The following is a 227823-nucleotide window of genomic DNA, read 5'->3' as shown; positions in this document are numbered from 1 at the left end:
TCGCCGTCGGGTTCCAGCCGAGCGACCGCGCGGCCCGGGGGATCGTCGGGGAAGGCGTCACGGCGGAACAGGGGCACCGGCCCATCCTGGCCGACCGGGCGATGTCGGTGGCGCACGGCATGATCGGACCCGTGAACGACACCGCGGAGACCCACGCGACCCCCGACGCCGCGCAGGAGCACCGCCGGCTCAGCGAGGAGATCGAGGACGCGCGCTGGCGCTACTACGTGCTCGACGACCCCACGCTCGACGACCACGACTTCGACGTGCGGATGCGCCGGCTGGAGGCGCTCGAGGAGGAGCACCCCGAGCTGCGCACCCCGGACTCGCCCACGCAGAAGGTCGGTGGCGCGGTCTCGACGGAGTTCACCGCGGTCGACCATCTGGAGCGCATGGAGAGCCTCGACAACGCGTTCACCACGGGAGAGCTCGAGGAGTGGGCGGCGCGGCTGACCCGCGAGGGGGTCGCGGACCCCGCGCTGCTGTGCGAGCTCAAGGTCGACGGGCTGGCGATCAACCTGCTGTACGAGGGCGGGCGGCTGGTCCGCGGCGTGACTCGCGGCGACGGCCGCACCGGCGAGGACGTCACACCGAACGTCAAGACGATCGGCAACGTGCCGCACCGGCTGACCGCCTCCGAGGACTACCCGTTCCCGGACCGGGTGGAGGTGCGCGGCGAGGTCTTCCTCCCAGTCGAGGCCTTCGAGCGGCTCAACGAGCAGATGGCCGACGCCGGCAAGCCGGTGTTCGCCAACCCGCGCAACGCCGCGGCGGGGTCGCTGCGGCAGAAGAACCCCAAGGTCACCGCGACCCGGGAGCTGGCGATGGTCTGCCACGGCATCGGCTTCCGCGAGGGGTTCACTCCGTCGGCGCAGTCCGAGGCGTACGCCGCGCTGAGGGCCTGGGGGCTGCCGACCAGCGACCGGGCGAAGGTCGTCGCGTCGCTGGCCGACGCCGAGGAGTTCATCGACTGGTACGGCGAGCACCGCCACGACGTCGAGCACGAGATCGACGGCGTCGTGCTCAAGGTCGACGAGGTCTCGCTGCAGCGCCGGCTGGGGTCGACGTCGCGGGCGCCCCGCTGGGCGATCGCCTTCAAGTACCCGCCCGAGGAGGTCAACGCCGAGCTGCTCGACATCCGGGTCAACACCGGGCGGACCGGACGGGTCACCCCGTACGGCGTCATGGTGCCCACCAAGGTCGCCGGCTCGACGGTGGAGAACGCCACCCTGCACAACGCCCACGAGGTCGAGCGCAAGGACGTGCGCCCCGGCGACACCGTGGTGCTGCGCAAGGCCGGCGACGTCATCCCCGAGATCGTCGGCCCGGTGCTGGCGCTGCGGCCCGACGGGCTGGAGCCGTGGGTGATGCCCACCGAGTGCCCGTCGTGCGGGACGACGCTGGCGCAGGAGAAGGACGGCGACAAGGACCTTCGCTGCCCCAACCACGAGCACTGCCCGGCGCAGGTGCGTGAGCGCGTCTTCCACGTGGCCGGCCGCGGCGCCTTCGACATCGAGGTGCTGGGCTGGGAGGCCGCCGTCGCGCTGATCGACGCGGGGGTGATCGCCAACGAGGGCGACGTGTTCGCGCTCGACGAGGAGGCGCTGCTGCGCGCGGAGCTGTTCACGCGCGCGCCCAAGAAGGACGAGGACGGACCTCAGCTGAGTGCGAACGGCCGGCGGATGCTGGACAACCTCGATGCCGCCAAGGACGTGCCGCTGTGGCGGGTGCTGGTCGGTCTGTCCATCCGGCACGTCGGACCGACGGCGGCCCGTGCGCTGGCCACGGAGTTCGGCTCGGTGCAGGCCGTCCGCGACGCCGACGAGGAGCGCTTGGCCGCTGCGGACGGGGTCGGCCCGACGATCGCGGCGGCGGTGCGGGCCTGGTTCGACGGCCCCGAGGCCGGCTGGCACAACCGGGTGGTGGACTCCTGGGCCGCGTCGGGCGTACGCATGGCCGAGGAGCGCGACGAGTCGACGCCGCGGACGCTCGAGGGCCTGACGGTCGTGGTCACGGGGTCGCTGGAGGGCTACAGCCGGGACTCGGCCAAGGAGGCGATCCTCTCCCGAGGCGGCAAGGCGTCCGGCTCGGTCTCGAAGAAGACCGACTACGTCGTCGTGGGGGAGAGCGCCGGGTCCAAGGCCGCCAAGGCCGAGGAGCTGGGGCTCCGGATCCTCGACGAGGCCGGGTTCACCCGCCTGCTGGAGAACGGCCCCGACGTCGAGGACGCCTGACCCGTCAGCGCTTGCGGCCCAGGGCGAGCGAGGCTGCGGCGGTGCCCGCGGAGACGAGCAGGACCGACGGCCACGCCCCCACCTTCTTGGCCAGCGGGTGCGAGCCGCCGAAGGCGGCGACGTACACGCCGGTGAGCGCTGCGGCCGGGCCCGGCCTGGCGGTCCGCTGCCAGCTGTAGGCGCAGGTCGCGCCGAGCGCGGCGAGGACGACGCCGCCCAGCGGTCGGCTCTGGGTGTAGCGCGCGGCGGCGAAGCCGCCGATCAGACCGCCCGCCGCGAGCGCGGCGGTGGCGATCTCGGCGTCGGGGTCGACGTTGGCGGGCGCAGCGGCGCCGGTGGGGGTGGAGGTCACGACTCCATCCTTACCACCGGGCCCGCGAGCACCTGCTCGCGGAGGATGTCGGCGTGACCCGCGTGCCGCGCGGTCTCCCGGATCATGTGCAGCAGCACGAACCGCAGGCTCACCTCGCCCATGAACCGGTGCGTCCGCACCTCGTCGAGGTCGTACGACGCCACGATCTCGCGCGCCTCGAGACACACCCGGCGGTAGTCCGCCAGGAGTCCCTCGACGGTGTCGTCGTCGGTGAGCACCCAGCTGTCCTGGGAGTCGTCGGCGATCCCGACGTCGGTGCGTGAGCGGCCGGCGAGCACGTGGTGGAACCAGTTCTGCTCGACGAACACCAGGTGCTTGAGGATCGCCAGCGGGGACGTCAGCGACGGGACCAGCCGCTCGCGCGCCTGGGCGTCGGCGAGCCCGGTGAGTGCCTCCTCGACCTCCGCGCGCTGGGCGTCGAGGAAGGCCAGCAGCTGGGTGCGCTCGCTCGCCGACCGGTTCTGCATCGGGTCCAGGGCCGGGATCACGCGTCCGATCATCGCAGTCCCCTCAGTCCGGCGAGCGGCCCGTGAGGAGGTACTGCGTGCGGACCACGTGTCCGGGAGCCGCACCGCGCACGAGGTCGAGCGACAGCAGCTCGTCGAGCGGTACGACGGCGACGTCGCGCAGCCCGGCGTCGCGCATCAGGTCCGCGGTCGCGTCGATGCTGCTCGCCTCGGCCACCGGCAGGGCGGCGAGGACGTGGTCGTCGTACCACTCGCGCATGCCGAGCTGGACGGCGTCGCCGTCGGCGACCACCCCGCGCGGGAACCACGTCGAGTCCACCATCGCGACCAGGCCACCGGGCCGCAGCACGCGGCACCACGCCGCGATCGCGGCGTGCGGGTCGCGAAGGGTCCACATGACGTACCGGCCGGCGACCACGTCGAAGGAGTCGTCCGGGAAGTCCGGGGCGACCATGTCCCCCTCGAGGATCCGTGGCGGGCGGTCCTCCCGGGCGGCGTTCGCGCGAGCGGTGGCGAGCATCCCCTCGGCGTGGTCGATGCCGGTCACCCGGTGCCCGAGCGAGGCCAGGAGGCAGGCCACGACACCGCTGCCGGTGCCCACGTCGAGCACGTCGCACGGCGTCGACGGCAGCGCACCCGTCCAGACCCGGGACCACACCTCGCGGTCGCCGGCCTCGGCCTCACGCTGCTGCTGGAAGGCGTCGTACGTCGGCGCGCGGCCGCTCCAGTAGGCGTCGATCCGCTGTTGCACCGTCATGCCGTCCGCTCCTCGTGCCGAGTGCCGTCGCCGGGCCGGAAGAGCAGGTGGATCTCCCCCTCGACCTCGATCCGCTCGATCTCGATGCCGTACACCTCGGTGAGGAGCACGGGGTCGAGCACGTCGTCAGTGCTGCCGGCCCTCGCGACCCGGCCGTCGCCGTGCAGCAGCACCAGGTCGTCGCAGTAGCGGGCGGCGAGGTTCAGGTCGTGCAGGACCACGGCGGCGGTGGTGCCCAGCTCGGCCGCCAGCTCGCGCACGAGGATGAGCACCTCGTGCTGGTAGCGGATGTCGAGGTGGTTGGTCGGCTCGTCGAGCAGCAGGTGGCTGGCCTGCTGCGCGAGTGCGCGGGCGATGAGGACGCGCTGGCGCTCGCCGCCGGAGAGCCCGGCGTACGCCCGCGCGCCGAGATGGGCGGCGTTCACCCGGCGCAACGCCTCGCCGGCGATCCTGCGGTCCTCGGTGCGGGTCCGCTGGAAGGTCGCCAGGTGGGGGGCGCGTCCCAGCAGCACCATCTCCCCGACCGTCATCGAGGACTCGCCGCCGCTCTCCTGGACGACGACCGCGAGACGGCGCGCGGTCTCGCGGGGGCCGAGCGCCTCCAGCCGGTCGCCGTCGACGCGCACCTCGCCGGTGGCAGTGCGCAGCGCGCCGTACAGCAGTCGCAGTGCGGTGGTCTTGCCGCTGCCGTTCGGTCCGATCAGACCGAGCACCCGAGCCGGGTGGGCGACGAGGTCGACGTGGCGCAGCACCTCGTTCTCCCCGTAGTGCCACGACAGCGAGCGTCCCTCGATCACGGCGCGCCGAACCGCTTGGCGATCTTCTCCACCCCGTCGACCGACAGCGGCGAGGGCGGCTCGGCGAAGTTGAACAGCATCGGCAGCAGGTCGCCGTTCTTCACGGCGGTGATGTTCGAGGCGCCTGGCAGGTCGGTGACGGCCTTCTGCACCGCGGCCGGCGAGCCGTCGCTGTAGAGCATGACGATCACGTCGGGGTTGCGCGCCAGCAGCTGCTCGCCGCCGATCTCGAAGACCCGCTCGTCGGTGTCGCCGAAGACGTTGGTGAACCCGGCCGCCTTCAGCGACGCGTCGGTCATCGACTTCTTGCCGTACGCGTACAGCGGACCGCCGCCCACCGTGGGGTAGAGGAACGCCGCGCTCCGGCCGGCACCGACCTTCGAGGCCTTCGCCGAGACGGCCTCGGTGCGCTCCTTGAGGTCCGCGACCGCGCGCTCGGCCTCGGCCGGCTTGCCGAAGACCTTGCCGTACGTCGTCATCTGGTCGTAGACGTCGTCGAAGTCGACCGTGTCGGGTGCGCCGTTCTCGCACAGCGCGGGCTCCTCGAGGACGGGTATGTCCAGACCCTTCAGCGAGGCGCGGTCGGGGGAGTCGACCTCGCCGAAGACGAGGTCGGGGCGCTGGGAGAGGACGGTCTCCTTGGAGATCAGCAGGTGCCCGGAGGAGTCGGTCCGGCTGGTCAGGCTCGGGATCGCGTCGAGCGCCTTCTGTGTCGTGTCGTCGAAGTACTCGGCCGGGTACTCGCCCGCCTTCGCGGTCACCCGGTCCAGGACCCCGAGGTCGGCGAGGTAGGGGACCGAGGCGCTCTTGAGGAGCACCACCCGCGAGGGCTCCGCGTCGAAGGTCTCCTGCTGGCCGCAGTTCTCCACGGTGACGGGGTACGACGAACCGCCGCCCCCGGCCTCCTCGGTGTCGTCGCCCGCGCCGCACCCGGCCAGGGCGAGGGAGGACGTCAGGGCGATCGCGGCAGCGGCGGTGCGGTGGCGGGTCATCGAAGGGGTCCTCTCGGGTGTCACGCGCTGATGGCGTGCATGCGGCGGATCAGGATCAGCAGGAAGGGGGCGCCGACGAGGCTGGTGATGATCCCGATCGGGATCTCCTGCGGGGCGAGCAGCGTGCGGGCGACGACGTCGGCGGCGACGAGGAGGACGGCGCCGCACAGCGCCGCCACCGGGACCGCCCGTGCGTGGGCCGCGCCGACCAGGCGGCGGGCCAGGTGCGGGACGACGAGCCCGACGAACCCGATGCTCCCGGCGGAGGCGACCAGCACGCCGATCGAGAGGGAGACCAGGACCAGGAGCGCCGTGCGGAAGCGCTCGGGCGAGACACCGAGGGTGTGTGCGGTCTCGTCGCCGACGGAGAGCGCGTCCAGGCTGCGGCCGGTCACCGTGAGCACCAGGATCGTGAGGAGGACCGCGGCGGCGACGATGCCGAGGGGGATGTTCCACTGCGCGAGGCCCAGCGACCCGAGCAGCCAGAACAGCACCGACCGAGACCCCTCGGCGGAGTCGGAGGCGAAGATCAGGAAGCTGGTCGCGGCGTACAGCGCGTAGCCGACCGCCACTCCGGACAGCAGCAGCCGGATCGCGGTCACCCGGCCGCCGCTGCGCGCCAGCACGAACACCAGCAGCGACGCCGCGAGCGCGCCGATGAAGGCGCTGCCCTGGAGCGCGTACTCGCCCAGTCCGGCGCCCGCGCCGAACAGGATCGCCGCCGCCGCGCCGCTGGAGGCGCCCGAGTTGATGCCGAGGAGGTACGGGTCGGCGAGGACGTTGCGCACCATCGCCTGCAACGCCGTCCCGCAGACGGCGAGACCGCCGCCGACAAGGATGCCGAGCACGACGCGCGGCAGGCGTACCTGCCAGACGATCGCGTCGTCGGTGGCCGACCAGGTCGGTGTCCCGGGCCAGCCGAGCACGTGGTGGCCGATGATCCGCCCGACGGTGAGCGGGTCGATCGCCGTCGCGCCGACGCCGATGCCGATGAGCACGGTGGCGACCAGCAGCACACCGAGGCCGGCGGTCCACAGCACGGCCGTACGGCGTCGGGCGGCGTGGCCGAGCACGTCGTCCTCGGGCACGACAGCCGCCGCTGGCCCGCTGGTCAGAGTGCTGCTCACGCCGGCTCCCACTTGTTGCGAACGTTTCGCAGAAACTAGCAGCGGCCGCTCGACGTTCCACCGTCCGTCCGGAGAGGCGGTACCCGGCCCTCGTCGAGGACGGAGGGCGACTCAGCCGCGCGGCCTCAGCGTCCGCTCCGGCGGCTCGCCCCGGGCGATCGCGTCGGCGACGCCCAGGGCTCGCTCGCCCGAGGCGCGCCAGTCGCCCGACGCCACCTCCCACCACGGTGTCCAGCCCCTGCGCACCGAGACGATCCACTGCTTCCCGAACGCGATCCGACCGAGCACGATGAACGGCACCAGCAGCAGGAGCAGCAGGAACTCCAGCCCCGCGATCACCGTGACCACCAGCACCGGAGCCACGACGAGGAGGATCAGCCCGAGGACGATCCCGCTGACGAGGTCGTCGCCGAGGTCGAAGGCGTCGAAGCCGGCGTCCGGGTCCACCTTGCGCAGCCGCCAGTGCCACGGCGTCCAGCGGCGGCCGACCCGCCAGGTCTGCCCGTCGGGGTCGGTGACTCTCACAGCAGCGTCATCGGACCTTCACCGGGCGTTCCTCAGCACGGACGCCGCGGTCGGCCAGAGCGGCAGCCGGGGGAGCAGGACGGCGTGGACCGAGTGGTAGAGGTCCGGCCGTCCCGACCACACGGTGTCGCTGGGCGTGAGGTCGCGCGCCAGCTGGTGGGCCCAGGACCCGTTGGCCGGGTCGATCCAGTGCGTCGCCGCGTCCTGCCACCAGAGCGCGACGAGGTCGTCGTACCTCGAGTCCCCGGTCGAGCGTCCCAGCGCCGCGGCGGCGCAGATCGCCTCGCACAGCACCCAGTGCATCCGGTCGGCGACGACAGGGGAGCCCTCCCAGTCCGTGGTGTAGACGAAGCCCTCGTGCCCGTCGACGGCCCACCCGTCGGCCACGGCCCGGTCGAAGAGCGAGGTGGCGGCCGCCGTGCGGTCACCGCCCTCGGCAGCGGCCACCGTCAGCAGCAGTCGGGACCACTCCAGCCCGTGGCCGACGGTGGCGCCGTACGGCTCGAAGGGGTGGTCGGGCTGGCGGAGGTGGTGGGCCAGCATGGGCTGCCAGTCGGTGTCGAAGTGCTCGGGCACCCGCCAGTCGTTGGTGCCCGCCCAGCCGGTGACCGTGTCGGCGATGTGCACCGCACGGTCGAGGAAGCGGCGCTCGCCGGTCGCGTCGTAGGCGGCCAGCGTCGCCTCGACCGCGTGCATGTTGGCGTTCACGCCGCGGTAGTCCTCGAGGTCCGTCCACGCGGCGTCCCAGCGCTCGGCGTACAGCCCCGCGTCGGTGAGGAACCGGGTGTCGAGCACGCCGGCTGCCCGCTCCAGCAGGTCGCGTGCCCCCGGCCGGTCGGCGACGAGGGCCGTCGAGGCGGCGAGCAGCACGAAGGCGTGGGCGTACGCCGACTTGGTGGTGTCCTCGGAGGAGGCGAACCAGCCGCCGTGCTCCCCGTCCTCGAGCCGTCCGGTCAGCCCGGCGAGGGCGGTGTCGGCCAGCGCTCCGCAGCCATCGATCCCGGCCAGGTGGCCGAGGGAGTACACGTGCGCCATCCGGGCGGTGATCCAGGTGTGGACGGGGCGTTCCAGGTCCGGGGTGCCGTCCGACCGGAGCCAGGCCGCGCCACCGTCCGGGTGGGGGAAGCGTCGTCCGAAGTCGAGCTGGAGGCGCAGCTGCTCGCCGAGCCACGCCTCGTGGTCCGCTGAGGGGAACATGACGGCGATCCTGGCACTTGGCCCGGACATGGGCAGCAGCGGTGAGGTCTCCGTCCGTCACGAGCGCGGGTTCTGGGTCGTGGCGGCCGTCTTCGCCCTGGTGATGGCGTTCGCGACCGTGCCGACGCCGCTGTGGCCGATCTACGAGGCCGACCGCCAGATGAGCCAGCTGACGGTGACGGTCGCCTTCGCGGCGTACGCCGTCGGGGTGCTGGTCAGCCTCTTCCTGCTCGGTCACGTCTCGGACTGGGTCGGTCGCCGTCGGCTGCTGCTGGCAGCCGTGGGTGCGGAGGTGGTCTCGGCCGGCGTCTTCCTGCTCTGGCCGGCGACACCGGGGATCCTCGTGGCCCGCGTCGTGTGCGGCGTCGGGGTCGGGATGATCACCGCGACCGCGACGGCGCACCTGGCCGAGCTGCACGCGCTCGCCCGTCCCGGTGCCTCGCCCCGCCGTGCCGCGCTGGTCTCCACCGCGGCCAACATCGGCGGGCTGGGGCTCGGGGCCTTCCTCGGCGGCGTGCTGGCGGCGGCGCTCCCGTCGCCGCTGGTCTCGCCGTACGCCGTCTTCGGCGTGCTCATGCTGCTGCTCGCGGTCCTGCTGACCCTGGCGCCGGAGACCGTGGAGCGCGACCCCTCGGTGCGGTACCGCCCACAGCGGGTGGTCGTACCCAGCAGCGCCAGGCGCCGCTACCTCGGTGCCGGCGTCGCGGGCTTCGGGATCTTCATGTCCCTGGGCCTGTTCACCGCGCTCGCCCCGACCCTGCTGACGCGGCTCGGCATCAGTCGGCCGGCCCTCACCGGCGCCGCCGTCTTCGCCGTGTTCGTGGTCGCCGCGACGACCCAGATGCTGGTCACCCTCGACCCGCCCGGGCTGCTGAGGGCCGGGCTCCCGCTGCTCGCACTGGGCATGGTCGTGCTCGCGGTCGGGGTCGACTCCGGGGTCAGTGCGGTGTTCGTCGTCGGTGCGCTGGTCTGCGGGGCCGGCATCGGGATCGGCCTCAAGGGGGCGCTGGGCACCGGGCTCGCCCTGGGGGAGTCCGGTCGCAGCGGCGAGGCGACCGCGGGCATCTTCCTGGCGGCGTACCTCGGCATCACGCTGCCGATCGTCGGGATCGGCCTGCTCACCCAGGCCGGCGTCGCGCTCGCGGCGGCGGTCACCGGCTTCGCCGTCGCCGTCGTGGTGGTGCTCGGCCTCGCGCTGGCGATGGGTGCCCGACCGCGCGGTGGGACCGTCCCCGCCGGCTCCTAGACTCACCGCATGCCCGAGACGCAGCAGCAGATCAGTGCCGACGAGGTCGCGCACCTGGCCGACCTCGCGCGCATCGACCTCTCCGCCGAGGAGCGCGAACGACTGGCGCCGCAGCTGGCGGTCGTCCTGGAGTACGCCGCCTCCCTCGACGGCGTCGCCGGTGACGACGTGCCCGCCACCTCCCACCCGCTGCCGCTGCGCAACGTGCTCCGGGAGGACGTCCCGCAGCCGAGCCTGACCGCCGAGGAGGCGCTCTCGGGTGCGCCGGCGGTCGAGCAGCAGCGCTTCGAGGTGCCGCGGATCCTGGGGGACGAGCAGTGAACGACGTACGCCGCACCGCCGCCGAGGCCGCGGACGCGCTCGCCGCGGGGGAGACCACCTCGGTCGCGCTGACCCAGGCCCACCTCGACCGGATCGCCGAGGTCGACGGCGCGGTCCACGCGTTCCTCCACGTCGACGCCGAGGGTGCGCTGGCCGCGGCGGAGGAGTCCGACCGGCGCCGCGCCTCGGGCGCGCCGGCGTCGCCGCTGGACGGGGTCCCGGTCGCGGTCAAGGACGTCCTCGCGACCCGAGGCCAGCCCACCACCTGCGGCTCGAAGGTGCTCGAGGGCTGGGTCCCGCCGTACGACGCGACCGTCGTCACCCTGCTGCGCGAGGCCGGTCTGCCGATCCTCGGCAAGACCAACATGGACGAGTTCGCGATGGGCTCCTCCACGGAGCACTCGGCGTACGGGCCGACCCGCAACCCGTGGGACCTCGGTCGTGTCCCGGGCGGCTCGGGCGGCGGGTCCGCCGCCGCCGTCGCCGCTTTCGAGGCGCCGCTCGCGCTCGGCACCGACACCGGCGGCTCGATCCGCCAGCCCGGCGCCCTGACCGGGACGGTCGGCGTGAAGCCGACGTACGGCGGCGTCAGCCGGTACGGCCTCGTGGCCATGGCCAACTCGCTGGACCAGGTCGGGCCGGTCACCCGCACCGTCCTGGACTCCGCGCTGCTGCACGAGGTGATCGGCGGGCACGACCCGCGCGACTCCACCAGCCTGCCCGATCCGGTCGGAGGACTGGTCGAGGCGGCGCGACGGGGCGCGGCCGGCGACCTCACCGGGCTGAAGGTCGGCAAGATCGCCGAGCTGCGCGGCGAGGGCTACCAGGACGGCGTCGAGGAGCGCTTCGAGGACTCGCTCGCGCTGCTGGAGAAGGCCGGCGCCGAGGTGATCGAGGTGGCCTGCCCGAGCTTCGTGCACGCGCTCGCTGCCTACTACCTGATCATGCCCAGCGAGGCCTCCTCCAACCTCGCCCGCTTCGACGCGATGCGCTATGGCCTGCGTGTCCCGCCCGACGGCGTCGACGACCCGAGCGCCGAGCAGGTGATGCGCGCGAGCCGAGAGGCCGGGTTCGGCGACGAGGTGAAGCGCCGGATCATCCTCGGCACGTTCGCGCTGTCGGCCGGTTACGTCGATGCGTTCTACGGCAAGGGTCAGAAGGTACGGACCCTGATCCAGCGCGACTTCGCCGCGGCCTGGGCCCAGGTCGACGTGCTGGTGTCCCCGACGTCGCCGAGCACCGCCTTCCCGATCGGGGAGAAGCAGCACGACCCTCGCTCGATGTACCTCAACGACGTCGCCACCGTGCCCGCCAACCTCGCCGGGGTGCCCGGCATCTCGGTGCCGAACGGCCTGCACGACGGGCTGCCGGTGGGCTTCCAGGTGCTCGCGCCCCGGCAGGCCGACGACCGTCTCTACCGCGTCGGCGCCGCGCTGGAGTCCCTGCTGGAGCAGCAGTGGGGCGGCCCGCTGCTCTCGCAGGCCCCGGCCCTGGAAGGAGCCTCCGCATGAGCGACACCCTGGTCGACTACGACGACGCCGTCTCCCGCTACGACCCCGCGCTCGGGCTCGAGGTCCACGTCGAGCTGGGCACGGCGACCAAGATGTTCTGCGGCTGCACCACCGCCTTCGGCGCCGAGCCGAACACGCAGACCTGCCCGACCTGCCTGGGCCTGCCCGGCTCGATGCCGGTCGCCAACCGGACCGCGGTGGAGTCGGCGATCCGGATCGGCCTGGCGCTGGGCTGCTCGATCTCCGAGGACTGCCGCTTCGCCCGGAAGAACTACTTCTACCCGGACATGCCGAAGAACTTCCAGACCTCGCAGTACGACGAGCCGATCGCCTTCGACGGCTTCCTCGACGTCGACGTCCCCCTGGAGGGCGGCGGCACCGAGACGGTCCGCGTCGAGATCGAGCGCGCGCACATGGAGGAGGACACCGGCAAGTCGCTCCACGTCGGCACCTCCGGTCGGATCCACGGTGCCGACTACTCCCTTGTCGACTACAACCGCGCCGGCATCCCCCTGATCGAGATCGTCACCCGCCCGGTCACCGGCCTCGGTGCGCGCGCGCCGGAGGTGGCGCGGGCGTACGTCGCCCAGCTGCGCGACCTGATCGTCGCCCTCGGCGTCTCCGACGCCCGGATGGACCAGGGCTCGATCCGCGCCGACGTGAACCTCTCGCTGGCCCCCGCCGGGAGCGGGACCCTCGGCACCCGTACGGAGACCAAGAACGTCAACTCGCTGCGCTCGGTCGAGCGGGCCGTGCGGTACGAGGTCGGCCGCCACGCCGCGGTCCTCGACGCGGGAGAGAAGGTCTTCCAGGAGACCCGCCACTGGCACGAGGACACCGGCATCACCACCGCCGGGCGCGAGAAGTCCGACGCCGACGACTACCGCTACTTCCCCGAGCCCGACCTCGTCCCGGTCGCCCCGTCGCGGGAGTGGGTCGAGGAGCTGCGCGGCACCCTGCCCGAGCCGCCGAACGTACGCCGCGCCCGGCTGCAGGAGGCCTGGGGATTCTCCGAGCTGGAGATGCGCGACACCGTCGGCGCCGGCGCGCTGGACCTGATCGAGCAGACCGTCGCCGACGGCGCCGCGCCGCAGGCGGCCCGCAAGTGGTGGCTCGGCGAGCTGGCGCGCCGTGCCAACGACGCCGGGACCGAGCTCGTCGACCTCGCAGTCACCCCCGCCGACGTGGCCCGGGTGCAGGCGCTGGTCGAGGAGGGCACGGTCAACGACAAGCTCGCCCGCCAGGTGCTGGAGGGTGTCCTGGCAGGCGAGGGCACTCCCGACGAGGTGGTCGCCGCACGAGGGCTGGCCGTGGTCTCCGACGACGGTGCGCTCTCGGCGGCCGTCGACGAGGCGATCGCCGCCAACCCCGACGTCGCCGACAAGATCCGCGACGGCAAGGTCGCCGCCGCCGGTGCGCTGATCGGCGCGGTGATGAAGCAGATGAAGGGCCAGGCCGACGCGGCCCGGGTCCGTGAGCTGATCCTGGAGAAGCTGTCCTGACTACCGAGCCGTACACACCGTTCCCCGGGCGCTCGCGCCCCCGGATAGCGCTGCTGATCGACGCCGACAACGCCCCGGCCGCGAAGATCGGCGACATCCTCGCCGACCTCGCGCAGTACGGCGAGACCAGCGTGCGCCGGGCGTACGGCAACTGGACCAAGCCCGAGCTCAAGGGCTGGGCCGGGGTGCTGCACGAGCGGGCGATCCGCCCGGTCCAGCAGTACGACTACTCCAAGGGCAAGAACGCCTCCGACATGGCGATGGTGGTCGAGGCGATGGCGCTGCTCTACACCGAGCGGCCGGACGCCTTCGCGATCGTCTCCTCCGACGCCGACTTCACGCCGCTGGTGATGCACCTGCGCGAGAAGGGGCTCGACGTCTACGGCTACGGCCAGAAGAAGGCGCCCGAGCCGTTCCAGTCCGCGTGCTCCCGCTTCACCGACCTCAACCAGATCGGCGACGAGGACGACGAGCCGGCACCCGCCGCCGCCTCGGCCGAGCAGGGGCAGCCGACGGAGCGTCGTACCCGCCTGACCACCAACGAGCTCAAGGGCGACTCCGCCCTGGTCGCGCTGCTGCGCAAGGCGGTCGCCTCGGCCGCCGACGAGTCCGGCTGGGCGACGGTGAACTCGGTCGGCAACCGGATCGCGAACCAGTCGTCGCAGGACCCCCGCAACTACGGCTACGCCTCCTGGAGCAAGCTGCTCAAGGCCTCCGAGCTGTTCGAGGTCAAGGACGAGGGCACCTCGCACGTGTCCGTACGCGACCCCCGCGAGCGCTGAGTCAACGGCCGGGGGAGACCTCGAGGATCCGGTCGTCGCCCTGCTTGGGGTCGCCGCGGCCGTCGCGGTTGGACGTGGTGACCCACAGGTTGCCGTCGGGCGCGACGACGACGCTGCGCATCCGGCCGTAGTCGCCGACGAAGAAGCCGGTCGGGTTGGTCGCCTTCGCGCCGTCCACGTCGACGCGCCACAGCCGCTCGCCCTGCAGGGCGCCGAGCCACAGGTGGCCGTCGGTGTACGCCAGGCCCGACGGGGAGTTGCTGTCCGGCTCCCAGGTGACCTGGGGATTCGTGAAGCCGGCCTTGTCGCCCTTCCCCTCGACCTCGGGCCAGCCGTAGTTCCGGCCCTTCTGGATGAGGTTCAGCTCGTCGAACTTCTGGTCCCCGAACTCCGAGGCCCACAGCCGGCCGTCGGGGTCGAAGGCCAGACCCTGGACGTTGCGGTGCCCGAGCGTCCACACCGGCGAGTCGGGGTCGGGGTTGCCGGGTGCGGGCTTGCCGTCCTTCGTGATCCGCAGGATCTTCCCGCCGAGGCTGCTCTGGTCCTGGGCCAGCGGTCCGTCGCCGCTCTCGCCGGTGGAGACGTAGAGGTACCCGTCCGGTCCGAAGACCATCCGTCCGCCGTCGTGGATGTTGGCGCTCGGGATGCCGGTCAGGATCGGGGTCAGCCCACTGATGCGTCCGTTGTCGAACGTCCCGCGCAGGACCCGGTTGTCGTCGTCCTCGGTGAGGTAGAGGAAGACCTGCTTGTCCTGGGCGTACGTCGGCGAGACCGCCAGGCCGAGCAGGCCCTTCTCAGCGCCCTTGGAGCTGTTCGGGTCCACCGAGCCGACCTGCTTCGTGGTGGCCTTCGCGCCGTCGGCGCCTGGGGTGACCTGCAGGATGTCGCCGGTGTCGCGCTCGGTGACCAGGGCCGAGCCGTCGGGCAGGAAGCCGATCCCCCACGGCGCGTCGAGGTCGGTGGCGACCGTCCCGACCACCTTCGGCGCGGTCGACGCCGCCGACCCCGAGGACGTGGCGGTGGGGGAGGAGGGCGCGTCGCCCGAGGAGTCCGAGCCGCCTCCGCCGCACGCGGAGAGCAGCAGGACCCCGGCGAGGGGGGCGGCGTACGCGGCGCGTCGAGGAAGCCTCATGCCCCGAACCTAGCCAGCCGGTCCCAGGTGATCCGTCGGGTCAGCCGGCCTTGCGGCGCCCGCCCGGCAGCCGGCCGGCGAGGTCGGAGAGCGGCCCGACGGCGTCCCCGAGGACGTCGATCGACGAGCGCAGCTCCGGGACGGCCTCGATCAGCTCGGCCAGCCGCGGCTGCAGCTCCTCCAAACGGGCGCCGAGGTCGACCAGCTGGTCCAGCGTGCCGCCCTCGGCGACGAGCTTCTCGACGAACCCGTCCTCCACGAGGAGACGGTCGGCGAGACCGTTCTCCTCCAGCAGCCGGTCGAGGACGCCGTCGGGGCGGGTGACCCGGTCCAGTGCGCCGCCGGGCATCAGCAGCCGCTCCAGCGGGCCGTTCTCCACCAGCAGCGACTCGAGGGGGCCGTTGTCGGCCAGCAGCCGGTCCAGCGGACCGTTCTCGGCGAGGAGCCGGTCGAGGACGCCGCCGGAGAGCAGTCGCGCGGCGGGGCCGTCGGGGGCGAGCACCCGGTCGAGCAGGCCGCCGGGAGCCATGGCCTGGCCCAGCGGACGGTCCGGCGCGGCGGCGCGCGCAAGGGCGGCGATGCGGCCGAGCGGACTGTTCGGGTCGCGCGACATCGCGTCGAGCTTGGTGATCATGCCGTTCTCGCCGAGCAGGGCGTAGACCTGGTCGCCGACGCCCCCGCGGCGCAGCACCGGGCCGGTCGGCGCGAGGAGCGAGCCCAGCGCGAGGGTCACGTTCACGCCGGCCACGACCATCCGAGCAGGAAGGGCGAGCAGGTCGGAGGTGGTCACGGCGAGGCCCGGGTTGCGGGTCGAGGGCGTCGAGGAAGCGGCCTCAGCTGGCATGGGGCCCAGCGTAGGGCGTCCCGACCCGCGCCAGCAGCAGGTCGAGCCGGTCCCGTACGACGTCGGGGCGCTCCTGCGGCAGGAAGTGCGAGGAGTCGACCTCGAGGTACGTCGCCCCGTCGATCCGCTCGGCGGCGGAGCGCATCGTGGCGGCGCCGGCGAGGACGTCGTACCTCCCGGCGACGAAGTCGCACGGCACGTCGACGGCACTGAGCGAGACGCGCCCGTGCAGGGAGGAGGCGAGCGCGAGGCGGGCGTACCAGCCGACCGGGGTGGTGAGGAACGCAGCGATCGCGCGCTGCGCGAGTGCCGGGTCGGGGACCGGCAGGAGGAACCCGGAGTGGGTGAGCGTGCGGGTGGTCCGGGGGCCGACAGGCAGGTGGCTCACCACGGCGCCGACAGGCATCCCGAGGAGTGCTGCGGACTGGGCGAGGCCCACCATCAGCCGCTTCGCGACCAGCGGCGGCACCCGGAGCGGGGCCAGCATCGAGGAGAACGTGTCGCCGGGGACGCCGGCCACCGCGAGCAGGCCGGTGACCCGTGCCGGGTGGGTGACGGTGAGCTCGTACATCGTGTTGACGCCGATCGACCAGCCCATCACCGGGCAGGCGTCGACGCCGGCGTCGTCCATGACGGCCACGGCGTCGCTGGCGAACCACTCCTGGCTGATGTGCGAAGGGTCGTCCGGACGCTGCGACCCGCCGGTGCCGCGGTGGTTCCAGGAGATCACCCGGACCGGGCAGGCAGGGTCCAGCAGGGTCGGCCAGAACCACGGGTTGGTGCCCAGGCCGTTGCAGAGCAGCACGGTGGGGCGGTCGTCCGGTCCGGGCGCGTTGCTCCACGCGCGCAGGACGGTCCCGTCGTGGGCGGTGACGTCGTACGAGGACGGCTCACGCCAGGAGGGGGCGGGGCGGGCGGACACGGTGCGCATCAGGGCGCATCATGCCGGGTCTAGCCTGTCGGGCATGACCGGTCCGACGAGAGATGGCAGCCCCGACGTCAAGCCCCGCTCGCGCGACGTCACCGACGGTGTGGAGAAGGCTGCCGCCCGCGGCATGCTGCGGGCCGTCGGGATGGGCGACGACGACTTCGCCAAGCCGCAGATCGGTGTCGGGTCGAGCTGGAACGAGATCACCCCCTGCAACCTCTCGCTGGACCGGTTGGCCAAGGCGGTCAAGCGCGGTGTCTCCGAGGCCGGCGGCTTCCCGATGGAGTTCGGCACCATCTCGGTCTCCGACGGCATCTCGATGGGCCACGAGGGGATGCACTTCTCGCTGGTCTCCCGCGAGGTGATCGCCGACTCCGTGGAGACGGTGATGAGCGCCGAGCGGATGGACGGCTCGGTGCTGCTGGCCGGCTGCGACAAGTCGCTGCCCGGGATGATGATGGCCGCCGCGCGGCTCGACCTCGCCAGCGTGTTCCTGTACGCCGGCTCGACGCTGCCCGGCCAGATCGACGGCAACGACGTCACCATCATCGACGCCTTCGAGGCCGTCGGCGCCTGCCTCGCGGGCAAGATCTCCGAGGCCGAGGTCACCAAGGTCGAGAAGGCGATCTGCCCTGGCGAGGGCGCCTGCGGCGGGATGTACACCGCCAACACGATGGCCTCCGTCGGCGAGGCGCTCGGGATGAGCCTGCCCGGCTCGGCCGCTCCGCCCGCGGTCGACAAGCGCCGCGACCTGTTCGCCGAGCGCTCCGGGGCCGCGGTCGTCGAGATGCTGCGGCAGGGCATCACCGCTCGTGACGTGATGACGATGCAGGCCTTCGAGAACGCGATCACCGTGGTGATGGCGCTCGGCGGGTCGACGAACGCGGTGCTGCACCTGCTGGCCATCGCCCGGGAGGCCGACGTCGACCTGACCATCGACGACTTCAACCGGATCGGCGACAAGGTGCCGCACCTGGCCGACATGAAGCCGTTCGGCCGCTACGTGATGACCGACGTCGACAAGATCGGCGGCATCCCCGTGGTGATGAAGGCGCTGCTCGACGCCGGCCTGATGCACGGCGACGCGCTGACCGTCACCGGGAGGACGATGGCCGAGAACCTCGAGGCGCTCGCACCCCAGCCGCTCGACGGCAAGGTGCTGCACTCCATGGACGCGCCGATCCACCGCAGCGGCGGGCTGACGATCCTCAAGGGCACGCTCGCTCCCGAGGGCGCGGTCGTGAAGTCTGCGGGCTTCGACTCCGACGTCTTCACCGGCACCGCGCGCGTCTTCGACGGCGAGCGCGCCGCGATGGACGCCCTCGCCGCCGGTGCGATCACGGCCGGCGACGTCGTGGTGATCCGGTACGAGGGCCCCAAGGGCGGTCCCGGGATGCGCGAGATGCTGGCCATCACCGGTGCGATCAAGGGCGCCGGTCTCGGCAAGGACGTCCTGCTGCTCACCGACGGGCGGTTCTCCGGGGGGACGACGGGTCTGTGCATCGGCCACGTCGCCCCCGAGGCGGTCGACGGCGGCCCGATCGCCTTCGTCCGCGACGGAGACACGATCACGGTCGACATCGCCAACCGGCGGATGGACGTCGCCGAGGCCACCGACGACGCCGAGGCCTGGGACGCGCGCAGCGAGGGCTGGACGCCGAACCCGCCGAAGTACACCTCCGGCGTGCTCGGCAAGTACCGCAAGCTCGTCAAGTCGGCATCGCAGGGCGCGGTCACCGGCTGAGCTCTCGCCGCTCACGGAGCGGTCGGCGGATATCGGTGTCGCGTGGCACCGATCCTCACCTAGCGTGCGTCCGTGATCCGCAACGAGCACGGCCAGCCGGTCGGCGAGGACGTCGCTGGCTGGACGACCCGACCGCCGGCCGCACCCACCCTCCTCGAGGGGCGCACGGTCCGGCTCGAGGCGCTGGCAGAGCGGCACGCCGACGACCTGTGGACCGCGCTCGTCGAGGAGAGCCCGGACGCGCTGTGGACCTACCTGCCGTACGGCCCGTTCGCCGAGCGGACCGCCTTCGACGCGCACGTGGCGCGGCTCGAGGCCGACTCCGCGCTGGCGCCGCTGGCCGTCGTGGTCGAGGGCCGAGCGGCGGGGGTGTCGGCGTACCTGCGGGAGGACCGTGCCCACGGCTGCGTCGAGGTCGGGCACGTCGCCCTCGGTGCGCGCCTGCAGCGCACGACCGCCGCGACCGAGGCGACGTACCTGATGATGCGCCACGTCCTGGACGAGCGCGACGGGCTCGGCTACCGCCGCTTCGAGTGGAAGTGCGACGCGCTCAACGCGCCCTCGCGGCACGCCGCCGAGCGGTTCGGGTTCACCTTCGAGGGCGTCTTCCGGCAGGACAAGGTGGTCAAGGGGCGCAGCCGGGACACGGCGTGGTTCTCGGTCGTCGACCACGAGTGGCCGCGGCTGAGGGCGGCGTACGAGAACTGGCTGGCAGCGTCGAACTTCGACGAGGGCGGCGCGCAACGGCGATCCCTGCGCGACCTGCGCGAGGCGACCTCTTAACCTCGTCCCGGTGAGGTTCTCGGGGGAGGGGCGCCGTCGCGCGCTCGCGGTGCTGGTGGCCGTCGTGCTGGGCACGACGGCCGCGTGCGGTGCGTCCAGCTCACGCACCGTCGGCGACGCCGCCGCCCTCACCGGGCGACGAGCCGCCTCGCCGACGGCCGCCCCGGTGCCGACGCTGCCCGGCGGACGCCACCACGTGTTCGACGGGCGCTTCCTGGTGGCCTACTACGGCACCCCGCAGACGCCCGCGCTCGGCGTGCTGGGAGAGGGCGACCCCGAGCAGACGATCGCCCGCCTGACGACGGCCGCCGCGCCGTTCCAACGGCGCGGCCAGACCCCGCAGATCGTGCTGGAGCTGATCGTCTCGGTGGCCAGCGGATCGCCCGGCGGTGGCGGCGACTACAGCCACGACGTCCCGCGGGACGTCGTGGAGCCGTGGATCGCCGCCGCCCACCGGCACGGAGCGCTCGTGGTGCTCGACCTGCAGCCGGGGACGCAGGACTTTACCCGCGTGGCGAGGCGCTGGTCCTGGGCGCTGGCCGACCCGTGGGTCGGGCTGGCCCTGGACCCGGAGTGGCGGATGCACGGTACGCAGGTGCCCGGCCGGGTCTTCGGCCACACCGACGCCGCCGAGGTCGACGCGACGAGCGCGTGGCTGGACTCGTTCACCGCCTCGCACCGGCTGCCGGAGAAGGTCTTCCTGGTGCACCAGTTCAGGCGGTCGATGGTGCGACAGGTCGCGCAGGTGCAGCGCCGCCCGCACCTGGCGCTGGTCCAGCACGTCGACGGATACGGCACGCCGGGCGAGAAGCTGGCGACGTACCGCTCGGTGGCACGGCCGGACCTGTTCACCGAGGGGTTCAAGCTCTTCTACGACGCGGACCGCCCGCTGATGAGTGCCGCTCAGGTCCTGGCGGTGCGTCCGAGGGTCGACTTCGTCAGCTTCCAGTGATGGGTTGCGGACCGATGTGCGCGCCCACATCCTGGGAATGCTGTCCGGATGTTGGGACGCCTGTCACACTGGCTTGACCGGACCGACCGGCGGGCCGAGGGTGGTGCCATGCGACTCCAGCGCATTCTCCTCGTACCGTGCCGGCGCGAAGGCAGCGGCTCCTAGCAGCCCCGCCTCCGCGTCGACCCTCCGTCTGCCTCATGGCCCGGAGGGTTTTTTGTTGGGCCGGGTGACGACGGCCCGCCCCGCACGACGAGCCCGCCACCACCGGATCACGAAGGCCCCACGATGACCATCCAGGACAGCACCCCGAAGCCCAGTGCGCCCGCACCGGCGCAGGACGAGACGATCACCGGGGCCCAGAGCCTCGTGCGCTCTCTCGAGCACGCGGGTGTCGACACCATCTTCGGCATCCCGGGCGGGTGCATCCTGCCGGCGTACGACCCGTTGTTCGACTCCTCGATCCGGCACATCCTCGTGCGGCACGAGCAGGGCGCGGGCCACGCCGCGCAGGGGTATGCGGCCGCCACCGGCAAGGTCGGCGTCTGCATGGCGACGAGTGGACCCGGCGCGACCAACCTGGTCACCCCGATCGCCGACGCGCACATGGACTCGGTGCCGCTGGTCGCCATCACCGGACAGGTGGGCGCCAGCCAGATCGGCACCGACGCCTTCCAGGAGGCCGACATCCGCGGCATCACGATGCCGGTCACCAAGCACAACTACCTCGTCACCGACCCGGCCGACATCCCCGCAACCATCGCCGAGGCCTTCTACATCGCCTCCACCGGCCGCCCCGGTCCGGTCCTGGTCGACATCGCCAAGTCAGCGCTGGTGGCGACCACCGAGTTCCGCTGGCCGGAGCAGCTGCACCTGCCCGGCTACCGCCCGGTGACCAAGCCCCACGCCAAGCAGGTCCGCGAGGCCGCCCGGCTGGTCGTCGAGGCCCGCAAGCCCGTGCTGTACGTCGGGGGCGGCACGATCCGCGCCCGCGCCTCCGAGGAGCTGCGGCGGCTCGCCGAGCGCACCGGTATCCCGGTGGTGACCACGTTGATGGCCCGCGGCGCCTTCCCCGACAGCCACCCCCAGCACCTCGGGATGCCGGGGATGCACGGGTCGGTGGCGGCGGTGGCCGGTCTGCAGAAGTCCGACCTCATCGTCAGCCTCGGGGCACGCTTCGACGACCGGGTGACCGGCAACCTCGAGACGTTCGCCCCCGGGGCCAAGGTGGTCCACGCCGACATCGACCCCGCGGAGATCGGCAAGAACCGCGCTGTCGACGTGCCGATCGTCGGCGACGTCAAGCAGGTGATCGACGAGCTGGACGAGGCGATCGAGGCCCTGCACCAGCACGGCGAGGCCGGGGACTACGAGGGGTGGACGGCCTTCCTGGCCGGAGTGAAGGACCGCTACCCGCTCGGGTACGACGAGCCGGACGACGGCAGCCTGTCGCCGCAGTACGTCATCGAGCGCCTCGGTGCGATCAGCGGCCCGGAGACGATCTTCACCTCCGGCGTCGGCCAGCACCAGATGTGGGCCGCGCAGTTCATCTCCTACGAGCACCCCCACACCTGGCTCAACTCCGGTGGCCTCGGCACGATGGGCTACGGCGTGCCGTCCGCGATGGGCGCCAAGGTGGGTCGTCCCGACGCCACCGTGTGGGCGATCGACGGCGACGGCTGCTTCCAGATGACCAACCAGGAGCTGGCCACCTGCACGATCGAGGGCATCCCCGTGAAGATCGCCGTGATCAACAACGAGTCGCTGGGCATGGTCAGGCAGTGGCAGACGCTGTTCTACGACGGCCGCTACTCCAGCACCGACCTGCAGTCCAAGCGCGTGCCCGACTTCGTCAAGCTCGCCGAGGCGTACGGCGCCGTCGGGCTGTCCTGCGACGACCCGGCCGACGTCGACGCCACCATCGCGAAGGCGATGGAGATCAACGACGTGCCCGTGGTGATCGACTTCCGGGTGCACCGCGACGCGATGGTGTGGCCGATGGTCGCCGCCGGGGCGTCCAACGACGAGATCAAGTACGCCCGCGACCTCGCCCCTGACTTCGAGGAGGACGACCTGTGACGTCGACCGAGTCCCACACGCTCTCGGTGCTGGTGGAGAACCAGCCCGGGGTCCTCGCCCGGATCGCGGGCCTGTTCAGCCGCCGCGGCTACAACATCGAGTCGTTGGCCGTGGGCCCGACCGAGCACGCCGAGATCTCGCGGATGACGATCGTGGTCAACGTCGAGGACTCCCCGCTCGAGCAGGTCACCAAGCAGCTGAACAAGCTCGTCGAGGTGATCAAGATCGTCGAGCTCGAGCCGCGCGACTCCGTGGAGCGCGAGCTGATGCTGGTCAAGGTCCGCGCCGACGCCGCCTCCCGCGGTCAGGTGCTCGACGCGATCCAGCTGTTCCGCGCCAAGGTCGTCGACATCGCCGTCGACGCGGTCACCGTCCAGGTGACCGGCAACTCCGACAAGCTCGCCGACTTCCTGCGGATCATGGAGCCGTTCGGCGTGCGCGAGCTCGTGCAGTCCGGCGTCATCGCCATCGGGCGCGGCTCGCGCTCGATCAGCGAGCGCAGCCTCAAGGCCGCCCCGCCGGTCAGCACCACCGCCTGAGCGCGACCCGCCAGGCGTACCCGAGACCCCGCACCACCCCTACACACAAGGAGAGCCCGAGACCGTGGCTGAGATGTTCTACGACGACGACGCCGACCTGAGCCTGATCCAGAACCGCCACGTCGCGGTGCTGGGATACGGCAGCCAGGGGCACGCGCACGCGCTGTCCCTGCGCGACTCCGGGGTCGACGTGCGGATCGGCCTGCCCGAGGGCTCGAAGAGCCGGGCGAAGGCCGAGGCCGAGGGCCTGCGCGTCCTCACTCCCGCCGAGGCGTGCGAGGAGGCCGACCTGATCATGATCCTGGCCCCCGACCAGGTGCAGCGCACGCTGTACAAGGAGTCCGTCGAGCCGAGCCTCGTCCCCGGTGACGCGCTGTTCTTCTCGCACGGCTTCAACATCCGCTTCGGCTACATCGAGGCCCCCGACGGCGTCGACGTCTGCATGGTCGCCCCGAAGGGCCCCGGCCACCTGGTCCGTCGCGAGTACGTCGACGGGCGCGGCGTGCCGGTGCTCGTCGCCGTCGAGCACGACGAGTCCGGCAAGGCCTGGGACCTCGCGAAGTCGTACGCCAAGGCGATCGGCGGCCTGCGTGCCGGCGGCATCAAGACCACCTTCACCGAGGAGACCGAGACCGACCTGTTCGGCGAGCAGGCCGTTCTGTGCGGTGGCACCTCGCAGCTGGTGCAGTACGGCTTCGAGACCCTCGTCGAGGCCGGCTACCAGCCCGAGGTCGCCTACTTCGAGTGCCTGCACGAGCTGAAGCTGATCGTCGACCTGATGGTCGAGGGCGGCATCGCCAAGCAGCGCTGGTCCTGCTCGGACACCGCGGAGTACGGCGACTACGTCTCCGGCCCGCGCGTCATCACCCCGCAGGTGAAGCAGAACATGGTCGACGTGCTCGGCGACATCCAGAACGGGTCCTTCGCCAAGCGCTTCATCGACGACCAGGACGCCGGCGCCCCGGAGTTCAAGGCCTTCCGCGAGAAGAGCGAGCAGGCGCCGATCGAGGCCACCGGCCGCGAGCTGCGCAAGCTGATGGCATGGGTCAAGAGCCACGACTCCGACTACGTCGAGGGCACCGCCGCCCGCTGACCCACCCCGCGAGGCGTCGCGTACACGCGACGTCTCGCGGTCTTGGGCGCCTGGGGTTCGCCGAGGCGTCGCGAACACGCGACGTCTCGCGGTGTCGAGCACCTGGGGTTCGCCGAGGCGTCGCGTACACGCGACGTCTCGCGGTGTCGGGCACTTGGAGTTCGCCGAGGCGTCGCGTACACGCGACGTCTCGCGGTGTCGGGCGCCTGGAGTTCGCCGAGGCGTCGCGAACACGCGACGTCTCGCGGGAGGTGCCCGCCCTCAGCCGGGCCTGGTGAGGCTGAAGGCGCGGGAGTCGACGTCGTACCACTCCCGCGTCGTGCCGCGGTCGGTCATGCCGAGCCGTCGGCAGACCGCCTGCGAGCGCTCGTTGGTCAGGTGGGTGGTGGCCCAGATCGTCCGCAGGCCGCCGGCGAAGCCGTGGGCGAGCACGGCGCGGGCGGCCTCGGTCGCGTACCCGTGCCCCCAGGAGTCGGGGTGCAGGTGCCAGCCGATCTCGACCTCGCCGCCGCTGCTCGGCAGGTCGACGAGCAGCACGCTGCCGACGGGCACCTCGGTCGCGCGGGGTACGACCGCCCAGACCCCGCGCGGGGCGACCAGCGACCGGTCCCAGTCCGAGGCGATCCGCTCGCGCGCGTCGTCGAGAGTCGTGAGCACCCGCGGCGGACCGGCGCCCAGCCAGCGGACGACCTCCATCGAGGAGTACAGCTCCAGCACCCGGGGCGCGTCGTCGAGCGTCCACGGCCGCAGCGTGAGCCGCTCGGTGCCGGGCAGGTCGGTGAGCTGACGTGGGGGAGTGGCAGGCACGGGAACAGCGAACCACCGATGCACCGTTGGGAGCGGTATGAGCATGCGTATCGACGTCTGGAGCGACGTGGTCTGCCCCTGGTGCTTCATCGGCAAGCGGCGCCTGGAGCGCGCGCTGGCCGGCTTCGCGCACGCCGACGAGGTCGAGGTGGTCTACCACTCGTTCCTGCTCGACCCCGACGCGCCGCAGGAGCCGGTGGAGTCCGTCGCCGAGAGCCTCGGGCGCAAGTACGGCGGTGGCCCCGACGCCGGTCGGGCGATGGTCGCCCAGGTCGGGTCGGTCGCCGCCGAGGAGGGCCTGGACTTCCGGCTCGCCGAGGCCCAGCGCGCGAGCACGGTCGACGCCCACCGGCTGCTGCACCTGGCTCTCGCCGAGCACGGTCCCGCCGTGCAGCGCGCGCTGAAGGAGGAGCTGCTGTCGGCGTACTTCCTGCGTGCGGAGAACCCTGCCGCGGCCGACGTCCTCCTCGCTGCCGCGCAGCGCGCCGGTGTCGACGAGGATCGGGCGCGAGAGGTGCTGGCCGGGACCGAGTTCCGTGAGCAGGTCTTCGACGACGTCGACCGCGCCGCCGACCTCGGCGCGAGCGGCGTGCCGTTCTTCGTCCTCGACCAGCGGTACGCCGTCTCCGGTGCCCAGCCCGCCGAGACCTTCGCCCGGGCGCTCGAGCAGGCCTGGGCCGACGGCCACCCGGTGCTGCAGCCGGTCGGCGCACCCGGCGACGACAGCGCGTCCGGGGCCGTCTGCGGGCCCGAGGGCTGCACCCCGTGACGGCAGGAGACCACATCTGGTACGCCGGGTACGGCTCGAACCTCGACGTGGTGCGGTTCGGCACCTACCTCCAAGGCGGGCGTGCTCCCGGCACCCGTCGGGACAACCCCGGTGCCCGGGACACCTCGGCACCGCTGGAGGAGCGCGCGATGGTGCTGCCCGGCGCGCTGTTCTTCGGCTGGGAGTCCCAGAACTGGGGCGGCGGCGCGGTGGCGTTCTACGACCCGACTGCCCGGGGTCAGGTGTACGCGCGCGCCTTCCTCATCACCCGCGGCCAGTTCGCCGACGTGGCGGCGCAGGAGATGCACCGCGACCCCGACGACGACCTGGACCTCTCCCAGGTGCTCGCCGACGAGCCGTACTCGTACGGCCCCGGGCACTACGAGACGCTGCACCTGGTCGGCGAGCTCGACGGCCGCCCGGTGCTCACCTTCACCACCGGCGACGCCGAGCACCTGCCGCGCAACTCGCCGGGCGGGGCGTACGTCGCCACCATCGTGCGCGGGCTGCGCGCCACCCACGGGCTCGACGACGAGGCGATCACCGCCTACCTCGCCGCCTGCGAGGGCATGGAGACCTGGGCGCCCGACGAGCTGGGGCGGCTGGTGGCGGGCACCCGTTGACGCTCACGCGCGACGCGTTAGGTTCGTCGTCCGTGGCCGGGGTGCCCTGCGAGCAGACGCGAGGCTGAGAACACACCCGCCGAACCTGATCCGGTTGACACCGGCGGAGGGAGCCCGACGTGGGACCAGACCAGCTCGCCCGAGCACTGCGGGAGCGCTCGCCCCTGGTGCAGTGCCTGACCAACTTCGTCTCGATGGACCTGGTGGCGAACCTGCTCAACGCCGCGGGTGCGTCGCCGGCGATGGTGCACGACCCCGAAGAGGCCGCCGAGCTGGCCGGGCTCGCCTCGGCGGTGGTGGTCAACATCGGGACGCCGAGCCCGCGGTGGGTCGAGGGCATGCACGCCGCGGCCGGCGCCGCGCACGACCGCGGCATCCCTTGGGTGCTCGACCCGGTGGCCGTGGGCGCCACGGCGTACCGCCGGTCGATCGTCGCGGACCTGCTCCCGCTGCAGCCGACCGTGATCCGCGGCAACGCCAGCGAGATCCTCGCGCTGGCCACGCAGGCCGGCGCCGGCCGTGGCGTCGACGCCACCGACGACTCCGAGGCGGTCAAGGGCGACGCCGAGGCGCTGGCGCGGCAGACCGGCTCCGTCGTGGTCGTCTCCGGCGCTGCGGACGTCGTCACCGACGGCGAGCGCACCGAGCTCGTGCGCGGTGGCGACTCGCGGATGCCGCTGATCTCCGCGCTCGGCTGCGCCTCGACCGCGCTCGTGGCGGCCGCCTGCGCGATCATCGACGACCCGGTCGAGGCCTCGGTGTCCGCGATGGCCCTGCTGGCGCGGGCGGGCCAGGCGGCAGGCGGCACGGCGGTCGGACCGGGGTCGCTGCGCCCCGCGATCCTCGACGCGCTGTGGGCCACCGGCGAGCTCGCGTGAGGGCTCGTACGAGCCTCGACCTCGCCGTCTACCTGGTCACCGACCCCGTCCTCGTGGGCGGGCGTGACCTCGTCGACGTCGTCGCGGCGGCCGTCGCCGGCGGGGTCGGCACCGTGCAGCTGCGCGACAAGCAGGCGACGACCGAGCAGCTGGTCGCGCAGCTCGACCGGCTGCGCACGGTCGTCGGCGACGCCGCGCTGGTCGTCAACGACGACCTCGCCGCCGCCGCGTACGCGGACGGTGTGCACGTCGGCGCCGACGACGTCCTGCCCACGGTGGCTCGCGAGCGGCTGGGTCCGGAGGCGGTGGTGGGCTGGTCGCTGCACGACCTCGCGCAGCTCGACGACGCCGAGCAGCTGGCCGCGATCGACTACCTGGCGGTCAGCCCGGTGCACGCGACCACGACGAAGCCCGACCACGACCCGCCGTTCGGCCTCGACGGGGTACGCGCGGTCGTCGACGGCCTCGCGGCCCGCGGCGTCGACCTCCCGGTGATCGGGATCGGCGGCCTGGACGCAGGCAACGCCGCCGAGGTCGTCGCGGCCGGGGGAGCGGGCGTCGCCGTGGTCTCGGCGATCTGCGCGGCGCCCGACCCGACGGCCGCCGCCCGTGAGATCCGCGAGGCCCTGAGGTGAGCGCCGGCGCGCAGGAGCCGGCCGTGCTCGCCGTCGCCGGCTCGGACCCGTCCGGTGGGGCCGGCGTGCAGGCCGATCTCAAGACCGCGACCGCGCTGGGGGTGTACGCCGCCGCGGCGCTCACCGCGCTGACCGCGCAGAACACCACCGGTGTGCAGGGCATCCACGCGGTGCCGCCGGCGTTCGTGTCCGCCCAGATCACCTCGGTGGTCGACGACCTCGACGTCCGCGCGGTCAAGACCGGGATGCTCGGCGACGCCGCCGTGGTCTCCGCGGTCGCCGACGCCCTGGGCGCCCTGCTCGACCGAGGGGTCCCGCTGGTGCTCGACCCCGTCACCGTGGCGACCTCCGGCGACGTGCTCGTCCCCGAGGAGGCGGTGGCGACCATCGTCGGTCGCCTCCTGCCGCGGGCCACCGTCGTCACGCCGAACCTGCCCGAGGCCCGGCTGCTCACCGGGCTGGACCTGCCCGGGGCCGACCCGGTCGCCGAGCTCACGGCCGCGGGTGAGGAGCTGTGCGCACGCGGGGCCAGGTACGCCCTGGTCAAGGGGGGACACCTCACCGGCGACCGGGTGGTCGACGTGCTGGTCGGCCCGGACGGAGCCACGACGCTGGAGCACGACCGGGTGCCCGGCCCGAACACCCACGGCACCGGCTGCACGCTGTCGTCGGGGATCGCTGCGCGGCTGGCCGCCGGCGACGACGTCCCCACCGCCGTGCGCACCGCCCACGACTTCCTGCAGCGCGCGCTGCGCAGTGCTGAGGGCCGGGTGTACGGCGCCGGCCACGGACCCGTCGACCACCTGGAGGGACTGCGATGACCGGCTTCAGCGAGAGCGCGTGGCGCGCGGTCGCGCCGACGTACGCCGAGATCCTCGACCACCCGTTCGTCAGCGCGCTGCGCGAGGGAACGCTGGGCGAGGACGTGTTCGCGCGCTACCTGCTCGACGACGCGCACTACCTGACCGGCTACGCCCGCACCCTGGCCGCGCTCGCCGCGCGGATGCCGGACCCCGAGGGCATCGGGCTGCTCGCCGGGTCCGCCGCCGGCGCGGTCGTCGCCGAGCGGGAGCTGCACCGGGCCTTCCTGGTCCCGCGCGGCATCGACCCCGACGCCCCGGACGCCCCCGCCCCGACGCCCACCTGCCTGGCCTACACGGGCTTCCTGCTCACCCACGCGGCCACGTCGCCGGTCGAGGTCGGGCTGGCGGCGGTGCTGCCCTGCTTCCGGGTGTACGCCGAGGTGGGCCGGGCCATCGCCGGCTCGGTCGCGCTCGAGGACCACCCGTACGCCGCGTGGATCGCGGCGTACTCCGACCCCGACTTCGAGGCCTCCGTCGTCGCGGTGCAGGACGCGGCCGACGCCCTCGCCTCGACGACGTCGTCGGAGCACCTGCGCGAGATGCACGCGGCGTACGCCACGGCCACCCGCCTGGAGTGGCGCTTCTGGGACGCTTCGTGGTGTGGCGAGACCCTCTGAGCACCTGAGCGGCCCGCCGGCGCGCGTGCTGGACCTCTTCGCCGTCCCCGACGACCCGGCGGCGATCGGGGGCGGGGCGTTCAGCGCGGGCGACCTCGCGCTGGCGCCGGGTCGCGACCCCGTGGTGTCGGAGTGGCTGAACCCCGTCCTGGCCAGGCTCGCGGTGCGCCTGGACGAGGAGGGCGGCGGGCTGCGGGTCGCGATGCCGGTCCCGGCCAGGGACGGCTCCTGGGTGGTCGAGGGCTGGGGTGCGTCCCGGTTCGAGCCGGGCACGTCGCCGTGCCGCGACCTCCGGGTCGTCCTCGCGGCCGGACGGCTGCTGCACGCGCGGCTGGCCTCGGTCGTCCCCGTCAGGCCGGACGTCCTCGACGCGCGTACCGACCGCTGGGCGCTCGCCGAGCGGCTCGCCTTCGGTTCCGTACGAGGACCTGCGCGCCGCCGGCCTCGCCTCGATCGCCGACCGGCTCGACGACACTCCGCTCGGTCCCGACCAGCTGGTCCACGCGGACCTGGCCGGCAACGTCCTGCTCGACGCGCGCGGGTCGGCCGTCGTCATCGACGTCTCGCCGGCCTGGCGGCCGGTGCGGTGGGCCGAGGCGGTGTGCGTGCTGGACGCGGTGGTCCGCTTCGACGTGCCCGAGCGGGCGGTCGTGGAGTGGGGCGCCGGCGATCGACGTCAGGCGATGCTGAGGGCCCTCGCCTTCCGGTGGCTGAGCGACCCCGACCCGGCGCCGTACGAGCCGCTGCTCGCGCTCCTCTGATCAGGCGACCAGCGTCGGGTCCGTCGGTCGACCGATCCGCCCCGGGGCGGCCAGCGTGTCCTGCCACGCCGCCCCGAGGCGTGCGCCGGCCTCGGTCAGCAGGTGTGGCGGCAGCCCGTACGGGACGCGGACGAAGCGCGCCAGCCCGCCCTCGGGTGCGAAGGCCGGGCCCGGCGCGAGCAGCACGCCGTGGTCGGCGGCCCGGGCGACCAGGGTCGTCGACAGCGGCTCGGGCAGCTCGCACCACAGGCTGAGCCCGCCGAGCGGTCGCGGGACGCGCCAGTCGGGCAGGTGCCTGCGCAGGGTGTCGTACGCCGCGGCCTGGGACGCCGCGAGCTGCTCGCGGCGGTGCTCCAGCAGGCCGGGCGTGCCAATCAGGTGGGCGGCGGCCAGCTGCTCCACGACGGGGCAGCCGAGGTCGAGGGCGAGTCGGGCGCGGAAGGCCCGGTCGACGTCGGCACGAGGCACGCGCAGCCACCCCACACGCAGGCCGCCCCAGTGCGTCTTCGACAGGCTGCCGATCGACCACGCCGACGTCGCGTGCGCCGCCAACGGCACCGGCATCGCGTCACCGTCGAGGCGCAGCGCGGCGAGCGACTCGTCCACCACGGCGGTCGTGCCGGTCACACCGAGCGCGGCGGCCACGCGGGCCCGACCGTCCTCGTCGAGCAGGAGGCCGGTCGGGTTGTGGAAGTCCGGGACGAGGTAGCCGACCCGCGGCGCCACCTGCCGCACCGCGGCGACCAGGTCTGCGGCGTGCTGGTCCGCACCGTCGAGGGAGGTGTCGACCCCGGCGAGGCGGGAGCCGCGCAGCGCCGCGATCGCGTTGGGGTACGTCGGGCTCTGCAGCAGCACCCGGTCGCCGGTACCGAGCAGCGCCCGCGCGGCGACGGCGACCCCGGCCAGGGCCCCGGGGACGACGAGGACCTGGTCCGGCGACGTCGGTAGGCCGCGGTCGGCGTACGACTGCGCGACCGCCTCGCGCAGCACCGGCAGGCCGGAGGGGTGGTAGCCGCTCCCCGAGAGGTACGCCGGCAGCGCCGCGACGGCCGCGTCGTACGCCGCGGCGACGCCCGGCCCCGGCGGCCCGGCGGCGATCGTCAGGTCGATCTCGTCCGGGGTCACGGAGCTGGGGTGGAGCAGGTGGTCCGAGCGGGTGCTCGGCCCGGGCAGTGCGGCGAGGCTGCCGGAGCCCTGGCGGGAGACGAGGTAGCCGTGCTCGCGGAGCTCGGCGTACGCCCGGGTCACCGTCGTCCGGCTGACGTCCAGCGCCGCGGTCAGGTCGCGCTCGCTGGGCAGCCGCGTCCCGGTGGCGACCCGCCCGTCGGTGATCAGCACCCGCAGTCCCTCGGCCAGCCCGCGGTAGGCGGGCTCGCGGTCGAAGTCGCCGACGAGGTCGGCCACGCGGCGGGCGGAGACGGTGCGGGTCACCGGACCAGTGAACACCGATTGGCTATTCCCGTGCAGGCCACTTCCGCGTGAGATGGACACCGTGACGACGACGCTGGACCGCCTCGGGCCCGTGGCGCAGGTGCGCGCCGGCCGCTTGGGACGCCGCCTCCCGCAGCTGCTGGTCGGGCTGGCGGCGTACGGGGTCAGTGCGGCCATGATGCTGCGCGCCCACGTCGGGGCGATGCCGTGGGACGTGCTGCACCAGGGGATCGCCCGGCACCTGCCGTGGGACTTCGGCGCGATCGTGATCGCGGTCAGCGTGCTCGTGCTCGCGCTGTGGGTCCCGATCCGGGAGCTGCCCGGCCTGGGCACCGTGCTCAACGCCGTGCTGGTCGGGCTCTTCGCCGACCTCGGGCTCGCCGTCCTGTCCGACCCGGGCACGTGGTGGGGCCGTGCCGCGCTCGCGGCGGGCGGCATCGTGCTCAACGCCGCGGCGACGGCCTGCTACGTCGGTGCGCAGCTCGGCCCGGGCCCGCGCGACGGCCTGATGACCGGCCTCCACCGCCGCACGGGTCTCTCGCTGCGGCTCGTGCGGACCTCGATCGAGGTCACCGTCGTGGTCGCCGGCTGGCTGCTCGGCGGCACCTTCGGCGTGGCCACCGTCGCCTACGCGCTCGTGATCGGACCACTGGTGCAGCTGCTGCTGCCGCGGTTCCTGGTCAGCCTGCCGGCAGGTTCTCCCGCACGAAGGCCCGTACGTCCGCGACCACCTCGTCGCGGTTCGTCTCGTTGAACAGCTCGTGCCGGCCGCCGGGGTAGGTGCGCTCGGTCAGGGCGCTCGCGCCGAGCTCGGGGATCCCCACCCGGGTGCCGTCGATCGGCACCAGCGTGTCGGCGTCGCCGTGGATCCACAGGGTCGGCAGGGAGCCGAGGTCGGGGCCGTCGGTGATGTCCTTCATCGTCCTCGCCATCGCGGCGATGGTCGGGCGCTTGAAGGGGCCGTGCCAGACCAGCGGGTCCGCCTCGTACGCCGCCCCGACCTCGGGGTCGCGCGAGAGCGTCGAGGTGTCCAGCGGGCCGTCCGGGATCTCGGGGAGGCCGAGCAGGTCGGTCACCGGCGCCCAGCGACCCAGCACCGGGCTGGAGAGCACGAGCACGTCGACCACGCGGGCGTGCAGCTGCACGTAGCGCGCGGCGATCATCCCGCCCATCGAGTGCCCGAGCAGCACCACCGGAAGCCCCGGGTGGTCGGCGAGCGTGCGCCTGGCGACGGCGTGCAGGTCGGCGACGACGTCGTCGTACGACTCGACCAGCACGCGCTCGCCGTCGCTCTCGCCGTGCCCCGTGTGGTCCGGCCCGACGACCACAGCACCGTCGGCGACCAGCTCTGCGGCGAGCCGCTCGTAGCGGCCCATGTGCTCGCCGTACCCGTGCGCGACCAGGCACAGCCAGGTGGGTGCCGAGCCGTTCCACTCGCGCACGGCGACCCGCCCGTGCGTCCCGGCCACGTCCCACTCGAGGGTGCTCATGGGCCGACTCTAGAGACGCGCGCTACGTCGCGTCCGCGGACCGCCCCATCGTCCGCTGCCCGAGCACGCCGACGTTGAGCACCAGCAGCGCCATCGCCACGGCGACGACGCTGAAGACCGGCGTCGCTCCGCTCGCGTCGAGGACCGGCAGCAGCAGGAACGGCAGGCCGCCGGTGACCAGCTTGGACAGCGAGTACGCCGCGCCGGCCGCGGTCGCACGGACCTTCGTCGGGTACGACTCGGCGAGGTAGACGTGGTACGCGTTCGAGAACACGTTGCTCGACACCGTGTAGGCGAGCCCGAAGACGATCACCAGCAGCCCGGTGCCGGCCAGGCCGAAGGCGAGCCCGAACACCGCCATCAGGGCCGCGGTGACCATGACCAGGTACTTGCGCTCGATGCGCTCCACGATCGGCACCGCGAGCAGGGCACCGAGCGGGTAGCCGGCGTACGTCGCGGCGATGTAGCCGAGCGAGTTGACGACGTCGTACCCCTTGGCGACCAGCACCAGCGGCGCCAGGGTGCCGAAGCCGTAGTAGCCGAAGACCTCCAGCGCGCTGAGCAGCCAGAGCATGATCGTGCGGCGGGTGTACGGCGCCCTGAAGAGCGTCGAGACGCGCAGCGGCTCGCGGCGGCCGGGCTGCAGCGAGAGGTCCGGCTCACGGAGCGTGTGCCCCGCGGCGACCGCCTCCTGCTCCATCGCCGAGACCAGCTCCTCGGCCTCCTCGTGGCGGCCCTCGAGCTCGAGCCAGCGCGGGGACTCCGGCAGGTTGCGGCGCACCAGCCACACGAGGAACGAGCCGAGCGCACCGAAGACGAAGAGGTAGCGCCAGCCGTCGACGCCCCACGGCTCCAGCGGCACCAGGAAGCGCGCCATCAGCCCGACGACGGGCACGCCGAGGAAGGAGACGGTGTACGCCCAGGAGATGAAGCGGCCGCGCTCGTCGGAGGGCATCAGGTCCGAGAGGTACGTGTCGGCCAGCGCGTACTCCGCGCCGATGCCGACGCCGGCGACGAACCGGGTCACGACGAGGAAGATCGCGTTCGGGCTGAACGCGCCGATCAGCGAGAACACCGAGTAGACGGCCAGGTTGATCATGAACGCGCGGCGGCGCCCGAAGCGGTCGGCGAAACGGCCCATCACGACGGCGCCGAGGAACTGGCCGACGAACGCCGACCCGAGGAGCGCGCTCAGCTCGGTCTGCGACAGGTCGAGGTCGATCTGGAGGACCTTGCCGATCGTCCCGGCGAGGAAGTTCTCGTACGCGTCGAAGAACAGCCCCAGCCCGATCACCATCGTGGCCAGCACGTGGGTACGGGTGACCGGGAGCCGGTCCAGGCGGGCGGCGACCGAGGGGGTGCGGGTCGGAGAACTGGTTGACGACGTCACCGGACGCAGGCTAGCCGCGTAGGGTCCCGGCCATGAGCGACGACCACGAGCCGGATCGCCGTGCCGACGTGGCGGCCCTCCGGGAGGGTTGAGCCCGGTGCTGATCGCGAAGGGCCTGGCCACCGCGCTGGTGGCCGCGCAGCTGGCGGGTGCGTTCGGCCAGCAGCCCGCACGCGAGCGCGAGCGTGCCGCCGCGGCTGCGGCTGCCGCTGCCCGTCCGCTTGCCGGCCGGACGGTCGTGATCGACCCCGGGCACCAGCTCGGCAACGGGCGGCACCCGGCGCAGATCGGTCGGCTGGTCGACGCCCGTGGGCTGCGCAAGCCCTGCAACTCCACGGGGACGGCGACGAACGCCGGCTATCCCGAGGCGACCTTCACGTGGGAGGTGGGCACCCGGGTCCGCGACCGGCTGCGGGCGCTCGGCGCGCGGGTGGTGCTGACCCGGTCGACGAACTCCGCCGCGGCCTGGGGGCCGTGCGTGGATGCGCGCGGCAAGGCCGCGAACGGGGCCGACCTGCTGCTCAGCCTGCACGGCGACGGGTCCTCGCCGGGCGCCCACGGCTTCCACGTCATCGTCTCGGACCGCGCGGGTGAGCCCGCACGGCTGCGGGCGCGCTCGACGACGTACGCCGAGGACACGCGTGCCGCACTGCAGCGCGCCGGCTTCGCCCGCTCCTCGTACGTCGGCTCCGGGTCCGCGCTGTCCTTCCGCTCCGACCTCGGCACCCTGAACTGGGCGCAGCCGCCCGCGGTGATGGTCGAGCTGGGCAACATGCGCAACTCCGGTGACGCCGCTGCGATGAGCTCCGCCGGCGGCCGGGACCGCTACGCCCGCGCGCTGGTCGCCGCCGCGCGTACGTTCCTCACCCGCTGACCCCGGGTCTCGACAAGCTCAACCTCCGGTGGTTGCGGTGCCTGCGGTGACCACGGTGGTCGAGCCTGACGAGCCGCTAGGCGAGGAGGACGTCGAGACCCGGTGAGGTGCCCAGGGAGGTGACCAGCGACGGTCAGCGCCGCGTCGCCAGCAGTGCCGCGGAGTCGGAGGCGACGAGCACCTCGGCGGCGGCGAACCGCTCGTCGAGCAGCCACCCCTCGCGCAGGCCGTCGACGCGCCCGTACGTCACCGGCGGCCAGGACTCGCACGGGGAGATGTCGTCGAGGACGACGACCCCGCCGGGCTCGACGAGGTCGGCGACGGCGTCCACGCTGGCGTGGTCGGTGGCGTTGGCGTCCAGGAACAGCAGGGAGAACGGGGCACGGTCGCGCAGCGTCGACCAGTCCGCCGCGACCACCTCGACCTGGTCGTCGCCCTCGAAGATCTCCGCCGCGGCGCCGGCCAGCGCCTGGTCGCGCTCCGCGGTCAGGATGTGCGCGGGGCCGGTGAGTCCCGACCGCAGCCAGGCGGTGCCCACGCCGCAGCCGGTGCCGAACTCCGCCATCGTGCCGCCGCGCGTGGCCGCGAGCACGGCGAGCAGCCGACCGGTCTCGTTGCGGCAGAAGGAGACGTAGCCCGCCCGGCGGGAGACGTCGAACGCGCGGGAGACGATCGGCGGGAGGTCGGGCGGGGCACTCACCTCGCCGAGTCTGCCGGATGCTGGACCGCGGTCTCACGATGAGAGACGTGTCACCGAAACCGGTACCGGCGCGGGGTGGGCGGGCGTACGTTCGAGCCTGTCATGCGGAACGTGCTCGTACTTATCGCGCGCCGCGGCGAGGCCTCTTAAGGCAGGCCCCCTCGCCGCGGAGTCTCTGCATCCCCTGGTCTGCCGCCTCCGCAGCGAGCCGCTCCGGTCACCTCGACCAGGAACCTCCGGCGTCTGCGAGCCGGCCCACCCACGACCGGTTCGTCACCGGCTCCTCGGAACCCCTGTTGTTCCTTCCCCGTGAGATCTTCTGAGGAGAATCAGATGTACGACATGTACCCCGAGTGGGGCCCCAGCAAGTACGACCCCGACAGCCCGACCAGCCATGCCGTCCAGCGCGCGCTCGACCTGCGCGACGGCGGCGGCGCCTGGAGCGGTGAGCGACCCGACGACAACTAGGGCGCACCCGCGAACTAGGTTCGCTCGCATGTCCACCACCGCAGCAGACCCGGCCGCCCTTCGTCTCGCCGTCCTCCCCGGCGACGGGATCGGGCCGGAGGTCACGGCCGAGGCGCTCAAGGTGCTGCAGGCGGTGGTGCCCGCCGAGGTCGCTCTGGCCACGACCCGCTACGACCTCGGCGCCGAGCACTACCTCGCGACCGGCGAGGTGCTGCCGGACCCCGTGCTCGAGGAGATCCGTGGACACGACGCGATCCTCCTCGGCGCGGTGGGTGGGAAGCCCGGTGACCCCAACCTCCCGCCCGGCCTGCTCGAGCGCGGGCTGCTGCTGCGGCTGCGGTTCGAGCTCGACCACTACGTCAACCTCCGGCCGTCCCGGATCCTCCCCGGCGTGACCTCGCCGCTCTCGGACGCGGTGCTGGCCAGGGGTGACGTCGACTTCGTCGTCGTCCGCGAGGGCACCGAGGGGCCGTACACCGGCAACGGTGGGGCCCTGCGGGTCGGCACGCCGGCCGAGGTGGCCACCGAGGTCTCGGTGAACACGGCGTACGGGGTGGAGCGCGTGGTCCGCCACGCCTTCGCCCGCGCCGCGGGACGGCGCAAGCGGCTGACGCTGGTCCACAAGACCAACGTCCTCACCCACGCCGGGGCGGTGTGGTGGCGGCTCACCCAGGAGGTGGCCGCCGAGTTCCCCGAGGTGGAGGTCGACTACATGCACGTCGACGCGACGATGATCCACCTGGTCACCGACCCGCAGCGCTTCGACGTGATCGTCACCGACAACCTCTTCGGCGACATCGTCACCGACCTCGCCGGCGCCGTGACCGGCGGCATCGGTCTGGCCGCCAGCGGCAACATCAACGCCGACCGCACCACCCCGTCGATGTTCGAGCCGGTCCACGGATCGGCCCCCGACATCGCCGGTCAGCAGGTCGCCGACCCGACGGCGGCGATCCTGTCCGCTGCACTCCTCCTCGAGCACGTCGGGCTCGCCGCCCAGGCGGCCGCCGTGGAGCAGGCGGTGCTCGAGGACCTCGCCGAGCAGGCGGGGGCGGCGAGACGACGTACCCCCGAGGTGGGCGACGCGATCGCCGCCCGACTCTGACCCACACCGCGACCTAGGATCCGACTCATGCCCCTCGAGATCACCACCACCCCGACCACCACCCCGCGCAGCGACGCCGAGGTCGCCGAGATCCTCACCGCGCCGGGGTTCGGGACGTACTTCACCGACCACATGTACGTCGTCGAGTGGACGCCGGAGCGAGGCTGGCACGACGCGCGGGTGGAGGCGTACGGACCGCTCAGCCTCGACCCGGCGACGGCCGTCCTGCACTACGCGCAGGAGATCTTCGAGGGCATGAAGGCCTACCGGCACGAGGACGGCTCGGTGTGGACCTTCCGTGCCGAGGAGAACGCCCGCCGGATGGCGACCTCCTCCGGGCGACTCGCGCTGCCGGTGCTGCCCGAGGAGGACTTCCTCGCCGCCGTCGACGCGCTCGTCGCCGCCGACGAGCGCTGGGTGCCCCCGTACGGCGGCTCGTCGGGCGAGGCCAGCCTCTACCTGCGCCCGTTCATGTTCGCCTCCGAGGCGTTCCTCGGGGTGCGGCCCTCGCAGCACGTCACCTTCATGGTCATCGCCTCGCCCGCCGGGGCGTACTTCAAGGGCGGCATCAAGCCGCTCAGCCTGTGGCTGACCGAGGAGTACACCCGCGCCGGTCGCGGTGGCATGGGCGCCGCCAAGACCGGCGGCAACTACGCCTCCTCGCTGGTCGCCCAGCAGGAGGCCAGCGCGCACGGCTGCGACCAGGTGGTCTTCCTCGACGGCGCCGAGGGGAAGTACGTCGAGGAGCTCGGCGGGATGAACCTCTACTTCCTCTACGCCGACGGCCGGATCGTCACCCCCGCGCTCGGCACGATCCTGGAGGGAATCACCCGCTCGGCGATCATCGAGCTCGCCGGCAAGATGGGGCACCCGGTCGAGGAGCGGCCGTTCGGCATCGACGAGTGGCGCGAGGGTGTCGCGTCGGGCGAGATCACCGAGGTGTTCGCGTGCGGCACCGCCGCCGTCGTCACCCCGGTCGGCACGCTGCACTGGGACGGCGGCTCGGTCGAGGGCGCGACCGAGCCCGGCGAGCTGACGATGGCCATCCGCGAGCAGCTCGTCGGCATCCAGTTCGGCCGTGTGGACGACACCTTCGGGTGGATGCGCCGGGTGATCTGAGGATCTGCTGCGCCTCGATCCAAGTCATTGTTAGGCTCTGGCTCGGCCATTTCCCGAGGCTGAGGACGCGCTATTTCCGAGATCGACCCCCGACCTCGCCGGCGTCAGCTGGTGCGCGCCGGCGTGTGGACGACGCCGGTCGTGCTCACCGCGACCGCGGCGCCGGCGTTCGCCGCGTCGCAGTGCAACAACTTCGTGACGCCGAGCGCCTCCGCCTGGACGGTGACCAACCAGAACATCTCGGCCGCGGGTGGGACCGACGGGTTCCAGACCGGTGGCTACAAGGTCGTCCAGGACCCCGGGTCCACGGGCGCGGCGTCGGTCACCGTGACCGCGAACCAGCGGGTCCGCTTCCTCGCCGGCACGACCTACACCTTCAGCTTCAACTTCTACCGCTACGTCGACAACCCGAGGTCGGTCGTGTTCACACTGGTGGTCAACGGCACGACGGTCACGAACAGCACGGTCACCACGGTCGGCACCGCGACCGGCAACGGCTCGGTGTCCAACGCGACCTACCAGGCGACCACGTCGGGGTGCTATCCCGTCGCCCTGTCCTTCGTCTACGGCAACGAGAGCTCGACGACGGGTGACGACATCACGATCACCAACCTGGCGCGCAGCCCCGCCTGAGCCTCACTCCACGTGCGGCTGCCCGGTGGAGGCGGTCGTGCCCCCGTCGACGGTGAGCGTGGCGCCCGTGACGTACGCCGCGTCGTCGCTGGCGAGGAACAGCACGGCCGGGGCGATGTCCTCCGGCGTGCCCGGACGCCCCAGCGCGATCCGGTTGACGAACGGCGCCAGCGACTCCTCGTCGCGCCCGACCCCCGCGGTGGCGTCGGTGAGGGTGAAGGCGGGCGCGACCGAGTTCAGCCGCACGCCGCGACCGCCCCAGTCCAGGGCGAGGGACTGCACGAGGTTCATCACGGCGGCCTTGGTCGCGTTGTACGCCGCCTGGCCCCAGTCGCCGCGCATCCCCGACACCGACCCGGTGACCACGACGTTGCCGCCGGTCTTCTCCAGCTCGGGCAGCACGGCCCGCGCCAGGTGGACGAACGCGTCGATGTTCGTGCTGCGGAAGCCGTCCCACTCCTCGTCGGAGAGCTCGGTGATGTCCTGCGCGGAGTACGTCGCGGCGTTGTTGACCAGCACGTCGAGCCGGCCCAGCTTGCCGACGACGGTCTCCACGACCTCGCGGACACCCGCCGCCGTGGACAGGTCGCCCTGCACGGCCAGCGCGCGGTCGTCGTCGTACCCGGCCAGGGTCTCCTCGAGCGCCTCCGCACGTCGGCCGACGACCGCGACGGTCGCGCCGTTGTCGAGGAAGGCACGGGTGATGGCGCGGCCGATGCCGGAGCCACCGCCGGTGACGAGGACGACCTTGCCGGAGACTGCGTAGCTGTTGTGGGTCATGGTCCGCCCAACCGAGCGGGTCGAGGCGATCTTCCCCCGGCTCGTGGGGACCACGTGGATGACCGGTCCGCCGGGCCCCGCCCGATACCATTCTGCGGTGACCAGTACTGCCCACGAGCCCGCGAGCCAGGTCGGCGGCTACCGCCTGATGACCCGGCTCGGCGAGGGCGGCATGGGCATCGTGCACCTGGCCCAGGCCCCGGACGGCCGGCGGGTCGCCCTGAAGGTGCTGCGGCCGCACGTCGTCGGCGACCAGGAGGCCCGCGACCGGCTGGCCCGCGAGGTCTCCTCGCTGCGTCGTGTCCACAGCTTCCGGGTGGCCGAGATCGTCGACGCCGACAGCCAGGGCCCGACGCCGTACGTCGCCACCCGCTACGTGCCCGGCCTCCCGCTGCACGAGCACGTGCGCGAGGAGGGCCCGCTGAGCGGACCGGACCTGCTGCACTTCGCGGTCGGTCTCGCCGAGGGCCTGCGCGCGGTCCACGACGTCGGTGTGGTGCACCGCGACATCAAGCCGTCCAACGTGCTCATGGAGGGTCGCAACCCGGTCCTCATCGACTTCGGGCTGGCCCGGGTCGCCGACGACGTCCGCCTGACCCGCACCGGCTGGCTGCTCGGCACGCCCGGCTACCTCTCGCCCGAGATCCTGTACGGCGACCCCGCGACGACAGCCTCCGACGTGCACGCCTGGGCCGCGACGGTCGCGTTCGCGGCGACCGGCCGGGCGCCCTACGGCACCGGCCCGGCGATGGCCGTCCTCGACCGGATCCGCAACGGTGAGCACGACCTCACCGGCGTCCCCGAACCCGTCCGCTCGCTGGTCGAGCGTGCGCTGGACCCGGAGCCTCACCGGCGACCGAGCCTGGCGGAGCTGCTGTCGTGGCTCGCGGAGCGGACCGGCGTGGCGCGCGCGAGCCGGCAGGAGAGCCGGTGGACCGAGCCCGTGCGCTCGGTGCCGGCGCCGGTGAACGGGGGAGAGGCGCCCACGTACGTCGGCACCGACTCGCGGGTCGTGCCGGCACGGAGCACGCCGCAACCGGCCGGGGTGTACGTCCCCGCCCGGCGGCCGGCCGAGGAGCCGCCGCCGCTACCGGCCCCGGTCACCGCGTCCCGCGGATCCGGTCTGCTGGTGCGCGCCCAGGTCGTCGCGCTGCTCGCCGTCGTCGCGGGGGTCGTCGCGTACGCGCCGTACGCCGGCGTGCTGGTGCTGCTCGGCGTCGTCTGGGTGCTGCGCACGACCTCGGTGGTGAGGGAGCGGATGAACGTCCGCCGGGTGGTGCGCGGTGGTCGTCGGGCCTGGCACGACCTGCCGAGAGCGGCGATCGGTCTGCCGCTGCACGCGTTCGTTGCGGCCTTCGGCTCGGTGCTGCTGGTCGCCTGCGGGGTGACCGCGGCACTGGTCTTCGGCCTGGTGGAGGCGCTGTTCGGCCCGTCGCTCCCGGTCGGGCTGCTGCTGGCCGGTGCCGTGCTGGCGACCTGTCTGTGGTGGGGACCCGGCGGTGGCCGGGTGCGCGAGACGGTGCACGCCGGTGTCGCTCGCGCGGCGGAGCGCGAGTACGCCGGTGTCTTCGTCGTGGTGGCGTCGTTGGTCCTCGCAGCCGCTCTCGTCGGCGCGGTCGTCGCGTCGGGGCCGGTCTGGGCTCCCGCGTCGAGCGCACCGTGGTCGGGCGGGGTGCTCGGGTGGGTCGCCGGTCTCGTCTGAGCCGAGCCGCCCCGCGCCCGGGTCAGGCGCGCAGGGTGCGACCGCAGCGCGGGCAGTGTCCCGCGTGGCAGACGTCGAGGTCCTGGCCGCAGTCGCAGGCGTGGACGCTCGCGGTACGCGGCGGGGGGACGAGCGTAGAGGCGGACGTGGTCTGGTCGAGGACCGAGGGGGACATGACGTGCTCCAGGTGCGGTGGGACTGCGTGCACCAAGGAGAACCCCTCACCCGCCCGGGTGACGGGCGAAACGCCGAGAACGGGTCCGACATGATCCGGACGGCCCGTCGGGGTAGTCACTTCGGAGGATCTCGACCGGTGCTGCGAGGGTGACGACAGTCAGTCCGCGTCGTACCGACCCCCGTGCGGCACGACGCGGACTGGTGAGTAGTCAAACCGCCGCTACGAGGCTGCGGGAGTGGTCAGCGACAGATGCAACCGGTGCGATTCCTGGTCTAGTCATTTGTGACTAGGCGCAACAAGCGGACCGGTCCGACATGTCGAGACCGGCCACCGCGCACCCGAGGTCGCCCACCGACCGCGACCGTCGGAGGTCGAGCTTGTCGAGACCACCACCGCCGTCCGCAGGTCGGGCGGTGGCGCGACCAGCGGAGGTCGAGCCTGTCGAGACCACCCACCGCGCGCCCGAGATCGCCGCCGGCCGCGACCACCGGAGGTCGAGCCCGTCGAGACCACCCACCGCGCGCCCGAGGTCGCCGCCGGCCGCGACCACCGGAGGTCGAGCCTGTCGAGACCACCGGCCCGCACGAGTTCAGCCGGCGAGCGCCTCCTCGAGCCGGTCGGCGAGGCGCCGACGGATCGGTGCGGCGCGCTCGGCGAAGCCGCGCTGCAGGTCGGCGTACTCCCTCTTGCCCGCGGGCGTCTCGACGGCGATCGGGGTCCACTCGGTCCCGTACGGGTCGAGGACGACCCCGGTGAGGTCGTACGGCGCGGCTCGCATGTCGACGACGCGGACGTCCCAGGCGAGCTCGAAGGCGTCGGCCACGAGGTCCGAGCCCACCACCTCGACCAACCGGTAGGCGTGCTTGTAGAGGTCCATCGTCGCGTGCAGGCACCCCGGCTGCTCGAAGTCGGCGCGGTCGTCCTTGAAGGGGCGCAGCGTGTTCCGCGGCAGCGCGGGAGGGGTGAAGAAGCGGACCGCGTCCCAGTGGCTGCACCCCAGCCGGTGCCCCTCCACCACCTGGTCGGTGCCCTGAGGGCCGAGGCGCAGCGGCTGCGGGTGCCGGGTCTGCGGTGCGCGGTAGACCATCGCCCACTCGTGCATCCCGAAGCAGCCGAAGTTGCCCTCGCGGCCGGCGGTCGCCCGCAGCAGCCTCGTCGTCGCCTCGGCCAGCGGCCGCCTGGCCTCCGGCACGGGGCCGGGAGGCAGCCACCGCAGCAGCTGAGCGGGCCGGAAGGAGTAGTACGTGAACAGGAAGTCGTGGACGGCGTGCTTCTCCTGCTGGCGCCGACGGGCCAGGTGCGGCTCGACGTACGGCGCGAGCCGTGCCGCGTGGCGCGCCGCCGGATCCTGCGCCGTCACCGGGGTCGCCTGACGGCGTCGGCGCACTCGGCGCACGCGTCTGCTTCCGTGCCGTCGAAGGGTGCCCTCATGACGGTGGTGGGGACCGCCTCGACGGTTCCGCAGAGCGTCCGGCCGAGGTTCTCCGGGTCGCGCCCGTGGCGGACGTCGGAGCCGGACTCGAGGACGAGGCTCACCCAGCGCTGCTCGTATCCGACCACGCAGCGACTCTAGGTGGGCTCGGCGCTGGTGTGCGCGGGCGCTGCGCTCAGCGGCCTTGTGGCCCGCCCGGCGCCTGAGCACGATCGACGCATGAGTGACCAGACAGAGAGCGCTTCGTCCCCGGCCGCCGGGCAGCTCGCGGAGGCGGACGCGTCGTACGCCCGCCTGGACGAGGCGCTGGCGACGATGGGCGACGGCGATCTGCACCGCGCGCACTACGACGGCGGGTGGACGGTCGCCCAGACGCTGTCGCACATGAACATGTGCGTCGTGGCGTGGCTGGGCAACCTCGCGCGGCTCGAGGCGGACCCCGGGCTGCGGTTCTTCTTCCGCGAGGAGATCGGGCACGACCTGCTCGGCTACCCCCCGCCGACGGTCGACGTCGCCAGGCGGCAGCTGGCCGCCACCCGGCGCACATTGGCGACCGCCTTCTCCGCCATCGGAACCGACGTGCTCGCGCGCCAGGTGGAGATCCCCGACCTCGGCACGATGAGCGTCAAGGAGTGGCTGCCGCTCATCGTCGGCCATGCTTCGACCCACCACGTGCAGCAGGCCTTCGACATCCTGCTCAACCGCGAGGTCGTGACCGCGGAGGTCGCGGGCGACTTCGCCGCGAGCAGCGCCGAGGCGGGCCAGTGATGCGGGCGGCCGTGCTGACCGGCATCGAGCAGGTCGAGGTCCAGGACTTCCCCGAGGCCGAGGCGGCGCCCGGCTGGGTCGTCGTCACCGTGGAGGCGGCATCGCTGTGCGGCACCGACTCCCACCAGTACGACGGGCGCATCGACACCCCCTTCCCCAGGGTTCCCGGCCACGATTTCGCCGGTCGCGTGGAGCGGGTCGGCGAGGGCGTGGACGAGTCGCTGGTCGGCGCGGCCGTCGCGGTCAAGCCCTCGCTGCCGTGCGGTGAGTGCGACCAGTGCGGCAAGGGCAAGCCGGCGGACTGCACGAGGAAGAAGCTGATCGGACTGTGGTCCGACGGCTGCATGCGCGAGCGGATCGCGGTGCCGGCCGTCAACCTGATTCCGCGTCCCGAGGGCGTCGAAGCCTGGCAGGCATCCCTGCTGGAGCCGCTCGCCGTCGGGCTGAACACCGTCGACCGGCTGCGGATCCTGCTGGGCGAGACGGTCGTCGTGCTCGGCCAGGGTCCGATCGGGCTGGCGCTGACCCGGCTGTGTGCGCTGTCGGGGGCGGGGCGGTTGATCGTCACCGACGCGCGCGAGGCGCCGTTCGAGATCGCTCGGACGTACGGGGCCAGCGACTGCGTGAACGTCGCCGAGGTCGACGACGCGAAGCAGGCGATCCTCGACCTCACCGGTGGAGCGGGCGCCGACATCGTCATCGAGACCAGTGGTTTCCCGTCGTCCTCGGAGATGATGCTGGACCTGGTCCGCAAGGAGGGCAAGGTCGCCCACATCGGCTGGGCCAACGACCTGCCTCCGCTGCCGGTGGTCCCGCTGATGGCCAAGACGCTGACCGTCTTCGGCATCGGCGGCAACGGCGGGCGCGGCCAGTACGAGCGCGCGCTGGAGCTGGTGCGCAGCGGCCGGTTCGACCTGGAGCCCCTGGTCACCCACCGCTACGCGCTCGAGGACGTCGCCGACGCGTTCGCCACTGCCCACGCCAAGACCGATGGCGCGATCAAGGTGATCGTCGAGCCGTAGCGCGTCGGCTCAGCCCGCCGCCCGCTTGTACGGGTCGGGCGGGAACCAGCCGTGCTCGACGACCCGGTCCGCCCACCGGCCCAGCTGGTCGAGGAGCGCGTCGAGGTCGTCAGCGAGCGCTTCCAGCACCGGCTGCTGGGCGGCGTCGGTGGCGGCCTCGACCTGCTCGCGCAGGGCGAGGCCCGCCTCGGTCAGCGCGGGCCCGTCGACCAGGCCGTGTCGCTGCAGCGTGGAGTCGGCCGCGGCCATCTGCTCGGGTGACCAACCTCGGGAACCTGCGTACGCCTGGGGCTCCCAGCCGATCCAGCGCTCGGTCAGCAGGTTGGCCTGGATCCCGTCGACGCCGGCCGCGACGAGCGCGGCCAGGTGGCTGTCGCCGCGGTGCTCGCGCAGCAGCGAGCAGGCGAGCCACAGCTGTGCCCACGGGTCCTCCGGCTCCTCGAGTCCGGCGAGCCCGGAGAACAGCGCACGTCCGGTGCCGTCGCCGGTCAGCGCCGCCGAGCGCAGAGTCCTCGCCACGGTCGCGACGTCGTCCGTCGGTTCCCCGAGGACCGTACGCAGCGCCTCGCTCACACCCGCGACACGGGCGGCGCGGACCTCGGTCAGCGTGCAGGCCCTCCGCCCGGCGTCGTACGCCCCGGCGACCAGGCTCGGCTCGAAGACCCCGAAGGCCGCTGCCACGACCCCGGCGTCGGGCTCGCCGAGGACGCTGGCTCGGCCCCAGACGTAGCCGGAGAGAAAGTCCAGGCCCTGTGCCGCGAGCGCGTCGTAGGCCGGCTCGCTCCAGTAGACGATGCCGGCCAGCGGCTCGACGGCGTCGCGGAGCCGGCGCGCCGGGGTGGTCCAGGTCAGCGCGGCCGCCTCACCCTCGCGCGGCGCGAAGAAGGCCTCTCGTGCCTCGGTGTAGTCCATGGCCCGATCGTGGTGCCGTGAGGCGAGGAGCGCCACGGCTGCGGCCGAAGTCTGCGTCAGGCGGATGCAGGGGCGCACGCACCGGCTGGGCGAGTGGGGTGTGCCCGCACCTAGCCTGGGATCGAGAGGCACCGCCAGCAGTCCGACGATCGAGGAGCAGCACGTGTCCGAGTCCGGCGTCGAGATCGTCGAGGTGGGCCCGCGCGACGGACTCCAGAACGAGGACCGGACGCTCCCGGTCGCCACGCGCGTGAAGATGCTGCGGCGCCTGGTCGTCGGCGGGACGCGCCGCGTCGAGGCGGTGAGCTTCGTCCACCCCGACCGGGTGCCGCAGATGGCCGGCGCGGAGGAGGTGCTCGACGGGCTGGCCGCGACCGGTGTGGTCGCGGAGGACGTCCGTCTGATCGGTCTCGTGCTCAACGACCGCGGTGCGCAGCGCGCCGCCGCCACCTCGTGCCGGGAGATCAACGTCGTCGTGCCGGTCACCGACGAGTTCTGCCGGCGCAACCAGGGCCGGTCGGTCGAAGGGATGCTCGAGCAGGCGGCCGCCGCCACCCAGACGGCCCGCGCCGCCGAGATGGGGGTGAGCGTCACGCTCGCGGTGGCCTTCGGCTGTCCCTTCTCCGGCACGGTAGGGGTGGACCGGGTCGCCGAGGTGCTGGACCGGGTGCTGGCGATGGGTGTGGACGAGGTCGCCTTCGCCGACACCATCGGCGTCGGGGTGCCCAGCCAGGTCACGTCGTACGCTGCCCTGCTGCCGACGGGCGCCTCGACCCCCGGGCTGCGCTACCACTTCCACAACACCCGGAACACGGGGTACGCGAACGCCTGGACCGCCGCCACCCTCGGCCGACCGGTGGCGCTGGACTCCTCGGTCGGCGGCTTCGGCGGCTGCCCCTTCGCGCCGGCCGCGACCGGCAACATCGCCACCGAGGACCTGCTCTACCTGCTGACCCGCGGCGAGGTGCCCGTGACCGGGCCCGTCCAGGACCTCCTCGGCCTCACCGACGTCTCGGCGTGGCTCTCGAAGGAGCTGGACAGCAGCGTCGATGCGCTGCTCGGGCGCGCGGGTGGCTTCGGCGGCGTGGGGGAGGAGCCGTCGTGAGCGAGGGCTTCGACCCCTACCGCCCGCTGGCCGGGCTGCGCGTGGTCGAGCTGGGCAACTACATCGCCGCGCCGACCGCCGGGCGCCTGCTCGCCGACTTCGGGGCCGAGGTGGTCAAGGTCGAGCGCCCGAGGACCGGCGACGAGGTGCGTCGCTGGCGGTTGTACGCCGGCGAGACCTCGATGCTCTACCGCACCCTCAACCGGGGGAAGAAGTCGGTCGAGCTGGACCTGCGCAGCCCCGAGGGGCTGGCTGCGGTCGAGGCGCTGATCGCCGGGTCCGACGCGCTGCTGGAGAACTTTCGTCCCGGCACCCTGGACAGGTGGGGCCTGGACGCCGCGCGCCTGACCGAGCTGAACCCGGAGCTGGTCGTCGCCCGCGTCTCGGCCTTCGGTCAGAGCGGCCCGCTGGCCTCCCGCCCCGGCTTCGCCGCCGTCGCCGAGGGTTACGGCGGCCTGCGGGAGCTGGTCGGTGAGCCGGACCGTCCGCCGTCTCGCGTCGGGGTCTCGATCGGCGACTCGATCGCGGGCCTGTACGCCGGCTTCGGGATCGTGATGGGGCTCTTCGACCGCGAGCAGCGGCGCCGCGCGGGCGCGGAGACCGTCGGTCCGGCGACCCGACACGTCGACGTCGCTCTGCACGAGGCGGTCTTCTCGATGATGGAGTCTCTGGTCCCCGACCTCTCGGCGTACGACGTCAGTCGGCAGCGGACCGGTGGCCGGATGGAGGGCATCGCCCCCTCCAACGCCTACGTGTGCGCGGACGGGCAGTCGGTGGTCATCGCCGGCAACGGGGCCTCGATCTTTGGCCGGTTCATGACCGCGATCGGGCGCGAGGACCTGGCAGCCGACGCGACGCTGGCCGACAACAACGAGCGGTGGAAGCGGCGCGACGAACTGGACGAGGCGATCGGGCAGTGGACCCGGGCCCACGACCGGGAGGAGGTGCTCGGCGTGCTGGAGGAGGCCGACGTGCCGGCCGGGCCGATCTACACCGCCGCCGACATCGTCACCGACCCGCAGTACGCCGCCCGCGACATGGTGCAGCAGCTGCCCGTCGAGGTAGCCGGGGAGACCCGGGACGTCGCCTTCCCCGGCATCGTGCCGCTGCTCGGTGACCGGTCGCTGCCCGTTAGCCACGTCGGTCCGGACCTCGGCGCCGACACCCATGCCGTGCTCGGTGCGCTGCCGGCTGCGGTGTGCCCGTGCGCGGAGTGCCGATGACCGACCGCATCGACGTCCTGCGCTTGATCTCGCGTCAGGTGCGCTGGCTCTCCGCGGCGATCGTCGACGCCGCCAACCGCGGCCGGCCCGACGACAGCGGCGTCAAGACCGGCGGCCACCAGGCCTCGTCGGCGTCGATGGTCGACATCGCGGTCGCGCTGTGGTTCGACCAGCTGTCCTCGCGCGACCGGATCTCGGTCAAGCCGCACGCGTCGCCGGTGCTGCACGCGGTCAACCACCTGCTCGGCGACCTGGACGCGACGTACCTGCCCACCCTGCGCGCCGAAGGCGGGCTGCAGTCGTACCCGTCGCGCTCCAAGGATCCCGACACCGTCGACTTCTCCACCGGGTCGGTCGGCATCGGTGCGACGGCGACGGTGTGGGCCGCGATCGCGCACCGCTACCTGCGTTCCCACGTCCCGGAGGTCGAGCCGGCCGGTCGGTTCGTCGCGCTGCTCGGCGACGCCGAGCTCGACGAGGGAGCGATCTGGGAGGCGGTGGCCGACCCGCAGGTGGCACGGCTCGGCGAGGTGCTCTGGGTCGTCGACATGAACCGCCAGTCGCTGGACCGGGTGGTGCCCGACATCGCGATCGCCCGCTTGGAGGCGATGTTCGAGGCCGCCGGCTGGCAGGTGCTGACGCTGAAGTGGGGGCGTCTGGTCTCGGCCCTCTTCGAGCGCGAGGGCGGTGAGGAGCTGCGCCGGCGACTGGAGGAGATGCCGAACGAGGAGTACCAGCGGATGCTCCGTGTCGCGCCCGACGACGTAGCCGACCGACTCCTGGCCGGCCAGGACGGTGCAGCCGCGCTCACCCGACTGGTGCTCGACGTGCCCGCCGAGCAGCTCGCCGCCGCGGTGCGCGACCTGGGTGGACACGATCTCGGCCTGCTCGTCGACACCTTCGCCGCCGACGTGGACGACGACCGGCCGACCGTCGTGTTCGCGTACACGGTCAAGGGCCGCGGCCTGCCCACGGAGGGGCACCCGCAGAACCACTCGGCGCTGCTCTCCGAGGAGCAGATGCGCACCCTGGCCCACGACTGCGGCACCGACCTCGACGACCCGTGGGCGCCGCTGGAGCCCGGCGACGCCGCGGACCTGTGCGACGTACGGCGACGAGTGCTCGCGCGCGAGCCCGCGACGGCCGCCCGACGCTGCGCGTCCCGCGCGACCTCGGGCACGCCCACCGCAAGCCGGTCTCCACCCAGACCGCGCTGGGCCGGCTCCTGACCGACCTGGTGCGCGACGCGCCGGAGGTGGCCGCACGGGTGGTCACCTGCAGCCCCGACGTCGCGTCCTCGACCAACCTCGGCGGCTGGATCAACAAGTCCGGCGTGTGGTCCACGACCGACCGGCGGGACTGGTTCGCCGACGACGACGAGCGGCTGCTGCGCTGGGCCGAGGGCAGCACCGGCCGGCACGTGGAGCTGGGCATCGCCGAGGTCAACCTGGTCGGCCTGGCCGCCGAGCTCGGCGCGACCTGGTCGCGCTGGGACCAGCGGCTGATCCCGGTCGCCACGCTCTACGACCCGTTCCTCGCCCGAGCGCTGGAGCCCTGGTCGTTCGGGATGTACGCCGGAGGCCAGTCCATCGTCGTCGGCACCCCGTCGGGGGTGACGCTGGCTCCGGAGGGCGGCGCCCACCAGTCGGTCACCACGCCGTCGATCGGGCTGGAGCAGCCGTGCTGCGTGGCCTGGGAGCCGGCCTTCGCCCAGGACCTGGAGTGGTGCCTGCTGCACGCGATGGATCGGGTCGGGGTGGCTGGGGGGACGTCGTCGTACTTCCGGCTGAGCACGCGCCCGCTGGACCCGGCCGCCGCGTGCGTCCCCGAGGAGCCGGAGCTGCGTGAGCGCCGGCGACGGGAGGTCGTCGCGGGCGGCTACCGCCTCAGTGCACACCGGGCCGCGGAGGACGACGTCACCCTCGTCGGGGTCGGCGCGGTGCTCCCGGAGGTGCTGGCGGCGGCGGACCTGCTCGGCGAGCGTGGAGTACGTGCCGGCGTGATCTGCCTGACCAGCCCGGACCTGGTGTTCCGGTCCTTCCAGCAGCGCGGCAGCCGCGACGCGGGTGACGGCTCCGGGGTGCTGGACCTGCTGCTGCCGCCCGGCCACCCCACCCCGCTGGTCACGGTGCAGGACGGCCACCCGCACACCCTGGCCTTCCTGGCCGGCGCGCGCGGTGACCGGATCCGCTGCCTCGGGGTGAGCGAGTTCGGCCACTCCTCGGGGCTTGCCGACGCGTACGCCCACCACCGGCTCGACGCCGGTGCCGTCGCAGGGGCGGCGCTGGACCTGCTCGGCCGGTGAGACCCGCCCGATAGCATCGTGCGTGAGCGGAGTCACACGGCGGAGGTGGAGCGTGATCGAAGCACTGGCCGGCTCACCGGTGGTGCACACCCACAGCCTGGAGGAGGCGCGGGAGGCGGTCACGCGCGTCTACCTCCCGCACCGCCTCGACGGGCGCCGCGACGAGATCGACATGCGACTCAACGCGGTCAGCGACCCCGTGCTGACCCTGGGCTACCTGACGTACGGCGGCGAGACGGCGCTGCACATGCCCGCCACGGAGTCCTGCTACCACGTCAACCTCGACGTCGCGGGCCAGACCTGGGCCGACCGCAGCGACGGCGCGGTGGCGCACACCCGGCCGCACCAGGGCGGCACGGTGCTCACCCCGACCGAGGACACCACGGTCCGCTGGTCCGGTGACGCCGAGCAGCTGATCCTCAAGGTCTCGCGCGCGCGGATGGAGAGCCACCTCTGCGACCTGCTCGGGCGCCCGGTCTCCGAGCCCGTCCGCTTCGACCTGGCCCTGGACCTCACGGGCGAGGAGGGGCAGGCCCTGCTGCGCAGCGTCGCGTTCCTCGCCGCCGAGCTGGACCGCCCGGGTGCCCTGGAGGCGACCCTGGCCCGCACCCAGCTGGAGTCGTACGTCCTCACCCGGTTGCTGATGGCCGGGCACCACCAGTTCAGCGACGCCCTGCGGGGCCACGACGACAGCACGCGGCTGGGGCGGCTCGCGCCCGTGGTGGCATACGTCGACGAGCACGCCGACACCGAGCTCACGCCGGCCGTGCTGGCCCGGGTGGCGTGCGTCAGCGTGCGCACCCTGCACGCCGCGTTCCAAGAGCGGCTGGGGGAGTCCCCGATGAGCTACGTGCGCCGGGTACGCCTGGAGAAGGTGCGCGCCGAGCTCCTGGAGGGTGATCCCGCGACGACCCGGGTCACCGAGGTCGCCACCCGGTGGGGGTTCTTCCACCAGTCCCGCTTCGCCCAGCAGTACCGCCGCCACACCGGCGAGCTGCCCAGCCGCACGCTGCTGCGCTGACCTGCCGGGCCGGCCCGGTGGCAGGTCTCTCGGCGGACACCTGGGCTGACACCTGGGCCGGGCTGCTGCGCTGAGGTGACCGCGGCGGGCGCCGAGCGGATATCCGCCGCCCGGATCAGTGCCTAACGTCGATCGGGTCAGTCCCGGACCCGAGGAGATCTTGTGACCACCACCAGCGAGCGCACCGACCTGGAGACCTTCGGCCTGTTCATCGACGGGAAGGTCGTCGACGCGCGGTCGGGGCGCACCTTCACCTCGCAGAACCCCTACACCGGGCAGCCATGGGCCACGCTCGCCGACGGTGGCCCCGAGGACGTCGACCGCGCGGTCGCCTCGGCCCGCGCCGCCTTCGAGGGCGAGTGGGGTGCGAAGAGCGGCTTCGAGCGCGCCACGATCATGCGCGACGTCGCCACCGCGATCACCGAGAACGCCGAGCGCCTCGCGCTGCTGGAGGTCCGCGACTCGGGGAAGCTGATGCGAGAGATGCGCGGGCAGCTCACCGGCCTGGCCAACTGGTACACCTATTTCTCCGGCCTGGCCGACAAGCTCGAGGGTCGAGTCGTGCCGCAGCTCGCGCCGCAGACATACTTCGGCTACACGCTGCGCCAGCCGGTCGGCGTCGTCGGCGCGATCACGCCGTGGAACTCCCCGCTGCTGCTGCTCACGTTCAAGCTCGCCCCGCTCCTGGCCGCCGGCTGCACCTGCGTGTGCAAGCCGTCGGAGCACTCCCCGGCCTCGACGGTCGCCTTCGCGCAGGTGCTGCACGAGGCCGGTCTGCCCGCCGGCGTGCTGAACGTCGTCACCGGCTGGGACCGCTCGACCGGGGAACGGCTGGCCGGCCACGAGGGCGTGGACAAGGTCGCGTTCACCGGCTCGACAGCGACCGGTGCGGCCGTCGCCAAGGCGGCGGCGGCCAACATCAACAAGGTCACCCTCGAGCTGGGTGGGAAGTCGCCGCAGGTGGTCTTCGCCGACGCCGATCTCGACGCCGCGGCCAACGGGCTGGTCGCCGGCGTCTTCGCGGCCACCGGCCAGACGTGCATGGCCGGGTCGCGGCTGATCGTGCACGAGTCGGTCAAGGACGAGCTGGTGACCAAGGTCGCCGAGCGGGCCGACACGATCGTCCAGGGCGACCCGACCGAGGCCGAGACCGAGATGGGCCCGGTGGCCAACCAGCCGCAGTACGAGAAGGTGCTCGGCTACCTCCAGGGCGCTCGGGACGAGGGCTGGACGATCGCCGCCGGCGGTGGGCCCAACGAGGAGCTCGGTGGGCTGTTCGTACGACCCACCGTCGTGGTCGCCGACCCCGAGGCGACGATCGTCAAGGAGGAGGTCTTCGGGCCGGTGCTCTCGGCGTACACCTTCACCGACGAGGACGACGCGATCCGACTGGCCAACGACACCGACTACGGCCTCGCCGGCGCCGTGTGGACCAAGGACGTGCACCGCGCGCACCGGGTGGCCGCGCGGATCAACGCCGGCACGGTGTGGGTCAACGCCTACCGCGTGGTCGCGCCGAACATGCCCTTCGGGGGCTTCGGGAAGTCCGGGATCGGACGCGAGAACGGCATCGAGGCGGTCGACGAGTACCTCCTGACGAAGTCGGTGATGGTGGAGCTGACCGGGGGCACCCGGGACCCGTTCGCCCTCGGCTGAGCGTGCGTCGAGGGTGGTGTCGACGCGCTCCCTTCGACAGGCTCAGGACATCGCGCTGGCGCTCGCCGCGCGGGAGGTGGTCGAGCCTGACCGAGCGCTAGCGAGGGAGGACGTCGAGACCAACGGCAGGTCGGTGGGTGGGGTGGTTTCGACGCGCTCGCTGCTCAACCACCCGTGCTCGACCGCCTCGTCGCTCGCGCGGACGGCCACTGGCTAGGGTCGAGCACGTGCGCATCGCGAGATTCACCACCGGAGAGGACCCGCAGTACGCCGTCGTGACCGGCGAGGTCGACGAGAACGGCGTCCCCGATCCCGAGAGCGTGGTCGTGCCGCTGGCCGGCGACCCGCTCTACGTCGGCGTCAAGCCGCTGGAGCAGCAGCTGAAGCTCGAGGACGTACGCCTCCTCGCGCCGGTGCTGCCGCGCAGCAAGGTCGTCGGGATCGGCAAGAACTACGCGGCGCACGCCGCCGAGATGGCCACGGGCGACGACCCGGAGCCGCCGAAGGAGCCGCTGCTCTTCCTCAAGCCGAACACCTCGGTGGTCGGTCCCGGCGACCCGGTCTTCTACCCGACCCAGTCCAGCAACGTGCACTTCGAGGGCGAGCTGGCCGTCGTGATCGGGCGGATCTGCCGCGACGTCCCGCCGGAGAAGGCCACGGACGTGATCCACGGCTACACCGTCGGCAACGACGTCACGGCGCGCGACCTGCAGCGCAGCGACGTGCAGTTCACCCGCGGCAAGGGCTTCGACTCCTTCTGCCCCCTCGGTCCCTGGATCGAGACCGACCTGGACCCGAACGACTTCGCCGAGGGGCGCCGCGTGCGGACCTGGCTCAACGGCGAGCTCAAGCAGGACGGGTCCACGGCGGACCTGATCCACGACGTCCCGACGCTGCTCTCCTACGTCTCCTCGGTGATGACCCTGCTGCCCGGCGACGTGATCCTCACCGGCACGCCGGCCGGTGTCGGCCCGATGGAGGTCGGCGACGAGGTCGAGATCTCCGTCGAGGGCATCGGCAACCTGGTGAACACGGTGGTGAGCCGTGGCTGAGGGAGTCCGCGTCCGATTCTGCCCCAGCCCGACCGGGTCGCCGCACGTCGGCTTCGCGCGCACCGCGCTCTACAACTGGGTCTTCGCCCGCCAGCACGGGGGCACGTTCGTGTTCCGCGTCGAGGACACCGACAAGGAGCGCAGCACCCAGGAGTCGTACGACGGGATGCTCGGCGCGATGCGCTGGCTCGGGCTGGACTGGGACGAGGGGCCGGAGGTCGGTGGGCCGCACGCGCCGTACCGGCAGAGCGAGCGCGGCGAGGTCTACACCGACGCGCTGCGGCGGCTGCGCGAGTCGTCGTACACCTACGACTGCTACTGCACCACGCAGGAGGTCGACGAGCGGCGCAAAGCCAGCGGCTCGAAGATCCAGGGGTACGACGGCTTCTGCCGCGACCTGAGCCCGGAGCAGGTGAGCCGCTTCGAGGCCGAGGGGCGGCGGCCGGTCGTGCGGTTCCGGATGCCCGACGGGTCGGTCACCTGGGACGACCTGGTGCGCGGCGAGGTCACCTTCGAGACCGCGCACGTGCCCGACTTCGCGCTCTGCCGAGCCAACGGCGACCCGCTCTACACCCTCGTGAACCCCGTCGACGACGCCACCATGGGGATCACCCACGTGATCCGCGGCGAGGACCTCCTCTCCAGCACGCCGCGCCAGATCCCGCTGCACCGGGCGCTGGTCGATCTCGGGCTCTCCGCGGCGGTGCCGGCCTTCGGCCACCTGCCGCTGGTGACGGGCGAGGGCAACAAGAAGCTCTCCAAGCGCGACCCCGAGGCCCACCTGTTCATGTACCGCGACGACGGGTTCCTGCCCGAGGGGCTGCTGAACTACCTCGCGCTGCTGGGCTGGGCGATCGCCGAGGACCGCGACGTCTTCACGGTCGCCGAGATGGTGGAGGCCTTCGACATCGCTCGGGTCAACCCCAACCCCGCCCGCTTCGACCTCAAGAAGGCCGAGGCGATCAACGGTGACCACATGCGGATGCTCTCGACCGAGGAGCTGACCGGGCGGATCGTGCCGTACCTCCAGGGCGCCGGCGTGCTCGCCGATCCCGTCACCGACGAGCAGTCCGCGCTGCTGGCCGCGGCGGTCCCGCTGGTGCACGAGCGCATCAACAAGCTGACCGAGGCCGCGCCGATGCTGGGCTTCCTGTTCGCCGACACGGTCGAGTACGACGACGCCGACGTCGCCAAGCTGCTCGACGAGGCCGGCCAGGAGGTGGTGCGTGCCTCGCGGGAGGCGCTCGCCGCGCTGGGGGAGTGGACCACCGAGGCGATCGAGGCCGCGCTGCGCGAGCGGCTGGTCGAGGGCCTCGGGCTGAAGCCACGCAACGCGTTCGGTCCCGTGCGCGTCGCCGTCACCGGACGCCGGGTCTCCCCGCCGCTGTTCGAGAGCCTCGAGCTGCTCGGTCGCGACGAGTCCCTGGCCCGGCTCGACGGTGCGCTCGAGGTCGCCGCCGGGTGAGCACGCAGGAGCCGGCTCCCGGCACCGGCTACGCACAGCTGCAGCGGACGCCGTCGTACGCCGTCTGGCAGCCGGTGCTCGGTGCCGTCGCCCTGCTCCTCGCGGTGTTCGTGGTGGCGTCGCTGGTGCTCGGGATCACCCTGCTGCCACTGGCCGTGCTCGTGCAGACGGCGTTCACGGGGCAGGGCTTCGTGGCGGCGTACTCCGACGCCGCCTCGCTCGACCCGGTCACGCCCGCGGGCATGCTCTACCTCAACCTGACGCTGGCCTCCGGCACGCTCGTCGCGATCGCGCTGACGGCCTGGGTGCACCGGCTGCGGCCGGGGTTCCTCACCTCGGTGGCCGGGCGCGTGCGGTGGCGGCTGCTCGGGGCGTGCGTCGGGCTCTCGGTGGTCGTCCTCCTCGTCTCGCTGCTCGTCGGCGCGCTGCTTCCGGGCGCGAACGAGACGACCCCGTCGGCGACGGCCGACGGCGGCGCCTGGGACGGCACGAAGGTCGCCCTGGCGCTGGTCATCCTGCTCACGACCCCGCTGCAGGCGGTGGGGGAGGAGCTCGTCTTCCGGGGCTACCTGATGCAGGCGATCGGGGCGGTCACGGGAACGCGGTTCGGCAGCGCCGTGGCCGTGGTCGGTACGGCGCTGGTCTTCGCGCTGGCCCACGGCGCCCAGAACCCGCCGCTGTTCGTCGACCGGTTCGCCTTCGGTCTGCTCGCCGGCTACCTCGTCGTCCGCACCGGCGGGCTGGAGGCCGGCATCGCGCTGCACGTGCTGAACAACATCGTCGCCTTCGGGCTCGCCCTGGCCGTCGGCGACGTCACCGAGTCGCTCACCGTGAGCTCCGTGCCGTGGTCGAACATCGTCGTCACGGTGGTGCAGAACGGCCTCTACCTGGTCCTCGTCCTCGCGGTCTTCCGGCGGCTCGGCCTGGTCGACCGGACCACGCGCGCCGCCACCGTGACGGCGTGATCGGGCGATTGGTGGCGACGTGCGTGGACGTGTAACGTCTGCTCCCGGTCCTGATGGTCGCCGAGCGTGACCGAGGGGCCGAGATCCCATGGGGTATGGGGTAATTGGCAGCCCGACTGGTTCTGGTCCAGTTAGTCTAGGTTCGAGTCCTAGTACCCCAGCGAGAAGCCGATTTGGCCGCTCCGTCGCTGCGACGGTACGGTTCAACGGTTGCTCAGCAACACAGCATCACCATCGGGCCCCCGTTGTGTAGTGGCCTAGCACGCCGCCCTCTCACGGCGGTAGCGCCGGTTCGAATCCGGTCGGGGGTACGCAGCAGATCAGCTCAGGCCAGGCGGCCGGTCCCGCGCGGACCGGCCGCCTGGCTAGTTTTGGTCCCATGCCCCGGCTCGAGGTCACGCGGCCGTTCGCGGCCGGTGCGCTGACCCACTTCTGGGCCATGGGCTGCGTCGAGGGCGTCGAGGCGATGGTGGGCGCGACGTACCACCGCAGCCTGCGGGGGCCGCACGGTCCCGGCGTCGTCGCGCTGACGGCCCACGACGACCACGTCGCGGTCGACTGGCAGGGCGACCCGCGCGACGAGGGCCGCGCACTGGACTGGGCGCGGGGCATGGCCGGGGCCGACGACGACCCGGCGCCGGCGGACGCGGCGCTCGGCGCCCACCCCCTGCTGGCGCCGCTGGTGAGGGCGACGCCCGGGCTGCGGGTGCACGTCGACGACGACGTCTTCGGGGTGCTGGTCCGCTCGGTCCTCGGCCAGCAGGTGTCGGTGAAGGGGGCGCGCACCCTGACGGCGCGGATGGTCGCCGCGGTGGGGGAGGAGATCGCCCGCGAGGGCCCGGTGACGCACGCTTTCCCCTCGCCCGAGGCGGTCGCCCGGCTGACGCCCGAGGACTTCGCCATGCCCCGGGCCCGCGGCCGGGCGCTGGTCGGGCTCGCTCGCGCGGTCGCCGACGGCGAGCTCGACCTGGACTCGCCGACGCTGCGTGCGGACCTCCTCGCCCAGCCGGGCATCGGGCCCTGGACGGTCGCGCACCTCGCCCTGCGCGCGCTCGGGGACCCCGACGCGTTCCTGCCGACCGACATCGGCGTACGACGCGCCGCCGAACGGCTGGGCACCGACCTTCCCGCCGTGGTCGCGGCGTCCCCCGGGTGGCGGCCGTACCGGTCGCTCGCACTCACCCACCTCTGGCTGGTCGCGACGACGTAGGGTCGCGGCCGTGTGGACCAGCGTGGACTCGCCCGTCGGGCCGCTGCGCGTGGTCACCTCGCCCGGCGCCGGCGAGGCGGTCGCCGCGATCGAGTTCGACCCGTGGACCAACGCCGTCGGACGCCCGGTCGGTGACCGTGCCGACGGGTACGGCGTGCTGGGCAGGGCGCGCGAGCAGCTCGACGCCTACTTCGCCGGCACGCTGGACGCCTTCGACCTGCCGCTGGCGGCCGGTGGCACCGCGTTCCAGGAGCGGGTCTGGGCCGCGCTGGCGAGGATCCCGTTCGGCGAGACCACGTCGTACGGTGCCCTCGCGCTCACCCTCGGCCTCACCGGCCACGGCGCCCGTGCGGTCGGGCTGGCCAACGGCCGCAACCCGATCCCGGTCGTGGTGCCCTGCCACCGCGTCGTCGGCGCGGACGGTCGGCTGACCGGCTACGCCGGCGGCCTCGACCGCAAGCAGTGGCTGCTCGCCCACGAGCAGCACGCGCTCTTCTGAGGAGACTCGCCGTGACGGACCCCGACCTGCTGGCCGAGATCGCCCCGACCGGGCGGCTGCGCGTGGCGATCAACTACGGCAACATCGTGCTCGCCCAGGAGCAGGCTGACGGCACGCCCGGCGGCATCTCGGCCGTGCTGGCCCGCGAGCTGGCCGAGCGGCTCGGGGCGGAGATCGACTTCGCGACGTACTCCTCGGCGGGTCAGGTCACCGCCGCCCTCGCCGACGCACCCTGGGACCTCGCCTTCCTCGCCGTCGACCCCAAGCGCGCGGAGACCATCGCCTTCACCGCGCCGTACGTCGAGATCGAGGGCACCTACCTGGTGCCGCAGGCCTCCTCCTGCGCCGCCTGCGCGGAGGTCGACGCCCCGGGTGTCCGGGTCGCGGTGGGGCAGGGGACGGCGTACGACCTCGCGCTGAGCCGCACCGCCGAGCACGTCGAGCTGGTCCGGTACGACACGTCGCCCGCGGCCGTGGACGCGTACCTCGCCGGGGAGACGGATGTGGTCGCCGGCGTGCGCCAGCCGCTCGACCGCGCGGCCGCGGCCCACGCGGGTCACCGGGTGCTCGCGGACCGGTTCACCGCGATCGGGCAGGCGATGGCCGTGCCGCGCGGGCGCGACGCCGCGCTGTCCTACGTCAGCGCCTTTCTTGCCGAGGTGCTCGGCTCGGGCCGGGTCACGCAGATCCTCGCCGACACCGGCCAGGACCCGGCGCTCGCGGCCCAGGGGTAGCCCAGACGGCTGCCGGCCCGGCGCTCGTGGGGGTTGCTCAGTCGGCCGCGGCGCGGCGCAGCGACTCGGAGAGCCGCTCGGCGGCGGCGAGAACGGCCGGTGCGTGCATCCGGCCGGGCTGGCGCGAGAGCCGCTCCAGCGGCCCGGAGACCGACACGGCGGCGATCACCTTGCCGGAGGGGGAGCGGACAGGCGCGGACACGGACCCCACGCCCTGCTCGCGCTCGCCGACCGACTGCGCCCAGCCGCGGCGGCGGATGCCGGACAGCGCGGTGGCGGAGTACGCGGCGTTCTCCAGCCCGCGCTGCATCCGGTCCGGCTCCTCCCAGGCCAGCAGCACCTGGGCGGCGGACCCGGCGCGCATGGTCAGCTGGGAGCCGATCGGGATGGTGTCGCGCAGGCCCGACGGACGCTCGACGGCCGCCACGCAGATGCGGTGGTCGCCCTGCCGGCGCCAGAGCTGTGCGGACTCGCCGGTGATGTCGCGCAGCCGGGCGAGCACGGGCCCGGCGGTGGCCAGCAGCCGGTCCTCGCCCGCGGCGGCGGAGAGCTCGGAGAGGCGGGGGCCGAGGACGAAGCGACCCTGGAGGTCGCGGGCGACGAGCCGGTGGTGCTCCAGGGCGACCGCGAGGCGGTGGGCGGTGGGACGTGCCAGGCCGGTGCCGGCGACCAGGCCGGCGAGGGTTGCTGGTCCGGACTCCAGGGCGGTGAGCACCAGCGCCGCCTTGTCGAGTACGCCGACGCCGCTGCCCTTGTCCATATGGCAATACTGCCGTCTCAGGAAATGGGACGCAACCACTAGAGTGACCTGCGTGCGTCACAGCGTCGCACGCACGGACCGTCGAGGAGGGCAGCAGTGGGCAAGACCCTGGCAGAGAAGGTGTGGGACGAGCACGTCGTCCGCTCGGCGGCGAACGAGCCGGACCTGCTCTTCATCGACCTCCACCTCGTCCACGAGGTGACCTCGCCGCAGGCCTTCGAGGGTCTGCGGCTCGCCGGTCGGCGGGTACGCCGACCCGACCTCACGATCGCCACCGAGGACCACAACATCCCCACGGTCGACCTCGACAAGCCGATCGCGGACCCGGTGAGTCGTACCCAGGTCGAGACCCTGCGCAGGAACGCCGAGGAGTTCGGCGTACGCCTGCACGCGCTGGGCGACGACGACCAGGGGATCGTGCACATCATCGGCCCCCAGCTCGGGCTGACCCAGCCCGGCGCCACCATCGTGTGCGGCGACTCCCACACCTCGACCCACGGCGCCTTCGGGGCGATCGCGTTCGGGATCGGCACCTCCGAGGTCGAGCACGTGCTCGCCACGCAGACGCTCCCGCAGGCCAAGCCGAAGACGATGGCGGTCACGGTCGACGGCTCGCTGCCCGAGGGCGTCACCGCCAAGGACCTCGTCCTCACGCTGATCGCGCAGGTCGGCACCGGGGGAGGGCAGGGGTACATCGTCGAGTACCGCGGGCAGGCCATCCGCGAGCTCTCGATGGAGGGCCGCATGACGATCTGCAACATGAGCATCGAGTGGGGCGCCAAGGCGGGGATGGTCGCTCCGGACCAGACCACCTTCGACTACGTGCAGGGCCGGCCCAGCGCACCGACCGGCGCGGAGTGGGACGCCGCGGTCGAGCACTGGCGGACCCTGCGCACCGATGACGACGCGGTGTTCGACGAGGAGGTCGTCCTCGACGCCTCGACGATGACGCCGTTCGTCACCTGGGGCACCAACCCGGGCCAGGGTGTGCCGCTCGGCGCGTCGGTGCCCGCGCCCGAGGACTTCGAGGAGGAGAACGACCAGGTCGCCTGCCGCAAGGCGCTGTCGTACATGGACCTCCAGGCCGGTACCCCGATGCGCGACGTCGCGGTCGACACCGTCTTCCTCGGCTCCTGCACCAACGCCCGGATCGAGGACCTGCGCGCGGCTGCCGACGTGCTCCGCGGCCGGTCGGTCGCCGAGGACACCCGGATGCTCGTCGTCCCCGGCTCCGTCCGGGTCCGGCTGCAGGCCGAGGACGAGGGGCTCGACGTCGTGTTCAAGGACGCGGGGGCCGAGTGGCGCGGTGCCGGCTGCTCGATGTGCCTGGGCATGAACGCCGACACGCTCGAGCCCGGGGAGCGCTGCGCGTCGACCTCGAACCGCAACTTCGAGGGTCGCCAGGGCAAGGGCGGGCGCACCCACCTCGTGTCGCCGCTGGTCGCCGCCGCCACCGCGGTGCGGGGCACGCTCTCGTCTCCCGCGGACCTCGCGCCGGTCGAGTGAGGTACGAGCTCGATCAGCAGGCGCGAGTCGACACCTCGGCACTCTCGAAGGAGCATCTGATGGAGAAGTTCACCACCCACACCGGTGTCGCCGCGCCGCTGCGCTCGAGCAACGTCGACACCGACCAGATCATCCCGGCGGTCTACCTCAAGCGGGTCGCCCGGACCGGGTTCGAGGACGCGCTGTTCGCGGCCTGGCGCGACGACCCCGACTTCGTCCTCAACCAGCCCGAGTACGCCGGCTCGACCGTGCTCGTCGCCGGCCCCGACTTCGGTACGGGGTCCTCGCGCGAGCACGCGGTGTGGGCGCTGATGGACTACGGCTTCCGGGTCGTGATCAGCAGCCGGTTCGGTGACATCTTCCGCACGAACTCCGGCAAGGCCGGGCTGCTCGCCGCGCAGGTCGACCAGAAGGTCGTGCAGCGGATCTGGGACCACCTCGCCGAGCACCCGGGCGCGAGCGTCACCGTCGACCTCGAGTCGCGCACCGTACGGGCCGGCGAGGGCGTCGAGGCGATCGAGGACTCCTTCGACATCGACGACTACACCCGGTGGCGCCTGATGGAGGGTCTCGACGACATCGGCATCACGCTGGGCCACGAGGACGACATCGCAGCCTTCGAGGCCACGCGGCCGACATGGAAGCCTGCGACGCTCTGACCCGCTAGCGTGCCGTCGTACGACGGGCGCGGCCGCGCTCGGCTGAGCATCATCCACGAGGAGTCATCGTGAACAAGTCAGAGCTCATCGACACCTTGGCCGCCCGCTTCGAGGGCAACCGCAAGGCAGCCGCCCATGCGCTGGAGTCGGTCCTCGACACCATCACGCGCGAGGTCGCTCGCGGGGAGAAGGTGGCGATCACGGGGTTCGGGTCGTTCGAGAAGCGGGTGCGCGACGCCCGGTGGGTACGCAATCCCGCCACCGGCGAGCGGATCAAGGCGCAGGCGACCGCCATCGCGAAGTTCAAGCCGGGCGCCGAGCTGATGGGCGTCGTCTCGGGGGCCCGCAAGCTGCCCGAGAACGCCATCGCCGCCGCCTCGGACCTGCTGCCGGGCGCGATCAGCGACCGGCTCCCGGCGAAGAAGTCGACCGCGAAGAAGACCACGTCGTCCGCCACGGCGTCGTCGCCCGCGAAGAAGTCGTCCGCGGCCAAGAAGTCGTCGCCCGCGGCGAAGAAGTCGTCCGCGGCGAAGAAGTCGCCCGCGGCGAAGAAGTCGTCGCCGGCGAAGAAGTCGACCACCGCGAAGAAGTCGTCGCCGGCGAAGAAGTCGACCACCGCGAAGAAGTCGACGGCGGCGAAGAAGACGTCGCCGGCGAAGAAGACGACCTCGGCCACGACGTCGACGCCCGCGACGAAGTCCTCCTGACCTCAGGCCTCCAGCGCGGCCCGGGTGCGGGGGCCCAGCCCCAGCGCCCGAGCCGCGTCGAGGTCCGCGAGGGTGTCGACGTCGCGGCGCAGCGTGGGTGCCTGGATCCCGACCTCGGCCAGCCCGAGAGCCGCGTGGGCCGCGCGGGAGCCCGGGCCGAACGCGCTGCGGAACGGGCCGGCGCACGCCACGAGCGTGGTGCCCGTGCCCTCGGCGTCGGGGACGAACGCCTCGCCCGCGCCGAGCGCCGCCGAGAGCGCCCGGTCCAGGTCCGAGGGGATCAGGCACGGGAGGTCGCCGAGCATGGCGGCCACCGGACCGCCCTCGCCCACCGCAGCGGCCGCACGGTGCAGGGCGCGGTTCAGGTCCCCCTCCCCCTCGTCGGGCAGGGGCGTCACTCCCAGCAGCCGGGCGGCCGAGGTCAGCTCCTCGTCGTCACCGACCAGGTGCACCCGACGTACGAGCGCGCTCTCGCGCGCCGCTGCCATCGCGTCCAGCGCGAACGCGCGCACCAGCGCGGGCCGACCCTCGGCGGCCAGCCGGGTCTTGGCGAGGCCGGGGTCCTTGACCGGGACGAGCAGGGCGTACCCGATGCCCGGATCACTCACCGGGCCCGTCGTCGCCTCCACCGGCCCGATCGTGCCAGTTAGGGTGAGTCCTGCACGTCCCGCCCACCCCCGAGGAGACCCGCGCACCATGGCTCGTCAGCGCCGTCTGGACCAGAAGCGCGGCTGGGCCTTCGGGTTGGCCGCCTTCGTGGTGAAGCCGGTCCTGCTGGCGCTGACCAAGCGGGACTGGCGCGACGGGATGAAGGTCCCCGCGACCGGGGGCTGCGTGGTCGCGGTCAACCACCTCTCCCACGTCGACCCGCTGACCCTCGCGCACTTCTTCTACGACCACGGCCGGATCGTCCGCTACCTCACCAAGCAGGAGCTGTTCACGGTGCCGTTCGTCGGACGCGTCGCCACCGACGCGGGACAGATCCCGGTCGCGCGCGCCAGCCACGACGCGCTGCACTCCTTCGACGCCGCGGTCCGAGCGGTCGAGTCCGGCGAGCTGGTCGCGTTCTACCCCGAGGGCACCATCACGCGCGACCCCGACCTGTGGCCGATGCGCGGCAAGCTCGGTGCCGCCCGGGTGGCCCTGCTGACCGGGTGCCCGGTCGTCCCGGTCGGGCACTGGGGAGTGCAGGAGCTGCTGCCGCCGTACGGCAAGCCGGACCTGCTGCCGCGCAAGACGATCAGGGTCAAGGCCGGCGACCCGGTCGAGCTCGACGACCTGCGCGAGCGCGTCGGGGACCAGACGCCGTCGCGCGAGGTGCTCGAGGAGGCCACCGACCGGATCATGGCGGCCATCACGGCGCTGGTCGCCGAGCTGCGCGACGAGACGGCGCCCGCCGAGCGCTTCGACCCCCGCAAGGCAGGGGTGCGGGCGTACGGCAACCCGAACAAGCGCGCGCAGGACGGCGGGGCGTGAGCCGGGTCGCGGTCTTCGGCGCGGGGTCGTGGGGGACGGCGTTCTCCGTCGTCCTCGCCGACGCCGGTCACGACGTCACCGTCTGGGGGCGCCGTGAGGAGGTCTGCACGACGATCCGCGAGAAGCACGAGAACACCGAGTACCTCCCCGGCGTCCGGCTGCCCGACACCGTCACCGCCACCCCCGACCCGGCCCGCGCGCTCGACGGCGCGGAGTGGATGGTCCTCGCCGTCCCCTCGCAGAGCCTGCGAGAGAACCTCGCGCAGTGGTCGGCACTCGTCCCCGACGACACCGTCCTGGTCTCGTTGATGAAGGGCGTCGAGCTGGGCTCGCTGAAGCGGATGAGCGAGGTGATCGCCGAGGTCGGCGGCGTCGACGCCGAGCGGATCAGCGTGGTCAGCGGCCCCAACCTGGCGGCACCGATCGCCGGGAGGGAGCCGGCCGCGTCGGTCGTCGCCTGTGCCGACGAGGAGGTCGCGCTGCGGCTGCAGGACCTGGTCCACACGCGCGCGTTCCGGCCGTACACCTCCACCGACGTGGTCGGCTGCGAGATCGGCGGTGCCTACAAGAACGTCGTCGGGCTGTGCGTCGGGATGGCCGTCGGACTGGGGTTCGGCGACAACACGACCGCCTCGCTGATCACCCGCGGCCTCGCCGAGACCGCACGGATGGCGATGGCGCTCAGTGCCGACCCGCTCACGCTGATGGGGCTGGCCGGACTGGGCGACCTGGTGGCGACGTGCTCCTCGCCGCTCTCCCGCAACCGCACGTTCGGCGAGAAGCTCGGCCGGGGGATGACCACCGAGGAGGTGGTCGCCTCCACCCGACAGGTCGCCGAGGGCGCCAAGTCCTGTGCCTCGATCCGCGACCTGGCGCGGCAGATCGGTGTCGACGCGCCCGTCGCCGAGGCGGTCACCGAGGTGGTGCAGGGCCGGATGCAGGCCCAGGACATGGTCGAGGCGTTCATCGAGCGCGCCACGAAGCACGAGCGCGACTGAGGACCTACCTGGTCGCGGCACCCCCGTCGGCTGCGTGGTCCAGGGCCTGCGCCAGGTCGGCCCAGAGGTCCTCGACGTCCTCGATGCCCACCGACAGCCGGATCAGCGACTCGTCGATGCTCGCCGCCTCGGTCGCGTAGCGGCGGCGCCGCTCCAGCGTCGACTCCACACCGCCCAGGCTGGTCGCCGGGATCCACAGCCGGGTCGCGGCGACCACCCGGTCGGCCGCGTCGGCGCCGTCGTGCAGCTCGATCGCCACGATGCTGCCGAACCCGGGGTACCGGACCCGAGAGACCGCCGGGTGCGCGCCCATGCGCTGCACCAGGTCGGCGGCGTTGCTCCCGGCGCGCTCGACCCGGAGCGCGAGGGTGCGCATCCCGCGCAGGGCGAGGTACGCCTCCACGGCACCCGGCACCCCGCCGGCCAGCGTGCGTGCGTGGGCGAGCGCCTCGTACAGCTCGTCGTCGCGGGTGACCACCGCGCCCATCAGCAGGTCGGAGTGACCCGCGATCAGCTTCGTCGCCGAGTGGACCACCAGGTCGGCCCGCTGCTCCAGCGGACGCTGCAGCAGCGGCGTGGCGAAGGTGTTGTCCACCGCGACCCAGGCGCCGGCGGCGTGCGCGGCCTCGATCAGCCGCGGCAGGTCGGCGACCTCGAGAGCAGGGTTCGTCGGGGACTCCAGCCAGACGAGAGCGGCGTCGGCGCAGGCCTCGGCCGCGGCGGCGGTGTCCTCGACGTCCACCCGGCGGACCCGGAGGCGACCACGTGCCTCCAGGTCGTCCAGCCGTTGCAGGCTGCCCTGGTAGGCGTGCTGCGGCACGACGACGAGGTCGCCGACCGCGACCAGGTCCAGCACGGTCGAGACCGCTGCCATCCCGCTGGCGAAGGCCAGCGCCCGGCCCCCCTCCAGGGCGCCCAGCGCATCCTCGAAGGCGGTCCAGCTGGTGTTGCCGACGCGGCCGTACTCGACCTCGCCACCCGCGACGTAGGTCGACGCCAGCTCGATCGGGGTGTTCAGCGGGGCACCGGGCACGCGTGGCGGCCGGCCCGCGGTGACGACGGTGGTACGGGGCGCGTGCGCTCGGTCCTCGGGCATGTGCGTCAGCCTAGGGACCGCCCGCGCCGGTAGGGTCGGCCGGGATGAGCGAGACTCCCACGCCCCGCGTCCGGCCGCGCGTCGCCGTCGTCTTCGGCGGTCGGTCCAGCGAGCACGGCATCTCCTGCGTCACCGCCGGGAGCGTGCTCGCGGCGATCGACCCCGAGGAGTACGACGTCGTCCCGATCGGCATCGCGCACGACGGCCGATGGGTGCTGGAGGCCGGTGAGCCCGAGCGCCTGGCGATCGGTGCCGGCGGCGCGCTGCCGCAGGTCGACGCGGCGCGACCCGTCGTACGCCTCGACCAGGACGGCGGCGCCCTGACCGTCCAGCCGCCGGGCGAGGTGCCGCGGGCGCTCGGAGAGGTCGACGTCGTCCTCCCGCTGCTGCACGGGCCCTTCGGCGAGGACGGCACCCTGCAGGGGCTGCTCGAGCTCGCCGACGTGGCGTACGTCGGCGCCGGTGTCCTGGCCTCCGCGGTCTCGATGGACAAGCACTACATGAAGGTCGTGCTCCGCTCGGCCGGGCTGCCCGTGCTCCCGCACGTGCTGGTCACCCCCCGCGGCTGGGAGCAGGACCGCGAGGCGTGCCGCGAGAGCGTGCGCGCGCTCGGCTACCCGGTCTTCGTCAAGCCGTGCCGCGGCGGGTCGAGCATGGGGATCAGCAAGGTGCGCGACGAGTCCGGCCTCGACGCCGCGATCGAGACGGCCCGTGAGCACGACCCGCGGGTGCTGGTCGAGAGCTTCTCGGGGCCGGGTGCCCGTGAGATCGAGTGCGGCGTGCTCGAGACCGAGGACGGTCGAGGCGTGAGCACCAGCGTCGCCGCCGAGATCCTGGTCGGGGGCGAGCACGAGTTCTACGACTTCGCCGCGAAGTACCTCCCCGAGGAGGCCACCGACCTCCACGTCCCGGCCGACCTGGAGGAGGACACGGAGGCCGAGATCCGGCAGTACGCCGCCGAGGCCTTCCTCGCGCTGGGCATCGAGGGCCTCGCCCGGGTCGACTTCTTCGTCCAGGACGGCGGCCGCGTGGTGATCAACGAGGTGAACACGATGCCGGGCTTCACCCCGACCTCGATGTTCCCGCGGATGTGGGCCGCGTCGGGAGTCGAGTACCCGACGCTCGTACGCCGCCTGCTGACGCGTGCGCTGGCCCGGGGGACCGGCCTGCGCTGAGCCGTCGTCGGTCAGCGGCAGCGACCGACCTCGCGGGTGTGCGCGCGCACCGCGGGGGCGAGGTCGGTCATCACGTCCACCGGCGGTCGCTGCGACGCCGGCACGGTGACCTGCAGCCGGGGCGAGCGCCCGATGGTGGTCATCACGACGTCGGCGGACTGGTCCTCGATCTGGTCGCGGGGGACGTACCAGCCGATCCCCGCGGTCTCCTGGCACATCCCGAAGGGGTCGTAGTCGGCCGGCGTCGAGACCCCGCAGGTGAGCACCGTCGCGGGGTCGCCCCAGGCCGCACCGCGCGACGGGGTGTCGACCTCGACGCGGTCGCGGTCGGCGACCCGCTCCGGGAGTGCGGCGGTCAGGGATGCACACGCCTTCCTCGCTGCGGGCGAGAGGGAGGGGCCGTCGATGCGGACGTCACTGCCGCGGAGCACCAGGACGACCGCGAGGACGACGGCGGCGGCGACGACGGCGGCGAGGACGGCCGCGGCCGGGCTCACCCTCCGCCTGCGGGGCACCGCTCAGATGTGGACGACGGGGCAGGTGAGCGTACGGGTGATGCCCGGCATGGTCTGCACCTTCGCGACCACCATCTTGCCGAGCTCGTCGACGTTGCCGGCCTCCGCACGCACGATCACGTCGTAGGGCCCGGTCACGTCCTCGGCGAGGATGACGCCCTTGAGGTTCGTGATCTCGGCGGCCACCTCCGCGGCCTTGCCGACGTCGGTCTGGACCAGGATGTAGGCCTGCACCACCATGTGCGACTCCTTCGTCTCGTACGCCGGCCTGCGGCCGACCCGCGCAACCTACACGCTCGCGGGGTGCCGTCCGCCACACCCCTCGTGCGCAGCCCGGCTGGTTGGATGGCGGGCGTGAGCCCGCCCGACCGCGTACCCGACCCTCCGCCCGACCCCCCTCGCGGCACGACCGTCGCCCAGCTCGGCGAGTTCGGCCTGATCGGGCATCTCGGCCCGCGGTTCGCCCAGGGGGCGCACGTCTTCGTGGGGCCCGGGGACGACGCCGCGCTGCTGCGTACGCCGCAGGGGCACGTGGTGGTCTCCACCGACCTGCAGGTCGAGGGACGCCACTTCCGTCGCGAGTGGGCCACGGCCCGCGACATCGGCCACAAGGCGGCCGCCCAGGCACTGGCGGACGTCACGGCGATGGGCGGTCGCACCCACTCCGTCACCGTCGGCCTGGCCACGCCCGGCGACCTCGAGGCGCAGTGGGCGCTGGACCTCGCCGACGGCATCGCCGAGGAGTGCGCGCAGGTCGGCGCCAGTGTGGTCGGCGGTGACCTGACCCGGGCCGACCAGGTGATGATCGCGCTCACCGTGATCGGCGCGTGCGAGGTCGCACCGGTCCTGCGCACGGGCGCGCGACCCGGTCAGGTGCTCGCGCTGGCGGGGCGGCAGGGCTGGGCGGCCGGCGGGCTTGCCGTGCTCGGGCGCGGCTTCCGCTCGCCACGGGCGCTGGTGGAGGCCTTCTGGCGACCGGCGCCGCCGTACGACGCAGGGCCGCAGGCGGCGAAGGCCGGCGCGACGGCGATGATCGACGTCTCCGACGGACTGGTCGCCGACGTCGGTCACATCGCCACCGACTCCGGGGTCCGCATCGACGTGCAGACCTCCGCCTTCGAGCTCGCCGAGCCCTTCCACGCCGTCGCCGCCGCCCTCGGGGTCGACCCGATGCGCTTCGTCCTCGGCGGCGGAGACGACCACGCGCTGGTCGCGACGTACGACTCCCTCGACGCCGTGCCGGACGGCTGGCGCGTGATCGGCTCGGTGCTGGCGGGGGAGGGCGTCACCGTCGACGGCCAGGACTACGACGGTGACCGCGGCTGGGACCACTTCGCGCAGTGACCGGGCTCCGACGGGCATGACGACGGCCCGGGCGGACCAGGAGGTCCGGCCGGGCCGCGGGGTTCAGAGCGTCAGCGCGAGACCTTGCCGGCGCGCAGGCAGCCGGTGCAGACGTTCATCCGCTTGGGTGCGCCGTTGACGACGGCGCGGACGCGCTGGATGTTGGGGTTGAACCGGCGCTTGGTGATCTTGCGCGACCACGGCCGGTTGTGACCGAAGCCGGGCTTCTTGGCGCAGATGTCGCAGACGGCAGCCACCGTGCACTCCTCGGGTGAAAGACGATCGGGTCGAAGGGCCCGACGGCACGACCGTGCTCGGGCAACCGCACAAGACTAACGCCCCGGCCGCGCCCGACGAAATCGTCCGACCCTGCCGGTAGTCTCGCCCGGCGGTCCGAGAGCGGGAAGGGGAGGCAGCACGTGGGCGAGGAGCAGCAGGAGATGCCCGTGGATCCCGCGGTCGCCACTCTCGCGCGCTTCGCTGACCTGGCCGTCGACGCGCTGGGGGAGGCGCGCGAGCAGGTCGACGCGCTCAACGTCTTCCCGGTCGCCGACGCCGACACCGGCACCAACATGTTCCTGACCCTCGAGGCGGCTCGTGACGCGCTGGACGAGCGGCTGGCCGCGGACCGCTCCTGCGCGCGCCACGACGCGTTCGCGACGTACTCCCGCGCCGCCCTCCTCGGCGCTCGCGGCAACTCCGGGGTGATCCTCAGCCAGCTGCTCGGCGGGGCGCTCCGGGCGCTGGGCGCGGCCGGAGCCGACGACCGACCCGCGGACGTCCTCGCCGAGGCGCTGCGCACCGCCGCCGACAAGGCGTACGCCGCCGTGGGCACGCCCGTCGAGGGGACCGTCCTGACCGTGGCCCGTGCCGCGGCCTCGGTCGCTGCCGATCGTGCGAGCGGGGCCACCCTGGCCTCCGTCCTGCGTGCCGCCGTGACCGCGGCGGAGGAGGCGCTGGAGCGGACCACCGGCCAGCTGCCGGCGCTGCGGGAGGCCGGGGTCGTCGACGCGGGCGCGCTCGGGCTGTGCCTGGTCCTCGCCGCGGCCGAGCGGGCGGTGACGGGTCGGCGCTCGACGCGGCCCACGGTCCGCCGGCCGGCGCCGCCGTGTCCTGAGGGTGCGGGGGACACCCGGGAGGGCCCGGCGTACGAGGTGATGTACCTCCTCGAGGCGACTCCGCGTGCCGTCGAGGAGCTGCGCTCGTCCCTCGCGGCGCTGGGCGACTCGCTGGTCGTCGTCGGCGACGACGACCAGGTCGGGGACGGCCTGTGGCACGTCCACGTCCACGTCGACGACGCCGGTGCGGCCGTCGAGGCGGGCATCGCCGCAGGCACTCCGCGCAGGATCCGGATCACCCACCTCGGCCGCGGCACAGCCGTGCAGGCGGTGCGGGCCTCGCGCCAGGGCCGCAGGGTCCTCGCCGTCTCCGCCGGGCCCGGGTTGGCGGAGGTGTTCGCGGAGGCCGGCGCCGTCGTGGTCGAGGGCGGCCCCGGTCGTCGGCCCGGGACCGCCGAGCTCCTCGACGCCGTGGCCGGGTGCGGCGGGGCCGAGGTGGTGCTGCTGCCCAACGACCCGCAGACGCAGGTGCTGGCCGAGGCCGCCGCCCGGGAGGCGGTCGACCTCGGGGTGAAGGCCGTCGTGGTGCCGACCAGCGCGCAGGTGCAGGGGATCGCGGCGCTGGCTGTCCACGACCCCAGCAGGAGGCTGGAGGCCGACGTCGTCGCGATGACCTCCGCGGCCCGCCACACCCGCCACGGGGCGGTGACCGTGGCGTCGCGCCGGGCGATGACCTCCGTCGGGCCGTGCGAGCCCGGCGACGTGCTGGGTGCGATCGAGCACGACTTCGTCGTCGTGGGGCACGACGTGGAGGGCGTCACCCGCGACCTGCTGGGTCGTCTGCTCGACAACGGCGGTGAGCTGGTGACCCTGGTGCCGGGGGTCGACGGCCCGGGTGGCCTGACCGCCCGCGTCGAGGCCTGGGTGTCTCACGCCCACCCCGGCGTCGACGTGTGCGTCCACGAGGGCGGGCAGGAGCGCTACCCGCTCCTGCTGGGCGTCGAGTGAGCGCGTAGGCGGAGAGGACAGCAGTGCCCGAACGGATCACCTGGCAGGCGCCGATCGCGTCGGTGGCCGGCAAGGACGCGGCCAAGGTCGAGAAGGCCCTCGGCCTCCACACCGTCGGCGACCTGCTGCTGCACTACCCGCGCAGCTACGTCGCCAAGGGCACGCTCTCGGACCTCTCCGACCTGTCGCAGGGGGACTTCATCAGCATCTTCGGACAGGTCACGCGGTGCGACCTCAAGCCGTACACCGACCGGCGCACCCACCGTGAGGCCTACCGGGTCCTCGTCACCGTCAAGGGCAGCGACGGGGCGCTGGCGATGACCTTCTTCGACCGCAAGCGCAGCGTGGCCACGTGGCGGCTGGAGGAGTACGCCATCGGCTCCTACGGTCTCTTCTCCGGCAAGCTGAACTGGTTCAACGGCCAGTGGGAGCTGACCAACCCGAGGTCGAAGACGTTCAAGGCCGAGGGCGACGCGTCTGCGGCGTACGACGACGTCCCCGACCTCGTCCCGATCTACCCCGCGGCCGGCAACGTCGACACCTGGCACGTCCAGGACGCGGTGGCGCTCGCGCTGGACCTGGTCGACCACGTCCCCGACCCGCTGCCCGACGGGCTGCGCGAGCGGCTGGGTCTGCTCGATGCCCGGGGCGCGCTGCGGCGCATCCACCGTCCGGCCGACCACCGGGAGCTGGGTGCCGCGCGCAAGCGACTCAAGCTCGACGAGGCGTTCGTCACCCAGGTGACCCTCGCGCTGCGCCGCCGGGAGAGCGCGGAGCGCACCACGACCGCCCGGCCGGCGCTGCCCGGCGGTCTGCTGGAACGCTTCGACGAGCGGCTGCCGTTCACGCTCACCGACGGACAGCGCCAGGTCAGCGACACCCTGCTCGACGACCTCGCCGGCAGCCACCCGATGCACCGGCTGCTCCAGGGCGAGGTCGGGTCGGGCAAGACCGTGGTCGCGCTGCGGGCGATGCTGCGGGTGGTCGACGCGGGCGGTCAGGCGGTGCTGCTGGCGCCGACGGAGGTGCTCGCGCAGCAGCACGCGCGCTCGGTCACCGCGCTCCTCGGCGATCTCGCGCTGGACGAGATGAGCCGCGGTGGGCTGCTCGGCAGCGAGGACGGCACCCGGGTCGCCCTGCTCACCGGTTCGATGCGCACGGGGCAGCGGCGCCAGGCGATGCTCGACGCGGCCTCCGGCGAGGCGGGGATCGTGATCGGCACCCACGCGCTGCTCGAGGACGAGGTGAGCTTCGCCGACCTCGGTCTGGTGGTGGTCGACGAGCAGCACCGCTTCGGGGTCGAGCAGCGGGCCGCGCTCGGCGCGAAGTCGGCTCGACCGCCGCACGTGCTGGTGATGACGGCGACACCCATCCCGCGCACGGTCGCGATGACCGTCTTCGGGGACCTCGACACCCTGGTGCTCTCGGAGCTGCCGAAGGGGCGCGGCGAGGTGCAGACGACGCTGGTCCCGCGGGCCAACCCCGCCTGGCTGGACCGCGCCTGGGAGCGGGTCCGCGAGGAGGTCGCCGCCGGCCGGCAGGCGTACGTCGTCTGCCCGCGCATCGGTGACGAGCTCCCCGCCGAGGACGACGTCGAGCTGGCGTCGGTCGAGGAGCAGGCGGAGCTGCTGGCCGTCGGTCCGCTCTCGGGGCTGCGGGTCGAGCGCATGCACGGACGGATGCCCGCGGACGCCAAGGACGCCGTGATGACCGCCTTCGCCGCGGGCGAGATCGACGTGCTGGTCTCGACCACCGTGATCGAGGTCGGCGTCGACGTGCCCAACGCCACGGTGATGGTGATCCTCGACGCCGAGCGGTTCGGGGTCTCCCAGCTGCACCAGCTGCGCGGCCGGATCGGCCGTGGCGGGCACGCCGGGCTGTGCCTGCTGGTGACCGGCGCCGACCCGGGGTCCACCTCGCTGGAACGGCTCTCCGCCGTCGCGGCGACCAGGGACGGGTTCGAGCTCTCCGAGGTGGACCTCCGGCTGCGCCGCGAGGGCGACGTGCTCGGCGCGGACCAGTCGGGCCGTCGCCGTACCCTCCGGCTGCTGTCGGTCCTCGACGACGCCGACGTCATCGTGCAGGCCCGTGAGCTGGCAGAGGAGCTGGTCGCCACCGACCCCGAGCTGGCGACCGCGCCCGACCTCCGTGCCGAGGTCGGCGCCCTGGAGGAGTCCAGCCGCGCCGACTTCCTGGGCAAGACGTGACGCGGCTGATCGGCGGCACGCACGGTGGCCGCCGGCTCCGTACGCCGCCAGGGGACCGCACCCGCCCGACCTCCGACCGCGTCCGCGAGGCGCTGTTCTCCGCGCTGGAGTCCCGGCTCGGGGGGCTGGCCGGCCTGCGGGTCCTCGACCTGTACGCCGGCTCCGGTGCCCTGGGGCTCGAGGCCGCCTCGCGCGGGGCCGCGGACGTGGTGCTCGTCGAGTCCGACCGGCGTACGGCGGGGATCGCCCGCCGCAACGCCGCCGACGTCGGGCTGAGCGCGTCGGTCCAGTCGCGCCCGGTCGAGCGCTACCTCGCCGACGCCGACCCGGTCCCCGTGCACCTGGTGCTGGCGGACCCGCCGTACCCGCTCGGCAACGACGACGTGGTCGCCGTCCTGGGCCTGCTCCTCGAGCGCGGCTGGCTCGCTCCGGACGCGGTGGTGGTGCTCGAGCGGTCCGCACGGGACCGGGAGCCGGACTGGCCCGAGGGCCTGCAGCGCGAGCGCGCGAAGGAGTACGGCGAGACCGTGCTGTGGTGGCTGGCGCCCGATCCGGCACGATGACACGCATGAGCACCTCTCACCGTGCCGTGCGCCGCGCCGTCTGCCCGGGCTCCTTCGACCCGGTGACCAACGGCCACGTCGACATCGTCCAGCGGGCCGCGGGCCTGTTCGACGAGGTCTTCGTCGCGGTCGGGGTCAACCGCTCGAAGTCCTCCTCGCGGCTGTTCACCCCCGAGGAGCGGATGGCGATGCTGGAGCAGGCCTGCGGACACCTCGACAACGTCCGGGTCGCCGGCTTCGAGGGTCTCCTCACCGACTTCTGCGCCGAGAACGACGTGGCCGCCATCGTGAAGGGCCTGCGGGCGGTCACCGACTTCGACTACGAGCTGCAGATGGCGCAGATGAACGCCTCGCTGACCGAGGTCGAGACGGTCTTCGTGCCGACCAGCCCGGAGTACTCCTTCCTGGCCTCCAGCCTGGTCAAGGAGGTGGCCCGGTTCGGTGGCGACGTCTCCGGTCTGGTGCCGCCGCTCGTGCTCGAGGCACTGACCGCCCGGCTGGCCGAGCGGGCGTGAGTTTGGCCGTGCCGTGACACGCCGATACGATTCGACAGTTCTGTCTGCAACTCGTCCGGAAGTGAAGCCTTGAGCACCCAGCAAGGTCTGGACCCGCGGTCGCCGCTCGTGCTCGACACCCGTGAGCTCGGTCGGCGTCCCGGCAACCAGCGCACGATGAGCTTCCGTGCCGAGGCGCCGCCAGAGCTGGGCATCGAGGTCCTCAGTGTCCCCGAAGGTGCGCCGGTCGAGATCGACCTGCGCCTGGAGGCGGTCATGGAGGGGGTGCTCGTCACCGGGGAGGCTCGCGCCGACCTGGAGGGCGAGTGCGTGCGCTGTCTGGAGCCGATCGAGGACACCGTCACGATCGACTTCACAGAGCTCTTCGAGTACGACGACCCCGACACCCGACGCAGCGCGCGCCGGGAGGTCGAGGACGCCGACGTCGAGGACGATGTCCGCCGGCTCGAGGACGACCTGCTCGACCTCGAACCGGTGCTGCGCGACGCGGTGGTGCTCGCACTGCCGTTCCAACCGCTGTGCCGGGACGACTGTCCCGGGCTGTGCCCCGAGTGCGGGGCACGCCTGGCAGACGACCCGGACCACGTCGAGCGGGCCCACGAGGACCCGATCGACCCTCGGTGGTCGGGCTTGCAGCAGCTCGGTGACCGGCTCAAGGAGGCCGGTGTGGCGACGGACGAAAGCCCGGAACCACCCGCAGACCCGAATTCCCGACCCTCGTCCTCACCCAAGGAGTAACCGTGGCTGTCCCGAAGCGGAAGATGTCGCGCAGCAACACGCGCCACCGCCGTTCTGCCTGGAAGACCACCGCGCCGTCGCTGGTGACCTGCAGCAACCCGGCCTGCGGCCAGAAGCACCTGCCGCACCGTGCGTGCCCCGAGTGCGGCCAGTACGGCGCCAAGGGCGACCGCCGCCAGGTCATCTGAACACCTCCCGGTCCTGGGCGAGCAGAGCAGTCCCGACCCGGTCGCCGAGCACGGCGACCGGGCAGATCTGCGTGCCCACCTGGGTGAGCCCGACCTCGACCCCGACCTGCTCGAGCTCGCGCTGACCCACCGGTCCTACGCGTACGAGAACGGCAACCTGCCGACCAACGAGCGCCTGGAGTTCCTCGGGGACTCGGTGCTCGGCGTCGTGGTGACCGAGACGCTCTACCGCACCCACCCCGACCTGCCGGAGGGGGTGCTGGCCAAGCTGCGTGCAGCCGTGGTCAACGCGCGGGCGCTGGCCGGCGTCGCGCGCACGATCGGCCTCGGCGAGCACATCCACCTCGGCCGTGGTGAGGAGTCCACCGGCGGTCGGGAGAAGGCCTCGATCCTCTCCGACACCGTCGAGGCGGTGATCGGTGCGACGTACCTCTCCGGCGGCGCCGACGCCGCCACACCGCTGGTCCACCTGCTCTTCGACCCGCTGCTCGCCGACGCCGCGCGGCTCGGGGCCGGGCTGGACTGGAAGACCAGCCTGCAGGAGCTGTCCTCCTCGCTGAGCCTCGGCGTGCCCGAGTACGTCGTCACCGACGAGGGCCCCGACCACGACAAGACCTTCACCGCGCGGGTCCGCATCGAGGACCGCCTGCACGGCCACGGCGTCGGCCGGTCGAAGAAGGAGGCCGAGCAGCAGGCCGCCGCGTCGGCGTACGAGACCCTCAGCGCCGAGGCCGCGACCGTCCCCGAGGACTGAGCAGTGCCCGAGCTGCCCGAGGTCGAGGTCGTCCGGCGCGGTCTCGAGGCGCACGTGCTCGACCGCGCGGTCGCAGGCGTCGAGGTGCTGCACCCCCGGCCCGTTCGCCGTCACCTCGCCGGTCCCGCCGACTTCGCCGCCCGGCTGACGGGGAGACGGTTCACCGCTGCTCGGCGACGGGGGAAGTACCTCTGGCTGCCGCTGGACACCGGCGACGCCCTGCTCGCCCACCTCGGGATGAGCGGGCAGATGCTGGTCCAGCCCGCGGACGCGCCCGACGAGCGGCACCTGCGGGTGCGGGTCCGGTTCGTGGACAGCGACGCAGGGGGCCCCGAGCTGCGCTTCGTCGACCAGCGCATGTTCGGGGGGCTGTCGTACGCCGAGGGCGGCGCCACGCTGCCGCACGAGATCGCGCACATCGCCCGCGACCCGCTGGACACCGACTTCGACGAGGCGGACGTGATCGCGCGCGTCCGGCGCCGCACGTCCGGCATCAAGCGGCTGCTCCTGGACCAGGGGTTGGTCTCGGGGGTGGGCAACATCTACGCCGACGAGGCGCTGTGGCGCGCCCGGCTGCATGGCGAGCGTCGTGGCGACCGGCTGCGCCGTGCCGACGTCGCCGAGGTGCTCGACGCGGTGCGCGCGGTGATGACCAGCGCGCTCGACCAGGGCGGGACGTCCTTCGACGCGCTGTACGTCAACGTCAACGGCGAGAGCGGCTACTTCGACCGCTCGCTGCACGCGTACGGCCAGGAGGGCGAGCCGTGCGCGCGGTGCGGCACCCCGATCCGGCGGGTGGCGTTCATGAACCGGTCGTCGTACTTCTGCCCGACCTGTCAGAAGCCGCCGCGCAGCCGCCGACCGGTCAGCCGAGTTCCGTGAAGCAGTCCTCTCCGGGGCGCCAGCACATCCAGGCCGCGTCGGCGAAGCCGCCGAGCAGAGCGATCTCGGGGCCGGTCAGCTCCTCGCGGCTCGGGTTGATCACGATCGTGCCGGTGCCGACCCCGATGCGGAGTCCGAGGCCGCTCGCCTCTGCCGTGCCGACCACCTCGTACCCGACGAGCGAGCGCAGCGCATCGGCGTAGCCCGGTGCTCCGTCACGAACGGGCCCGCGGGCCGGGAGCTCGACGAGCGGCATCGCCTGACAGGTCAGCGCGGCCTGGTCGGCCGCGTCGTCGAACCGGACCACGACGTAGTCGAGGACGAACTCGACCGAGAAGAGTCTCATCCCGACCAGTCGACCGAGCAGCTCGTTCGGGACGTGTGGCACGGCGGGGAGTCTGCCAGCCGGCGTGACCGGTCCGCCGTGCCGACGCGAGGACGCGGCTTCGCCGAGATCGGCCCGGCAGGTGGGCTCGCGCGGCGTTCGACACCCCGCCCGCGGCCGTGAGACATTGGACGACGGTCCACCTCACACCACCGAAAGGTCCCCCATGGCCAAGGCACTCCTCGGGCACACCGGTGCCGCGGACCCCCGCGTGACCGCTCGCCTGGCCGCCGACAACCGGCTCCTGCGCCAGCGCGTCGCGGACCTCGAGGCGTACGTCCTGCGTCTGCAGGCCGAGAACGACCAGCTCGCGGCCGCCGCGCGCGCCGACGACGAGGCTCTCCTGCCCCTGTGACCCGGATAGGGTGAGGCGCTCCCTCACCCGTCCGGAAGGCCCCTGCACGTGTACCTCAAGACGCTCACGATGCGGGGGTTCAAGTCGTTCGCGTCGGCGACGACCCTGCAGCTCGAGCCGGGCATCACCTGCATCGTCGGCCCCAACGGGTCGGGCAAGTCCAACGTCGTCGACGCGCTCGCCTGGGTGATGGGTGAGCAGGGCGTGAAGTCCCTGCGCGGCGGAAAGATGGAGGACGTCATCTTCGCCGGCACCTCCGGCCGCTCGCCGCTGGGCCGGGCCGAGGTGCAGCTGACCATCGACAACGCCGACGGGGCGCTGCCCATCGAGTACGCCGAGGTCACGATCAGCCGGACGATGTTCCGCAACGGCGGGTCCGAGTACGCCATCAACGGCCAGGGCTGCCGGCTGCTCGACGTCCAGGAGCTGCTCAGCGACTCCGGCATCGGGCGCGAGATGCACGTGATCGTCGGGCAGGGGCAGCTCGACTCGATCCTGCACGCGACACCGGAGGACCGGCGCGGGTTCATCGAGGAGGCGGCCGGCGTCCTCAAGCACCGCAAGCGCAAGGAGAAGGCGCTGCGGAAGCTGGACGCGACCGAGGCCAACCTGCACCGGCTGGCCGACCTCACCACCGAGATCCGCCGGCAGCTCAAGCCGCTGGGCCGGCAGGCCGAGGTCGCCCGTCGGGCTGCCGTCGTCCAGGCCGACGCGCGCGACGCGCGGGCCCGGCTGCTGGCCGACGACCTGGCCGGTGCGCGAGAGGCCCTCGAGCAGGAGGTCGCCGACCACTCGGTGCTGGTCGAGCGCAAGGCAGAGGTCGAGCAGCTCATCACCCAGGCCCGTGAGCAGGAGTCGGCCCTGGAGGCCGCGCTGCGCGAGGACCTTCCCCAGCTCGCGAGGGCGCAGGAGACCTGGTTCGCCCTCTCGGGGCTCCGCGAGCGGGTGCGCGGCACCGAGGGGCTGGCCCGGGAACGTGTCCGCAGCGCCGTCGAGAACTCCGCGCAGTCGGCTGCAGCGATGGGCGAGGGGCGTCGCGACCCCGACCGGCTCGACGCCGAGGCCGAGGAGGTCGCCGGCCAGGAGCACGCCATCCGTGCCGAGGTCGAGGCCGGGCAGGAGGCGCTGGGCGGAGCCGAGAGGGCACGGGGCGAGGCGGAGTCCTCATACACCGCGGAGGAGCAGCGCGTCGCGGGTCTGCAGCGTGCGGCCGCCGACCGTCGCGAGGGGCTCGCGCGGCTGCACGGCCAGGTCAACGGGCTGCGCAACCGCGCCGCGGCCGCCGAGGACGAGGTGGGCCGGCTCGGCACCGCCCGGGACGCGGCGCAGGAGCGCGCCGAGCAGGCGCAGCGCGACTTCACCGCGCTGGAGACCCAGATCACCGGGCTCGACGAGGGCGAGGAGGGCCTGGACGCCGAGCACGAGCAGGCGACCGAGCAGCTGGCGTCGGTGGAGGCGCAGCAGACGGACGTACGAGCCCGGCTCACCGACGCCGAGCGTGAGCGGGCCGCGCTCGAGGCGCGGCACGACGCCCTGCAGGTCGGTCTCAACCGCAAGGACGGGGCGGGAGCACTGCTGGCCGCGAGCGACACCGTGTCCGGGATGCTCGGCTCGGTGGCGGCGCTGCTCTCGGTGCGCGCGGGCTACGAGGTGGCCGTCGCCGCGGCCCTCGGGGACGCCGCCGACGCCGTGGCGGTGCGGGACGCGGAGTCCGCCGTCGGCGCCATCCGGCGGCTGAAGGACGAGGACCTCGGCCGGGCCGGGATCCTGCTCGGCGGGCCGGGCGCCCCGGCGCCCGACGACCGGGACTGGCCGGGGCTGCCGGGGACGGCGACGTACGCCGTCGACCTCGTCGAGTGCCCCGCGGACGTCGAGGCGGACCTGCGTCCGGCCCTGGCCCGGATGCTGTTCAAGATCGCGGTCGTCCAGGACCTCGACGAGGCGCGCGCCCTGGTCGCCGCCTCGTCCGACGTCACCGCGGTGACGGTCGACGGCGATGTGCTCGGCGCGCACTACGCCTCGGGCGGGTCCACCTCGGCCCCGAGCCTGATCGAGGTGCAGGCGGCGGTCGAGGAGGCGAGCCAGAAGCTCGCCACGTCCGCCCACACGGTCGAGCGGCTGTCCTTCGAGACGCAGTCGCTCGACCAGCAGCGGCTCGACGCCGAGCACCGGGTGCAGGTCGCGCTGTCGAAGCTGCACGAGTCCGATGCGACGCTGGCCGCGGTCGCCGAGCGGCTGGGGCAGCACGGGTCCGCGGCGCGGTCGGCGCACGCCGAGGCGGACCGGCTGGCGGCCCAGATGCGGGCTGCCGAGGAGGCTCGGGAGTCGGCCGTCAGCGGGCTCGCCGACCTCGAGCAGCGACTCGCGCAGGCCGAGGACGCCCCCGAGGAGGAGCCGGACACGACTCACCGCGAGGAGCTCGCCCAGGCCGCCCGGGAGGCCCGGCAGAAGGAGATGGACGCGCGGCTCGCGCTACGCACCGCCGAGGAGCGCGGCCGGGCCCTGCAGGGACGCGCCGAGGCACTGCGCCGGCAGGCGACCGAGGAGCGCGAGTCCCGTGAGCGGGAGGTGCGCCGGCGCGAGCGTCTGGGCCGGCAGGCCGAGGTCGGTCGGGCGGTCGCCGCCGCCGCGGAGCAGGTGCTCGTCCGGCTCGAGCTGTCGGTCGAGGCGGCTGCCGCCGAGCGGCAGTCGGTCGAGGCGGGCCGGTCCGGTCGCGAGCGCGACCTGCGCGAGGTCCGCGACCGGCTGCGCGCTCTGGCCAAGGAGCTCGACGAGCTGACCGGGTCCCAGCACCGCGACGAGATGGCCCGCGCCCAGCAGCGGATGCGGATCGAGCAGCTCGAGGAGCGCGCCCTGGCCGAGCTGGGGCTCGACCCGGCCGGGCTCGTCGCCGACTACGGGCCGGACCAGCCGGTGCCGGTGGTGCTCGCCGAGGGCGACCTCGAGGAGGGGCAGGAGCCACCGCCACCCGCGCCGTACGACCGGGACGAGCAGCAGGCGCGGCTGCAGAAGGCGGAACGCGCCCTCGCCCAGCTCGGCCGGATCAACCCGCTGGCGCTGGAGGAGTTCTCGGCGCTGGAGGACCGGCACAAGTTCATCACCGAGCAGCTCGAGGACCTGCGCGGCACCCGCCGCGACCTGCTCGACATCGTCCGCGAGGTCGACGCCCGGGTGCAGCAGGTCTTCACCGAGGCGTACGCGGACGTCACGAAGGCGTTCGACGCCACCTTCGCCCGGCTCTTCCCCGGAGGGGAGGGGCGACTGGTGCTCACCGACCCCGACGACATGCTCGCGTCGGGTGTCGAGGTCGAGGCGCGCCCGGCGGGCAAGAAGGTCAAGCGCCTCTCGCTGCTCTCCGGTGGTGAGCGGTCGCTGGTCGCGGTGGCGTTCCTCGTGGCGCTGTTCAAGGCACGGCCCTCGCCGTTCTACATCCTCGACGAGGTCGAGGCGGCGCTCGACGACACCAACCTCGGCCGGCTGCTGGAGATCTACGAGGAGCTGCGCGAGAGCTCCCAGCTGCTGGTGATCACCCACCAGAAGCGGACGATGGAGGTCGGCGACGCGCTCTACGGGGTCACCATGCGCGGCGACGGCGTCTCGGCGGTGATCAGCCAGCGGCTGCGTGAGGAGTAGCCCTCACCGTCTGGTCTAATGTCTGCTGTGTCTATTGACATTAAGCAGACAGAGTCGCTCGACACCTCGGTCGTCCCCACCTCCCGCGTCGCGCTCGCCGCGTCGATCGGCGCCACCGTGGAGTGGTACGACTTCTTCCTCTACGGCTCGGCCGCGAGCCTGGTGTTCGGACCGCTGTACTTCTCCGGCCTCGACGGTGCGGCGGCCCAGCTCGCCGCCTTCGGCACGTTCGCCGTCGGGTTCGTCGCCCGGCCGGTCGGCGGGGTGCTCTTCGGGCACTGGGGTGACCGGGTCGGGCGCACGACGATGCTGATCTGGACGCTCGTCGTGATGGGCCTGGGCACGGCCCTGATCGGGCTGCTGCCGACGTACGACTCGATCGGGGTCTGGGCTCCCGTCCTGCTGGTCGTGCTGCGGGTCCTGCAGGGCATCGGCGTCGGCGGGGAGTACGGCGGAGCGGTGCTGCTGTGCACCGAGTTCTCGCCCCCGCAGCGGCGCGGGTGGTACGGCTCGTGGGCGCACATCGGCGTCCCCGGTGGGCTCCTGCTCGCGAGCGGGGCGTTCTCGCTGGCGGCGCTGCTCCCCGACGACGCATTCCTCGCCTGGGGCTGGCGGGCCTGCTTCCTGGCCAGCGTGGTGCTCCTCGCGATCGGCGCGCTCGTGCGCTCGCGGGTCATGGAGACCCCGGCCTTCGCGCAGGTGCAGGAGCGCAAGGAGGTGGCGAGCGTCCCGCTGGCTGAGCTGCTCCGCGCCCAGCCACGGACCCTGGTGCTGGCGATGGGGACCCGGCTGGTCGAGGGCTTCACGTACAACCTGTTCTCGGTCTACCTGCTGGCCTACGTCGTCGGCGAGCTGGGCAGGCCGCGGTCCTGGGCCCTCACCCCGATCCTGGTCGGGGCCGGAGTGGGGGTGGTCCTGGTGCTCGTCTGCGGCCGGCTCAGCGACCGGGTCGGCCGCAAGCCGGTCTACCGGGCGGGCGCGTGGGGAGCGCTGCTGTTCGCGTTCCCGGCGGCGTGGCTGGCGCAGACGGGGGAGCGCTGGGCGCTGGCGATCGTGTTCGTCGGCGGCCTCGGCGTGCTGTACGGCGCGATCTACGGTCCACTCGCCGCGTTCTGGGCGGAGCTGTTCGAGACCCGCTACCGGTTCACCGCGCTGAACACGATGTACCAGCTCTCCGGCGTCCTCGCCTCCGGCCTGACGCCGGTCATCGCGGCGTGGCTGGTCGTGCGCGGTGACGGGAGCCTGTGGCTGGTGGCGACGTACGCCGTCGTGGTCGCGGCGACGAGCCTGATCTGCGCGCGCGCCCTGCCGGAGACCAGGCCCTCGAGCGGATAGCATGAAGGTGTCGCGAGCTCCGCGCGACTCCTTCCCCACCTGCTCGTCTCGAGGTTGTGCTTCCCCATGATCTGGACCCTGCTGCTGATGTTCGCCGTCCTCGTCCTCGCCGGACTGGTCGCGCTGTACGTCGCCTTCCCGCACCGCGGCGAGGACATGCCGTACGCCCCCGGCCTCGGCAAGGCGATGAAGCAGGCCCGCAGCCGACTGCAGACCCTCGACGAGGACCAGGGCGAACGCCTGCAGCGACTGCAGCGCCGCTGACCCGTCCGGTGTGGGCTACGGTCCGTCCGTGACCGAGCGCACCGGGGCCGTGGTGCTCAACTTCGGCCCGCCCGACGACACGCTCGCCTGCCTGGACTCCCTCGAGCGGTCCGAGGACCTCGACCTGCGCATCGTGGTGGTCGACAACGGTCCGGAGTCGGGGGACCAGCACCACGCGCTGGCCGAGGGGATCGCCGGCCGTGCTGAGCTGGTGGCGACCGGCGCCAACCTCGGCTACGCAGCAGGCAACAACGTCGGCATCTCCCGGCTGCTCGACGCCGGCGTCGACCGGGTCTGGGTGCTCAACCCCGACACCCGGGCCGAGCCGTCGACGCTGGGACAGCTGGGCGCCCATCTCGACGCGGTTCCCGACTGCGCCGTGGTCGCGCCCCGGTTCCTCCTGCCGGGCGACCCGCCACGGATCTGGTTCGAGAGCGCGGAGGTCGACCGCGGCACGGCGGCGATCCGTCCCGACCACCTCAACCGCACCGAGGCCGAGTGCCCGCCGGGGCCGGCGCGGGACACCGACTACGTCGCCGGGGCGGGGATGCTGCTGCGGGCCGCGGCGCTGCGCGACGTCGGCATGCTGCCCGAGGACTTCTTCCTGTACTTCGAGGAGACCACCTGGTGCCTGTCCGCCGCGGACCTCGGCTGGCGGGTGATGGTGCTCCCCGAGGCACGGATGCTGCACCTCAAGCGGTCGGGCTCGGCGGTGCCGACGGCGTACTACGTTTACTACATGACCCGCAACCGGCTGCTCTTCGCCGAGCGGGTGCTGGGGATCGACCGCGACGAGGTCTTCGGACCCGTGCTCGAGACCTTCGAGCGCGATCTCCTCGTGCCCTGGCGTGCGCGGGTCGCCGCGCACGCACCGCACTGGCTGGAGACCTTCGAGGAGCTCGTACGCCGGGCCCTTCGTGACGCGCGTGCCGGGGTGACCGGCGGCGTCGACGGCATCGCGGCGGCGGCGTCGTGAGCGGGGCACCCGAGCACTCGCCGGACGAGGTGGCCGAGCTGCGGCGGCTGCTGGCAGAGGAGCGCCACCAGTTCATGACCGACCTCGAGGACTCGGTGGTGCTGGTCGAGGACACCCGTGCGGAGCTGGCCCGCGTCCGTGCCGAGCGCGACGGCCTGGCACAGGGGAGGGCCGACGCCCGGGAGCAGCGCGACCGCGCGCAGGCCCGGGTCAGGCGTCTGCTCGCCCAGCGGGACCGGCTGCGCAGGAGGCGTGACGCGCTTGAGGCCGAGCTCGCCGAGAGCATGGTCCGCGACAGCCGCGCCGTGCGCCTGACGGCGCGGCTGGTGCGCCGCGTGCGCAGGGTCAGGCGGTGACCTCGGTCACCGGGCAGTGGGTCCTGCTCTGCTCCGGAGACGACCGGAGCGTCGACGACGTCCGCGCCGCGCACGGCCTGGCCGACGCGCTCGTCGCGCGCGGCCACACGGTGCGGGTGCTGGAGCCGGCGCGCTGGCTCGAGGCGGACGGCGCTGACGTCGTGGTGGTCACGACGCCGGCGGCGGAACCGTCGTACGCAGCGAACGCCTGGAGGATCGCCTGGGTCGGCGAGCAGGTCGAGCGCTGGGCTGCCGCTCCCCACCTCCCGGCATACGACCAGGTGCTCGCGACCAGTCCGCTGTCCGCGGAGAGGTTGCGCCGGGCTACCGACCGTGCCGGCGAGGTGCTGATGCGCGGCTGCGACCCCGGTGCGACGGGTGCGGGCCCGGCGGACCCGGCACCGGACGAGGACGCCGCCCGCGGGACGGGTCACCTGTCCTGCGCGTGGCTCGCCTCGGTCGCGGCGGGGGAGACCCCCGAGACCGCCGGCCGGCTCGGGCTGCGTGCCGCGGGACTGCTGGGTCTCGACGCGGACGAGCGCCGGCGGACGGTGCGCGAGCGGCACGCGTGGGCGCGACGTGCAGAGGAGATCGTCCGCCTCGTCGAGGCCGGCCGGGGGCGAGGGCCGGCACCGCGCCACCCGGTGCACTTCTGGCCCGACTACACCTCGGGCAACCCGATCCAGTCGATGATGTACGCCGCGCTGGGCGACGTCGACGCCTATCCCGTCGCGGTGCCCGGGACGCTGGCCGACTGGCTGGAGCGTCGCACCCCGCGGGCACAGGGCCTCGTGCTGCACCTGCACTGGACGGCGCCGATCCTGCAGAACTGCCGCTCGGCCGTCGACGCGCTCGTCGCGCTGCGCCGGACGCTCACCGCCCTCGAGGGGTACGTCGGTGCGGGCGGTCGGATGGCATGGACCATCCACAACGTGCTGCCCCACGACGTGAAGTGGCGCTGGGCCGAGCTCGAGCTGGCCCAGTGGCTGGCCGACCACGCCGAGCGGGTCCACGTCATGGCGCCCGTGACCGTGCGCGAGGCCCGGCCCTTCTACGTCGTGGATCCTGCGCGAGTGGTCCAGGTCGACCTGTCGAGCTACGAGGGCGTGTACCCGCGCTGGATCGGGCGCCAGGAGGCTCGCCGTCGGCTCGGGCTCGAGCCGCACCACCGGGTGCTGACGGCGGTCGGCGGGATACGGGCGTACAAGGGCCTGAACCGGATGCTCGACGTGTTCGCCGCGATGGCGGCGGAGGACCCCGACCTTCGACTGCTGGTCGCCGGCCAGCCCTCGGGCGACGGGATCGAGGAGCTGCGCGAGCGGTGCGAGGCCGACCCCCGGGTGGTGGCCCGGTTCGGGTTCGTCGCCGACGCCGACCTGCAGGTGTGGATGCATGCCGCCGACCTGGCGGTCCTGCCCTACCGCGCGATCCTCAACTCGGCTGCGTTCACCCTCGCCCACACCTTCGGACTGCCGGTGGTCGGACCGGCGGCCGGTGGACTGCTGGAGTGGGACCACGTCGACCACGTCCGGCTCTTCGACCCCGCGGACGACGGGTCGCTCGAGGAGACGCTGCGTACCGCGGTGACGGACCTGGTGGTCGACGAGACCCGCGCCGCTCGGGCCCACGAGGCGGCGCGGGCGGCCTCGCTGCGCCTGCACCCGGACCGGATGGCCGACGGGCTGGCGGAGATGATCGGGTCGCTCGTGGTGGGATGAGCACGTGACCGTGCTCGCCCTGATCATCGTCCTTGCCGTCGTCGCCGTCCTCGTCGTCGGAGGCGGCGTCGGGCTGCTCGTCCGCTCCCGCCGCCGCCCCAAGCCGCCGGTCCAGGCTCCGGACGCGCCGGTCCTCACCGCGGACGAGCCGCCGACCACCACGGAGCCCGAGGACCCGGGCACGTTGGACGGCGTCCCGCCGGAGGTCGAGAGCCCGGCGCCCACCACCACCATCGAGCGACCCGAGGGCACCGAGAGCCGGCTGGTCCGGCTGCGGCGCCGGCTGGCCGGGTCGCAGGGAGGTCTGGGTCGCGGGCTGCTCGCCCTGCTCTCCCGGGACCGCGTCGACGAGGACACCTGGGAGGAGATCGAGGACACCCTCATCACCGCCGACGTCGGGGTCGGGCCGACCCAGGAGCTGGTCGCCCGGCTGCGCGAGCGGCTGCGGGTCGAGGGCGGCTCGACCGCGTCGGTGGCCGACGTGCTGCGCGAGGAGCTGACCACGCTCGTCGGGCGTGACGCCGACCGCAGCCTGGGCACCACCGGCGCCGACGGCGGGCCCGGCGTCGTGCTGGTCGTCGGGGTCAACGGCACCGGCAAGACCACCACGGTGGGCAAGCTCGCCCGGATGCTCGTCGCCGAGGACCGTCGCGTCCTGCTCGGTGCGGCCGACACGTTCCGCGCCGCCGCCACCGAGCAGCTCAGCACGTGGGGCGAGCGCGTGGGTGTCGAGGTCGTCACCGGCCCCGAGGGCGGGGACCCGGCGAGCGTGGCGTTCGACGCCGTACGCCGCGGCGCCGAGGACGGCGCCGACGTCGTCCTCGTCGACACCGCCGGCCGCCTGCAGAACAAGGCCGGCCTGATGGACGAGCTGGGCAAGGTCAAGCGGGTCGTGGAGAAGCAGGCGCCCGTGACGGAGGTGCTGCTGGTGCTCGACGCGACCACCGGCCAGAACGGCATGACCCAGGCACGGGTGTTCGCCGAGGTCGTCGACGTCACCGGGATCGTGCTCACCAAGCTCGACGGATCCGCGAAGGGCGGCATCGTGGTCGCGGTGCAGCGCGAGCTGGGCGTCCCGGTGAAGCTGGTCGGGCTCGGGGAGGGCCCCGACGACCTCGCGCCGTTCGACCCCGACGGCTTCGTCGCCGCGCTGCTCGGCGAGACGGACTGAGCCCTCAGGACCGCGGCTCGAAACACTCTCGTAACCGGGGGGCGAGAGACGTCACCTGCCTGACACATCGGTGCTCGTCGGGCGAAACACCGGTTGCGCACGCTACTGCGCAGACCGGCGGGCCCGGCTGACAGCAGGGGCGATCCACGCCCCGCCAGGCCCGTGGGAGGTCAAGACCCAGGAGGTTTCGTGGACGGCTACTACGCGTTCATGCTGGTCGCGACGGCGTTCGTGCTGATGATGACGACGCCCGCGCTGGCCCTGTTCTACGGCGGCATGACTCGGTCCAAGTCCGTGCTGAACATGATGATGATGTCGTACGTCTCGGCGGCGGTCGTCGGCATCCTCTGGGTGCTGTGGGGCTGGTCGATGGCCTTCGGCGGCGGTGACGGGACGTTCTTCGCCAACCCGTTCACGCAGTTCGGGCTCAAGGGCGTCGACACCGGTGACTACATCACCGTGATGTTCCAGCTGACCTTCGCGGTCATCACCGCGGCACTGATCTCCGGCGCGATCGCCGACCGGGTCAAGCTGTCCTCGTGGATGGTGTTCCTGCCGCTGTGGGTCACGCTGTCGTACTTCCCCCTGGCCCACATGGTCTTCAGCTGCAGCGACTCGGCGCTGATCTGCACCAAGATCGGTGCCCAGGACTACGCCGGCGGGACCGCGGTCCACATCAACGCCGGTGTCGCCGGCCTGGTCCTCGCGCTGATCATCGGCAAGCGGGTCGGCTGGCCGCGCGACCCGATGCGCCCGCACAACCTGACCCTGACGATGCTCGGCGCCGGCCTGCTGTGGATCGGCTGGTACGGCTTCAACGTCGGCTCGATCGTCTTCGGCGACGACTGGAGCACCGCCAAGGGCGCCGCCGCCAACGTCGCGCAGTTCTACTCCGAGACGGGGCGGACCTTCACCAACACCACGATCGCCACCATGGCCGCGATGCTGGGCTGGCTGCTGATCGAGCGCATGCTGCACGGCAAGGCGACGACCCTCGGCGCCGCTTCGGGCATCGTCGCCGGCCTGGTCGCGATCACCCCGGCCTGCGGCGCGGTCGACCTGGTCGGTGCGATCGCCATCGGCGCCATCGCCGGCGCGGTCTGCGCCTGGGCGGTGGGCCTGAAGTTCAAGCTCGGTCTCGACGACTCCCTCGACGTGGTCGGCGTCCACCTGGTCGGCGGCATCGTGGGCACCGTCCTGATCGGGCTGTTCTCCACCTCCGACGGTGCCGGCGGCGTCGACGGGCTCTTCTACGGCGGCGGCCTCGGGTCGCTGGGGGACCAGGTGCTCGGGGCGCTGGTCGCGATCGTCTGGTCCGGCGTGTTCACCGCGGTCATCGGGTTCGCCATCAAGTTCACGATCGGCTGGCGGATCAGCGAGGACGACGAGGTGGAGGGCATCGACTCCAACCAGCACGGCGAGTCCGGCTACGACCTGCACACCTCCATCAGCGGTGGCGGCCCGAGGACGGGCGTCCTCGACGCCTCCACCAGGACCCCCGGCAAGAGCGAAGGAGCGCACGCATGAAGCTCGTCACCGCGGTGATCAAGCCGCACAAGTGGGAAGAGGTCCGCGAGGCGCTGGAGTCCTTCGGTGTCACGGGGATGACGGTCTCGGAGGTCTCCGGCTACGGCCGGCAGAAGGGCCACACCGAGGTCTACCGCGGTGCGGAGTACGACATCGCGCTGGTGCCCAAGATCCGCATCGAGATCGTGGTCGACGACGGCGACGTCACCGACGTCGCGGAGATCGTGGTGAAGGCCGCGCAGACCGGCCGGATCGGCGACGGCAAGGTCTGGGTCTCCCCGGTGGAGAGCGTCGTACGCGTCCGCACGGGTGACCGCGACGGGGCCGCGATCTAGCACCCGGCTCGGCTGCTCACGACCCGGTGCCCCAGGACATGTCCTAGGGTGCCGGGTCGTGACTGTCTCCGCAGGTGACACCGCCTGGCTGCTGGCCAGCACCGCTCTCGTGCTGCTGATGGGACCGGGCCTCGCCCTGTTCTACGGCGGCATGGTCCGCTCCAAGAGCGTGCTGAACATGATGATGATGACGTTCGGGGCGGCGGCCGCGATCGTGGTGATCTGGGTGCTCGTGGGCTACTCGCTGGCCTTCGGCGACGACGTCGGCGGTGGTCTCCTCGGCGACCCGCTGCAGCACCTCGGCCTGCAGGACCTGCTCGCGGTCCCCGCACGGGGCAGTGCGGACGGCTGGCTGAGCGTGCCGGTGATCCTCTTCGCGGTCTTCCAGGGACTCTTCTGCGTGATCACCGGAGCGCTCGTCTCCGGAGCACTGGCCGACCGGGCCCGGTTCGGTGCCTGGATGGTGTTCGTCTGCGTGTGGACCGTGGCGGTGTACGCCCCGGTCGCGCACTGGGTCTTCGACGCGGACCGTCCCGGCCACACGGGCGGCTGGCTGGTGAACCAGGTCGGCCTGGTCGACTTCGCGGGCGGGACCGCCGTCGAGATCGTCTCCGGCGCATCCGCGCTCGCGCTGGCCCTCGTGGCCGGCCGGCGGGTCGGGTTCGGCAAGGACCCGATGCGACCGCACAACCTGACTAACGTGATGCTCGGTGCCGGCCTGCTGTGGTTCGGCTGGTACGGCTTCAACGCCGGCTCGGCCCTCGCGGCCGACCACACCGCTGCCGTCGTCCTGGTCAACACGCTGTGCGCCGGGTCCGCGGGGATCCTCGGCTGGCTGCTGCTCGAGCGGCTGCGCGACGGGCACGCGACGTCGCTCGGCGCTGCGTCCGGCCTGGTCGCCGGGCTGGTCGCGATCACCCCGAGCTGCTCGTCGCTGAGTCCGCTCGGTGCGCTGCTGATGGGCCTGGTCGCGGGCGTGGTGTGCAGCCTGGCCATCGGGCTGAAGTACCGCTGGGGCTACGACGACTCCCTCGACGTCGTCGGCGTCCACCTGGTCGGCGGCATCGTCGGCACGGTCGGCGTCGGGCTGCTCGCGACCGCGGCCGCACCGGCCGGTGTCGACGGGCTGCTCTACGGCGGGGGCGTCGACCAGCTCGGCCGTCAGCTGCTGGCGGTCGCCGTGGTCCTCGCCTACGCGTTCGTCGTCTCGGGCGTGATCGGCTTCGTGGTCGACAGAGTGATGGGCTTCCGGGTCGACGAGGAGCACGAGGTCTCGGGGATCGACCTCGTCGTCCACGCGGAGAGCGCGTACGACTTCCACTCCACCAGCAGCGGGACCCGCAGCGTGCTCGGCACGCGACCGCTACCGCCGCACGACCCGGACGCAATGAGAGGATCGACCCGATGAAGCTGGTGACCGCAGTGGTGAAGCCGCACAAGTGGGAGGACGTCCGCGCCGCCCTGGAGGCCGCCGGTGTCACCGGGATGACGGTCTCGGAGGTCTCCGGCTACGGCCGGCAGAAGGGCCACACCGAGGTCTACCGCGGTGCGGAGTACGACATCGCGCTGGTGCCGAAGATCCGGATCGAGATCGTGCTCGACGACGTCGAGGTCGACGCGGTGGTCGACGCGATCGTCGCCGCGGGGCAGACCGGTCGGATCGGCGACGGCAAGGTCTGGGTGGCGCCGGTGGACAGCGTCGTCCGCGTCCGCACCGGCGAGCAGGACCGCGAGGCGCTGTGACCGCACGCCCGGTGGGTGAGCGCGGGTGACCGCGGAGCAGCGGGCCGAGCGCACCCGGTGGGCCGACGAGCTCTGCACGAAGGCGTACGACGGCACCGGCGTCCCCGAGACCGGGGTCGCCCTCGTGGCGGTGGGTGGCTACGGCCGCGGTGAGCTGGCGACGTACTCCGACCTCGACGTGGTCCTCGTCCTCGACGACGGGGTCGAACCAGGTCAGTGGGCCGGCGACGTGTGGTACCCGCTGTGGGACTCCGGCGCCGCGATCGACCACTCGGTCCGGACGCTGAGCGAGATGTCGACCGCGGCGGTCGGCGACGTCCGCGTCGCGCTCGGCCTGCTGGACGCACGGCACCTCGCCGGTGACCCGACGATCACGCTGCGGCTGCGCACGGCGCTGCACAACGACTGGCGCAAGGAGGCGCGCGCGCGGCTGCCCCAGCTGCGCGAGGTGGTCGGCGACCGGGTCTCGGTGACCGGGGAGCTGGCCCACGCGGCCGTCCCCGACCTCAAGGAGTCGACCGGCGGGCTCCGCGACGCGACCGTGCTCAAGGCGTTGGTCGCGAGCTGGCTGGTCGACGTGCCCCACACCGAGCTCGAGGGAGCGCGCACCCGCCTGCTCGACGTCCGCGACGCCCTGCACGAGGTCGCCGGTCGTGCGACCGACCGGGTGGCTCCGGAGTACTGGTCCGACATGGCGAAGGTCCTCGGTCTCGAGGACGACACCACGCTGCAGCGCTCGACCCGCGCCGCCGGACGACGGATCACCCACCTGTCCCGGCTGACCTGGAGCCGTGCGGAGGCCGCCCTGTCGCGCCCGCGGACCTCGGCCGTGCGACGACCCGACCTGCAGCGTGTCGCCCCCGGCGTCGCCGTCTCGCGAGGAGAGGTGGTGCTGCAGCGCGACGCCCGCGTCGCCGCCGACCCGATGCTGCTGCTGCGTGCCGCCGCCGAGGCTGCCGAGCGAGGGCTGGTCCTGTCGCCGACGACCTCGGCCCGGCTGGTGAGGGAGGCGCCCGCGCTGCCCGACCCCTGGCCCGCCGAGGCCCGGGACCTGCTGGTGCGGCTGCTCGCCGCCGGCCCGGGCCTGCTGCCGGTGTGGGAGACGCTCGACGAGACCGGGGCCATCGACACCTTCCTCCCCGAGTGGGAGCAGGTACGCCTGCTGCCGCACGCCTCCGTCGTGCACCGGTGGACGGTCGACCGGCACCTCGTCCAGACCTGCATCGAGGCGGCCGGCCTGATCCGCCGTGCGCGACGCCCGGACGTCTTGATGGTGGCCGCACTGCTGCACGACATCGGCAAGGGTGGGCTGGTCGAGCACAGCGTCGCCGGCGAGCCGATCGCCAGGAGGGTCGCGACCCGGATGGGGTTCGCCGCACGCGAGGTCGACCTGGTCGGCCAGCTCGTACGCCGCCACCTGCTGCTGCCGGAGGTGGCCACCACCCGCGACCCCGACGACCCGGCGACGCTGACCCAGGTGACCGCGGTCGTACCCGACCGGGAGGTCCTCGACCTGCTGGCGACCCTCACCGAGGCGGACGCGCGCGCCACCTCCGACCAGGCCTGGACGTCGTGGCGCGCCGGGCTGGTCCACTCGCTGCACCGCCGCGCGGCGGCCTCGCTGACGGAGGGGGAGGACCCCGTACCCGAGGAGGAGCACGACTTCGAGGTGCCTGGCAAGGTGCGCCGGGACCCGAGCAGCGTGTTCGTCCAGGTCGACGACAGCGACGACGGCGCCCAGGTCACGGTGATCTCCGGCGACCGGGTCGGTCTGCTCGCCGACGCCGCGGCGATGCTCGCCCTGCAGCGGGTCTCGGTGCGTGCGGCCCGTGCCCGGGTCGTCGACGACGTCTGTCTCTCGCTCTGGCAGGTCGCCGACACCGGGCTGGACGAGAGCGTGCTGCTGCAGCGGCTGGAGAACATCGTCGAGGGCCGCCTCGACGCCCGTGAACGGCTGTCCCGGCTGACCCCGGCCAGGATCGAGCCCACGGTGGCGGTCCGCCCGGAGGCCTCGGACGTCTCGACGGTGATCGAGGTCCGCGCCGAGGACCGGCCGGGCGTGCTCTTCACCGTGTGCCGGGCACTGGCCGACGCCGGTGTCGCCGTGCGGTCGATGCACGTGACCACGCTCGGCCCGCAGGCGATCGACGTGTTCTACGTCCAGGAGACCGGCGCGGGGGCGCTCGGCGACGTCCGCGCCTCCGCCGCGGCCCACGCCATACGCTCCGGCCTGCTCGAGGCCGTTAGTCTTGAGACGCCGGGCGCAGGCACCTGATCGTCCGGCCCCACCTGTTCTCCCGTCTGCGAGGTCCGCTCCTTGTTCGCCACGCTGTCTGACCGTCTTGCCAGCACCTTCAAGGGGCTGCGGGGCAAGGGCCGGCTCTCCGAGGCCGACATCGACGCCACCGCGCGTGAGATCCGGATCGCGCTGCTCGAGGCGGACGTCGCGCTGCCGGTCGTCAAGGACTTCGTGGCCGCGGTCAAGGAGCGGGCGCGCGGCGAGGAGGTCTCGGGAGCGCTGAACCCGGCCCAGCAGGTCGTCAAGATCGTCAACGAGGAGCTCGTGGCGATCCTGGGCGGCGAGACCCGCCGGCTGCGCTACGCCAAGACCCCGCCGACGGTCATCATGCTCGCCGGACTGCAGGGCGCCGGCAAGACGACGCTGGCGGCCAAGCTCGCGCTGTGGCTCAAGGACCAGGGGCACAGCCCGATGCTGGTGGCGGCGGACCTCCAGCGTCCCAACGCGGTCACCCAGCTCCAGGTCAACGGGGAGCGGGCCGGTGTCACCGTGCACGCCCCGGAGCCCGGCAACGGCGTCGGTGACCCGGTCGCGGTCGCGCGGGGCGGCGTGGAGGAGGCGCGTCGTACTCTCCACGACGTCGTCATCGTCGACACCGCCGGGCGCCTGGGCCTCGACGCCGAGCTGATGCAGCAGGCCTCCGACATCCGCGACGCGGTGCAGCCGGACGAGGTGCTCTTCGTCGTCGACGCGATGATCGGCCAGGACGCGGTCGCCACGGCACAGGCCTTCCTCGACGGGGTCGGCTACGACGCCGTCGTCCTCACCAAGCTCGACGGCGACGCCCGCGGCGGTGCCGCGCTGTCGATCGCGAAGATGACCGGCAAGCCGGTGATGTTCGCCTCCAGCGGCGAGAAGCTGACCGACTTCGACCTGTTCCACCCCGACCGGATGGCCGGGCGGATCCTCGACATGGGCGACATGCTCACCCTGATCGAGCAGGCCGAGCGGACCTTCGACAAGGAGCAGGCGCTCAAGGCGGCCGAGAAGCTCGCCGGCGGGAAGGGGGAGTTCACCCTCGACGACTTCCTCTCCCAGATGCAGCAGGTCCGCAAGCTCGGCTCGCTGTCGAAGATCGCCGGGATGATCCCCGGGATGTCGCAGTTCAAGGACCAGCTGGACAACTTCGACGACCGCGAGATCGACCGGATCGAGGCCGTCATCAACTCGATGACGCCGGCCGAGCGGGCCAACCCGAAGCTCATCGACGGCTCTCGTCGGGCCCGGATCGCCAAGGGGTCGGGCCGCGCGGTCTCCGACGTGAACACGCTGGTCGACCGGTTCTTCGAGGCCCGCAAGATGATGGAGTCGATGGCCCGCGGCGGTGGCATGCCGGGCATGCCGGGCATGCCCGGGATGGGGGGCGGCAAGCGTGCCCGCGCCCGTCAGGCGCCGCAGCCCAAGAAGAAGAAGGGCGCCAACAAGAAGGGCGGCAACCCCGCCCGGCGCGCGGCGCAGGAGGCGCAGCGCGAGGCCGCTCGCGCGGAGCGCTCGGCGGGGGCCAACCCGTTCGGCATCCAGCAGGGCGGGGACCAGGACTTCGACCCCGCCGACCTCAAGCTGCCCGCCGACCTGAGCAAGTACCTCAAGTAGGCGCCCCTGAGCACGCGGACCCCGTACCTCTCGCCGGCCGGTAAGCCGCGTCCCTCTGCGGTGTGGTTCGCGGTAGGTGGGGCGCTCGTGGTGCTGGGCATCGTGCTCGCCGTCGTGGTGGATGTGCGCACCCACGAGGCGGTTGCGCGGACTGACGGCGAGCTCGCGGCAGACGCTCAGCCTCACCAGGTCGCGGCCGAGCACGGCGAGCGGATGCTCTTCCGCGAGGTCGGCGCTCCGGTTCCGGACTGCCAGGTCACGCGGAACGAGCGCGAGGTGACCGTGCGGAGTGTGGATGGATCATCCGACGTCACCACCCGCGGGCGGAACTGGGAGGGTTTCGCGCGGGTCGAGGCTCCGGGCGGTGCGCTCACCGTCACCTGCTACGCGATCGGGCGAGGCGCGGTCCGTGTCGGCGAGCCGGTAGAGATCGCCGGCTCCTTCGGTGTCGCTCTGCTCGGTGCTCTCGGCTCGCTCTTCGTCGTCACCGGTGCGGGGACGGTCGTGCTGGTGCTGACAACGGTTCTCTGGCTCACTCGCAAGCCCTCGTCGAGTCTGTGAGCCGTCAGGCGACGACGCGCCCGCGCAGCACCACGCGCGCCGGCCGCTTCAGCGCGCCGATGTCGCTGCGCGGGTCGCGGTCGAGCACGACGAAGTCGGCGGGCGAGCCCTCGGCCAGCGTGCCGTCCAGGCCCAGCCACTCCCGCCCCCGCCAGGAGGCGGCACCGAGCGCGTCGACCGCTGGCAGGCCCCAGGCGTGCAGCTCGGCGACCTCGTCGGCGATCAGCCCGTGCGGCAGCTGCCCCCCGGCGTCGGTGCCGGCGTAGATCGCCACCCCGGCCTCGAAGGCGGACATGATGGTCTGCTTGCGGCGCGCGTGCAGCGCCGTCATGTGCTCGGCGTAGGCCGGGAACTTGCTGCCTGCCGCCTCGGCGAAGGTCGGGAAGTTGTTGAGGTTGATCGCGGTCGGCACCAGCGCCGTGCCCTGCGCGGCCATCTGGTCGACCAGGTCCTCCGACAGGCCGGTGCCGTGCTCGATGCAGTCGATGCCGGCGTCGATGACGATCGGCAGGACCTCCTCGCCGAAGCAGTGCGCGGTGACCTTCGCACCGTGCTCGTGGGCCGTACGGATCGCGGCCGCGAAGTCCTCGGCGGGGAAGGACGGGCGCAGGTCGCCGGCGTCGCGCTCGATCCAGTCGCCGACCAGCTTGACCCAGCCGTCGCCGCGCTGGGCCTCCTGCGCGACGTACGCCGTCAGGTCCGCGGGCTCCACCTCGTGGGCGAAGTTGCGGATGTAGCGCCTCGTCCGAGCGATGTGCCGCCCGGCGCGCACCAGTCGGGGGAGGTCCTCACGCTCGTTGACCCACGAGGTGTCCACCGGGGAGCCGCAGTCGCGCAGCAGCAGCGCGCCGGCGTCCCGGTCGGTCAGGGCCTGCTGCTCGGTGGTCTCCTCGTCCACCCCGCCGTTCGCGTCCAGCCCGACGTGGCAGTGCGCGTCGACCAGCCCGGGCACGATCCAGCCCGAGGCCACCGTCTCCGCGCCCGGCTGCGGCTCGTACGTGACGACGCCGCCCCCGTCGGGGCCGGCGACGACGTAGAGGTCGCGGGAGTCGTCCGGGCTGTCGGGGAGGACGGGGCCGGTGAAGCGGAGCGCGGCTGACATGCTCGCGAGGCTAGCCCCGCGCCGCCTCGGGCTCGTACGTGACCAGGGCCCGGTTGCGCCGCAGCAGCTCCGCGCCGATGTGCTCGCCGGTACGGCGGTCGATGACCTCGCGCCAGATCTCGTTGTGGCGGAACCACCGACCCTCGACCTGCTCGAAGCCCTCGGCGCGGGCGTGGACGGAGAAGGACCGGGTCGGCTCCCGGTCCGAGCGCAGCTCCCCCTCGAGGTAGCGGTCACCGACCCCGACGCGCACGGTGAAGCTGGCATCGGTGTCGTTGCGGACGACGAGGTCGACGTAGTTCCACACGATCGAGCAGCCGACGCCCCACGGCAGCACGCGACCGTTGTCCGGGAACGGGTCGAAGCTGTGCTGCGAGCGCTCCACCATGGTCAGGTCGGAGTGCATGAACATCCAGACCAGGAGGTTGGCCAGCTGGCAGATTCCACCGCCCGTCCCGGCGTGCGCCTTGCCGTTGGACAGCTTCATCCCGTCGACGTAGCCGCGACGACGCGTGCAGTTGCCGACCAGCCGGTTGAACGAGAACGTCTCACCGGGCCGGATCACCACCGTGTCGATCCGCGTGCAGGCCAGGCGCAGGTTGTGGACCTTGTTGTGCTGCAGCCACATCTCCTCCTCGCCGAGCTGGCGCAGCAGCAGGGAGGCGTGCTTCTTCACGCGGTACGACGGTCCCGGTGCGGTCGGCCGCGTGGGGGAGGGCGGCGTCACCCAGCGGGCGCCCGAGCGCGCCCAGGCGAGGTGCCGCCGCAGCTGGTGGTAGCGGACGGCGAGCGGGTAGAGCGCGGGGTGGCGCTCGGCGACACGGCGCCGAGGGGAGTCGCGGAGCCCGCTTTGTCTGGTTGACGACGTCATCGAAATGCCACGCTACTCCTCGGCGCCGCTCCCGGCGGCGCTTCGCCGGATTCGGGACTCCCCGCTGGTCTCTGGCATGATGACCCACTGAGTTCCCGTGCGCCCGGACCCTCTCACCCGGGCCGTCGCGGGACCCCGCGCCGAGATCCTCCGACGTCGCCCCACGACGTCTGCGCCCCGGCACCACCACCAAGCTGCAAGGAGAGGTCCACAAACGTGGCCGTCAAGATTCGTCTGAAGCGGATGGGCAAGATCCGCCAGCCGTACTACCGCGTCGTCGTCGTCGACTCCCGCAAGAAGCGGGACGGGCGAGTGATCGAGGAGATCGGCAAGTACCACCCCAAGGAGGAGCCCTCCTTCATCGAGGTCACCTCCGACCGCGCCCAGTACTGGCTCGGCGTCGGCGCCCAGCCGTCCGAGGCCGTCGAGGCGATCCTCAAGGTCACCGGCGACTGGCAGAAGTTCAAGGGCCTGCCCGGTGCCGAGGGCACGCTGCGCGTGGCCGAGCCGAAGCGCGACAAGCACGAGCTGTTCGCCGAGGCCCTCAAGGACGCCGCCAACGAGCCCAAGGGCGGTGCGACCACGGCCAAGAAGAAGGCCGAGGAGAAGCCGGCCGAGGCTCCGGCGGAGACGCCCGCGGCAGAGGCTCCTACCGAGGAGCCGAAGCCCGACGAGGCCGCCACCACCGAGGAGGCCGCGACCGAGTCCACCGACGGCTCGGCCGACAGCACCGACGCGGCGGCTCAGGACGACGAGAAGTCCGAGGCCTGAGCCGGTGCTCGCAGAGGCGCTGGAGCACCTGGTCCGCGGCATCGTCGACAACCCCGACGACGTCACGGTCCAGGACAAGCAGCTGCGTCGCGGGTCGGTCCTCGAGGTCCGGGTGCACCCCGACGACCTCGGCAAGGTGATCGGCCGCGGCGGTCGTACCGCGTCTGCGTTCCGTACCGTCGTCGGGGCCCTGGCGGGCCCCGACGGCGCGCGCGTCGACTTCGTCGACGTCGACCGCGGGCGCTGAACGCGACCCTGACGTGGCAGACGTCGAGGTCTGCGTCGGACGTGTGGGGCGACCGCACGGCGTGCGCGGCGACGTGGCCGTCGAGCTGCGCACCGACGAGCCCGAGCGCCGCTTCGTCGTCGGCGCTCTCCTGACTCTGGAGGGCGCTGCAGCGGGCGCGCCGCGCTCGGTGACCGTCTCCGGCGTCCGCCGGCACCAAGGTCGTCTGCTCGTCCGCTTCGAGGAGCTCGGTGACCGCACCGCCGCCGAGGTGCTGCGTGGCGCCACCCTCCACGCCCTGGTCTGCGCGCAGGACGCGCCGTCGGATCCCGACGAGTTCTACGACCACCAGCTGGTCGGCCTCGTCGCCGAGGACGCCGCAGGCCGCGTCGTCGGCGAGGTGAGCGAGGTCCGCCACGGTGCGCAGGACCTGCTCGTGATCGACGCCCGTCGCAGCGGCGGCGCCGCGGAGGTGCTGGTGCCGTTCGTCGAGGCGCTGGTCCCCGAGGTCGACCTGGCCGGCGCCCGGCTGGTCGTCGCCGACCGTCCGGGCCTGCTCGACCCCACCGAGGCCACCGAGGCCGGACGGGCGGAGGCCGGGGCGGACGAGTCCTGATGCGCGTCGACGTCGTCTCGATCTTCCCCGACTACCTGCGCGCGCTGGAGCTCTCCCTCCCGGGCCGCGCACGCGAGAAGGGGCTGCTGGACCTCGCGGTCCACGACCTGCGCGACTGGACCCACGACCGGCACCGCGCCGTGGACGACACGCCGACGGGCGGTGGCGCCGGGATGGTGATGAAGCCGCAGCCGTGGGGTGAGGCGCTCGACGCGTTGGCCCCGGACGGCGCGACGCTGCTGGTCCCGACCCCGGCGGGGGAGCGGTTCACCCAGCGTGTGGCGGAGGAACTGTCCGCCCGCGAGCACCTGGTCGTGGCCTGCGGGCGCTACGAGGGCATCGACCAGCGCGTCCTCGACGAGTCGGCGCGCCGGCTGGAGGTGCGTGAGCTGTCGCTGGGCGACTACGTGCTCAACGGCGGAGAGGTGGCCGCGCTGGCGATGATCGAGGCGGTCTGCCGCCTGCTGCCCGGCTTCATGGGCAACGCGGAGTCGCTGGCGGAGGAGTCGCACGGCGCCGACGGGCTGCTGGAGTACCCCGTCTACACCCGCCCCGCCGCGTGGCGCGGTCACGAGGTGCCCGAGGTGCTGCTCTCGGGCGACCACGCCCGGATCGCCGCGTGGCGCCACGCGCAGGCCGTCCGTCGTACGACGCTGCGGCGTCCGGACCTGCTCCCCGCCACGACCACCGGCGAGACCGAGGTCCGGCCCGCGGTCGCCGCCGACGCCGGCGAGCTGCTCACCCTGCAGCGTGCCTGCTGGGTGCAGGAGGCCCAGGACAACCCGGACGTCACCATCCCCGCGCTGGGGGAGTCGCTGACCGACGTGCAGCACTGGGTCACGCGGGGCACGGTGCTGGTCGCGCGGCGTGCCGGGCGCCTGGTGGGGGCGGTCCGGGGCGTCGCGCGGGCCACCGACGACGGGCGCGAGGTCTGGGACGTGGGCCGGTTGATGGTCGCCCCCGACCTCCAGGGCCACGGGCTGGGCCGCGTGCTGCTGGAGCGGATCGAGGCGGCAGCGCCGGACGGGGTGTCGTCGTACCTGCTGTTCACGGGTGCGGGGAGCGCACGCAACCTGCGGATGTACGCGAGGGCCGGCTACCGGCCCGCGGGCGAGGTCGAGCCGGGCGTGGCGAGGTTGACCAAGCGGCGTCCCCCGTCCGGACGGCGCTGATTTCGCCGCACGGCGCGGCTCTGGCACACTCGAGCCTTGGCCCAGCCGGTCGAAGGACCGCCCCGAGGAACACGCGGGGGATCCGCGTCGGGACCCTGCCACAGGGGGGACCCGCGCCGCCGACCCGTACACGCCGGGCCGAGATCCGTTCACCACTTCCATACCGCGGCTGACCTGTGGCACTCGCGAGGAGACACCATGGCCAACGTCATCGACGAGCTCAACGCCGCTGCCCTGCGCAGCGACCTCCCGGCCTTCCGTGCCGGCGACACCGTGAAGGTGCACGTGAAGGTCGTCGAGGGGAACCGGTCGCGCGTCCAGGTCTTCCAGGGCATCGTCATCAAGGTGCAGGGTGCCGGCGTCGGCCGCACCTTCACCGTCCGCAAGGTGTCCTTCGGCGTCGGTGTCGAGCGGACCTTCCCGCTCCACTCGCCGATCTTCGAGCAGATCGAGGTCGTCACCCGCGGTGACGTGCGCCGCGCGAAGCTGTACTACCTGCGCAACCTGCGCGGCAAGGCGGCCAAGATCAAGGAGCGCCGCGAGGTCTGAGGACTCGCACCACCGGGGTGCCTCACGGCGGGGTGGCGCGACGTAGGCTTCCCCGTCGTGAGCTCATCCGGGGCCGAGGGCGGCCAGCAGACCCCGTCGAGGAGCCGTCGCCGTCAGCGCAGGCAGCTCCCGCTCTGGCAGGAGACGATCCTGCTGCTGGTGATCGCGCTCGCCCTGGCGATCGTGATCAAGGCGCTGTTCGTCCAGGCCTTCTACATCCCCTCGCCGTCGATGGAGCCGCAGTTCGTCAAGAACGATCGGATCCTCGTGGAGAAGCCGTCGTACTGGGGCTCCGGCCCCAGCCGCGGCGACATCATCGTGTTCAAGGACCCGAGCAACTGGCTCGGCGCGGAGGACACCCCGCCCGCCACGGGGCTCAAGCGGGTGCTCGAGCTGGTCGGGCTCTACCCGGCCGGCGGGCACCTGGTGAAGCGGGTGATCGGCGTCGGCGGGGACCGGGTGCGCTGCTGCGACCAGCAGGGCCGGATCACCGTCAACGGGACCGCGCTCGACGAGTCGTACCTCCCGAAGGGCACGGTGCCCTCCTTGCAGAACTTCGACGTCAAGGTGCCCGAGGACCGGCTGTGGATGATGGGTGACAACCGCGGCGACTCCGCGGACTCACGTGCCCACATGGGCGAGCCCGGCGGCGGGTTCGTGCCCGAGGACGACGTCGTCGGCAAGGTCTTCGCGCTGGTCTGGCCGTGGGACCGCGCGCAGATCATCCACCGGCCGAGCACGTTTCGAGCGGTGCCCGACGCGACGTCGGGGTCCCGCTAGCCTGATTCTGCGATGACCACTCTCCCGCGAGGCTCCACCGTGCGCCGCGACGCCGGGCTGTACGGCTACGAGCGCGCGCTGCGGCGGGCCGGGATGGCGCACGTCGCCGGCGTCGACGAGGCCGGCCGCGGCGCGTGCGCCGGTCCGCTGGTCGCGGCCGCCGTCGTGCTCGCCCCCACGAAGGCCGGGCAGGTGCCGGGCCTCGCCGACTCCAAGCTGCTCACGGAGCGCTCGCGCGAGCGGTGCTACGCCCAGGTCGTCCGCCGCGCGCTGGCCTGGGCGGTGGTCGTCGTACCTCCCGACGAGTGCGACCGGCTCGGCATGCACGTCGCCAACATCGAGGCGCTGCGACGCGCGCTCGCACGTCTCGACGTCCGACCGGCGTACGTCCTCACCGACGGGTTCCCCGTCGACGGGCTGGAGGTCCCGGGCCTGGCGATGTGGAAGGGCGACCGCGTCGCCGCCTGCATCTCTGCCGCGTCCGTGGTGGCCAAGGTGACCCGCGACCGGATGATGGCCGCCGAGCACGAGCGGTGGCCGGCGTACGACTTCGCGACGCACAAGGGCTACTGCACGGCCTCGCACGAGGCCGCGCTGGAGCAGCACGGGCCGTGCCCCATCCACCGCTGCTGCTTCGTCAACGTACGACGGGCCGCCGGGATCGAGGCGGGGCCGCAGACCGAGCTGGAAGGGAGTCTGACGTGAGCGCCGAGGACCTGGAGAAGTACGAGGCGGAGATGGAGCTGACGCTCTACCGCGAGTACCGCGACGTCGTCGGGATCTTCAAGTACGTCGTCGAGACCGACCGCCGGTTCTACCTGTGCAACCAGGTCGACGTGAAGGCGCGCACCGAGCAGGGCGACGTGTTCTTCGAGGTGACGATGACCGACGCGTGGGTGTGGGACATGTACCGCCCCGCGCGGTTCGCCCGCAACGTCAAGGTGCTCACCTTCAAGGACGTCAACGTCGAGGAGCTGAGCCCCGCCGAGATGGAGCCGCCGGAGTAGGGAACCTCGCGTGCGCCCCGGGCGTTGGGCCCCGTGAGTCGTGAGTGCAGTCGGGATCGTAGGAGTGTGGACCCCCAGGTGACCGAGTGGTTGCTCCTGCTCGCGGCGCTGGTGCTGGTCGCCGGCTGCGGGATGTTCGTCGCGGCGGAGTTCGCGCTGGTGACCGTCGACCGTGGCAGCGTCGAGCGGGCCGCGGAGTCCGGCGACCGGGGTGCGCGGGGTGTGCTCGCGGCGCTGCGGACGCTGTCGACGCAGCTGTCGGGCGCCCAGGTCGGGATCACCGTCACGAACCTGGCCATCGGGTTCCTCGCCGAGCCCGCCATCGCCGGGCTGATCGACGGCCCGCTGGAGTCGTGGGGCGTGCCCTCCGGTGTCGTGCCCGGGCTGTCGGTCGTGATCGGGCTGGTCGTGGCCACGGCGCTGACCATGGTCGCCGGCGAGCTGGTGCCGAAGAACCTCGCGATCTCCGCGCCGTACGCCACTGCCCGCGCCACCTCGGGCTTCCAGCGCGTGTTCACCAGGGCGATGGCGTGGCCGATCCGCGGGCTGAACGGCTCGGCCAACGCGATCGTGCGACGGCTCGGGGTCGAGCCGCAGGAGGAGCTGCGCTCCGCTCGTACGTCCGAGGAGCTGCTCTCGGTCGCTCGTCGCTCCGCGGCCGAGGGGACGCTGGACCCCGAGACCGCCGCCCTGGTCGAGCGCTCGGTCGCCTTCGGTCCGCGCACGGCCGGCGAGATCATGACGCCGCGCCGGCGGATGGAGAGCGTCGACCGCGACGCCTCGGTGCTCGCGGTCGTCGAGCTGGCGCGCAGCAGCGGGCACTCCCGCTTCCCGGTCGTCCACGAGGGCGCCGACCACGTGGTCGGCGCCATCCACGTCAAGCAGGCCGTGTCCGTGCCGGTCGCCGAGCGGGGTGCCGCGCGGGTGCGCGACCACATGGTCGAGGCGCTCCGTGTGCCCGACAGCATCCGGCTGGACCCCCTGCTCGGCGAGCTGCGTGCGGGCGGCTTCCAGATGGCGGTCGTCGTCGACGAGTACGGCGGCACCGCGGGCGTCGTCACCCTCGAGGACGTCGTGGAGGAGATCGTCGGCGAGATCGCCGACGAGCACGACCGGATCGACGACGGGGGCGGGCACCAGGTGGTCGCCCGCCGCGACGGGTCGTGGTCGGTGGCAGGGCTGCTGCGTCCCGACGAGCTGCGGGAGGCGACCGGGGTCGAGGTGCCGGCCAGCGAGCAGTACGACACGGTCGCCGGACTGCTGGTGGCCTCGCTCGGGCGCGTCCCGGAGACCGGCGACGAGGCCGTCGTACCCCTGCCCGCGCAGGTGGGTGAGGAGGGAGACCCGCTCGGTCCGCCTGAGGAGGCGCTGCTCGTCGTCGAGCGGATGGACGGGCTGCGGGTCGACCGGTTGCGCGTCGTACGACGTGAGGTGGCGGGTGGTCGCGATGAGTGACCAGACCGCCCTCGTCGTCGCCGTGGTGCTGCTGGCACTGAACGCGTTCTTCGTCGGCGCCGAGTTCGCGCTGGTCTCGGCGCGGCGCAGCCAGATCGAGCCCAAGGCGGCCGAGGGGTCGCGGGCTGCACGCACCACGCTGCGCGCGATGGAGGACGTCTCGCTGGTGATGGCCGGCGCCCAGCTCGGCATCACCGTCTGCTCGCTGGGGCTGGGTGCGCTGGGCGAGCCGGCCGTGGCGCACCTGATCGAGCCCGGCTTCGAGGCGCTCGGCCTGCCCGAGGCGTTCGTGCACCCGGTCGCGTTCGCCATCGCGCTGCTGCTGGTGGTCTACCTGCACGTGGTGCTGGGGGAGATGGTCCCGAAGAACCTCGCCATCGCCGGCCCGACGCGCGCCGCGCTGGTGCTGGGCCCGCCGATGATGCTCGTCGTCACGCTGCTCAAGCCGGTGGTGTGGTCGTTCAACCTGGTCGCCAACCTCGTCCTGCGCGCGCTGCGGGTCGAGCCGCGCGACGAGGTGGCCTCGGCGTTCACCCGCGACGAGGTCGGCGCGATGGTCGCGGAGTCGCGCGAGGAGGGGCTGCTCGAGCAGGGGGAGTACCAGCGCCTCGCCGACGCCCTCGGCTTCACCGAGCGCACCGTCGAGGCCGTGACCCTCCCGCTGGACACGCTGTCGGTGGCCCACCGGGGCGTCACCGTGGCCGAGGTGGAGCGGTTGTGCGGGGAGACCGGCTACTCGCGGTTCCCCGTCGAGGTCGACGGTGACCTGGTGGGATACCTGCACGTCAAGGACGTGCTGGAGACCGACCCCTCTCGTCACTCGCGCGTGGTCGAGGACAAGTGGGTGCGCCCGCTGGGCACCGTCCGCTCCGGTGACGTCCTGCACGTCGCGCTGTCCTCGCTGCAGCGCCGGGGCGCGCACATGGGACGCGTCGTCGACGACGAGGGCAGGACGCTGGGCGTGGTGATGCTGGAGGACCTGCTCGAGGAGCTGGTCGGTGAGGTGCGCGACATCGCGCACACCGCCGAGATCGTCCAGCGCGCACGCTGACCCGTCCGTTCCGCGTCCACAGCCCGCACCCGCCCCTCGGCCGTCCACAACCGGTGCCTCGCCGGCCCGTGCCGGTCGTCGTCTGGCCGGAGGCTCCTCCCATGAGCACGGGACAGCAGAACCTGGCGCTGGGACGCTACGGCGAGGACGTGGCGCTGCGGGCGCTCGAGGAGCAGGGCTTGGTCCTGCTCGAGAGGAACTGGCGATGTCGCGCCGGTGAGATCGACCTGATCCTGACCGAGGGCGAGACGGTCGTCTTCTGCGAGGTGAAGACCCGCCGCACGACGGCGTACGGCCACCCGCTCGAGGCGGTCACGCCGGTCAAGGCGGCCCGGTTGCGCCTCCTGGCCGAGCGCTGGCTGGAGGAGCAGGGGCGGCGCCGCGTCGACGTCCGCATCGACGTGGTCTCGGTCCTCCAGGACGGCCACGGCGCCGGACGGGTCGAGCACCTGCGGGGGGTCGTGTGATGGCGGACGTGGCCACCACCCGCACGGTCACCCTCGACGGCGCTGTCGCGCACCTGGTCGACGTCCAGGTCGACGTCAGCCTCGGCACCAGCGCGGTCTCCCTGGTCGGCCGCCCGGACACGTCGATCTCGGAGTCGCTGGACCGTTGCCGCGCCGCGGTCGCCGACCTGGGCGTGGACTGGCCCTCGACCAAGCGGCTGACGATCCTGCTCTCGCCGGCCGACCTGCCCAAGCGCGGGTCGCACTTCGACCTCGCCATCGCTGCCGGCGTCCTCTGCGCCGTCGGGGAGATCGAGCAGGCCTCGCTGCAGCGCACCGTGCTCGCCGGCGAGCTCACGCTCGACGGGCGGGTGCGCTCGGTGCCGGGGGTCCTGCCGATGACGATGGCCGCCGCCAAGCGCGGGATGACGACGGTGATCGTCCCCGAGCCGCAGCTGGAGGAGGCCCGCCTGGTGCCGGGCGTCTCGGTGTACGGCGTGCGCTCGCTGGCCCAGGTGCTCGCCGTGCTGCGCGGCGAGGCCGTGCCGGAGGCGCCGGAGGTCGAGCCGCTTTCCGCCCAGCGGCTGCTCAGCTGGCGGGGCGAGCAGCGGTTGGCCGAGGTCGACCTGCGCGACGTCGTCGGGATGACCGACGCCCGCTACGCACTCGAGGTCAGCGCCGCCGGAGGCCACCACGTCCTGCTCAGCGGCCCGAAGGGTGCGGGCAAGACCACGCTCGCCGAGCGGATCCCCGGGATCATGCCGGACCTCGGGCTGGAGGAGTCGCTGGAGCTCACCGCGATCCACTCCCTCGCCGGCGCGTTCCCGTCAGGTGCCCGGATGCTGCGTCGACCGCCGTTCAGCGCACCCCACCACTCGGCCACGCGTGCCAGCCTGCTCGGTGGCGGTACCGGTCGCGTGCTGCCCGGCGCGGTCAGCAAGGCCCACCTCGGTGTGCTGTTCCTGGACGAGTTCCCGCTGTTCTCCGCCGACATCGTCGAGGCGCTGCGCGAGCCGCTGGAGAACGGCGACATCACCATCGCCCGTGGTCAGGAGACGGCGACCTTCCCGGCGCGGGCGGTGTTCGTCCTCGCGGCGAACCCGTGCCCGTGCGGTGACTACCACCCGGCCCGTCGGGACAGTCGCTGCACGTGCACCGAGGTCCGGCGCCGTGACTACCGACGCAAGCTGACCGGCCCGGTCGCCGACCGCATCGACATCGTCCGTCACGTCGAGCCGGTCCGTCCGCACGAGGCGGGCGACCCGTTGGCCCGGCCCGAGTCGACAGCCACGGTGCGCGCGCGGGTGGAGGCTGCGCGCGTGCTCGCCGCCGCCCGCTACGACGGCACCGGCTGGCGGGTCAACGCCGACGTGCCCGGGCCCGTGCTGCGGGAGCGCTGGCCGCTCAGCGACCGTGCCGAGCGCCGGGTCGATGAGGAGGTGTACGCCGGCCGTCTCACCCGCCGCGGCGCCACCCGCGTCCACCGGCTCGCCTGGACCGTGGCCGACCTGCGCGGCGTGGAGCACCCGGGCGAGGAGGAGACCGACGTCGCCCTGCGGCTGCGGACCGGCACCCCGCTGGAGAGCCGGACGACCGCCTCACCGGAGCGGGCGGACGTGGAGTCCGTCCCGTGGTGAGCGCCGGCCCGGCTCGGCGGGCGCCCGACGACGAGCGGCTCGCACGGGCCGCGCTGGGACGTCTGGCGGAGCCCGGCGATCCGCGACTGACGGCAATGGTGCTGGAGGAGGGGGCCGTCCGTGCGCTGGCGACGCTCACTGCTCAGCGCCGACGTGCGGCGGCTGCGGCGGAGGACGCGGAGGCTTCCCGGACCCTCGTCGCCGACGTGGCCGCCCGGCTTGCGGCGCTCGACCCGGGGAGAGACCTGGCCGAGGCGGCTCGGATCGGCGTGAGGTTCGTCGTGCCCGGGGACGACGAGTGGCCCGAGTGCCTCGACGACCTCGACCGCTGCGGCACCCATCTCGGGCGCGGTGGGCGGCCGATGGGTCTGTGGGCCCGGGGGCCGCTGCGGCTCGACGAGGTCGTGGAGCGAGCCCCGGTCGCGGTCGTCGGCTCCCGCAGCTCCACCTCGTACGGTGACGACGCCGCCGGTGAGATCGCCGCGGAGGTCGCGAGGGCGGGGCACCCGGTGGTCTCCGGCGGCGCCTTCGGCATCGACAAGGCTGCCCACCGTGGCGCCCTGGCCGTGTCAGGTCAGACGGTGGCGGTGCTGGCCAACGGGGTCGACCGGGCCTACCCGGCCAGCCACGCCGACCTGCTGGCCCGGATCGCCGAGACCGGTCTGGTGGTCTCCGAGATGCCACCGGCGGCGACTCCGACCAAGCTGCGCTTCCTCGCCCGCAACCGGCTGATCGCCGGCCTGGGGTCGGCGACGGTCGTCGTCGAGGCCGCCACGCGCAGCGGAGCGCTGAACACCTCCACCTGGGCGGAGATGCTCAACCGGATCGTCATGGGGGTCCCCGGCCCGGTGACCAGCGCGACCTCGGAGGGTGTCCACGAGCTGATCCGCGGCCGCGGGGGACTGCTGGTGACGCGGGGCGCCGAGGTGCTGGAGGCGGTCGCACCGATGGGGCAGGCCACGCTGCCGGTGCCACGACAGCCGCAGCGGCCCGAGGACCGACTCTCGCTGCACGACCAGCAGGTGCGCGACGCCCTGCCGGCGTGGGAGCCGGTGACGGCGGAGCACATCGCGCGCGCGGCCGGGCTGTCGTTGGAGTCCGTCATCCCGGCGCTGGACCGCCTCCTCGAGGCGGGCCTGTCCGAGCGCTGGGAGGGTCGGTACCGCCTGCGCCGCGCGTGAGGCGCGGCGCAGCCGTCCGAGGTCCGCCCCCGCCTATCGTGGGCCTGTGGCCGACCTCCCGGAGCCCATGGCGCAGGCGCTGGCGGCGTACGAGCGGCACCTGGTCTCCGAGCGGGACCTCACGCCGCACACGGTGCGTGCCTACCTCTCCGACGTCTGGTCCGCCCTGGAGCACGCCGCAGCGCTGGGCCACGAGGACCTGACCGCCCTCGACGTCCGCACCCTGCGCAGCTGGCTGGCCAAGCAGCAGACCACCGGTCGGGCGCGGACGACGCTGGCCCGACGCTCGACCGCGGTGCGGGTCTTCACCGCGTGGGCGGCCCGCACTGGCTTGATCGCCACCGACCCCGGGGCGCGGTTGGCCTCGCCGAAGGCCCACCGCACCCTGCCGGGCGCCCTGGACCGCGACGAGGCCCGCCGGCTGCTCGAGGAGGCGGCCGAGCGCTGCGCCGACGGGAGCCCTGTCGGGCTCCGGGACGCCGCCGTGCTCGAGCTGCTCTACGCCACCGGGATGCGCGTGGGCGAGCTGGTGGGTGCCGACGTGGACGACGTCGACCGTGAGCGTCGGCTCGTCCGCGTCCTGGGAAAGGGCCGCAAGGAGCGGGTCGTGCCGTTCGGCCGCCCGGCCGAGCAGGCGCTGGACCGGTGGCTGGCCTCGGGACGTCCGCGGCTGGTCGCCGACGGCAGTGGTCCGGCGCTGTTCCTCGGCGCACGGGGCGGGCGCCTTGACCAGCGCGCCGTCCGCACCCTGGTCCACCGCCGGCTCGAGGACGTCCCGGGCGCGCCGGACCTGGGTCCCCACGGCCTCCGGCACACCGCGGCGACCCACCTCCTCGAGGGGGGTGCCGACCTGCGCACGGTCCAGGAGCTGCTCGGGCACGCCTCGCTGGCGACCACGCAGATCTACACCCACGTGTCGGGGGACCGGCTGCGCGCGGCGTACCGGATGGCCCACCCGCGGGCCTGAGCCGTCCTACCCCGGTCTGGTTCCGGCCAGCAGCAGCTCGAGGACCGCGGCCAGCGGCGGCCACGTGCCCCGGCCGCGTCGGACCATGGCGAAGCACCGGAGCAGGACCTCGGGGTCGTGCAGCGGGACGCCGATCACACCGGGCACGTCGGGGAGGGCCTCGGGCACCAGCCCGACGCCCAAACCTGCGGCCACGAGATCGCGCACCAGGTCGAGGCTGTCGGCGCGGTGCGTGACGCGCGGTTCGAAGCCCGCCAGGGCCGACACCGTCCGCAGCACGTCCTCGTCGGCGGTGTGCCGGGAGTTGACGATCCAGCCCTGGTCGGCGACCGCCGCGAGCACCTCGACCGACGAGCCGGTGTCGTCGACGAGGTCCTCGGCGAGGTCGGACGGCACGGCCAGGCGCCACCGCGCCTGCCACAGCGGGTGGGAGTCCAGCATCTCGTCGCTCGCCGCACGGGCCAGCGTGTAGTCGTAGGTCAGCGCGAGGTCGACCTCGTCGGCGGCGATGGCCGCCAGCGCCTCGGGCGGCTCGAGCTCCAGCACCTGCAGGTTCACGTCAGGGTGTGTGGTGCGCAGCGTACGGATCACCGGGAGGAGCGAGCGGCGGATGCCGGTGGCGAAGGACGCGACCCGCACCGTGCCGCGGGGGTCCGCCGCGGGGTCGAGCGCGGCGCGAGCGCTCTCGAGGGCAGCGAGCACGGCGCCCGCGTGCTCGGCCAGTCTCCGCCCTGGCGGGGTCAGGCGCACCCGGCGGCCGTCGGGCTCGATCACGGGAGTCCCGACGGCCCGGCCGAGGGCGCCGATCTGCTGGGAGACCGTCGAGGTGGTCACGCCCAGCAGGTCGGCCACGGACCTCATGGAGCCGTGCCGGGAGAGCTCGAGAAGCATCTCGAGCTGACGAGGATCGAGCACGACACTTATCTTCAGACTTCGTGAACGAACTGTCCAGCAACATCACGTGGACACGAACAGTTGCGCGAGATCCACTAGGTCCATGACCGCTCGCCCGTCGACCGCCGCACCGGCGAGGGGCGGTGCACTGATGGCACTGGCCTCGATGAGCCTGGTCCAGCTCGGCCTCGCCGCGTCGGTGGGGATGATCGACCGGGTGGGGCCCGAGGGGGCGGCCGCGCTCCGCCTGGCGTTCGGCGGACTGCTGCTCGCGGTGTGGCAGCGAGCGCTGTGGCGCTCGTCGGTGCGGCCTCGCGAGAGGGTGCTGGTGGCGGGCTGCGCGCTGGGCGTCGTGACCGCGGGCCTGACCGTGCTGTTCATGGCCGCGGTGGCGCGGCTACCGCTGGGGACGGCGAGCGCGCTGGAGTTCCTCGGTCCGCTCGGTGTGGCGGTGGCGCGCAGCCGGGGCCGCAAAGGCCTGCTGTGGCCGGTGCTGGCGGCGGTCGGCGTCGTGAGCCTCACCGAGCCGTGGCGGGGAGAGGTCGACCTGGTGGGCGTGGGCTTCGCGCTCGGCGCCGCGGTGTGCTGGGCGGGCTACATCCTGCTCACGCAGCGGGTCGGCGACGAGCTGGACGGCATCACGGGGCTCGGCGTGTCGCTCCCGGTCGCCGGCCTGATCGCCTCGCTGGTCTTCGGGCCGAGTCTGGTCCGGGTGTGGACCTGGGACCTGGTCCCGATCGGTCTCGGCCTCGCCCTGCTGGTGCCGGTGCTGCCGTTCGCACTGGAGATGCTCGCCCTGCGTCGGCTCACCACGGCCGCCTTCGGCACACTGATGGCTCTCGAACCGGCGATCGCCGGCCTGCTGGGTCTGGTGCTTCTCGGCCAGGGGCTCGGCCCCTCGCAGGTCCTCGGCACGCTCGCGGTCGTCGCCGCCGGCGTCGGCGCCGAGCGTGGCGGTACACGCCCGCCGCAGACCACGCGGTTGGTACCCGGTCAACGGGCGGTGCTGGCCGACTGTCCTGCCAGCGCGGCGTCGGCCGCGGTCACCGTGGGGACGGAGGGTGCCGGTGGGGCGCCCGCGGACACCGGGGCGTTCACGACGAGCGGGCGCCCGGCGAGTGGCAGCAGCCGGACCGGACCACCGCCGACCAGCAGCAGCGGGTCGAGGTAGGTCTCACCTCGGATGAGCCCCCAGTGCAGGCAGTGCGCCGGTCGGCAGTGGGAGGGACCCACCCGCAGCACCCCGATCGCCGTCCCGGCAGTCACCACGTCCCCGACGTGGACCGTCGCGGTGACCGGCTCGTACGTCGTCCGCAGCCCGCCCTCGTGGCGCACGCTCACCACGCCCTTGCCCGCCAGCATCCCCGCGAACGACACCGTGCCGGCCAGCGCCGTCCGCACCCGCTGACCCGGGCGGCCGAGCAGGTCGACACCGCGGTGACCGGCGCCGTACACCGTGTCGGGTGGGTCGAAGCGGCGCACGACGTCGGGACGGGGGTGCAGCGGCCACTGGCCCCGCGGCAGCTCGTGGTCCGGGTCGGCCCGCGCCGGGCCGGCGAGGCAGCCCGCCTCGAGGCAGAGCAGCACGACGATCAGCACACGCAGCACCCGGCGCGTCCAGAGAGCGGTCATGGCGCCACGCCACCACGGCGGCGACGGCGGTGGTGGCCGTACCGGCCCGGCCTGTGGGCGACGGGGACCGGAGGGCAGCCTGTGGATCCGCGACGGACGTCGGTCCGGGCGCGATTCGTCGTCCCGCGCGGTCCTGACCTACGATGAGTCCAGCAGCCCTCCGGGGCTGACTTCGCACGCCCGTTCCCGCGCCTGCGGCTCGCACGACCAGCAGCACCGGTCGCGACGATCGCACCGCGGAGACGCCGGCCCGATGGTCCCGCTCACGAGCGGGTGGGCCGCCCGTCAGGGCGTCAGGGCAGCCGGCACCCGCCGTCTGCGACAACCACAGAACCGGCTGCGTGCGTGCGCGGCCCAGACACGAAGGACGGATGCGCCCATGGCCGTCGTCACCATGCGCCAGCTCCTCGAGAGCGGCGTCCACTTCGGGCACCAGACCCGACGGTGGAACCCCAAGATGAAGCGGTTCATCCTCACCGACCGCAACGGCATCTACATCATCGACCTGCAGCAGTCGCTGTCCTACATCGACGCCAGCTACGCGTTCATCAAGGACACCGTGGCCAAGGGCGGGACGATCATGTTCGTCGGCACCAAGAAGCAGGCCCAGGAGGCGATCGCCGAGCAGGCGACCCGCGTCGGGATGCCGTACGTCAACCAGCGCTGGCTGGGTGGCATGCTCACCAACTTCCAGACCGTGCACCAGCGGATCAACCGGCTGCGCGAGCTCGACGAGGTCGACTTCGACAACGTCGCCGGCTCCGGTCGCACCAAGAAGGAGCTCCTGCAGATGAAGCGGGAGCGCGACAAGCTCGACAAGTCGCTCGGCGGCATCCGCGAGATGGGCCGCACCCCGTCGGCGGTGTGGGTCGTCGACACCAAGAAGGAGCACCTGGCGGTCGAGGAGGCGCGCAAGCTGCGCATCCCGATCATCGGAATCCTCGACACCAACTGCGACCCCGACGAGGTCGACTACCCGATCCCGGGCAACGACGACGCCATCCGTGCGGTCAACCTGCTCACCCGCGTCGTCGCCGACGCCGTCGCCGACGGCCTGATCGCCCGCTCGGGTGCCCGCGAGGGTGCGGCCGAGGGCAACGAGGCCGCCGAGCCGCTGGCCGACTGGGAGCGCGAGCTGCTGGCCGGCGAGGCCGAGAAGGCCGCCGTCGAGGCCACCACCGGTTCCGCGCCGGCAGCGGCCGACGCCGACCAGACGCCCGCCGCCGAGGCGACCGGAGCCAGCGCCGAGACCGCCGACTCCGTGGCTGCGGCCCAGGCCGTCACCGACGCGCCGGCGCCCGCCCCCGAGGCTGCCGCGGCAGTCGAGGAGGCCGTCGCCGCCCCGACCCCCGCCGCTCCGGCCGCTGGTGCCGAGGAGGTGCCGTACGCCGGTGCCGTCGCCGCCAACGAGGACGGCTCCTCGCCCGAGTCGGGCTACGAGGTCAAGGGCAACGCGGGTTCGATGAAGTTCCACGCGCCGAGCAGCCCGTGGTACGACCGCACCAAGGCCGAGTACTGGTTCAAGACCGCTGAGGAAGCCGAGGCTGCCGGCTTCGTCAACGCCGAGAAGAAGGACTGACCGCGATGGCAAACTTCGCTGCTGCCGACGTGAAGCGGCTCCGGGAGCGCACCGGCGCCGGGATGATGGACTGCAAGAAGGCCCTGGACGAGGCCGACGGCGACTTCGACGCCGCCGTCGACCTGCTGCGCACCAAGGGTGCCGCCAAGGCCGCCAAGCGCGGTGCCGAGCGGGAGGCCACCAACGGCCTCGTCGCGACCAGCGGCAACGCCCTGGTGGAGCTCAACTCCGAGACCGACTTCGTGGCCAAGAACGAGGAGTTCGTGAAGGCCGCGCAGCAGATCGCGGACGCCGCGGACCAGGCCAAGGCGGCCGACTCGGCTGCGCTGGCCGAGGTCTCCCTCGGAGAGCGGACCGTGGCCGAGACCGTCCAGGAGCTCGCCGTGACCATCGGCGAGAAGATCGAGCTCGGCCGAGTCGCGTACTTCGACGGCCCGGTCGTCACCTACATGCACAAGCGTGCCTCCGACCTGCCCCCGGCGGTCGGTGTGCTCGTCGAGTACGACGGTGACGCCGACGCCGCGCGTGGTGCCGCGATGCAGATCGCCGCGATGAAGCCGCAGTACCTCACCCGCGACGAGGTCCCCGAGGACATCGTCGCCAAGGAGCGCGAGATCGCCGAGGCGACCTCGCGCGAGGAGGGCAAGCCCGAGCAGGCGATCGCCAAGATCACCGAGGGCCGGCTCAACGGCTTCTTCAAGGAGGTCGTCCTCCTCGACCAGCCGTCGGTCACCGACTCCAAGAAGTCGGTCAAGGCGATCCTCGACGAGGCCGGCTCCACCGTCACGCGCTTCGCCCGCTTCGAGGTAGGCGCCTGACTCAGCGCGTCCCTGGCACGCACCTGGCGGCGTTGTCGTCGGCTCGACGGGCGCTCCGCTCCGAGCCCGCCTTCGCTCCTACGCCTTGCCATGCACGCACCAGGACCGCGCTGACGCGAACACCCGTATCGAGGGCGGGCCGACGACTCGTCGGCCCGCCCTCGGCGTGCGTCCGGCACCGGTAGGGTCGGACGCGGCCCAGGGCCGACCGTCCCGTACCGCGACCTCCTCCAGGAAGGCCTCCATGACCGGCTACCAGCGTGTCCTGCTCAAGCTCTCCGGCGAGGTCTTCGGCGGCGGCCAGGTCGGGGTCGACCCCGACGTGGTGCAGAAGGTCGCAGCGGAGATCGCCGAGGTGCAGCGCGCCGGTGTGCAGGTCGCCGTGGTGACCGGCGGCGGCAACTTCTTCCGCGGTGCCGAGCTGCAGCAGCGCGGCATGGAGCGGGCCCGCGCCGACTACATGGGCATGCTCGGGATCGTGATGAACTGCCTCGCCCTGCAGGACTTCCTGGAGAAGGAGGGCGTCGAGACCCGCGTGCAGAGCGCGATCACGATGGGCCAGGTCGCCGAGCCGTACATCCCTCGGCGTGCCATCCGCCACCTCGAGAAGGGCCGCGTGGTCATCTTCGGGGCCGGGATGGGGCTGCCGTACTTCTCCACCGACACGGTCGCCGCGCAGCGGGCGCTGGAGTCCAAGTGCGAGGTGGTGCTGGTGGCCAAGAACGGCGTCGACGGCGTCTACACCGCCGACCCGCGGCTGGACCCGACGGCCGTCAAGCTCGACCACGTGACGTACGACGACGCCATCGCGCAGGGCCTGCGGATCATGGACCAGACGGCGTTCGCGCTGTGCGGCGAGAACCGGCTGCCGATGGTCGTGTTCGGCATGGAGCCCGAGGGCAACATCCTGCGGGTCGTGCAGGGTGAGAGGATCGGCACGCTGGTCAGCGCCGAGCCGGGCGCCCAGGCCGACGACTGAGGAGACGCAGTGATCAACGAGACGCTCAAGGAAGCCGACCAGAAGATGGGCAAGGCCGTCGAGGTCACGCGGGAGGACTTCGCGGGCATCCGTGCCGGCCGCGCGCACCCGAGCATGTTCGCCCGGCTCACCGCCGACTACTACGGCACCCCGACGCCGCTGCAGCAGCTGGCCGGCTTCACCTCGCCGGAGGCACGGATCATCCTCGTGCAGCCGTACGACGTCGGCGCGCTCGGCGCGATCGAGCGCTCCATCCGCGAGTCCGACCTCGGCGTGAACCCCTCCAACGACGGCAAGATGATCCGCTGCGTGTTCCCCGAGCTGACCGAGGAGCGGCGCAAGGAGTACACCAAGGTCGCCCGTGCCAAGGCCGAGGACGGCCGGGTCTCGGTGCGCAACATCCGGCGTACTGCCAAGCAGTCGCTGGAGAAGCTCGGCGCCGACGGCGAGGTCGGCAAGGACGACGTCACCGGCGCGGAGAAGAAGCTCGACGCCACGACCAAGAAGCACACCGACGCCATCGACGAGATGCTCAAGCACAAGGAAGCCGAGCTGCTCGAGGTCTGACGACCTCGCTGCCGACCCGATGAGCCATCCCGAGCAGGCCGCCGCGCCCGTACCCGCCCCGGGACGTGCGGGGCGCAACCTCCCCGCCGCGATCGCCTCGGGCGTCGCGCTGGGCGCCGCGGTGATCGCGTCGCTGGTGTTCTACAAGCCGGCGTTCATGCTGATCGTCGCGATCGCCGTGGTCGTCGCGATCTGGGAGCTGCACCGCGCCTTCGCGGTCAAGGACATCGACCTGCCGCAGGAGCCGCTGATGGTCGGCGGCGTCGTGATGGTGGTGCTCGCGTTCTACCTCGGCACCCCCTCGCTGGTGACCGCGACCGCGGTCACCGGTCTGGTCACGATGCTGTGGCTGCTGCGACGTGGCATCGACGGCTTCGTGGCCAACTCGACCGCCGCGCTGTTCACGATCTTCTACGTGCCGTTCCTCGGCTCATTCGTCTCCTTGCTGCTGCGCGAGGGCGGGGAGCGGGGATCGGCGGGGGTGAAGGCGATCATCACGTACGTCGTGGTGACGATCGCCTCCGACATCGGCGGCTACGTCGCCGGCGTGCTCTTCGGCAAGCACAAGATGACCCCGGTGATCTCGCCGAAGAAGTCCTGGGAGGGATTCGCCGGGTCCGCGGTGGCGTGCGTGATCGCCGGCTGGCTGCTGGTGATGCTGCTGCTCGACGGCGACTGGTGGGTCGGCGTCGTGCTCGGCCTGATCGCCGTGGTGATGGCGACGCTGGGCGACCTGGTGGAGTCGGTGATCAAGCGCGACCTCGGCATCAAGGACATGAGCCAGGTGATCCCCGGCCACGGCGGCCTGATGGACCGCCTGGACTCGCTGCTGGCCACGATCGCGCCGATCTGGCTGCTGCTGCACTACGCCGTCCTGAACTGACGCAGGTGCCCGAGCGCTACGTCCACCTCGTGCGGCACGGCCGTCCCGCGGTCGACGTCGACGTGGCCGCCGCGCAGTGGTCGCTCGACCCCGCGGGTCTCGACGCGGTCCGGGCGCTGCGGACCAGCGGCCGACTCCCGGACCGTGCCACGTGGTTCGTGTCCCCGGAGGCGAAGGCACGCGAGACGGCGGCGCTGCTCACCGACGGGCCGGTCGAGGTGGTCGACGGACTGCGCGAGCAGGTACGCCTGCACGTGGGGTGGGTCGACGACTTCGACGGCGTCGTCCGGGCGGCGTACGACGACCCGTCCGTGCCCGCGCACGAGGGGTGGGAGCCGCTGGCCGCCACCCGCGAGCGTGCCCGCGACGCCGTACGCCGCCTGCTGCGCGAGCACCCCCGCGGCGACCTGGTCCTGGTCGGCCACGCCACCTGCCTCTCGCTGGTCGCGGCCGAGCTGACCGGCACCGAGCCGAACCCGCACGTCCCGTCGGCGACCGGCTTCCCCGACGTCACCACGATCCGGTTGAGCACCACCGGCGCGCCGGCTCCGCTGAGCTTCCGGCAGGTGCTGCTGGCCTCGACGGTGCTCACGGCGGCCGACGTGCTCGTCTGGGAGGCGGTCACCACGGTCGGGCTGGTGCTCGCGCCGGCGGCGGTGGTCGCCGCGCTCGTCGCGTTCCCGCGCAACACCCGCGACCTCGGGGTCACCCTGCTGGCGGCGGTGCTGCTGGCGTTCGCGATGGTGACCTTCGTGCTGGTGTTCCTCGCCCGGATCGAGTGATCGACGCGGGGTGCTCAGACCCAGCGGCCGGCCTTCATCACGCGCCGCACCGCGAGGTCGTCGTCGAGCACGACGAGGTCGGCCGCCCACCCGGGCCGCAGGTCGCCGACTCGGTCCAGCCCGAGCGTGCGTGCGGGGGTGAGCGTCGCGGCGCGCACGGCGTCCGGCAGGGACAGGCCGGCAGTCGTGACGGCGTACCGGACGGCGCGGGCCATCGTCAGCGTCGACCCGGCGATGGTGCCGTCGGCCAGGCGCGCCTCACCGTCGCGCACGGAGACCGGCAGGTCGCCGAGCCGGTAGTCGCCGTCCCGGGCTGCCGCGGCCGCCATCGCGTCGGTGACCAGCGTGGTGTGCTGCGGCTTGGCGCTGGCGGCGAGACGCAGCACGGCCGGGTGCAGGTGCAGCCCGTCGGCGATCAGCTCGACGACCGCGTCGGGGTGCTCGAGCAGAGCGGTGACCGGGCCGGGCTCGCGGTGGTGCACGGGACGCATCGCGTTGAACAGGTGGGTCCCCACGCCGGCGCCGGCGTCGAGCGCGGCGCGCGTGACGTCGTACGTCGCGTCCGTGTGCCCGACGGCCACCACGACACCGGCCGCGGTGAGTCGGCGTACGGCGTCGAGCCCGCCGTCGAGCTCGGGAGCGAGGGTGACCATCCGCAGCCGTCCGTCGGCGAGTGCGAGGAAGGACTCGACGCGATCGGGGGTCGGCGTCTCCAGCAGTGCCGGGTCGTGGGCGCCTCGGTGCTCCGGAGAGAGCCAGGGGCCCTCGAGGTGCAGTCCGGCGAGCAGGCCGTCGTCGACCAGGGGAGACAGCTCCTTGACCGCCCGCTCGGGGTCCGGGAGCGTCACCAGGCTCGCCACCACGGTCGTGGTGCCCGTGGCGAGGTGGGCGGCGACGACGGCCTCGGCCGCCTCCGCGCCCTCGTCGAAGGCGCGCCCGCCGCCGCCGTGGACGTGGGTGTCGACGAACCCGGGGGTGACGGTGCCGTCGAGGGAGAGGTCGGCCGGTCGCGGGGGAGGCCCCTCGCCGAGGTCGGCGACCAGCCCGTCCTCGAACGCCAGCCACCCCGGCGCGAGGTCGCGCGCCGGGGTGACCAGACGTCGTGCTGCCAGGATCACGCGCTGGTGTCCGCCGTCGCGATCGACTCCTCGTCGTCGTCCTCGCGACCGGGGGTCCTCAGGTTCCACCTGCGGATCACGAAGCGGAAGGAGAAGTAGTAGACGACCGCGAAGGCCAGACCGATCGGGATGATCAGCAGCGGCTTGGTGGCGATGTTGAAGTTGAGGGCGTAGTCGAAGAACCCCGCTGAGAAGCTGAAGCCGTCCTTGATCCCCAGCGCGTTCACCAGTGCCATGGAGGCGCCGGTGAACACCGCGTGCATGACGTACAGCGGCCAGGCCACGAACATGAACGCGAACTCCAGCGGCTCGGTGACGCCGGTGAGGAACGACGTCAGGGCGGCCGAGATCATGATGCCGCCGACGATCTTGCGCTGGGCCGGCTTCGCCTCGTGCCAGATGGCCATCGCCGCCGCGGGCAGCGCGAACATCATGATCGGGAAGAAGCCGGTCATGAACGCACCCGCGGACGGGTCGCCGGACAGGAACCGCGCGATGTCACCGTGCACGACGTCGCCGCCGCCGGCCGGGGTGTACGACCCCAGCGCGAACCACGGCACCGAGTTGAGGATGTGGTGCAGGCCGAGGGGGATCAGCAGCCGGTTGAGGGTGCCGTAGACGAAGCCTCCGAGCACGTCGTTCTTGGCCACCCACTCGCCCAGGTTGGTCAGGCCGGTGTTGAAGACCGGGAAGACCAGGCTCAGCACGACGGACAGCGCGACCGCGGCGAAGGCGGTGATGATCGGGACGAAGCGGCGCCCGCCGAAGAAGGCGAGGTACGGCGGCAGCTTGATCCGGTGGTACTTCTGCCAGAGGAACGCCGCGATCAGACCGATGAGGACGCCGCCGAGGACGCCGTAGTCGATGAGCTGCTGGACGCCCGCGTCGTCCTTGGGCAGGCCGATGATCGGCGACATCGCGTCCCCGACGCTCTTGAAGACGAGGTAGCCGACGACGGCGGCCAGCGCGGTCGAGCCGTCGGCCTTCTTGGCCATGCCGATCGCGACCCCGAGTGCGAACAGCAGCGGAAGGTTGTCGAAGATGCCGCTGCCGGCCGCACCGATCACGGCGGCGACCTTGTTCCACCCGAGGCCGTCCGGCCCGAGCAGGTCGTCCTGGCCCAGCCGGAGCAGCAGGCCCGCGACGGGCAGTGCGGCGATCGGCAGCATCAGGCTGCGGCCGAACTTCTGCAGTGGCGCGAGGTTGAGCCGTTTGCGTCCGGCTCCGGTAGTGCCGGTGGACTCCTCGACGGTGGTCATGGGCGGTTCCCTTCGTTCGTGCGGGCGGTGGTGCTGGTACTGCTCAACGACATGTGCAGCTGGTAGCGGTCGCCGCGGTAACGGGAGACCACGTGCTCGACCGGGACCCCGGCCGAGGTGCTCGTCCGACGGAAGACGAGCAGCGGGGTGTGCAGCGGCGCGTCCAGACGGGCGGCCGTGCGCTCGTCGGCCGCCTCGCCCCACAGGGTCTGCTCGGCGGCGTCGATCGCCAGGCCGTAGCGGTCGCGGAACACCTCGTAGAGCGACCCAGACAGGTCGGCGTGGTCGAGGTCGGGGAGCAGGGGACGCGGGTACCAGCCGGTCTCCAGCGCGATCGGCTGGCCGTCGGCGAGGCGTACGCGGTCCAGCCGCCAGGCCAGCGAGCCCGGGCCGCCCGGGCGCAGGCCGAGCGAGGCGATGGCGTCGGCGGGGGGCCGTTCGGCCTCGATGCCGAGCAGCACGGTCGAGGGGGTCAGACCGCGTCGGCGCATGTCCTGGCTGAACGACGCCAGGTGCAGCCGGCTCTCCAGCCGCGGCCGGGCCACGAAGGTGCCGCGCCCGTGGACGCGCTGGAGCAGTCCGTCGGCGACCAGGCTGTCGATCGCCCGGCGCACCGTCGCGCGGGAGACGTCGTACGTCGTCATGAGGGTGCGCTCGCTCGGGATCGCCTCCTCGGGTCGCAACCGGGTGGCGGCCAGCTCGGCGAGCGCGTCGGAGAGCTGCGCGTGCTTGGGGACCGGTCCGTCCTCGGCCAGCGTCCGCTGCTGGGTCATCGCCCGCTCGCCTCCCCTCGACTCGGTGGTCCTGGACTGGTACGTTCTGGTCCGTACCAGTGAGGATGATCCGCGCCACAGTGCAGCGGTGTCAAGAGGAGTGCACGTGACGACGCAGGCGGCGACCCGGATGGCCACGGAGATGGCCGAGCAGCCCGACGCCTGCCGGCGCACTCTCGAGGCGCTGGTGCCGCTGCGGGCCGAGATCGTCGCGCGGTACGCCGGCCGCCGCCGCGTGCTGTTCGCCGCGCGCGGCAGCAGCGACAACGCGGCGATCTACGGCCGCTACCTGCTGGAGACCCACGCCGGCGTCTCCGGCGCTCTGGTCTCGCCCAGCGTGGCCACCCACTACGGGGCTCGGCTGGACCTGTCCGACGCGCTGGTCGTGAGCGTGTCGCAGTCCGGGGCGACCGAGGAGATCGTCGCGACCCAGGACTGGGCCCGTGAGTGCGGCGCCGCGACCATCGCCGTGGCCAACGTCGCGGACTCGCCGCTCGTGGAGGGTGCCGACCTGGCCCTGGTCACGCAGGCCGGGCCGGAGGTCGCCGTGCCGGCCACGAAGTCGTACCTCGCCCAGCTGGTCGCGATGGCCGTCCTCGGCACCGCGCTGGCGCCGGATCCCGACGCGCTCGACGACGACCTGGCCCGGGTGGCCGGTGAGGTCGAGCGGCTGCTGTCCGCCGACGTCGCTGCCGCGGTCGACGTCCTGACCTCGACGTCGTACGCCGTGGTCTCGGGCCGCGGGCTGATGATGGGCACCGCGCTGGAGACGGCGCTGAAGCTGGAGGAGACCTGCCTGCGGCCGGTGCGCGGCTACTCGTACGCAGACTTCCGTCACGGCCCGATCTCCGTCGTCGCCGACGGGACCGCGGCCGTGCTCGTCTCGGCGGCCGACGGGCCGATGGTGACGCCCATGACCGAGCTCGCGCGCGACCTGTCCGCCCGCGGGGCGCAGCTGATCGGCATCGGCGGGGACGCGGCCTTCGCCGACGCGCTCGACGTGGCGCTGCCCGGACCGGACCTGCCGGAGACGCTGGCGCCGATCGGGAGCATCGTGACCTCCCAGGTGCTGGTCGAGCGGCTCGCCCACGCGCTCGGACTGGACCCCGACAACCCGCGCGGCCTGGCCAAGGTCACCGCGACCGAACCACCCAAGGAGCAGTAGATGGCAGACAAGGCAGCACAGATCCTCGCCGGGCTCGGCGGCGCCGACAACGTGGTCGAGATCGAGCCGTGCATCACCCGGCTGCGGACCGAGGTCCAGGACGGGTCGAAGGTCGACGAGAAGGCGCTCAAGGCCGCCGGTGCCCACGGCGTGGTGCTCTCCGGCAACGTTGTCCAGGTCGTCGTGGGGCCCGAGGCCGACACGCTGGCCGAGGACATCGAGGACCTGATGTGAGCCTCGCGGTCCTCGCTCCCTGCCCCGGCTCCGTGCTGCCGATGGACGAGGTGCCCGACCCGGTGTTCGCCGGCGGCATGGTCGGTCCCGGCGTCGCCATCGACCCCACACCCGGCGAGACCACCGTCGTCTCGCCGATCGCGGGCCGCGTGGTCAAGGTGCACCCGCACGCGTTCGTCGTGCTCGGCGAGGGCGGGATCGGCGTACTCGTCCACCTCGGCATCGACACCGTGAAGCTCGACGGCAAGGGCTTCGAGGTGCTGGCGACGGAGAAGAGCACCGTCGAGGCCGGCGACCCGATGGTGCGCTGGGACCCCTCAGCGGTGACCGCCGACGGTCTGTCGCCCGTGATCCCGGTCGTGGTGATGGAGGCCCCGAAGGACTCCGTCGCGGTCGTGGCCGACGGCGACGTCGCCCCTGGGGACCTGCTGCTCACCGTCGGCTGAGGGCATCCTGGGTGGGGTGAGCACCCCGGAGCCCAAGACCTGCGCGTCCTGCGGACGCCGGGTCGAGTGGCGCAAGAAGTGGGAGCGGGACTGGGAGAACGTCCGCTACTGCTCCACCGCCTGCCGCAAGCACGGGGTCACCGACGTCGACCGAGCCCTCGAGCACTCGATCCTCTCGCTGCTCGACCAGCGCGGGGGCGGCAAGTCGATCTGCCCCTCCGACGCCGCCCGCGCGGTCGGCGACCGCGACGGGTCCGGCGGCGGCTGGCGCGACCTGATGGAGCCCGCTCGCCGCGCCGCGCGTCGCCTCGTCGCCGAGGGAAGGGTCGAGATCACCCAGCAGGGCGCGGTCGTCGACCCGTCGCTCGCCAAGGGGCCCATCCGGATCCGCCGCACCCGCTGAGGCGTCGCATCCTGCGTGTTTGGGATGCGGAACGGCCCGGTGGGAGACTAGGGCGGTCATGAGTACCTCCGTCCTGCCTCCCGAGGGCCCGAACGACGAGCCGGTACGCCAGCTTCCGCTGGTCTTCGACCCGCCCAAGGGGCGCGGCAAGCCGCCGAGGCACCTGGCCGACCTGGACCTGGCCGAGCGGGTGGCGCTGCTGACCGAGAAGGGGCTGCCGGGCTTCCGGGCCAAGCAGGTCTCGCACCACTACTTCGCGCGACTGGCCACGAGGCCCGAGGAGATGACCGACCTCCCGGCGGGCACCCGCGACGAGCTGGTCTCGGCGCTCCTGCCGGACCTGATGAGTGCCATACGCACCCAGGAGGCCGACGGCGGCACCACCCGCAAGACGCTGTGGCGGCTCTTCGACGGCGCACTGGTCGAGTCGGTGCTGATGCGCTACCCGAGTCGTACGACGATGTGCGTCTCCTCGCAGGCCGGCTGCGGGATGGCCTGCCCGTTCTGCGCGACCGGCCAGGGCGGGCTGCAGCGCAACATGTCGACGGCCGAGATCGTCGAGCAGGTGCTGGCCGGATCGCGCGCGCTCGCCAACGGCGAGGTGCCCGGCGGACCGGGGCGGGTCTCCAACGTGGTGTTCATGGGGATGGGGGAGCCGCTGGCCAACTACAAGGCGGTCGTCGGCGCTGTACGCCGCCTCACCGCACCGGCCCCCGACGGCCTGGGCATGTCGGCGCGCGGCGTGACGGTCTCCACCGTCGGGCTCGTCCCGAGGATCCGCCAGCTCACCGAGGAGGGCATCCCCGTCACCCTCGCCCTGAGCCTGCACGCGCCCGACGACGAGCTGCGCAACGAGCTGGTGCCGATCAACACCCGCTCGAGCGTCGCCGAGACCGTCGACGCGGCGTGGGACTACGCCCGCGTCACGAAGCGCCGCGTGTCCATCGAGTACGCCATGATGGCCGGCATCAACGACCAGGCCTGGCGTGCCGACCTCCTCGCCGACGTGCTCAACGCGCGCGGCGACTGGGGCTGGGTGCACGTCAACCTCATCCCGCTGAACCCGACTCCCGGCTCGCGGTGGACCGCCAGCGAGCCCGCCGACGAGCGTGAGTTCGTACGCCGGCTCGAGGCCAAGGCGATCCCCACCACGGTCCGCGACACGCGCGGTCGCGAGATCGACGGGGCGTGCGGGCAGCTGGCCGCGAGTGACGCCTGACCCGCAGGAGTCCTACGGCGACTCCGTGACAGCGACGTACGACGAGACCCGCGGCGGGGCCGAGCGCGCTGCGGCAGCCGCCGTCGAGGTCGCCGCGCTCGCCTCCGCACGGGGCCGTTGCCTCGACGTTGCCGGCGGGACCGGCACCGTCGCGGCGGAGCTGACGGCTCTCGGTCACGACGTGGTCGTGGTCGATCGGAGCCGCTCGATGCTGGCGCTCGCCGCGCAGCGGCTGCCCGGCCGGACCGTCCTGGCCGACGCCGCTCGGCTGCCGATGCCCCCAGGCTCGGCCGACCTGGTGCTCACTCTCTGGCTGCTGCACCTGCTGCCCGATCCGGTGGCGAGCCGCGTGGTCGCCGAGGTGGCGAGGGTGCTGGCGCCCGGTGGCACCTGGGTGACCTCGGTCGACAAGGCGGACTCGCACGGGAGGGGCGGTGCCGACGAGCCGGATGCGGAGCACCGCGTGGCGGAGCGGGCCCGTGCGCTCGGGCTGTCGCCGGTCGGCACCGCGCACTTCCGGGGGCGCACCCGCTGGGGAACGGCTGCCGGAGGCGACGTCGCGACCTTCCGCCTCGCGGCGTTCGCGCCCGGGGAGCCGGTAGGTCAGTAGCGTTCGGAGGAACCCTCCCGCTCGGGTGGCAGGTCGTACGGCTGCGGCCACCAGTCCTGCATGGAGCGGATCAGGCCGTCCTCGCCCATCTCGAAGAAGCAGATGCCGGTCATCTCCTCGGCACCGACAAGGGCGTCGACGCGGCTCACCGCCCCCGACCCGCCGGCCACCACGGTCGCGACCGGGACGTGCCAGTCGCCGGGGTAGGCGCTCATGTACGCCACCAGCGCCTCGCGCCCGCGGATCCGTTCGCGGGTCTGCGGCGCCTCGTAGACGACGTCGGTCGCGAGAGTGGCGGCGTAGCCGCGCCAGTCCCGCGCCTCGGCGCACGCCCAGTGCCGGCGGACGGTGGTCTCGTGGTCGCTCATGCTCCGACGCTAGGACTCAGCACCGACCTTTGTCCTGCCCGCCGCATCCCGGCGGAGTGCCGGGTGCGACCTCAGGCCGGGTCGGCGACCACCGGGCGGTCGGCGACCGCGTCGTACCTCCAGAACGAGCGGACCGCGAGCCCGACGACGAGGACGACGACCGCGCAGGCGATCCCCCCGCCGACCCAGGACACGGTCGCGGTGGTGGCCGCCGCGGTCGCTCCGGCACGCACGTCGCCCAGGCGCGGTCCGCCCGCGACGACCGCCGTGAACACACCCTGCATCCGGCCACGCAGCTCGTCGGGGGCGTAGGTCTGCAGGATCGTCTGGCGGTAGACGGCGCTGACCAGGTCGGCCGCCCCGGCGACGGCGAGGAGCACGACGGCCAGCCACAGCGAGTGCGCCAGCCCGGACAGCGCGACCGCGACGCCCCAGCCGACGATGGCGACGACCAGCGCGCGACCCTGGCGGCGTACCTTCCCGATCCAGCCGCTGGAGAGCCCGGCGATGACCGAGCCGATGGCGATGGCGGCGTACAGCGGGCCGACCTGGCCGCCGAAGCGGTCGTCGGCGACGGCGGGGAACAGTGCGCGCGGCATGGCCAGCACCATCGCCACGATGTCGACGACGAACGACATCACGAGCACCGGGTTCTTGGCGATGAAGACGAGTCCTTCGAGCACCTCGCGCATGCCGGGACGCTTGGCGGGGCCGTCGCGGTCGGGCGGGATCGGCGGCAGGCGCAGCGCCGACCACAGCGCCGCGGTGAACAGCACCGCGTCGATGGCGTACGCGTACGCGAAGCCGCTCACCGGCCCCGGCAGCGCGATCACCAGCCCCGCGATCAGCGGGCCGGCCACCTGCCCGACGTTGCCGACGGTGAAGTTCAGCGTGTTCGCGGCGGGGACGAGGTCCACCGGCACGATCCGGGGGATGATCGCGCCGCGCGCCGAGGAGCTGGTCGCGAAGGCCGCCGACTGGACGGCGACGAGCCCGAGGATCAGCCACACGCCGTCGATGCCGACCAGGGTCTGCGCGAGCAGCGCGAGAGTGACGACCCAGGTGATCACCGACGCCCCGAAGTAGAGCCGGCGCCGGTCGACGACGTCGGCGATCGCGCCGCCGTACAGCCCGAACGCGACGATCGGGACCAGGCCCGCGAGCCCGACGAAGCCGACGTAGAGCGAGGACCGGGTGATCGCGTACACCTCGACCGGCACCGCGACCTGGGTGAGCATCGAGCCGATGAAGGAGGTCCCCTGCCCGATCAGCAGGCGCTTGTACTCGGGGATGCGCAGCGGCCGCGTGTCGACGGCCTGTCCCCGGAGCAGGCTGCGCCAGGTCCGGGCCTGCTCGGGCGCGTCGTCGGGCTGCGGGGCGGGATCGGGGCTGGGGTCGTGCGGCTCGGTCTCGTTGCTCATGGCAACCGACATCGTGTCACCGCCGGACGGACAGCTCAGGCCAGCAGCGCCGAGACCTCCGCCACGTCGTCGACGAGGTGCACGGCCATCCCGCTCGCCCCGGCCTGCGCCTGGAGCAGCGGCCAGGCGGGCAGGGTCCGCGTCCAGTGCTCCACGCCGACGAGGACCAGCGCGACCACGTCGTCGGGTGCGGCGTAGTAGCTCTCACACGCCGCCTGGAAGATCTCCTGGACCGTCCCGGCCGACCCCGGGAGGAACACGATCCCGGCGCGGCACACGCGCAGGAGCACGGCCTCGCGGACGGAGTTGGCGAAGTACTTCGCGATCGCGCTCGCGAACACGTTCGGCGGCTCGTGGCCGTAGAACCAGGTGGGCACGCCCAGCGACTCGCGTCCCTCGTGGCGCTCGCGCACGTCGAGCGCCGCCCTCGCCCAGGCGCCGACGTCGTCGAACCCGGGCACCCGCGCCAGCGCGTCGACCGCCTGGCCCAGGTCGGTCCCCGGCGGCAGGTAGGCGCCCAGGTTCGCGGCCTCCATCGCCCCGGGCCCCCCGCCGGTCGCGACGGTGAACCGCGCAGCCAGCGCGTGGCCGAGCCGGCACGCGGCACGGTAGTCGTCGCTGCCCCGTCCGGCTGCGTGGCCGCCCATCACGCCGACGACCGACCGGCCGTCGACCCACTCCTCGAGCGCGTCGTCGATCGCGTGGTCGTGCAGCGCGGAGGCGAGCGTACGGGCGACCTCGCGCTCGCCGCGGTCCCAGGCGTACGCACGGGCGTCGAGCGTGGCGTCGTACCCGCCCTCCAGGCCGGCGTACAGCTCGTCGGCGGTGTAGAGGCGGGCCCGGTACGGGTCGAACGGCACGTCGGGAAGCGTGGGGAAGAGCACCGCGCCTCGACGTCGTACGTCGGCTTCGGCCTCGGGGAAGAGCCGACAGCCCAGGAACACCGCACCGGCGACATCGAGCCGGGCCAGGACGTCGGTCCGCGCGGTCAGGTCGACCGACTGCAGGCGCCAGCCGCGGGCGGAGGTCGCCCCGGCGCGGACCAGCGCGTCGAGCTGCTCCAGCGACTCGACCTCGACCACCCGCACGAGCGTCAACCTAGTGCGCGAGCTTCAGCCCGACGACGCAGCCGACCAGCCCGAGGAGCAGCAGCACCTTCACCACGCCGGCCGTCTCGTCGCCGGTGACCATGCTCCAGGTGACGGTGAGGGCGGCGCCGATGCCGACCCAGACGGCGTACGACGTCCCGCCCGGCAGCGTGCGCATCGCCGTCGCCAGCCCGGCCATGCTGGCCACGAGGGCGATGCCGAACACCACCGTCGGCACCGGTCGGGAGAACCCCTCGCTGCGACCGAGAGCCAGTGCCCACACCGCCTCCAGCACTCCGGACACCACGAGCACGACCCACGCCATGACGACTCCTCATGGCCGTCTTGTCGCGTGCCGGGTACGGCTCCCTCGTCCGGGCGGCCCGCTCGGACCGCACCAGAGCACGGTAGTGCCTCGAGGGGCCGGGGGTCACCCGGTCACCGTGCCGGGGGCGATCCTCGGTCTGCCGCTCCGCCGACCCGGCGGATCAAGAGAGCCAGCAGCACGACCTCGACGAGGCCGACGACGCCGAGCGCCGTCCGGTCCAGGGCCGTGTGCACCAGCGACAGCCAGCCGATGACGGTGTGTGCCACCAGGACGCCGGCGACGGCGGCCGTCGCGTGCAGGTCGGTCCACCCGGTCCGCGCGGTCCACCGCCGCCCGAGGACGGCCGCGCCGGCCAGCACCACGAGACTCGCGACCACGGCGACCCAGGACGCGTCCCCGCTCGGGGTCCACGCTGCGTGGTGCACGCCCGGCAGCGGCATCAGCAGCCCCAGGAAGACGAGCGCGGCCAGGCCGGCGAGCCCGCCGACGACGCCGGGGGAGGGGAGCGCCCCCGTCGTCCGCGCGGCCGGTCGCGGCGCCACCAGCGCCAGCCCGACGAGCAGCACGACCAGCACCGCGAGGACGGGGTACGCCGGCCACGGCAGCAGGTAGTCCGGGTCGGCCGAGAGCGGGATCAGCCGCAGCAGCCCCAGCCCGAGGACCGCGACGACCCCGGTGACCACCAGCGTCGGCCGCGCCAGCCACGGGCGGTGCGCGGCCGAGGGGACGACCAGCTCGGCGAGCCTGATCGGCACCGCGATGCTGATGACGGCGTGGTAGGTCAGCACCATCACGGCGTAGCCCACGTCGATGCCCCACGGCCTCGGGGTCAGGGCGGCCATGTCGGGGAAGATCGAGGGGCTGGTCAGCGACTGCAGCGCCAGCCCCTCCTCGAGCAGTCCGTAGCCGACGCCGAGGGCCAGGATGCTCGCCCAGCCGCCGCCGGTGCGTCGTACGACCTCGCGGACCAGCAGCGCGCCCCCGGCGTACGCGGGCCAGTAGAGCGTCAGCCCCGCGATCTGGCTGGCCCGCGTCGAGCCCCAGGAGAGCTCGGCGACGAGGGGGGCGAGCACGACCAGCAGCCACGCCGCCCGGTGGGCGGTACGGGAGGCCGCGGTGGGTGCGGGGAAGGCGAACAGGCGGCGTACGGCAGGGCGCGTCGCGGCCCGGAGCACGGCGAGCACGACCACGGCCTGCAGGCCCATCAGCGCCGAGAGCCAGACCGGGTAGTGGGCGCCGATCGCGAACCAGCCCAGCGAGAGCAGCTGCGCGACGGCGACGATGACCGTGCGCCGCCAGCCGCGCTGCGAGCGCTGGCGCAGCCTGCGGATGAACAGCGGGTAGAGGATCGCCACGGCGACCGCCGGGCCGGGCCGCGACCACAGGTCGGTCGACAGTGCTGCCCGTGACCGGGTGGAGTGCGCGGCCTGGTGGTCGACGATCGCGCCGTGGAGCAGCAGGGTGAGGGCGGCGACGAGAAGCCCGAGACCGAGGTTGACCAGCATCAGCCGGATCAGGCGGTCCAGCGCTGCGGGGTCGCCGGTCCGGTCCGCGTCGTGGTGCGTGGCGGTCGACTGCGTCGTGCTCATGCGTTCCTCCTGTGCGGTGTGGGTGCTGGACGCGTGGCGCGGTCGAAGAGCCCGACGAGCTCCTCGGCGTAGTGGTCGAGGTCGGTGTCGGGTCGCATGCGCAGCTGGAACGCGATGCTCTCCAGCGAGCGCTGGACCGCCGTCGCGGTGACGGTCGGGTCGAAGTCGCCGAAGATCCCGGTGGCCTGGCCGTCGCGGAGCACCTGCTCGACCCGGCCGACCGCGGTGTCCTCCTGCCGGGCGTCGTAGACCTCGGCGTCGCTCTCGTGGCCGTGGTGGAGCACCAGCTCGGTGAGCACGCGCATCTCGGCGCGGTGGGTGTCGTTGAGCGCCACGGTGCTGCGGATGTAGGACGCCAGGGCCTCGCGCGGGTCGGCGAGATCGGTCAGCCGCTTGCCGAGGAAGTCGCCGATCACGGCGTACACGCGCCCCAGCACCGCCTCCACGAGGTCGTCCTTGTCGGCGAAGTGGTAGGAGATCATCCGCGTCGAGGACAGGCCCGCGGCCTTCGCGATCCGCGCGAACGTGCACGCGGCGTACCCCTGCTCGGCGACGAGGTCGATCGCCGCCGCGACGATCTGGTCGCGGCGGGCCTGGTTGGTGACCGATCTGCTTACCTGCACGAGTAACAAGTTACTCGTACGAGTAACAGTGTCAATCCCTCACCACGCGGCCGCGATCAGCTCCGCGAACAACGCGTCGGCGTCGACGTCGAGGCCACGGGCGGCGAACCACGCGCAGACGTGGTGGCAGTCGCGGAGCAGGAACTCGCTGCCCTGCGGGTTCGCGACCAGGTCGACCGCCTGCGGCAGGTCGATCACCACCAGGCGGTCGCCGGCGGCGAGCAGGTTGTACGGCGAGAGGTCGCCGTGCACCCAGCCCTGCTCGGCCATCGCCCGCATCGCCTCGCGCAGCTGGTCGAAGTACGACGCCAGCCGGGCGTGCCCCGGACGCTCCCGCGCCAGGCGCGGGGCGGGGGCGCCGTCCTCGTCGAGCACCAGCTCCATGAGGATCTCGGTGCCGTCGATCTGCACGGGGTACGGGACCGGTACGCCCAGCAGCCAGAACCGCTTGAGCTGGTCCCACTCCGCACTCGCCCACTGGCCGGCCGCGGCGGCGCGGCCGAACGCGCTGCCCTTGGCGATGGCGCGGGTGACGCGGGAGTCGCGCACACGACGGCCCTCGGCGTATTCCTCCCCGCGGCGGAAGCTGCGGTGGTCCTGGTCGCGGTAGCGCTTGGCGGCGAGGACGACGGTGCCGTCCTTGCCGCTGCGCTCGAGGAGGCTCACGTCGCCCTCCTTCCCGGTCTTGAGGACGCCGAGGTCGGTGTCGACGGCGCCACGGTCGAGCACGACCCAGTCAGGGACGGGCTCGGGTCCGCGGCACAGCGGCTCGACGTCCCAGTACGACGTCAGCCGGCTGCCGTCGGGGACGTCGACGACCTCCCAGTCGAGGGTGAAGTCAGAGGAGGGATGGTCGGCGGGGTCGGTGCTCACAGGTGCTCCAGGGGAGAGAAGGGGTGGGGGTGGGGCCGACGACGGTCATGGCGTCGCTCCTCTCTCCTGGGTGTGTGTGGGTGGGTGGGTGCGGGTGGTCTCGACGTCTCGTTCGCTGCGCTCACGTCGGGCTCGACCACGCGCGGGTGGTCGAGCAGTGAGCGCCCGTGTGAACGCGGGTGGTTGAGCAGCGAGCACGTCGGGTGGTTGAGCAGCGAGCGCCAGCGAGCGCGTCGAAACCACCCGCGGCACGCCGCCACCGTCGCCCCGGCCACCGCCGGGCGCAACGGAGTTTCGGCTCGCCCTAGGCTCGTGCGGTGCCCGACGACATCACCGGACCTCCCCAGGCCAAGCGCGTACCCCACGAGCGGACCCACCACGGTGAGACCGTGGTCGACGACTACGAGTGGCTGCGCGAGAAGGAGTCGCCGGAGACGACCGGCTACCTCGAGGCGGAGAACGCCTGGACGGAGGCCTCGACCGCCCACCTGTCCGACCTGCGCCAGTCGGTCTTCGACGACATCGCCGCGCGCACCAAGCAGACCGACCTGAGCGTCCCGACGCACGTGACCCACCGTGGGGCCGACGGGTCGGTCAGCCGCTGGTGGTACTACGGCCGCACCGTCGAGGGGCAGCAGTACGGCATCTCCTGCCGGGTCCCCGCGACCCAGGGCAGCACCCCGCCCGACCCCGAGGGCGGGCTGAGCGACGAGCAGGTGCTGCTCGACGGCAACGTCGAGGCCGGCGACAGCGCCTTCTTCTCGCTCGGCGGGCTGGACGTCAGCCGTCGCGGCGACGTGATGGCGTACGCCGTCGACGACACCGGCGCCGAGCGCTACACCGTCCGGTTCCGTGACCTCGCCACCGGTGAGGCGCTGCCCGACGTCATCGAGGACGTCATGGGCGGTGTCACCTGGACGGCCGCCGACGACCACGTCCTCTACACCCGCGCCGACGACGCGTGGCGGCCGTACGTCGTCATGCGGCACGCCCTGGGGACCGCGAGCGAGGACGACGTCGAGGTGTTCCGCGAGGACGACGAGCGCTACTGGCTCGGCGTCGGCGAGAGCCGCGACGGCGAGTGGTTGATGGTGGGCGTCGGGTCCAAGATCACCTCCGAGGCGTGGCTCCTGCCGGCCGACGACCCGACGGGCGAGCTGCGCTGCGTGGCACCGCGCCGCGAGGGTGTCGAGTACGACGTCGAGCCGGCCGGTGACCGGCTGCTGGTCCTGCACAACGACGGCGCCGAGGACTTCGAGCTGGCCGAGGCGCCGCTCGACGCGGGCTCGCACGAGCAGTGGCAGCCCGTGATCGCCCACGAGCCCGGCCGGCGGCTGACCGGCGTCGACGCCTACGAGGGCCACGTGGTCCTGGGGCTGCGGCGCGACGGGCTGACCGCGGTGCGCGTCATCGGCCGCACCGCCGACGGCGACCTCGGTGAGGGCGCCGACCTGGAGTTCGAGGAGCCGGTGCGCAGCGTGGGCGCGTACTCCTCTCCCGACTACGACGCCACGTCGGTGCGGCTGTCGTACACCTCGCTGGTCACGCCGCCGGAGGTGCTCGACCACGACGTGGCCACCGGCGAGCGGCACCTGCGCAAGCAGCGCGAGGTGCTCGACCACCCCGAGCACGGGGCGTACGACCCGGCCGACTACGTGCAGAGCCGCGAGTGGGTGACCGCGCCGGACGGCGTGGCCGTCCCGGTCTCGTTGGTGCGCCGCAAGGACGTGCCGCTGGACGGCAGCGCACCGTGCTTCCTCTACGGCTACGGCTCCTACGAGGCCTCCATGGACCCGTACTTCTCGGTGCCGCGGCTCTCGCTGCTCGACCGCGGCTTCGTCTACGCGATCGCGCACGTGCGCGGCGGCGGCGAGATGGGCCGGCGGTGGTACGAGGACGGCAAGACGCTGACCAAGAAGAACACCTTCACCGACTTCGTCGCCGTCGCCCGGCACCTCGCCGCCGAGGGCTTCACCTCGGCCGACCGGCTGGTCGCGCGGGGCGGCAGCGCCGGCGGGCTGCTGATCGGCGCGGCGGTCAACCTCGCCCCGGACGCGTTCGCCGCGGTGCACGCCGACGTCCCGTTCGTGGACGCCCTGACCACGATCCTCGACCCGTCGCTGCCGCTGACGGTCATCGAGTGGGACGAGTGGGGCGACCCGCTGCACGACCCCGAGGTGTACGCGTACATGCGCGGCTACTCGCCGTACGACAACGTCGAGGCCACGCGCTACCCGGCGATCCTCGCGACCACCAGCCTCAACGACACCCGGGTCTACTACGTCGAGCCCGCCAAGTGGATCGCGAAGCTGCGGACGCTGGCGGAGAACGACCCGCACGAGATCCTGCTGAAGACCGAGATGGTGGCCGGCCACGGGGGAGTGAGCGGCCGGTACGACGCCTGGCGCGACGAGGCCTTCGCCCTCGCCTGGCTGATCGAGCGGGCCGGCGCGGCCTGACGACGGTGGCCCGGCCGTGCTGAGGTACCTCGTCTGCCCTGGCGGTGAGGGCGACCCAGGACGTCATACGAACGGGCTGCTCTGGCGACCAGGTCGTATGACGTCCCGCTCCGGTGCCGCGCTCACCGGTCGCGGCGCTCCCTCCGCTCGACGCTCGCCAGGACGTCGGGGTCGGCACGGAAGGCGATGCGGACCACCAGCCCGTCCACGACGGTGAAGTCGAAGGCGACGCGGGTCTCGCCGTGGTGGATCCAGGCCGCACCAGGACGACCGTCGACGCGTGCGGGGAAGGCCGCCTTGGCCGCGCCGTCGAAGAAGGTGGCGACGGGCTCGCGGCCCTCGATCAGCGACGGCGTCCCCATCGCGACGGCCGCGGCGTCACCGACCACGACCGCGTCCGGAGCGAGGAGCGCGAGCAGGCGGGTGAAGTCGCCCTGCCGCGCAGCGGCCAGGAAGGCGTCGACGACGGCCCGGTCCGAGCGTCCCTCCTGGTCGTGAGCCGTCGCCGCGACCTTCGTACGAGCGCGCGAGGCGAGCTGGCGGGCGTTCGCCGGGCTGGTGCCGAGGATCTCTGCGACCGTGGCGTGCGCGATGCCGAAGGAGTCGTGCAGGACGAAGGCGACCCGCTCGCGCGGCGCGAGACGGTCCAGCACGACCTGGAGCGCCACCCCCACCGTGTCCGCGAGGAGTACCTCCTCGTCGGGGGTGGGGCCGGGCTCGACGGTGGGCGGCTCGGCGTACGGCCGAGGGGCGCGGGCCCGCAGCCGGTCCAGGCACAGCCGCGTCGTCACCGTCGTCAGCCACCCGGGCAGGTTCTCGATCTCCGAGGCGTTGTCGTGCAGGCGCAGCCAGGCCGTCTGCACGACGTCCTCGGCCTCGTCCGTCCCCCCGAGCACGCGTGTGGCGATGCGCAGCAGGCGAGGCCGCTCGATCTCGAAAGCCTCGGTCCGGTCCATCGGTGTCACACCTTCGTCGTGGGCGTCGTCATGAGGGTGACGCACGAACGGCGTGCGGTGTGACACGAGAGGACCACGACGTGAGGACGATGACCTGCCGCGACCTCGGGGGACCCTGCGGGACCGAGCACCACGGGGAGAGCGCCGACGAGGTGATCAAGGCCCAGGACCGCCACCTGCGGGACGCCGCCAGGGGCGGGGACGCAGCGCACGTACCGGCGCACGAGGAGATGAGGGGCCGCTGGAAGCACCCGGTCGCGTCGATGGGGTGGTACCGCGACGTCAAGAGGGCGTTCGCCGCTCGGCCCGAGACGTCGACCTGAGAGATGAGGAGCGTTGAACGGGCACGACGACGGTGTGCATGCCGCACCTGCGCGGCGCGTGCCCGTTCATCGGTGGGCGAGCCCAGTGGTGCTGGTCGCTCAGCGGTGCCCGGCGATGGCGTGGGGGACGTACCCCTCGCTCAGCTCGGTCAGCTCGTCCTCGCTCAGCTCGAGGTCGACGGCGGCGACCGCGTCGGCGAGGTGCTCCGGCTTGGTGACGCCGACGATCGGCGAGGTGACGGCGGGCTGGTGCAGCAGCCAGGCCAGCGCGACCTGGGCCGCGGAGACACCGCGCCGCTCGGCGAGCGCGAGGACCGTCGCCACGATGTCGGCGTCCTCGTCGCGGTAGAGCGTGCCGCCGAACTCGTCGGTCTCGGTGCGGTTGGTGTCGGTGTCCCAGGGGCGGGTCAGCCGACCGCGCGCCAGCGGGCTCCACGGGATGACCCCGATGCCCTGGTCCTGGCACAGCGGGAGCATCTCGCGCTCCTCCTCGCGGTAGATCAGGTTGTAGTGGTCCTGCATCGACACGAACGGCGTCCAGCCGTTCTCGCGGGCGACCTGCTGGGCCTTGGCGAACTGCCAGGCGTACATCGAGGAGGCGCCGAGGTAGCGCGCCTTGCCCGAGACGACGACCTCGTGCAGCGCCTCCATCGTCTCCTCGATCGGCGTGTCGTAGTCCCAGCGATGGGTCTGGTAGAGGTCGACGTAGTCCGTTCCCAACCGGTTCAGGCTGGCGTCGATCTCGTGCAGGATCGCCTTGCGGGAGAGCCCGGCGCCGTTGGGACCGGGACGCATCCGCTGGAACACCTTGGTCGCGAGGACGACGTCCTCCCGGTCGGCGTGCTTCCACAGCGCCCGGCCGGTGAACTCCTCGCTGGAGCCGCCCGAGTACACGTTCGCGGTGTCGAAGAAGTTGACCCCCGCCTCGAGCGCCGCGGCGACGGTCTCGTCGGCGAAGCCGGCGTCCTTGACCCACGGGTGACCCCCGCGCTCGGGGTCACCCCAGCTCATGCAGCCGATCGTGATCCGGCTGACCTCTAGCCCGGTGCCTCCCAGTTTGGTGTACTGCATCAGGCTGCCTCCTCCTCGGCCTTGCGGCCGGCCTGCTCGAGTGCGTCGTACTCGTCCTCGGTCAGCTCGATGCTGGCGGCGGCGGTGTTGTCGACGACGTGGTCGACGGACTTCGTGCCCGGGATCGGGAGGACGACCGGCGAGCGCTCGAGCAGCCAGGCCAGGGCGAGCTGAGAAGCGCTCGCGTCGTGGCCCTTCGCGATCTCGGCCAGCGGGCCGGAGTCGGCCGACAGCTTGCCGGTGTTGAGCGGGAACCACGGGATGAAGCCGATGCCGTGCGCGGTGCAGTGGTCGAGCAGCTCCTCGGACTGGCGGTTGGCCAGGTTGTAGAGGTTCTGCACCGAGACGATCTCCGCGGTCTGCTCGGCCTCCTTGAGGTCGGCGACGGACACCTCGGAGAGGCCGATGTGGCGGATCTTGCCCTCGTCCTGAAGCGCCTTGAGCTCGCCGACCTGGTCGGCGACGGGGTACGCGGGGTCGATGCGGTGCAGCTGGAACAGGTCGATCCGCTCCAGCCCGAGGCGGCGCAGGCTCATCTCGACCTCCTGGCGGAGGTACGCCGGCTGTCCGAGCGGCGTCCACACGCCCGGGCCCTGCCGGGTCAGCCCGGCCTTGGTCGCGATCACGACGTCGTCGGCGTACGGATGGAGGGCCTCGCGGATGAGCTCCTCGGAGACGTACGGCCCGTACGAGTCGGCGGTGTCGATCAGCGTCACGCCGACCTCGACGGCCTTGCGCAGCACCGCGAGCGCGGTGTCACGGTCTGCGGGCGGGCCCCACACCCCCTCGCCGGGCAGCTGCATCGCGCCGAAGCCGAGGCGGTGGACGGGCAGGTCGCCGCCGAGCGTGAAGGTGCCGGAGGCGGCGGCCAGGTTCTGGGTGTCGGTGCTCTGAGAGGTCACGTACGACGCAAGGCGATCGACGGGGGAGGTTGTTCCCGAGGTGGTCGAGCAAGCGCGCGTCGAGACCCCGGCTCCGGTGGCGGGTGGTCTCGACGTCCTCGCTCGCTGCGCTCGCGTCGGGCTCGACCACCTGGCTGGCGTGGGCTCGCTGCGCGCGTCGGGCTCGACCACCTGGCTGGCGTGGGCTCGCTGCGCTCGTGTCGGGCTCGACCACCTGGCTGGCGTGGGCTCGCTGCGCTCGTGTCGGGCTTGACCACCTGGCTGGCGTGGGCTCGCTGCGCTCGTGTCGGGCTTGACCACCCGGGGTGGTCGAGCAGCGAGCGTCAGCGAGCGCGTCGAGACCCGGTGAGGGGCGCTCGAGGCGTGACCACGGCCGACTTAGGGTTCCTACATGACCCAGGCACCTGTTCAGCGCGGCCGTCGGGAGCGGCCGGTCACCACGTTCACCGTCACCGGGACCTCCCGCACCAGCCCCGGGCTCGTGCGGGTCGAGCTGCGGGCCGACGACGCCGAGGCGTTCGCGGAGCGCTTCGGCGCCAGCGCGTACACCGACCGGTACGTCAAGCTCGCGCTGCCGCAGCCGGACGGGACCGAGGTGGTGCGGACGTACACCGTCCTCGAGCCGGACCCGGCGACCGCGACGATGGCGATCGAGTTCGTGGTGCACGGGGACGAGGGGTACGCCGGGCCGTGGGCGGCCCGCGCCGAGGTGGGGGACAGCCTGGGCATGCGGGGCCCGGGCGGGGCGTACGCACCGGACGTCGACGCCGACTGGCACCTGCTGGCAGGGGACGAGGCGGGGCTCCCCGCGATCCGTGCGGCCTTGGCGGCGCTCCCGGCGAGCGCGACCGCACGCGTCGTCCTCCTCGCGCCCGAGGACCACCACGTCGACCTTCCGACGACCGACGACACCGAGGTCACCTGGGTCACCGACGACCTCCCCGGCGCGGTGCGTGCGGTGGAGTGGCTGCCCGGCCGGGCGTACGCGTTCGTGCACGGAGAGGCCGACGCCGTGATGCACGGGGTCCGTCCCTACCTGCTGAAGGAGCGCGGGCTGCCGCGTGCGGACGTGTCGGTCTCGGGCTACTGGCGCCGGGGACGCACCGAGGAGGGCTTCCGCGACTGGAAGGCCGAGCTGCGTGCGTCCGAGGGGGACGACGGGTGAGTCAGGGGGCGAGCGGGGACCTGACCTGGTTCAAGCGGCCCGGGGACGACCAGCCGGGGACCCTCAACGCGTCCTACCAGCTGCTGGACCGCGCGATCCTCGACGGTCGGGCCGAGGAGGAGGCGCTGCCCGGCACCAGGGCGGCGACGCTGCTGGAGCGGGTCGGTGCGTTCGCCGGCGTGCTGCGCGGCTTCGCGCTGGTCCCCGGTGACCGGGTGCTGCTCGACCTGCCCGACGGGGAGGAGCTCGCGGTCGCACTGCTCGCAGCCGTTCGACTCGGGGTCGTCGCGGTCCTGCTGCCGCCCGGGTCGCCGGACCTCGCCGCGGCCGTCGACAGCACCGAGCCGGGGGTCGTGGTCACCGCCGACGACGTGGCGGTCGGCCTCGCCCTGGCCGACGCCGAGCACGAGCCCGGCGCGGTCGTCGTGCTCGGGCAGAGCGCGGGAGTCGCCGTGCCGTGGGACGTCGTCATGCGCGCGGGGCGTACCGACCCCGCCGGCTGCGCGGACCTCTCGCCCGACGCGCCGGCGCTGATCCTCTGGCCCGGGGGAGGGGACGAGCGGGCGACGGTACGGCTGACCGGCGACCTCGCCGCAAGGCTCGCGGCGCTGGGTCCGGCGTACGACCTGGGGGCGCTGCTGGGGGCTTTCCGCTCGGCCTAGGTTGGACCCCGTGACTGAGAACCGGATGCCCAACCTGATCGCCGGCGAGCGCGTGCACGGCGACGACGTGCTCGACGTGACCCACCCGTACGACGGCTCGCCCGCGGGCAGCACGACGTACGCCACGTCCGACCAGGTCGAGCGGGCCGTCGCGCACGCGGCCGCCATCGCACCCGAGGCGGCCCGGCTGCCGATGCACGTACGGGCCGACGCCCTGCGCGCGGTGTCGGAGGCGATCAAGGCCCACACCGACGAGCTGGCCGCCTTGATCACCGCCGAGAACGGCAAGCCGATGCAGTGGTCGCGCGGCGAGGTCGGCCGGGCGGTGTCGGTGTTCCGGTGGGCGGCCGAGGAGACCCGCCAGGAGTCGGGCGAGGCGATCCGGCTGGACTCCGACCCCGGCGGCGAGGGCCGGCTGGCGTACGTCCGACGCGTCCCGCGCGGTCCGGTGCTGGCGATCAGCCCGTTCAACTTCCCGCTGAACCTGGTCGCGCACAAGCTCGCCCCGGCCGTCGCCGTGGGGGCGCCCGTGGTGCTCAAGCCCGCACCGAAGACCCCGCTGTCCGGCATCCGGCTCGGGGAGCTCATCGCCGAGGCCGGCGCGGAGCACGGGCTGCCTGCGGGCATGGTGCAGGTGGTCAACGTGAAGAACGAGGACGCCGGGTCGCTCACCGAGGACGAGCGGCTGCCGGTGCTCAGCTTCACCGGCTCCGGTCCGGTCGGCTACTCGATCCGCGACCAGGTCCCGGGCAAGCACGTCACCCTCGAGCTCGGTGGCAACGCGGGCGTGCTCGTGGCGGCCGACGCCGACCTGGACCACGCGGCGAAGCGGATCGCGATGTTCTCCAACTACCAGGCCGGGCAGTCGTGCATCGGCGTGCAGCGGGTCTTCGCCGAGCAGGCGGCGTACGACGTCTTCAAGGACAAGCTGGTCGCGCAGGTCGAGGCGCTGGTCACCGGCGACCCGAAGGACGAGGACGTCTTCGTCGGCCCGCTGATCGACGACGCCGCCGCCGACAAGGTCGAGCAGTGGGTCGACGCCGCGGTCGAGGCCGGGGCGACCGTGCTGACCGGCGGGGTGCGCGAGGGGACGACGTACGCCCCGACCGTGCTCGAGGGCGTGCCCCACGACGTGCAGGCCTGGTGCGCGGAGATCTTCGGCCCCGTGCTCGTCGTCGAGCCGGTCCCGGACGTGGAGACCGGGTTCGCGGCGATCAACGACTCCGACTTCGGGCTGCAGGCGGGGGTCTTCACGACCGACATCGCCACGGCCTTCCGCGCCCACCGCGAGCTGGAGGTCGGCGGAGTGGTGATCGGCGACGCGCCGTCGTACCGCGCCGACCAGATGCCGTACGGCGGCGTCAAGGACTCCGGCGTCGGGCGCGAGGGCATCCGGTACGCGATGGCCGACTTCACCTACGAGCGGGTGATGGTCCTGACCGGCCTCGACCTGTGACCCGTCGCGACGTCGTCGTCCTGGGCTCCACCGGCTCGATCGGCACCCAGGCGCTGGAGATCTGTCGCCGCAACCCGGACCGGTTCCGGGTGGTCGGGCTGACCGCCGGCGGCGGCCACCCGGATCTCTTCGCCGAGCAGGTCGCCGAGTTCGCGCCCGCCTTCGAGGGGCTCGGTGAGGAGGCGTCGGTCGAGGCCGCCGGTCTGGAGTGCCACACCGTGCTCAACGGCATCACCGGCGCCGTCGGGCTGCGGCCGACTCTGGCCGCGCTCGAGGCGGACAACGTCTTGGCGCTGGCGAACAAGGAGTCGCTGATCATCGGCGGTCCGCTCGTGCTGGACCGGGCGGCACCGGACCAGATCGTGCCCGTGGACTCCGAGCACAGCGCGCTGGCGCAGTGCCTGCGCGGCGGCCGCGCAGGCGAGGTGCGCCGACTCGTCCTCACCGCCTCCGGTGGCCCGTTCCGGGGCCGTACGCGTGACGAGCTCGCGGACGTGACCGTGGACGAGGCGCTCGCCCACCCGACCTGGGACATGGGCCCGGTGGTGACCATCAACTCCGCGACCCTGGTCAACAAGGGGCTGGAGGTGATCGAGGCGCACCTGCTCTTCGGCGTGCCGATGGACGACATCGTCGTCGTGGTCCACCCGACCAGCGAGGTGCACTCGATGGTGGAGTTCCACGACGGCTCGACCCTCGCGCAGGCCGGTCCGCCGACGATGCTGATCCCGATCGCGCTCGGCCTGTCCTGGCCGGACCGGGTCGCCGACGCCGCGCCGCCGATGGACTGGACGCGGACCCAGACCTGGGAGTTCCTGCCGCTGGACGACGAGGCGTTCCCGGCGGTGTCGCTGGCCCGGCGGGTCGGCGCGGCCGGCGGGACCGTGCCCGCGGTCTACAACGCCGCCAACGAGGTGTGCGTCGCCGGGTTCCGCGACGGCACGCTGCCGTTCACGGGGATCGTCGACGTGGTGACGCAGGTCGTGGGGCTCGCCGACGTACGCTCCACCCCCGAGGGGCTCACCGTCGACGACGTCCTCGCCGCCGACGCCTGGGCCCGTGCCGAGGCCACCCGCCTGCTCGAGGAGCTGCCCCGCCCATGACCGTGATCGCCTACGTCCTCGGCGTCCTCCTCTTCGCCGTGGGCGTCGCGGTCTCGATCGCGCTGCACGAGTTCGGCCACCTGATCCCCGGCAAGCTGTTCAACGTCCGGGTCAGCGAGTACTTCGTCGGCTTCGGCCGCACGATCTGGTCCAAGCGGATCGGCGAGACCGAGTACGGCCTCAAGGCGATCCCGCTCGGCGGCTACTGCAAGCTGATCGGGATGCTGCCGCCCGACGAGCGCCGCGGCACCGAGGACGAGCAGGACGCGCAGGAGGGGGAGCGGGTCCGCTCCCGCAGCACCGGGATGTTCAGCCAGCTGATGGACGACGCCCGCTCCGCGGAGTACGAGCTGGTCCAGCCCGGCGACGAGGACCGGATGTTCTACCGGCTGCCCTGGTGGAAGCGCGTGATCATCATGGGCTCCGGGGTCGCGGTCAACCTCGTGCTCGCGGTGATCCTCTTCGGCGCGGTGTTCATGGGGCACGGCGTGCTGGTCGCCAAGCCGCAGGTGCAGGCGGTCTCGCAGTGCGTGATCGCGGTCCGTGACGGGGACCAGACGCGCGAGTGCACGTCGGCCGACCCGCAGTCGCCGGCCGCGAAGGCGGGACTGCGCGCCGGCGACGAGATCACCGACTTCAACGGCACCCGGATCACCGACTACGCCCAGCTGCAGAAGCTGATCCGCGGCAACGGCGACGGCGCGGCCCGGCTGGGCGTCGTCCGCGACGGCGAGCGGCTCACCCTCACCACCGACACCACCGTCTCCGCACGGCCCGACCCGGACGACCCCGAGACCGTCTCGCGGGTCGGGTTCCTCGGCATCACGCCCGTGCAGGAGACCGAGCGCCAGGGGCCGGGGTACGTCATCGACACGATGTCGTCGGCGACCTGGCAGACCCTGAAGACGCTGGGCCGGCTGCCCGTCGAGGTCTACCACGTCGGGAGGGCCGCGCTCGGCCTCGAGGAGCGTGACCCGGAGGGCCCGATGAGCGTCGTCGGCGCGGGCCGCGTCGCGGGCGAGATCACCTCGCAGCAGCAGACCCCGGTGGTCGACCGGTTCTTCTCGGTGGTCCTCATCATCGCCGGGCTGAACCTCTTCCTCGGCCTGTTCAACCTCGTCCCCCTGCCGCCCATGGACGGTGGGCAGATCGCCCCGACGCTGTACGAGGCGCTGCGCCGCGGCTGGGCCAGGCTGCGGCGGCGTCCCGACCCCGGCTTCGTCGACGCCGCGAAGCTGCTCCCGCTGACGTACGTGATGGCGACGCTGATCCTCGTCGGCTCGGTCGTCCTCATCCTCGGCGACATCCTCGCTCCGGTGACGCTGCAGTAGTCGGGTCGTGTGCTGCAGCGGTCGCCCGGGCGACCACCACAGCACACGAGGCTGCGTCCGGTGGCCGGGCGCGTCGTACGCTCGGAGGCATGACCGCTGTGTCCCTCGGCATGCCCGCCGCACCCCCGCCCGTGCTCGCGCCCCGCCGGGAGACCCGGCAGATCAAGGTCGGGTCGGTCGGTGTCGGCAGCGAGTCGCCGATCTCGGTGCAGTCGATGACGACGACCCTCACCTCGGACATCAACGCGACGCTGCAGCAGATCGCCGAGCTGACCGCCGCCGGGTGCGACATCGTGCGGGTCGCCTGCCCGAGCCAGGACGACGCCGACGCCCTGCCGGCGATCGCGACCAAGTCGCAGATCCCGGTGATCGCCGACATCCACTTCCAGCCGAAGTACGTCTTCGCCGCGATCGAGGCCGGGTGCGCGGCGGTCCGGGTGAACCCCGGCAACATCCGCAAGTTCGACGACCAGGTCAAGGAGATCGCCCAGGCGGCGCAGGACCACGGCACCTCCATCCGGATCGGCGTCAACGCGGGGTCCTTGGACAAGCGGCTGCTGGAGAAGTACGGCAAGGCCACCCCCGAGGCGCTCGTCGAGTCCGCCAAGTGGGAGGCGAGCCTGTTCGAGGAGCACGGCTTCCGCGACTTCAAGATCTCGGTCAAGCACAACGACCCGGTCGTCATGGTGCGGGCGTACGAGCTGCTCGCCGCGGAGGGCGACTGGCCGCTGCACCTGGGCGTCACCGAGGCGGGCCCGGCCTTCCAGGGCACGATCAAGTCCTCGGTCGCGTTCGGCCACCTGCTCAGCCAGGGCATCGGCGACACCATCCGCGTCTCGCTGTCCGCGCCGCCGGTCGAGGAGGTGAAGGTCGGTCTGCAGATCCTGGAGTCGCTGAACCTCAAGCCGCGGCGTCTCGAGATCGTCTCCTGCCCGTCGTGCGGACGCGCCCAGGTCGACGTCTACAAGCTCGCCGAGGAGGTCACCGCAGGCCTCGACGGGCTCGAGGTCCCGCTACGGGTGGCCGTGATGGGCTGTGTCGTCAACGGCCCCGGCGAGGCCCGAGAGGCCGACCTCGGCGTGGCCTCGGGCAACGGCAAGGGGCAGATCTTCGTCAAGGGCGAGGTCATCAAGACGGTGCCGGAGAAGGACATCGTCGAGACCCTGATCGAGGAGGCCATGCGCATCGCCGAGGGCATGGAGGTCGTCGACGGCGCCTCCGTCGAGGTCAGCGCCGGCAGCTGAGTCCGCCCCCACCACCGAGGCCGACCCGCACCGCTGCTCGTACCCACTAGGCTCCGGCGGGTGCCGAGGGTTCAGCAGGGGGTCCGTGTCCTGGGCCCCGCCGATCTGCCCGAGGTGCTCGCGCTGCTCGAGCGGGACCCGGTCACGAACGTGTTCGTCGACTACCGCGTGCGTCTGACCCGGTTGGAGCCGCGCTGGCTGGGCGGCGAGGTGTGGGGCTGGTACGACGACGGCGTGCTCGCCGCGGTCTGCCACGCCGCGGCCAACCTGGTCCCCGCCGCCGCCGGCCCCGAGGCGCTCGCGGCGTTCGCGGACCGCGCCGCACGTGCGCCGCGGAGCAGCTCGACGGTCGTCGGACCCCGTCCGATGGTCGAGGAGCTGTGGCGGGTGCTCGGGCCCGCGTGGGGGACGCCGCGCGACGAGCGGTGGGAGCAGCCGCACCTCGAGCTCACCGGCCCGCCCGCCGTCGAGCCCGACCCGTTGGTGCGTCGCTCGGAGAGCGCCGACATCGCGGCCCTCTACCCCGCGTGCGTGGCGATGTACACCGAGGAGGTCGGCATCTCCCCGGAGGCCGACGGCGGCCGCGAGCTCTACCGTGCCCGGGTGACGCAGCTGGTCAACCGGGGCTGGTCCTTCGCCCGGTACGACGGCGACCGGGTGGTCTTCAAGGCGGAGGTGGCCGCGGCGTCGCCGTACGCCTGCCAGGTCCAGGGGGTCTACGTCGACCCGAGCCGGCGCGGTGAGGGGCTGGCGGCCGGCGGCATGGCCGCCGTCGTGGAGATCGCACGCCGGGAGATCGCGCCGACGGTCTCGCTGTACGTCAACGGCCACAACGCGCCCGCGCGCCGGGCGTACGAGCGGGCCGGGTTCGCGCAGACGAGCACCTTCTCGACGCTGATGTTCTGAGGGCGACGGGGCACGCCCTAGGGTCGTCGCCATGCCGCGTCCTCGTGAGGTGTCCCTGCTGGCCGCGATCCTGGGTGCCGGTGGAGTGGCCCACCTCGTCCGGCCGCGGACGTTCGAGCCGTTGATGCCGGCGTGGGTGCCCGCGCACCGCGAGGTGATCCTGGGCTCCGGGGTGGTCGAGCTGGTCTGCGCAGCGGGGCTGCTCGGCGCGCGCACCCGCCGCCCCGCCGGCTGGGCCAGCGCCGCCCTGCTGATCGGCGTCTTCCCCGGCAACTTGAAGATGGCCGGCGACGCCGCACGCAGCGACAGCGGCGCGTTCAAGGCTGCGGCGTACGGCCGGCTGCCCCTGCAGCTCCCGATGGTCCGGATCGCGCTGCGCGCCGCGCGCGGCTGACCCGGACGGCCTAGACCGCTCCGGACGACACGCCGGTCCGGCACATCCGCACACGCGACGCCTCCGAAGCGCGTATGACGTGGCTCACACCCCCGCGAGCCGCGCGCTTCGAAGGGACAGCCATGAGTCAGACCAGCAGAAGGACCGTCCTGGCCGGTGCAGGCGTCGGTGTCGCCGGTACGGCGGCCGTCGGCCTGGCCGGGAGGGCGGACGCCGCCCCCGCCGCCAGCACCGAGGCCGTCGTCGCCTGGGTGGAGAACCCCCGTGCCGGCGTCGTCCACGTCATGTCGGGCGAGGAGGAGGTCGTGGTCACCGACCACGACCTCGTCGCCCGCCTCCTGCGCGCCGCGGGAGGCAAGTGAGATGTCCTCGCACCGCGAAGCCCCCGAGATCGCCAAGGACCCCGTCGCCGACAGCACCGACGTCTACGCGTTCGTCAGCCCCGACGCGCCGGACACGGTGACGCTGATCGCGAACTACATCCCGCTCCAGCAGCCCGACGGCGGGCCGAACTTCTACGAGTTCGGCACCGACGTGCTCTACGACATCAACATCGACAACACCGGCGACGGCAAGCCGGACATCACCTACCAGTTCCGGTTCACGACGACCGTGCGCAACCCCAAGTCGTTCCTCTACAACACCGGACCGATCGAGAGCCTGGACAGCTCCAGCTGGAACCGCCCCCAGACCTACCGGGTGATCCGGCGCCAGGCGGGACGCTCGCGCGAGATGGCCAAGGGGCTGTACTGCCCGCCGGTCAACGTCGGGCCACGCAGCACCCCGAACTACGCCGACCTCGCCGCGGCCGCGGTGCACGACCTGCCGGGCGGCGGCAAGGTCTTCGCCGGCCAGCGTGCGGACGCCTTCCACGTCGACCTGGGCAGCGTCTTCGACCTGGGCGGGCTGCGGCCGTTCAACGACAAGCACCTGATCCCGCTGGCCGCCATGGACGGGATCAACGCCGTGCAGGCCTACAACGTGCACACCATCGCCATCCAGGTGCCGAAGAGCGACCTGGTGCGCGGCGCGGTCCCCACGGACCCGCTGGCACCGAACGCCACGATCGGCGTCTGGACGTCGGCGTCGCGGCAGCGCTCGCAGATGTTCAACCCCGGGACGGGTCGCTACACCGGGACCGGCCCGTACGCGCAGGTCTCTCGGCTGGGCAACCCGCTGTTCAACGAGGTGCTCGTGCCGATGGCGAAGAAGGACCTCTGGAACGCCACCCCGCCCTCGGAGGAGTACCGCTTCGTCAGCTACGTACGACGCCCCGAGCTGGCCGGCCTGCTGCCGGTGCTCTACCCGGGGGTCTTCCCCAAGCTGGCGGCGTACGGCAAGAACCGCAAGGACCTCGAGGCGATCCTGCTCACGGGCATCCCGACCGGCGGCGTCGACGGCTTCCAGAACTTCACCGGCACCACGCCGGCCGACATGCTGCGGCTCAACGTCGCGGTGCCGCCCGCGGCGGCCGGCCAGGAGAACCCGATCGGCCTCGTCGCCGGCGACGCCGCCGGGTTCCCCAACGGCAGGCGGATCGTCGACGACGTGGTCGCCATCGAGCTGCGCGCGGTCGCCGGGGCGACGATCCCGCTGGTCGACAAGTCCTACACGCCGGACGCCGCCGCGGGGCAGCTGACCGACGGGACGACGAACACGAACGCGGACCTGCTGGCGGCGTTCCCGTACCTCGGGCTGCCCGGCGGGGGCTACCAGACCAAGCCGGGCACGACGAGCGCGGCATGAGCGAAGGGCACGGCCACGGCCACGGGCACGGCGGTGCGGAGAACCCGTTCGCCGGCCAGGGCGCGGTCATGCTCGACATCGGCGGCGACGTCGGTGCGCTGGTCGTCGTCATGCCCTCCTCGATGATCGGGGAGGAGATCGACGTGGCCGACCCCGGCGACCCGCCGGGAACGCCACGCAACCACGTGGCCGTGGTCGAGCGCCCGATCGAGGGGGAGGTCGTGCCGTCGCTGGTCTTCCCCGAGCTCACGGAAGGGGTGTGGACGCTGATGCCCAAGGGCACCGACGACGTCCACCTGCAGGTCGAGGTCCGCGGGGGCGAGGTGACCTCGGCGGACTGGCCGGCGTGAGCGGCAGCCGACGGGCCGGGCCGGACGGGGAGAACCCGTTCGGCCCGGCCCGTGTCCCGCCACTAGCCTTCAGCCCATGATCTCCCGGATGTCGTCCCTGTTCCTGCGCACGCTGCGCGACGACCCGGCCGACGCCGAGGTGGCCAGCCACCGGCTGCTGGTGCGTGCGGGGTACGTCCGCCGTGCCGCGCCGGGGATCTACTCCTGGCTGCCGCTGGGGCTGCGGGTGCTGCGCAACGTCGAGGGCATCATCCGCGAGGAGATGGACGCGATGGGCGCCCAGGAGCTGCAGTTCCCCGCGCTGCTGCCCAAGGAGCCGTACGAGGCCAGCAACCGGTGGACGGAGTACGGCGACGGCCTGTTCCGGCTGCAGGACCGCAAGGGCGCCGACTACCTGCTCGGGCCCACCCACGAGGAGATGTTCACCCTGGCGGTGAAGGACCTCTACTCCTCGTACAAGGACCTCCCCGTCTGGCTCTACCAGATCCAGACGAAGTACCGCGACGAGGCGCGGCCCCGCGCCGGGATCCTGCGCGGGCGAGAGTTCGTGATGAAGGACTCCTACTCCTTCGACACCACCGACGCCGGTCTGGAGGACAGCTACCTCGCGCACCGCGACGCCTACGTCCGGATCTTCGACCGGCTCGGGTTCGACTACGCGGTCGTCAAGGCGACGTCCGGGGCGATGGGCGGCTCGCGCTCGGAGGAGTTCCTGGCCAAGGCCGACGCCGGCGAGGACACCTACGTCCGCTGCACGAGCTGCGACTACGCCGCCAACGTCGAGGCGGTCACGACGCGTCCGCCCGCGCCCACGGCGTACGACGGCCTCCCCGCCGCGCACGCCGAGAAGACGCCGGACACCCCGACCATCGCGACGCTCGTGGACGTGCTCAACGCGGACCACCCCCGAGACGACCGGCCCTGGACCGCCGGGGACACGCTGAAGAACGTGCTGGTCGTGCTCAAGCACCCCGACGGCACCCGCGAGCCGGTCGCGATCGGCCTGCCCGGGGACCGCGAGGTCGACCAGAAGCGGCTCGACGGACAGCTGGAGCCGATCGAGGTCGAGCCGATGGACGAGGAGGAGATCCGCAGGCACCCGACGCTGGTCAAGGGCTACGTCGGCCCCGGCGTGCTGGGCGAGGAGAACGCCTCGGGCATCCGCTACCTCGTCGACCCGCGCGTCGCCGAGGGCACCCGCTGGGTCACCGGCGCCGACGTCGCGGGCAGCCACGTGCTGGACCTGGTCGCGGGCCGCGACTTCACCGCCGACGGCACGATCGAGGCGGCGGAGGTGCGCGACGGCGACCCCTGCCCCGTCTGCGACGACGGCTCCCTGGAGACCGCCCGCGGCATCGAGATGGGCCACATCTTCGCCCTCGGCACGAAGTACGCCGAGGCGCTCGGGCTGCAGGTCCTCGACGAGATCGGCAAGCTGACCACCGTCACGATGGGGTCGTACGGCATCGGCGTCTCCCGCGCCGTCGCCGCGGTCGCGGAGGGCAACCACGACGAGCTCGGCCTGGTCTGGCCGCGCGAGATCAGCCCGTACGACCTCCACGTCGTGGCCACCGGCAAGGACGAGGCGGTCTTCGAGGCCGCCGAGGAGCTGGTCCGCGAGCTGTCCGGGGCCGGCCTGTCGGTGCTGTACGACGACCGGCGCAAGGTCAGCCCCGGTGTGAAGTTCAAGGACGCCGAGCTGGTGGGCGTGCCCAGCATCGTCACGGTCGGGCGGGGGCTGGCCGACGGGGTGGTCGAGCTGAAGGACCGGCGCTCCGGCGAGCGGAGCGACGTCCCCGTCGGCGAGGCGGTCGCGCGGCTCACCGAGGTGGTCAGGAAGGGCTGAGGTCCAGCCCGAACTCCTCAGCCAGCACCGCTCGGCCCTCCGCGGTGACCCGCAGGGCCCGGTTCGTCGTGCGCGGTTCCAGCCACCCCGCCTCGAGGAACCGGTCCCGCAACCCCCGGCCCAGCCGACCACCCAGGTGGTGGCGGGTCTCGGTCCAGTCGACGCAGTAGCGCACGAGTGCCCGTCTGCCCTGCGGCAGGTCCACGCCGAGGTGGTCCAGGAACTCCTGCCCGCCGGGTGTCAGCCGGTAGTCGAGGTCGCGGCCCGGCGAGGCGGGGGCGTCCCGCTGGGCGGCGGCGGCCTCGTAGCCGCCGTCGCCGCCGGTGAGGTGTCCGCGCTGCAGGAGGCCGTGCATGAGCCCCACGCCGACCCGGCCCGCGAGGTGGTCGTAGCAGGTCCGCGCGACCCGCAGCTCGGCCGCACGACGGCTGGCGCGCAGGGAGCCGATCTCCTCGGCGGGCGCGAGCTCGACCAGCCGCTCGACCACCTCGGCGACCGCGGCACTCGCCAACCGGTAGTGCCGGTGCCGTCCGGAGGTACGAGCGGCCACCAGGTCGCCGTCCACCAGCTTGGCCAGGTGACCGCTCGCCGTGGAGGGGGAGACGCCTGCCTCGTCGGCGAGCAGGCTGGCGGAGATCTCCCTCCCGCCGAGCAGTGCCACCAGCATCCTGCTCCGGGTGCGGTCGCCGATCAGTCCGGCGACCGCGGCGAGGTCGACGTCGCCTCCGCTCACCGCTCCACCTCCCTGCTCGTGCCGACCAGAGCCCCGGCGACTGCGATCCCGACGGCCACCACTCCGGCCGCCCCGGCCGCCAGGAGACCGATGCTGCCACCTCCGGCGTTGAGGAGCGCGCCCATCACGGCCACCCCCACCGCGCCACCGACCTGGCGGACCGCGTTGAGCGCGCCGCCGGCGAGACCGGCGTCCCCGGCCGCGACCGCGTCGAGGGCCACCGAGGTCATCGCCGGCATCGCCAGCGAGATCAGCCCGGACGTGGCCAGTCCGACGACGAGGAGGACCGCCGAGCCGAGCGGGCCGCTGAGCCCGACGAGGACCACGCCGACTCCTCCCAGACACAGCCCGGCGAGCATCGGCGCCCGCGGCCCCGTGCGAGCAGCGGCGTAGCCGCTCGCGGTGGCTCCCACGCCCACGACCACAGCCATCGGCAGCACGGCCAGGCCGCCCTCCAGAGGGCTCAGCCCCTCGCGGCCCTGGAGCACCAACGACGTGCAGAGCAGGGCGCCGTACATCGTGAAGTTGAAGCCGAAGCCCGTCGCCAGGACCCCCTGCAGGGCGCGCGACCCGCGCACCTCGGCGGGGACGAGGGGTCGGGTGCTGCGCCGCTCGCTGCGCACGTACGCCGCGCCGGCGGCCACCGCGACCAGTCCGAGGACCGCAGCCGTGACCAGCCGGTCCTGACCGGCCTGCACGATCGCCGCGACGACGGACCCCAGCGCGAGGACGCCCAGGGCGGTGCTGGTCGCGCTGGCCCGCCGTGGCCGCGGTCGGTCCGGAGGCCCGGTCAGCGCGATGGTAGAGGCGACCACCACGGCCACCGGAACGTTGAGCCAGAAGACGGCGGGCCACCCGAGCGTGCTGATCAGCAGCCCGCCCACCACCGGGCCGGCGGCGAAGCCGACCGAAGCGATGCCGCCCCACACGCCGAGAGCGCGCTGGCGGGCGCCCGGCTCGGGGAACAGGTCGCGGACCAGGGCCAGCGAGGCCGGCAGCATGAGGGCGGCGCCGACGCCCTGCAGGACCCGGGCCGAGAGCAGCACCGCCCAGGTCCCGGCGAGCGCCGCCGGGACCGACGCGAGGGCAAAGACGGCGAAGCCCGTGAGACAGGTACGCCGGTGTCCCCACCGGTCGCCGAGCGCCCCCGCGGCCAGCAGCAGCGCGGCGAAGGGGACGGCGTACGCGTCGACGAGCCACTGCGTCTGCGCGAGACCGCCGCCCAGGTCGGCCCGGACCGAGTCCAGGGCGACGTTGACGATGGTGGCGTCCAGCTGGACGAGGCCGAAGGTGAGGGAGAGCGCCACCAGCGCCACACCGCGCTGCCGCGGTGCGTCCGTCGGCGCCGTGCCGGTCCTCGTCGTTGTCGTCGTCGTCATGGCTCCACGTTGCGACGAGAACGCTTCGCTGACGGACGAAGCGTCCGAGGCGTCAGTGCGCGATGACCAGGCCCGCGATGGCGGCGTTGGCGAGGTTGGCCAGCAGCCCGGCGAGCACCGCCCGCATCCCGAGCCGGGAGACGGTCGAGCGCAGCCCCTCACGCAGCGAGCCGAGCGTGCCGGCCTGGATCGCGATGGAGGAGAAGTTCGCGAAGCCGGCCAGCGCGAAGGTCACCACCGCGACCGTCACCGTCGACAGCGAGCCGACCTGCGGGCCGAAGTCCGCGAAGGCGACGAACTCGTTGAGCACCGTCTTCTGCCCGATGTAGGACCCGGCCTGGGTGGCCTCGCCCCACGGCACCCCCAGCAGCCAGGCGACCGGCGCGAACGCGTGTCCGAGGATGCCCTGGAAGGTGAGCCCGTCGAGGCCGACCCAGCCGCCGACCGCGCCGAGCACACCGTTGGCCAGGGCGATCAGCGCGACGAACGCGAGCAGCAGTGCACCGACCGTCACCGCGATCCGGCCGCCGGCCAGCGCGCCGGCGCTGATCGCGTCGATCACGTTGGCCGACTCCGTGTCGCGGACCGAGCGGACGTCGATCTCCTCGGGGTCGGCCTCCTGCTCCCGGTCCCCGGTGCCGCCCTCGGCTGGCGCCTCGACCGGCTCGCTGCGGTCCTCGGGCCACATGATCTTCGCGATCAGCAGCGAGGCCGGCGCGTTCATCACGGTGGCCGCCAGCAGGTACTCCAGCGGAGCGCCGAGCAGCGAGTAGCCGACCAGCGTGGACCCCGCGGCGGCGGCCATCCCGCCGGTCATCACGGTGAAGACCTGCCCGGTACGCAGCCGTGCGAGGTACGGCGCGATCATCAGCGGCGCCTCGCTCTGGCCGAGGAAGATCACGGTCGCGGCGTACATCGCCTCGACCTTGCTCACCCGCAGCACCCACGCGATCGCACCGCCGATCGCCCAGGTCAGCCACTGCACGACGCGCAGGTAGAACAGCAGCTGGATCAGCGCCCCGAGGAACACGATCACCGGCAGCACCTGCAGCGCGAAGATGGTCTGGTTACCGCCGCCGACGTCGAGCAGGGGGCCGAAGAGGAACGACGTGCCCTCGTCGGCGTACCCGATCAGCGACTGCACGCGGTCGGACACCCAGCCCAGCGCGTCTCGTCCCGGGCCCCAGCGCAGCACGAGGAACGCGAACAGCACCTGCAGCACCAGCGCGCCCAGCACGGTGCGCCAGGCGAGGTCGCGTCGCGCCCGCGAGACCGCCCACGCGACGAGCAGGACCAGCAGCAGACCGAGCACCCCGCGGTAGTCACCCACGCCGCCCACCCGACCACGTCGACCCTCGCGCGTCGAGCCGGGGTCGCACCTGCGGTTGACTCGGGGCCGTGACCCACCCGTTCGCCGACCTGCGGTTCCACGAGGTGCACCGGCAGCGTCTCGTGCAGCTGGTCGCGGAGGACCTCGCCGACGCCTCGGCCGCACCGCTCGCGCCGTACCTCGGCGCCACGACCGTGCGCGCTGCGGACGGCGTCGTCCGCGCCGGGCTGGACCTCGTGCACGCCGCGCACGACGGCCACCGGGTACGCCTCGTGGCGGGGTCCCAGGAGCTGGCCGCCCGTCGGGCACGCCTGCCGGTCGGGGCGACGCTCGGGTTCGCCCTGTGTGAGCGGCACGCCACCGCCTTCGTCCACCGCCGGGGGCGCTGGCGACCGGTGCTCACCGCGGCGCTCGACGGCCCCGACCCGCGCGACCCGGCGGTGCTCGCGGGCGCGCAGTGGTGCGAGGCGAGCCCCGCCGAGGGGGAGCGGCGCCGCGGTCCGTTCGGTGCGGTCGGGGTGCGCGACCCGCACCTGGTCACCCACGCCGACGGGAGGGCGTACGTCCGCGGCGGGCGGGTGTTCCTCACCATGACCTGTGCCGGCCCGGGAGGCTTCCGGCAGGCGCACTGGGGCGTCTTCGCGCTCGACCCGGACCGCGTCGACTCGCTCGAGCGGGTGGCCGCGATCTACGCGCGTCGCGACGGTCTCGTCCTCGGCGACCACGCGGGCCACCTGGTCCGCGACGGCGACCGGTGGCTCGTGGCGACGTCGTCGTGGGGCGACTTCAGCCCGCAGCGCGGCGTGCACGTCCGGCTCGCGACGTCGCGCGAGGACCTGCTCGGCGGCGTCCACGTGCTCGACTCCGAGCGCGTCGCGCTCCCGGTGCCGGCGGGGACGCTCGGCACCTGGGACCCGGCGCTGCTGCGCGACGGGGACGGCTGGCTGGTCGCGCACGTCGAGGCCGAGTCGCTGCGGCCGATGCGCTTCCGCCCCGCCACCGCCCGCACCGACGACGCCGAGCCCTTCGCCGGGCTGCGGAGAGCGGCGGCGGTCGGCGAGCCGGGGCAGACCGAGGGCCCGCTGCTCGTAGGACGCGGTGGCCGGGCCTCGCTGCTGGCCAGCGACGGGGACCGGCGGGCGTACGTCGTCGCCGACCCGTGGTCGGGGGAGCGGCTGGGCGCGCTCGACGCGCCGTACCCCAGCAACATCCCGCACCCCCAGCTCGTCGAGCGCGAGGACGGCTCGTGGCTGATGGTCACCTTCGACGGCACCCCGCTGGAGCCGCGGCGGCGGAGGACCGGGCGCCGGCCGCTGCTGGGGTACGGCACCCACGGCGACCTCGTGGTGATGCGGTCCTGAGCCCTCAGTCCGTCGTGCCGGGGAACGTCTCCGCCGAGCCGCCGAAGCCGAGCTGGCGCAGCGCGCTCTCGCGCAGCAGCGCGACCGCCCAGGCCCGGTCGCCGGCGACGGTCTCCTGGACCAGCCGGCCGTAGAGCGTCGTCACCCGCTGCTCGGTCACGAGCGCGGCCGCAGTCACCTGGGCGGGCGTCGCCACCGCGTTCGGCAGGGCGTACGACGCAGCCGCCGGGGCCGGCGCCAGCCCGCGCTCGCGCAGCGTCGCGACCAGCCGGTCCCGGCAGCCGCGGTGCCAGGTGTAGGCCGCCGTCAGGTCGTCGTACGCCTCGGGCTGCGCCGACTGCGAGGTCTGCGCGCCGAGGACGGAGTAGACGTACACCGCGGCGTGCTCCCCGGCCAGGGCGTCCTGCAGCGGGCTGTCGCCGCCGACGTCCGAGGACGACGTCGCCGGGAGGGCCGGTACGCGGGTGGTCGGCGAGGCGGCCGTGGACGACAGGCGGCTCAGCCGCTGGGAGAGGGCCGCGGCCATCGACGCGATCAGCCGGGCGAAGCGTCCCGACAGCGCCGCGAGCGCGCTGCGGCCCAGCGAGTCGCGCAACCTCGTGGCGGCGGCGACGGACGAGCGCAGCGCGGCGTCCTGGGAGGCGGGCACCGCGGTGGCGGTGGCAGTGGCGGTGGGGGAGGGGGTGGTGGTCGCTCCGCCCGGACCGGCGGCGCGCAGGGTCGCGAGGTCGGTGCGCAGGGACTCGGAGAGCGGCGCCAGCCTGCCGCGGAGCGCGGGGTGCCGCGACGTCGTACGCGTCAGGAGGGTGAGGACCGGGATCAGCTCGTCGACCAACCGGCCCAGCAGCCGCTCGTCCGCCTCGGTGTCCCCGGCGCGCACGTCCGGCGACGCGGACGCCGACGGGCTGGGGGACTCGGTCGCCGAGCCGGGCACCTGCACGCGCATCCCCTCGAACGAGCACCCGCTCAGCGCTCCCGCGCCGAGCAGACCGAGCAGCGCCGTGCGCCGGGTCAGCGGCGAGGGGAGGTCCGGCGTCGGCACGCCGGTCACCCTACGCAGCCGGACCGCGCCGACGCCTGGCTAGGGTGGGGCAGTCCGCGGCCACCGGGTCGAGGACGGCACGGTGACAACTGGACAGCAGGAGGTGCGATCGTGACCGGTCCGCAGCAGCCCGAGAGGTCGACCGGCGACCCCTCCGACGAGCTGACCGCCCTGCTGGCCACGCCCGTCGAGGCGCTCGGCCTGGACCTGGAGGCCGTCGAGGTCACCAGCGCCGGCAAGCGCCGCCTGCTGAGGGTCGCCGTGGACAAGGACGGCGGGGTCTCGATGGACGACGTCGCCGACGCGACCCGTGCGGTCAACGAGGTGCTGGAGGCGCGCGACACCCTGCCGGGGCTGGGCGCGGCGGCGTACACCCTCGAGGTCGGCTCGCCCGGCGTCGGCCGGCCGCTGAGCCTGCCGAGGCACTGGCGACGCAACACCGACCGGTTGGTGAAGACCCGCCTGACCGACGGCGAGACGCTCACCGGTCGGGTCCGGCAGGCGGGGGAGACCTCGGTCCGGCTCGACGTGAGCGGGACCGACCGCGAGATCGCCTACGCCGACGTCGCCAGGGCGACGGTGCAGGTCGAGTTCGCCGCGAAGGAGAAGTGAGCCCATGGACATCGACATGACCATCCTGCGGATGATGGCCGCCGAGCGGGAGATCTCGATCGACGTGCTCGTCGAGGCGATCGAGCAGTCGCTGCTCACCGCGTACCAGAAGTCCGGGGACGCCGAGGCGAAGGCGCGCGTCGTCCTGGACCGCAAGAGCGGCCGCGTGCAGGTGCTGGCCACCGAGACGGGCGAGGACGGGGAGCCGGTCGGCGAGTACGACGACACCCCCGCCGGGTTCGGCCGGATCGCCGCCACCACCGCCAAGCAGGTGATCCTGCAGCGGCTGCGCGACGTCGAGGACGAGCGCAAGTACGGCGAGTTCGCCGGCACGGTCGGCGACATCGTCTCCGGGCTCATCCAGCAGGGCAGCAACCCCGCCGACGTGATGGTCGACCTCGGCCAGCTGGAGGCGCTGCTGCCGTCCGGCGAGCGGGTGCCGGGCGAGGACTACTCCCACGGCACCCGCCTGCGCGCGCTGGTCGTCAACGTGCGTCGTGGGATGCGCGGTCCGCAGGTGATGCTCTCGCGCACCCACCCGGACCTGGTCCGCAAGCTGTTCGCGCTGGAGGTCCCCGAGATCGCCGACGGCAGCGTCGAGATCGTGGCGGTCGCCCGCGAGGCCGGTCACCGCAGCAAGATCGCCGTCCGCTCGACCGTCCCGGGCGTCAACGCCAAGGGCGCCTGCATCGGCCCGATGGGGCAGCGGGTCCGCTCCGTGATGAGCGACCTGAACGGCGAGAAGATCGACATCATCGACCACTCCGACGACCCCGCGACCTACGTCGGCAACGCGTTGAGCCCCGCCCGGGTCACCTCGGTCACCGTCGTCGACGCCGACGCCAAGGCCGCGCGCGTCGTGGTGCCGGACTTCCAGCTCTCGCTGGCGATCGGCAAGGAGGGGCAGAATGCCCGCCTCGCCGCCCGCCTCACCGGCTGGCGGATCGACATCCGACCTGATGTCGACCCCGCAAGCGAGGCGTGACGAAGGAACGCCTCGCGCCAGCGGGTCGAGGTCGAGCCCGCGATGAGACGCCCAGCGACGGGTGAGGAACGAACCCGGCGCGTCGGGCGGCCAGGTCGAGCCCGCGACACGACCGAGGTACGAGGTCGTGCGAGCGGAGTCGAGACCCGGTGAGGTGCGCACAGCCGGTGACTACGGCCCAGCCCGGTGCTCGGTCGTGCGAGCGGAGTCGAGACCCGGTGAGGTGCGCACAGCCGGTGACCACGGCCCAGCCCGGTGCCGGCGCCCGGAGCGGAGTCGAGACCCGGCCCGTCGCCCGTTTCGCCGTCGTGGGGCGCTGCGCGTTAGAGTGTCACCGGTGGCTTCGCGAGATGTCGTCCGGACCTGTGTCGGGTGCCGCGAGCGGGCCACCAAGCGTGAGCTGCTGCGGGTGGTCACGGGAGTCGATGCGCACGGCGACGCCGTCGTACCGGATCCTCGGGCCACCGCGCCGGGCCGCGGGGCGCACCTGCACCCCACGTCCGCGTGTCTCGCGCTCGCCGTGCGGCGGCGTGCGTTCCCCAGGGCGCTGAGGTTCTCCGGGGCACTGAGCACGCAGACGCTCGACGAGTACCTCCGCACAGCGCACGACACCGACCGAGAGATCCGACCCTGAGATGGAGCACCTGCTCATGAGCCTGCGATGAGTACCTCGCGATGAGCATCCACCCGCACTAGTCGGTCCGGCCTGCCTCCTGGCACCGGACCAGGAGGAACTGTGGCCCCCAGCAAGAAGCGAGTCTCCGAGCTCGCCAAGGAGTACGGCGTCAAGAGCGCCGACGTCATCGAGATGATGACGCAGATGGGCGAGTACGTGAAGGCGGCGTCCTCGAGCGTCGAGCCGCCCGTCGTCAAGAAGTTCGAGGACACCTACGGCGCCGACCTGACGGCGAAGAAGGAGGCCGCGGAGGCCAAGAAGGCCGCCCGCAAGGCTCCCGCTCCGAAGGCGACCCCGAAGCCGCCGTCCGGCACGCCTGCCGAGGCGCCGGCGGCGGAGTCCGCGAGCGAGGCGGCGCCGTCCGAGGCGCCTGCCCCCGAGGCGGAGACCGAGGCGCCGGCCGGCCCGACGCCGGGCCCCCGCCCGGGTCCGCGTCCCGCAGCGCCGCAGGAGCCGGCCGCGCAGGAGGCTCCCGAGCCCGCTGCCACGGAGGCCCCTGAAGCACCCGAGGCACCTGCCGCCCGCGAGGGTGGCGCTCCGGTCCCCGGGCCGAAGGCGTCGCCCAAGCCGTCGCCCGCGCCGCGTCCCGTCGGCAAGCCCGGCGGTGCCAACCGTCCCGGAGCCCCGCGTCCGGGCAACAACCCGTTCTCCTCCACCCAGGGCATGGGGCGCCGCCCGTCGGCGCCTGCCCCGGGCGGCCCTGGCGCCCCCGGCGGTGCCACGGACCGCGACGACGAGCGCCCGCCGCGCCCGCCGCAGGGCCGTGACGGCGCCGCCGGCGGTCGCACTGGCATGCCTCGCCCGAACCCGGCGATGATGCCGAAGTCGCCCGCCGCCTTCGGCAACGGTCCCGGGGGACGTCCCGGCCCCGGTCGTGGCGGTCCCGGCGGTCGCGGTGGAGCCCCCGGTCGTGGTGGACCCGGCGGTGCGCCGGGCCGCGGTGGACCCGGCGGTGGGCCCGGTGGCCCGCCCGGAGGTGGCTTCCGTGGCCGCCCGGGCGGTCGTCCCGGCGGTCGTGGTCAGACGCAGGGCGCGTTCGGTCGTCCCGGCGGTCCCTCGCGTCGCGGGCGCAAGTCCAAGCGGGCCCGTCGCCAGGAGTTCGAGGCGATGCAGGCCCCGACGATCGGCGGCGTGCGCGTCCGCAAGGGCGACGGCGAGACCGTCCGCCTGGCCCGTGGCGCCTCGCTGACCGACTTCGCGGAGAAGATCGGTGTCGACGCCGCGTCGCTGGTGCAGATGCTGTTCAGCCTGGGCGAGATGGTCACCGCGACCGAGTCGGTCAACGAGGAGACCTTCGAGCTGCTCGGCGAGGAGCTCAACTACGACGTCCAGGTCGTCTCTCCCGAGGACGAGGACCGCGAGCTGCTGGAGTCGTTCGACCTCGAGTTCGGGGAGGACGAGGGCGACGAGGACGACCTCGCCGTCCGCCCGCCGGTCGTCACGGTGATGGGTCACGTCGACCACGGCAAGACCAAGCTGCTGGACGCCCTTCGCGACGCGAACGTCGTCGACAAGGAGGCCGGCGGCATCACCCAGCACATCGGCGCCTACCAGGTCGCCACCGAGGTGGAAGGCGAGGAGCGCCGGATCACCTTCATCGACACCCCGGGTCACGAGGCGTTCACCTCGATGCGTGCCCGTGGTGCGCAGGCGACCGACATCGCGATCCTCGTCGTCGCCGCCGACGACGGCGTCATGCCGCAGACGGTCGAGGCGCTCAACCACGCCAAGGCGGCCGACGTGCCGATCGTCGTCGCGGTGAACAAGATCGACAAGCCCGACGCCGACCCGACGAAGGTGCGTGGTCAGCTCTCCGAGTACGGCCTCGTGCCCGAGGAGTACGGCGGCGACGCGATGTTCGTGGACGTGTCGGCCAAGTCCGAGCTGAACCTCGACACGCTGCTCGAGGCCGTCGTGCTGACCGCCGACGCCTCCCTGGACCTGCGGGCCAACCCGACGCAGGACGCGCAGGGGCTCGTCGTCGAGGCGCACCTGGACAAGGGCCGCGGCCCGACGGCGACCGTGCTGATCCAGCGCGGCACGCTGCACGTCGGTGACTCGATCGTCGTCGGCGCGGCCCACGGCCGCGTGCGCGCCATGCTCGACGAGTACGGCGAGACCATCGAGGAGGCGACTCCGTCGCGTCCGGCCATGGTGCTCGGGCTCTCCGCCGTTCCCGGTGCCGGTCAGAACCTGATCGTCGTCGAGGACGACCGGATGGCGCGTCAGATCGCCGAGAAGCGCGAGGCCCGCGAGCGGGCGGCCATGCAGGCCAAGCGGCGCGTGCGTCGTACGCTCGAGGACTTCATGGCCTCCATGGAGAAGGGCGCGAGCCAGGAGCTCAACCTCATCCTCAAGGGCGACGTGTCCGGCTCGGTCGAGGCCCTCGAGGACTCGCTGGCCAAGATCGACGTCGGCGACGAGGTCACCATCCGGATCATCGACCGCGGTGTCGGTGCGATCACGGAGACCAACGTCGACCTGGCCGCGGCCTCCGACGCGATCATCATCGGCTTCAACGTCCGCCCGCAGGGCAAGGCGACCGAGATGGCCGACCGCGAGGGCGTCGAGATCCGCTACTACTCGGTGATCTACAACGCCATCGAGGAGATCGAGGCGGCGCTCAAGGGCATGCTCAAGCCGGAGTACGAGGAGAGCGTCCTCGGCCAGGCCGAGATCCGCGCGATCTTCCGCAGCTCGAAGGTCGGCAACATCGCCGGCTGCATGGTCACCAGCGGTGTGGTGCGCCGCAACGCCAAGGTTCGGCTGGTCCGCGACGGTGCCGTCGTGGTCGAGAGCGCCGACCTGGCCTCGCTGCGCCGCGAGAAGGACGACGCCGCCGAGGTCCGCGAGGGCTTCGAGTGCGGTCTGGTGATCCGGGGCTACAACGACATCAAGGAAGGCGATGTCGTGGAGTCCTTCGAGCTCACGGAGATCCCGAGGGGCTGAGGACGATGCCCAGTCCACGAGTACGCAAGATCGCCGACCGGATCCAGGTGATCGTGGCGGAGATGCTGGAGCGCCGGGTCAAGGACCCGCGCCTGGGCTTCGTCACGGTCACCGACGTCCGGCTCACCGGTGACACCCAGCAGGCGACGGTCTTCTACACCGTCCTCGGCGCCCCTGGCGACGAGGACGGTGACCTGGCCGGGACGGCTGCCGCGCTGGAGTCGGCGAAGGGGCTGATCCGCTCCGAGGTCGGCAAGCAGCTGGCGATGCGCCACGTGCCCAGCCTGGAGTTCGTGCACGACGCGCTGCCGGAGACCGCACGCGTGCTGGACGAGGCCTTGGCCCGGGCCCGCGAGCAGGACGAGCGGGTCACCGCGGCGTCCGCGGGAGCCGCGTACGCCGGCGAGAGCGATCCGTACCGCAAGCCTCGCGAGGCGCCGGAGGGCGACCCTGCGGAGGACGACGACGAGGACGACCTGCCGCAGTGAGCGAGCCAGCTCCCGGGCTCGCGGTCGTCGACAAGCCGCCCGGGATGACCTCGCACGACGTGGTCTCCCGGGTTCGGCGGCTGGCCGGCACCCGCAAGGTCGGCCACGCCGGCACGCTCGACCCGATGGCCACGGGCGTCCTCGTGCTCGGGGTCGGGCGCGCCACCCGCCTGCTGGGGCACCTCACGCTCACGGAGAAGTCGTACGACGCCACCGTGCGGCTGGGTGTCGCGACCACCACCGACGACGCGGAGGGCGAGGTCGTGTCGACCCGTCCCGCCGGTGGGCTGGACGAGGACGGCGTGCGGGCCGCGCTGGCCGAGCAGGTCGGCGACCGCGACCAGGTGCCGTCCGCGGTGTCGGCGGTCAAGGTCGACGGCAGGCGTGCGTACGCCCGCGTCCGTGACGGCGAGCAGGTCGTCCTCGAGCCCCGCCGGGTGCGGATCGAGGCGATCGGCGTCCACGACGTGCGTCGCGCGGGCGAGTCGCTGGACCTCGACGTGAGCGTGCGCTGCTCGTCGGGGACCTACGTCCGCGCCATCGCCCGCGACCTCGGGGAGCGGCTCGGGGTGGGCGGTCACCTGACCGCGTTGCGGCGCACCCGGGTCGGCCCCTTCGACCTCGACGTCGCCCGGACCCTGGAGCAGCTCGCGGAGCAGTGGCGACCGGTCCCGATCGCGGACGCCGCGCGGCTCGCCTTCCCGCACCTCGCGGTCCCCGCAGACGTCGCGGCGCGGGTCCGGTCCGGGGCGAAGGTCCCGCTCGAGCTGCCGTCCCGCGAGGGACCCGTCGCGCTGATCGACCCCGACGGCGACTTCCTGGCGCTCTACGAGCAGCGCGGCGACGTCGCGGCGGCGGTCGCGGTCTTCTGCTGAGCCCGGACCCACCGGGCCCACCGGGCCCAGCCGCCCGACGTAGGGTGCCGATCGTGCAGATCTGGCGGTCCCTGGAGGAGATCCCCGACGGCCTCGACCCGACGGTCGTGGTGGTCGGCAACTTCGACGGCGTCCACCTCGGGCACCGCGCCGTGGTCGCCCAGGCGTGCGCCCAGGCGGCGGACGACGCCACCCGGGTGGTCGCCGTGACCTTCGACCCGCACCCGATGGCCGTGCTCCGGCCCGAGCACGCACCGCAGATGCTCACCACGCTCGAGCAGCGGGCGCGGCTGCTCGCGGAGGCGGGCGTCGACGACGTCTTCGCGATCCCGTTCTCGCGGGAGGTCGCCTCCTGGTCGCCGGAGGAGTTCGTGCAGCGGGTGCTCGTCGACGCGCTGCACGCGCGCACGGTGGTGGTCGGGGCGAACTTCCGGTTCGGCGCGAAGGCGGCCGGTGACGTGGCCCTGCTGCAGCGCGTGGGACCCGACCACGGCTTCACGACGCGCGCGGTGCCCCTCGACGGCGGACCGCAGGTCTGGTCCTCGACGTACGTGCGCGCCTGCCTGGCCGCCGGGGATGTCGAGGGTGCGGCCCAGGCGCTCGGGAGGGCGTATGCCCTCGCCGGCACCGTCGTGCGTGGCGACCAGCGGGGCCGCGAGCTGGGGTACCCGACGGCCAACGTGCCGCCCGGCGTGCAGGCGGTCCCGGCCGACGGGGTGTACGCAGGTCACCTGCGGCGCCTCGACGAGCCCGGCGCGCTCGCACTGCCCGCGGCCATCTCGGTCGGGACGAACCCCACCTTCGACGGGACGCGGGAGCGGCGGGTCGAGGCGTACGTCATCGACCGGGTGGACCTCGAGCTGTACTCCGTGGAGGTCGAGGTCGACTTCGTGGCCCGCGTGCGAGGCATGACGCGCTTCGACTCCGTCGAGGAGCTGGTGGAGCAGATGGCTCTCGACGTGCGCCGCTGCCGCGAGCTCCTCGCCCCGTGAGAGGCGGTCCGGCGCCCGCGCCGCGTGACGCGGCCGCGAGCGAGGAGTGGTTCCTCGCCCACGGTCTGCCCTACTTCGTCGACGAGGTGCGCGCGCGCGTCCACCGACGGCTGCGGGGTGGGCGCCTGGCCTGGCTCGGGCTCGGCGCCGTGGTGCTGGCCTTCGCGGTGGGCACCGGTGTGGGCCTGCTGGTCGACGACCTGGTCGTCGGGGTCGCGCTGGCGCCGGTGGTGGTCGCGGTGCTGGCGGCGACGTACCTCGTCACGGCGTTGGAAGGTGCCGTCCTCGCCCGCTGGGCGTTCCGCCGCGCCTTCGACAGCCTCGGACTGCTGCTGCCGCTGGCCACTCGTGCCCTGCCGATGCTGCTGCTGTTCGTGACGTTCCTGTTCATCAACGCCGAGGTCTGGCAGCTCGCCTCGGCCCTTCCCCGCGGTGTCTTGTGGTGGACCGTCGTGTTCTTCACCGGCTTCGCGATCTTCTTCCTCGTCACCCGGCTCGACCAGGAGCTGGAGGAGTTCGACGACCAGGTCGACAGCGAGCAGCTGCTCGCCGCGACCGAGGGAACGGCGTGGGAGGCCAGCGCGAGGGGGCTCGTCGGCTCGGGGGAGGACGTCCTCGCCCGGGCACACGTGCGCGGGCTGGAGAAGGCCAACCTGCTGCTGGTGCTGCTGGTCTCCCAGGCACTGCAGGTGCTGCTGCTCTCGGTCGCCGTGTTCGCGTTCTTCATGGTCTTCGGGATCCTCGCCGTCCAGGACTCGGTCGTGGAGGCGTGGATCGGCCGACCCCCGACGTACCTCGGCAGCGTCCGGATCTTCAGCCTGGAGCTGACCCAGGTGGCGATCTTCCTGGCGGGCTTCAGCGCTCTGTACTTCACCGTCACGGTGGTCACCGACGACGTGTACCGCAAGGAGTTCTTCACCCGGGTACGGCGCGAGCTCGAGCAGGCGGTGGCGGTACGCATCGTCTACCGCGACGTACGGCGACGCGACGACCGGCCGGGCGGTCCGGCTAGTCCAGCCTGACCTTCGCCAGCACGGCCTCGACGACCGTGTCGGCGGTACGGGCCTCGCGCAGCACGTTCGGGAAGTCGCGGGTGACGAGGACCCGCGCGAGCTGGGTGAGCATGCGCAGGTGGAGCGAGCCGTCGGCGGGTGCCGCGATCAGGAACGCGAGGTCGGCGGCGCCGTCCTTGGCGCCGAAGTCGACGCCGGGCGAGAGCCGGGCGAAGGCGAGCGTGGGCTCGGTGACCGCCTCGGTACGGCAGTGCGGGATCGCGATCCCGCCGGGCAGGCCGGTGGGGGACTGGGCCTCGCGGGCCAGCGCGTCGGCGGCGAGCCGGTCCACGTCGGAGGTTCGTCCGGCGTCGCCGACCACGGCGGCGAGGGCGTGGATCGTGGCGTCCTTGTCGGCGCCGAGGTCCGCGTCGAGCCGGACCAGGTCGGTGGTGATGAGGTCGGTCATGCGATGACCGTACCGAGCGCGACGTCGCCCCGTCGGGGGGATCCTCCGATCACCTCCGACGGGGCGACGTCAGGCTCAGGCGTCGAGGTCCTTCTCGACGAGATCGGCGATGGTGTCCACCGCGGCCTGGTCGTCGCCGGAGACCTCGATGGTGTCGCCGGCGCCGGCGCCGAGCGTCATGATCAGCAGCGAGCTGCTGGCGTCGACACCGTCCTCGCCGGGTGCACCGAGGGTGACCTCGGAGTCCAGCTCGGCGGCGGCCTCGGCGATGATCGCCGCGGGGCGGGCGTGCAGTCCGACGGCCGAGCCGACGGTCACGGTCCTGGTGGCCATAGTGTCCTCAGTTCTCCTCTTCTCGGTGGTGAGTGAAGCGTGTCACACGGCCGGGGTCAGCCGATCGGGGTGACCTCGGACAGTGTGGTCCGGGCGGTGCTCTTGAGCGCGACGACAGACGCGGCGGCCACCAGCACCCCGGCGACCAGACTGATGAGGAAGCCGCCGATGTTGCCGACGGCGAACAGCACGAAGATGCCGCCGTGCGGCGCACGGAGCGTGACGTCGAAGGCCTCGGCGAGGCCGCCGGTGACCGCGCTCCCGAGCATGATCGACGGGATCACCCGCAGCGGGTCCGCGGCGGCGAAGGGGATCGCGCCCTCGGTGATGAACGACGCTCCCATCAGCCAGGCGGCCTTGCCGTTCTCGCGCTCCTGGACGGTGAACAGCGCAGGACGGACGACCGTGGCGAGGGCGAGCGCGATCGGCGGGACCATCCCGGCCAGCATCACGGCCGCCATGACCTTCAGCTCCGGCGCGTCGGTCGCGGTGGCCGCGGCGCCGAGCCCCGCGGTGGCGAAGGCGTAGGCCGTCTTGTTCAGCGGGCCGCCCATGTCGAAGGCCATCATCAGGCCGAGCACGACGCCGAGCACGATGGCCAGGCCCGGCCGGTCGCCCAGGCCGTTCAGGCCGTCGGTCAGCGCTGTGGTGAGCAGCTGCAGCGGCTTGCCGAGCACGACGACGACGATCAGGCCGGTCAGCAGCGTGGCCAGCAGCGGGATCACGAGCACGGGCATCAGGCCGCGCGCCCAGGCCGGGACCTTCCAGCCCGAGATCCACCCGGCGATGATCCCCGCGAGCACGCCGCCGATGATGCCGCCGATGAAGCCGGTCCCGGTCACGCCGGCGACCGCGCCCATGACGAAGCCGGGGGCGATGCCGGGCCGGTCGGCGATGGCGTACGCGATGTAGCCGGCCAGGGCCGGCACGAGGAAGCCGAACGCCGCCCCGCCGAGGGTGAACAGCAGGGCGCCGATGTAGGTCAGCAGCGCGCCGTGGGGGAAGACCTCGTTGTTGGCGAGCGGGTAGTCCGAGAGGTTCGGCAGGTTCGCGAAGCTGGAGTTCAGCACGATGTTCTTGGCGACGTCCGGGTCGCCGTTGCGGTAGTTCAGCGCGATCTCGTAGCCGGCGAACAGGAAGCCGAGCGCGATCAGCAGCCCGCCGGCGGCCACGAACGGGATCATGTACGACACGCCGGTCATCAGCACCCGACGGGTCGTGGCGCCGAAGCTCTCGCCGCCCCGGCCCGCCGTGCCGGCGCCCTCGGTGGCGGTTCCCTCGACCTTGGGCGCGGTGGCCGGGTCGGCGGCGTACGCCAGCGCCTCGGAGATCATCGCGTCGCCCTCGTCGATCGGTCGCTTGACCCCGGAGGAGACCAACGGCTTGCCCGCGAACCGGGAACGGTCGCGTACCCCGACGTCGACGGAGAAGATCACGGCCCCGGCGGCGGCGATCGTCTCGGGTGCGAGCGGGGTGGACCCCGCCGATCCCTGGGTCTCGACGTGGATCTCGACGCCGGCCCGCTCGGCGGCGGCCTCGAGCGCCTCGGCGGCCATGTACGTGTGCGCGATGCCGGTGGGACAGGCGGTGACCGCGACCAGCGAGGGCTTGCCGGACGGTGCGGCCGGGGCCGAGGCAGCAGCCGCGGGGGCCGCGGGGGCCGCGGGCGCCGCGTCGTCGAGCTGGACGACGCCGGAGACCAGCTCCACGACCTGCTCGGGGGTCTCTGCCTGACGCAGGCCGTCGGTGAACTCCCGCTTCACCAGGGCCCGGGCCAGCTGGGTGAGGAGCGTCAGGTGGGTGGCGTCGCCGCCGGCCGGTGCCGAGATGAGGAAGGCGAGGTCGGCGCTTCCGTCCTTGGCGCCGAAGTCGATCCCGGGGGAGAGCCGGGCGAACGCCAGGGTCGGCTCGGCGACCGCGGCGGTGCGGCAGTGCGGGATCGCGATGCCTCCGGGCAGCCCGGTCGCGGACTGCGACTCCCGTGCCATCGCGTCGGCGACGAGCTGGTCCACGTCGCCGGTGCGGCCGGCGGCGCCGACCACCTCGGCCAGGGACCGGATCACGGTGTCCTTGTCCGCTCCCAGGTCGGCGTCGAGCCGCACCAGGTCGGCGGTGATGAGGTCGGTCATGCGTGGAGGCTCCCTTGCGCGTCGTGCAGCCGGTTGATCCGCACCAGGTCGGGGGTTACGAGGTCGGGGGTGGGGATGGTGGTGCCGGGCAGTGCGGCGGCCGCGCTGCCGTAGGCCACGGCGAGGGCGAGCCGGTCGGTCTCCCCGCCGTGGCGCAGGTCGGCGAGCAGGTAGCCGAACAGCGACGAGTCGCCGGCACCGACCGTGCTCACCACGGTGGTCGGCGGTGGGGTGGCGTGCCACGCCCCCGCGGCGGTCACGAGGACCGCGCCGCTGCCTCCCAGGGTGGCGAGGACGGCGTCGACGCCGCGGTCCAGCAGCGTACGGGCCGCGTCGGCGGCGGCTCGCGGGTCGGCCTCCACCGCTGCGGCGTCGGCACCGGTGAGCGAGGCGAGCTCGTCCCCGTTGGGCTTCATCAGGTGGGGCGCAGCGCCCGGCAGGGCGGCGACCAGCTCGGTCAGCGGCTGGTCGCTGGTGTCGACGGCGACCTTCGCGCTGCCGGTGCGCAGGGCGGTGACGACCTCTGCGTACCAGCCGGCGGGGGCCCCGGGCGGCAGCGAGCCGGCCAGGACGACCCAGTCGGCGCGCTCGGCACGGGCGACGAGCGCGTCGGCGAGCGCGTCGAGGGTGGCCGGGGTGGCCTCCGGGCCGGGGCTGTTCAGCTTCGTCGTCGTGCCGTCGGGCTCGGTCAGCGTGATGTTGCTGCGGATCGGTCCCGAGGGGAGCTGGGGGCGGGTGTCGATGCCGTCGGTCCGCAGCGAGTGGACGAACGGGTCGTCGTCCGTGGCGGGGATGACGGCGACGGTCGGCACGCCGGCGCTCACGGCGGCGCGGGAGATGTTGATGCCCTTCCCGCCGCACTGGGAGGCCTCGCCGGCAGTGCGGACGACCCCGCCCCGTTCGAGCGCCGCGGTGAGGGCGACCGTGACGTCGTAGCTCGGGTTCGGGGTGAGGGTGACGATCACGTGGTCCTCACCTCCAGGCCGCGCTTCTCCAGCGCACGACGGTCGGCCGGGTCGATCCCTGCGTCGGTGACGAGGACGTCGACGTCGGCCAGCTCGGCGAACCGGTGGGTGGACTCGATCCCGATCTTGGTGGAGTCGACCAGCGCGACGACGGTACGGCCGCTGCGCACCATCGCCTGCTTGGTCGCCGCCTCGTCGTGGTCGGGGGTGCTCAGGCCGAGACCCTCGGTGACCCCGTTGCTGCCGACCATCACGACGTCGGCACGCAGCGCGGACAGCGCGGCCACCGTCTCCGCGCCGACCGCCGCCTGGGTCGTGCTGCGCACCCTGCCCGGCAGCAGGTGGAGGTCGACGTGGGGGAGCCCGACGGCCCGCGCGGCCACCGGCACGGAGTGCGTGATCAGGGTCAGCGGGTGGTCCATCGGCAGCCGGGCGGCCAGGCGCACGGTGGTCGTGCCGGCGTCGAGGAGCAGCGTCCCGTGGGGGTCGGGGAGCAGGTCGAGCGCCGCCTCGGCGATCAGGTCCTTCTGCTCCGCGTTGGCGCTGTCCCGGTCGGCGACGGCGGCCTCGATCATGCTCAGCGAGCGCGCGGGCACGACGCCTCCGTGGACGCGTCGTACGAAGCCGGCGCGCTCCAGCAGGGTGAGGTCGCGACGTACCGTCTCGGTGGTGACGTCGTACGTCGAGGCGATCTCGGCCACGGAGAGCCGACCGTGGTCGGCGACGGCGGCCGCGATGGACTGCTGACGCTCTGCTGCGTACACGATCCCTCCCGGGTGGTGCCGATCACTCGCATCTGTGTATGAGTGGTTTTACCTGCGAGCGTGTTGACTGTCAAGCGACCCGTGTAGTTGGATGTGAGCATGGCCACAGAGACACCAGCCCTGCTCAGCGGCACCCCCGTCGTGCCCGGGCTCGCTCTCGGCCCCGTGCTGCGGGCCCGTACCGAGGTCGACCCGGAGGCGGTGGCCGCGTTCGTCGCTCCGGAGCCGGTGGAGGAGGCCCTGGCGGCGTACGACGAGGCTGTCGTCGCCGTCTCCGAGACGTTCGTCCGTCGCGCGGAAGGCGCGGCCGGGGAGGCCAAGCAGGTCCTCACGGCGAGTGCCGGCCTGGCGAAGGACAAGGGCCTGCGCAGCACCGTGCGCAAGAACCTCACCGCCGGCAGCGCGCTGCTCGTCGCCCTCGAGGAGGCTGTCGAGTTCTTCGCCGGTCTGTTCGCGCAGCAGGGCGGGCTGATGGCCGAGCGCGTCACCGACCTGCGCGACATCCACAAGCGGCTGCTCGCCCACCTGGTCGGTGAGCCCGAACCGGGCGTGCCCACCCCGGAGGTCCCCTCCGTCCTGGTCGCCGAGGACCTCGCGCCCTCCGACACCTCCGGGCTCGACCCCTCCCTGGTCGTCGCGCTGGTCACCGAGAAGGGCGGCTCGACGAGCCACACCGCGATCATCGCCCGCCAGCTGGGCATCCCGTGCCTGGTCGGTGTCGCCGGAGCCCTGGGGCTCGCGGCGCAGACCCTCGTGCTGGTCGACGGGACCGCGGGCACCGTCGAGGTCGGCCCGGACGAGGCGGCCGCGCGCGGGCGCGTCGAGCAGGACCGGGCGGCCCGTGAGGAGCTCGCCCGCTGGACGGGTCCGGCGACGACCAGGGACGGCGTCCCCGTGAAGCTGCTCGCCAACGTCGCGGACGCGAAGTCGGCGGCCTCGGCCGCCGAGGCGCCGGTCGAGGGGGTGGGGCTGTTCCGCACCGAGCTGAGCTTCCTCAACACCAAGGTCGAGCCGACGCCCGAGGAGCAGGCCGAGGTGTACGCCGGGGTCCTCTCGCCGTTCGGCCCGGGCGACCCGGGTGGGTCCGGGCCCCACGTCGTCGTACGCACCCTGGACGCCGGCTCCGACAAGCCGATCGCGTACGCCACCAAGGACCACGAGGAGAACCCCGCCCTCGGTGTGCGCGGGTTGCGGCTCGCCTTCGACAACCCGGGGCTCCTGGACCGCCAGCTCGACGGCATCGCGCTGGCTGCCGAGCAGACCGGCGTGGCCCCCTGGGTGATGGCGCCGATGGTCGCGACGGTCGCCGAGGCCGAGGACTTCGCGAGCAAGGTCCGCGCCCGAGGGCTCAAGCCCGGCGTGATGATCGAGATCCCCAGCGCAGCGATCCTGGCCCACCAGATGCTGCAGGTCGTCGACTTCCTCTCCATCGGGACCAACGACCTGACCCAGTACACGATGGCCGCCGACCGGATGGCCACCGACCTCACCCACCTGACCGACCCCTGGCAGCCCGCCGTGCTGCACCTCATCGCGATCACCGCCGAGGCCGGCAAGCGCAACGGCAAGCCGGTCGGCGTGTGCGGCGAGGCGGCGGCGGACCCGGTGCTCGCCCCTGCGCTCGTCGGCATGGGCATCACCTCGCTCTCGATGGCGGCGGCCGCCGTGCGCGCGGTGGGCGCCGGGCTCGGCAAGGTGACGATGGACGCCTGCGAGGACGCCGCCGAGGCGGCCCTCGCCGCGAGCGACCCCCAGGCCGCCCGCGCCGCGGTGCGCGAGGTGCTGGGCCTCTAGCGATGTGCGGGCCGCACCTGCCCGTCGAGTGGTGCCCCGTGCCGGGTCGAGTTGCGCGCTGTGCCGGTTCGGGGCGGGAGCAGGCACCACTCGTGCCTGCAGGAGGCACCACTCAACGGTCAGGTGCGGTAGCGGCCGCGCGCGTGGAGCAGGACGTCGTCGGCCGGTCCCAGCCGGACCTGCTCGACGACCGCCTCCACCAGCAGGCCCCAACCCACGTGTCGCGGTGGCTCGGGGACGCGTCGTACGCCCAGCCAGCCCGCTGCGCCGTCGGGGACGGGGCCCCACTCCGACTGCTCCCACGACCCCTGGCGGAACGGCCCGCCGGGGGAGGGGGCGAGACCGGCGAAGACGTCGGCGAGGTACTCCTGCCCCGCGCTCAGCAGCGCGACCACGAGCCGCTCCGGCTCGGCGTCCCACAGCTCGGAGTCCTCGTCGACCAGACCCAGCACCCGGGCGGGCTCGCCGTCGGCGACCAGGAACGAGGAGACGGTGAGGCCGCTCCGGGCGGGTCCCTCGCCAGTCGTCCACAGGCTCACCGGGGCGGGCGTGCGACCCCGGAACCGTCGCAACGGGTCGCGGTCGCCCTCGGGGGTCGCGAACGGGTGGCTGTCGTGGATCGTCACCGCCCGAGCCTGACACGACGCCCCCTGGCCTCCGCGGCCTCCCGGGATCGGGGCGTCGGCGGCCGTAGGGTCGGCGCCATGAACCCGTTCCGCAGCCGCCGCGGCTGGCTCCCGGCCGTCCTCGCCGCGGTGCTGCTCGTGGGCGGCACGTTCGCGCTGCAAGAGCTCTCCGACCGGGTGTACGACGGCCGTGCCCGGCCGCAGGGGGACGCTGCGAGCCTCTGGGACTGGCTGGGCCAGACCTACCTCGGCCTGTTCGGGCCGTACTCCCGCTCGGCCGACACGTTCGGCGACAAGACGGCCCTGGTGGCGTACGGCGTGGTCGCGTTCATCGTCGCGGTGGTCGTGTCCTGGCGGGCGCTGCGCGCGCTCGCACCCGGCTCGGGGTCGTTCCCGGCCTGGCTGTCGATGTGGACCGCGATGGTCCTGGCCACGGTCTTCGGCAACCTCGCGTACTGGGTCGTCGGCGACTACGACACCGTCACCGGCGGTGCGGCCGCGGCGCCGCTCCTGGCCACGCTCAGCGAGGGGTGTGCGTTCGGTGTGAAGTGGGGGTGGGTCCCCGCGCTGGTCGCCACGCTGTTCTGGGTCGCCGTACGCCCCAAGCCGGACCGCGGCGACATCGACAACGACATCGTGTTCGACCCCGACGGAACGGGCTACCGCGACCCCGACGGGTCCGACGAGCGCACCCGCGCCATCCCGCAGGTCCGTCGCCCCGAGGAGCCGCACCCGGACGCGCCGTACCGCTGACGCACGCATTATGCGGGCCGCGGCGCCGCTGGTAGCGTGAGTCCGTCGTCACCGGTCGAGGTCAGTCACACCGTGCCCCGGCGACGACACCACTCACCGCCGTGAATCGGCCGCGGAACCAGAGTGCCCGGGTGAACAGGCCCCGGCGCGCCGCGCAGCGAACAGGAAGCAGGAGGAACTCCCATGTCGATCGGTACCGACGCGGAGACCAAGAAGAAGATCATCGCCGAGTACGCCACCGCCGAGGGCGACACCGGATCCCCCGAGGTCCAGATCGCGCTGCTCAGCCACCGGATCAGCCACCTGACCGACCACCTCAAGGAGCACCGCCACGACCACCACAGCCGGCGTGGCCTGCTGCTGCTGGTCGGTCAGCGTCGCCGGCTCCTGAACTACCTCAACAAGTCCGACATCGAGCGCTACCGCTCGATCGTGCAGCGCCTCGGCCTGCGCCGCTGAACCATCCGACCCCGACCGTTATGGTCGGGGTCGAGTGCTCTCACACCACGTGCAGGGCACCGTCACCACCCATGGAGCGGGCGGCTGCGTCCCGGCCCGGTCCTCGGTAGTGGCCACCGGATCCCCCGAGAGGCGGGCTCCGACGGCCTCGATCGAAGACCGGCCTCACGTGCAGCGGACGTCGCCCGCCGGCTCCCACCACAGTGAGGAGACCTCGTGAGCGAGGCACCAGAGATCATCGCCGTCGAGACCGTTCTCGACAACGGCAAGTACGGCACCCGCACCGTCAAGTTCGAGACCGGCCTGCTGGCCCGCCAGGCGGCCGGGTCCGTCACGGCGTACCTCGACGACGAGACGATGCTGCTCTCGGCGACCACCGCCGGCAAGCAGCCCAAGGACCACTTCGACTTCTTCCCCCTGACGATCGACGTCGAGGAGCGGATGTACGCCGCGGGCAAGATCCCCGGCTCGTTCTTCCGCAGCGAGGGTCGCCCGGGCGAGGACGCGATCCTCACCTGCCGGCTGATCGACCGCCCGCTGCGCCCGACCTTCACGAAGGGCCTGCGCAACGAGGTCCAGGTGGTCATCACCGTCCTCGCGCTCGACCCCGACAAGCCGTACGACGTGCTCGCCATCAACGCCGCGTCCGCCTCCACCCAGCTCTCCGGCCTGCCGTTCTCCGGCCCGGTCGGCGGCACCCGGATGGCGCTGATCGACGGCCAGTGGGTCGCCTTCCCGACCCACAGCCAGCTCGAGGACGCGGTCTTCGACATGGTCGTGGCCGGCCGGGTCACCGAGACCGGCGACGTCGCGATCATGATGGTCGAGGCCGAGGCCACCGAGCAGACCTGGGACCTGGTCCAGGGCGGCGCCCAGGCGCCGACCGAGGAGATCGTGGCCACCGGGCTCGACGCGGCCAAGCCGTTCATCAAGCAGCTGTGCGAGGCGCAGGCCGAGCTGGCCAAGCAGGCCGCCAAGCCGGTGCAGGAGTTCCCGATCTTCCTCGACTACGAGGACGACGCGTACGCCGCGGTCGAGTCGGCGGTCGCAGGCGACCTGGCCTCGGCGCTGACCATCGCCGGCAAGCTGGAGCGCGAGGAGAAGACCGACGAGATCAAGGCCGGCGTGCTGGACCGGCTCGGCGCCGACTTCGAGGGTCGCGAGAAGGAGCTCGGCGCGGCCTTCCGGGCGGTCAACAAGAAGCTGGTCCGCGAGCGCGTGCTGCGCGACAAGGTCCGCATCGACGGCCGTGGCCTGACCGACATCCGGACCCTGTCCGCCGAGGTCGAGGTCATCCCGCGGGTGCACGGCTCCGCGCTGTTCGAGCGTGGCGAGACCCAGATCCTGGGCGTCACCACCCTCGACATGCTCAAGATGGAGCAGCAGCTGGACACGCTGTCGCCGGAGAAGCACCGCCGCTACATGCACAAGTACGTCTTCCCGCCGTTCTCCACCGGCGAGACCGGTCGCGTGGGCTCGCCCAAGCGCCGCGAGGTCGGCCACGGTGCGCTGGCCCGCCGTGCGGTCCTGCCGGTGCTGCCGACGCGGGAGGAGTTCCCGTACGCCATCCGTCAGCTCTCCGAGGCGATGGGCTCCAACGGCTCCACCTCGATGGGCTCGGTCTGCGCCTCGACCATGTCGCTGCTGCAGGCCGGCGTCCCGCTGCGGGCGCCCGTCGCCGGCATCGCCATGGGCCTGATCTCGGGTGACGTCGACGGTGCGACGCAGTACGTCGCCATCACCGACATCCTCGGTGCCGAGGACGCCTTCGGCGACATGGACTTCAAGGTGGCCGGCACCCGCGAGTTCGTCACCGCGCTCCAGCTGGACACCAAGCTCGACGGCATCCCCGCCGACGTCCTCGCCGGCGCCCTGACCCAGGCCCGCGACGCGCGGCTGACGATCCTCGACGTGATGGCCGAGGCCATCGCCGGTCCCGAGGAGATGTCGACCCACGCACCGCGGATCTTCACCCTGCACATCCCGGTGGACAAGATCGGCGAGGTGATCGGGCCCAAGGGCAAGGTCATCAACCAGATCCAGGACGACACCGGGGCCTCGATCACGATCGAGGACGACGGCACGATCTACATCGGTGCCACCTCCGGCGAGGCAGCCGACGCCGCACGGTCGGCGGTCAACGCGATCGCCAACCCGACGATGCCGGAGGTCGGCGAGCGCTACCTCGGCACCGTGGTGAAGACGACCAACTTCGGCGCCTTCGTGTCCCTGATGCCGGGCAAGGACGGTTTGCTGCACATCTCCAAGCTGCGGTCGCTGGCCGGCGGCAAGCGGGTGGACGCGGTCGAGGACGTCGTGTCGGTCGGCCAGAAGCTCCAGGTGGAGATCGCCGAGATCCAGGACCGCGGGAAGCTCTCCCTGGTCCCGGTCGTCGAGGGCGACGACGCCGAGGCCGAGGCCGAGGCCGAGGCCCCGGCCGAGGACGAGGCCTGAGCCTGATCGGCATCGACAGCGTGCGACACCGTCGTACCGAGGACGTCGTGGGCCCCGCCCACGAGCAGGCCCCCGGCACGACGGTGTCGCTGCTTCCGGACGTACGACGCACGGTGCTGCCCGGCGGCCTGCGCGTCGTCACCGAGCACGTGCCGGGCGTGCGCTCCGCGGCGATCGGCGTCTTCGTCGGCGTCGGCTCGCGCGACGAGGTCCCCGCGCTGTCGGGCGCCTCGCACTTCCTCGAGCACCTGCTGTTCAAGGGCACGCCCGAGCGGTCGGCGATGGAGATCTCCGCGGCCCTGGACGGCGTGGGCGGGGAGCTGAACGCCTACACGTCGCGGGAGTACACCTGCTACCACGCACGAGTCCTCGACGAGGACCTCCCGCTCGCCGTCGACGTCCTCGGCGACATGCTGACCGCCTCGCGGATCACCGCGGCGGACGTCGAGGCGGAGCGCGAGGTGATCCTCGACGAGATCGCGATGCACGACGACGACCCCGACGACGTGGTCCACGAGCTCGTCCACGAGCACGCCTGGGCGGGCACACCGCTCGGCCGACCGGTCGCCGGTCGCCCGGAGACGGTGGCCGAGCTGACCCGGGCACAGGTGCACCGCTACTACCGCACCCGCTACGCCGCGCCCGCGACCACGGTCGCCGTCGCCGGCAACGTCGACCACGAGAGCGTCGTCGAGCTGGTGCGGTCGTCGTTCTCCCGCCACGGGTTCCTCGAGGGCACGGCCGGGCCGGCCGCACCGCGGCCGAGCCGGCGTACCAAGGCGGTACGGGGCGGGCTCGCCCGCGCCACGCGGCACAGCGAGCAGGTGAACCTCGTGCTCGCCGTGCCCGGCATCGTCCGGTCCGACCCGCGGCGGTACGCGGTCGCCGCGCTCAACGCCGCGCTCGGCGGTGGGCCGTCGTCACGGCTCTTCCAGCAGGTGCGCGAGGAGCGGGGGCTGGCCTACAGCGTCTACTCGTTCGCCGCGTCGTACTCCGACGCGGGCCTGTTCGCCGTCGCTGCCGGTTGCCTGCCGGGGAAGGTCGACGACGTCCTGACCGTGGTGCGGGCCGAGCTGGCGGAGGTGGCCCGCGACGGTCTCGACGCGGACGAGCTCGTCCGTGCGAAGGGCCAGCTGCGCGGCGGCATGGTGATGGGCCTGGAGGACACCGCCTCGCGGATGTCGCGGCTCGGCGAGGCCGAGCTGTTCCACGAGCGGCTGCTGGGGCTCGACGACGTCCTCGAGCGGGTCGACGCGGTCGGCCCGGAGGACATCGCGGCAGTGGCCGGGCACCTGCTCACCGGCCGGGAGGTCCTCGCCACGGTGGGGCCGGAGTGAATCGCTAGGGTCTGCCGGGTGGGCACGCTGCGGGTAGGGGTTCTGGGAGCGCTGGGCAAGGTCGGGCGCGCAGTCTGCGAGGCGGTCGACGCCGCCGAGGACTGCGAGCTGGTCGCCCGCGTCGACGCGGGCGACCCGCTGGAGACGCTGACCGAGTCCGGAGCCCAGGCGGTGGTCGACTTCACCCACCCCGACGTGGTGATGGACTCCCTGCGGTTCTGCGTCGAGCACGGCATCCACGCGGTCGTCGGCACCACCGGTTTCGACGACGAGCGCCTCGACCGCCTGCGCGGCTGGCTGGACGGCACGGACGTCGGCGTCCTGGTCGCCCCCAACTTCTCCGTCGGGGCCGTGCTGATGATGAGGTTCGCCGTGGAGGCCGCCCGCTACTACGAGTCGGTCGAGATCCTCGAGCAGCACCACCCCACCAAGGCGGACGCGCCCTCCGGCACCGCGCGCCGCACGGCGCAGCTGGTCGCCGCCGCACGACGAGAGGCCGGCATGAGCGCACCGCCCGATGCCACGTCGACGGCTCTGGAGGGGGCCCGCGGTGCCGACGTGGACGGGATCCGGGTCCACGGCATGCGGATCCGCGGCATGGTCGCGCACCAGGAGGTCGTCCTCGGCGCGCCGGGGGAGACCCTCACCATCCGCCACGACTCGCTGGACCGGGTCTCGTTCACCCCCGGCGTCCTGCTGGCGCTCCGCGCGATCGCCACGCGGCCCGGCCTCACCGTCGGGCTGGAGTCGTTCCTCGACGAGTAGCGCCCCGCGCTGCATATCTGTGCAACTGGCAAACGTGCACTCGCGATTGCGTTTTCATGCAATCGGTTGTGGGTGAGAGTTCAGGGGAACCACGTCGCCGGCTCGTCCGGACCGCCCTCCTCAGGAGCACGCCATGCCCCGCAGCTCTCGCTCACCACGCCGCCTCGCCTCCGCCGCCGCGGTCACCGGGTTGACCGCCTCTCTCCTGGCGCTCCAGGCCCACGCCGACGCCGCCCCCACCGCCGACGACTCAGGCCTGGTGACCTCCTCGCGCCACGTCGCCCCCGACTCCGCCGTCGCGACCTCGGCGGTCACGCTGCTGAAGAGCACGCGGCAGGCACTGCTCGGCGACGACCAGGGACTCACGGTCAAGGACGCGATCGTCGACAGCACCGGCGCCTCGCACGTGCGGATGACCCGGACGTACGCAGGGCTCCGCGTCCTCGGCGGCGACCTGGTCCTCCACCGCACCGCGGCCGGCAAGGTCGCCGGGGTCTCGCAGACCCTCGCGTCCGCACCCTCGATGTCGGCCACCCCGAAGCTGAGTGCCGACACCCTGGTCTCGCGTCTCGGCCTCAAGACGCAGGGCAAGCCGGAGCTGGTCGTGGACGCGGTCGACGAGGCGCCGCGTCTGGCCTGGCTCTTCACGACCGGTGGCACCCAGGCCGACGGCACCCCGAGCCGTCTCGAGCACGTCGTCGACGCCACGACCGGCAAGACGATCCGTACCGAGCAGCAGATCGAGACCGTCGACGGTGACGGCGACTCGCTCTACCTCGGCACCGTGCCGCTGGACCTGACGAAGTCGGGGGCGACGTACCAGCTCAAGAGCGGGAGCCGCGGCGGCACCTACACCACGGACGTCAACAACAAGACCGACGGCACCCTGTGCCAGCTGTTCGGCAACTGCCCCACGGGCACGACCTTCACGTCCTCGACCACGCACTTCGGCGGCGCCGCGACGAATCGCGCCACCGCCGGCGTCGACGCTCAGCGCGGGTCGGACCTGACCTGGGACTACTACAAGCAGACCTTCGGGCGCAACGGCATCTTCGGCACCGGCAAGGGCTCCTACAACCGGGTCCACTACGGCAAGAACTACGTGAACGCCTTCTGGGACGGCACGAAGATGACGTACGGCGACGGTGACGGCCAGCAGTACGGCCCGCTCGTCTCCGTCGACGTGACCGGGCACGAGATGTCCCACGGCGTCACCGAGAACACCGCCGGCCTGACCTACTCCGGTGAGTCCGGGGGCCTCAACGAGGCCACCAGCGACATCTTCGGCTCGATGGTCGAGTTCTACGCCGATGACGCCAAGGACCCGGGCGACTACCTGATCGGCGAGCAGTTCGACAAGACGAAGAAGGGGCTGCGGCGGATGGACGACCCGGCCTCGGACGGCAAGTCGCAGAGCTGCTACTCCTCCAGCACCAAGAGCGTCGACGTGCACTACTCCTCCGGTGTCGGCAACCACTTCTACTACCTGCTGGCCGAGGGGTCCGGCGCCAAGACGATCAACGGCGTCGCGCACGACTCGCCCACCTGCAACGGCTCGTCGGTGACCGGCATCGGCCGCGACGCCGCCCAGCGCATCTGGTACCGCGCGCTGACGACGTACTTCACCTCGAGCACCACCTACGCCCAGGCCCGCACGGCCACGCTGAGCGCCGCCAAGGACCTCTACGGCACCGGCAGCACCCAGTACGCCGCCGTCGGCAAGGCCTGGAGCGCGGTCAGCGTCGGCTGACCCCACGAGTCATCTGCGCTCTGTCACGCAGATGCCGGGTGTGGGGCCCGTGCTGGGCACACGGGTCCCACACCCTCCCTCGAGCGGGGCGTGTGCGGTTCATCTCGGGTCCGCACAACCCCTGACACGAAGCGAAGGGCCCGCACCGGCAGGTGCGGGCCCTTCGTGCTGCACGGCGGTCGTGTCCATGCGCCGGAGGTCGAGCGGTTGTCGAGACCGCTGCCGCGAGCCGGAGGTCGACGGTGAGGCCTTGCGGCCGGACGCGCCTCGTCGAGACCACGTCCAGGGCTGGTGCGACCCGCAGAGGGGGTCTCGACTCGCGTCACTCGGACCTTGCTTCGCTGCGGTCCGAGCCGACGCGGCTCGACCGACGAGTGAGCCACCGGGCTGGCGCGTCCAGCTGAGGGGGTCTCGACTCGCGTCACTCGGACCTTGCTTCGCTGCGGTCCGAGCCGACGCGGCTCGACCTCACCGTCCTGAGCCCTGTGCCGGACTCCGTCCGGCTCAGGGCTCGACGGTGACCTTGATGGCCTCGCCGCGCTGGACGATGCCGAAGGCGTCGAGGGCGCGCTCGAGGGGGATGTGCTCGGTGATCAGGTCCTTGACCGGCACCTGGCCGGTGGAGATGTACTCCAGCGCCCGCTTGTTGTGCTCGGGTGCGGAGCCGTTGGCGCCGTGGATGTGCAGCTGGCGGTAGTGCACGACGTTGGAGTCGCAGGTGATCGTCGGGTCGGTCTTCGGCAGCCCGCCGAAGAAGCTGATCCGGCCGTTGCGGGCGGCCATGGCGATGGCCTGCTCCTGGGTGACGTTGGCGGCGGTGGCGGTGATGACCACGTCCGCGCCGCGGCCGCCGGTCAGCTCCATGACCCGCTCGACGACGTCGACCTCCGCGCCGTTGATGGTCTCCTCGGGCTGGACCGCGTCCGCGGACATCTTCAGCCGGTCGGCGTTGACGTCGACGAGGTAGACCGCGCCGGCCTTGTGCACGCCGCGGGCGATGCGGATGTGCATGCAGCCGATCGGGCCCGCGCCGAAGACGACGACGGTGTCGCCCTCCTCGATGCCGAGCAGCTCCTGGGCGTTGATCGCGCAGGCGAAGGGCTCCGCGGCCGAGGCCTCGTCGAAGCCGACGTTGTCCGGGATCCGGTTGAGCCCGTCGACCTTGAGCACCTGCGTCGGGACGATCATGTACTCCGCGAAGCCGCCGTCGTACTGGTAGCCGACCGAGGTCTGGTTCTGGCACACCGCCATCCAGCCCTTGCGGCACTCGTGGCACTCGCCGCACGGCACCGCGGCGATCACCTGGGCGCGGTCACCGACCTTCCAGTCCGCGCCGTACGTCGCGTTGACCTCGGAGCCGACCTCGACGACCTCGCCGGCGATCTCGTGACCGATGGTGCGCGGGGGAGTGAGGTTCTGGTGGCCGTTGTGCAAGATCTTGACGTCCGTGCCGCAGGTCGAGCAGTTGCGCACCCGCAGCTTGACCTCGGCCGGCCCGCAGGTGGGTTCCTCGACGTCCTCCAGGCGGACATCCTCGGGGGCGTAAAAGCGCAGGGCCTTCATCTGGTTCCTCCTGGTCGCTCGGAGCGCCGTACCGGCGCGATGTGTCCGGCGTCACTGTAGCGAGGGGCCGGGATGTCCGACTGTACCTGATTCACTCCCGAATTTCTTTGAACGTGTGGAGTTGAAACGCTTGACGCGCCCAATAGTGAGTCGTATAAAGATGAACACAGATCGGGTGATCGGCATCACAGATGCTGAGAACCGCTCACGGACCCCTGGCCCTCGGCCCACGGACAAGGAAGACCTCATGGCCACCACCACACCCAGCCCCTCCCGGGGCTCCGCGCGGCTGCAGGTGCAGCGGTTCGGCACGTTCCTCTCCAACATGATCCTGCCCAACATCGGCGCGTTCATCGCCTGGGGCCTCATCACCGCGCTTTTCATCCAGACCGGGTGGATCGCGCTGATCGGCGAGAAGCTCTTCGGGGCCGACCCGACGACGCAGGGCTTCGGCTTCGTCTCCCACCTCGGTGCCTGGACGCTGCCCAACGGTGACCCGATGCACGACGGCATGGGGATCGTCGGCCCGATGATCACCTACCTGCTGCCGCTGCTGATCGGCTACACCGGCGGCCGGATGATGTACGACGACCAGCTCCGCGGCGGCGTCGTCGGTGCCATCGCCACGATGGGCGCCGTCACGGGCGCCTCGGTGCCGATGTTCCTCGGCGCGATGATCATGGGCCCGCTCGGTGGCTGGAGCATGAAGAAGCTCGACGCGCTGTGGGCGCACAAGATCAAGCCCGGCCTGGAGATGCTGGTCAACAACTTCTCCGCCGGCATCTGGGGCGGGTTCCTGGCCGTCGGAGGCTTCCTGCTCGCCGGACCGATCGTCGAGTGGTTCTCCAACCGGGCCGCCGAGCTCGTGCAGTTCCTCGTCGACAACAGCCTGCTGCCGCTGACCTCGATCTTCATCGAGCCGGCCAAGGTGCTGTTCCTCAACAACGCCATCGGCAACGGCATCCTGGTCCCGCTGGGCACCAACGAGTCGTCGGGCCCCGCGGGCAAGTCGATCCTGTTCCTCCTCGAGGCCAACCCCGGCCCGGGCCTGGGCCTGCTCATCGCCTTCGCGATCTTCGGCAAGGGCATCAGCAAGTCGTCGGCCCCCGGCGCGATCCTCATCGAGTTCATCGGCGGCATCCACGAGATCTACTTCCCGTACGTCCTGATGAAGCCCAAGCTGATCCTCGCCGTCATCCTCGGCGGCATGACCGGTGTGGCCACCAACCTGGTCTTCGACTCCGGCCTCCGCTCGCCGGCCTCGCCCGGCTCGATCATCGCGGTCTGGATCGCGGCGCCTCCCGGCAGCCTGGTCGGCGTGACGCTGTCCGTGGTCTTCTCCGCGGCCGTGTCCTGCGCCGTCGCCTCGGTCCTGCTGAAGTTCGACAAGGCCGAGGAGCCGGGCGACCTGGCCTCCGCCACCGCGAGCATGGAGTCGATGAAGGGCAAGAAGTCCTCGGTCGCCGGCGCGCTCACCGGCCGTACGGGTGCCATCCGCTCGATCGTCTTCGCCTGCGACGCGGGGATGGGCTCCTCGGCCATGGGCGCCTCGGTGCTGCGCAAGAAGGTCCAGGCCGCCGGCTTCGGCGACGTCACCGTGGTGAACAAGGCGATCTCGAACCTCACCGACACCTTCGACCTCGTCGTGTCGCACCAGGACCTCACCGACCGGGCGAGGCAGCGGACCGGCTCGGCGATCCACGTCTCGGTCGACAACTTCATGGGCAGCCCGAAGTACGACGAGATCGTCGACATGCTCCGGCAGAGCAACGGCGGAGGGGCGACACCGGTCGACGCCGGAGCCGAGGCCGACGGGGTGGACGCCGGTCTGCTGACCCGGGACTCGATCGTCCTGGAGTCCTCGGCGGCCAGCCGCGACGAGGCGATCACCCGGGCCGGCGAGCTGCTGGTCGCCGCAGGTGCGGTCGAGCCGTCGTACGTCGAGTCGATGCACGAGCGCGAGACCTCGGTCTCGACCTACATGGGCAACCTGCTGGCCATCCCGCACGGCACCAACGAGGCGAAGTCGGCGATCCGCCGGACGGCGATCTCCTTCGTCCGCTACGACGGCGGGGTGGACTGGAACGGCAAGGAGGTGCAGTTCGTCGTCGGCATCGCGGGGGCGGGCAAGGACCACCTGAAGCTGCTCGGCCAGATCGCCCAGGTGTTCCTCGACGAGGGTCAGGTGGCGCAGCTCAAGGCGGCGTCGTCGGCCGAGGAGGTGCTCGACGTGCTCGGGGCGGTCCAGCCGGCCTGACCCGGGCGCTCAGCCGATCGCGGCGTGGAGGCGGACCTGCTTGACCCGGACCTCTCCGTCGCCGCGCAGGTCCAGCTCACGGTGCGCGCCGTCGGCGGCCCACCCTGCGCTGCTCAGCAGCGCACGGGTGGCGTCGTCGGCGGCGTTCACCCACGTCGTGGCGCGCGTGAACCGGTCCGCGACGAGGGTGTCGACGCCCGCCTGCATCAGGCGCGAGCCGTGGCCGTCGCGACGGTGCTCGGGGTCCACGGTCAGGTCGCTCAGCTCGCCGTCCGCCACCGGGTCGAGGTCGGGGTCGGCACTCGGCCCGGTCAGAGCGAAGCCCGTGACGGTGCTGCGCTCGAGCGCGACCAGGACGCGCCGTCGCGCGTCGCCGGGCGCTGCCAACGCCTGCCGCCAGCCGTCGGCGACCTCCGTGAGGTCCATCGCGTCGAGCAGGTCGGCCGGCAGCAGGCCGGCGTACGACGTACGCCAGGCACGCACCTGCACCGCGGCGATCGCTGAGGCGTCGTCGCTCCAGGCGACACGGCAGGAGACGTCGGCAGCGGGCACACGCCCATCAGACACCATCGGGCCGACCGCGATCGAGGACCCGCCCCTCGAAGCCGGCCAGGTAGATCGCCCCGGCCATCGCGAGCACCAGGCCGGCGGCGATGGCAGGCCAGGAGGGCACGCCGTCGCCGAGCACCACGACGCCGACGAGGGCGGGGACGAGGGTCTCGCCGATGATCAGCGGTGCGCTCGCGGCCGCGACAGAGATCCGCTGCATCGCGAACGAGTAGAGCCAGAACGCGCACACGCCGGCGATCACCACGACCACGGCGATCACGAGCGTCCGCCAGGAGAGGTACGGCGCCGCGAGCTGACGCCCACCCAGGGTGACCACGGCGTACCCGAGCCCGGCGAGCAGGCCGAGCGAGGCTCCCGCCGCCCGTCCGCTGCCGCGGTACGCGACCGTGCCGAGCCCCAGCATCAGTGCCGTCGCGACGTACAGCCCGACGATCAGCAGCGGGCGGTCCTGCGTGGCGCCGGACTCCCCGGCATCGGCCGCGAGCAGCGCGATGCCGAGGAAGGTGGAGGCGACGGCGAGGACGTCGCGCCCGGTCAGCCGCTCCTTCAGGGTCACGGCGGAGACGAGGGCCGTGATCGGCAGCTGCGCCGCGATCCCGGCCTGCGCGAGGTAGAGCGGAACGCGGCCGATGGCGACCAGGTGCAGCCCGGCGCCGACCACCAGCATGAGGATCGAGGCGACCAGCACCGGCGTGGTCAGCGCCGTACGGGTCAGCCGCAGCACGCCCTCCTCGATCGGGGGCAGCCCGCGTGACGCCGAGGCCTGCATGACGGCCGCGACGCCGTAGAGCAGGGCCGCGACGAGCGCGGCGAGCAGGCCGATCAGCATGGGGGCGAGTCTGGCCGATGCCCTCAGGGGCGCCCGCAGGGGGAGTCCTCGCACCTGCGATGATCCACCGAGTGACCAGTGCCAGCGAGAGCCCCGAGGGACGCTCGCTCCCGGTCGCCATCGGACCCGGGTCGGTCGGCCGCTGGCTGCGCGACTCGGAGAGCGGGCTGCTGGTCCTCGCCCTGCTCGTCGGGGCCGGGGCGGGCCTCGGCGCCGTCGCGTTCCGCTACCTCATCTCCGGGTTCACCAAGGTCCTCACCGGGTACGACGACTACGCCGGCCGCGGTCACGCGCCGCACGGCTTCCTGCCGGGGGTCGGTCCGTGGTTCGTGCTGCTCACCCCCGTGATCGCGGGGATCCTGTACGGCCCGCTGGTCTACTTCTTCGCCCGCGAGGCGCGTGGCCACGGCGTACCCGAGGTGATGGTCGCCGTCGCGCGACGCGGCGGCCGGATCAAGCCGCAGGTGGCGCTGGTCAAGGCGCTGGCCTCCGCGCTGACCATCGGCGGCGGCGGGTCGGTGGGCCGCGAGGGCCCGATCGTGCAGATCGGGTCGGCTCTGGGCTCGACGCTCGGCCGCCTCGTCCGCGCGCCGGAGACCCGGATGCGGGTGCTGGTCGCCTGCGGCGCGGCGGGCGGCATCGCGGCGACGTTCAACGCGCCGCTGGCCGGGGTGTTCTTCGCGATGGAGCTGATCCTCGTGGACTTCGCGGCCCGCTCCTTCGGCATGGTCGTGCTGGCCTCGGTGGTGGCCAGCGTGATCGGCCGGACGGTCCTCGGCGACGACCCGTTCCTCGTGCTGCCGACCTTCCGCGTCGAGCACCTCGTGGACTACGGCTTCTTCGCCGTGCTCGGCGTGCTCGCCGGCGTGGTCGGCGTGGTGTTCACCAAGGTGCTCTACGCGATCGAGGACGCCTGCGACTGGGCCTGGCGCGGACCGGAGTGGGCGCGCCCGGCGGTGGGTGGCCTGCTGCTCGGCGTCGTGCTCCTCGTCCTCCCGCAGATGTACGGCGTCGGCTACCCCGTCCTCGGCAAGGGCGTCGCCGGCGACTACGCGATCGGCTTCCTGCTGGTCCTGATGGTCGGCAAGATGGTCGCCACGTCGCTGACCATCGGGATCGGCGGCTCGGGAGGCGTGTTCGCGCCCAGCCTGTTCATCGGCGCGATGCTCGGTGCGGCGTACGGCCAGGTGCTCGGCCAGGTGGCGCCGGACCTCGCCGGGCCGGTCGGGGCGTACGCGCTGATCGGCATGGGCGCGACCTTCGCCGGGTCGGCCCGGGCCCCGATCACCGCCGTGGTGATCCTCTTCGAGCTCACCGGCGAGTACTCGATCATCCTGCCGCTGATGGCCGCGATCGTCCTCGCGACGGGCGTCTCCCAGGTGCTGTCGAAGGACACCATCTACACGCTCAAGCTGCGCAGGCGCGGCATCGACCTGACCGCCAAGCAGGGCACGCTGGACCGGCCGGCGTCGGCGCTGATGCAGCCGGTGCCCACCCCGGTGGTGGAGACGGCGACCATCGAGGAGGCGGCGACGCTGCTCGAGCAGGCGGCGGACGCGGTGCTGCCCGTGGTCGACGCCGACGGGCGGTTCCGGGGTGTGCTGTCGACCCGGGCGCTCACCGAGGTCGCGGACACGGACGAGGAGGGGACCGTCGGCGACGCCGTCGTCCAGGCGCCGACGGTCAAGGCCGGCGACCCCGCACGCACGGCGGTCGAGCTGCTGGAGGACCCGGCGACGGAAGCGGTCGCCGTCCTCGACGACGAGGGTGCCGAGCTCGTCGGGTGGCTCACGGGACGCGCGGTCCTGGCCGGCCTGCGTCGTACGCCGGGCCCCTAGACTCCGACCCATGCAGGCCTACCTCGACCTCCTCCGCCGGATCCTGGACGAGGGCGTCGAGAAGGGCGACCGCACCGGCACGGGGACGCTGAGCGTCTTCGGTCACCAGATGCGCTTCGACCTGACCGAGGGCTTCCCCCTGGTGACGACCAAGAAGGTGCACACGCGCTCGGTGTTCGCCGAGCTGCTGTGGTTCCTGCGCGGTGACACCAACGTCAGGTGGCTGCAGGAGCGTGGCGTGTCGATCTGGGACGAGTGGGCCGACGAGAACGGCGACCTCGGCCCGGTGTACGGCTACCAGTGGCGCTCCTGGCCCACTCCCGACGGGCGCCACGTCGACCAGATCGCCCAGGTCGTCGACCAGATCCGGCGCTCGCCGGACTCCCGGCGCCACGTGGTGTCGGCGTGGAACGTCGCCGACGTGCCCGACATGGCCCTGCCGCCGTGCCACACGATGTTCCAGTTCTACGTCGCGCCGCTGGACGACGGGCCGGGGCGGCTGAGCTGCCAGCTCTACCAGCGCTCGGCCGACGTGTTCCTCGGTGTGCCGTTCAACATCGCCTCGTACGCCCTGCTGACCCACATGGTCGCCCAGGTGACGGGGCTGGAGGTCGGCGACTTCGTGCACACGCTCGGTGACGCGCACCTCTACCTCAACCACCTCGACCAGGCCCGGCTGCAGATGACCCGCGAGCCGCGCCCGCTGCCCACCCTGTGGCTGGACCCGTCGGTGACCGCGCTGGACGCCTTCGACCTCGAGCACGTGGTTGTCGAGGGCTACGACCCGCACCCCGGCATCAAGGCGCCGATCGCCGTATGACGACCCTCGTCGCCGCGGTCGCCCGCAACGGCGTCATCGGCACCTCGACCGACGGCCGCCCCGACATCCCCTGGTCGATCCCGGGGGAGCAGCGCCGGTTCAAGGAGCTGACCCTGGGCCACACCCTGCTGATGGGGCGTACGACGTACGACTCGATCGGGCGCCCGCTGCCGGGGCGCACGACGATCGTCCTCACCCGCGACCGCGAGTGGTCGGCGCAGGGGGTGCTCGTCGCCCACGACATGGAGCAGGCGCGCGCGCTCGCGGCGGACCTGGACGGTGAGCTGATGGTGGCCGGGGGAGCGCAGGTCTACGCGGCCGCGATGCCGTTCGCCGACGCCCAGGTCCTGACCGAGGTGGACCTGGAGCCCGAGGGCGACGTGCGCTACCCCTCGTTCGACCGCGACGCGTGGGTCGAGGTGGCGCGCGAGCACGTGCCGGGCGAGACGGCGTACGACGTGGTGCGGTGGGAGCGGCGTTGAGTGCACGGGTGGTCGTGATGGGCGTCTCGGGGTCGGGCAAGACCACGGTGGCCGAGAAGCTGGCGGACCGGATCGGTGCCGCGCTGGTCGAGGGGGACGACCTGCACCCGCAGGCCAACCGCGACAAGATGCGCTCCGGCACGCCGTTGACGGACGACGACCGCTGGCCCTGGCTGGACCGGGTCGCCGCGGCGCTGGAGTCGACCGACGGCCCCGTGGTGGTCACCTGCTCCGCGCTCAAGCGCGCGTACCGGGACCGCTTGCGCGCCGGGGCGCCGGGGACCTTCTTCGTCCACCTCGACGGTGACCCGCAGCTGCTCAAGGACCGCCAGGCCGCACGGGAGGGTCACTTCATGCCGCCCTCGCTGATGGACTCCCAGCTGGACACGTTGGAGCAGCTCGGCGCCGACGAGGCGGGCGTACGCCTGGACGTCGCGGCCCCGCCGGAGCGGCTCGCCGACGAGGCTGCAGCGGCGGTGCGCGACCACGCGGACGCCTGAGCCTGCGTTGGTAGGGTCGGAGCACCCTCCCCGATCCGCCCAGTCGCAGGAGTCGGCATGCCCGAGAACGCCCGGCGAGACGTCACCGTCCAGGTCGACCCCGATTGCGACGAGCCACGTGCGGGGATCGTCCGCGACTGGCTGGTGGCGCTCGCGTACGGCGACCTCGACGCCAGCTGCGCCCCGCTCGCCGACGACGTGGTGTTCGAGACCTCCGGCGGCGAGACGCTGCACGGCGTCGCGGAGGTGCGCCCCGCGATCGAGCAGATGGCCCGGCTGCGCGTGACCCACCTGCACCTGCGCCACCTGCTCGGCCAGGGCGACGTGGTGGCGGCGGAGGGGGTGCGCCGCAGCGACGAGGGCCGCGCCCAGTTCGCCGCCTTCGTGACCTTCGTGCCCGGCGACGGCACGATCGCGCGCGTCGTCGCCATGCGCCAGGTCTGAGGCGGGTCGCCGCGTACGGGGATACACCGACGTCGGGCTCACACCCCTGACTGCGGCGTGTTGCGGGCCTTCGCGGGACTTCGGTGCATCCCCGTACGAGACTTCCGACGCGCCATCCGGAGCTGACCCCGGACACCGATACGGTGGGGCCCATGACCCTGCCTCCCGCTCCCTACGGCCGGGTGCTGACCGCGATGGCCACGGCGTTCGCCGGCGACGGCTCGGTCGATCTGGCCGGCACGGCCGCGATCGCCGATCACCTGCTCACCCACGGCAACGACGGCGTCGTCGTGTCGGGCACCACCGGCGAGTCGCCGACGACGACCGTCGCCGAGGACGGTGACATCGTCCGTGCGGTCAAGGACGCCGTCGGTGGGCGTGGGGCCGTGATCGCCGGGGTCGGCACGAACTCCACCGCGCACTCGGTCGAGCTCGCGCTCGGTGCGGAGAAGGCCGGTGCCGATGCCGTCCTCCTGGTGACGCCGTACTACAACAAGCCCGGGCCGGCCGGCATCCTGCACCACTTCACCGAGGTGGCCCGGGCCACCGACCTGCCGGTGATGCTCTACGACGTGCCGGGTCGCACAGGGCAGGCGATCCCGATGTCGGTCTACGAGCAGGCGATCGGACTCGACTCCGTCACCACGGTCAAGCACGCCACCGGGGACCCGACCAGGGTCATCGCGCTGCGCGAGCTCGGCTACGAGGTCTACTGCGGTGACGACGCCCTGCTGCTCGGCTATCTCGTGCACGGCGCCTGCGGCATCGTGTCGGTGGCCGGTCACGCCGCCGGTGAGCAGCTGTCGGAGGTGGTCCGGCTGTTCGACGCCGGCGACACCGCCGGCGCCCTCGCCACGTTCACCCGACTGGTCCCGGCGTTCGAGGCGGTGATGGGCGTGCCGAACTACGGTGCGACCACTGCCAAGGCCGCCCTGGAGCTCTTGGGCGTGCTCGACAACCGCAACGTACGTGGACCGCTGGTCCCTCTCGACGACGACGAGGTCGCGGCGCTGCGCGCGGCCCTGGAAGGCGCATCCCTGCTGTGAGTCACGCACACCCCGAGCTGTCCGCACCGCCCCCGCTCGCCTCCGGCGGCCTCCGCGTCATCCCGCTCGGCGGGCTGGGCGAGGTCGGCCGCAACATGACCGTCTTCGAGTACGACGGCCGCCTGCTGGTCGTCGACTGCGGCGTCCTCTTCCCCGAGGACCACCACCCGGGCGTCGACCTGATCCTCCCGGACTTCGACGCGATCCGGGACCGGCTGGACGCGGTCGAGGCGCTCGTCCTCACCCACGGGCACGAGGACCACATCGGCGCGGTGCCGTACCTCCTGCGCGAGCGGCGCGACATCCCCCTCGTCGGGTCGCAGCTCACACTGGCGCTGCTCGGCTCCAAGCTGCGCGAGCACCGGATCGAGAAGCCGATGCAGGCGATCGTCTCCGAGGGTGACCGGGTCTCCTTCGGGCCCTTCGACCTGGAGTTCGTGGCGGTCAACCACTCCATCCCGGACGCGCTCGCGGTCGCGATCCGTACGCCTGCCGGGATGGTGCTGCACACCGGCGACTTCAAGATGGACCAGCTGCCGCTGGACCGTCGGATCACCGACCTGCGCGCCTTCGCCCGGCTGGGGGAGGAGGGCGTCGACCTCTTCCTCACCGACTCCACCAACGCGGAGGTCCCCGGCTTCACGACGTCGGAGAAGGACATCGCCCCGGTGTTGGACCGGGTCTTCTACTCCAGCGACCAGCGGATCATCGTCGCCTGCTTCGCCTCGCACGTGCACCGGGTGCAGCAGGTGCTCGACGCGGCGGTCGAGCACGGCCGAAAGGTGGCGTACGTCGGCCGCTCGATGGTGCGCAACATGGGCATCGCCCGTGACCTCGGCTACCTCCACGTGCCGCCCGGCACGCTGGTCGACGCCAAGGAGCTCGGCAACATGCCGCCCGAGAAGACGGTGATGATCTCCACCGGCTCCCAGGGCGAGCCGATGTCGGCGCTGTCGCGGATCGCGCAGCGCACGCACAACTTCGTCAGCATCGTGCCCGGCGACACGGTGGTGCTGGCGTCCTCGCTGATCCCCGGCAACGAGAACTCCGTCTTCCGCGTCATCAACGGGCTGACCAAGCTCGGCGCCGAGGTGGTCCACAAGTCCAACGCGCTGGTGCACGTCAGCGGGCACGCGAGCGCCGGTGAGCTGCTCTACTGCTACAACATCGTGCAGCCGCGCAACGTCATGCCGGTGCACGGCGAGATCCGCCACATGGTGGCGAACGCCGACCTCGCCCGTGCAGCCGGCGTCCCCGACGACCACGTGGTGATCGCCGAGGACGGCGTCGTCGTCGACCTGGTCGAGGGCCGTGCGCAGGTCACCGGCAAGGTCGACTGCGGGTACGTCTTCGTCGACGGCTCCTCGATCGGCGACGTCTCGGAGTCCTCGCTGAAGGACCGTCGGATCCTCGGCGAGGAGGGCTTCGTCTCGGTGATCGTCGTCGTCGACTCCACGTCCGGCAAGGTGATCAGCGGCCCGGAGATCCAGGCGCGCGGCTTCGCCGAGGAGGAGGCCACGTTCGACGACATCCGCCCCGGCATCGTCGACGCGCTGACCAAGGCGGTGGCGGAGGGGACGACCGACAACTACCAGCTGCAGCAGGTGATCCGCCGGGTCGTGGGCCGCTGGGTCGGCAACCGGCTGCGCCGCCGGCCGATGATCATCCCGGTCGTGCTCGAGGCCTGAGCCCGACCGATGAGTTCGCGCGGCGGCGCGGGTCGGTAGGGACATGATCGACTTCGCGACCGCCACGACCGAGCTCGCACGCGTCGTCGCCGGCGTACGGGACGACCAGCTGTCGCTGCCGACGCCGTGCCCCGGGTGGGACGTCGCCGACCTGGTGGACCACGTGCAGGGCTGCGCCCGCGGCTTCACCGCCGCTGCACGCAAGCAGGACCTGGACGACGACCCGCCCGAGCCCGACGGTACGAACCTGGACGCCGGGTGGCGCGAGGCGATCGCCGCCGAGCTCGAGACGCTGGCCGCCGCCTGGCGCGACGGCGACGCGTGGGAGGGGCGCACGCGGATCGCGGGGGTGGAGCAGTCCGGAGCCGAGTGCGCGGCGACCGCCCTGGACGAGGTGGTCGTGCACACCTGGGACCTCGCCCGCGCGACCGGGCAGGACTGCTCGCTCGACCCGGCTGCGGTCGCGGGTGCCCTCGCCTTCGCACGAGCCGTGAGCCAGCAGGCGCCCGACGGTGTGCCCGGCCTGTTCGGGCCGGCCGTCGAGGTGCCGTCGGACGCGGACGCCGAGACCGCGCTGCTGGCGCTGACGGGCCGGGACCCCGGCTGGTCGGCTACTGCAGGGTGAGCCAGAGGCCGAGGAGACCGGGCACGAGCCCGAGCGGGAGCCACAGGGCGGCCCGCGAGCGCAGGTCGTACCGGAAGACCAGCAGCGCGGAGACCACGGTGAGCACGCCGGTGACGCTCGCCATGACCTCCAGCCCGATCCGGGCGGGACGGTCGTCGGCGACCAGCCCGGCCACCACGAAGCCGCCGGTGAGGTGGACCAGCGTGGTGACGACGAGCGCGGCGATGACGATCCGGCGCACCGTCTCCAGCGCCATGCCCGGCCGGTCGGACGGCGGCCGGTCCGTGACGTACACCGTCTCGCCGCGCGTGCTCACCGGTCGTCCCTCGCGCCGAGCCTGCTCGCGGGCGCGCTCGGCCCGCTCGTAGTTCGCGCGCAGGACCGCCGGGTCCATCAGGTGCCTGTCGCGCGGGGTCACGTGTCGATTCTCTCAGCCCGGTGGGTCGCGCCGGCACCCGCGCGAGGATGCGGTCGACGTCCGCGACATCTGTGATTGCTGTTCGGCGTGTGACACGTGGTGCAGAAGTGGCGCTGACGTAGGTTGCGTGGCATGGCGACCCGTACGTCTTCCCCGGCGGCGTCGCGATCCCGGTCCACCACGAGCAAGAGTGGCGCGGGCTCGCGAGGCCGTACGACGGGGAAGAAGAAGACCGGCACGGCAGCGAAGTCGCGCCGTCCGGCCCGTCCTGCCCCCAGGGCCGTCCGCAGCGGCCCGAGCCCCGTCGCGCGGCTGTTCACCGCGCTCGGCAGCGGCGTCGGGTCCGTCTGGGTGAGCACCGCCCACGCCTTCGGGTCGGGCGTCCGCAAGGTCGGTGCCTCGGCCGGTGAGCTGGAGCCCGAGCACCGCCGAGACGGCGTCGGGCTGTTCCTCGTCGGGCTCGCCGTGGTGGTCGCGGGGAGCACCTGGTTCGGTCTGGCCGGCAGCCTCGGCGGTGGCGTCCGCGCGCTGGTCGAGGGCGCCGTCGGCGCACTCGCCTGGGCGGTCCCGCTCGTCCTCGCGGTCATCGCCTGGCGCAACCTGCGCGACCCCGAGCACAACGGCCCGGCCGGGCGCCAGCTGATCGGCTGGGGGGCGCTGAGCATCGGCGTCCTCGGCATCGTGCAGTCGGCGAAGGGCTCGCCGCAGCCCGCGGACGGCGACATCTCCCCGTTGCGCGACGGCGGTGGCGTGGTCGGCTTCCTCGTCGACAAGGTCCTGACCGACCTGCTGGGCAGCGACGTCATCGCGGTCTGCCTGCTCACCCTCGTCGCGGCCTTCGGCGTGCTCGTGGTGACGGCGACGCCGGTCTACCGGATCCCGGACCGGCTGAAGGAGGGGCGCGACCGCCTCCTCGGCCGCACGGCGTACGACGACGAGGCCGACGCAGCGGTCGAGGAGACCCCGCCGGCGAAGCCCCGCAGGCGCAGGGGCAGCGGCGCGGACGAGGTGTTCGACCCCGAGATGGGCGACCCGGCGTACGACACCCCGGTGCTGGAGGAGGCCCCCGCCCCCAAGAGGACGCGCTCGAAGCCCAAGCCGGACCCCGAGCCGGAGCCGGCGGTCGATCCCGGCCCCGCCGCGGTCATCGACCCGACCCCGACCCCCGAGCTGGTGCCGCCGCCGCACGAGCAGCTGCCTGCGCGCGCGGAGCAGCTGACCCTGTCCGGCGACATCACCTACACCCTGCCCGGCGGCGACGCCCTCAAGGCCGGGACCGCGCACAAGCCGCGGACCAAGGCCTCCGACGACGTCGTCGACCGGCTGACCCAGGTGCTCGAGGAGTTCGGCGTCGACGCCAAGGTCTCCGGGTACACCCGCGGCCCGACGGTCACCCGCTACGAGGTCGAGCTCGGCGCCGGGGTCAAGGTCGAGAAGATCACCGCGCTGAGCAAGAACATCGCCTACGCGGTGGCCTCGGCCGACGTACGGATCCTCAGCCCGATCCCCGGCAAGTCCGCGATCGGGGTGGAGATCCCGAACACCGACAAGGAGATCGTCTCCCTCGGCGACGTGCTGCGCTCCAGCGTCGCGCGCAACGACCACCACCCGATGGTCGTCGGGCTCGGCAAGGACGTCGAGGGCGGGTTCGTGTGCGCCAACCTCGCGAAGATGCCGCACCTGCTCGTCGCCGGCGCCACCGGCTCCGGCAAGTCGTCCTTCATCAACTCGATGATCACCTCCGTGCTGATGCGGGCGACGCCCGACGAGGTGCGGATGATCATGGTCGACCCCAAGCGGGTCGAGCTGAACGCCTACGAGGGCGTCCCGCACCTGATCACCCCGATCATCACCAACCCCAAGAAGGCTGCCGAGGCGCTGCAGTGGGTCGTGCGCGAGATGGACATGCGCTACGACGACCTCGCCGCCTTCGGGTTCCGTCACATCGACGACTTCAACAAGGCGGTGCGCGCCGGCAAGGTCACCGTGCCGCCGGGCAGCGAGCGCACGCTGGCGCCGTACCCGTACCTGCTCGTGATCGTCGACGAGCTCGCCGACCTGATGATGGTCTCCCCGCGCGACGTGGAGGACTCGGTCGTCCGGATCACCCAGCTGGCACGTGCCGCCGGCATCCACCTGGTGCTCGCCACCCAGCGGCCGAGCGTCGACGTGGTCACCGGGCTGATCAAGGCCAACGTGCCCTCGCGGCTCGCGTTCGCCACCTCGAGCCTCGGCGACAGCCGGGTCATCCTCGACCAGCCGGGTGCGGAGAAGCTGGTCGGCCAGGGTGACGGGCTGTTCCTGCCGATGGGCGCGAGCAAGCCGGTCCGGGTCCAGGGCTCCTGGGTCGGCGAGGGCGAGATCGCCGGTGTGGTCAAGCACTGCACCGACCAGCTCCAGCCGACGTACCGCGAGGACGTCACCGTCCCGCAGCAGTCGGAGCGTGTGCTCGACGACGACATCGGCGACGACCTCGAGCTCGTGGTCCAGGCCGTCGAGCTGGTCGTGTCCACGCAGTTCGGGTCCACCTCGATGCTGCAGCGCAAGCTCCGGGTCGGCTTCGCCAAGGCCGGCCGACTGATGGACATCCTCGAGAGCCGCGGCATCGTCGGCCCGAGCGAGGGGTCCAAGGCCCGTGACGTCCTCATCAAGCCCGACGATCTCGACGACGTGATCGCGACCCTCCAGGGGGAACAGTGAACCCGGACATGACCGACCTCGACCGCCCCGACCGCGGCACCACGACGTCGGAGGTGACGGTGCGCCGCAACGGCGCGCTCGCCCTCGGCGTGCTCGTCGTCTCGCTGCTCCTCGGTGTGGGCTACCTCGTCCGTGCCGTGGGCGGCGGTGGCCTCGGCGCCTGGGTGCCGGCGGTGCTGCTCCTCGCGCTCGCCGTGCACCAGGCACTCACCGTGCGTGACGCCCGTACCCCGCTCCTGGTCGCCGACGACCTCGGCGTCCGGGTCCGTCTCGGCGGCACGTGGCGCGGACTGCCGTGGGCCGAGGTCCGGGAGGTCGTCGTCGAGCCGCGCACCTCGCTGCTGCACGACGGCCGTCTCCTGGTCGAGCCGCTCGACCCCGAGTCCGCCTTCGCCGACCTCGACGCGCGGGCGGTGCGCGACCTGCGGCTGAGCCGGCAGGTGTACGGCGGCCCGCTCGTCGTCCCCCTGGGCATGACCACCGCGATCAGCAGCCACGGCGAGCTCGTGGCCGACCTGACCGACCTGGCCGCGGGCCGGGCCCGCGTCGTGGAGGTGGCCGGGCTGATGCAGCGTCGAGACGCGGACGGTCCGGGCGACGACGTCGACGAGCGCGACGGTCATGACGGCCGCGACGTCCGTGACGACAGGGACGACCGGGGCACGCCCGCCGAGGCGCTCGACGAGCCCTTCGACCAGGAGGCGTACGACGAGACCTCCGTGTCCGCGGGCGGACGGCTGGCGACGACCCGGAGCACGCTGGGGTCGGTACGCGTCCGGCTGGCGGCCGCGACCCGGATCGGCGCCGACCACGAGGCGGCCGACGAGGTGCTCGAGGACTTCGAGCCCGAGGTGGTCCCCCTGATCGGCCCTCGTGTGCGGGAGGCACGCGAGCGGGTCGGCCTCGGCGTGGCGCAGGTCAGCGGCCGCACCCGGATCCGCGAGCACGTCATCGAGGCGATCGAGAACGAGGACTTCGACCCGTGCGGCGGCGACTTCTACGCCCGCGGCCACCTGCGGACGATCGCCGGCGTCCTCGGCCTGGACGCCGCGGAGCTCGTCGCCGACTTCGACGCGGCGTACGCCCACGAGCCGGTCAGCGCGAGCACCGTCCTCCACGCCCGTGGTGGCGCGGCGACGGGGTTCCTCGCCCGGGTTCGCCAGGCGGTGCAGGCCACGCTGCAGGGCCCTCGCTGGTCCGTGGTGGCCGCGGTCGCGCTCTGCCTCGTGCTCGCCTGGAGCGTCGCCCGGTTCGCGACCGCCGGCGGGGAGGAGGCTCAGAGCCCGCGCGGCGACGAGTCCGCGCAGCTCGCAGCGCAGGCCGACGGCACGACCCGGCTGCTGATCCGTACTCCCGACCGGGCCACCCGCGTCACCGTCCGGGACACCACGGGCAGGGTGGTCCACCAGGGCCGGGTCTCCCCGGGCCACCCGGAGAGGGTGAAGGGCACGGGCCCGCTGACGGTCGTCGCGGCGGACGCCGACGTCGTACGCGTGAGCAAGCGCGACGCCGGGTGGGCGCGTGCCGGCGCCGAGCGCACCGTCGGCGCGACCGCGACCACCCTCGGCTGACGGGCCCGCCGTGCACTCGGGGCCCTCGGCTGGAGTGGAGCCCGTCGGTGAGGGATGATCGGAGACGATCATGACTGACCAGACCCTGCCCCGGACCGTCGCCCTCGTGACCCTCGGGTGTGCCCGCAACGAGGTCGACTCCGAGGAGCTGGCCGGCCGCCTCGAGGCCGACGGGTTCACCCTCGTGGACGAGCCGGCCGACGCCGAGACCGTGCTCGTCAACACCTGCGGCTTCGTCGAGCAGGCCAAGAAGGACTCCGTCGACACGCTGCTCGCCGCCGCCGACCTCAAGGTGGACGGCTCGGCGACGTCGGTCGTCGCCGTCGGCTGCCTGGCCGAGCGGTACGGCTCGGAGCTGGCCGACTCGCTGCCCGAGGCCGACGCGGTGCTGGGCTTCGACGACTACCCCGACATCGGTGCGCGGCTGCGGGCGATCGTCGCGGGGGAGACCCACCAGGCGCACACGCCGGGCGACCGGCGCGCGCTGCTCCCGATCTCGCCGGTCGAGCGGTCCTCTGCCGGTGTGGTCCTGCCCGGGCACGGCACCGACCCGACCACGGTCGGCGTGGGCGGGCCCGCGACCGGCCCCCGGGTCGTACGCCGCCGGCTCGACGGCGGCCCGATGGCACCGCTGAAGCTGGCGTCGGGCTGCGACCGGCGGTGCGCCTTCTGCGCCATCCCGCGCTTCCGGGGCTCGTTCGTCTCCCGCCGCCCGACCGACGTGCTCGACGAGGCGCGCTGGCTCGGCGAGCACGGTGCGCGCGAGCTCTTCCTGGTCAGCGAGAACTCCACGTCGTACGGCAAGGACCTCGGCGACCTGCGCCTGCTCGAGCGGCTGCTGCCCGAGCTGGCCGCGGTCGACGGCGTGGAGCGGGTGCGCGTGTCGTACCTCCAGCCGGCCGAGACCCGCCCGGAGCTGCTGGCCGCGATCGCGGGCACCGAGGGCGTGGCGCCGTACTTCGACCTGTCCTTCCAGCACGCCTCCGGCCCGCTCCTGCGGCGGATGCGCCGCTTCGGCGACCCCGAGTCGTTCCTCGGGCTTCTCGGGCAGGTGCGTGCGCTGGCCCCCGAGGCCGGGGTGCGCGCCAACGTCATCGTCGGCTTCCCGGGGGAGACCGAGGACGACGTCGCGACGCTGTGCGACTTCCTGGTCGAGGCCCGTCTCGACGTGTGCGGGGTGTTCGGCTACTCCGACGAGGACGGCACCGAGGCGGCCTCGTACGACGGCAAGGTCGACCCCGACGAGGTCGCCGACCGGGTCGCCCACGTCACCGACCTGGTCGAGCAGCTCACCGCGCAGCGGGCCGAGGAACGGATCGGCGAGGATGTGCTCGTGCTGGTCGAGACGGTCGACGACGAGGTCGAGGGCAGGGCGGCCCACCAGGGTCCGGAGGTCGACGGCACGACGGTGCTCACCGACCTGGTCGACACGCTGAGCGTGGGCGACCTGGTGCCGGCCCGGGTGGTCGGGTCCGAGGGCGCCGACCTGGTCGCCGTCCCGACGGGTTCGCCGCGATGAGCGAGACGTCCGGTACGAGCAACTGGAACGTCCCCAACGCGCTGACCACGCTGCGCATCGTGATGGTGCCGTTCTTCGCGTGGGCGCTGCTCTACGACGGTGGCGAGGACCTCCTCTGGCGCTGGGTGGCCTGGCTGCTCTTCGCGCTGGCGATGCTCACGGACAAGATCGACGGCGACCTGGCCCGCAAGCACGGCCTGGTGACGGACTTCGGCAAGATCGCAGACCCGATCGCGGACAAGGCGATCACCGGCATGGCCTTCGTCGGCCTCGCGATCATCCACCCGGTGCTTCCCGCCTGGCTGTGGTGGGTGGTCGCCGTCGTCGTCCTGGTGCGGGAGTGGTCGGTGACGCTGGCCCGGCTCTCCGTGGCCAAGCACGTCGTCATCGCGGCGCGGCAGAGCGGCAAGGTCAAGACCGTCGCGCAGTCGCTGGCGCTCGGGATGTTCATCGCGCCGTTCGCCGAGCTCTCCGGCGTCTGGCGGGTCCCCGGTCTGGTCCTGTCGGGGATCGCCGTGGCGCTGCTGGCGGTGGCCGTGGTGCTCACCATCACCTCCGGCTACGAGTTCGCCCGCGACGCCGTCACCCAGACCAGGGAGCGCCGTGCGGAGCGGGACGCCCAGTCTCGGCAGTCACACTAGTCACATCAGTCACAGCGCGCCTGCGTCCGATCCGGCGGTCGGCGGGCTAGTTTCGCTGCCCGTGAGCACTCGTCTCGGACGCCTCGCCGCCGTTGCGGCCGTCGTACTCGGGCTGCTGGGCGGTGAGCTGGTCCTCGCCGGTACGGCCACCGCAGCGAGCCCTGCCGCCGTCGTCCAGGCGAAGCAGCCCGGCCCGGCGAAGCAGAAGGCCGCCCAGCAGAAGGCGGCCCAGAAGAAGGTTGCTCGGCAGAAGGCGGCCCAGAAGCGTGCCGCTCGCGCAGCGAAGGCGGCCAGGGCCGCGGCCGTGCGCAAGGCAGCGGCGGCGCGGAAGCTGGCCCAGGAGCGGGCGTGGACGCCGCACGACGCGACGTACTTCAACTACCCCCTGGCCAGGCGGGCCGCCGACCGGTTCCGGATCCGGAACCAGGTCCTCGCCGCGGTCAAGGCCTCGCCCGCGGGCTCGGAGATCCGGCTCAGCACCTTCACCTTCATCGACGCGACCATCACCGAGGCGCTCGTGGCCGCCCACCGCCGGGGCGTCTCCGTGCAGGTCGTCGTCAACCGGTACCAGGCGAAGAAGTCCAAGCCGTTCCGCACGCTCTCGAAGGCGCTGAACAAGCGGCCGCGCGGCACGGTGGTCACGCCCGACACCAGCTTCGTCAGCACCTGCCGGGGCTCCTGCCGGGGGTCGGCCGGCAACCAGCACACGAAGATCTACCTGTTCAGCCAGGTCGGGCACGCGGGGTTCGTGTCGATGATCGCCTCGGCCAACCTCACCAGGTTCGCCGCAGTGGGGCAGTGGAACCACCTGGACGTGACCGTGGGGCGGGCGACGTACACCCGGCTGCGTGGGGTCTTCGAGCAGATGACCCTGGACGCCCCCTCGCCGTTCACCACCTTCGTGACGAAGAAGCTGACCGCCTGGGTCTTCCCGCGGCCCGGCACCACGCCCGCCAACGACCCCGTCGCGGCCGACCTGAACCGGATCTCCTGCGTCGGTCCGGCGCCGAGGGTGACCAAGACGCAGGCGCGCCGGATCAAGGCCATGCCGAAGGCCAAGCAGGTCGCCCGGTCGAAGGCCGTCGCCGCGAGGCGGACGGCGCAGCGCACCAGCATCCGGATCAGCATGTACGCCTGGCACGGCGACCGCGGGGTCGCGCTGGCGAAGCTGATCCGTCAGCGTGCCGACCAGGGTTGCGACGTCCGGATCATCTACTCGTTCGCGAGCAAGCAGGTGATGCGCGTCCTGCGGGCCAAGGGCCACGGGCACGGGCCGATCCCGATGCGCCGCTCGACCACGTCGCGCGGGGGCAAGGTCGCGGACTACAGCCACAGCAAGTACGTCGCCGTGTCCGGCACCTGGAACAACACCCGCGGCCAGCAGGTGTGGACCGGGTCGATGAACTTCACGGCGCTGGGCTTCGTCAGCGACGACATCGTGGCGCGCTACCCGGGGCCGCGGACGTACACCTCCTACCTCGCGAACTTCAACCGCGTCTGGGCCGCGAAGTCCTCCACGCGCCCGGCCCGTGCCTGAGCAGCTGCTCGGTCAGGCGCAGCGGCTGTACGCCGTCGTGCCGAACGAGTTCACGGCGACCCGCAACGCGGCCGCCAAGGCGGCCAAGCAGGAGGGGGACGCCGACCTGGCTGCCGCGCTCGGGGCGCTCCGCAAGCCGGCGGCCGCCGCCTGGGCGATCAACCTGCTGGTCCGCCGAGAGGCCGAGCAGATCGACCAGGCGCTGGGGATGGCGGAGTCCTTGCGGGCCGCGGCCGAGGCGCTGGACGGCGACGGGCTGCGGGCGCTGACCCGCCAGCGCCGCCAGCTGACGTCGGCACTGGCCACCCGGGCGCGTCAGCTCGCCCAGGAGGCCGGGGTCCGGATCAGCGGGTCGGTCGCCGAGCAGGTCGAGGCCACGCTGACCGCGGCGATGCTCGACGCCGACGCCGCCGAGGCGGTACGCACCGGCCTGCTGGTCGGGCCGCTCAGCGTCCCGCCGGCGACGTCGTACGACGAGCTCGTGGCGGTCCCGTCGGCACTGGGCACCCGGATCGAGCCGGACCCGTCCGACCCGGGGCCCGCCCTGCACGCGGTGCCCACGGACCCGGGCATCCGCCGCGAGGCGGCGCGCGAGGAGCTGCAGCGCGCCGAGACCGAGGTCGCCGGGGCGGAGGACGAGGTCGCGCAGCGCGACCACGACCTCGAGGAGCTGCAGGGACGGGCCCTGCAGCTGCGCAGCGAGGTCGACGAGCTGCAACGACGCATCGGCGAGCTGGAGGAGTCGGCCGAGGACGTCGAGGAGCAGGTCGAGGAGGCCGAAACCGCTCGAGACGAGGCGCGAGACCTGCTGGCGGAGGCGGTGCGTGCGCGGGACGACGCCCGGGCGGCACTGGACGCGCTTGGTCGCTGACCCGACGGCGGCCGCGGTGCTCGCGGTCCGCGACGCCCTGGCGGCGCTCGCTCCCGGTGCGCCGTCCGCAGCGGCGCTCGCAGGGGAGACGATCCGTGTCCTGCTGAGGGCGCGCGCCGGTGGCGCTGTCTCACCGGAGCGGGTCAGGACCGCCGTCGCGGCGGTGCCGGCCGACACGGACCTCGGGTCGGCGTACGAGCTGCTGCTCGGCGCGCAGCGCGCCGGTCGCGGCACCTTCTACACGCCGCCCTGGCTCGTGGACCTGCTGCTCGACCAGGCCCTGGACCCCGTGCTGGACGAGGCCGGCGACGACCCGGCAGCCCTGCTCGCGCTGCGGGTGTGCGACCCGACCTGCGGGTCGGGCCGCTTCCTCGCCGCAGCCGTACGACGACTCGCCTCGCGGCTGCGCCGGGCCGGGCACCAGGACCCGGTCACGGCGGCGGCCGGGTGCGTCCACGGCGTGGACATCGACCCCGTCGCGGTCGAGATCGCGCGGGCGGCCCTGCCCACCGGCGTGCGGCTGCGCGTCGCCGACGCGCTGCGGCCGCTGCCCGGGCTGGACGGCGCCTGCGACGTGGTGGTCGGCAACCCGCCGTTCCGCAGCCGGCTGCGCCGAGGTGGGTACGCCGAGGTGCCGCCGGAGGTGGACGGCGTCGCCCTCGGGCCGTACACCGACCTCAGCGCGGCGGTCCTGCTGCGCGGCGCCGCGCTCCTCGCGCCGGGCGGGCGCCTGGCCCTGGTCCAGCCGCGTGCGCTGCTCTCCGCCCGCGACGCCGGACCCGTGCGGCGGGCCGTGAACGACCGGGCCGCCCTGGTCGGGCTCTGGGCCGGCACCCGCCCGGTGTTCCCGGGCACCCCGGTGCTGACCTGTGCGCCGGTGCTGCGGCGGGGCGCGGTGGGCGGCGGCACGGTCCGGGTGATCGAGGACGGCGGCCCGGCCCGTGAGGTGGCCGCTCCGCAGGACGGGTGGGGTCGGTTGCTGGCCGAGCACCCGTACCCGGTGCCGGGACTCGCGCACCGTCGGCGCCTCGGTGAGGAGGCTCGTGTCACCGCCGACTTCCGCGACCAGTACTACGGGCTCGTCGGCTGCGTCGTCGAAGGCGGCGAGCACAGCGCGGGCCCCGACAGCCCTGCTCTGCTGACCAGCGGCACGATCGACCCGGCGTACGCGGCGTGGGGCGAGCGCCCCACGCGCTTCGCGCGGCGCGACTGGCAGCACCCCGTCGTACCGCTCAGCGGGCTCGAGCCGGCGATGGCGCGCTGGGCGGCGGCGCGCACGGTGCCCAAGCTCCTCCTCGCCACACAGGGCCGCGTGCTGGAGGCGGTCGCGGACGAGACCGGGACCTGGCTGCCCGGCGTCCCCGTGCTGAGCGTCGTGGCGCCACCGCACCGGCTCTGGCACCTGTTGGCCGCGCTGCTCTCGCCCGTCCTGACCGCCCACGCCGCGGCGGAGTACGCCGGTTCTGCTCTCGCCGCCTCCGCGGTCAAGCTCAGCGCCACCCAGGTGGCCGACCTCCCGCTCCCCGATCCCGGGCGCGCGTGGGACGCTGCCGCCGACGCCGCGCGCCGGGCCCAGGAGGACGCCGGGAACCGGGCCGCGCACCTGCTGGCGGCCGCGACGCTCACCACGCAGGCGTACGGCGCCGACCCCGCGCTCGTCGGGTGGTGGGTGGTGCGCGCGGAGCGCAGCGTCCCGGGGATCGGCCGGGAGTGGGAGCGGTCCCTCAGCTCCCGCGGATGACGGCGAGCACCCGACGGTCGACCCAGGTCGGTGGGGTGGCGGCGTCCACGCGCATCTCGTAGTTCTCCGACCCCACCCACGACGCGAAGTCCGGCTGGCCGAGGTCGCGGGCGCGCCGATCCAGCTCGGCGGCGAGGTCGGCGTCGACCGCCACCTTCTCCTCCTCGGTCGAGGCGGTGAGGTAGAGGTCGTTGAGCGCGAGCAGCCGAGTCAGCTCAGCGACCGGCGCCTCGTGATCGTCCACGCGCAGGTCGACCGCCAGGTCGTCGTGACCGCCGTAGCCGGCGCCGTCGCGGACGACCAGCAGTGCTGCCGACTGCCGGCCGCGCCGGTCGCCGCCGGCCTCGTCGCCCGCCCGCAGCGCGCTCAGCAGTCGCCGGGCCAGCACGGGCTCGTCCGCCGTGGCGTCCCAGGACGCCCGCATCGCCTCGACCACCTCCGGACCGGCGAGCACGTTGCCCTGGATCGCGACGTCCTGCGCGGCCACCCCTCCGGCCCAGGGCAGGCAGCCGGAGCCGGTGTGCGTGGCGGCGGCGCCCTCGACGTCGACCACGCCGACCTGCCGGTGCTCGCGGCCGGGGTCGTCGCCCAGCAACCGGTCGAGGGCCACCTGGGCGGTGGCGCCGTCGGCGAGCATCGCGAGCCCCTCGCCCTTGAAGCCGACGTGGGCGTCGGCCTGGGTGGCCAGCGCGCCGATCCCGGCCACCGCGGCGGGCACGGCCGACCCGACGGCCAGGAACTTCGAGGCGACGGCGACGCCCCACGACTCGCCGTCGGGGGAGCGGGCGACGATGGAGAAGGTCATGGCCGAGAGCGTAGGTCGCGCCGCTGCAGGACGGTTGGTCCGCCGCGCAGAGAAGCGCACTGCGCGAAGATGAAGGCGCAATCATCTGCTTTCGATTGAGCACGACCGAAGTCGTCCTAAACAATCGGCTGGTGCTGCAGCGTCTCGGGTTCCCCGTCGTCGGGTCCCACCGGCGATTCGTCGCTGCGGTCGGGATCGACGCGCTGGGCAGCGGCGTCTGGCTCCCGCTCTCGGTGCTGTACTTCCTCGGCACCACCGACGTCCCGCTCGCCCACGTCGGTCTCGCGCTCTCGGTGGCGGCCGTGCTCGCGCTGCCCTCGGCCCTGGTGGCCGGCCAGCTGGTCGACGGTCTCGGCGCCCGGCGGACCCTCCAGGCCGGCAACCTGCTGCAGCTGCTCGGGTTCGCCTCGTACCTCCTGGCCCGCGACCCCGTCGCCATCTGCGTGGTCGCGACGATCACCGGGGTCGGACGCAACATGTTCTTCGGCGCCTACTCGCCGATGGTCGCGGCGGTCTCCGCGCCGGGCGAGCGAGAGGCGTGGTTCGGCCTGCTGAGCGCGCTGCGCAACACGGGCTTCGCCGTCGGCGGCCTCGCGGCGTCGGCCGCCCTGACGGTCCGCAGCGAGAACGCCCTGCACGCCGTGGTGCTCCTCAACGCCGCCAGCTACCTGGTGTCCTTCGTCCTGATGGCACGGGTCCGGGTCGCCCCGGCCGCGTCAGCTCCGCCCGAGCAGGCCGGCCTCCGTGCCCGCGGGAGGTGGCGCGACGTGCTCGCGGACCCCGGCTACCGGTGGCTGGTCGGGGCCAACCTCTGCTACGCCCTGTCCGCGATGGCGCTCAACGTCGTCATCCCTGCGTACGTCGTCGACCGGCTCGGGCTGCCGGGCTGGGTCTCCGGAGCCGTCTACGTGCTGAACACCGTCATGGTCGGACTGGGTCAGGGCCTGGCCGTACGCGCCATGACCGGCATGGTGCGCTGGCGCGCCGTGGTGCTCTCGGCGAGCTTCTCGGCCGTGGCGTTCGCCGCGTTCTTCCTCGCCGGGCGGGTCGCGATGGCAGACGTGGCGATCGCCGTCGTGCTCGGTGCGCTGGTCGTCTACACGCTGGGCGAGATGACCGGCGGCCCCGTCCTGTCGACCCTTGCCGCCGAGGCCCCGCCCGTCCACCTCCGCGGGCGCTACCAGGCTGCCTTCCAGCTCTCCTGGAACGCCGCCGCCGTGATCGCGCCGGGCCTGTTCCTGGCGCTTCTGGGGGCCGGTGCGTGGCAGGTGTGGGCCGTGCTGGGAGCGATCGCTCTGCTCGGGGTCGCCTGCTGCGTCCCCCTGGGCCGGGTGATGCCGCTCGCCGGTCAGCGGATCAGCAACAGCGCCGCACCCGCAGCGGGCACCGACCCCGCAGCCGACCCCGCCGCCGACCCCGCCGCCGGCACCGAGGCCCGCGCGAACCGTCCGGGCGGTGCCTCCCACTAGGGTTCTGTGCTGTCCGCAGAGCCGTAGTCCACGAGGAGGCGCCGTGCGCGTCGGAGTGCTCACCGGCGGGGGCGACTGCCCCGGCCTCAACGCCGTCATCAGGGCTGTCGTCCGTCGCGGGATCGGGGAGTACTCCTTCGACCTCGTCGGCTTCCGCGACGGCTGGCGCGGCCCCCTGGAGGGCCTCACCACTCCGCTCGGGCTGCCCGAGGTGGAGAACGTCCTCACCCGCGGCGGCACCATCCTCGGGTCGTCGCGGACCAACCCGTACGCCGTCGACGGCGGCGTCGACGCGATCCGCTCGACCTTCGCCGACCTCGGGGTCGACGCGCTGGTCGCCATCGGCGGGGAGGACACCCTCGGGGTGGCCACCAAGCTGACCGCGGACGGCGTCCCCGTGGTCGGGGTGCCCAAGACGATCGACAACGACCTGTCCTCGACCGACTTCACCTTCGGCTTCGACACCGCGGTCAACATCGCCACCGAGGCGGTCGACCGGCTGCACACGACGGCCGACTCCCACCACCGGGCGCTGGTCGTCGAGGTGATGGGCAGGCACGCCGGCTGGATCGCGCTGCACACCGGGCTTGCCGGGGGAGCCGCGGTCACCCTGATCCCCGAGCAGCCGTTCGACGTCGACGAGGTCTGCGGCCACGTCCGCTCCGCCGCCGGGCGCGGCGTCGGACCGATCGTCGTGGTCTCGGAGGGGGCGGTGCCCCGCGAGGGTGGCGACATGACGCTGACCAGCGGGGAGAAGGACGCCTTCGGTCACGTCCGCCTCGGCGGGGTAGGCGAGCGGCTCGCCGAGGAGGTCGAGCAGCGCACCGGCCTGGAGACGCGGGCCATCGTGCTCGGGCACGTGCAGCGCGGCGGCACCCCGACGGCGTTCGACCGCTGGCTGGCCACCCGGCTCGGGCTGGAGGCGGTCAAGGCCGTCCACGAGGGCGACTTCGGTGTGATGACGGCCCTGCGCGGGACCGACGTCGTCCGCGTCCCGCTTGCCGAGGCCACCGGGGAGCTGAAGCTGGTCAGCGACGCCGAGTACGCCGAGGCGGCCGCGTTCTTCGGCTGAGGCCTGCGCACCCCCTACGCTGTGTGCTCCGGATCACGACCCAGGGGAGAGACCGTGAGCGCACCGACCGTCGAGAACCCGAGTCAGTCAGGCGAGCCCAGCGGTGACCTCAAGCGGGTGATGGGGCCCGGCCTGCTGCTGCTGTTCATCGTCGGGGACATCCTCGGCGCGGGGGTGTACGCCGTCACCGGGCAGATGGCCACCGAGGTGGGCGGGATCGTCTGGGTGCCGTTCCTGGTCGCGTTCGCGGTCGCGACCCTGACGGCGATGTCCTACCTCGAGCTGGTCACCAAGTACCCCCAGGCCGCCGGGGCGGCCCTCTACACGCACAAGGCGTTCGGGGTGCACTTCGTGACCTTCCTGGTCGCCTTCGGCGTGATCTGCTCGGGCATCACCAGCGCCTCGACCTCGTCGAACCTGCTGGCCACCAACCTGCTCGCCGGGCTCGACGGGATCGGCCTCGACCTCCCCGCGGGCAAGACGGCCGTGACGGTCGTGGCGCTGCTGTTCATGCTGCTGCTCGCCGGGATCAACCTGCGCGGGGTGGGGGAGTCGGTGAAGTTCAACGTCGTCCTCACGCTCGTGGAGATGACCGCGCTGGCCATCGTCATCGTGATCGGGTTCGTCGTGATGGGTCGCGGCGACGCCGACATGTCCCGGGTGGTGGCCTTCGACTCCGAGACCGACCGCGGGCTGTTCCTGGCGGTCACCGTGGCGACCGCGATCGCCTTCTTCTCCATGGTCGGCTTCGAGGACTCGGTGAACATGGTCGAGGAGACCAAGGACCCCCAGCGGGTCTTCCCGCGGATGATGCTCACCGGCCTCGGCATCGCCGTGGTGATCTACGTCCTGGTCGCGATCTCGGTGATCGCGGTGATCCCGGCCGGACAGATCGACGCCGTGGTCCAGGAGGACGGCAAGGTCCTGCTCAACGTCGTCCAGCTCGGCGCCCCCGGGCTGCCGATCGACAAGATCTTCCCGTTCCTGACGGTCTTCGCCGTCGCGAACACCGCCCTCATCAACATGCTGATGGCCAGCCGGCTGCTCTACGGCATGGCCAAGCAGGACGTGCTGCCGCGCTCGCTGGCGAAGGTGCTGCCCGGTCGGCGTACGCCGTGGGCGGGCATTGCCTTCTCCACCGTGCTCGCGCTCGTGCTGATCGTGGTGGTCACCTACCTGTCCGGGACGACGGTGATCTCCGCGCTGTCGGGCACCACCGGACTGCTGCTCCTCGTGGTGTTCGCCGTCGTCAACGTCGCCTGCCTGATCCTGCGGCGCGACCCGACCCCGTCCAAGGCCTTCCGGGCGCCCACCGTCGTACCCGCCCTCGCGGCCGTCCTCTGCCTGTTCCTGGCCGGCCCCTGGGCCCGCGACCGCGACGACTGGGTGCAGTACCAGATCGCCGGCGGGATGCTGCTGCTCGGGATCGTGCTCTGGGCGATCACCTGGTTCACCAACCGGGGCGTACGCGCCCAGGCGACCGGCTTCCGCGACATCGAGCACCTGGAGGACTGAGGGCCTCCACCGCCGGCCCGGTGACCACGCTCACCAAGCCGGCGAACAGCCGGCCGAGCGGAGATGAACTCTGGGTGAACGACCCTCGTGATGGTCGTGAGCACCTCTGCTGAGGGCTCACCATTTCTCCTGTGACCGCAACGATCATCCTCGTCCTCGTGGTGGCGACGGCTCTGGCCTTCGACTTCACCAACGGGTTCCACGACACCGGCAACGCGATGGCGACCTCGATCGCCACCGGCGCCCTCAGGCCCAAGGTCGCCGTCGCCCTGTCGGCCGTGCTCAACCTGGTCGGCGCCTTCCTCTCGCTCGCGGTCGCCGCCGCGATCGCCAAGGACCTCATCGACCAGGGCACGTTGACCGCCGCGGCGGGGGACAAGGGCCTGACCCTGATCTTCTGCGGCCTGGTCGGCGGCATCACGTGGAACCTGCTGACCTGGCTGCTCGGTCTGCCCTCCAGCTCCTCGCACGCGCTGATCGGGGGCATCGTCGGTGCCGTGCTCGCAGGAGTCGGCACCAGCGGCGTGCTGTGGACCGGTGTCGCCAGCAAGGTCGTCATCCCGGCCCTGATGGCTCCGTTCATCGCCGGCGGCGTCGCCGCTCTGGGCACCTGGCTGATCTTCAAGGTCACCGGCGGGGTCCGCGAGGGCAACCGCAAGGAGGGCTTCCGCTGGGGCCAGGTGGCCTCGGCCTCGCTGGTCTCGCTGGCTCACGGCACCAACGACGCGCAGAAGACGATGGGGGTCATCACCCTCGCCCTGGTCGTCTCCGGCTCGCTGGCCGCCGGCGCCACCACCCCGGACTGGGTGATCTTCTCCTGCGCGCTGGCGATCGCGCTGGGCACCTACCTCGGCGGCTGGCGGATCATCCGTACGCTCGGCAAGGGACTGGTCGAGATCGAGCCCGCGCAGGGCATGGCCGCCGAGTCCTCCTCGGCGGCGGTCATCCTCGCCTCCAGCCACTTCGGTCTCTCGCTGTCCACCACGCACGTGGCCACCGGCTCGATCCTCGGGACCGGTGTCGGCAAGAAGGGCGCGCAGGTCCGGTGGGGCATCGCCGGGCGGATGGTGATCGCCTGGATCCTCACGCTCCCGGCCGCGGGCCTGGTCGGCGCGATCACGTACGCCGTCGCCGCCGGCATCGGCGGATTCGCCGGCACCCTGGTGGTCTTCGCGATCATGGTCGGTCTCGCCGGCTACATGTGGGTCCGCTCGCGCCGTGCGCCGATCGGCCACGACAACGTCAACGACGAGTGGGAGGGCGCGCTCGAGCCGGCCGCCTCCGTCCCCGCCGCGGTCTGAGGAGACTGACATGTCCGACTACATCGACCTGAAGGTCGTCGCCCAGGTGCTGGCCACCGGGGTCCTGCTCGGCGCCGGGCTGCCGCTGGTCTTCGCCGCCGGCCTCAAGGTGCTCTCGGTGGGCACCGGCCAGGCCACCACCGGCGCCGACTCCGCCGACGGCTTCGCGCTGACCCGCAACGGCGCCGCCCGCGTCGTCGGCGGGCTGTGCCTGCTGGTCGTCGTCGCCGCGATCGTGTTCGGCATCTACATCATCACCCACAAGGGCTGAGGCCCGTGCCGACCGGCAACCCCGTCGTCCGCGTCCTCGACTGGCTGCGTGCCGGCTACCCCGAGGGTGTCCCCCCGACCGACTACTTCCCGCTGATCGCCCTGCTGCAGCGTCAGCAGATGAGTGAGGACGAGATCCGCGCGATCGCCCACGAGGTCGTGTTCAAGTCCGGCGGCGAGCCGATCTCCGAGACCGACATCGGTGAGCTGATCACCAAGGTCACCAACGAGCTGCCGCACCCCGAGGACGTCGCGCGCGTCTCGACGCGGCTGGTGGCGGGCGGCTGGCCGCTGGCCGACCCGCACTGAGCGCGTCCTCTCACCCACTGTCGGCGGCGCGAGGAGCACTCCTCGTGCCGCCTACGATGGACCCGTGTCCGTGACAGTCCCCTCCCTCGCCGACCTGCACGCCCTCGGGGCGGCCCAGCAGCCGACGTACCCCGACCCCGACGCCCTGGCCGCCTCGGTGGCCCGGCTGCGCACCCTGCCGCCGCTGGTCTTCGCCGGCGAGTGCGACGACCTCCGCGAGAAGATGGCGGCCGTCGGCCGCGGCGAGGCCTTCCTGCTCCAGGGGGGCGACTGCGCGGAGACCTTCGACGGCGTGACCGCCGACAACGTGCGCAACAAGCTGCGCGTGCTGCTGCAGATGTCGGTCGTGCTGACCTACGCCGCCAGCGTGCCGGTCGTGAAGCTCGGCCGGCTCGCCGGGCAGTACGCCAAGCCGCGCTCCTCGGACCTCGAGACGCGCGACGGGGTGACCCTGCCGGCCTACCGCGGCGACGCGGTCAACGGCTTCGACTTCACCGAGGCCTCCCGGATCCCCGACCCGGGTCGCCTGCTCGACGTCTACCACGCCTCGGCCGCGACGCTGAACCTCGTGCGCGCCTTCGTCACCGGCGGGTACGCCGACCTGCGGCAGGTGCACACCTGGAACACCGACTTCGTGCGGACCTCGGCCGTCGGCCAGCGCTACGAGCAGATGGCCGCCGAGATCGACCGCGCGCTGTCGTTCATGAACGCCATCGGGGCCGACCCGGAGGAGCTGCGGCGCGTCGACTTCCACTCCAGCCACGAGGCCCTGCTGCTGGAGTACGAGCACGCCATGACGCGGACGGACTCGCGGACCGGTGCGCCGTACAACGTCTCGGGGCACTTCGTCTGGATCGGGGAGCGCACCCGACAGCTCGACGGCGCGCACGTGGAGTACTTCCGGCACCTGCGCAACCCGATCGGGGTCAAGCTCGGCCCCACGGCCTCCGCCGACGACGCGATCGCCCTGGCGCGCACGCTGAACCCCGAGAACGAGCCTGGGCGGCTGACCTTCATCACCCGTTTCGGTGCCGGCAAGATCCGCGAGGGGCTGCCGCCGCTGGTGGAGAAGGTCACCGCCGAGGGGATCTCGGTCTCGTGGGTGAGCGACCCGATGCACGGCAACACCTTCGAGGCCTCCAACGGCTACAAGACGCGCCGCTTCGAGGACGTGATCTCCGAGGTGCAGGGCTTCTTCGACGTGCACCGCAAGGTCGGCACCTGGCCCGGCGGGATCCTCGTCGAGATGACCGGTGACGACGTCACCGAGATCATCGGGGGAGGGGAGGAGCTCACCGAGGCCGGGCTCGCCCATCGCTACGAGTCGGTGGTCGACCCGCGGCTGAACCGGGTGCAGTCGCTCGAGCTGGCCTACCTGGTCGCCGAGATGCTCAGGGACGCCTGAGGGCGGCCGGGAGGAACCTCGCTCCAGCCCCGTGTTGGCGCTCGGCGTCGTCGGGGTTGGAGATCCCGCAGCGCTGCAGCGACAGGCAGCCGCAGCCGATGCAGGAGTCGAGGCCGTCGCGGAGCTTCTCCAGCGCCGCGATCTGCTCGTCGAGCCGCGAGCGCCAGTGCACGGTGATCCGGTGCCAGTCGGCCTTGGTGGGAGTACGACCGCGGGGCAGGCGCTCGAGCTCGTCGCGGATCTCCTCGATGCTCAGGCCCACGTTGCCGGCGGCGCGGATGAACGCCAGCCGGCGCAGCACGCTGCGCTGGTAGCGCCGCTGGTTGCCCGCGCTTCGGCCGGCCTCGATGAGGCCGCGGTCCTCGTAGAAGCGCAGCGCCGAGGCAGCGAACCCGCTGCGGTGGGCGACCTCGCTGACGGTGAGCACGTCGGTGGTCCGCACGTCTCTGCTCCTCCCCTTGACTTCAACTTCACTTCAACTTGAAGCATGGCAGCCATCAACCCGATCCACAAGGAGGATCAGATGTCTGTCGCACTCGTGACCGGGGGCTCTGCCGGCCTCGGACTCGCGCTCACCCGGGCGCTCGTCACCGACGGCTGGCAGGTCGTCACCGACGCACGTCACGCCGCCGCGCTGGAGCGTGCCGTCGCCGATCTGGGGGAGGCGGTGGTGCCGGTGCCGGGCGACGTCTCCGACCCCACGCACCGGGCCGACCTGGCGGCGGTCGTACGCCGGCTCGGGCGGCTGGACCTGCTCGTGCACGGCGCGAGCACGCTCGGCCCGCTGCCGATGCGCCCGCTGCGCGCGCTCGAGCCGGAGGAGCTCGACCGGGTCTGGAGCGTCAACGCCGCCGCACCGATGGCGCTGACCCGGGAGCTGCTGCCGGTGCTGGTCGAGTCCCGGGGCGTGCTGCTCTCGATCTCGTCGGACGCGGCGGTCGAGCACTACGAGACGTGGGGCGCCTACGCCGCCACCAAGGCGGCGCTGGACCACCTCACGCTCACCCTCGCGGCGGAGGAGGGGATCGCCGCGTACGCCGTCGACCCGGGTGACATGCGTACCGCGATGCACCAGGACGCGTTCCCGGGCGAGGACATCTCCGACCGGCCGCTGCCGGAGACCGTCGTACCGGCGCTGCTCGAGCTCGTACGCCGGCGACCCCGAGCGGGCCGCCTGCGCGCGAGCGACCTGGCCCGGCCGGAGGCCGCCCGGTGAGCGCGCTGCGGGAGGTTCCCGGTGTCGTCTTCGAGCGTCCCGTGTCGGCGTTCGCGCCGTCCCCGGCGGAGGCCCGCGGGCTGGAGCGCGACCAGGTGCGCCTCCTGGTCGCCGGTCGGGAGGGGGTCCGCCACGGACGGTTCGCCGAGATCGCCGACCACCTGCGGGCCGGTGACCTCGTCGTCGTCAACGACTCGGCGACCGTGGCGGGACAGCTCGACGCCCGCTCCGACGTCCGAGGCCGACTGGTCCTCCACCTGGCGGCCCCGCTGGACGACGGGGCCTGGGTGGTCGAGCTGCGCTCGGCCCCGGACGCGGCCGAGCCGGTGCTCGACGGGCGGCCGGGCGAGCGCGTCCTGGTGCCCGGCGCCGAGCTGAGGCTGGAGGCGGCGTACCCCCACGAGGGGTCGTCGCCGACCGGCAGCGGCAACCGGCTCTGGCGGGCCAGCGTGACCGGCGACCTGGACGCGGCCGTGGCCGGGCACGGCCGGGCGATCGCGTACGGCTACCTCGACTCCCGCTACCCGCTCTCGGCCTACCAGAGCGTGTTCTCCCGCCGGCCGGGCAGCGCCGAGATGGCCTCGGCGGCCCGCCCGTTCACGCAGGCCGTGGTCACCGACCTCGTCTCGCGCGGCGTCGCGATCGCGCCGATCACCCTGCACACAGGGGTGTCCTCGCAGGAGGCGGGCGAGGGGCCGCAGCCGGAGCGCTACGAGGTCGGCGAGGCGACCGCGCGGCTGACGAACGCCGTGCGCGCCGGAGGTGGTCGGGTGGTCGCCGTCGGCACGACCGTCACGCGGGCGCTGGAGAGCAGCGTCGCCGACGACGGCCGCGTCATCGCGAGCCGTGGGTGGACGGAGCGCGTGGTCACCCCGGACCACCCGCCGCGCGTGGTGACCGGCCTGGTCACCGGCTGGCACGACCCGCAGGCCTCGCACCTGCTGCTGGTCGAGGCGGTCGCCGGTCGGGCGCTCGCGCAGACGGCGTACGACGCGGCGGTAGCGCAGGGCTACCTGTGGCACGAGTTCGGCGACTCCGCCCTCCTGCTGCCCTGAGGCCGCTCCTAAGGTGGCGTGCGTGATCGATCTGCGCTCGGACACCCTGACCGCCCCCACCCCGGCGATGCGCCGAGCGATGGCCGAGGCCGAGGTCGGCGACGACGTGTACGACGAGGACCCCACGGTCCGCGTCCTGCAGGAGCGCGTCGCCGACCTGTTCGGCAAGGAGGCGGCGCTGTTCTGCCCGACCGGGTCGATGGCCAACGTGCTCGCGCTCGGGTCTCTGGTCGGGCCGGGGCAGGAGGTGCTGTGCGAGGCGCGAGCCCACGTGCTGCGCGCCGAGCTGGGCGCCCACGGCGCGCTGACCGGCCTGACCAGCCGTACCTGGTCGCACCCGCGGGGGCAGGTGGACCTGGAGGCGCTCGCGGAGATGTACGCCCCCGACATGGGCCCGTTCTTCGTCCGGACCGCAGCGGTCGCGGTGGAGAACACGCACAACTTCGCCGGTGGCAGCGTCGTGCCCGTCGAGGACCTGCGCGCGCTGCGCGCGTGGGCCGACTCGGTCGGGTGCGGCGTGCACACCGACGGTGCGCGGATCTGGAACGCGCACGTGGCCACCGGCACCCCGCTGAGGGAGTACGGCGCGCTCACCGACTCCCTCGCCGTGTGCCTGTCCAAGGGTCTCGGCGCGCCCGTGGGGTCCCTGATGGTCGGCAGCCGAGACGACATCGAGCAGGCCCGGGTCCGCCGCAAGCGGCTCGGCGGTGGGATGCGCCAGGTCGGGATCCTCGCCGCCGCCGGCCTGCACGCGCTGGACCACCACGTCGAGCGGCTCGCGGAGGACCACGAGCACGCGCGGCTGCTGGCCGAGGCGTGTGGCGTCGACCCCGCCGAGGTCGAGACGAACATCGTCGTCGTCGACGTCCCCGATGCCGCCGACGTCGTACGCCGTGCGGCCGACGCGGGCGTCCGTGTCGGCGCCGTCGGTCCCCGGCGCGTACGCCTGCTGACCCACCTCGACGTCAGCCGTGCCGACGCGGAGGCGGCCGCGCTCGCCCTGTCGACGGTGCTCGCCGCCTGAGCAACCATGGAGGTGTGACCACCTCGGAGAGCGACGACGCGGCGTGGCCGGTCGTCGAGTCGTGGCTGGCTGGAGCGACCGTTCATGTCGAGCGACTGCCGGTCGACCCGACCGTCGGCGCCGAGCAGCTCGAGCGACTCGGTGTGACCGAGCGGTCGGTCCTCGGAGCACTCGCGCTGCACACCGGCGGGCTGGTGGTCGACCACGGCTGGCTGCGCATCCTCGGAGCGGGCCACGAGTCACTCCCGGGGATCGCCGAGCAGCTGGACGACCGACGGGTACCGCCGGCGTACCTCGTCGTCGCCCACGACGTCCTCGGCGGCCGGTTCGCCATCGACGGTGGAGGTCTGGGTGCGGCGGTCGGTGAGGTCTGCTACTTCGGGCCCGACGTCTTGAGCTGGGAGACCACGGGTCTGGGGCACGCCGCCTTCGTGAGCTGGTGTCTCGGCTCACGGCTTGCGGACTTCTACCAGGACCTCCGGTGGGACGGGTGGGAGGACGAGGTGCGGGCGGTCCCGCTCGACCACGGACTCAGCCTCGTCCCGCCGCCGTTCACCCGGGAGGGCCGCGATGTCGCGGCGGTGAGCCGGAGACCGGTTCCGATCGACGAGCTCAACTATCTCTACGCCGAGGCGGGTGCCCAGCTGGCCGGCGTGCCCGAGGGCGCGAGGTTCGACCTGAGGTTCTCCGGTGAACCGGAGGGCTAACGGTCGGGCCGCCAGCCCTTGATGAGCCGCATCTGGTTGGCGGTGACGTTCGCGACGTACTGCTTGGTGGACTTGTAGACGCCGTTGGACTCGATGGAGCCCTGGCCCTGGTAGTACGCCGCGAGGGTGCCCTTACGGGAGTGCTCGGAGCGCAGGATCTTCAGCAGTACCACGCCGGCGGTGGCGTTGTCGCCCAGGTCCTTCAGGTGCAGCTCCCGCCCGACCAGGGTCGAGAGCCAGCTGCGGTTGCCGGGCATGACCTGCATGGTGCCGACCGCACCGACGGGGGAGCGGACCTGCTGCTGCCAGCCCGACTCGTGCCAGGCGACGGCGAGCGCCAGGCTGCGTGCGACGCCGTGCCGGTCGGCCGCGCGGATCACCGCGCGGCGGACCTCGGTCCGCTTCGGCTGCGCCGACGTCGTGGAGGCACGCTTCCCACCCGCGCGCGAGGTGACCACGGGGACGGTGACGCGCTCACCGACGAACCAGGTGGACGTCGTGGTCTTGTGGTTGACCCGGCGCAGCTCGGCGGTCCAGGCGTGGAACCGGGTCGCGATGCCGGCGGCGGTGTCGCCCGGCCGGACGCGGTAGTCGACGAGGTGCCGGTCGGGGTGGCCCGGCCACGGCTTGGCCTTCGCCTGCGCCGAGGACGCGGTCAGCAGGGTGCCGCCGAGCGCGATCAGCACGGTGATGGTCAGGGTCCCGAGGAGTCGGATCAGGGGCACGAGGTGTCCTTTCGCCGGACACGACGCTGCCCTAGGTGCTGGTGTGAGTCAAGTTTCTGATGTGACTGAAGTGAACTAACGCACGATTTGCGAGATATCAGATCAGCTGGATGACGACCTGACTGCCGCGCTTGACCTTCGTGCCCGCCGGCGGACTGGTCGCCGCCGCGTAGTTCAGGCCGGTGTAGCCCGAGGTGCGCCGCAGCTTCGGCGTCACGCCGGCCTTCTTGAGCGCGGCGACCGCGTCGGCCTGCTTCATCCCCGCCACCTGGGGGACCGTCACCATCGCCGAGCCCTTGGAGACGCTGAGCGTGACGGTGTCGCCCCGGAAGCGGGTGCCGTCCACCGGGTCCTGACCGATCACCCGACCCGCGGGCACGGTGTCGCTGAACGCCTGACCGACACTGACCTCCAGGCCGAGGTCCTCCAGCTCGGACTTCGCCTTCCCCGACGGTTCACCGACGTAGCTGGGCACCTCGATCGGCCGCTTCCCACGACTGACGGTCAGCGTGACGGCCGTGTCGCGGCGCAGCGCGGTCCCGATCTTCGGCGAGGCCGAGATGACCTCGCCCTTGGCCACCTTCTCGTTGTAGACGCCGACCTGCTTGGCGTACGTCAGGTCCGCGTCGGCCAGCTGCTGCTGCGCCTCGTCGAGCGACTTCCCGCGGACGTCGGGCACGTCGTGTCGCTCGGGGCCCAGCGAGAGCACCGCGCGCACGGTGCCACCGTTGCGCACCCGCGCGCCCGGCTGCGGGTCGGTGCGGATGACCGAGCCCTTCGCCACGTCCTCGTTGTACGTCGACGAGGCGACCTCGAAGGTCAGCCCCGCGCCCTCCACGCGCTGCTCGGCGGAGGCCCGGGCCAGGTTGACCACCCCTGGCGTGTCCGTCCAGCGTCCGTAGCCGAACCACCACGCCCCCACGCCGACGAGCACCGCGACCACCAGGGCGGCGGCGAGGAGCACCGGGCCGCGCCGGCGACGGCGGGGGCCTGCCGGTGCCCGGGCGACGGGCTCCTCGACGTCCGGTTCCCGGGACGGGCCGGCGTAGGGCTCCGGGACGGGGCCCGGGTCCCACCCGCCCTGCTGGACCGGGATGGCGTCGTCGGTGAAGTGGGGGTCGTACTGCCCGGTCTCCTCCATCGCGGACGAGGGCGATCGAGAGTCCTCCCACTGCTCCTCCGCGTAGGCCGCCTCGAGGTCGCCGACGACCTGGGTCGGGTCCTCGTCGTCCGCGGTCGGCGGGACGGCCGCCGCCTGGGAAGGACTGACCACCGCGACCGGCATCTGGTCGTCGGTGTCCTCGAAGGGGTCGGGGTCGGGCGTGGCGGCGTGCCCGCGGGGGTACGGCGCGAGGTCGGCGACCAGGTCCGGGTCGTCCTCGACGCCCTCCTCGAGCGCCGCACGCACGCGCCGGAGCTGACGCAGCAGCACGCCGGCGTCGGTGGGGCGCAGCGAGGTGTCGCGGACGGTCGCCCGGGCGACCAGCGCGTCGACGTACGCCGGCAGGCCGGGCTGCTTCAGCGAGGGCGCCGGGATGTCCTCGTGAACGTGCTTGTACGCCACCTGGATCGGCGACTCCGCCTGATGGGGCTTGGAGCCCGTGAGCATCTCGTAGATGAGGACCCCGGCGGCGTAGACGTCGACCCTCGGGTCGCTCGCCGAGGCCACCACCAGCTCGGGTGCGAGGTAGGACACCGTCCCGATCAGCACCCCGGTGCTGGTGTGCCGGGTCTCGGCGTTGACCGCACGGGCGAGCCCGAAGTCGGCCACCTTGACGCGCCCGTCGGGAGCGAGCAGGACGTTCTCGGGCTTGACGTCGCGGTGGATCATCCCCGCCTCGTGGGCTGCCTGCAGCGCGGCGAGCACCGGCTCGATGACGGTCAGCGCACGCAGCGGCGGCATCGGCGCCTCGCGCCGCATCAGGTCGCGCAGCGTCGTGCCCGGCACGTGCTCCATGACCAGGAACAGCGTGCCGTCGTCGTCGCCCTGGTCGAACACGGAGACGACGTTGTGGTGGGCCAGCCGGGCCGCCGCCTGCGCCTCGCGCTTGAACCGCTCGGCGAACTCGGCGTCCTCGGCCATGCCCGGGTGCATGACCTTGATCGCCACCGTGCGGTCCAGCCGCTGGTCGCGAGCCTGGTAGACGGTCGCCATCCCGCCGCGGGCGATCCGGTCACCGACGAGGTACCTGCCGTCGAGCAAGCGGCCGATCACCGGGTCCGCAGACCGGTCGGCTGTGCTGCGCTCCACGGGTCGACCTCCTGTGGTGTCCGGCGGCTGCGGGCGATCCTACGCACCGCGACGGCGACTTCCCGGCAGGCCGGGGCGGGCGCCGGGTGGCGTCGTGCGCCTAGCCTGTCGACCATGAGTGACACCGCCTCCACCGGCCTGGCATCCCTGGTCCCCGCCTGGCTGGACTGGGCCGACTGCGCCGAGCAGCTCGGCGTCTCGGTCAGCCGGGTCCGCCAGTGGGTCCGCGAGCACCAGCTCGCCCAGGTCGTACCGGTCCCGGGGGAGGGGCCTCGGATCCCCGCCGAGCTGGTGATGGACGGCGAGATCGTCAAGGGGGTGCCGGGGATCCTGACCGTGCTCCACGACGGCGGGTACGACGACGCCGAGGCGCTGACCTGGCTCTTCACCGAGGACGAGACCATCCCCGGCCGCCCGATCGACGCGCTGCGCGAGAACCGTGGCTCGGAGGCCAAGCGGCGCGCGCAGTCGATGGCGTTCTGAGCACGTGACCCTGCCTCGCGGCGCCGCTCGGGCCGCCGGCGCCGTGGTGGTCGTCGTCCTCGCCGTGCTGTGGTTCCTCGTCGGGCCCGGCAGCGGGCGCTCCGACGACGCGACCTCACCCGGCTCCACGGGGTCGGCCGGGGTCCGTTCGTCGTCCTCCGCGACGGCCTCGGCGTCACGCGACCCCGACAGCGGGCTCGCCTGGGTCGACGCCGAGGACCTGCCGGCCGAGGCGCGCGCGACGCTCGGGCTGATCGCGGCGGGCGGGCCGTTCCCGTACGCGCGGGACGGGGTGACCTTCGGCAACCGCGAGGGGCTGCTCCCGCGCGAGCGGTCGGGCTACTACCGCGAGTTCACCGTGCGCACCCCCGGCGAGAGCGACCGCGGCGCGCGGCGCATCGTCGCCGGTGACGAGGGGGAGCGGTACTGGACCGCTGACCACTACGAGTCGTTCAGCCGGGTCCGTGGGGGAGCGTCGTGAGCATCACCGAGCCCGGGGTCTACCGCGTGCGCGACGTCGACGTGGACGCGGCGCCGGACTGGCGGCTGGTCGTCGTACGCCCGGAGCGCGGGCGCGCCGGTCTGCTCCGCGCGCTCGGCACGGCGCTGCGCTTCCCGGACTGGTACGCCGCCAACTTCGACGCGCTCGCCGACTGCCTGCGCGACCTGCCCGACCGCACGGTCCTCGTGTGGCACGGGTGGTCCACCCTGCTGGCGGAGGACCACCAGGCCTTCCACACCGCGCTCGACGTGCTCGCCGAACGTGCCGCCGATGCCGTCGCTCCGGACCTCGTCGTGCTCCTGCCCGGGCCCGGGCCTGACCTCGGTGACGCCCCTCAGGTCAGCGAGCCCTGAGTCCGCCCTGTCTCAGTCGCGACGGTGGTTGATCTTCGCGGTCGCGCTGGCGGTCGCGAGCACCTGACGGTCGTCGTCGGTGAGCTCGCCCTCGACGAAGGCGATGGACGAGCCGCGGTGCAGCACGCGCCCACGGCCCCACAGCCGCCCGACCGGTGCCGGGCGCAGGAAGCTGACCTTGAGCTCCAGGGTGGGGGCGAACTCGTCGGGACCGAGCGTGCACATCAGCGCCGAGCCGAGCGTGGAGTCGAGCATCGCGGCGAGGAAGCCGCCCTGGACGTTGCCGACGGTGTTGGTGAAGTCGGCGGTGGCCTCGAACGACGCGACGACCTCGCCGGCCACCGGGTCGGCCGAGTGCAGGTCGTAGCCGAGGGTGGTGGTCGCGGGCGGCGGTGGCCGCCGACCGTGGACGGCCTCCCAGAACGACCCGCGCGGGGTGTCGGTGTCGGGTCCGGACGAGGACATGGGAGTCACCATGTCACGGCCTCCCTACAGCGAACGCTTGGTCGCGGCGTCCGCGAGGTCTCGCAGCACCGAGAGCGCGTGCGGGTCGGCACCCAGTCCGCGCAGGCCGTCGAGCCCGGCCAGCGCACGCTCGGTCAGCTGGTCGATGACCTGCTCGACCTGGGCCCGAGCCCCCGAGGTCTCGATCAGCCCCGCCAGGTCGTCGACCTCGGCGGGGCGCAGCGTCGTGCCGAGGGCCGCGTCGAGGCGTCGCGCGTCGGCGGCAGGCAGCGCGTCCAGGGCCAGCGCGACCAGCACCGTCCGCTTGCCCTCGACGAGGTCGTCCCCGGCCGGCTTCCCCGTCACGGTGGGGTCGCCGAACACACCGAGGAGGTCGTCGCGCAGCTGGAACGCCTCGCCCAGCGGCAGACCGAAGCGGCTCAGTGCCTCGATCGTGCTCTCGTCGGCACCGCTCAGCGCGGCGCCGACGTGCAGCGGACGCTCGACGGAGTACTTGGCCGACTTGTAGCGGAGCACCCGCATCGCCACGTCGACGTCCGCCCGTCCGCGGGCCTGTGCCGAGACGTCGAGGAACTGCCCGGTGACCACCTCGCTGCGGCAGCGGTCGAACCACGGACGCGCGGCGAGCACCCGCTCGGGCGGCAGGCCGCACGAGGTGAGCAGCTCGTCGGACCAGGACAGCAGCAGGTCGCCGAGCAGGACCGCGGCCGAGGCGCCGTACTGCCCGGCGTCGCCGCGCCACCCGGACCGCTCGTGCAGGGCGGCGAACGCCTTGTGCGTCGCCGGGCGACCGCGCCGGGTGTCCGAGAGGTCCATGAAGTCGTCGTGCACGAGCGCACTGGCGTGCAGCACCTCCAGCGATGCACAGGCCCGCAGCAGCGGTCGTACCTCCGGTGCCTGCGGGGCCGCCGCGTGGAAGCCCCAGTAGCAGAACGCGGCCCGGAACCGCTTGCCGCCGGTCAGGCTGGTGCGTGCGGCGTCCAGCAGCCGCTCGGCGTCCTCGCCGAGGTCGGCCAGCCAGGCGGCGTGCTCGGCGACGACGTCGAGCAGGACCTCCTGCACGGCGTCCCGGAAGCCCTCCACCTGCCAGGGCTCGTGCCAGGCCGGGAGGCCGCCTGGACCGGGCGAGTCCACGGATCCGGGCGTCGTCACCGGACCGAGGGTAGTCGCCCTATCCTCGGTGCCATGCCCGAGCCCGCCACGCACATCCCGGACCTGCTCCGAGACCGGGGGCGGTCCTTCTCCTTCGAGTTCTTCCCGCCCAAGGACGCCGAGGGCGAGGAGGTCCTGTGGCGCTCGATCTCCGAGCTGGAGCCGTTGCGGCCGACGTTCGTCTCGGTGACGTACGGCGCCGGCGGGACCACCCGCGACCGGACCCTGGCGATCACCGGCCGGATCGCTCGTGAGACCTCGATGCTGCCCATGGCCCACCTGACCTGCGTGGGCCACACCCGCGAGGAGCTCGTGCGCACGGTCGCCGACCTGCGTGCGGCCGGCGTGCACAACGTCCTCGCGCTGCGCGGCGACCCGCCGGGCGGCCCGGGCACGGCGTGGCAGCCGACCGACGGTGGGCTGGACTACGCCTCGGACCTCGTCGGGCTGATCGCCGCGGAGCACGACCGCGCGGTGGCGATCGGGGTGGCCGCCTTCCCGGAGGGGCACCGCGACGCACCCTCGCTGGAGGAGGACACCCGGCGACTGCTGGCCAAGGTCGAGGCCGGCGCGCAGTTCGCGGTCACCGAGATGGTGCTGCGTGCCTCGGACTACCTCGGACTCCTCGAGCGCGCCCGCGCGGCCGGCGTTCCGGACGACTTCGCGATCATCCCGGGGATCATGCCGATCCTGAACCTGCGGTCGATGACCCGGATGACCGAGCTGTCCGGGCGTGAGATCCCCGAGGAGGTGCGGGCCCGGCTCGAGCCGCTGGCCGACGATCCCGCCGCCGTCCGCGCCGAGGGCATCCGGATCGCGACCGAGCTGTGCGAGGAGCTCCTCGACCGGGGAGCCCCGGGCCTGCACTTCTACACGCTGAACCGCTCCAAGGCGACGCGGGAGATCTACGCGGCGCTGTCGCTGCCCGTCTGAGCACTCACCGGGCGGGGCCGATCTCGGCCGCCACGAGCGCCGCGGACAGGCCGACGTACGGCACCCCCGGCCCGGGGGTCACGTGCGCCCCGGCGCAGTAGACGCCCTCGACCGGGGTCCGGGTGCCCAGCCGGAGCCCAGCGGTGCGCCGGCCCTGCCACAGCACGCCCGCCGGCGAGCCGGCCCAGTGCTGGACCAGGTCCTTCGGTGACAGGTCCACCCGGTGGACGAGGTTGTCCCGTACGTCGAGGCCGTGCCGTGCCAGCGCGGTCACCAGGTCCTCCGAGACCCGACCCTGGCCGGCGATGGTCCACGCACGGTCTCCCGGGACGGGGCCGCTACCGCCCCCGGTCGTCAGGCGCAGCAGCGGGTCCCCGTGCAGCACGACCTCGTGGGGCAGGCCCTGCAGCGCCTCGGGCAGGTCGCCGCGCAGTGCAACGTGGCTCAGCACCGGCGGCATGGCGGGGAGCGTGCGGCGCACCAGCGGTGCGAGGGCAGGCAGCCGGCGGGGGTCGACTGCCACGACGACGACGTCCGCCTCGACCGTGCCGTGCTCGGTGCGCACGCCACGCGCCCGGTCACCACTCAGCTCGAGGTCCCTGACCGGGGTGCCGGTGTGGACCTCGACCCCTCTCGTGGCGAGCCGCCCGACGAGTGCGTCGGCGATCCGGCTCAGCCCGCCCGGGACCGTCCAGACCCCGAAACGCTGCTCGACGTAGCAGCTCATCGCCGCCCAGGCGGGCACGTTCCGAGGGTCCTGGCCCGCCAGGACCCACTCGGCCCGGACGATGTCCTCGAGCCGGTCGTCCTTGAGCGCCCTGGCCGCCCGGTGGACCGTACGGCGACTCGCGAAGGCCGCACGGGTCGCGGGGGACGCGTGCTCGGCCGACCACGGGGTCCACGGCTGCTCGAGCCAGTCCTTGCGCAGCGCCTCCCAGGTGTCGGCGAAACCGGCGGTCCAGTCCGCCCAGCGCAGGCCCAGCCCGGGCTCGAGCCCGTCGAGCGCGGCGATCTGGGTGGCGCGGCTGCCGGCGGGCAGGTCGACCTGCCCGCCCTCCTCGAAGCGGTGCTGCCGCGCGGGCTCGACGGGGACGAGCTCCAGCTCGCGCTCGAGCGGCCGACCGGTCTTGCGGAACAGGTCGCGAAGCACCGCCGGGAGCAGCGTCGTCGAGGCGCCGGAGTCCCAGCGGAAGCCGTCGCGCTCCAGCGGAGCCAGCGCACCGCCGAGCCGGTCGCCGGCCTCGAGCAGCGCGACCTCGTGCCCCTGCTTGGCCAGCCGCGCGGACGTGGCCAACCCGGCCAGTCCGCCGCCGACGACGACCGCTCTCATCGTGCGCCCGCCGGTCTCACGCGACGTCGATCTCGACGGCGCCGGTGAGGCGGCCCAGCTCCTCGGCACTGGTGGAGAACACGGCGGCCGGGTGGCCGGCGGCCGCCCAGACCTCGTCGTGACGACGCAGCCAGCGGTCGAGGAAGGTACGCACCGGAGCCGGGTGGGCGATCGGGGAGACGCCGCCGATGACCTGACCGGTGTGGCGACGTACGAACTCCGGCGTGGCGCGGCGCAGCGACGTCACGCCGGTCGCGGTTGCCGTGAGCTCGGTGTCGACCCGGTGCGCTCCCGAGGTGAGGACGAGCACCGGCTCGCCCTCGGCGTCGAAGAGCAGGCTGTTCGCGATCGCTCCGACCTCGCAGCCCAGCGCCTGCGCGGCGAGGGAGGCCGTGTGCACGGTGTCGGGCAGCACGACGATGCGTCCGTTGCCGCCCAGCCTGGTCAGCTCGGAGCGGAAGCGGGCGACGGAGGCGTGCTCCGTCGGGCGCGCGGTGCTCTCGTCGTCCGTCACGGCTCCGACGCTAGCGCCCGTTGAGTCCTGTCCGTGACGAGGTGTAGCGTTCTCGTCGTTCGAACAATTGTTCGAGGGTCGAGGCATCGCAGACGAGACCGGCGCGAGCCGGAGCAGCAGGAGGCTGATGTGCGACCGTACGACGTCCGAACCGCGACCCGGCGAGACCGCCGACCACGCCGACCAGGCCGGCACGACCCCCGGCGACCGGCAGGACGCCCCGCAGTGCGGGCTCGCTGGTGGCAGCTGCGCTCGGTCCTCGCACGCAGGCTCGTGTCCGGCACGAGGGGGACGCGGTGGTGACCGCATCGGGGGCGGCACTCGGGTACCTCCAGCGCGCATCCGGCTCGCTCCACGAGGCGCGCGACGCCCGGGAGGCCGGCGAGCGCTATGCCGCCGCGCACGTCTGCGCGCTGCAGGCGACGGCTGCGGTGCTGGCCGCGCGGGCCAGACCCGACGGTCCTCCCCGGGGCCGCCGGCAGCGCAACGCCTGGGTCCTGCTGACCCGGGTCGCGCCCGAGCTCGGTGAGTGGGCGACGCTCTTCGCGGCCGGCGCGTCCAAGCGGGCGGCCGCCCAGGCCGGTGCCCGGCACGCCGTCTCCGAGCGCGAGGCCGACGACCTGCTCCGCGACGCCGACCGCTACCTCGCGGTGGTGGAGGACGCCCTCGGGGTCGTGCGGCACGCCCCGGTCGAGCAGTGGTCGGTCGCGTGAGCCGGCCCTCCGCCGTACCGACCACCCGCCTAGGGTGGCGGCCATGGAGCGTGCATCCGAGCGACGAGCCGCGGCACGCACCGCGGTGGTCTGGGAGGCCGTCCAGCACGTCCTCACCGCCCGGCCCGGCGACCCCGGCCCGGCGCGCGTGCTCGACGTGGGTGGCGGGACCGGTGGGTTCGCCGTCCGGCTGGCGGGGCTCGGTCACGAGGTCACGGTGGTCGACCCCAGCCCCGACGCGCTCGCGGCGCTGGGCCGCCGAGCCGCCGAGGCCGATGTCGCCGCTCGGGTCACCGGCCTGCAGGGGGACCTGGCGAGCCTGCTCGACCTCGTGCCGCGAGCCGGGGCCGACCTCGTCCTCTGCCACGGTGTGCTCGGCCTGCTGGACGCACCCGCCGCCGGTCTCGCGACGATCGCCGGTGCGCTGCGTCCCGGCGGCGCCCTCAGCCTCACCGTCGCCCAGGCCCACGCCGCGGTGCTCGCGCGCGCGATGTCGGGGGGCTTCGCCGAGGCACGGACGCTGCTCGAGGGCACACTGGCGCCGGCGGGGTCCGAGCGGGTCGCTGGTGAGCGACGGTTCACCGCCGGGCAGGTCGAGGAGCTGCTCGACGAGGTCGGGCTGCGCCTCGACCGGATGCAGGGCGTCCGGGTGTTCGCCGACCTGGTCCCGGGGTCGCTGCTCGACCTCCAGGCCGGCGCCACCGAGGCGCTGCTGGAGCTGGAGCGCCTGGCGACCGACCGGCCGGAGTACCTCACCCTCGCGGCCCAGCTGCACGTCCTCGCCTCGCTGCCCGGCGCCTGAGCCGCTCGAGCGGTCCCGGCGTTGACCGGCGAGGCCGGTGACCGGTCGGACCGGTCGACGCTGCTGCACGTCGACATGGACGCCTTCTTCGTCTCGGTCACGATCCGCGACCGGCCCGAGCTGCACGGACGCCCGGTGATCGTGGGAGGCGGCGCCAGGGGCGTCGTGCTGTCGGCCTCGTACGAAGCCCGCCGCTGCGGTGTGCGCTCCGCGATGCCGATGACCCGGGCCTGGCGGCTGTGCCCGACCGCGGTGGTGCTGCCGGCGGCCTACCCCGAGATCGAGGCGAGCTCCGCGGCGGTGCGCGAGCTCCTCCTCCAGGTGACCCCGATGGTCGAGATGATGTCGGTCGACGAGGCGTTCGTGGACGTGGCGGGTGCGCTGCGGCGCTTCGCCTCGCCGGTCGACGTGGCCGAGCACGTACGTGCCCGCGTGCACGACGAGCAGCGGATCACCTGCTCGGTCGGCATCGGGCCGACCCGCTCGGTGGCCAAGCTCGCCGGTCGGCGGGCCAAGCCCGACGGTGTCGTACGCGTGCCGGCCGACGCGGTCGTCGACTTCCTCCACCCGCTCGACGTGGGCGAGCTGTGGGGCGTCGGAGAGCGCTCGCGGCAGCGACTGGAGAGCCTCGGCGTCCGGACCGTGGCCGACCTGGCCCACCTTCCGCTGCCCGAGCTGTGCCGGGCGGTCGGTCCCCGCGCCGGGACGCACCTGCACGCCCTCGCCTGGGGGACGGACTCGTGCCGGGTGAGCCCGCACCCGGTCAGCCCGGCAGGGGCCGCGCGGCCCAGCGAGCGCAGCATCGGCTCGCAGGCGACCTTCGGTCACGACACCGACGACACCACACTCGTGCGGCGCGAGCTGCTGCGACGCAGCGCCGCGGTCGCCCGGCGGGCACGCGCGGCCGGCCTCGTCGCACGGACCGTGGCGCTGACGGTCAGGTTCGCCGACTTCACGACCCTCACCCGGTCCCGCACGCTCGCCGATCCCACCGACGTCACGACCACCGTCCACGCGACCGCATGCGAGCTGTACTCCGCCCTCGGCCTCCGGCGGACCCGGGTCCGGCTGGTCGGTGTCCGGCTCGAGGGGCTGCAGCGCCGTGACGGGGTGCACGAGCAGCTGGTGCTGGGGGCGCGCGAGCACGGCTGGGCGGACGCCGATCGCGCGTCGGACCGCGCCGTGCGCCGGTTCGGCCGGTACGCCGTACGCCCTGCGTCGCTGCTGCGAGAGGATCGTCCGTGACCGGTCACCGGGGAGGACCACCGGGAGGCGATCGGACGAGATGTCCGAAAATCCTTCCGGGGGACGCTACCGGCGCGACCGTCACCTGCCTACACTTGCCATGACCGATCGTTACTGGAGGCTCCGGTGCCACTCTCCGACGAGGAACAGCGACTGCTCGAGCAGATGGAGCGTGCCCTCGTCGAGGAGGATCCGAAGTTCGCCTCGACGCTGCGGGGCACGCGTTTCGCCCGCGCCACCCGGTTCCGGCTGGTCGTCTCCGGCGTCGCCTTCGTGGTCGGCGTGGTGCTGCTGATGAGCGGTGTCGTCCTCGGCGCCGGCGCGGCCGTCCAGGCCGTGCTCGGAGTGGTGGGCTTCGTGGTGATGCTCGCCTCCGCCACCCTTGGGCTGAACGCCTGGCACCACCGGCAGGCCTCCAGCGAGCAGGAGGACCGTGAGGCGGCCGACGCCGACGGCGGGCAGTCCGGCCTCAGCCTGATCCAGGGCGGCAAGGACTCGCGCAAGGCGAAGCCCGGCAAGGGACGGACCAAGCGTTCCTCCGGCGGCTCGTTCATGCAGCGGATGGAAGACCGCTGGCAGCGCCGCCGCGGCGACAACGGCTACTGAGCGCTGACTCCCAGCGGTTGCGCCGGAGCAGCGACCGAGGCCACCAGCGCGCACGGCGCGGTCGACGGCCGCGAAGATCTCCTCGCGCCAGGCCTCGACGTCGGCGTGGACCACGTGTTTCGCCGCGGCTCGTTCGTGCAGCCGAGGGGAAGACCGCTGGCAGCGCCGCCGCGGCGACAACGGGCTGCTGAAAGCTGACTCCTACCGGTTGCGTCGGAGCAGCGACCGAGGCCACCACCGCGCCCGACGCGCACGGCGCGGGTCGACGGCCGCGAACATCTCCTCGCGCCAGGCCTCGACGTCGGCGCGGACGCGGTCGACCTGCAGCGTGTCGCTGCCCCGCGCGTAGCGGCTGACCTCGACGAACCGCACCACGTCCGCCAGCGCTCGCTCGGCCTCCGCGGAGACCTCGACCGTGCTGTGCACCTCGGCGGCGTTCTGGCGCACCGTGCCCTCGAGCACCCAGCGCAGCTCGAGATCGCTCGCGGTGCCACGGACGTCGGCCCACGCGGCCTCCGCGGCGGAGGAGGTCGACGTCGCGGCCGCCCAGCGTCGTCGTCGCAGTGCGGAGCGGAGCAGTCGCGGCGCGCCGAGCAGCAGCAGCACGAGGAGCAGCCCGAGCGGCCAGACCAGGACGGGGACGCCGCCGTCGTCGGTGGCGCTGCCGGTGTCGTCCAGCGCCCGCGGTGCGCGGCTGGGCGCCGTACCCGACGGCTGGGCGGTCGGCTGCGCCGAGGGCTGGGCGTCGGGCACCTGCTGCTCGGCCGGCTGTCGGGTGTACGCGGGTGCGTCCGCGGTACGCGCGGCAGGCGTCGGCTCGAAGCGCAGCCAGCCCACGCCGTTGAAGTACAGCTCGGGCCAGGCGTGCAGGTCGCGCCCGGAGAAGACGTACTCGCCGCCGACCTCCTGAGGTCGCAGGAAGCCCACCGAGACACGCGCCGGGATGCCGAGGGTCCGTGCCATCACCGCCATCGCCGTCGAGAACTGCTCGCAGTAGCCGACCCGGTCGGTGGTGATGAACCGCTCCAGCGTCCGGATCCCCGACCCAGGAGCGGGGGAGGTGCTGTAGCGGAAGCCGCCGTCCCCGCGGAACCAGTCCTGCAGCGCCACCGCCCGGTCGAAGTCGTTGGACGCCTGCGCCGTGACCTGCTGCGCGGTGTCGGCGAAGGCGTCGGGCAGCTGATCGGGCAGGCGCGTCATGCTCCGTCGCAGCGCGCTCGGCGCCGGGCCGGACTCTCGCAGCAGCGCCGCGTCGGCACGGATCGCGGCGGTCGTGGCGGAGTACGAGCGACCCGCCGTGGTCAGGCCCCCGGTGGCGACCACGTCGAGGGTGTCGGGGTCGTAGCGCCAGCGTCCGTCGACCGACAGGTCCCGGGTCGGGAAGGGGAGCGGCAGCCAGCGGGAGGAGAAGCTCGGCGACACCCGCAGGTCCCACTCACGCTCGGGCCCCTGGGACGCGACCTGCAGGCCGAGGGGCGGCGGAAGCACGCCCGGCACCGGCTCGGTGCCCGACGCCGTACGCCGCGAGGGGCGCCACACCTGTCCCGTGAAGTCGTCGAGCACCGTGGTGCGGAGGTACGTCGGCGTGCCCGCGGAGGTGCGGACCTGCACCAGCGGACGGTCGTCGGGCTGGCGCAGGTTGCGCCGCATGTCCAGCAACGGGTTGGTGGTGGTGATCGAACCGACGCCGGGGCCCTGACCGATGTCGCCGAGCTGGCGCCCCTCGGCGGAGAGCACGCTGGTCGCGAGCACCGCCACGACCGCGCAGGTGAGCCCGATCTTCGCCGTCATCGAGGTCAGTGCGCCGCGGGCACCGCCCAGCCGTCCACGGCCCCAGCCGGCCAGCTCCTCCCCGGCCTGGAGCGCGATGAGCAGCAGCCAGCCCGCGGCGCTGAGCACGAAGACGCCGAGCGAGACAGGCTGGATCAGCAGGCTGGCCGAGATGGTGAGGGCGAGGAGCAGCGGCAGCCCGGCGAGAGGGGCGCGGCGCAGGGTGCAGGCCAGCAGGTCGACGGC

The 227823-nt window shown here is 73.1% G+C and carries 229 protein-coding genes, 2 tRNA genes, 1 pseudogene and 1 riboswitch (2 of these 233 only partly in view); of the genes and pseudogenes, 164 read left to right on the top strand and 68 right to left on the bottom strand.

Annotated features, from left to right (window positions below; all coding sequences use genetic code 11):
• On the bottom strand, positions 1-77 hold the start of the coding sequence (locus IEX42_RS05890) for an alpha/beta hydrolase (RefSeq protein WP_229660638.1). Its footprint begins 592 nt before the window's first position; only the first 77 of its 669 coding nucleotides appear in the window; it begins with the start codon at positions 75-77; the stop codon falls past the left edge of the window.
• 42 nt (positions 78-119) lie between these two features.
• Here IEX42_RS05890 and ligA point away from each other — a divergent pair, with 42 nt between their 5' ends.
• The gene (gene ligA, locus IEX42_RS05885; protein ID WP_188778948.1) at positions 120-2234 is read left to right on the top strand and encodes an NAD-dependent DNA ligase LigA; all 2115 of its coding nucleotides are present in this window, start codon (positions 120-122) and stop codon (positions 2232-2234) included.
• A gap of 4 nt (positions 2235-2238) precedes the next feature.
• Here ligA and IEX42_RS05880 read toward each other — a convergent pair whose 3' ends face one another.
• The 8 genes from IEX42_RS05880 to IEX42_RS05845 all read right to left on the bottom strand — a co-directional run bounded on the left by IEX42_RS05880 (position 2239) and on the right by IEX42_RS05845 (position 8469).
• A complete protein-coding gene (locus tag IEX42_RS05880; RefSeq protein ID WP_188778947.1) occupies positions 2239-2586 on the bottom strand; it encodes a hypothetical protein in 348 nt (115 codons plus the stop codon).
• The gene (locus tag IEX42_RS05875) at positions 2583-3107 is read right to left on the bottom strand and encodes a DinB family protein (protein ID WP_188778946.1); all 525 of its coding nucleotides are present in this window, start codon (positions 3105-3107) and stop codon (positions 2583-2585) included. The genes IEX42_RS05880 and IEX42_RS05875 overlap by 4 nt, the downstream gene beginning before the upstream one ends.
• A gap of 10 nt (positions 3108-3117) precedes the next feature.
• Complete coding sequence (locus tag IEX42_RS05870) at positions 3118-3831, bottom strand: class I SAM-dependent methyltransferase (RefSeq protein ID WP_188778945.1); 714 nt, start codon at positions 3829-3831, stop codon at positions 3118-3120.
• Positions 3828-4628, bottom strand: a complete 801-nt coding sequence (locus IEX42_RS05865; RefSeq protein WP_188778944.1) for an ABC transporter ATP-binding protein — start codon at positions 4626-4628, stop codon at positions 3828-3830. Before IEX42_RS05865 ends, IEX42_RS05870 begins: the two co-directional genes overlap by 4 nt.
• The gene (locus IEX42_RS05860; protein WP_188778943.1) at positions 4625-5620 is read right to left on the bottom strand and encodes an ABC transporter substrate-binding protein; all 996 of its coding nucleotides are present in this window, start codon (positions 5618-5620) and stop codon (positions 4625-4627) included. Before IEX42_RS05860 ends, IEX42_RS05865 begins: the two co-directional genes overlap by 4 nt.
• Positions 5621-5640: 20 nt before the next feature.
• Positions 5641-6747 carry a FecCD family ABC transporter permease gene (locus IEX42_RS05855; RefSeq protein ID WP_229660636.1) on the bottom strand — a complete coding sequence of 369 codons (1107 nt, stop codon included), beginning with the start codon at positions 6745-6747 and terminating at the stop codon, positions 5641-5643.
• 111 nt (positions 6748-6858) lie between these two features.
• Entirely contained in the window at positions 6859-7272 is a 414-nt protein-coding gene (locus IEX42_RS05850) for a hypothetical protein (protein WP_188778942.1), read from the bottom strand.
• Between the two features lie 18 nt (positions 7273-7290).
• On the bottom strand, positions 7291-8469 hold the full coding sequence (locus tag IEX42_RS05845; RefSeq protein WP_188778941.1) for an AGE family epimerase/isomerase: 1179 nt from the start codon (positions 8467-8469) through the stop codon (positions 7291-7293).
• Between IEX42_RS05845 and IEX42_RS05840 the strand changes: the two genes are divergently transcribed.
• The 5 genes from IEX42_RS05840 to IEX42_RS05820 are packed head-to-tail and all read left to right on the top strand — an operon-like array spanning position 8468 to position 13831.
• Positions 8468-9715 (top strand): MFS transporter, encoded by a 1248-nt coding sequence (locus IEX42_RS05840; RefSeq protein WP_229660635.1) that lies wholly within the window; start codon positions 8468-8470, stop codon positions 9713-9715. The two genes, IEX42_RS05845 and IEX42_RS05840, sit on opposite strands and share 2 nt — an antisense overlap.
• A 9-nt stretch (positions 9716-9724) precedes the next feature.
• Complete coding sequence (gene gatC, locus IEX42_RS05835) at positions 9725-10036, top strand: Asp-tRNA(Asn)/Glu-tRNA(Gln) amidotransferase subunit GatC (RefSeq protein ID WP_188778940.1); 312 nt, start codon at positions 9725-9727, stop codon at positions 10034-10036.
• Complete coding sequence (gene gatA / locus IEX42_RS05830) at positions 10033-11547, top strand: Asp-tRNA(Asn)/Glu-tRNA(Gln) amidotransferase subunit GatA (protein ID WP_188778939.1); 1515 nt, start codon at positions 10033-10035, stop codon at positions 11545-11547. Before gatC ends, gatA begins: the two co-directional genes overlap by 4 nt.
• Entirely contained in the window at positions 11544-13049 is a 1506-nt protein-coding gene (gatB, locus tag IEX42_RS05825; RefSeq protein WP_188778938.1) for an Asp-tRNA(Asn)/Glu-tRNA(Gln) amidotransferase subunit GatB, read from the top strand. The genes gatA and gatB overlap by 4 nt, the downstream gene beginning before the upstream one ends.
• Positions 13046-13831, top strand: a complete 786-nt coding sequence (locus tag IEX42_RS05820) for an NYN domain-containing protein (protein ID WP_188780937.1) — start codon at positions 13046-13048, stop codon at positions 13829-13831. Before gatB ends, IEX42_RS05820 begins: the two co-directional genes overlap by 4 nt.
• A 1-nt stretch (position 13832) precedes the next feature.
• Here IEX42_RS05820 and IEX42_RS05815 read toward each other — a convergent pair whose 3' ends face one another.
• From IEX42_RS05815 to IEX42_RS05805, 3 genes are read right to left on the bottom strand one after another with little or no spacing between them, the layout of a single operon-like run.
• On the bottom strand, positions 13833-14963 hold the full coding sequence (locus tag IEX42_RS05815; protein ID WP_188778937.1) for a PQQ-dependent sugar dehydrogenase: 1131 nt from the start codon (positions 14961-14963) through the stop codon (positions 13833-13835).
• A 40-nt stretch (positions 14964-15003) separates the two neighbouring features.
• Positions 15004-15807 (bottom strand): ABC transporter, encoded by an 804-nt coding sequence (locus IEX42_RS05810; RefSeq protein WP_188778936.1) that lies wholly within the window; start codon positions 15805-15807, stop codon positions 15004-15006.
• Positions 15797-16738 (bottom strand): alpha/beta fold hydrolase, encoded by a 942-nt coding sequence (locus IEX42_RS05805; RefSeq protein ID WP_229660634.1) that lies wholly within the window; start codon positions 16736-16738, stop codon positions 15797-15799. The genes IEX42_RS05810 and IEX42_RS05805 overlap by 11 nt, the downstream gene beginning before the upstream one ends.
• A gap of 34 nt (positions 16739-16772) precedes the next feature.
• Here IEX42_RS05805 and ilvD point away from each other — a divergent pair, with 34 nt between their 5' ends.
• From ilvD to ilvC, 6 genes are all read left to right on the top strand, one after another.
• A complete protein-coding gene (gene ilvD / locus IEX42_RS05800) occupies positions 16773-18479 on the top strand; it encodes a dihydroxy-acid dehydratase (protein WP_188778935.1) in 1707 nt (568 codons plus the stop codon).
• A 72-nt stretch (positions 18480-18551) separates the two neighbouring features.
• Positions 18552-19262, top strand: coding sequence for a GNAT family N-acetyltransferase (locus tag IEX42_RS05795; protein ID WP_188778934.1), 711 nt, complete (start codon positions 18552-18554; stop codon positions 19260-19262).
• A gap of 10 nt (positions 19263-19272) precedes the next feature.
• The gene (locus tag IEX42_RS05790; RefSeq protein ID WP_188778933.1) at positions 19273-20214 is read left to right on the top strand and encodes a hypothetical protein; all 942 of its coding nucleotides are present in this window, start codon (positions 19273-19275) and stop codon (positions 20212-20214) included.
• A gap of 288 nt (positions 20215-20502) precedes the next feature.
• Positions 20503-22293 (top strand): acetolactate synthase large subunit, encoded by a 1791-nt coding sequence (locus IEX42_RS05785; RefSeq protein WP_188778932.1) that lies wholly within the window; start codon positions 20503-20505, stop codon positions 22291-22293.
• On the top strand, positions 22290-22832 hold the full coding sequence (gene ilvN, locus IEX42_RS05780; RefSeq protein WP_188778931.1) for an acetolactate synthase small subunit: 543 nt from the start codon (positions 22290-22292) through the stop codon (positions 22830-22832). The genes IEX42_RS05785 and ilvN overlap by 4 nt, the downstream gene beginning before the upstream one ends.
• Before the next feature lie 64 nt (positions 22833-22896).
• Complete coding sequence (gene ilvC, locus IEX42_RS05775) at positions 22897-23925, top strand: ketol-acid reductoisomerase (RefSeq protein WP_308422201.1); 1029 nt, start codon at positions 22897-22899, stop codon at positions 23923-23925.
• 261 nt (positions 23926-24186) lie between these two features.
• On the opposite strand, the gene IEX42_RS05770 is transcribed toward ilvC, so the two are convergent.
• A complete protein-coding gene (locus IEX42_RS05770) occupies positions 24187-24732 on the bottom strand; it encodes a GNAT family N-acetyltransferase (RefSeq protein ID WP_229660633.1) in 546 nt (181 codons plus the stop codon).
• A gap of 37 nt (positions 24733-24769) precedes the next feature.
• Between IEX42_RS05770 and IEX42_RS05765 the strand changes: the two genes are divergently transcribed.
• The 7 genes from IEX42_RS05765 (at position 24770) to IEX42_RS05735 (ending at position 29878) form a co-directional block, all read left to right on the top strand.
• On the top strand, positions 24770-25501 hold the full coding sequence (locus IEX42_RS05765; RefSeq protein ID WP_229660632.1) for a DsbA family oxidoreductase: 732 nt from the start codon (positions 24770-24772) through the stop codon (positions 25499-25501).
• The gene (locus IEX42_RS05760; protein WP_188778929.1) at positions 25498-26124 is read left to right on the top strand and encodes a histone deacetylase; all 627 of its coding nucleotides are present in this window, start codon (positions 25498-25500) and stop codon (positions 26122-26124) included. The genes IEX42_RS05765 and IEX42_RS05760 overlap by 4 nt, the downstream gene beginning before the upstream one ends.
• 119 nt (positions 26125-26243) lie before the next feature.
• Positions 26244-27002 carry a hydroxyethylthiazole kinase gene (gene thiM / locus IEX42_RS05755; RefSeq protein WP_188778928.1) on the top strand — a complete coding sequence of 253 codons (759 nt, stop codon included), beginning with the start codon at positions 26244-26246 and terminating at the stop codon, positions 27000-27002.
• Positions 26999-27637, top strand: a complete 639-nt coding sequence (gene thiE / locus IEX42_RS05750) for a thiamine phosphate synthase (RefSeq protein WP_188778927.1) — start codon at positions 26999-27001, stop codon at positions 27635-27637. The genes thiM and thiE overlap by 4 nt, the downstream gene beginning before the upstream one ends.
• A complete protein-coding gene (thiD, locus tag IEX42_RS05745; protein WP_188778926.1) occupies positions 27634-28458 on the top strand; it encodes a bifunctional hydroxymethylpyrimidine kinase/phosphomethylpyrimidine kinase in 825 nt (274 codons plus the stop codon). Before thiE ends, thiD begins: the two co-directional genes overlap by 4 nt.
• On the top strand, positions 28455-29117 hold the full coding sequence (locus IEX42_RS05740) for a TenA family protein (protein WP_188778925.1): 663 nt from the start codon (positions 28455-28457) through the stop codon (positions 29115-29117). Before thiD ends, IEX42_RS05740 begins: the two co-directional genes overlap by 4 nt.
• A 248-nt stretch (positions 29118-29365) precedes the next feature.
• Positions 29366-29878, top strand: a complete 513-nt coding sequence (locus tag IEX42_RS05735) for a hypothetical protein (protein ID WP_229660631.1) — start codon at positions 29366-29368, stop codon at positions 29876-29878.
• Here the strand turns inward: IEX42_RS05735 and yczR are convergent, their stop codons facing one another.
• Positions 29879-31309 carry a MocR-like transcription factor YczR gene (yczR, locus tag IEX42_RS05730; RefSeq protein WP_229660630.1) on the bottom strand — a complete coding sequence of 477 codons (1431 nt, stop codon included), beginning with the start codon at positions 31307-31309 and terminating at the stop codon, positions 29879-29881.
• A 52-nt stretch (positions 31310-31361) separates the two neighbouring features.
• Here yczR and yczE point away from each other — a divergent pair, with 52 nt between their 5' ends.
• Positions 31362-32063, top strand: coding sequence for a membrane protein YczE (yczE, locus tag IEX42_RS05725; protein ID WP_373286183.1), 702 nt, complete (start codon positions 31362-31364; stop codon positions 32061-32063).
• Here yczE and IEX42_RS05720 read toward each other — a convergent pair.
• Both IEX42_RS05720 and IEX42_RS05715 read right to left on the bottom strand, forming a co-directional pair.
• Complete coding sequence (locus IEX42_RS05720) at positions 31990-32799, bottom strand: alpha/beta hydrolase (RefSeq protein ID WP_188778923.1); 810 nt, start codon at positions 32797-32799, stop codon at positions 31990-31992. The two genes, yczE and IEX42_RS05720, sit on opposite strands and share 74 nt — an antisense overlap.
• Before the next feature lie 22 nt (positions 32800-32821).
• Entirely contained in the window at positions 32822-34189 is a 1368-nt protein-coding gene (locus IEX42_RS05715) for an MFS transporter (RefSeq protein ID WP_229660629.1), read from the bottom strand.
• A 97-nt stretch (positions 34190-34286) separates the two neighbouring features.
• On the opposite strand from IEX42_RS05715, the gene IEX42_RS05710 reads away from it, so the two are divergent.
• On the top strand, positions 34287-35063 hold the full coding sequence (locus tag IEX42_RS05710) for an N-acetylmuramoyl-L-alanine amidase family protein (protein ID WP_229660628.1): 777 nt from the start codon (positions 34287-34289) through the stop codon (positions 35061-35063).
• Between the two features lie 133 nt (positions 35064-35196).
• Here IEX42_RS05710 and IEX42_RS05705 read toward each other — a convergent pair whose 3' ends face one another.
• Positions 35197-35763: an O-methyltransferase gene (locus tag IEX42_RS05705; protein ID WP_188778922.1), complete on the bottom strand. Its 567-nt coding sequence runs from the start codon at positions 35761-35763 to the stop codon at positions 35197-35199.
• Between the two features lie 333 nt (positions 35764-36096).
• Between IEX42_RS05705 and IEX42_RS18245 the strand changes: the two genes are divergently transcribed.
• From IEX42_RS18245 to IEX42_RS05690, 4 genes are all read left to right on the top strand, one after another.
• Entirely contained in the window at positions 36097-36231 is a 135-nt protein-coding gene (locus IEX42_RS18245; protein ID WP_268236428.1) for a hypothetical protein, read from the top strand.
• A 28-nt stretch (positions 36232-36259) separates the two neighbouring features.
• The gene (locus IEX42_RS05700) at positions 36260-37336 is read left to right on the top strand and encodes a 3-isopropylmalate dehydrogenase (protein ID WP_188778921.1); all 1077 of its coding nucleotides are present in this window, start codon (positions 36260-36262) and stop codon (positions 37334-37336) included.
• Positions 37337-37363: 27 nt separating this feature from the next.
• A complete protein-coding gene (locus IEX42_RS05695; RefSeq protein WP_188778920.1) occupies positions 37364-38455 on the top strand; it encodes a branched-chain amino acid aminotransferase in 1092 nt (363 codons plus the stop codon).
• A gap of 141 nt (positions 38456-38596) precedes the next feature.
• Positions 38597-39088: a hypothetical protein gene (locus tag IEX42_RS05690; RefSeq protein ID WP_188778919.1), complete on the top strand. Its 492-nt coding sequence runs from the start codon at positions 38597-38599 to the stop codon at positions 39086-39088.
• A 3-nt stretch (positions 39089-39091) separates the two neighbouring features.
• Here the strand turns inward: IEX42_RS05690 and budC are convergent, their stop codons facing one another.
• Complete coding sequence (budC, locus tag IEX42_RS05685; RefSeq protein ID WP_188778918.1) at positions 39092-39868, bottom strand: meso-2,3-butanediol dehydrogenase; 777 nt, start codon at positions 39866-39868, stop codon at positions 39092-39094.
• A gap of 97 nt (positions 39869-39965) precedes the next feature.
• Here budC and IEX42_RS05680 point away from each other — a divergent pair, with 97 nt between their 5' ends.
• Complete coding sequence (locus IEX42_RS05680) at positions 39966-41570, top strand: serine/threonine-protein kinase (RefSeq protein WP_188778917.1); 1605 nt, start codon at positions 39966-39968, stop codon at positions 41568-41570.
• A gap of 767 nt (positions 41571-42337) precedes the next feature.
• Here the strand turns inward: IEX42_RS05680 and IEX42_RS05675 are convergent.
• A complete protein-coding gene (locus IEX42_RS05675; RefSeq protein ID WP_188778916.1) occupies positions 42338-43108 on the bottom strand; it encodes a 3-methyladenine DNA glycosylase in 771 nt (256 codons plus the stop codon).
• Entirely contained in the window at positions 43105-43308 is a 204-nt protein-coding gene (locus IEX42_RS05670) for a hypothetical protein (RefSeq protein ID WP_188778915.1), read from the bottom strand. Before IEX42_RS05670 ends, IEX42_RS05675 begins: the two co-directional genes overlap by 4 nt.
• A 91-nt stretch (positions 43309-43399) precedes the next feature.
• Here IEX42_RS05670 and IEX42_RS05665 point away from each other — a divergent pair, with 91 nt between their 5' ends.
• Positions 43400-43948: a DinB family protein gene (locus IEX42_RS05665; RefSeq protein WP_188778914.1), complete on the top strand. Its 549-nt coding sequence runs from the start codon at positions 43400-43402 to the stop codon at positions 43946-43948.
• Positions 43948-44970 carry a zinc-dependent alcohol dehydrogenase gene (locus IEX42_RS05660; RefSeq protein ID WP_188778913.1) on the top strand — a complete coding sequence of 341 codons (1023 nt, stop codon included), beginning with the start codon at positions 43948-43950 and terminating at the stop codon, positions 44968-44970. The genes IEX42_RS05665 and IEX42_RS05660 overlap by 1 nt, the downstream gene beginning before the upstream one ends.
• A 9-nt stretch (positions 44971-44979) precedes the next feature.
• Here the strand turns inward: IEX42_RS05660 and IEX42_RS05655 are convergent, their stop codons facing one another.
• Positions 44980-45882: an SCO6745 family protein gene (locus IEX42_RS05655; RefSeq protein ID WP_188778912.1), complete on the bottom strand. Its 903-nt coding sequence runs from the start codon at positions 45880-45882 to the stop codon at positions 44980-44982.
• A 163-nt stretch (positions 45883-46045) separates the two neighbouring features.
• Here IEX42_RS05655 and IEX42_RS05650 point away from each other — a divergent pair, with 163 nt between their 5' ends.
• The 14 genes from IEX42_RS05650 (at position 46046) to IEX42_RS05590 (ending at position 59117) form a co-directional block, all read left to right on the top strand.
• Positions 46046-46987, top strand: a complete 942-nt coding sequence (locus IEX42_RS05650) for a hydroxymethylglutaryl-CoA lyase (protein WP_229660627.1) — start codon at positions 46046-46048, stop codon at positions 46985-46987.
• Entirely contained in the window at positions 46984-48210 is a 1227-nt protein-coding gene (locus IEX42_RS05645) for a CaiB/BaiF CoA transferase family protein (RefSeq protein WP_188778910.1), read from the top strand. The genes IEX42_RS05650 and IEX42_RS05645 overlap by 4 nt, the downstream gene beginning before the upstream one ends.
• Positions 48207-49439: a thiamine pyrophosphate-binding protein gene (locus IEX42_RS18110; RefSeq protein ID WP_229660626.1), complete on the top strand. Its 1233-nt coding sequence runs from the start codon at positions 48207-48209 to the stop codon at positions 49437-49439. Before IEX42_RS05645 ends, IEX42_RS18110 begins: the two co-directional genes overlap by 4 nt.
• Positions 49364-50515: a transketolase-like TK C-terminal-containing protein gene (locus IEX42_RS18105; RefSeq protein ID WP_229660957.1), complete on the top strand. Its 1152-nt coding sequence runs from the start codon at positions 49364-49366 to the stop codon at positions 50513-50515. Before IEX42_RS18110 ends, IEX42_RS18105 begins: the two co-directional genes overlap by 76 nt.
• 52 nt (positions 50516-50567) lie before the next feature.
• Positions 50568-51536, top strand: coding sequence for an AraC family transcriptional regulator (locus tag IEX42_RS05635; protein ID WP_229660625.1), 969 nt, complete (start codon positions 50568-50570; stop codon positions 51534-51536).
• A 162-nt stretch (positions 51537-51698) separates the two neighbouring features.
• Positions 51699-53192, top strand: a complete 1494-nt coding sequence (locus IEX42_RS05630; RefSeq protein WP_229660624.1) for an aldehyde dehydrogenase — start codon at positions 51699-51701, stop codon at positions 53190-53192.
• 227 nt (positions 53193-53419) lie between these two features.
• Positions 53420-54244 carry a fumarylacetoacetate hydrolase family protein gene (locus IEX42_RS05625; protein WP_188778908.1) on the top strand — a complete coding sequence of 275 codons (825 nt, stop codon included), beginning with the start codon at positions 53420-53422 and terminating at the stop codon, positions 54242-54244.
• A complete protein-coding gene (gene gltX / locus IEX42_RS05620) occupies positions 54237-55709 on the top strand; it encodes a glutamate--tRNA ligase (RefSeq protein ID WP_188778907.1) in 1473 nt (490 codons plus the stop codon). Before IEX42_RS05625 ends, gltX begins: the two co-directional genes overlap by 8 nt.
• Positions 55706-56674 carry a CPBP family intramembrane glutamic endopeptidase gene (locus IEX42_RS05615; protein WP_188778906.1) on the top strand — a complete coding sequence of 323 codons (969 nt, stop codon included), beginning with the start codon at positions 55706-55708 and terminating at the stop codon, positions 56672-56674. Before gltX ends, IEX42_RS05615 begins: the two co-directional genes overlap by 4 nt.
• Positions 56675-56763: 89 nt before the next feature.
• Positions 56764-56835 (top strand) — tRNA-Gln (locus tag IEX42_RS05610).
• A 77-nt stretch (positions 56836-56912) separates the two neighbouring features.
• Positions 56913-56985 (top strand) — tRNA-Glu (locus IEX42_RS05605).
• A 68-nt stretch (positions 56986-57053) separates the two neighbouring features.
• On the top strand, positions 57054-57884 hold the full coding sequence (locus IEX42_RS05600) for a DNA-3-methyladenine glycosylase family protein (RefSeq protein ID WP_188778905.1): 831 nt from the start codon (positions 57054-57056) through the stop codon (positions 57882-57884).
• Positions 57885-57894: 10 nt separating this feature from the next.
• A complete protein-coding gene (locus IEX42_RS05595; RefSeq protein WP_188778904.1) occupies positions 57895-58383 on the top strand; it encodes a methylated-DNA--[protein]-cysteine S-methyltransferase in 489 nt (162 codons plus the stop codon).
• Positions 58384-58394: 11 nt separating this feature from the next.
• Positions 58395-59117, top strand: coding sequence for a transporter substrate-binding domain-containing protein (locus tag IEX42_RS05590; RefSeq protein ID WP_229660623.1), 723 nt, complete (start codon positions 58395-58397; stop codon positions 59115-59117).
• Positions 59118-59154: 37 nt separating this feature from the next.
• Here the strand turns inward: IEX42_RS05590 and IEX42_RS05585 are convergent, their stop codons facing one another.
• Complete coding sequence (locus IEX42_RS05585) at positions 59155-59877, bottom strand: IclR family transcriptional regulator (protein WP_188778903.1); 723 nt, start codon at positions 59875-59877, stop codon at positions 59155-59157.
• 96 nt (positions 59878-59973) lie between these two features.
• Here IEX42_RS05585 and leuC point away from each other — a divergent pair, with 96 nt between their 5' ends.
• The 3 genes from leuC to IEX42_RS05570 all read left to right on the top strand — a co-directional run bounded on the left by leuC (position 59974) and on the right by IEX42_RS05570 (position 62749).
• Positions 59974-61383: a 3-isopropylmalate dehydratase large subunit gene (gene leuC / locus IEX42_RS05580; protein WP_188778902.1), complete on the top strand. Its 1410-nt coding sequence runs from the start codon at positions 59974-59976 to the stop codon at positions 61381-61383.
• A gap of 59 nt (positions 61384-61442) precedes the next feature.
• Positions 61443-62042 carry a 3-isopropylmalate dehydratase small subunit gene (gene leuD / locus IEX42_RS05575; protein WP_188778901.1) on the top strand — a complete coding sequence of 200 codons (600 nt, stop codon included), beginning with the start codon at positions 61443-61445 and terminating at the stop codon, positions 62040-62042.
• A gap of 68 nt (positions 62043-62110) precedes the next feature.
• Positions 62111-62749: an HU family DNA-binding protein gene (locus IEX42_RS05570; protein WP_188778900.1), complete on the top strand. Its 639-nt coding sequence runs from the start codon at positions 62111-62113 to the stop codon at positions 62747-62749.
• A 2-nt stretch (positions 62750-62751) separates the two neighbouring features.
• On the opposite strand, the gene cofC is transcribed toward IEX42_RS05570, so the two are convergent.
• Positions 62752-63357, bottom strand: a complete 606-nt coding sequence (cofC, locus tag IEX42_RS05565) for a 2-phospho-L-lactate guanylyltransferase (RefSeq protein WP_229660622.1) — start codon at positions 63355-63357, stop codon at positions 62752-62754.
• Positions 63358-63445: 88 nt separating this feature from the next.
• On the opposite strand from cofC, the gene IEX42_RS05560 reads away from it, so the two are divergent.
• Together IEX42_RS05560 and IEX42_RS05555 are read left to right on the top strand one after the other, a co-directional pair.
• A complete protein-coding gene (locus tag IEX42_RS05560; RefSeq protein WP_188778898.1) occupies positions 63446-64225 on the top strand; it encodes a lysophospholipid acyltransferase family protein in 780 nt (259 codons plus the stop codon).
• Positions 64222-65223 (top strand): NAD(P)H-dependent glycerol-3-phosphate dehydrogenase, encoded by a 1002-nt coding sequence (locus tag IEX42_RS05555; protein WP_188778897.1) that lies wholly within the window; start codon positions 64222-64224, stop codon positions 65221-65223. Before IEX42_RS05560 ends, IEX42_RS05555 begins: the two co-directional genes overlap by 4 nt.
• A gap of 4 nt (positions 65224-65227) precedes the next feature.
• Here the strand turns inward: IEX42_RS05555 and IEX42_RS05550 are convergent, their stop codons facing one another.
• Complete coding sequence (locus tag IEX42_RS05550; protein ID WP_188778896.1) at positions 65228-66319, bottom strand: trans-sulfuration enzyme family protein; 1092 nt, start codon at positions 66317-66319, stop codon at positions 65228-65230.
• A 44-nt stretch (positions 66320-66363) separates the two neighbouring features.
• On the opposite strand from IEX42_RS05550, the gene IEX42_RS05545 reads away from it, so the two are divergent.
• The gene (locus tag IEX42_RS05545; RefSeq protein ID WP_188778895.1) at positions 66364-67494 is read left to right on the top strand and encodes a D-alanine--D-alanine ligase family protein; all 1131 of its coding nucleotides are present in this window, start codon (positions 66364-66366) and stop codon (positions 67492-67494) included.
• An 11-nt stretch (positions 67495-67505) separates the two neighbouring features.
• On the opposite strand, the gene IEX42_RS05540 is transcribed toward IEX42_RS05545, so the two are convergent.
• Positions 67506-67991, bottom strand: a complete 486-nt coding sequence (locus tag IEX42_RS05540; RefSeq protein WP_188778894.1) for a DUF3515 domain-containing protein — start codon at positions 67989-67991, stop codon at positions 67506-67508.
• A 21-nt stretch (positions 67992-68012) separates the two neighbouring features.
• Positions 68013-68249 (bottom strand): Lrp/AsnC ligand binding domain-containing protein, encoded by a 237-nt coding sequence (locus IEX42_RS05535; RefSeq protein WP_188778893.1) that lies wholly within the window; start codon positions 68247-68249, stop codon positions 68013-68015.
• Between the two features lie 114 nt (positions 68250-68363).
• Between IEX42_RS05535 and IEX42_RS05530 the strand changes: the two genes are divergently transcribed.
• Entirely contained in the window at positions 68364-69353 is a 990-nt protein-coding gene (locus IEX42_RS05530; protein ID WP_229660621.1) for a thiamine-phosphate kinase, read from the top strand.
• Positions 69354-69424: 71 nt separating this feature from the next.
• Here the strand turns inward: IEX42_RS05530 and rpmB are convergent, their stop codons facing one another.
• Positions 69425-69610 (bottom strand): 50S ribosomal protein L28, encoded by a 186-nt coding sequence (rpmB, locus tag IEX42_RS05525; RefSeq protein ID WP_188778892.1) that lies wholly within the window; start codon positions 69608-69610, stop codon positions 69425-69427.
• Positions 69611-69772: 162 nt separating this feature from the next.
• Between rpmB and fakA the strand changes: the two genes are divergently transcribed.
• The 8 genes from fakA to mutM all read left to right on the top strand — a co-directional run bounded on the left by fakA (position 69773) and on the right by mutM (position 77266).
• Entirely contained in the window at positions 69773-71419 is a 1647-nt protein-coding gene (gene fakA / locus IEX42_RS05520) for a DAK2 domain-containing protein (RefSeq protein WP_308422200.1), read from the top strand.
• A gap of 23 nt (positions 71420-71442) precedes the next feature.
• The gene (locus IEX42_RS05515; protein WP_229660620.1) at positions 71443-73626 is read left to right on the top strand and encodes an ATP-dependent DNA helicase RecG; all 2184 of its coding nucleotides are present in this window, start codon (positions 71443-71445) and stop codon (positions 73624-73626) included.
• Positions 73623-74189 (top strand): 16S rRNA (guanine(966)-N(2))-methyltransferase RsmD, encoded by a 567-nt coding sequence (rsmD, locus tag IEX42_RS05510; RefSeq protein ID WP_188778891.1) that lies wholly within the window; start codon positions 73623-73625, stop codon positions 74187-74189. Before IEX42_RS05515 ends, rsmD begins: the two co-directional genes overlap by 4 nt.
• A gap of 26 nt (positions 74190-74215) precedes the next feature.
• Positions 74216-74704, top strand: a complete 489-nt coding sequence (gene coaD / locus IEX42_RS05505; protein WP_188780926.1) for a pantetheine-phosphate adenylyltransferase — start codon at positions 74216-74218, stop codon at positions 74702-74704.
• Between the two features lie 69 nt (positions 74705-74773).
• Positions 74774-75442, top strand: coding sequence for a YceD family protein (locus IEX42_RS05500; protein WP_229660619.1), 669 nt, complete (start codon positions 74774-74776; stop codon positions 75440-75442).
• Between the two features lie 2 nt (positions 75443-75444).
• A complete protein-coding gene (rpmF, locus tag IEX42_RS05495; protein ID WP_188778890.1) occupies positions 75445-75630 on the top strand; it encodes a 50S ribosomal protein L32 in 186 nt (61 codons plus the stop codon).
• Positions 75572-76384 (top strand): ribonuclease III, encoded by an 813-nt coding sequence (gene rnc, locus IEX42_RS05490; RefSeq protein WP_444543237.1) that lies wholly within the window; start codon positions 75572-75574, stop codon positions 76382-76384. Before rpmF ends, rnc begins: the two co-directional genes overlap by 59 nt.
• A 3-nt stretch (positions 76385-76387) precedes the next feature.
• A complete protein-coding gene (gene mutM, locus IEX42_RS05485; RefSeq protein ID WP_188778889.1) occupies positions 76388-77266 on the top strand; it encodes a bifunctional DNA-formamidopyrimidine glycosylase/DNA-(apurinic or apyrimidinic site) lyase in 879 nt (292 codons plus the stop codon).
• On the opposite strand, the gene IEX42_RS05480 is transcribed toward mutM, so the two are convergent.
• Positions 77250-77654 carry a hypothetical protein gene (locus IEX42_RS05480; protein ID WP_229660618.1) on the bottom strand — a complete coding sequence of 135 codons (405 nt, stop codon included), beginning with the start codon at positions 77652-77654 and terminating at the stop codon, positions 77250-77252. The two genes, mutM and IEX42_RS05480, sit on opposite strands and share 17 nt — an antisense overlap.
• Before the next feature lie 163 nt (positions 77655-77817).
• On the opposite strand from IEX42_RS05480, the gene IEX42_RS05475 reads away from it, so the two are divergent.
• The 15 genes from IEX42_RS05475 to IEX42_RS05405 all read left to right on the top strand — a co-directional run bounded on the left by IEX42_RS05475 (position 77818) and on the right by IEX42_RS05405 (position 95517).
• On the top strand, positions 77818-78006 hold the full coding sequence (locus IEX42_RS05475) for a hypothetical protein (protein WP_188778888.1): 189 nt from the start codon (positions 77818-77820) through the stop codon (positions 78004-78006).
• A 48-nt stretch (positions 78007-78054) separates the two neighbouring features.
• Positions 78055-81639 carry a chromosome segregation protein SMC gene (gene smc, locus IEX42_RS05470; RefSeq protein WP_188778887.1) on the top strand — a complete coding sequence of 1195 codons (3585 nt, stop codon included), beginning with the start codon at positions 78055-78057 and terminating at the stop codon, positions 81637-81639.
• 27 nt (positions 81640-81666) lie between these two features.
• Complete coding sequence (locus IEX42_RS05465; RefSeq protein ID WP_188778886.1) at positions 81667-82974, top strand: MFS transporter; 1308 nt, start codon at positions 81667-81669, stop codon at positions 82972-82974.
• 66 nt (positions 82975-83040) lie between these two features.
• Positions 83041-83238: a hypothetical protein gene (locus tag IEX42_RS05460; RefSeq protein WP_188778885.1), complete on the top strand. Its 198-nt coding sequence runs from the start codon at positions 83041-83043 to the stop codon at positions 83236-83238.
• 28 nt (positions 83239-83266) lie between these two features.
• Positions 83267-84214, top strand: a complete 948-nt coding sequence (locus tag IEX42_RS05455; RefSeq protein ID WP_188778884.1) for a glycosyltransferase family 2 protein — start codon at positions 83267-83269, stop codon at positions 84212-84214.
• Positions 84211-84570, top strand: a complete 360-nt coding sequence (locus tag IEX42_RS05450; protein ID WP_188778883.1) for a hypothetical protein — start codon at positions 84211-84213, stop codon at positions 84568-84570. Before IEX42_RS05455 ends, IEX42_RS05450 begins: the two co-directional genes overlap by 4 nt.
• Complete coding sequence (locus IEX42_RS05445; protein WP_188778882.1) at positions 84567-86288, top strand: glycosyltransferase; 1722 nt, start codon at positions 84567-84569, stop codon at positions 86286-86288. Before IEX42_RS05450 ends, IEX42_RS05445 begins: the two co-directional genes overlap by 4 nt.
• Before the next feature lie 4 nt (positions 86289-86292).
• Positions 86293-87459, top strand: a complete 1167-nt coding sequence (gene ftsY / locus IEX42_RS05440) for a signal recognition particle-docking protein FtsY (RefSeq protein ID WP_188778881.1) — start codon at positions 86293-86295, stop codon at positions 87457-87459.
• 189 nt (positions 87460-87648) lie between these two features.
• Positions 87649-88986, top strand: a complete 1338-nt coding sequence (locus IEX42_RS05435) for an ammonium transporter (RefSeq protein ID WP_229660617.1) — start codon at positions 87649-87651, stop codon at positions 88984-88986.
• Positions 88983-89321 carry a P-II family nitrogen regulator gene (locus IEX42_RS05430; protein WP_188778880.1) on the top strand — a complete coding sequence of 113 codons (339 nt, stop codon included), beginning with the start codon at positions 88983-88985 and terminating at the stop codon, positions 89319-89321. The genes IEX42_RS05435 and IEX42_RS05430 overlap by 4 nt, the downstream gene beginning before the upstream one ends.
• A 58-nt stretch (positions 89322-89379) precedes the next feature.
• Positions 89380-90729, top strand: a complete 1350-nt coding sequence (locus IEX42_RS05425) for an ammonium transporter (RefSeq protein WP_229660616.1) — start codon at positions 89380-89382, stop codon at positions 90727-90729.
• The gene (locus IEX42_RS05420; protein WP_188778879.1) at positions 90726-91064 is read left to right on the top strand and encodes a P-II family nitrogen regulator; all 339 of its coding nucleotides are present in this window, start codon (positions 90726-90728) and stop codon (positions 91062-91064) included. Before IEX42_RS05425 ends, IEX42_RS05420 begins: the two co-directional genes overlap by 4 nt.
• Before the next feature lie 25 nt (positions 91065-91089).
• Complete coding sequence (locus IEX42_RS05415; RefSeq protein ID WP_188778878.1) at positions 91090-93339, top strand: [protein-PII] uridylyltransferase; 2250 nt, start codon at positions 91090-91092, stop codon at positions 93337-93339.
• A 42-nt stretch (positions 93340-93381) separates the two neighbouring features.
• The gene (gene ffh / locus IEX42_RS05410) at positions 93382-94956 is read left to right on the top strand and encodes a signal recognition particle protein (protein ID WP_188778877.1); all 1575 of its coding nucleotides are present in this window, start codon (positions 93382-93384) and stop codon (positions 94954-94956) included.
• Positions 94957-95043: 87 nt separating this feature from the next.
• Complete coding sequence (locus tag IEX42_RS05405; RefSeq protein WP_188778876.1) at positions 95044-95517, top strand: hypothetical protein; 474 nt, start codon at positions 95044-95046, stop codon at positions 95515-95517.
• A gap of 4 nt (positions 95518-95521) precedes the next feature.
• Here IEX42_RS05405 and IEX42_RS05400 read toward each other — a convergent pair whose 3' ends face one another.
• On the bottom strand, positions 95522-96619 hold the full coding sequence (locus IEX42_RS05400; protein WP_188778875.1) for an amidohydrolase family protein: 1098 nt from the start codon (positions 96617-96619) through the stop codon (positions 95522-95524).
• A gap of 10 nt (positions 96620-96629) precedes the next feature.
• On the bottom strand, positions 96630-97490 hold the full coding sequence (locus IEX42_RS05395) for a VanW family protein (RefSeq protein WP_188778874.1): 861 nt from the start codon (positions 97488-97490) through the stop codon (positions 96630-96632).
• Between the two features lie 216 nt (positions 97491-97706).
• Here IEX42_RS05395 and rpsP point away from each other — a divergent pair, with 216 nt between their 5' ends.
• The 14 genes from rpsP (at position 97707) to IEX42_RS05325 (ending at position 109348) form a co-directional block, all read left to right on the top strand.
• Positions 97707-98261 (top strand): 30S ribosomal protein S16, encoded by a 555-nt coding sequence (gene rpsP, locus IEX42_RS05390; RefSeq protein WP_188778873.1) that lies wholly within the window; start codon positions 97707-97709, stop codon positions 98259-98261.
• A 4-nt stretch (positions 98262-98265) separates the two neighbouring features.
• Entirely contained in the window at positions 98266-98508 is a 243-nt protein-coding gene (locus IEX42_RS05385; protein ID WP_188778872.1) for an RNA-binding protein, read from the top strand.
• A 13-nt stretch (positions 98509-98521) separates the two neighbouring features.
• A complete protein-coding gene (rimM, locus tag IEX42_RS05380; RefSeq protein ID WP_188778871.1) occupies positions 98522-99103 on the top strand; it encodes a ribosome maturation factor RimM in 582 nt (193 codons plus the stop codon).
• Positions 99103-100275 carry a tRNA (guanosine(37)-N1)-methyltransferase TrmD gene (gene trmD / locus IEX42_RS05375; RefSeq protein ID WP_188778870.1) on the top strand — a complete coding sequence of 391 codons (1173 nt, stop codon included), beginning with the start codon at positions 99103-99105 and terminating at the stop codon, positions 100273-100275. The genes rimM and trmD overlap by 1 nt, the downstream gene beginning before the upstream one ends.
• 198 nt (positions 100276-100473) lie before the next feature.
• Positions 100474-100824 carry a 50S ribosomal protein L19 gene (gene rplS, locus IEX42_RS05370; RefSeq protein ID WP_188778869.1) on the top strand — a complete coding sequence of 117 codons (351 nt, stop codon included), beginning with the start codon at positions 100474-100476 and terminating at the stop codon, positions 100822-100824.
• 57 nt (positions 100825-100881) lie between these two features.
• Positions 100882-101604 (top strand): signal peptidase I, encoded by a 723-nt coding sequence (gene lepB / locus IEX42_RS05365; protein ID WP_188778868.1) that lies wholly within the window; start codon positions 100882-100884, stop codon positions 101602-101604.
• Between the two features lie 12 nt (positions 101605-101616).
• A complete protein-coding gene (locus IEX42_RS05360; protein ID WP_188778867.1) occupies positions 101617-102309 on the top strand; it encodes a ribonuclease HII in 693 nt (230 codons plus the stop codon).
• Positions 102306-102611: a DUF2469 domain-containing protein gene (locus IEX42_RS05355; RefSeq protein ID WP_188778866.1), complete on the top strand. Its 306-nt coding sequence runs from the start codon at positions 102306-102308 to the stop codon at positions 102609-102611. Before IEX42_RS05360 ends, IEX42_RS05355 begins: the two co-directional genes overlap by 4 nt.
• Before the next feature lie 66 nt (positions 102612-102677).
• Positions 102678-104066 (top strand): hemolysin family protein, encoded by a 1389-nt coding sequence (locus tag IEX42_RS05350; RefSeq protein ID WP_229660615.1) that lies wholly within the window; start codon positions 102678-102680, stop codon positions 104064-104066.
• On the top strand, positions 104059-105117 hold the full coding sequence (locus tag IEX42_RS05345) for a hemolysin family protein (RefSeq protein WP_188778865.1): 1059 nt from the start codon (positions 104059-104061) through the stop codon (positions 105115-105117). Before IEX42_RS05350 ends, IEX42_RS05345 begins: the two co-directional genes overlap by 8 nt.
• A gap of 101 nt (positions 105118-105218) precedes the next feature.
• Positions 105219-105584, top strand: a complete 366-nt coding sequence (locus IEX42_RS05340) for a YraN family protein (RefSeq protein ID WP_188778864.1) — start codon at positions 105219-105221, stop codon at positions 105582-105584.
• Positions 105584-107200: a YifB family Mg chelatase-like AAA ATPase gene (locus tag IEX42_RS05335; protein ID WP_188778863.1), complete on the top strand. Its 1617-nt coding sequence runs from the start codon at positions 105584-105586 to the stop codon at positions 107198-107200. Before IEX42_RS05340 ends, IEX42_RS05335 begins: the two co-directional genes overlap by 1 nt.
• The gene (gene dprA, locus IEX42_RS05330; RefSeq protein WP_229660614.1) at positions 107197-108381 is read left to right on the top strand and encodes a DNA-processing protein DprA; all 1185 of its coding nucleotides are present in this window, start codon (positions 107197-107199) and stop codon (positions 108379-108381) included. Before IEX42_RS05335 ends, dprA begins: the two co-directional genes overlap by 4 nt.
• A gap of 67 nt (positions 108382-108448) precedes the next feature.
• A complete protein-coding gene (locus IEX42_RS05325; protein WP_188780918.1) occupies positions 108449-109348 on the top strand; it encodes a tyrosine recombinase XerC in 900 nt (299 codons plus the stop codon).
• Positions 109349-109354: 6 nt separating this feature from the next.
• Here IEX42_RS05325 and IEX42_RS05320 read toward each other — a convergent pair whose 3' ends face one another.
• On the bottom strand, positions 109355-110263 hold the full coding sequence (locus IEX42_RS05320; protein ID WP_229660613.1) for a LysR family transcriptional regulator: 909 nt from the start codon (positions 110261-110263) through the stop codon (positions 109355-109357).
• A gap of 82 nt (positions 110264-110345) precedes the next feature.
• Between IEX42_RS05320 and IEX42_RS18100 the strand changes: the two are divergent.
• Positions 110346-111164: pseudogene (locus tag IEX42_RS18100) on the top strand (EamA family transporter); the annotation flags it as partial.
• Positions 111165-111235: 71 nt separating this feature from the next.
• Here IEX42_RS18100 and IEX42_RS18095 read toward each other — a convergent pair.
• The gene (locus IEX42_RS18095) at positions 111236-111874 is read right to left on the bottom strand and encodes a murein hydrolase activator EnvC family protein (RefSeq protein ID WP_229660612.1); all 639 of its coding nucleotides are present in this window, start codon (positions 111872-111874) and stop codon (positions 111236-111238) included.
• A gap of 379 nt (positions 111875-112253) precedes the next feature.
• Here IEX42_RS18095 and rpsB point away from each other — a divergent pair, with 379 nt between their 5' ends.
• From rpsB to IEX42_RS05285, 6 genes are all read left to right on the top strand, one after another.
• On the top strand, positions 112254-113453 hold the full coding sequence (gene rpsB, locus IEX42_RS05310; protein WP_308422199.1) for a 30S ribosomal protein S2, sunset domain variant: 1200 nt from the start codon (positions 112254-112256) through the stop codon (positions 113451-113453).
• 5 nt (positions 113454-113458) lie between these two features.
• Complete coding sequence (gene tsf / locus IEX42_RS05305; protein WP_188778862.1) at positions 113459-114271, top strand: translation elongation factor Ts; 813 nt, start codon at positions 113459-113461, stop codon at positions 114269-114271.
• A gap of 244 nt (positions 114272-114515) precedes the next feature.
• Positions 114516-115250 (top strand): UMP kinase, encoded by a 735-nt coding sequence (gene pyrH, locus IEX42_RS05300; protein ID WP_188778861.1) that lies wholly within the window; start codon positions 114516-114518, stop codon positions 115248-115250.
• Positions 115251-115262: 12 nt separating this feature from the next.
• A complete protein-coding gene (gene frr, locus IEX42_RS05295; protein ID WP_268236452.1) occupies positions 115263-115817 on the top strand; it encodes a ribosome recycling factor in 555 nt (184 codons plus the stop codon).
• Positions 115818-115836: 19 nt separating this feature from the next.
• Positions 115837-116700 carry a phosphatidate cytidylyltransferase gene (locus tag IEX42_RS05290; protein ID WP_188778859.1) on the top strand — a complete coding sequence of 288 codons (864 nt, stop codon included), beginning with the start codon at positions 115837-115839 and terminating at the stop codon, positions 116698-116700.
• A 5-nt stretch (positions 116701-116705) separates the two neighbouring features.
• A complete protein-coding gene (locus IEX42_RS05285) occupies positions 116706-117482 on the top strand; it encodes a histidine phosphatase family protein (protein ID WP_188778858.1) in 777 nt (258 codons plus the stop codon).
• Positions 117483-117496: 14 nt separating this feature from the next.
• Here IEX42_RS05285 and nagA read toward each other — a convergent pair whose 3' ends face one another.
• Genes nagA through IEX42_RS05270 form a run of 3 tightly spaced genes read right to left on the bottom strand, consistent with a single transcriptional unit; the run spans position 117497 to position 120632 of the window.
• Complete coding sequence (gene nagA, locus IEX42_RS05280) at positions 117497-118600, bottom strand: N-acetylglucosamine-6-phosphate deacetylase (protein ID WP_188778857.1); 1104 nt, start codon at positions 118598-118600, stop codon at positions 117497-117499.
• Entirely contained in the window at positions 118597-119859 is a 1263-nt protein-coding gene (locus tag IEX42_RS05275) for a PTS transporter subunit EIIC (protein WP_188778856.1), read from the bottom strand. The genes nagA and IEX42_RS05275 overlap by 4 nt, the downstream gene beginning before the upstream one ends.
• Entirely contained in the window at positions 119856-120632 is a 777-nt protein-coding gene (locus tag IEX42_RS05270) for a GntR family transcriptional regulator (RefSeq protein WP_188778855.1), read from the bottom strand. The genes IEX42_RS05275 and IEX42_RS05270 overlap by 4 nt, the downstream gene beginning before the upstream one ends.
• 106 nt (positions 120633-120738) lie before the next feature.
• Between IEX42_RS05270 and IEX42_RS05265 the strand changes: the two genes are divergently transcribed.
• Genes IEX42_RS05265 through IEX42_RS05240 form a run of 6 tightly spaced genes read left to right on the top strand, consistent with a single transcriptional unit; the run spans position 120739 to position 124709 of the window.
• Positions 120739-121797 (top strand): SIS domain-containing protein, encoded by a 1059-nt coding sequence (locus tag IEX42_RS05265; protein WP_229660611.1) that lies wholly within the window; start codon positions 120739-120741, stop codon positions 121795-121797.
• Positions 121798-122031: a PTS sugar transporter subunit IIB gene (locus tag IEX42_RS05260; RefSeq protein WP_188778854.1), complete on the top strand. Its 234-nt coding sequence runs from the start codon at positions 121798-121800 to the stop codon at positions 122029-122031.
• On the top strand, positions 122028-122477 hold the full coding sequence (locus IEX42_RS05255) for a PTS sugar transporter subunit IIA (RefSeq protein ID WP_188778853.1): 450 nt from the start codon (positions 122028-122030) through the stop codon (positions 122475-122477). The genes IEX42_RS05260 and IEX42_RS05255 overlap by 4 nt, the downstream gene beginning before the upstream one ends.
• A 16-nt stretch (positions 122478-122493) precedes the next feature.
• A complete protein-coding gene (locus IEX42_RS05250) occupies positions 122494-122880 on the top strand; it encodes a DUF2256 and DUF3253 domain-containing protein (protein WP_188778852.1) in 387 nt (128 codons plus the stop codon).
• Between the two features lie 58 nt (positions 122881-122938).
• A complete protein-coding gene (gene rlmN, locus IEX42_RS05245) occupies positions 122939-124099 on the top strand; it encodes a dual-specificity RNA methyltransferase RlmN (RefSeq protein ID WP_188778851.1) in 1161 nt (386 codons plus the stop codon).
• A gap of 25 nt (positions 124100-124124) precedes the next feature.
• On the top strand, positions 124125-124709 hold the full coding sequence (locus IEX42_RS05240; protein ID WP_188778850.1) for a class I SAM-dependent methyltransferase: 585 nt from the start codon (positions 124125-124127) through the stop codon (positions 124707-124709).
• On the opposite strand, the gene IEX42_RS05235 is transcribed toward IEX42_RS05240, so the two are convergent.
• From IEX42_RS05235 to IEX42_RS05205, 7 genes are all read right to left on the bottom strand, one after another.
• On the bottom strand, positions 124703-125077 hold the full coding sequence (locus tag IEX42_RS05235; protein ID WP_188778849.1) for a nuclear transport factor 2 family protein: 375 nt from the start codon (positions 125075-125077) through the stop codon (positions 124703-124705). The two genes, IEX42_RS05240 and IEX42_RS05235, sit on opposite strands and share 7 nt — an antisense overlap.
• Positions 125078-125148: 71 nt before the next feature.
• Complete coding sequence (locus IEX42_RS05230) at positions 125149-126498, bottom strand: MFS transporter (protein ID WP_188778848.1); 1350 nt, start codon at positions 126496-126498, stop codon at positions 125149-125151.
• A gap of 35 nt (positions 126499-126533) precedes the next feature.
• The gene (locus tag IEX42_RS05225) at positions 126534-127586 is read right to left on the bottom strand and encodes an LOG family protein (protein ID WP_229660610.1); all 1053 of its coding nucleotides are present in this window, start codon (positions 127584-127586) and stop codon (positions 126534-126536) included.
• A 10-nt stretch (positions 127587-127596) separates the two neighbouring features.
• Positions 127597-127911: a DMT family transporter gene (locus tag IEX42_RS05220; protein WP_188778846.1), complete on the bottom strand. Its 315-nt coding sequence runs from the start codon at positions 127909-127911 to the stop codon at positions 127597-127599.
• Positions 127912-127921: 10 nt separating this feature from the next.
• Positions 127922-127985: riboswitch (guanidine-III (ykkC-III) riboswitch) on the bottom strand.
• A 39-nt stretch (positions 127986-128024) separates the two neighbouring features.
• Complete coding sequence (locus IEX42_RS05215; protein ID WP_188778845.1) at positions 128025-129503, bottom strand: AF_0692 family protein; 1479 nt, start codon at positions 129501-129503, stop codon at positions 128025-128027.
• On the bottom strand, positions 129500-130126 hold the full coding sequence (locus tag IEX42_RS05210) for a TetR/AcrR family transcriptional regulator (RefSeq protein ID WP_188778844.1): 627 nt from the start codon (positions 130124-130126) through the stop codon (positions 129500-129502). Before IEX42_RS05210 ends, IEX42_RS05215 begins: the two co-directional genes overlap by 4 nt.
• A gap of 39 nt (positions 130127-130165) precedes the next feature.
• Complete coding sequence (locus IEX42_RS05205) at positions 130166-130999, bottom strand: serine protein kinase RIO (protein ID WP_188778843.1); 834 nt, start codon at positions 130997-130999, stop codon at positions 130166-130168.
• Positions 131000-131316: 317 nt separating this feature from the next.
• Between IEX42_RS05205 and IEX42_RS05200 the strand changes: the two genes are divergently transcribed.
• A complete protein-coding gene (locus IEX42_RS05200; protein WP_229660609.1) occupies positions 131317-133458 on the top strand; it encodes a S9 family peptidase in 2142 nt (713 codons plus the stop codon).
• 122 nt (positions 133459-133580) lie between these two features.
• Here the strand turns inward: IEX42_RS05200 and IEX42_RS05195 are convergent, their stop codons facing one another.
• On the bottom strand, positions 133581-134414 hold the full coding sequence (locus IEX42_RS05195; RefSeq protein ID WP_188778842.1) for a sigma-70 family RNA polymerase sigma factor: 834 nt from the start codon (positions 134412-134414) through the stop codon (positions 133581-133583).
• Between the two features lie 89 nt (positions 134415-134503).
• Here IEX42_RS05195 and IEX42_RS05190 point away from each other — a divergent pair, with 89 nt between their 5' ends.
• Positions 134504-134737 carry a DUF1059 domain-containing protein gene (locus IEX42_RS05190; RefSeq protein WP_229660954.1) on the top strand — a complete coding sequence of 78 codons (234 nt, stop codon included), beginning with the start codon at positions 134504-134506 and terminating at the stop codon, positions 134735-134737.
• Between the two features lie 99 nt (positions 134738-134836).
• Here the strand turns inward: IEX42_RS05190 and IEX42_RS05185 are convergent, their stop codons facing one another.
• Together IEX42_RS05185 and IEX42_RS05180 are read right to left on the bottom strand one after the other, a co-directional pair.
• Positions 134837-135808 (bottom strand): aldo/keto reductase, encoded by a 972-nt coding sequence (locus IEX42_RS05185; RefSeq protein WP_188778839.1) that lies wholly within the window; start codon positions 135806-135808, stop codon positions 134837-134839.
• On the bottom strand, positions 135808-136710 hold the full coding sequence (locus IEX42_RS05180) for an aldo/keto reductase (protein WP_188778837.1): 903 nt from the start codon (positions 136708-136710) through the stop codon (positions 135808-135810). The genes IEX42_RS05185 and IEX42_RS05180 overlap by 1 nt, the downstream gene beginning before the upstream one ends.
• A 391-nt stretch (positions 136711-137101) precedes the next feature.
• Here IEX42_RS05180 and IEX42_RS05175 point away from each other — a divergent pair, with 391 nt between their 5' ends.
• The 12 genes from IEX42_RS05175 (at position 137102) to IEX42_RS05120 (ending at position 148913) form a co-directional block, all read left to right on the top strand.
• A complete protein-coding gene (locus tag IEX42_RS05175; protein ID WP_188778835.1) occupies positions 137102-137875 on the top strand; it encodes a siderophore-interacting protein in 774 nt (257 codons plus the stop codon).
• Complete coding sequence (locus tag IEX42_RS05170) at positions 137872-138537, top strand: AMP-binding protein (RefSeq protein WP_188778834.1); 666 nt, start codon at positions 137872-137874, stop codon at positions 138535-138537. Before IEX42_RS05175 ends, IEX42_RS05170 begins: the two co-directional genes overlap by 4 nt.
• A gap of 10 nt (positions 138538-138547) precedes the next feature.
• A complete protein-coding gene (locus IEX42_RS05165; protein ID WP_229660608.1) occupies positions 138548-139993 on the top strand; it encodes an aldehyde dehydrogenase family protein in 1446 nt (481 codons plus the stop codon).
• Positions 139990-141096 (top strand): 1-deoxy-D-xylulose-5-phosphate reductoisomerase, encoded by a 1107-nt coding sequence (locus IEX42_RS05160; protein ID WP_188778832.1) that lies wholly within the window; start codon positions 139990-139992, stop codon positions 141094-141096. The genes IEX42_RS05165 and IEX42_RS05160 overlap by 4 nt, the downstream gene beginning before the upstream one ends.
• Positions 141093-142427: a M50 family metallopeptidase gene (locus tag IEX42_RS05155; RefSeq protein ID WP_188778830.1), complete on the top strand. Its 1335-nt coding sequence runs from the start codon at positions 141093-141095 to the stop codon at positions 142425-142427. Before IEX42_RS05160 ends, IEX42_RS05155 begins: the two co-directional genes overlap by 4 nt.
• A gap of 89 nt (positions 142428-142516) precedes the next feature.
• Complete coding sequence (gene ispG / locus IEX42_RS05150; protein ID WP_188778828.1) at positions 142517-143671, top strand: flavodoxin-dependent (E)-4-hydroxy-3-methylbut-2-enyl-diphosphate synthase; 1155 nt, start codon at positions 142517-142519, stop codon at positions 143669-143671.
• Between the two features lie 60 nt (positions 143672-143731).
• A complete protein-coding gene (locus IEX42_RS05145; protein WP_188778826.1) occupies positions 143732-144577 on the top strand; it encodes a GNAT family N-acetyltransferase in 846 nt (281 codons plus the stop codon).
• A gap of 31 nt (positions 144578-144608) precedes the next feature.
• On the top strand, positions 144609-144971 hold the full coding sequence (locus IEX42_RS05140) for a DoxX family protein (RefSeq protein ID WP_188778824.1): 363 nt from the start codon (positions 144609-144611) through the stop codon (positions 144969-144971).
• Positions 144972-145093: 122 nt separating this feature from the next.
• Positions 145094-145333 carry a hypothetical protein gene (locus tag IEX42_RS05135; protein ID WP_188778822.1) on the top strand — a complete coding sequence of 80 codons (240 nt, stop codon included), beginning with the start codon at positions 145094-145096 and terminating at the stop codon, positions 145331-145333.
• Position 145334: 1 nt separating this feature from the next.
• Entirely contained in the window at positions 145335-146717 is a 1383-nt protein-coding gene (locus IEX42_RS05130; protein ID WP_188778821.1) for a DUF4331 domain-containing protein, read from the top strand.
• Entirely contained in the window at positions 146714-147067 is a 354-nt protein-coding gene (locus tag IEX42_RS05125) for a phospholipase (RefSeq protein ID WP_188778819.1), read from the top strand. The genes IEX42_RS05130 and IEX42_RS05125 overlap by 4 nt, the downstream gene beginning before the upstream one ends.
• A 76-nt stretch (positions 147068-147143) precedes the next feature.
• Positions 147144-148913, top strand: coding sequence for a proline--tRNA ligase (locus tag IEX42_RS05120; RefSeq protein ID WP_188778817.1), 1770 nt, complete (start codon positions 147144-147146; stop codon positions 148911-148913).
• Here the strand turns inward: IEX42_RS05120 and IEX42_RS05115 are convergent.
• From IEX42_RS05115 to IEX42_RS05105, 3 genes are read right to left on the bottom strand one after another with little or no spacing between them, the layout of a single operon-like run.
• Positions 148900-149646: an ArsR/SmtB family transcription factor gene (locus tag IEX42_RS05115; protein WP_229660607.1), complete on the bottom strand. Its 747-nt coding sequence runs from the start codon at positions 149644-149646 to the stop codon at positions 148900-148902. The two genes, IEX42_RS05120 and IEX42_RS05115, sit on opposite strands and share 14 nt — an antisense overlap.
• Positions 149643-151025, bottom strand: a complete 1383-nt coding sequence (locus tag IEX42_RS05110) for an MFS transporter (protein WP_188778815.1) — start codon at positions 151023-151025, stop codon at positions 149643-149645. The genes IEX42_RS05115 and IEX42_RS05110 overlap by 4 nt, the downstream gene beginning before the upstream one ends.
• Before the next feature lie 52 nt (positions 151026-151077).
• Positions 151078-152355, bottom strand: coding sequence for a NupC/NupG family nucleoside CNT transporter (locus IEX42_RS05105; protein WP_188778813.1), 1278 nt, complete (start codon positions 152353-152355; stop codon positions 151078-151080).
• 68 nt (positions 152356-152423) lie between these two features.
• Here IEX42_RS05105 and IEX42_RS05100 point away from each other — a divergent pair, with 68 nt between their 5' ends.
• Entirely contained in the window at positions 152424-153716 is a 1293-nt protein-coding gene (locus tag IEX42_RS05100; protein WP_188778811.1) for a hypothetical protein, read from the top strand.
• 4 nt (positions 153717-153720) lie between these two features.
• Here IEX42_RS05100 and IEX42_RS05095 read toward each other — a convergent pair whose 3' ends face one another.
• The gene (locus IEX42_RS05095) at positions 153721-154758 is read right to left on the bottom strand and encodes a ferritin-like domain-containing protein (protein ID WP_188778809.1); all 1038 of its coding nucleotides are present in this window, start codon (positions 154756-154758) and stop codon (positions 153721-153723) included.
• Positions 154759-154869: 111 nt separating this feature from the next.
• Here IEX42_RS05095 and rimP point away from each other — a divergent pair, with 111 nt between their 5' ends.
• The 8 genes from rimP to IEX42_RS05055 all read left to right on the top strand — a co-directional run bounded on the left by rimP (position 154870) and on the right by IEX42_RS05055 (position 163357).
• A complete protein-coding gene (gene rimP / locus IEX42_RS05090) occupies positions 154870-155370 on the top strand; it encodes a ribosome maturation factor RimP (RefSeq protein ID WP_229660606.1) in 501 nt (166 codons plus the stop codon).
• 4 nt (positions 155371-155374) lie between these two features.
• Entirely contained in the window at positions 155375-156355 is a 981-nt protein-coding gene (gene nusA, locus IEX42_RS05085; protein WP_188778807.1) for a transcription termination factor NusA, read from the top strand.
• Positions 156356-156692: 337 nt separating this feature from the next.
• Positions 156693-156989, top strand: coding sequence for a YlxR family protein (locus IEX42_RS05080; RefSeq protein WP_229660605.1), 297 nt, complete (start codon positions 156693-156695; stop codon positions 156987-156989).
• A 102-nt stretch (positions 156990-157091) separates the two neighbouring features.
• The gene (gene infB / locus IEX42_RS05075; protein ID WP_188778804.1) at positions 157092-159980 is read left to right on the top strand and encodes a translation initiation factor IF-2; all 2889 of its coding nucleotides are present in this window, start codon (positions 157092-157094) and stop codon (positions 159978-159980) included.
• 5 nt (positions 159981-159985) lie between these two features.
• Entirely contained in the window at positions 159986-160468 is a 483-nt protein-coding gene (gene rbfA, locus IEX42_RS05070; protein WP_188778802.1) for a 30S ribosome-binding factor RbfA, read from the top strand.
• Positions 160465-161343 carry a tRNA pseudouridine(55) synthase TruB gene (gene truB, locus IEX42_RS05065; RefSeq protein WP_268236427.1) on the top strand — a complete coding sequence of 293 codons (879 nt, stop codon included), beginning with the start codon at positions 160465-160467 and terminating at the stop codon, positions 161341-161343. The genes rbfA and truB overlap by 4 nt, the downstream gene beginning before the upstream one ends.
• Before the next feature lie 53 nt (positions 161344-161396).
• Positions 161397-162335 carry a bifunctional riboflavin kinase/FAD synthetase gene (locus tag IEX42_RS05060; protein ID WP_188778800.1) on the top strand — a complete coding sequence of 313 codons (939 nt, stop codon included), beginning with the start codon at positions 161397-161399 and terminating at the stop codon, positions 162333-162335.
• Positions 162332-163357, top strand: a complete 1026-nt coding sequence (locus IEX42_RS05055; RefSeq protein WP_188778798.1) for a hypothetical protein — start codon at positions 162332-162334, stop codon at positions 163355-163357. The genes IEX42_RS05060 and IEX42_RS05055 overlap by 4 nt, the downstream gene beginning before the upstream one ends.
• On the opposite strand, the gene IEX42_RS05050 is transcribed toward IEX42_RS05055, so the two are convergent.
• The 5 genes from IEX42_RS05050 to IEX42_RS05030 all read right to left on the bottom strand — a co-directional run bounded on the left by IEX42_RS05050 (position 163344) and on the right by IEX42_RS05030 (position 167987).
• A complete protein-coding gene (locus IEX42_RS05050) occupies positions 163344-163796 on the bottom strand; it encodes a PTS sugar transporter subunit IIA (RefSeq protein ID WP_188778796.1) in 453 nt (150 codons plus the stop codon). The two genes, IEX42_RS05055 and IEX42_RS05050, sit on opposite strands and share 14 nt — an antisense overlap.
• 75 nt (positions 163797-163871) lie before the next feature.
• Positions 163872-164129 (bottom strand): HPr family phosphocarrier protein, encoded by a 258-nt coding sequence (locus IEX42_RS05045; RefSeq protein WP_188778794.1) that lies wholly within the window; start codon positions 164127-164129, stop codon positions 163872-163874.
• A 56-nt stretch (positions 164130-164185) separates the two neighbouring features.
• Positions 164186-166258: a PTS fructose transporter subunit IIABC gene (locus IEX42_RS05040; protein WP_188778792.1), complete on the bottom strand. Its 2073-nt coding sequence runs from the start codon at positions 166256-166258 to the stop codon at positions 164186-164188.
• The gene (locus IEX42_RS05035) at positions 166255-167223 is read right to left on the bottom strand and encodes a 1-phosphofructokinase family hexose kinase (protein WP_188778790.1); all 969 of its coding nucleotides are present in this window, start codon (positions 167221-167223) and stop codon (positions 166255-166257) included. Before IEX42_RS05035 ends, IEX42_RS05040 begins: the two co-directional genes overlap by 4 nt.
• On the bottom strand, positions 167220-167987 hold the full coding sequence (locus IEX42_RS05030; protein WP_188778788.1) for a DeoR/GlpR family DNA-binding transcription regulator: 768 nt from the start codon (positions 167985-167987) through the stop codon (positions 167220-167222). Before IEX42_RS05030 ends, IEX42_RS05035 begins: the two co-directional genes overlap by 4 nt.
• A gap of 99 nt (positions 167988-168086) precedes the next feature.
• Between IEX42_RS05030 and ptsP the strand changes: the two genes are divergently transcribed.
• Positions 168087-169781, top strand: a complete 1695-nt coding sequence (gene ptsP / locus IEX42_RS05025) for a phosphoenolpyruvate--protein phosphotransferase (protein ID WP_188778786.1) — start codon at positions 168087-168089, stop codon at positions 169779-169781.
• Positions 169782-169900: 119 nt separating this feature from the next.
• On the opposite strand, the gene IEX42_RS18085 is transcribed toward ptsP, so the two are convergent.
• Positions 169901-170407: a flavin reductase family protein gene (locus tag IEX42_RS18085; RefSeq protein WP_229660604.1), complete on the bottom strand. Its 507-nt coding sequence runs from the start codon at positions 170405-170407 to the stop codon at positions 169901-169903.
• 78 nt (positions 170408-170485) lie between these two features.
• Here IEX42_RS18085 and IEX42_RS18080 point away from each other — a divergent pair, with 78 nt between their 5' ends.
• The 6 genes from IEX42_RS18080 (at position 170486) to IEX42_RS04995 (ending at position 177925) form a co-directional block, all read left to right on the top strand.
• Positions 170486-171160 (top strand): hypothetical protein, encoded by a 675-nt coding sequence (locus tag IEX42_RS18080; RefSeq protein ID WP_229660603.1) that lies wholly within the window; start codon positions 170486-170488, stop codon positions 171158-171160.
• A 183-nt stretch (positions 171161-171343) separates the two neighbouring features.
• Positions 171344-171619 (top strand): 30S ribosomal protein S15, encoded by a 276-nt coding sequence (gene rpsO / locus IEX42_RS05015; protein WP_188778784.1) that lies wholly within the window; start codon positions 171344-171346, stop codon positions 171617-171619.
• 216 nt (positions 171620-171835) lie between these two features.
• The gene (locus tag IEX42_RS05010; RefSeq protein ID WP_188778782.1) at positions 171836-174073 is read left to right on the top strand and encodes a polyribonucleotide nucleotidyltransferase; all 2238 of its coding nucleotides are present in this window, start codon (positions 171836-171838) and stop codon (positions 174071-174073) included.
• A gap of 47 nt (positions 174074-174120) precedes the next feature.
• Complete coding sequence (locus tag IEX42_RS05005) at positions 174121-175410, top strand: M16 family metallopeptidase (RefSeq protein ID WP_229660602.1); 1290 nt, start codon at positions 174121-174123, stop codon at positions 175408-175410.
• Between the two features lie 27 nt (positions 175411-175437).
• On the top strand, positions 175438-176175 hold the full coding sequence (gene dapB / locus IEX42_RS05000) for a 4-hydroxy-tetrahydrodipicolinate reductase (protein ID WP_229660953.1): 738 nt from the start codon (positions 175438-175440) through the stop codon (positions 176173-176175).
• 133 nt (positions 176176-176308) lie between these two features.
• Entirely contained in the window at positions 176309-177925 is a 1617-nt protein-coding gene (locus IEX42_RS04995) for a M4 family metallopeptidase (protein ID WP_188778777.1), read from the top strand.
• 504 nt (positions 177926-178429) lie between these two features.
• Here IEX42_RS04995 and IEX42_RS04990 read toward each other — a convergent pair.
• Positions 178430-179488 (bottom strand): zinc-dependent dehydrogenase, encoded by a 1059-nt coding sequence (locus tag IEX42_RS04990; protein WP_188778775.1) that lies wholly within the window; start codon positions 179486-179488, stop codon positions 178430-178432.
• 247 nt (positions 179489-179735) lie between these two features.
• On the opposite strand from IEX42_RS04990, the gene IEX42_RS04985 reads away from it, so the two are divergent.
• Complete coding sequence (locus tag IEX42_RS04985) at positions 179736-181745, top strand: PTS mannitol transporter subunit IICBA (RefSeq protein ID WP_188778773.1); 2010 nt, start codon at positions 179736-179738, stop codon at positions 181743-181745.
• A gap of 9 nt (positions 181746-181754) precedes the next feature.
• Here the strand turns inward: IEX42_RS04985 and IEX42_RS04980 are convergent, their stop codons facing one another.
• Positions 181755-182297: a GNAT family N-acetyltransferase gene (locus IEX42_RS04980; RefSeq protein ID WP_229660601.1), complete on the bottom strand. Its 543-nt coding sequence runs from the start codon at positions 182295-182297 to the stop codon at positions 181755-181757.
• Positions 182298-182304: 7 nt separating this feature from the next.
• Positions 182305-183144: a hypothetical protein gene (locus IEX42_RS04975; protein WP_188778769.1), complete on the bottom strand. Its 840-nt coding sequence runs from the start codon at positions 183142-183144 to the stop codon at positions 182305-182307.
• A gap of 71 nt (positions 183145-183215) precedes the next feature.
• Here IEX42_RS04975 and IEX42_RS04970 point away from each other — a divergent pair, with 71 nt between their 5' ends.
• From IEX42_RS04970 to IEX42_RS04935, 8 genes are all read left to right on the top strand, one after another.
• Positions 183216-184982, top strand: a complete 1767-nt coding sequence (locus IEX42_RS04970; protein WP_229660600.1) for a chloride channel protein — start codon at positions 183216-183218, stop codon at positions 184980-184982.
• A gap of 10 nt (positions 184983-184992) precedes the next feature.
• Positions 184993-185802, top strand: coding sequence for a thymidylate synthase (locus tag IEX42_RS04965; RefSeq protein ID WP_188778766.1), 810 nt, complete (start codon positions 184993-184995; stop codon positions 185800-185802).
• On the top strand, positions 185799-186284 hold the full coding sequence (locus IEX42_RS04960; protein WP_188778764.1) for a dihydrofolate reductase: 486 nt from the start codon (positions 185799-185801) through the stop codon (positions 186282-186284). The genes IEX42_RS04965 and IEX42_RS04960 overlap by 4 nt, the downstream gene beginning before the upstream one ends.
• Positions 186281-186784, top strand: a complete 504-nt coding sequence (locus IEX42_RS04955) for a gluconokinase (RefSeq protein WP_229660599.1) — start codon at positions 186281-186283, stop codon at positions 186782-186784. Before IEX42_RS04960 ends, IEX42_RS04955 begins: the two co-directional genes overlap by 4 nt.
• Before the next feature lie 57 nt (positions 186785-186841).
• On the top strand, positions 186842-187228 hold the full coding sequence (locus IEX42_RS04950; protein WP_188778762.1) for a nuclear transport factor 2 family protein: 387 nt from the start codon (positions 186842-186844) through the stop codon (positions 187226-187228).
• 152 nt (positions 187229-187380) lie between these two features.
• A complete protein-coding gene (gene dapA, locus IEX42_RS04945) occupies positions 187381-188274 on the top strand; it encodes a 4-hydroxy-tetrahydrodipicolinate synthase (protein ID WP_188778760.1) in 894 nt (297 codons plus the stop codon).
• A complete protein-coding gene (locus IEX42_RS04940; protein WP_188778758.1) occupies positions 188271-189962 on the top strand; it encodes a ribonuclease J in 1692 nt (563 codons plus the stop codon). Before dapA ends, IEX42_RS04940 begins: the two co-directional genes overlap by 4 nt.
• Before the next feature lie 43 nt (positions 189963-190005).
• Positions 190006-190587, top strand: a complete 582-nt coding sequence (locus IEX42_RS04935; RefSeq protein ID WP_188778752.1) for a TIGR03086 family metal-binding protein — start codon at positions 190006-190008, stop codon at positions 190585-190587.
• On the opposite strand, the gene IEX42_RS04930 is transcribed toward IEX42_RS04935, so the two are convergent.
• Positions 190574-191005: a hypothetical protein gene (locus IEX42_RS04930; RefSeq protein WP_188778750.1), complete on the bottom strand. Its 432-nt coding sequence runs from the start codon at positions 191003-191005 to the stop codon at positions 190574-190576. The genes IEX42_RS04935 and IEX42_RS04930 overlap by 14 nt on opposite strands.
• 132 nt (positions 191006-191137) lie before the next feature.
• Here IEX42_RS04930 and IEX42_RS04925 point away from each other — a divergent pair, with 132 nt between their 5' ends.
• The 7 genes from IEX42_RS04925 (at position 191138) to IEX42_RS04895 (ending at position 201585) form a co-directional block, all read left to right on the top strand.
• The gene (locus tag IEX42_RS04925; RefSeq protein ID WP_188778748.1) at positions 191138-193705 is read left to right on the top strand and encodes an FtsK/SpoIIIE family DNA translocase; all 2568 of its coding nucleotides are present in this window, start codon (positions 191138-191140) and stop codon (positions 193703-193705) included.
• Positions 193706-193713: 8 nt separating this feature from the next.
• Entirely contained in the window at positions 193714-195276 is a 1563-nt protein-coding gene (locus tag IEX42_RS18075; protein ID WP_229660598.1) for a helix-turn-helix domain-containing protein, read from the top strand.
• Positions 195277-195346: 70 nt separating this feature from the next.
• Positions 195347-196795, top strand: a complete 1449-nt coding sequence (locus IEX42_RS04915) for a MiaB/RimO family radical SAM methylthiotransferase (RefSeq protein WP_188778746.1) — start codon at positions 195347-195349, stop codon at positions 196793-196795.
• On the top strand, positions 196792-197436 hold the full coding sequence (gene pgsA / locus IEX42_RS04910) for a CDP-diacylglycerol--glycerol-3-phosphate 3-phosphatidyltransferase (protein WP_188778744.1): 645 nt from the start codon (positions 196792-196794) through the stop codon (positions 197434-197436). The genes IEX42_RS04915 and pgsA overlap by 4 nt, the downstream gene beginning before the upstream one ends.
• A 61-nt stretch (positions 197437-197497) precedes the next feature.
• On the top strand, positions 197498-198973 hold the full coding sequence (locus tag IEX42_RS04905; RefSeq protein ID WP_188778743.1) for a phospholipase D-like domain-containing protein: 1476 nt from the start codon (positions 197498-197500) through the stop codon (positions 198971-198973).
• Positions 198966-199844 (top strand): hypothetical protein, encoded by an 879-nt coding sequence (locus tag IEX42_RS04900; protein WP_188778741.1) that lies wholly within the window; start codon positions 198966-198968, stop codon positions 199842-199844. Before IEX42_RS04905 ends, IEX42_RS04900 begins: the two co-directional genes overlap by 8 nt.
• Entirely contained in the window at positions 199798-201585 is a 1788-nt protein-coding gene (locus tag IEX42_RS04895) for an HsdM family class I SAM-dependent methyltransferase (protein WP_188778739.1), read from the top strand. The genes IEX42_RS04900 and IEX42_RS04895 overlap by 47 nt, the downstream gene beginning before the upstream one ends.
• On the opposite strand, the gene IEX42_RS04890 is transcribed toward IEX42_RS04895, so the two are convergent.
• Positions 201569-202390, bottom strand: a complete 822-nt coding sequence (locus IEX42_RS04890) for a DUF1028 domain-containing protein (RefSeq protein ID WP_188778737.1) — start codon at positions 202388-202390, stop codon at positions 201569-201571. The genes IEX42_RS04895 and IEX42_RS04890 overlap by 17 nt on opposite strands.
• Positions 202391-202521: 131 nt before the next feature.
• Between IEX42_RS04890 and IEX42_RS04885 the strand changes: the two genes are divergently transcribed.
• From IEX42_RS04885 to IEX42_RS04855, 7 genes are all read left to right on the top strand, one after another.
• The gene (locus tag IEX42_RS04885; protein WP_188778735.1) at positions 202522-203859 is read left to right on the top strand and encodes an MFS transporter; all 1338 of its coding nucleotides are present in this window, start codon (positions 202522-202524) and stop codon (positions 203857-203859) included.
• A gap of 43 nt (positions 203860-203902) precedes the next feature.
• Positions 203903-204931 (top strand): 6-phosphofructokinase, encoded by a 1029-nt coding sequence (locus IEX42_RS04880; protein WP_188778733.1) that lies wholly within the window; start codon positions 203903-203905, stop codon positions 204929-204931.
• A gap of 54 nt (positions 204932-204985) precedes the next feature.
• Complete coding sequence (locus IEX42_RS04875; protein ID WP_229660597.1) at positions 204986-206446, top strand: APC family permease; 1461 nt, start codon at positions 204986-204988, stop codon at positions 206444-206446.
• Between the two features lie 131 nt (positions 206447-206577).
• Complete coding sequence (locus IEX42_RS04870) at positions 206578-207747, top strand: inorganic phosphate transporter (RefSeq protein ID WP_188778731.1); 1170 nt, start codon at positions 206578-206580, stop codon at positions 207745-207747.
• A 10-nt stretch (positions 207748-207757) separates the two neighbouring features.
• On the top strand, positions 207758-208018 hold the full coding sequence (locus IEX42_RS04865) for a hypothetical protein (protein ID WP_188778728.1): 261 nt from the start codon (positions 207758-207760) through the stop codon (positions 208016-208018).
• Between the two features lie 5 nt (positions 208019-208023).
• Positions 208024-208326 (top strand): DUF3349 domain-containing protein, encoded by a 303-nt coding sequence (locus tag IEX42_RS04860; protein ID WP_188778726.1) that lies wholly within the window; start codon positions 208024-208026, stop codon positions 208324-208326.
• Positions 208327-208390: 64 nt separating this feature from the next.
• Positions 208391-209731, top strand: coding sequence for a class II 3-deoxy-7-phosphoheptulonate synthase (locus IEX42_RS04855; protein ID WP_188778724.1), 1341 nt, complete (start codon positions 208391-208393; stop codon positions 209729-209731).
• Here the strand turns inward: IEX42_RS04855 and soxR are convergent.
• Entirely contained in the window at positions 209718-210173 is a 456-nt protein-coding gene (gene soxR / locus IEX42_RS04850; protein WP_188778723.1) for a redox-sensitive transcriptional activator SoxR, read from the bottom strand. The two genes, IEX42_RS04855 and soxR, sit on opposite strands and share 14 nt — an antisense overlap.
• Positions 210174-210254: 81 nt before the next feature.
• Here soxR and IEX42_RS04845 point away from each other — a divergent pair, with 81 nt between their 5' ends.
• From IEX42_RS04845 to IEX42_RS04830, 4 genes are read left to right on the top strand one after another with little or no spacing between them, the layout of a single operon-like run.
• The gene (locus IEX42_RS04845) at positions 210255-210947 is read left to right on the top strand and encodes an SDR family oxidoreductase (RefSeq protein ID WP_188778721.1); all 693 of its coding nucleotides are present in this window, start codon (positions 210255-210257) and stop codon (positions 210945-210947) included.
• Positions 210944-212002: an S-adenosylmethionine:tRNA ribosyltransferase-isomerase gene (locus tag IEX42_RS04840; RefSeq protein WP_229660596.1), complete on the top strand. Its 1059-nt coding sequence runs from the start codon at positions 210944-210946 to the stop codon at positions 212000-212002. The genes IEX42_RS04845 and IEX42_RS04840 overlap by 4 nt, the downstream gene beginning before the upstream one ends.
• 22 nt (positions 212003-212024) lie before the next feature.
• The gene (locus tag IEX42_RS04835) at positions 212025-213026 is read left to right on the top strand and encodes a threonine aldolase family protein (protein WP_188778718.1); all 1002 of its coding nucleotides are present in this window, start codon (positions 212025-212027) and stop codon (positions 213024-213026) included.
• A gap of 14 nt (positions 213027-213040) precedes the next feature.
• Complete coding sequence (locus IEX42_RS04830) at positions 213041-213733, top strand: DUF2625 family protein (RefSeq protein WP_188778716.1); 693 nt, start codon at positions 213041-213043, stop codon at positions 213731-213733.
• On the opposite strand, the gene IEX42_RS04825 is transcribed toward IEX42_RS04830, so the two are convergent.
• Positions 213730-214458 (bottom strand): lytic transglycosylase domain-containing protein, encoded by a 729-nt coding sequence (locus tag IEX42_RS04825; protein ID WP_188778714.1) that lies wholly within the window; start codon positions 214456-214458, stop codon positions 213730-213732. The genes IEX42_RS04830 and IEX42_RS04825 overlap by 4 nt on opposite strands.
• A gap of 97 nt (positions 214459-214555) precedes the next feature.
• Positions 214556-216709, bottom strand: a complete 2154-nt coding sequence (gene pknB / locus IEX42_RS04820) for a Stk1 family PASTA domain-containing Ser/Thr kinase (RefSeq protein ID WP_188778712.1) — start codon at positions 216707-216709, stop codon at positions 214556-214558.
• 114 nt (positions 216710-216823) lie between these two features.
• Between pknB and IEX42_RS04815 the strand changes: the two genes are divergently transcribed.
• Genes IEX42_RS04815 through IEX42_RS04805 form a run of 3 tightly spaced genes read left to right on the top strand, consistent with a single transcriptional unit; the run spans position 216824 to position 218047 of the window.
• Positions 216824-217192 carry an Rv2175c family DNA-binding protein gene (locus IEX42_RS04815; RefSeq protein ID WP_188778710.1) on the top strand — a complete coding sequence of 123 codons (369 nt, stop codon included), beginning with the start codon at positions 216824-216826 and terminating at the stop codon, positions 217190-217192.
• Positions 217193-217196: 4 nt separating this feature from the next.
• A complete protein-coding gene (locus tag IEX42_RS04810; RefSeq protein WP_229660595.1) occupies positions 217197-217673 on the top strand; it encodes a guanyl-specific ribonuclease in 477 nt (158 codons plus the stop codon).
• A complete protein-coding gene (locus IEX42_RS04805) occupies positions 217670-218047 on the top strand; it encodes a barstar family protein (RefSeq protein WP_188778708.1) in 378 nt (125 codons plus the stop codon). Before IEX42_RS04810 ends, IEX42_RS04805 begins: the two co-directional genes overlap by 4 nt.
• 12 nt (positions 218048-218059) lie before the next feature.
• Here the strand turns inward: IEX42_RS04805 and IEX42_RS04800 are convergent, their stop codons facing one another.
• Both IEX42_RS04800 and IEX42_RS04795 read right to left on the bottom strand, forming a co-directional pair.
• Entirely contained in the window at positions 218060-218512 is a 453-nt protein-coding gene (locus IEX42_RS04800; protein ID WP_188778706.1) for a PaaI family thioesterase, read from the bottom strand.
• A 24-nt stretch (positions 218513-218536) separates the two neighbouring features.
• On the bottom strand, positions 218537-219664 hold the full coding sequence (locus IEX42_RS04795; protein ID WP_229660594.1) for a polyprenyl synthetase family protein: 1128 nt from the start codon (positions 219662-219664) through the stop codon (positions 218537-218539).
• A gap of 33 nt (positions 219665-219697) precedes the next feature.
• Between IEX42_RS04795 and metF the strand changes: the two genes are divergently transcribed.
• Positions 219698-220597 carry a methylenetetrahydrofolate reductase [NAD(P)H] gene (gene metF / locus IEX42_RS04790; protein ID WP_188778704.1) on the top strand — a complete coding sequence of 300 codons (900 nt, stop codon included), beginning with the start codon at positions 219698-219700 and terminating at the stop codon, positions 220595-220597.
• Positions 220598-220601: 4 nt separating this feature from the next.
• Here metF and IEX42_RS04785 read toward each other — a convergent pair whose 3' ends face one another.
• Positions 220602-221927 carry a phytoene desaturase family protein gene (locus IEX42_RS04785; RefSeq protein WP_188778702.1) on the bottom strand — a complete coding sequence of 442 codons (1326 nt, stop codon included), beginning with the start codon at positions 221925-221927 and terminating at the stop codon, positions 220602-220604.
• Positions 221928-221943: 16 nt separating this feature from the next.
• Complete coding sequence (locus IEX42_RS04780) at positions 221944-222441, bottom strand: YbaK/EbsC family protein (protein ID WP_229660593.1); 498 nt, start codon at positions 222439-222441, stop codon at positions 221944-221946.
• 296 nt (positions 222442-222737) lie between these two features.
• On the opposite strand from IEX42_RS04780, the gene IEX42_RS04775 reads away from it, so the two are divergent.
• The 4 genes from IEX42_RS04775 to IEX42_RS04760 all read left to right on the top strand — a co-directional run bounded on the left by IEX42_RS04775 (position 222738) and on the right by IEX42_RS04760 (position 225807).
• The gene (locus tag IEX42_RS04775; protein WP_229660592.1) at positions 222738-223154 is read left to right on the top strand and encodes an SAV_6107 family HEPN domain-containing protein; all 417 of its coding nucleotides are present in this window, start codon (positions 222738-222740) and stop codon (positions 223152-223154) included.
• Between the two features lie 43 nt (positions 223155-223197).
• A complete protein-coding gene (locus IEX42_RS04770; protein WP_188778696.1) occupies positions 223198-223956 on the top strand; it encodes a methyltransferase in 759 nt (252 codons plus the stop codon).
• Between the two features lie 21 nt (positions 223957-223977).
• On the top strand, positions 223978-225201 hold the full coding sequence (dinB, locus tag IEX42_RS04765) for a DNA polymerase IV (protein WP_229660591.1): 1224 nt from the start codon (positions 223978-223980) through the stop codon (positions 225199-225201).
• A 126-nt stretch (positions 225202-225327) separates the two neighbouring features.
• Positions 225328-225807, top strand: a complete 480-nt coding sequence (locus tag IEX42_RS04760; RefSeq protein ID WP_188778694.1) for an SCO2097 family morphological protein — start codon at positions 225328-225330, stop codon at positions 225805-225807.
• Between the two features lie 201 nt (positions 225808-226008).
• Here IEX42_RS04760 and IEX42_RS04755 read toward each other — a convergent pair whose 3' ends face one another.
• Positions 226009-227823, bottom strand: the 3' portion of a protein-coding gene (locus IEX42_RS04755; RefSeq protein ID WP_188778692.1) for a transglutaminase TgpA family protein. 411 nt of this gene lie beyond the right edge of the window; only the last 1815 of its 2226 coding nucleotides appear in the window; its start codon lies off the right edge, out of view; it ends in the stop codon at positions 226009-226011.

It is taken from the genome of Marmoricola endophyticus (genome assembly GCF_014644415.1).
In the GTDB taxonomy this organism is placed as follows: Bacteria; Actinomycetota; Actinomycetes; order Propionibacteriales; family Nocardioidaceae; genus Marmoricola; species Marmoricola endophyticus.
Note: the sequence above shows the minus strand (reverse complement) of the source record. Positions and strands in the feature narration are given on the sequence as shown.

Excerpts from the sequence above, each read along its gene's own strand:
- ligA (WP_188778948.1), top strand. The coding sequence starts at position 120 with ATGATCGGACCCGTGAACGACACCGCGGAGACCCACGCGACCCCCGAC.
- IEX42_RS05875 (WP_188778946.1), bottom strand. The coding sequence starts at position 3,107 with ATGATCGGACGCGTGATCCCGGCCCTGGACCCGATGCAGAACCGGTCG.
- IEX42_RS05870 (WP_188778945.1), bottom strand. The coding sequence starts at position 3,831 with ATGACGGTGCAACAGCGGATCGACGCCTACTGGAGCGGCCGCGCGCCG.
- IEX42_RS05860 (WP_188778943.1), bottom strand. The coding sequence starts at position 5,620 with ATGACCCGCCACCGCACCGCCGCTGCCGCGATCGCCCTGACGTCCTCC.
- IEX42_RS05840 (WP_229660635.1), top strand. The coding sequence starts at position 8,468 with ATGACGGCGATCCTGGCACTTGGCCCGGACATGGGCAGCAGCGGTGAG.
- IEX42_RS05845 (WP_188778941.1), bottom strand. The coding sequence starts at position 8,469 with ATGTTCCCCTCAGCGGACCACGAGGCGTGGCTCGGCGAGCAGCTGCGC.
- gatC (WP_188778940.1), top strand. The coding sequence starts at position 9,725 with ATGCCCGAGACGCAGCAGCAGATCAGTGCCGACGAGGTCGCGCACCTG.
- gatB (WP_188778938.1), top strand. The coding sequence starts at position 11,544 with ATGAGCGACACCCTGGTCGACTACGACGACGCCGTCTCCCGCTACGAC.
- IEX42_RS05815 (WP_188778937.1), bottom strand. The coding sequence starts at position 14,963 with ATGAGGCTTCCTCGACGCGCCGCGTACGCCGCCCCCCTCGCCGGGGTC.
- IEX42_RS05810 (WP_188778936.1), bottom strand. The coding sequence starts at position 15,807 with ATGCCAGCTGAGGCCGCTTCCTCGACGCCCTCGACCCGCAACCCGGGC.
- IEX42_RS05805 (WP_229660634.1), bottom strand. The coding sequence starts at position 16,738 with ATGCGCACCGTGTCCGCCCGCCCCGCCCCCTCCTGGCGTGAGCCGTCC.
- ilvD (WP_188778935.1), top strand. The coding sequence starts at position 16,773 with ATGACCGGTCCGACGAGAGATGGCAGCCCCGACGTCAAGCCCCGCTCG.
- IEX42_RS05785 (WP_188778932.1), top strand. The coding sequence starts at position 20,503 with ATGACCATCCAGGACAGCACCCCGAAGCCCAGTGCGCCCGCACCGGCG.
- IEX42_RS05765 (WP_229660632.1), top strand. The coding sequence starts at position 24,770 with ATGAGCATGCGTATCGACGTCTGGAGCGACGTGGTCTGCCCCTGGTGC.
- IEX42_RS05740 (WP_188778925.1), top strand. The coding sequence starts at position 28,455 with ATGACCGGCTTCAGCGAGAGCGCGTGGCGCGCGGTCGCGCCGACGTAC.
- yczE (WP_373286183.1), top strand. The coding sequence starts at position 31,362 with ATGGACACCGTGACGACGACGCTGGACCGCCTCGGGCCCGTGGCGCAG.
- IEX42_RS05720 (WP_188778923.1), bottom strand. The coding sequence starts at position 32,799 with ATGAGCACCCTCGAGTGGGACGTGGCCGGGACGCACGGGCGGGTCGCC.
- IEX42_RS18245 (WP_268236428.1), top strand. The coding sequence starts at position 36,097 with ATGTACGACATGTACCCCGAGTGGGGCCCCAGCAAGTACGACCCCGAC.
- IEX42_RS05700 (WP_188778921.1), top strand. The coding sequence starts at position 36,260 with ATGTCCACCACCGCAGCAGACCCGGCCGCCCTTCGTCTCGCCGTCCTC.
- IEX42_RS05695 (WP_188778920.1), top strand. The coding sequence starts at position 37,364 with ATGCCCCTCGAGATCACCACCACCCCGACCACCACCCCGCGCAGCGAC.
- budC (WP_188778918.1), bottom strand. The coding sequence starts at position 39,868 with ATGACCCACAACAGCTACGCAGTCTCCGGCAAGGTCGTCCTCGTCACC.
- IEX42_RS05665 (WP_188778914.1), top strand. The coding sequence starts at position 43,400 with ATGAGTGACCAGACAGAGAGCGCTTCGTCCCCGGCCGCCGGGCAGCTC.
- IEX42_RS05660 (WP_188778913.1), top strand. The coding sequence starts at position 43,948 with ATGCGGGCGGCCGTGCTGACCGGCATCGAGCAGGTCGAGGTCCAGGAC.
- IEX42_RS05655 (WP_188778912.1), bottom strand. The coding sequence starts at position 45,882 with ATGGACTACACCGAGGCACGAGAGGCCTTCTTCGCGCCGCGCGAGGGT.
- IEX42_RS18110 (WP_229660626.1), top strand. The coding sequence starts at position 48,207 with ATGACCGACCGCATCGACGTCCTGCGCTTGATCTCGCGTCAGGTGCGC.
- IEX42_RS05600 (WP_188778905.1), top strand. The coding sequence starts at position 57,054 with ATGCCCCGGCTCGAGGTCACGCGGCCGTTCGCGGCCGGTGCGCTGACC.
- IEX42_RS05585 (WP_188778903.1), bottom strand. The coding sequence starts at position 59,877 with ATGGACAAGGGCAGCGGCGTCGGCGTACTCGACAAGGCGGCGCTGGTG.
- leuD (WP_188778901.1), top strand. The coding sequence starts at position 61,443 with ATGGAGAAGTTCACCACCCACACCGGTGTCGCCGCGCCGCTGCGCTCG.
- IEX42_RS05560 (WP_188778898.1), top strand. The coding sequence starts at position 63,446 with ATGGCTCGTCAGCGCCGTCTGGACCAGAAGCGCGGCTGGGCCTTCGGG.
- IEX42_RS05550 (WP_188778896.1), bottom strand. The coding sequence starts at position 66,319 with ATGCCCGAGGACCGAGCGCACGCGCCCCGTACCACCGTCGTCACCGCG.
- IEX42_RS05545 (WP_188778895.1), top strand. The coding sequence starts at position 66,364 with ATGAGCGAGACTCCCACGCCCCGCGTCCGGCCGCGCGTCGCCGTCGTC.
- IEX42_RS05535 (WP_188778893.1), bottom strand. The coding sequence starts at position 68,249 with ATGGTGGTGCAGGCCTACATCCTGGTCCAGACCGACGTCGGCAAGGCC.
- IEX42_RS05475 (WP_188778888.1), top strand. The coding sequence starts at position 77,818 with ATGGCCAAGGCACTCCTCGGGCACACCGGTGCCGCGGACCCCCGCGTG.
- IEX42_RS05460 (WP_188778885.1), top strand. The coding sequence starts at position 83,041 with ATGATCTGGACCCTGCTGCTGATGTTCGCCGTCCTCGTCCTCGCCGGA.
- IEX42_RS05430 (WP_188778880.1), top strand. The coding sequence starts at position 88,983 with ATGAAGCTCGTCACCGCGGTGATCAAGCCGCACAAGTGGGAAGAGGTC.
- IEX42_RS05420 (WP_188778879.1), top strand. The coding sequence starts at position 90,726 with ATGAAGCTGGTGACCGCAGTGGTGAAGCCGCACAAGTGGGAGGACGTC.
- IEX42_RS05400 (WP_188778875.1), bottom strand. The coding sequence starts at position 96,619 with ATGTCAGCCGCGCTCCGCTTCACCGGCCCCGTCCTCCCCGACAGCCCG.
- IEX42_RS05395 (WP_188778874.1), bottom strand. The coding sequence starts at position 97,490 with ATGACGTCGTCAACCAGACAAAGCGGGCTCCGCGACTCCCCTCGGCGC.
- trmD (WP_188778870.1), top strand. The coding sequence starts at position 99,103 with ATGCGCGTCGACGTCGTCTCGATCTTCCCCGACTACCTGCGCGCGCTG.
- rplS (WP_188778869.1), top strand. The coding sequence starts at position 100,474 with ATGGCCAACGTCATCGACGAGCTCAACGCCGCTGCCCTGCGCAGCGAC.
- IEX42_RS05360 (WP_188778867.1), top strand. The coding sequence starts at position 101,617 with ATGACCACTCTCCCGCGAGGCTCCACCGTGCGCCGCGACGCCGGGCTG.
- IEX42_RS05345 (WP_188778865.1), top strand. The coding sequence starts at position 104,059 with ATGAGTGACCAGACCGCCCTCGTCGTCGCCGTGGTGCTGCTGGCACTG.
- IEX42_RS05340 (WP_188778864.1), top strand. The coding sequence starts at position 105,219 with ATGAGCACGGGACAGCAGAACCTGGCGCTGGGACGCTACGGCGAGGAC.
- IEX42_RS05335 (WP_188778863.1), top strand. The coding sequence starts at position 105,584 with ATGGCGGACGTGGCCACCACCCGCACGGTCACCCTCGACGGCGCTGTC.
- IEX42_RS05325 (WP_188780918.1), top strand. The coding sequence starts at position 108,449 with ATGGCGCAGGCGCTGGCGGCGTACGAGCGGCACCTGGTCTCCGAGCGG.
- IEX42_RS18095 (WP_229660612.1), bottom strand. The coding sequence starts at position 111,874 with ATGACCGCTCTCTGGACGCGCCGGGTGCTGCGTGTGCTGATCGTCGTG.
- rpsB (WP_308422199.1), top strand. The coding sequence starts at position 112,254 with ATGGCCGTCGTCACCATGCGCCAGCTCCTCGAGAGCGGCGTCCACTTC.
- tsf (WP_188778862.1), top strand. The coding sequence starts at position 113,459 with ATGGCAAACTTCGCTGCTGCCGACGTGAAGCGGCTCCGGGAGCGCACC.
- pyrH (WP_188778861.1), top strand. The coding sequence starts at position 114,516 with ATGACCGGCTACCAGCGTGTCCTGCTCAAGCTCTCCGGCGAGGTCTTC.
- IEX42_RS05290 (WP_188778859.1), top strand. The coding sequence starts at position 115,837 with ATGAGCCATCCCGAGCAGGCCGCCGCGCCCGTACCCGCCCCGGGACGT.
- IEX42_RS05275 (WP_188778856.1), bottom strand. The coding sequence starts at position 119,859 with ATGACCACCGTCGAGGAGTCCACCGGCACTACCGGAGCCGGACGCAAA.
- IEX42_RS05270 (WP_188778855.1), bottom strand. The coding sequence starts at position 120,632 with ATGACCCAGCAGCGGACGCTGGCCGAGGACGGACCGGTCCCCAAGCAC.
- IEX42_RS05260 (WP_188778854.1), top strand. The coding sequence starts at position 121,798 with ATGGCAGACAAGGCAGCACAGATCCTCGCCGGGCTCGGCGGCGCCGAC.
- rlmN (WP_188778851.1), top strand. The coding sequence starts at position 122,939 with ATGAGTACCTCCGTCCTGCCTCCCGAGGGCCCGAACGACGAGCCGGTA.
- IEX42_RS05235 (WP_188778849.1), bottom strand. The coding sequence starts at position 125,077 with ATGAGCGACCACGAGACCACCGTCCGCCGGCACTGGGCGTGCGCCGAG.
- IEX42_RS05230 (WP_188778848.1), bottom strand. The coding sequence starts at position 126,498 with ATGAGCAACGAGACCGAGCCGCACGACCCCAGCCCCGATCCCGCCCCG.
- IEX42_RS05220 (WP_188778846.1), bottom strand. The coding sequence starts at position 127,911 with ATGGCGTGGGTCGTGCTCGTGGTGTCCGGAGTGCTGGAGGCGGTGTGG.
- IEX42_RS05215 (WP_188778845.1), bottom strand. The coding sequence starts at position 129,503 with ATGAGCACGACGCAGTCGACCGCCACGCACCACGACGCGGACCGGACC.
- IEX42_RS05195 (WP_188778842.1), bottom strand. The coding sequence starts at position 134,414 with ATGGACCGGACCGAGGCTTTCGAGATCGAGCGGCCTCGCCTGCTGCGC.
- IEX42_RS05190 (WP_229660954.1), top strand. The coding sequence starts at position 134,504 with ATGACCTGCCGCGACCTCGGGGGACCCTGCGGGACCGAGCACCACGGG.
- IEX42_RS05185 (WP_188778839.1), bottom strand. The coding sequence starts at position 135,808 with ATGCAGTACACCAAACTGGGAGGCACCGGGCTAGAGGTCAGCCGGATC.
- IEX42_RS05175 (WP_188778835.1), top strand. The coding sequence starts at position 137,102 with ATGACCCAGGCACCTGTTCAGCGCGGCCGTCGGGAGCGGCCGGTCACC.
- IEX42_RS05155 (WP_188778830.1), top strand. The coding sequence starts at position 141,093 with ATGACCGTGATCGCCTACGTCCTCGGCGTCCTCCTCTTCGCCGTGGGC.
- ispG (WP_188778828.1), top strand. The coding sequence starts at position 142,517 with ATGACCGCTGTGTCCCTCGGCATGCCCGCCGCACCCCCGCCCGTGCTC.
- IEX42_RS05140 (WP_188778824.1), top strand. The coding sequence starts at position 144,609 with ATGCCGCGTCCTCGTGAGGTGTCCCTGCTGGCCGCGATCCTGGGTGCC.
- IEX42_RS05135 (WP_188778822.1), top strand. The coding sequence starts at position 145,094 with ATGAGTCAGACCAGCAGAAGGACCGTCCTGGCCGGTGCAGGCGTCGGT.
- IEX42_RS05130 (WP_188778821.1), top strand. The coding sequence starts at position 145,335 with ATGTCCTCGCACCGCGAAGCCCCCGAGATCGCCAAGGACCCCGTCGCC.
- IEX42_RS05125 (WP_188778819.1), top strand. The coding sequence starts at position 146,714 with ATGAGCGAAGGGCACGGCCACGGCCACGGGCACGGCGGTGCGGAGAAC.
- IEX42_RS05120 (WP_188778817.1), top strand. The coding sequence starts at position 147,144 with ATGATCTCCCGGATGTCGTCCCTGTTCCTGCGCACGCTGCGCGACGAC.
- IEX42_RS05110 (WP_188778815.1), bottom strand. The coding sequence starts at position 151,025 with ATGACGACGACGACAACGACGAGGACCGGCACGGCGCCGACGGACGCA.
- nusA (WP_188778807.1), top strand. The coding sequence starts at position 155,375 with ATGGACATCGACATGACCATCCTGCGGATGATGGCCGCCGAGCGGGAG.
- rbfA (WP_188778802.1), top strand. The coding sequence starts at position 159,986 with ATGCCCAGTCCACGAGTACGCAAGATCGCCGACCGGATCCAGGTGATC.
- IEX42_RS05050 (WP_188778796.1), bottom strand. The coding sequence starts at position 163,796 with ATGACCGACCTCATCACCACCGACCTGGTCCGGCTCGACGCGGACCTC.
- IEX42_RS05045 (WP_188778794.1), bottom strand. The coding sequence starts at position 164,129 with ATGGCCACCAGGACCGTGACCGTCGGCTCGGCCGTCGGACTGCACGCC.
- IEX42_RS05040 (WP_188778792.1), bottom strand. The coding sequence starts at position 166,258 with ATGACCGACCTCATCACCGCCGACCTGGTGCGGCTCGACGCCGACCTG.
- ptsP (WP_188778786.1), top strand. The coding sequence starts at position 168,087 with ATGGCCACAGAGACACCAGCCCTGCTCAGCGGCACCCCCGTCGTGCCC.
- IEX42_RS18080 (WP_229660603.1), top strand. The coding sequence starts at position 170,486 with ATGAACCCGTTCCGCAGCCGCCGCGGCTGGCTCCCGGCCGTCCTCGCC.
- rpsO (WP_188778784.1), top strand. The coding sequence starts at position 171,344 with ATGTCGATCGGTACCGACGCGGAGACCAAGAAGAAGATCATCGCCGAG.
- IEX42_RS04995 (WP_188778777.1), top strand. The coding sequence starts at position 176,309 with ATGCCCCGCAGCTCTCGCTCACCACGCCGCCTCGCCTCCGCCGCCGCG.
- IEX42_RS04990 (WP_188778775.1), bottom strand. The coding sequence starts at position 179,488 with ATGAAGGCCCTGCGCTTTTACGCCCCCGAGGATGTCCGCCTGGAGGAC.
- IEX42_RS04985 (WP_188778773.1), top strand. The coding sequence starts at position 179,736 with ATGGCCACCACCACACCCAGCCCCTCCCGGGGCTCCGCGCGGCTGCAG.
- IEX42_RS04975 (WP_188778769.1), bottom strand. The coding sequence starts at position 183,144 with ATGCTGATCGGCCTGCTCGCCGCGCTCGTCGCGGCCCTGCTCTACGGC.
- IEX42_RS04965 (WP_188778766.1), top strand. The coding sequence starts at position 184,993 with ATGCAGGCCTACCTCGACCTCCTCCGCCGGATCCTGGACGAGGGCGTC.
- IEX42_RS04960 (WP_188778764.1), top strand. The coding sequence starts at position 185,799 with ATGACGACCCTCGTCGCCGCGGTCGCCCGCAACGGCGTCATCGGCACC.
- IEX42_RS04950 (WP_188778762.1), top strand. The coding sequence starts at position 186,842 with ATGCCCGAGAACGCCCGGCGAGACGTCACCGTCCAGGTCGACCCCGAT.
- dapA (WP_188778760.1), top strand. The coding sequence starts at position 187,381 with ATGACCCTGCCTCCCGCTCCCTACGGCCGGGTGCTGACCGCGATGGCC.
- IEX42_RS04935 (WP_188778752.1), top strand. The coding sequence starts at position 190,006 with ATGATCGACTTCGCGACCGCCACGACCGAGCTCGCACGCGTCGTCGCC.
- IEX42_RS04925 (WP_188778748.1), top strand. The coding sequence starts at position 191,138 with ATGGCGACCCGTACGTCTTCCCCGGCGGCGTCGCGATCCCGGTCCACC.
- IEX42_RS18075 (WP_229660598.1), top strand. The coding sequence starts at position 193,714 with ATGACCGACCTCGACCGCCCCGACCGCGGCACCACGACGTCGGAGGTG.
- IEX42_RS04915 (WP_188778746.1), top strand. The coding sequence starts at position 195,347 with ATGACTGACCAGACCCTGCCCCGGACCGTCGCCCTCGTGACCCTCGGG.
- pgsA (WP_188778744.1), top strand. The coding sequence starts at position 196,792 with ATGAGCGAGACGTCCGGTACGAGCAACTGGAACGTCCCCAACGCGCTG.
- IEX42_RS04890 (WP_188778737.1), bottom strand. The coding sequence starts at position 202,390 with ATGACCTTCTCCATCGTCGCCCGCTCCCCCGACGGCGAGTCGTGGGGC.
- IEX42_RS04865 (WP_188778728.1), top strand. The coding sequence starts at position 207,758 with ATGTCCGACTACATCGACCTGAAGGTCGTCGCCCAGGTGCTGGCCACC.
- IEX42_RS04845 (WP_188778721.1), top strand. The coding sequence starts at position 210,255 with ATGTCTGTCGCACTCGTGACCGGGGGCTCTGCCGGCCTCGGACTCGCG.
- IEX42_RS04815 (WP_188778710.1), top strand. The coding sequence starts at position 216,824 with ATGAGTGACACCGCCTCCACCGGCCTGGCATCCCTGGTCCCCGCCTGG.
- IEX42_RS04800 (WP_188778706.1), bottom strand. The coding sequence starts at position 218,512 with ATGTCCTCGTCCGGACCCGACACCGACACCCCGCGCGGGTCGTTCTGG.
- metF (WP_188778704.1), top strand. The coding sequence starts at position 219,698 with ATGCCCGAGCCCGCCACGCACATCCCGGACCTGCTCCGAGACCGGGGG.
- IEX42_RS04785 (WP_188778702.1), bottom strand. The coding sequence starts at position 221,927 with ATGAGAGCGGTCGTCGTCGGCGGCGGACTGGCCGGGTTGGCCACGTCC.
- IEX42_RS04770 (WP_188778696.1), top strand. The coding sequence starts at position 223,198 with ATGGAGCGTGCATCCGAGCGACGAGCCGCGGCACGCACCGCGGTGGTC.